At 39.9% G+C, this 230,686-nt stretch carries 217 protein-coding genes, 1 other RNA gene, 10 pseudogenes and 1 riboswitch (1 of these 229 cut by a window edge); of the genes and pseudogenes, 190 read left to right on the top strand and 38 right to left on the bottom strand.

Annotated elements, in window-relative coordinates:
* A protein-coding gene (locus SK642_RS08935; protein WP_000639572.1) for a DNA-dependent RNA polymerase subunit epsilon crosses the window boundary here: on the bottom strand, positions 1-232 show its 5' portion. The gene continues 2 nt to the left of window position 1, outside the view; 232 of the gene's 234 nt are visible here — the first part of the coding sequence; the start codon lies at positions 230-232; its stop codon straddles the left edge of the window (only 1 of its three bases is visible, at position 1).
* A gap of 278 nt (positions 233-510) precedes the next feature.
* On the opposite strand from SK642_RS08935, the gene SK642_RS08930 reads away from it, so the two are divergent.
* The 18 genes and pseudogenes from SK642_RS08930 to SK642_RS08850 all read left to right on the top strand — a co-directional run.
* Positions 511-726 carry a hypothetical protein gene (locus SK642_RS08930; RefSeq protein WP_033684448.1) on the top strand — a complete coding sequence of 72 codons (216 nt, stop codon included), beginning with the start codon at positions 511-513 and terminating at the stop codon, positions 724-726.
* Between the two features lie 539 nt (positions 727-1,265).
* Positions 1,266-1,949, top strand: coding sequence for a tRNA (adenosine(37)-N6)-threonylcarbamoyltransferase complex dimerization subunit type 1 TsaB (gene tsaB, locus SK642_RS08925; protein WP_033684447.1), 684 nt, complete (start codon positions 1,266-1,268; stop codon positions 1,947-1,949).
* Positions 1,946-2,383: a ribosomal protein S18-alanine N-acetyltransferase gene (rimI, locus tag SK642_RS08920; protein WP_033684446.1), complete on the top strand. Its 438-nt coding sequence runs from the start codon at positions 1,946-1,948 to the stop codon at positions 2,381-2,383. The genes tsaB and rimI overlap by 4 nt, the downstream gene beginning before the upstream one ends.
* The gene (tsaD, locus tag SK642_RS08915) at positions 2,373-3,383 is read left to right on the top strand and encodes a tRNA (adenosine(37)-N6)-threonylcarbamoyltransferase complex transferase subunit TsaD (protein WP_033684445.1); all 1,011 of its coding nucleotides are present in this window, start codon (positions 2,373-2,375) and stop codon (positions 3,381-3,383) included. The genes rimI and tsaD overlap by 11 nt, the downstream gene beginning before the upstream one ends.
* A 103-nt stretch (positions 3,384-3,486) precedes the next feature.
* Positions 3,487-4,350, top strand: coding sequence for an XRE/MutR family transcriptional regulator (locus tag SK642_RS08910; protein WP_033684444.1), 864 nt, complete (start codon positions 3,487-3,489; stop codon positions 4,348-4,350).
* A gap of 620 nt (positions 4,351-4,970) precedes the next feature.
* Positions 4,971-5,669, top strand: a complete 699-nt coding sequence (locus tag SK642_RS11010) for a hypothetical protein (protein WP_235230874.1) — start codon at positions 4,971-4,973, stop codon at positions 5,667-5,669.
* A 14-nt stretch (positions 5,670-5,683) separates the two neighbouring features.
* On the top strand, positions 5,684-6,895 hold the full coding sequence (locus SK642_RS11005; protein WP_235230873.1) for a hypothetical protein: 1,212 nt from the start codon (positions 5,684-5,686) through the stop codon (positions 6,893-6,895).
* The gene (locus tag SK642_RS08900) at positions 6,895-8,121 is read left to right on the top strand and encodes an MFS transporter (protein ID WP_033684443.1); all 1,227 of its coding nucleotides are present in this window, start codon (positions 6,895-6,897) and stop codon (positions 8,119-8,121) included. Before SK642_RS11005 ends, SK642_RS08900 begins: the two co-directional genes overlap by 1 nt.
* A gap of 158 nt (positions 8,122-8,279) precedes the next feature.
* On the top strand, positions 8,280-8,975 hold the full coding sequence (locus tag SK642_RS08895; RefSeq protein WP_078135725.1) for an AzlC family ABC transporter permease: 696 nt from the start codon (positions 8,280-8,282) through the stop codon (positions 8,973-8,975).
* Complete coding sequence (locus tag SK642_RS08890) at positions 8,965-9,288, top strand: AzlD domain-containing protein (RefSeq protein WP_033684442.1); 324 nt, start codon at positions 8,965-8,967, stop codon at positions 9,286-9,288. Before SK642_RS08895 ends, SK642_RS08890 begins: the two co-directional genes overlap by 11 nt.
* A gap of 103 nt (positions 9,289-9,391) precedes the next feature.
* Positions 9,392-10,222, top strand: a complete 831-nt coding sequence (locus tag SK642_RS08885; protein ID WP_033684441.1) for an amino acid ABC transporter substrate-binding protein — start codon at positions 9,392-9,394, stop codon at positions 10,220-10,222.
* Positions 10,223-10,375: 153 nt separating this feature from the next.
* Complete coding sequence (locus SK642_RS08880) at positions 10,376-11,230, top strand: MetQ/NlpA family ABC transporter substrate-binding protein (RefSeq protein ID WP_033684440.1); 855 nt, start codon at positions 10,376-10,378, stop codon at positions 11,228-11,230.
* A 96-nt stretch (positions 11,231-11,326) separates the two neighbouring features.
* Positions 11,327-12,700 carry a M20 family metallopeptidase gene (locus SK642_RS08875; RefSeq protein ID WP_033684439.1) on the top strand — a complete coding sequence of 458 codons (1,374 nt, stop codon included), beginning with the start codon at positions 11,327-11,329 and terminating at the stop codon, positions 12,698-12,700.
* On the top strand, positions 12,693-13,754 hold the full coding sequence (locus SK642_RS08870) for a methionine ABC transporter ATP-binding protein (RefSeq protein WP_033684438.1): 1,062 nt from the start codon (positions 12,693-12,695) through the stop codon (positions 13,752-13,754). The genes SK642_RS08875 and SK642_RS08870 overlap by 8 nt, the downstream gene beginning before the upstream one ends.
* A gap of 1 nt (position 13,755) precedes the next feature.
* Positions 13,756-14,448, top strand: coding sequence for a methionine ABC transporter permease (locus SK642_RS08865; protein WP_000444642.1), 693 nt, complete (start codon positions 13,756-13,758; stop codon positions 14,446-14,448).
* A 129-nt stretch (positions 14,449-14,577) separates the two neighbouring features.
* The gene (locus tag SK642_RS08860; RefSeq protein WP_033684437.1) at positions 14,578-15,447 is read left to right on the top strand and encodes a helix-turn-helix domain-containing protein; all 870 of its coding nucleotides are present in this window, start codon (positions 14,578-14,580) and stop codon (positions 15,445-15,447) included.
* Positions 15,448-15,631: 184 nt separating this feature from the next.
* Positions 15,632-16,876: a hypothetical protein gene (locus tag SK642_RS08855; protein ID WP_033684436.1), complete on the top strand. Its 1,245-nt coding sequence runs from the start codon at positions 15,632-15,634 to the stop codon at positions 16,874-16,876.
* Positions 16,877-16,892: 16 nt separating this feature from the next.
* Positions 16,893-17,131: pseudogene (locus SK642_RS08850) on the top strand (ABC transporter permease); the annotation flags it as partial.
* 28 nt (positions 17,132-17,159) lie between these two features.
* On the opposite strand, the gene SK642_RS08845 reads toward SK642_RS08850, so the two are convergent.
* The gene (locus tag SK642_RS08845) at positions 17,160-17,729 is read right to left on the bottom strand and encodes an MptD family putative ECF transporter S component (RefSeq protein ID WP_033684434.1); all 570 of its coding nucleotides are present in this window, start codon (positions 17,727-17,729) and stop codon (positions 17,160-17,162) included.
* A gap of 133 nt (positions 17,730-17,862) precedes the next feature.
* Here SK642_RS08845 and SK642_RS08840 point away from each other — a divergent pair, with 133 nt between their 5' ends.
* From SK642_RS08840 to nrdI, 5 genes are all read left to right on the top strand, one after another.
* Positions 17,863-18,477 (top strand): YesL family protein, encoded by a 615-nt coding sequence (locus tag SK642_RS08840; protein WP_033684433.1) that lies wholly within the window; start codon positions 17,863-17,865, stop codon positions 18,475-18,477.
* Positions 18,455-20,125, top strand: a complete 1,671-nt coding sequence (locus SK642_RS08835; protein ID WP_080708986.1) for a sensor histidine kinase — start codon at positions 18,455-18,457, stop codon at positions 20,123-20,125. Before SK642_RS08840 ends, SK642_RS08835 begins: the two co-directional genes overlap by 23 nt.
* A gap of 11 nt (positions 20,126-20,136) precedes the next feature.
* The gene (locus SK642_RS08830) at positions 20,137-21,423 is read left to right on the top strand and encodes a response regulator transcription factor (protein ID WP_033684432.1); all 1,287 of its coding nucleotides are present in this window, start codon (positions 20,137-20,139) and stop codon (positions 21,421-21,423) included.
* Positions 21,424-21,483: 60 nt separating this feature from the next.
* A complete protein-coding gene (locus tag SK642_RS08825) occupies positions 21,484-22,011 on the top strand; it encodes a hypothetical protein (protein WP_033684431.1) in 528 nt (175 codons plus the stop codon).
* 78 nt (positions 22,012-22,089) lie between these two features.
* Positions 22,090-22,554, top strand: a complete 465-nt coding sequence (nrdI, locus tag SK642_RS08820) for a class Ib ribonucleoside-diphosphate reductase assembly flavoprotein NrdI (RefSeq protein WP_033684430.1) — start codon at positions 22,090-22,092, stop codon at positions 22,552-22,554.
* Between the two features lie 51 nt (positions 22,555-22,605).
* Here the strand turns inward: nrdI and SK642_RS08815 are convergent, their stop codons facing one another.
* Both SK642_RS08815 and SK642_RS08810 read right to left on the bottom strand, forming a co-directional pair.
* Positions 22,606-23,064, bottom strand: a complete 459-nt coding sequence (locus SK642_RS08815) for a DUF3021 domain-containing protein (protein ID WP_033684429.1) — start codon at positions 23,062-23,064, stop codon at positions 22,606-22,608.
* On the bottom strand, positions 23,061-23,501 hold the full coding sequence (locus tag SK642_RS08810) for a LytTR family DNA-binding domain-containing protein (RefSeq protein WP_033684428.1): 441 nt from the start codon (positions 23,499-23,501) through the stop codon (positions 23,061-23,063). The genes SK642_RS08815 and SK642_RS08810 overlap by 4 nt, the downstream gene beginning before the upstream one ends.
* Positions 23,502-23,706: 205 nt before the next feature.
* Here SK642_RS08810 and mutL point away from each other — a divergent pair, with 205 nt between their 5' ends.
* The 3 genes from mutL to SK642_RS08795 are packed head-to-tail and all read left to right on the top strand — an operon-like array spanning position 23,707 to position 26,838.
* Positions 23,707-25,656 (top strand): DNA mismatch repair endonuclease MutL, encoded by a 1,950-nt coding sequence (gene mutL / locus SK642_RS08805; RefSeq protein WP_033684427.1) that lies wholly within the window; start codon positions 23,707-23,709, stop codon positions 25,654-25,656.
* Positions 25,657-25,671: 15 nt separating this feature from the next.
* Positions 25,672-26,265, top strand: coding sequence for a Holliday junction branch migration protein RuvA (gene ruvA, locus SK642_RS08800; protein ID WP_000273417.1), 594 nt, complete (start codon positions 25,672-25,674; stop codon positions 26,263-26,265).
* Positions 26,266-26,274: 9 nt separating this feature from the next.
* Positions 26,275-26,838, top strand: a complete 564-nt coding sequence (locus SK642_RS08795) for a DNA-3-methyladenine glycosylase I (protein WP_000166611.1) — start codon at positions 26,275-26,277, stop codon at positions 26,836-26,838.
* Between the two features lie 84 nt (positions 26,839-26,922).
* Here the strand turns inward: SK642_RS08795 and SK642_RS08790 are convergent, their stop codons facing one another.
* The 4 genes from SK642_RS08790 to SK642_RS08770 form a co-directional block, all read right to left on the bottom strand.
* Complete coding sequence (locus SK642_RS08790) at positions 26,923-27,186, bottom strand: SemiSWEET family transporter (RefSeq protein ID WP_000166114.1); 264 nt, start codon at positions 27,184-27,186, stop codon at positions 26,923-26,925.
* Between the two features lie 105 nt (positions 27,187-27,291).
* Entirely contained in the window at positions 27,292-28,326 is a 1,035-nt protein-coding gene (locus SK642_RS08785; RefSeq protein WP_033684426.1) for a S66 family peptidase, read from the bottom strand.
* A gap of 291 nt (positions 28,327-28,617) precedes the next feature.
* On the bottom strand, positions 28,618-29,295 hold the full coding sequence (locus SK642_RS08775; protein ID WP_033684424.1) for a DUF1129 domain-containing protein: 678 nt from the start codon (positions 29,293-29,295) through the stop codon (positions 28,618-28,620).
* 11 nt (positions 29,296-29,306) lie between these two features.
* Complete coding sequence (locus tag SK642_RS08770; RefSeq protein WP_000815623.1) at positions 29,307-30,251, bottom strand: magnesium transporter CorA family protein; 945 nt, start codon at positions 30,249-30,251, stop codon at positions 29,307-29,309.
* Positions 30,252-30,382: 131 nt separating this feature from the next.
* On the opposite strand from SK642_RS08770, the gene uvrA reads away from it, so the two are divergent.
* The 49 genes from uvrA (at position 30,383) to SK642_RS08515 (ending at position 67,337) form a co-directional block, all read left to right on the top strand.
* Positions 30,383-33,214 (top strand): excinuclease ABC subunit UvrA, encoded by a 2,832-nt coding sequence (uvrA, locus tag SK642_RS08765; protein ID WP_033684423.1) that lies wholly within the window; start codon positions 30,383-30,385, stop codon positions 33,212-33,214.
* Complete coding sequence (locus tag SK642_RS08760; RefSeq protein WP_033684422.1) at positions 33,207-34,268, top strand: M24 family metallopeptidase; 1,062 nt, start codon at positions 33,207-33,209, stop codon at positions 34,266-34,268. The genes uvrA and SK642_RS08760 overlap by 8 nt, the downstream gene beginning before the upstream one ends.
* A 57-nt stretch (positions 34,269-34,325) precedes the next feature.
* Positions 34,326-34,477: riboswitch (M-box (ykoK) riboswitch) on the top strand.
* A gap of 194 nt (positions 34,478-34,671) precedes the next feature.
* Positions 34,672-37,332, top strand: coding sequence for a magnesium-translocating P-type ATPase (gene mgtA / locus SK642_RS08755; RefSeq protein WP_033684421.1), 2,661 nt, complete (start codon positions 34,672-34,674; stop codon positions 37,330-37,332).
* 135 nt (positions 37,333-37,467) lie between these two features.
* Positions 37,468-37,866, top strand: a complete 399-nt coding sequence (gene spx / locus SK642_RS08745; protein WP_000591165.1) for a transcriptional regulator Spx — start codon at positions 37,468-37,470, stop codon at positions 37,864-37,866.
* Between the two features lie 65 nt (positions 37,867-37,931).
* Positions 37,932-38,501: an SP0191 family lipoprotein gene (locus SK642_RS08740; protein ID WP_033684420.1), complete on the top strand. Its 570-nt coding sequence runs from the start codon at positions 37,932-37,934 to the stop codon at positions 38,499-38,501.
* Positions 38,502-38,587: 86 nt separating this feature from the next.
* Positions 38,588-38,854, top strand: a complete 267-nt coding sequence (locus SK642_RS08735) for an IreB family regulatory phosphoprotein (protein WP_000507059.1) — start codon at positions 38,588-38,590, stop codon at positions 38,852-38,854.
* Between the two features lie 3 nt (positions 38,855-38,857).
* On the top strand, positions 38,858-39,277 hold the full coding sequence (gene ruvX, locus SK642_RS08730; protein WP_033684419.1) for a Holliday junction resolvase RuvX: 420 nt from the start codon (positions 38,858-38,860) through the stop codon (positions 39,275-39,277).
* A 15-nt stretch (positions 39,278-39,292) separates the two neighbouring features.
* Positions 39,293-39,598: a DUF1292 domain-containing protein gene (locus tag SK642_RS08725; protein ID WP_000017620.1), complete on the top strand. Its 306-nt coding sequence runs from the start codon at positions 39,293-39,295 to the stop codon at positions 39,596-39,598.
* 353 nt (positions 39,599-39,951) lie between these two features.
* Positions 39,952-41,202 carry a folylpolyglutamate synthase/dihydrofolate synthase family protein gene (locus tag SK642_RS08720; RefSeq protein WP_033684417.1) on the top strand — a complete coding sequence of 417 codons (1,251 nt, stop codon included), beginning with the start codon at positions 39,952-39,954 and terminating at the stop codon, positions 41,200-41,202.
* Between the two features lie 84 nt (positions 41,203-41,286).
* Complete coding sequence (locus SK642_RS08715; RefSeq protein ID WP_033684415.1) at positions 41,287-41,757, top strand: SP_0198 family lipoprotein; 471 nt, start codon at positions 41,287-41,289, stop codon at positions 41,755-41,757.
* Positions 41,758-42,001: 244 nt separating this feature from the next.
* Entirely contained in the window at positions 42,002-43,534 is a 1,533-nt protein-coding gene (gene cls, locus SK642_RS08710) for a cardiolipin synthase (protein WP_033684414.1), read from the top strand.
* 255 nt (positions 43,535-43,789) lie between these two features.
* The gene (locus tag SK642_RS08700; protein WP_033684411.1) at positions 43,790-45,343 is read left to right on the top strand and encodes a hypothetical protein; all 1,554 of its coding nucleotides are present in this window, start codon (positions 43,790-43,792) and stop codon (positions 45,341-45,343) included.
* 119 nt (positions 45,344-45,462) lie between these two features.
* A complete protein-coding gene (gene nrdD, locus SK642_RS08695) occupies positions 45,463-47,670 on the top strand; it encodes an anaerobic ribonucleoside-triphosphate reductase (RefSeq protein ID WP_033684499.1) in 2,208 nt (735 codons plus the stop codon).
* Positions 47,671-47,681: 11 nt separating this feature from the next.
* Entirely contained in the window at positions 47,682-47,822 is a 141-nt protein-coding gene (locus SK642_RS10775) for a hypothetical protein (RefSeq protein ID WP_000521632.1), read from the top strand.
* A 37-nt stretch (positions 47,823-47,859) separates the two neighbouring features.
* Positions 47,860-48,366, top strand: a complete 507-nt coding sequence (locus tag SK642_RS08685) for a GNAT family N-acetyltransferase (RefSeq protein ID WP_033684410.1) — start codon at positions 47,860-47,862, stop codon at positions 48,364-48,366.
* On the top strand, positions 48,359-48,949 hold the full coding sequence (gene nrdG, locus SK642_RS08680; RefSeq protein ID WP_033684409.1) for an anaerobic ribonucleoside-triphosphate reductase activating protein: 591 nt from the start codon (positions 48,359-48,361) through the stop codon (positions 48,947-48,949). The genes SK642_RS08685 and nrdG overlap by 8 nt, the downstream gene beginning before the upstream one ends.
* Positions 48,946-49,572: a uridine kinase family protein gene (locus tag SK642_RS08675; RefSeq protein WP_033684408.1), complete on the top strand. Its 627-nt coding sequence runs from the start codon at positions 48,946-48,948 to the stop codon at positions 49,570-49,572. The genes nrdG and SK642_RS08675 overlap by 4 nt, the downstream gene beginning before the upstream one ends.
* Before the next feature lie 244 nt (positions 49,573-49,816).
* Positions 49,817-50,125 carry a 30S ribosomal protein S10 gene (rpsJ, locus tag SK642_RS08670; RefSeq protein ID WP_001284513.1) on the top strand — a complete coding sequence of 103 codons (309 nt, stop codon included), beginning with the start codon at positions 49,817-49,819 and terminating at the stop codon, positions 50,123-50,125.
* Between the two features lie 216 nt (positions 50,126-50,341).
* A complete protein-coding gene (gene rplC, locus SK642_RS08665) occupies positions 50,342-50,968 on the top strand; it encodes a 50S ribosomal protein L3 (protein WP_000160197.1) in 627 nt (208 codons plus the stop codon).
* A gap of 24 nt (positions 50,969-50,992) precedes the next feature.
* Positions 50,993-51,616, top strand: a complete 624-nt coding sequence (rplD, locus tag SK642_RS08660; RefSeq protein WP_033684407.1) for a 50S ribosomal protein L4 — start codon at positions 50,993-50,995, stop codon at positions 51,614-51,616.
* Entirely contained in the window at positions 51,616-51,912 is a 297-nt protein-coding gene (locus tag SK642_RS08655; RefSeq protein ID WP_001055347.1) for a 50S ribosomal protein L23, read from the top strand. Before rplD ends, SK642_RS08655 begins: the two co-directional genes overlap by 1 nt.
* Positions 51,913-51,929: 17 nt before the next feature.
* The gene (gene rplB / locus SK642_RS08650) at positions 51,930-52,763 is read left to right on the top strand and encodes a 50S ribosomal protein L2 (protein ID WP_000512911.1); all 834 of its coding nucleotides are present in this window, start codon (positions 51,930-51,932) and stop codon (positions 52,761-52,763) included.
* 103 nt (positions 52,764-52,866) lie between these two features.
* Positions 52,867-53,148: a 30S ribosomal protein S19 gene (rpsS, locus tag SK642_RS08645; RefSeq protein ID WP_000533766.1), complete on the top strand. Its 282-nt coding sequence runs from the start codon at positions 52,867-52,869 to the stop codon at positions 53,146-53,148.
* A gap of 11 nt (positions 53,149-53,159) precedes the next feature.
* Entirely contained in the window at positions 53,160-53,504 is a 345-nt protein-coding gene (rplV, locus tag SK642_RS08640) for a 50S ribosomal protein L22 (protein ID WP_000818137.1), read from the top strand.
* 12 nt (positions 53,505-53,516) lie between these two features.
* On the top strand, positions 53,517-54,170 hold the full coding sequence (gene rpsC, locus SK642_RS08635; RefSeq protein ID WP_000529936.1) for a 30S ribosomal protein S3: 654 nt from the start codon (positions 53,517-53,519) through the stop codon (positions 54,168-54,170).
* A 3-nt stretch (positions 54,171-54,173) separates the two neighbouring features.
* Positions 54,174-54,587, top strand: coding sequence for a 50S ribosomal protein L16 (rplP, locus tag SK642_RS08630; RefSeq protein WP_000960946.1), 414 nt, complete (start codon positions 54,174-54,176; stop codon positions 54,585-54,587).
* A 9-nt stretch (positions 54,588-54,596) separates the two neighbouring features.
* The gene (gene rpmC / locus SK642_RS08625) at positions 54,597-54,803 is read left to right on the top strand and encodes a 50S ribosomal protein L29 (protein ID WP_000772918.1); all 207 of its coding nucleotides are present in this window, start codon (positions 54,597-54,599) and stop codon (positions 54,801-54,803) included.
* Between the two features lie 24 nt (positions 54,804-54,827).
* Complete coding sequence (rpsQ, locus tag SK642_RS08620; RefSeq protein WP_000440801.1) at positions 54,828-55,088, top strand: 30S ribosomal protein S17; 261 nt, start codon at positions 54,828-54,830, stop codon at positions 55,086-55,088.
* A 25-nt stretch (positions 55,089-55,113) separates the two neighbouring features.
* Entirely contained in the window at positions 55,114-55,482 is a 369-nt protein-coding gene (rplN, locus tag SK642_RS08615; RefSeq protein WP_000616545.1) for a 50S ribosomal protein L14, read from the top strand.
* A 77-nt stretch (positions 55,483-55,559) separates the two neighbouring features.
* On the top strand, positions 55,560-55,865 hold the full coding sequence (gene rplX, locus SK642_RS08610; RefSeq protein ID WP_000497691.1) for a 50S ribosomal protein L24: 306 nt from the start codon (positions 55,560-55,562) through the stop codon (positions 55,863-55,865).
* Positions 55,866-55,888: 23 nt separating this feature from the next.
* Entirely contained in the window at positions 55,889-56,431 is a 543-nt protein-coding gene (gene rplE, locus SK642_RS08605; protein ID WP_000013542.1) for a 50S ribosomal protein L5, read from the top strand.
* Between the two features lie 17 nt (positions 56,432-56,448).
* A complete protein-coding gene (locus tag SK642_RS08600) occupies positions 56,449-56,634 on the top strand; it encodes a type Z 30S ribosomal protein S14 (RefSeq protein ID WP_001085697.1) in 186 nt (61 codons plus the stop codon).
* A gap of 284 nt (positions 56,635-56,918) precedes the next feature.
* Complete coding sequence (gene rpsH / locus SK642_RS08595; RefSeq protein WP_000245504.1) at positions 56,919-57,317, top strand: 30S ribosomal protein S8; 399 nt, start codon at positions 56,919-56,921, stop codon at positions 57,315-57,317.
* A 187-nt stretch (positions 57,318-57,504) separates the two neighbouring features.
* The gene (rplF, locus tag SK642_RS08590) at positions 57,505-58,041 is read left to right on the top strand and encodes a 50S ribosomal protein L6 (protein WP_033684406.1); all 537 of its coding nucleotides are present in this window, start codon (positions 57,505-57,507) and stop codon (positions 58,039-58,041) included.
* A gap of 83 nt (positions 58,042-58,124) precedes the next feature.
* Positions 58,125-58,481 (top strand): 50S ribosomal protein L18, encoded by a 357-nt coding sequence (gene rplR / locus SK642_RS08585; protein WP_000624044.1) that lies wholly within the window; start codon positions 58,125-58,127, stop codon positions 58,479-58,481.
* 17 nt (positions 58,482-58,498) lie between these two features.
* Complete coding sequence (gene rpsE, locus SK642_RS08580; protein WP_000874202.1) at positions 58,499-58,993, top strand: 30S ribosomal protein S5; 495 nt, start codon at positions 58,499-58,501, stop codon at positions 58,991-58,993.
* A gap of 13 nt (positions 58,994-59,006) precedes the next feature.
* On the top strand, positions 59,007-59,189 hold the full coding sequence (gene rpmD, locus SK642_RS08575) for a 50S ribosomal protein L30 (protein ID WP_000057241.1): 183 nt from the start codon (positions 59,007-59,009) through the stop codon (positions 59,187-59,189).
* 144 nt (positions 59,190-59,333) lie between these two features.
* The gene (gene rplO, locus SK642_RS08570) at positions 59,334-59,774 is read left to right on the top strand and encodes a 50S ribosomal protein L15 (RefSeq protein WP_000766087.1); all 441 of its coding nucleotides are present in this window, start codon (positions 59,334-59,336) and stop codon (positions 59,772-59,774) included.
* 12 nt (positions 59,775-59,786) lie between these two features.
* Complete coding sequence (secY, locus tag SK642_RS08565; protein ID WP_020900013.1) at positions 59,787-61,097, top strand: preprotein translocase subunit SecY; 1,311 nt, start codon at positions 59,787-59,789, stop codon at positions 61,095-61,097.
* A gap of 150 nt (positions 61,098-61,247) precedes the next feature.
* A complete protein-coding gene (locus tag SK642_RS08560) occupies positions 61,248-61,886 on the top strand; it encodes an adenylate kinase (RefSeq protein ID WP_001050436.1) in 639 nt (212 codons plus the stop codon).
* 116 nt (positions 61,887-62,002) lie between these two features.
* On the top strand, positions 62,003-62,221 hold the full coding sequence (gene infA, locus SK642_RS08555; RefSeq protein WP_001029883.1) for a translation initiation factor IF-1: 219 nt from the start codon (positions 62,003-62,005) through the stop codon (positions 62,219-62,221).
* Positions 62,222-62,245: 24 nt separating this feature from the next.
* On the top strand, positions 62,246-62,362 hold the full coding sequence (rpmJ, locus tag SK642_RS08550; RefSeq protein WP_001808836.1) for a 50S ribosomal protein L36: 117 nt from the start codon (positions 62,246-62,248) through the stop codon (positions 62,360-62,362).
* A 17-nt stretch (positions 62,363-62,379) separates the two neighbouring features.
* A complete protein-coding gene (rpsM, locus tag SK642_RS08545) occupies positions 62,380-62,745 on the top strand; it encodes a 30S ribosomal protein S13 (RefSeq protein ID WP_000090781.1) in 366 nt (121 codons plus the stop codon).
* Between the two features lie 17 nt (positions 62,746-62,762).
* Positions 62,763-63,146, top strand: a complete 384-nt coding sequence (gene rpsK / locus SK642_RS08540) for a 30S ribosomal protein S11 (RefSeq protein ID WP_001118385.1) — start codon at positions 62,763-62,765, stop codon at positions 63,144-63,146.
* Between the two features lie 42 nt (positions 63,147-63,188).
* Complete coding sequence (locus SK642_RS08535) at positions 63,189-64,124, top strand: DNA-directed RNA polymerase subunit alpha (protein WP_000568987.1); 936 nt, start codon at positions 63,189-63,191, stop codon at positions 64,122-64,124.
* 11 nt (positions 64,125-64,135) lie between these two features.
* Positions 64,136-64,522: a 50S ribosomal protein L17 gene (rplQ, locus tag SK642_RS08530; RefSeq protein ID WP_000331493.1), complete on the top strand. Its 387-nt coding sequence runs from the start codon at positions 64,136-64,138 to the stop codon at positions 64,520-64,522.
* Positions 64,523-64,786: 264 nt separating this feature from the next.
* Positions 64,787-65,053 (top strand): ACT domain-containing protein, encoded by a 267-nt coding sequence (locus SK642_RS08525; RefSeq protein WP_000644124.1) that lies wholly within the window; start codon positions 64,787-64,789, stop codon positions 65,051-65,053.
* Between the two features lie 9 nt (positions 65,054-65,062).
* On the top strand, positions 65,063-66,400 hold the full coding sequence (locus SK642_RS08520; RefSeq protein ID WP_033684405.1) for a PFL family protein: 1,338 nt from the start codon (positions 65,063-65,065) through the stop codon (positions 66,398-66,400).
* Positions 66,401-66,644: 244 nt separating this feature from the next.
* A complete protein-coding gene (locus tag SK642_RS08515) occupies positions 66,645-67,337 on the top strand; it encodes a histidine phosphatase family protein (RefSeq protein ID WP_033684404.1) in 693 nt (230 codons plus the stop codon).
* A 102-nt stretch (positions 67,338-67,439) separates the two neighbouring features.
* On the opposite strand, the gene SK642_RS08510 is transcribed toward SK642_RS08515, so the two are convergent.
* The 3 genes from SK642_RS08510 to SK642_RS08500 are packed head-to-tail and all read right to left on the bottom strand — an operon-like array spanning position 67,440 to position 71,232.
* Positions 67,440-69,098, bottom strand: a complete 1,659-nt coding sequence (locus SK642_RS08510) for an ABC transporter permease (protein ID WP_033684402.1) — start codon at positions 69,096-69,098, stop codon at positions 67,440-67,442.
* Positions 69,088-70,179, bottom strand: a complete 1,092-nt coding sequence (locus SK642_RS08505) for an ABC transporter ATP-binding protein (protein WP_033684401.1) — start codon at positions 70,177-70,179, stop codon at positions 69,088-69,090. The genes SK642_RS08510 and SK642_RS08505 overlap by 11 nt, the downstream gene beginning before the upstream one ends.
* A 12-nt stretch (positions 70,180-70,191) precedes the next feature.
* Complete coding sequence (locus tag SK642_RS08500; protein ID WP_033684400.1) at positions 70,192-71,232, bottom strand: ABC transporter substrate-binding protein; 1,041 nt, start codon at positions 71,230-71,232, stop codon at positions 70,192-70,194.
* Between the two features lie 320 nt (positions 71,233-71,552).
* Here SK642_RS08500 and leuS point away from each other — a divergent pair, with 320 nt between their 5' ends.
* The 7 genes from leuS (at position 71,553) to SK642_RS08465 (ending at position 78,135) form a co-directional block, all read left to right on the top strand.
* Positions 71,553-74,054, top strand: a complete 2,502-nt coding sequence (gene leuS, locus SK642_RS08495; RefSeq protein WP_033684399.1) for a leucine--tRNA ligase — start codon at positions 71,553-71,555, stop codon at positions 74,052-74,054.
* A 251-nt stretch (positions 74,055-74,305) separates the two neighbouring features.
* Positions 74,306-75,172, top strand: a complete 867-nt coding sequence (locus tag SK642_RS08490; RefSeq protein ID WP_033684398.1) for an ABC transporter ATP-binding protein — start codon at positions 74,306-74,308, stop codon at positions 75,170-75,172.
* The gene (locus tag SK642_RS08485; protein WP_033684396.1) at positions 75,172-76,014 is read left to right on the top strand and encodes an ABC transporter permease; all 843 of its coding nucleotides are present in this window, start codon (positions 75,172-75,174) and stop codon (positions 76,012-76,014) included. The genes SK642_RS08490 and SK642_RS08485 overlap by 1 nt, the downstream gene beginning before the upstream one ends.
* Before the next feature lie 18 nt (positions 76,015-76,032).
* The gene (locus SK642_RS08480) at positions 76,033-76,488 is read left to right on the top strand and encodes a LytTR family DNA-binding domain-containing protein (RefSeq protein WP_033684394.1); all 456 of its coding nucleotides are present in this window, start codon (positions 76,033-76,035) and stop codon (positions 76,486-76,488) included.
* A 9-nt stretch (positions 76,489-76,497) separates the two neighbouring features.
* On the top strand, positions 76,498-76,917 hold the full coding sequence (locus tag SK642_RS08475; RefSeq protein WP_033684393.1) for a DUF3021 domain-containing protein: 420 nt from the start codon (positions 76,498-76,500) through the stop codon (positions 76,915-76,917).
* Between the two features lie 94 nt (positions 76,918-77,011).
* Positions 77,012-77,707, top strand: coding sequence for a GNAT family N-acetyltransferase (locus tag SK642_RS08470; protein WP_033684392.1), 696 nt, complete (start codon positions 77,012-77,014; stop codon positions 77,705-77,707).
* A gap of 11 nt (positions 77,708-77,718) precedes the next feature.
* Positions 77,719-78,135 (top strand): GNAT family N-acetyltransferase, encoded by a 417-nt coding sequence (locus tag SK642_RS08465; RefSeq protein ID WP_033684391.1) that lies wholly within the window; start codon positions 77,719-77,721, stop codon positions 78,133-78,135.
* A gap of 830 nt (positions 78,136-78,965) precedes the next feature.
* Here SK642_RS08465 and SK642_RS08460 read toward each other — a convergent pair.
* The gene (locus tag SK642_RS08460) at positions 78,966-79,058 is read right to left on the bottom strand and encodes a type I toxin-antitoxin system Fst family toxin (protein ID WP_000970296.1); all 93 of its coding nucleotides are present in this window, start codon (positions 79,056-79,058) and stop codon (positions 78,966-78,968) included.
* 132 nt (positions 79,059-79,190) lie between these two features.
* Here SK642_RS08460 and ruvB point away from each other — a divergent pair, with 132 nt between their 5' ends.
* The 16 genes from ruvB (at position 79,191) to SK642_RS08380 (ending at position 95,897) form a co-directional block, all read left to right on the top strand.
* Complete coding sequence (gene ruvB, locus SK642_RS08455) at positions 79,191-80,189, top strand: Holliday junction branch migration DNA helicase RuvB (protein WP_080708984.1); 999 nt, start codon at positions 79,191-79,193, stop codon at positions 80,187-80,189.
* The gene (locus SK642_RS08450; RefSeq protein WP_033684389.1) at positions 80,170-80,742 is read left to right on the top strand and encodes a nucleotidyltransferase family protein; all 573 of its coding nucleotides are present in this window, start codon (positions 80,170-80,172) and stop codon (positions 80,740-80,742) included. The genes ruvB and SK642_RS08450 overlap by 20 nt, the downstream gene beginning before the upstream one ends.
* A 231-nt stretch (positions 80,743-80,973) precedes the next feature.
* Positions 80,974-81,732, top strand: a complete 759-nt coding sequence (locus SK642_RS08445) for an isoprenyl transferase (RefSeq protein ID WP_000466720.1) — start codon at positions 80,974-80,976, stop codon at positions 81,730-81,732.
* 8 nt (positions 81,733-81,740) lie between these two features.
* Complete coding sequence (locus SK642_RS08440) at positions 81,741-82,544, top strand: phosphatidate cytidylyltransferase (RefSeq protein WP_033684388.1); 804 nt, start codon at positions 81,741-81,743, stop codon at positions 82,542-82,544.
* A gap of 21 nt (positions 82,545-82,565) precedes the next feature.
* Positions 82,566-83,825: an RIP metalloprotease RseP gene (gene rseP / locus SK642_RS08435; RefSeq protein ID WP_033684387.1), complete on the top strand. Its 1,260-nt coding sequence runs from the start codon at positions 82,566-82,568 to the stop codon at positions 83,823-83,825.
* Between the two features lie 12 nt (positions 83,826-83,837).
* A complete protein-coding gene (locus SK642_RS08430; RefSeq protein ID WP_033684386.1) occupies positions 83,838-85,691 on the top strand; it encodes a proline--tRNA ligase in 1,854 nt (617 codons plus the stop codon).
* Positions 85,692-85,789: 98 nt separating this feature from the next.
* On the top strand, positions 85,790-87,169 hold the full coding sequence (gene bglA, locus SK642_RS08425) for a 6-phospho-beta-glucosidase (RefSeq protein ID WP_033684385.1): 1,380 nt from the start codon (positions 85,790-85,792) through the stop codon (positions 87,167-87,169).
* A 191-nt stretch (positions 87,170-87,360) separates the two neighbouring features.
* Positions 87,361-89,169, top strand: coding sequence for a glutamine--fructose-6-phosphate transaminase (isomerizing) (gene glmS / locus SK642_RS08420; RefSeq protein WP_033684384.1), 1,809 nt, complete (start codon positions 87,361-87,363; stop codon positions 89,167-89,169).
* Between the two features lie 120 nt (positions 89,170-89,289).
* On the top strand, positions 89,290-90,339 hold the full coding sequence (locus tag SK642_RS08415; RefSeq protein ID WP_033684383.1) for an LLM class flavin-dependent oxidoreductase: 1,050 nt from the start codon (positions 89,290-89,292) through the stop codon (positions 90,337-90,339).
* Positions 90,340-90,559: 220 nt separating this feature from the next.
* Complete coding sequence (locus SK642_RS08410; RefSeq protein WP_033684382.1) at positions 90,560-91,567, top strand: uroporphyrinogen decarboxylase family protein; 1,008 nt, start codon at positions 90,560-90,562, stop codon at positions 91,565-91,567.
* A gap of 9 nt (positions 91,568-91,576) precedes the next feature.
* Positions 91,577-91,780, top strand: a complete 204-nt coding sequence (locus SK642_RS08405) for a hypothetical protein (protein ID WP_033684381.1) — start codon at positions 91,577-91,579, stop codon at positions 91,778-91,780.
* Between the two features lie 2 nt (positions 91,781-91,782).
* The gene (locus SK642_RS08400) at positions 91,783-92,781 is read left to right on the top strand and encodes a uroporphyrinogen decarboxylase family protein (protein WP_033684380.1); all 999 of its coding nucleotides are present in this window, start codon (positions 91,783-91,785) and stop codon (positions 92,779-92,781) included.
* A gap of 11 nt (positions 92,782-92,792) precedes the next feature.
* Entirely contained in the window at positions 92,793-93,671 is an 879-nt protein-coding gene (locus SK642_RS08395) for a transporter substrate-binding domain-containing protein (protein WP_033684379.1), read from the top strand.
* A 33-nt stretch (positions 93,672-93,704) separates the two neighbouring features.
* Positions 93,705-94,397, top strand: coding sequence for an amino acid ABC transporter permease (locus SK642_RS08390; RefSeq protein WP_033684378.1), 693 nt, complete (start codon positions 93,705-93,707; stop codon positions 94,395-94,397).
* Between the two features lie 3 nt (positions 94,398-94,400).
* On the top strand, positions 94,401-95,123 hold the full coding sequence (locus tag SK642_RS08385) for an amino acid ABC transporter permease (RefSeq protein WP_033684376.1): 723 nt from the start codon (positions 94,401-94,403) through the stop codon (positions 95,121-95,123).
* A 9-nt stretch (positions 95,124-95,132) separates the two neighbouring features.
* Positions 95,133-95,897: an amino acid ABC transporter ATP-binding protein gene (locus SK642_RS08380; protein ID WP_033684375.1), complete on the top strand. Its 765-nt coding sequence runs from the start codon at positions 95,133-95,135 to the stop codon at positions 95,895-95,897.
* Positions 95,898-95,972: 75 nt separating this feature from the next.
* Here the strand turns inward: SK642_RS08380 and SK642_RS08375 are convergent, their stop codons facing one another.
* Entirely contained in the window at positions 95,973-99,869 is a 3,897-nt protein-coding gene (locus tag SK642_RS08375; RefSeq protein WP_033684374.1) for a pullulanase, read from the bottom strand.
* A 106-nt stretch (positions 99,870-99,975) separates the two neighbouring features.
* Positions 99,976-101,460 (bottom strand): M protein trans-acting positive regulator PRD domain-containing protein, encoded by a 1,485-nt coding sequence (locus SK642_RS08370; RefSeq protein ID WP_033684373.1) that lies wholly within the window; start codon positions 101,458-101,460, stop codon positions 99,976-99,978.
* A gap of 483 nt (positions 101,461-101,943) precedes the next feature.
* On the opposite strand from SK642_RS08370, the gene rpoB reads away from it, so the two are divergent.
* The 3 genes from rpoB to ndk all read left to right on the top strand — a co-directional run bounded on the left by rpoB (position 101,944) and on the right by ndk (position 109,786).
* Positions 101,944-105,555: a DNA-directed RNA polymerase subunit beta gene (rpoB, locus tag SK642_RS08365; protein WP_000907130.1), complete on the top strand. Its 3,612-nt coding sequence runs from the start codon at positions 101,944-101,946 to the stop codon at positions 105,553-105,555.
* Positions 105,556-105,587: 32 nt separating this feature from the next.
* Positions 105,588-109,265, top strand: coding sequence for a DNA-directed RNA polymerase subunit beta' (gene rpoC / locus SK642_RS08360; protein ID WP_033684372.1), 3,678 nt, complete (start codon positions 105,588-105,590; stop codon positions 109,263-109,265).
* Between the two features lie 107 nt (positions 109,266-109,372).
* Positions 109,373-109,786, top strand: a complete 414-nt coding sequence (gene ndk, locus SK642_RS08355; RefSeq protein WP_033684371.1) for a nucleoside-diphosphate kinase — start codon at positions 109,373-109,375, stop codon at positions 109,784-109,786.
* Positions 109,787-110,033: 247 nt separating this feature from the next.
* Here the strand turns inward: ndk and SK642_RS08350 are convergent, their stop codons facing one another.
* From SK642_RS08350 to SK642_RS08345, 3 genes and pseudogenes are all read right to left on the bottom strand, one after another.
* On the bottom strand, positions 110,034-110,954 hold the full coding sequence (locus SK642_RS08350) for an N-acetylmuramoyl-L-alanine amidase family protein (protein ID WP_033684370.1): 921 nt from the start codon (positions 110,952-110,954) through the stop codon (positions 110,034-110,036).
* An 18-nt stretch (positions 110,955-110,972) separates the two neighbouring features.
* Positions 110,973-111,101: a hypothetical protein gene (locus SK642_RS11225; protein ID WP_419991769.1), complete on the bottom strand. Its 129-nt coding sequence runs from the start codon at positions 111,099-111,101 to the stop codon at positions 110,973-110,975.
* A gap of 3 nt (positions 111,102-111,104) precedes the next feature.
* Positions 111,105-112,226 (bottom strand): annotated as a pseudogene (locus tag SK642_RS08345) (trypsin-like serine protease); the annotation flags it as partial.
* 233 nt (positions 112,227-112,459) lie between these two features.
* Between SK642_RS08345 and SK642_RS10380 the strand changes: the two are divergent.
* Positions 112,460-113,200, top strand: a pseudogene (locus SK642_RS10380) (IS110 family transposase); the annotation flags it as partial.
* Between the two features lie 155 nt (positions 113,201-113,355).
* Here SK642_RS10380 and SK642_RS11070 read toward each other — a convergent pair.
* Complete coding sequence (locus tag SK642_RS11070) at positions 113,356-113,526, bottom strand: PhrA family quorum-sensing system peptide (RefSeq protein ID WP_033684368.1); 171 nt, start codon at positions 113,524-113,526, stop codon at positions 113,356-113,358.
* A 185-nt stretch (positions 113,527-113,711) separates the two neighbouring features.
* Between SK642_RS11070 and SK642_RS08330 the strand changes: the two genes are divergently transcribed.
* The 23 genes and pseudogenes from SK642_RS08330 (at position 113,712) to SK642_RS08220 (ending at position 136,901) form a co-directional block, all read left to right on the top strand.
* On the top strand, positions 113,712-114,575 hold the full coding sequence (locus SK642_RS08330) for a helix-turn-helix domain-containing protein (protein WP_033684366.1): 864 nt from the start codon (positions 113,712-113,714) through the stop codon (positions 114,573-114,575).
* 305 nt (positions 114,576-114,880) lie between these two features.
* Positions 114,881-115,501 carry a hypothetical protein gene (locus tag SK642_RS08325; RefSeq protein WP_033684365.1) on the top strand — a complete coding sequence of 207 codons (621 nt, stop codon included), beginning with the start codon at positions 114,881-114,883 and terminating at the stop codon, positions 115,499-115,501.
* A gap of 190 nt (positions 115,502-115,691) precedes the next feature.
* A complete protein-coding gene (tsaE, locus tag SK642_RS08320) occupies positions 115,692-116,135 on the top strand; it encodes a tRNA (adenosine(37)-N6)-threonylcarbamoyltransferase complex ATPase subunit type 1 TsaE (RefSeq protein ID WP_033684364.1) in 444 nt (147 codons plus the stop codon).
* A complete protein-coding gene (locus SK642_RS08315) occupies positions 116,125-116,643 on the top strand; it encodes a GNAT family N-acetyltransferase (protein WP_033684363.1) in 519 nt (172 codons plus the stop codon). The genes tsaE and SK642_RS08315 overlap by 11 nt, the downstream gene beginning before the upstream one ends.
* Before the next feature lie 7 nt (positions 116,644-116,650).
* The gene (brpA, locus tag SK642_RS08310) at positions 116,651-117,703 is read left to right on the top strand and encodes a biofilm formation/cell division transcriptional regulator BrpA (protein ID WP_033684362.1); all 1,053 of its coding nucleotides are present in this window, start codon (positions 116,651-116,653) and stop codon (positions 117,701-117,703) included.
* An 88-nt stretch (positions 117,704-117,791) separates the two neighbouring features.
* A complete protein-coding gene (locus SK642_RS08305) occupies positions 117,792-119,048 on the top strand; it encodes a competence/damage-inducible protein A (RefSeq protein ID WP_033684361.1) in 1,257 nt (418 codons plus the stop codon).
* 83 nt (positions 119,049-119,131) lie between these two features.
* Positions 119,132-120,268 (top strand): recombinase RecA, encoded by a 1,137-nt coding sequence (recA, locus tag SK642_RS08300; protein WP_033684360.1) that lies wholly within the window; start codon positions 119,132-119,134, stop codon positions 120,266-120,268.
* Between the two features lie 101 nt (positions 120,269-120,369).
* Positions 120,370-121,740 (top strand): annotated as a pseudogene (locus SK642_RS08295) (MATE family efflux transporter).
* Positions 121,741-121,836: 96 nt separating this feature from the next.
* Positions 121,837-122,553: a YebC/PmpR family DNA-binding transcriptional regulator gene (locus SK642_RS08290; protein WP_033684359.1), complete on the top strand. Its 717-nt coding sequence runs from the start codon at positions 121,837-121,839 to the stop codon at positions 122,551-122,553.
* A gap of 178 nt (positions 122,554-122,731) precedes the next feature.
* Positions 122,732-123,202, top strand: coding sequence for a MarR family winged helix-turn-helix transcriptional regulator (locus tag SK642_RS08285; RefSeq protein ID WP_033684358.1), 471 nt, complete (start codon positions 122,732-122,734; stop codon positions 123,200-123,202).
* On the top strand, positions 123,177-124,946 hold the full coding sequence (locus SK642_RS08280) for an ABC transporter ATP-binding protein (protein WP_033684357.1): 1,770 nt from the start codon (positions 123,177-123,179) through the stop codon (positions 124,944-124,946). Before SK642_RS08285 ends, SK642_RS08280 begins: the two co-directional genes overlap by 26 nt.
* Positions 124,936-126,696, top strand: coding sequence for an ABC transporter ATP-binding protein (locus SK642_RS08275; RefSeq protein WP_033684354.1), 1,761 nt, complete (start codon positions 124,936-124,938; stop codon positions 126,694-126,696). Before SK642_RS08280 ends, SK642_RS08275 begins: the two co-directional genes overlap by 11 nt.
* A 95-nt stretch (positions 126,697-126,791) precedes the next feature.
* Positions 126,792-127,295 (top strand): phosphatase PAP2 family protein, encoded by a 504-nt coding sequence (locus tag SK642_RS08270; RefSeq protein WP_033684352.1) that lies wholly within the window; start codon positions 126,792-126,794, stop codon positions 127,293-127,295.
* A gap of 113 nt (positions 127,296-127,408) precedes the next feature.
* Positions 127,409-127,855: a LytTR family DNA-binding domain-containing protein gene (locus tag SK642_RS08265; RefSeq protein ID WP_033684350.1), complete on the top strand. Its 447-nt coding sequence runs from the start codon at positions 127,409-127,411 to the stop codon at positions 127,853-127,855.
* Between the two features lie 4 nt (positions 127,856-127,859).
* A complete protein-coding gene (locus tag SK642_RS08260) occupies positions 127,860-128,534 on the top strand; it encodes a LiaF transmembrane domain-containing protein (RefSeq protein ID WP_033684349.1) in 675 nt (224 codons plus the stop codon).
* 105 nt (positions 128,535-128,639) lie between these two features.
* The gene (gene rpmB / locus SK642_RS08255) at positions 128,640-128,828 is read left to right on the top strand and encodes a 50S ribosomal protein L28 (protein WP_001140948.1); all 189 of its coding nucleotides are present in this window, start codon (positions 128,640-128,642) and stop codon (positions 128,826-128,828) included.
* Between the two features lie 156 nt (positions 128,829-128,984).
* The gene (locus SK642_RS08250; RefSeq protein ID WP_000216437.1) at positions 128,985-129,350 is read left to right on the top strand and encodes an Asp23/Gls24 family envelope stress response protein; all 366 of its coding nucleotides are present in this window, start codon (positions 128,985-128,987) and stop codon (positions 129,348-129,350) included.
* A gap of 2 nt (positions 129,351-129,352) precedes the next feature.
* Positions 129,353-131,020: a DAK2 domain-containing protein gene (locus tag SK642_RS08245; RefSeq protein ID WP_033684348.1), complete on the top strand. Its 1,668-nt coding sequence runs from the start codon at positions 129,353-129,355 to the stop codon at positions 131,018-131,020.
* Positions 131,021-131,218: 198 nt separating this feature from the next.
* On the top strand, positions 131,219-132,919 hold the full coding sequence (locus SK642_RS08240; RefSeq protein WP_033684347.1) for an acetolactate synthase large subunit: 1,701 nt from the start codon (positions 131,219-131,221) through the stop codon (positions 132,917-132,919).
* Positions 132,912-133,388 carry an acetolactate synthase small subunit gene (gene ilvN, locus SK642_RS08235; protein ID WP_001253805.1) on the top strand — a complete coding sequence of 159 codons (477 nt, stop codon included), beginning with the start codon at positions 132,912-132,914 and terminating at the stop codon, positions 133,386-133,388. Before SK642_RS08240 ends, ilvN begins: the two co-directional genes overlap by 8 nt.
* A gap of 66 nt (positions 133,389-133,454) precedes the next feature.
* Positions 133,455-134,477 (top strand): ketol-acid reductoisomerase, encoded by a 1,023-nt coding sequence (gene ilvC / locus SK642_RS08230; protein WP_000290683.1) that lies wholly within the window; start codon positions 133,455-133,457, stop codon positions 134,475-134,477.
* A gap of 113 nt (positions 134,478-134,590) precedes the next feature.
* Positions 134,591-135,841 (top strand): threonine ammonia-lyase IlvA, encoded by a 1,251-nt coding sequence (gene ilvA, locus SK642_RS08225; protein ID WP_000952975.1) that lies wholly within the window; start codon positions 134,591-134,593, stop codon positions 135,839-135,841.
* 844 nt (positions 135,842-136,685) lie between these two features.
* Positions 136,686-136,901 carry a hypothetical protein gene (locus SK642_RS08220; RefSeq protein WP_001130036.1) on the top strand — a complete coding sequence of 72 codons (216 nt, stop codon included), beginning with the start codon at positions 136,686-136,688 and terminating at the stop codon, positions 136,899-136,901.
* A 90-nt stretch (positions 136,902-136,991) separates the two neighbouring features.
* Here the strand turns inward: SK642_RS08220 and SK642_RS08215 are convergent, their stop codons facing one another.
* Together SK642_RS08215 and SK642_RS08210 are read right to left on the bottom strand one after the other, a co-directional pair.
* Positions 136,992-137,732 carry an amino acid ABC transporter ATP-binding protein gene (locus tag SK642_RS08215; protein ID WP_033680755.1) on the bottom strand — a complete coding sequence of 247 codons (741 nt, stop codon included), beginning with the start codon at positions 137,730-137,732 and terminating at the stop codon, positions 136,992-136,994.
* Positions 137,732-139,297, bottom strand: a complete 1,566-nt coding sequence (locus SK642_RS08210) for an ABC transporter substrate-binding protein/permease (protein ID WP_033684346.1) — start codon at positions 139,295-139,297, stop codon at positions 137,732-137,734. The genes SK642_RS08215 and SK642_RS08210 overlap by 1 nt, the downstream gene beginning before the upstream one ends.
* Positions 139,298-139,435: 138 nt before the next feature.
* Here SK642_RS08210 and SK642_RS08205 point away from each other — a divergent pair, with 138 nt between their 5' ends.
* Together SK642_RS08205 and SK642_RS08200 are read left to right on the top strand one after the other, a co-directional pair.
* On the top strand, positions 139,436-141,325 hold the full coding sequence (locus SK642_RS08205) for a DUF2207 domain-containing protein (RefSeq protein WP_033684345.1): 1,890 nt from the start codon (positions 139,436-139,438) through the stop codon (positions 141,323-141,325).
* Positions 141,326-141,385: 60 nt separating this feature from the next.
* Entirely contained in the window at positions 141,386-142,231 is an 846-nt protein-coding gene (locus SK642_RS08200; protein WP_033684344.1) for an undecaprenyl-diphosphate phosphatase, read from the top strand.
* 32 nt (positions 142,232-142,263) lie between these two features.
* On the opposite strand, the gene dinB is transcribed toward SK642_RS08200, so the two are convergent.
* A complete protein-coding gene (dinB, locus tag SK642_RS08195; RefSeq protein WP_033684343.1) occupies positions 142,264-143,325 on the bottom strand; it encodes a DNA polymerase IV in 1,062 nt (353 codons plus the stop codon).
* Positions 143,326-143,562: 237 nt separating this feature from the next.
* Between dinB and pflB the strand changes: the two genes are divergently transcribed.
* Entirely contained in the window at positions 143,563-145,887 is a 2,325-nt protein-coding gene (gene pflB, locus SK642_RS08190) for a formate C-acetyltransferase (protein WP_033684342.1), read from the top strand.
* 294 nt (positions 145,888-146,181) lie between these two features.
* Here pflB and SK642_RS08185 read toward each other — a convergent pair whose 3' ends face one another.
* Both SK642_RS08185 and trkA read right to left on the bottom strand, forming a co-directional pair.
* Positions 146,182-147,621: a TrkH family potassium uptake protein gene (locus SK642_RS08185; protein ID WP_033684341.1), complete on the bottom strand. Its 1,440-nt coding sequence runs from the start codon at positions 147,619-147,621 to the stop codon at positions 146,182-146,184.
* Positions 147,622-147,624: 3 nt separating this feature from the next.
* The gene (gene trkA / locus SK642_RS08180) at positions 147,625-148,974 is read right to left on the bottom strand and encodes a Trk system potassium transporter TrkA (RefSeq protein WP_033684340.1); all 1,350 of its coding nucleotides are present in this window, start codon (positions 148,972-148,974) and stop codon (positions 147,625-147,627) included.
* A gap of 187 nt (positions 148,975-149,161) precedes the next feature.
* Here trkA and SK642_RS08175 point away from each other — a divergent pair, with 187 nt between their 5' ends.
* The 17 genes and pseudogenes from SK642_RS08175 to rpsI all read left to right on the top strand — a co-directional run bounded on the left by SK642_RS08175 (position 149,162) and on the right by rpsI (position 165,957).
* Complete coding sequence (locus tag SK642_RS08175; RefSeq protein WP_033684339.1) at positions 149,162-150,010, top strand: SAM hydrolase/SAM-dependent halogenase family protein; 849 nt, start codon at positions 149,162-149,164, stop codon at positions 150,008-150,010.
* Between the two features lie 15 nt (positions 150,011-150,025).
* Positions 150,026-150,571 (top strand): ECF-type riboflavin transporter substrate-binding protein, encoded by a 546-nt coding sequence (locus SK642_RS08170; RefSeq protein WP_033684338.1) that lies wholly within the window; start codon positions 150,026-150,028, stop codon positions 150,569-150,571.
* Positions 150,572-150,738: 167 nt separating this feature from the next.
* Positions 150,739-152,421, top strand: a complete 1,683-nt coding sequence (locus SK642_RS08165; RefSeq protein ID WP_033684337.1) for an ABC transporter ATP-binding protein — start codon at positions 150,739-150,741, stop codon at positions 152,419-152,421.
* On the top strand, positions 152,406-153,236 hold the full coding sequence (locus SK642_RS08160; protein WP_033684336.1) for an energy-coupling factor transporter transmembrane component T family protein: 831 nt from the start codon (positions 152,406-152,408) through the stop codon (positions 153,234-153,236). Before SK642_RS08165 ends, SK642_RS08160 begins: the two co-directional genes overlap by 16 nt.
* Positions 153,237-153,428: 192 nt before the next feature.
* Positions 153,429-153,932, top strand: coding sequence for a tRNA (cytidine(34)-2'-O)-methyltransferase (locus SK642_RS08155; protein WP_033684334.1), 504 nt, complete (start codon positions 153,429-153,431; stop codon positions 153,930-153,932).
* 548 nt (positions 153,933-154,480) lie between these two features.
* The gene (locus SK642_RS08150) at positions 154,481-155,044 is read left to right on the top strand and encodes an ECF transporter S component (RefSeq protein WP_033684333.1); all 564 of its coding nucleotides are present in this window, start codon (positions 154,481-154,483) and stop codon (positions 155,042-155,044) included.
* Positions 155,034-155,684 (top strand): phosphatase PAP2 family protein, encoded by a 651-nt coding sequence (locus SK642_RS08145; protein WP_033684332.1) that lies wholly within the window; start codon positions 155,034-155,036, stop codon positions 155,682-155,684. Before SK642_RS08150 ends, SK642_RS08145 begins: the two co-directional genes overlap by 11 nt.
* Before the next feature lie 111 nt (positions 155,685-155,795).
* A complete protein-coding gene (locus tag SK642_RS08140) occupies positions 155,796-156,668 on the top strand; it encodes a helix-turn-helix domain-containing protein (RefSeq protein WP_033684331.1) in 873 nt (290 codons plus the stop codon).
* A 199-nt stretch (positions 156,669-156,867) separates the two neighbouring features.
* On the top strand, positions 156,868-158,088 hold the full coding sequence (locus tag SK642_RS08135) for an MFS transporter (RefSeq protein WP_033684330.1): 1,221 nt from the start codon (positions 156,868-156,870) through the stop codon (positions 158,086-158,088).
* Between the two features lie 26 nt (positions 158,089-158,114).
* Positions 158,115-158,243, top strand: a pseudogene (locus SK642_RS10620) (phosphatase PAP2 family protein); the annotation flags it as partial.
* A gap of 27 nt (positions 158,244-158,270) precedes the next feature.
* A complete protein-coding gene (locus tag SK642_RS08130; RefSeq protein WP_033684329.1) occupies positions 158,271-158,690 on the top strand; it encodes a hypothetical protein in 420 nt (139 codons plus the stop codon).
* Between the two features lie 308 nt (positions 158,691-158,998).
* Positions 158,999-160,045, top strand: coding sequence for a phenylalanine--tRNA ligase subunit alpha (gene pheS / locus SK642_RS08125; protein ID WP_033684497.1), 1,047 nt, complete (start codon positions 158,999-159,001; stop codon positions 160,043-160,045).
* Between the two features lie 108 nt (positions 160,046-160,153).
* A complete protein-coding gene (gene pheT, locus SK642_RS08120) occupies positions 160,154-162,559 on the top strand; it encodes a phenylalanine--tRNA ligase subunit beta (protein WP_033684328.1) in 2,406 nt (801 codons plus the stop codon).
* A gap of 235 nt (positions 162,560-162,794) precedes the next feature.
* Entirely contained in the window at positions 162,795-163,688 is an 894-nt protein-coding gene (locus tag SK642_RS08115; protein WP_033684327.1) for an ABC transporter ATP-binding protein, read from the top strand.
* A complete protein-coding gene (locus SK642_RS08110; protein WP_033684326.1) occupies positions 163,685-164,884 on the top strand; it encodes an ABC transporter permease in 1,200 nt (399 codons plus the stop codon). Before SK642_RS08115 ends, SK642_RS08110 begins: the two co-directional genes overlap by 4 nt.
* Before the next feature lie 215 nt (positions 164,885-165,099).
* A complete protein-coding gene (gene rplM / locus SK642_RS08105) occupies positions 165,100-165,546 on the top strand; it encodes a 50S ribosomal protein L13 (RefSeq protein ID WP_001044624.1) in 447 nt (148 codons plus the stop codon).
* An 18-nt stretch (positions 165,547-165,564) separates the two neighbouring features.
* The gene (gene rpsI / locus SK642_RS08100) at positions 165,565-165,957 is read left to right on the top strand and encodes a 30S ribosomal protein S9 (RefSeq protein WP_000075964.1); all 393 of its coding nucleotides are present in this window, start codon (positions 165,565-165,567) and stop codon (positions 165,955-165,957) included.
* A gap of 110 nt (positions 165,958-166,067) precedes the next feature.
* Here the strand turns inward: rpsI and SK642_RS08095 are convergent.
* A pseudogene (locus tag SK642_RS08095) lies at positions 166,068-166,730 on the bottom strand (tyrosine-type recombinase/integrase); the annotation flags it as partial.
* A gap of 67 nt (positions 166,731-166,797) precedes the next feature.
* Here SK642_RS08095 and SK642_RS08090 point away from each other — a divergent pair.
* From SK642_RS08090 to SK642_RS08070, 7 genes and pseudogenes are all read left to right on the top strand, one after another.
* Positions 166,798-167,178 (top strand): DUF2513 domain-containing protein, encoded by a 381-nt coding sequence (locus SK642_RS08090; protein WP_033684325.1) that lies wholly within the window; start codon positions 166,798-166,800, stop codon positions 167,176-167,178.
* 837 nt (positions 167,179-168,015) lie between these two features.
* Entirely contained in the window at positions 168,016-168,840 is an 825-nt protein-coding gene (locus tag SK642_RS08085) for a hypothetical protein (protein ID WP_033684324.1), read from the top strand.
* Between the two features lie 95 nt (positions 168,841-168,935).
* Positions 168,936-169,157: a hypothetical protein gene (locus tag SK642_RS11220; RefSeq protein WP_033684323.1), complete on the top strand. Its 222-nt coding sequence runs from the start codon at positions 168,936-168,938 to the stop codon at positions 169,155-169,157.
* Positions 169,158-169,166: 9 nt separating this feature from the next.
* Positions 169,167-169,289 carry an ImmA/IrrE family metallo-endopeptidase gene (locus tag SK642_RS11215; protein WP_419991768.1) on the top strand — a complete coding sequence of 41 codons (123 nt, stop codon included), beginning with the start codon at positions 169,167-169,169 and terminating at the stop codon, positions 169,287-169,289.
* Positions 169,273-169,497 (top strand): type II CAAX prenyl endopeptidase Rce1 family protein, encoded by a 225-nt coding sequence (locus tag SK642_RS11165; RefSeq protein ID WP_419991767.1) that lies wholly within the window; start codon positions 169,273-169,275, stop codon positions 169,495-169,497. The genes SK642_RS11215 and SK642_RS11165 overlap by 17 nt, the downstream gene beginning before the upstream one ends.
* A gap of 508 nt (positions 169,498-170,005) precedes the next feature.
* Positions 170,006-170,578, top strand: a pseudogene (locus SK642_RS08075) (hypothetical protein); the annotation flags it as partial.
* A gap of 82 nt (positions 170,579-170,660) precedes the next feature.
* Positions 170,661-172,103 carry a HEPN domain-containing protein gene (locus SK642_RS08070; RefSeq protein WP_033684322.1) on the top strand — a complete coding sequence of 481 codons (1,443 nt, stop codon included), beginning with the start codon at positions 170,661-170,663 and terminating at the stop codon, positions 172,101-172,103.
* Between the two features lie 334 nt (positions 172,104-172,437).
* Here the strand turns inward: SK642_RS08070 and SK642_RS08065 are convergent, their stop codons facing one another.
* From SK642_RS08065 to SK642_RS08055, 3 genes are all read right to left on the bottom strand, one after another.
* Positions 172,438-173,646, bottom strand: a complete 1,209-nt coding sequence (locus SK642_RS08065; protein WP_033684321.1) for an ATP-binding protein — start codon at positions 173,644-173,646, stop codon at positions 172,438-172,440.
* Between the two features lie 385 nt (positions 173,647-174,031).
* Positions 174,032-175,570: a response regulator transcription factor gene (locus SK642_RS08060; protein WP_033684320.1), complete on the bottom strand. Its 1,539-nt coding sequence runs from the start codon at positions 175,568-175,570 to the stop codon at positions 174,032-174,034.
* Between the two features lie 255 nt (positions 175,571-175,825).
* A complete protein-coding gene (locus tag SK642_RS08055) occupies positions 175,826-177,220 on the bottom strand; it encodes a sensor histidine kinase (RefSeq protein WP_235230870.1) in 1,395 nt (464 codons plus the stop codon).
* A gap of 202 nt (positions 177,221-177,422) precedes the next feature.
* On the opposite strand from SK642_RS08055, the gene SK642_RS08050 reads away from it, so the two are divergent.
* The 10 genes and pseudogenes from SK642_RS08050 (at position 177,423) to SK642_RS08005 (ending at position 188,865) form a co-directional block, all read left to right on the top strand.
* Positions 177,423-178,340, top strand: coding sequence for an ABC transporter permease (locus SK642_RS08050; protein WP_000861541.1), 918 nt, complete (start codon positions 177,423-177,425; stop codon positions 178,338-178,340).
* Between the two features lie 17 nt (positions 178,341-178,357).
* Positions 178,358-179,254: a carbohydrate ABC transporter permease gene (locus SK642_RS08045; RefSeq protein ID WP_001267167.1), complete on the top strand. Its 897-nt coding sequence runs from the start codon at positions 178,358-178,360 to the stop codon at positions 179,252-179,254.
* Positions 179,255-179,263: 9 nt separating this feature from the next.
* Positions 179,264-180,829 carry an extracellular solute-binding protein gene (locus tag SK642_RS08040; RefSeq protein WP_051734081.1) on the top strand — a complete coding sequence of 522 codons (1,566 nt, stop codon included), beginning with the start codon at positions 179,264-179,266 and terminating at the stop codon, positions 180,827-180,829.
* 204 nt (positions 180,830-181,033) lie between these two features.
* Entirely contained in the window at positions 181,034-181,678 is a 645-nt protein-coding gene (locus SK642_RS08035) for a YesL family protein (protein WP_033684319.1), read from the top strand.
* Complete coding sequence (locus SK642_RS08030) at positions 181,675-183,888, top strand: TIM-barrel domain-containing protein (RefSeq protein WP_033684318.1); 2,214 nt, start codon at positions 181,675-181,677, stop codon at positions 183,886-183,888. The genes SK642_RS08035 and SK642_RS08030 overlap by 4 nt, the downstream gene beginning before the upstream one ends.
* Positions 183,889-184,375: 487 nt before the next feature.
* Positions 184,376-185,848, top strand: coding sequence for a peptide MFS transporter (locus SK642_RS08025; RefSeq protein ID WP_033684317.1), 1,473 nt, complete (start codon positions 184,376-184,378; stop codon positions 185,846-185,848).
* Between the two features lie 267 nt (positions 185,849-186,115).
* The gene (locus SK642_RS08020; RefSeq protein ID WP_033684316.1) at positions 186,116-186,802 is read left to right on the top strand and encodes a LexA family transcriptional regulator; all 687 of its coding nucleotides are present in this window, start codon (positions 186,116-186,118) and stop codon (positions 186,800-186,802) included.
* 3 nt (positions 186,803-186,805) lie between these two features.
* Positions 186,806-188,221 carry a Y-family DNA polymerase gene (locus tag SK642_RS08015; protein WP_033684315.1) on the top strand — a complete coding sequence of 472 codons (1,416 nt, stop codon included), beginning with the start codon at positions 186,806-186,808 and terminating at the stop codon, positions 188,219-188,221.
* Entirely contained in the window at positions 188,218-188,580 is a 363-nt protein-coding gene (locus tag SK642_RS08010) for a hypothetical protein (protein WP_033684314.1), read from the top strand. Before SK642_RS08015 ends, SK642_RS08010 begins: the two co-directional genes overlap by 4 nt.
* A pseudogene (locus tag SK642_RS08005) lies at positions 188,573-188,865 on the top strand (DUF5960 family protein). Before SK642_RS08010 ends, SK642_RS08005 begins: the two are co-directional and overlap by 8 nt.
* A 143-nt stretch (positions 188,866-189,008) precedes the next feature.
* Here SK642_RS08005 and SK642_RS08000 read toward each other — a convergent pair.
* From SK642_RS08000 to SK642_RS07975, 6 genes are read right to left on the bottom strand one after another with little or no spacing between them, the layout of a single operon-like run.
* Positions 189,009-189,485, bottom strand: a complete 477-nt coding sequence (locus SK642_RS08000; RefSeq protein ID WP_033684313.1) for a glutathione peroxidase — start codon at positions 189,483-189,485, stop codon at positions 189,009-189,011.
* Positions 189,482-190,060 (bottom strand): DUF3278 domain-containing protein, encoded by a 579-nt coding sequence (locus SK642_RS07995; RefSeq protein ID WP_033684312.1) that lies wholly within the window; start codon positions 190,058-190,060, stop codon positions 189,482-189,484. Before SK642_RS07995 ends, SK642_RS08000 begins: the two co-directional genes overlap by 4 nt.
* Positions 190,061-190,086: 26 nt before the next feature.
* Positions 190,087-190,410: a hypothetical protein gene (locus SK642_RS07990; RefSeq protein WP_033684310.1), complete on the bottom strand. Its 324-nt coding sequence runs from the start codon at positions 190,408-190,410 to the stop codon at positions 190,087-190,089.
* 10 nt (positions 190,411-190,420) lie between these two features.
* On the bottom strand, positions 190,421-190,663 hold the full coding sequence (locus SK642_RS07985; RefSeq protein ID WP_000711745.1) for a hypothetical protein: 243 nt from the start codon (positions 190,661-190,663) through the stop codon (positions 190,421-190,423).
* Positions 190,664-190,673: 10 nt separating this feature from the next.
* Complete coding sequence (locus SK642_RS07980) at positions 190,674-191,216, bottom strand: DUF3278 domain-containing protein (RefSeq protein ID WP_033684309.1); 543 nt, start codon at positions 191,214-191,216, stop codon at positions 190,674-190,676.
* Positions 191,217-191,231: 15 nt separating this feature from the next.
* Positions 191,232-191,426: a helix-turn-helix transcriptional regulator gene (locus tag SK642_RS07975; protein WP_001082471.1), complete on the bottom strand. Its 195-nt coding sequence runs from the start codon at positions 191,424-191,426 to the stop codon at positions 191,232-191,234.
* Between the two features lie 166 nt (positions 191,427-191,592).
* Here SK642_RS07975 and rsmH point away from each other — a divergent pair, with 166 nt between their 5' ends.
* The 5 genes from rsmH to SK642_RS07950 all read left to right on the top strand — a co-directional run bounded on the left by rsmH (position 191,593) and on the right by SK642_RS07950 (position 198,665).
* Positions 191,593-192,543: a 16S rRNA (cytosine(1402)-N(4))-methyltransferase RsmH gene (gene rsmH / locus SK642_RS07970; protein ID WP_033684307.1), complete on the top strand. Its 951-nt coding sequence runs from the start codon at positions 191,593-191,595 to the stop codon at positions 192,541-192,543.
* 9 nt (positions 192,544-192,552) lie between these two features.
* On the top strand, positions 192,553-192,870 hold the full coding sequence (gene ftsL / locus SK642_RS07965; RefSeq protein ID WP_000227824.1) for a cell division protein FtsL: 318 nt from the start codon (positions 192,553-192,555) through the stop codon (positions 192,868-192,870).
* A gap of 3 nt (positions 192,871-192,873) precedes the next feature.
* On the top strand, positions 192,874-195,126 hold the full coding sequence (pbp2X, locus tag SK642_RS07960) for a penicillin-binding protein PBP2X (protein WP_033684306.1): 2,253 nt from the start codon (positions 192,874-192,876) through the stop codon (positions 195,124-195,126).
* Position 195,127: 1 nt separating this feature from the next.
* The gene (gene mraY, locus SK642_RS07955; protein WP_033684303.1) at positions 195,128-196,108 is read left to right on the top strand and encodes a phospho-N-acetylmuramoyl-pentapeptide-transferase; all 981 of its coding nucleotides are present in this window, start codon (positions 195,128-195,130) and stop codon (positions 196,106-196,108) included.
* Positions 196,109-196,559: 451 nt separating this feature from the next.
* A complete protein-coding gene (locus tag SK642_RS07950) occupies positions 196,560-198,665 on the top strand; it encodes an ATP-dependent Clp protease ATP-binding subunit (RefSeq protein ID WP_033684302.1) in 2,106 nt (701 codons plus the stop codon).
* 213 nt (positions 198,666-198,878) lie between these two features.
* Here the strand turns inward: SK642_RS07950 and SK642_RS07940 are convergent, their stop codons facing one another.
* The gene (locus tag SK642_RS07940) at positions 198,879-199,361 is read right to left on the bottom strand and encodes an S-ribosylhomocysteine lyase (RefSeq protein ID WP_033684300.1); all 483 of its coding nucleotides are present in this window, start codon (positions 199,359-199,361) and stop codon (positions 198,879-198,881) included.
* Between the two features lie 94 nt (positions 199,362-199,455).
* Positions 199,456-200,940 (bottom strand): DUF1846 domain-containing protein, encoded by a 1,485-nt coding sequence (locus tag SK642_RS07935; protein ID WP_033684299.1) that lies wholly within the window; start codon positions 200,938-200,940, stop codon positions 199,456-199,458.
* Positions 200,941-201,092: 152 nt separating this feature from the next.
* Between SK642_RS07935 and SK642_RS07930 the strand changes: the two genes are divergently transcribed.
* From SK642_RS07930 to SK642_RS07915, 5 genes and pseudogenes are all read left to right on the top strand, one after another.
* Positions 201,093-202,703 carry a glycoside hydrolase family 13 protein gene (locus SK642_RS07930; protein ID WP_033684298.1) on the top strand — a complete coding sequence of 537 codons (1,611 nt, stop codon included), beginning with the start codon at positions 201,093-201,095 and terminating at the stop codon, positions 202,701-202,703.
* Between the two features lie 277 nt (positions 202,704-202,980).
* The gene (locus SK642_RS07925) at positions 202,981-204,948 is read left to right on the top strand and encodes a peptide ABC transporter substrate-binding protein (RefSeq protein ID WP_033684296.1); all 1,968 of its coding nucleotides are present in this window, start codon (positions 202,981-202,983) and stop codon (positions 204,946-204,948) included.
* 204 nt (positions 204,949-205,152) lie between these two features.
* The gene (locus SK642_RS07920; RefSeq protein WP_033684295.1) at positions 205,153-207,111 is read left to right on the top strand and encodes a peptide ABC transporter substrate-binding protein; all 1,959 of its coding nucleotides are present in this window, start codon (positions 205,153-205,155) and stop codon (positions 207,109-207,111) included.
* Between the two features lie 238 nt (positions 207,112-207,349).
* Positions 207,350-207,448, top strand: a pseudogene (locus tag SK642_RS11000) (UDP-galactopuranose mutase); the annotation flags it as partial.
* A gap of 278 nt (positions 207,449-207,726) precedes the next feature.
* Complete coding sequence (locus tag SK642_RS07915; protein WP_033684294.1) at positions 207,727-209,706, top strand: peptide ABC transporter substrate-binding protein; 1,980 nt, start codon at positions 207,727-207,729, stop codon at positions 209,704-209,706.
* 135 nt (positions 209,707-209,841) lie between these two features.
* Here SK642_RS07915 and pbp1a read toward each other — a convergent pair whose 3' ends face one another.
* Both pbp1a and recU read right to left on the bottom strand, forming a co-directional pair.
* The gene (pbp1a, locus tag SK642_RS07910) at positions 209,842-212,019 is read right to left on the bottom strand and encodes a penicillin-binding protein PBP1A (protein ID WP_033684293.1); all 2,178 of its coding nucleotides are present in this window, start codon (positions 212,017-212,019) and stop codon (positions 209,842-209,844) included.
* Positions 212,016-212,612 carry a Holliday junction resolvase RecU gene (recU, locus tag SK642_RS07905; RefSeq protein WP_033684292.1) on the bottom strand — a complete coding sequence of 199 codons (597 nt, stop codon included), beginning with the start codon at positions 212,610-212,612 and terminating at the stop codon, positions 212,016-212,018. The genes pbp1a and recU overlap by 4 nt, the downstream gene beginning before the upstream one ends.
* 65 nt (positions 212,613-212,677) lie before the next feature.
* Between recU and SK642_RS07900 the strand changes: the two genes are divergently transcribed.
* From SK642_RS07900 to SK642_RS07830, 16 genes are all read left to right on the top strand, one after another.
* The gene (locus SK642_RS07900; RefSeq protein ID WP_033684291.1) at positions 212,678-213,205 is read left to right on the top strand and encodes a DUF1273 domain-containing protein; all 528 of its coding nucleotides are present in this window, start codon (positions 212,678-212,680) and stop codon (positions 213,203-213,205) included.
* A gap of 72 nt (positions 213,206-213,277) precedes the next feature.
* Complete coding sequence (gene gpsB, locus SK642_RS07895) at positions 213,278-213,607, top strand: cell division regulator GpsB (RefSeq protein WP_033684290.1); 330 nt, start codon at positions 213,278-213,280, stop codon at positions 213,605-213,607.
* Positions 213,608-213,627: 20 nt separating this feature from the next.
* Positions 213,628-214,009: RNase P RNA component class B (gene rnpB, locus SK642_RS10350), an RNA gene on the top strand.
* 85 nt (positions 214,010-214,094) lie between these two features.
* Positions 214,095-215,252: a THUMP domain-containing class I SAM-dependent RNA methyltransferase gene (locus SK642_RS07890; protein WP_033684289.1), complete on the top strand. Its 1,158-nt coding sequence runs from the start codon at positions 214,095-214,097 to the stop codon at positions 215,250-215,252.
* 12 nt (positions 215,253-215,264) lie between these two features.
* On the top strand, positions 215,265-216,680 hold the full coding sequence (mapZ, locus tag SK642_RS07885; protein WP_033684288.1) for a cell division site-positioning protein MapZ: 1,416 nt from the start codon (positions 215,265-215,267) through the stop codon (positions 216,678-216,680).
* 75 nt (positions 216,681-216,755) lie between these two features.
* Positions 216,756-218,180, top strand: coding sequence for an NADP-dependent phosphogluconate dehydrogenase (gndA, locus tag SK642_RS07880; protein ID WP_033684287.1), 1,425 nt, complete (start codon positions 216,756-216,758; stop codon positions 218,178-218,180).
* A gap of 11 nt (positions 218,181-218,191) precedes the next feature.
* Positions 218,192-218,881, top strand: a complete 690-nt coding sequence (locus tag SK642_RS07875) for a response regulator transcription factor (RefSeq protein ID WP_033684286.1) — start codon at positions 218,192-218,194, stop codon at positions 218,879-218,881.
* A 99-nt stretch (positions 218,882-218,980) separates the two neighbouring features.
* On the top strand, positions 218,981-219,922 hold the full coding sequence (locus SK642_RS07870) for an N-acetylmuramoyl-L-alanine amidase family protein (protein WP_033684285.1): 942 nt from the start codon (positions 218,981-218,983) through the stop codon (positions 219,920-219,922).
* A gap of 228 nt (positions 219,923-220,150) precedes the next feature.
* Positions 220,151-221,029 (top strand): mevalonate kinase, encoded by an 879-nt coding sequence (gene mvk, locus SK642_RS07865; RefSeq protein ID WP_033684283.1) that lies wholly within the window; start codon positions 220,151-220,153, stop codon positions 221,027-221,029.
* Entirely contained in the window at positions 221,011-221,964 is a 954-nt protein-coding gene (gene mvaD, locus SK642_RS07860; protein ID WP_033684282.1) for a diphosphomevalonate decarboxylase, read from the top strand. The genes mvk and mvaD overlap by 19 nt, the downstream gene beginning before the upstream one ends.
* Positions 221,951-222,958 (top strand): phosphomevalonate kinase, encoded by a 1,008-nt coding sequence (locus SK642_RS07855; protein WP_033684281.1) that lies wholly within the window; start codon positions 221,951-221,953, stop codon positions 222,956-222,958. Before mvaD ends, SK642_RS07855 begins: the two co-directional genes overlap by 14 nt.
* Positions 222,942-223,952: a type 2 isopentenyl-diphosphate Delta-isomerase gene (gene fni / locus SK642_RS07850; protein ID WP_033684280.1), complete on the top strand. Its 1,011-nt coding sequence runs from the start codon at positions 222,942-222,944 to the stop codon at positions 223,950-223,952. Before SK642_RS07855 ends, fni begins: the two co-directional genes overlap by 17 nt.
* 76 nt (positions 223,953-224,028) lie before the next feature.
* Positions 224,029-224,727 carry a cell wall-active antibiotics response protein LiaF gene (gene liaF / locus SK642_RS07845; protein ID WP_033684279.1) on the top strand — a complete coding sequence of 233 codons (699 nt, stop codon included), beginning with the start codon at positions 224,029-224,031 and terminating at the stop codon, positions 224,725-224,727.
* Positions 224,724-225,719: a sensor histidine kinase gene (locus tag SK642_RS07840; RefSeq protein WP_033684277.1), complete on the top strand. Its 996-nt coding sequence runs from the start codon at positions 224,724-224,726 to the stop codon at positions 225,717-225,719. The genes liaF and SK642_RS07840 overlap by 4 nt, the downstream gene beginning before the upstream one ends.
* A 13-nt stretch (positions 225,720-225,732) precedes the next feature.
* Positions 225,733-226,365, top strand: a complete 633-nt coding sequence (locus SK642_RS07835; protein ID WP_033678156.1) for a response regulator transcription factor — start codon at positions 225,733-225,735, stop codon at positions 226,363-226,365.
* Positions 226,366-226,704: 339 nt separating this feature from the next.
* A complete protein-coding gene (locus SK642_RS07830) occupies positions 226,705-227,886 on the top strand; it encodes an N-acetylmuramoyl-L-alanine amidase family protein (RefSeq protein ID WP_033684276.1) in 1,182 nt (393 codons plus the stop codon).
* An 87-nt stretch (positions 227,887-227,973) separates the two neighbouring features.
* Here SK642_RS07830 and SK642_RS07825 read toward each other — a convergent pair whose 3' ends face one another.
* Positions 227,974-228,843, bottom strand: coding sequence for a helix-turn-helix domain-containing protein (locus SK642_RS07825; RefSeq protein WP_051734080.1), 870 nt, complete (start codon positions 228,841-228,843; stop codon positions 227,974-227,976).
* Positions 228,844-229,039: 196 nt separating this feature from the next.
* On the opposite strand from SK642_RS07825, the gene SK642_RS07820 reads away from it, so the two are divergent.
* Together SK642_RS07820 and SK642_RS07815 are read left to right on the top strand one after the other, a co-directional pair.
* Positions 229,040-230,230, top strand: a complete 1,191-nt coding sequence (locus tag SK642_RS07820) for an N-acetylmuramoyl-L-alanine amidase family protein (protein WP_033684275.1) — start codon at positions 229,040-229,042, stop codon at positions 230,228-230,230.
* Positions 230,231-230,318: 88 nt separating this feature from the next.
* Positions 230,319-230,686 (top strand): annotated as a pseudogene (locus SK642_RS07815) (N-acetylmuramoyl-L-alanine amidase family protein); the annotation flags it as partial.

Below are 230,686 nucleotides of genomic sequence, written 5' to 3'. Positions count from 1 at the left end.
AGAACTCCGTGATTTCGAAGGCGCCAGTTTCTTTTTCGTAATCTAGCAATTTGTCAGACAAGAGTTCGATATACTCGATGTTGTACTCTGGGCGATTTTCTTCGACAAGTTGGCGAGCAGCGATACGGCCCTCAAGTTCTGAGCTGGCATCAATGTCTAGGTAAAGTGCGCGTGTAGTTTCACGGCGTGGGCTACGTTCTTTTGTTTCTTGATAAAAAACTTTGTAAATCATATAGTTCCTTTCTATTTACAGGTCAGCTTATTCCAAACTTTTAGCAGATATTTGCTTGATTTCATTCCATTTTGTGTCTAGATTGACCTTGATTCGTTACAATTATTTCAATTATAACATAAAATGAAAGATTAGTAAAAGACGGAAACGAGAAAGTCATAGGACGATTTATTTAGTAAGCGTTTGCAAAAATAAGGAAAATGTGTTATATTGATAATGGAAGTGAAATTTATTGCTTGTCATAATTCCATATAGATTTTAAGTCAAGGAGGTTCCCTATGTATGACTTATTTGCTTTTGCTATCGGAGTTCGCGTGGTAGCTTTTATCGTTTTTATTGCTTGTGTTTATGGAGGGAATCTTCTATTTGCCAAACTGGAACGACGACAAACCAAGTTCTTGTGGAAGATTACCTTTGTGACTCTCTATTCGCTTTTTCTCTTCCTTGTAACCTATGTCGTTTGGTTTGTATTTTTCTTTGGATTAAATGCTTAGATGCCCTGCTCATGCTAGGGCATTTTTGTTTGGGGATATAGAGATAGTAGATTTACGACACGAAAATTCCACCCCATCTATCAAGATGAGGTGGTCTTTGCATTTTTCTAAAATGACATGACAATGGAATTTTCAGAGCTTATTATTTTTATGCTAGTCATTCTTCTGTTCAAAAATAGAGTTGAAGCATAAAAATAAAACAATACAAACAGATAAATCAATCGGTAAAGAGATAGTAGTAATGTTTAAATCATTGAGAATACTGAGCAAACTATAAGAGATGAAGACAATAAAACTTATCCTTCTAAAAATGTGTCTTTTATCTAGCATGATTTACCAAACTTTTTACGGAGATCCTTTCAATTTTCTTGTTCACTTTTATATTCGGAAAAGAAAAGGAAAAGTGAGCATTTTTTTGAATTTTATTTGCGAATTGTTTTTGGGCTAAGTATAGGCCTTTTTGTTTGGGGATAAAGAAAATTCCCATGTGCCAGCTTTTGTAGTATAATAGTAAGCAGACAAAAAGATAGGAATGTGTTATGAAAGTATTAGCTTTTGATACGTCCAGCAAGGCTCTTTCTCTTGCTATTTTAGAGGACAAGCAGGTTCTTGCCGAGACGACGATTAATATCAAGAAAAATCACAGTATTACCCTCATGCCTGCCATCGATTTTTTGATGGCAAGTTTGGATTGGACTCCCAAGGATTTGGATAGAATCGTGGTGGCGGAAGGGCCTGGTAGCTACACAGGATTGCGAATTGCGGTGGCAACTGCTAAGACCTTAGCTCACACTCTGAACATTGAGTTAGTTGGTATGTCTAGCCTCTTGGCTCTGGTGCCCTACCAACAAGAAGGTTTGTTCGTCCCTTTGATGGATGCGCGTCGCAATAATGTTTATGCAGGATTTTATGAAAATGCTAAACCTGTCATGCCAGAAGCGCACCTGCCCTTTGAGCGAGTCATCGAGCTAATCAAGGGTGCTAGTCAGGTAACCTTTGTCGGAGAAGTTGTCCCCTTTGTTGAGCAGATTCAAGAACACTTGCCAAGGACTAATTACAAAGAAACCCTGCCTAATGCAGCTAATCTAGCACTTTTGGCTTGGGACAAGAAAGCAGACTCCTTGCATGATTTTGTGCCCAATTACCTCAAACGTGTTGAGGCTGAGGAAAACTGGCTTAAGAACCACACAGAGTCTGGTGAGTCTTACATTAAACGCCTATGATAGAAATCAAACGAATCCAACAGCAGCCTGACTTGGCTCAAGCCATCTACGCTGTCATGGTAGCTGTTTACCCAGTCAGTCCTTGGACGTTGGAACAAATCCAAGCAGACCTGTCCCAAGACCAGACTTGGTACACTCTAGCTTATGATGGGACAGAAGTGATTGGATTTCTAGCTGTACAGAAAAACATCTTTGAGGCAGAAGTCTTGCAAATCGCTGTCAAAGGAGCCTATCAGGGTCAGGGGATTGCGTCAGCCTTGTTTGCGACATTGCCGACAGATAAGGAGATTTTCCTCGAAGTCAGAAAGTCAAATCAACGAGCGCAAGCATTTTACAAGAAAGAAAAGATGGCAGTCATCGCTGAGCGAAAGGCCTACTACCATGACCCAGTCGAGGACGCCATCATCATGAAGAGAGAAATAGATGAAGGATAGATATATTTTAGCATTTGAGACATCCTGTGATGAGACCAGTGTCGCCGTCTTGAAAAACGACGATGAGCTCTTGTCCAATGTCATTGCTAGTCAAATTGAGAGTCATAAACGTTTTGGGGGCGTGGTTCCAGAAGTAGCCAGTCGCCACCATGTCGAGGTCATTACAGCCTGTATCGAGGAGGCGCTGGCAGAAGCAGGGATTACGGAAGAGGACGTGACAGCTGTGGCGGTTACCTATGGACCTGGCTTGGTTGGAGCCTTACTCGTTGGTTTGTCAGCTGCCAAGGCCTTTGCTTGGGCACATGGGCTTCCGCTGATTCCCGTTAACCACATGGCTGGTCACCTCATGGCAGCTCAGAGCGTCGAGCCTTTGGAGTTCCCCTTGTTAGCACTTTTAGTAAGTGGTGGACACACAGAGTTGGTATATGTTTCTGAGGCTGGTGATTACAAGATTGTTGGGGAAACCCGTGATGATGCGGTTGGTGAGGCCTATGATAAGGTCGGTCGCGTCATGGGTTTGACCTATCCTGCAGGTCGTGAGATTGACGAGTTGGCTCATCAGGGAAAGGATATTTATGATTTCCCACGTGCCATGATTAAGGAGGACAATCTAGAGTTTTCATTCTCAGGTTTGAAATCTGCCTTTATCAATCTTCACCACAATGCCGAGCAAAAGGGAGAAAGCTTGTCAACAGAGGATTTGTGTGCTTCCTTCCAAGCTGCTGTCTTGGATATTCTCATTGCTAAAACCAAGAAAGCCTTGGAGAAATACCCTGTTAAAACTCTAGTCGTGGCAGGTGGTGTGGCAGCCAATAAAGGTCTCAGAGAACGCCTAGCAACTGAAATCACAGATGTCAAGGTCATCATTCCCCCACTTCGTCTCTGTGGAGACAATGCAGGCATGATTGCCTATGCCAGCGTCAGCGAGTGGAACAAAGAAAATTTTGCAAGCTTGGATCTCAATGCCAAACCAAGCCTCGCTTTTGATACGATGGAATAAAGAGTCAGCTTAAGGCTGGCTTTTTCACTCGCTAAAGTGTCAGAATATTTTGACAAATAATTGTAAATAATGATATACTATATAAAAAATAGGAGGTGGTCAGATGATTGAGAGAATGGAATTGGGAGAATTTTACAAGGAATTGCGCTTGGCTAGAAAGCTCAAGCAGTCAGATGTGGCTTGTGCTGGACTAACAGCTTCTCAGTTGTCTAAGTTTGAACTAGGGCAGTCTATGTTATCTGCGGACAAGTTAATTCTAGCTATTCAAGGAATCAATATGAATTTTGATGAGTTTGGGCATAAGCTCAACAACTATCAAGAATCTCCACATATGCGAATTGGTAGAAGGGTTGTGGATCGCTTTGCCCACCAAGATATAGCTGGTTTAGAGCAACTGTTGGAGGAAGTCGAGCAAGAACAGATGGCGCAGACCTATCGTCGTTTGAATGCTATTGTAATCAAAGATGCCATCCATTCACTAGATAAAAGCTACCCACTAGAAGAGGAGGATAGGGAGTTTTTGACGACCTACCTCTATGCTATCGAATCTTGGACCTGGTTTGAACTCTATCTTTTTTGCAATACTATGCCTTTCCTAAGCAATCAAGATTTGATATTTTTATCAACCTCCTTACTCGAAAAATCCAAGGAATTTAAAGAGTTGGTACATAATAGACTGTATATGAAACAAGGGCTGTTAAATATCATCTCAGAGCTCATGGAGCGCAAATTTTTTTCTTATATCCCAATCTTTGAAGCCGAGCTGGAGAGTATGCTCCGTCCATACGATGTTTTTGAGAAATTATTGTGGCAGTTTTTAAAGAAGATGAGCATTTTCCTTCAAACTAAGGGAAGCAATCAAAAAGAGATTGAACACTTTATCCAATCTCTGCAAGTATTAGAAAATCCACAATTAACAGCCCTTTTTGAATTGCGTTTTCAGCAATACAAAGAACTTATCGATTAGTTAGAAACGGGAAAATGATAATAATCTCAGCAACGATTTTCAATAATGTTAAAATTTGTTTCTTCATATTTCTCCACTCCTCATTAGTAATAACTTTATTATACCAGTGAAATAATTAAATCTACTAAAATCGCAAATGTGAAATTTCTATAAGAAAAAATATCAAATATGCGATTTTCTAAAATAGGCTAATTTCCGTGTTATACTGTCCTTGTAAGACATTTGAAGCAAATCCTAGGTCGCATAAGTGGATTACAAATAAAATTTCAAACTTGTTAAGTAAGAGTGTAGGATTGTTGTTGAAAATCTAATTGATTTTTATGGCATTCAATACATAGGTGTTTTATGAAATTCCTTAGTAACTTTTTTACTTACAGGATTGAAATATAAAATAGAAAAGGAGAAGCGTATGACAGCATTTGTACATGAATTAACACGTGAATCAGATAGATTCAATCAGTCTGCAGATGTGACAATAACTATCATTTGTACAGTATTGTAAAAGATACTCAATTATTAAGTTTATTTTTAGACTTATAATGGTTTTGGAATTTTAATGTAGGAAATACCAACTTAGGTAATTGCTAAAGAAAAAATCATCATAACAATAGGAGAAAAGAATGTATAAATATAAAATTGTAAACGAAGAAAGTTTGCCTATTTATGGTTATAAAATTCATATATCAGCAACGTTTGATAATTATAAGGATATGTATAATCTTCTTTCTCCTTTGTTAGATGCTAGAAAGATATCTTATAAGTATATATATAGAGAAGAAGATGTAGCCTATAATTTTTCTGTTAGAGAATCTCCTGTTAATTCGGGGAAATATTTTACGATTTATCCTGAAAATGACCATGTTTTTCTTGATCTATTAGAGCTTCTTTACCAAACTATTCCTAAAAATATGGAGGGAATTTATATTCTAAGTGATCGTGCCTATAAAGATTCCAATACGATTTTTTATAGATATGGCTTCTTTAGAGAAGATTTGGAGTATTTAGAAAAAGGCATTCCGACTTTGCTGGGACCAAATGGAGAAAAATGGCAAGACTATCAAAAACCATATTTTAACTTACCAGAATGGATTCAAGATATTCAAGAGAATACGTTTATAAAGGATTCATATTTATCAAGAAATTATAGATTGAAAGCCATGCTATCACAGTCAAGTGGAGGAAACGTCTATCAAGTAGATTCAGTGATAGAAGGTAAAAAGTATATTTTGAAGGAATGTCGGCCTCATGTTATTTCTTTTGGAGGGGTAGAGACTCAAACACTTAGAAAAAATGAATATGAAATTTCAAAAAATTATTAGATCATACTCCAGTTGTGCGTGAAACTGTTACAGAGTGGATTAACCAATATTATATTTATGAGTTTATAGATGGTAGTGATTTATTAAAATACACAAAAGCATACTCTATTGTCAGCTATAAGAAGCCTAATAAGGAGTTAAACACTAAGAAATTTAAAAGTTTTTTATTGATTACTAGGGAACTATTAGAATTGGTTGAATATTTTCATAGTCGAAATATTATTTTAAATGATATACATCCCGGAAATTTTATAAAATCAGAGAATAAACTTTACTTTGTAGATTTAGAAAATAGTTATGAGTATGATAATAAACCAGCTATTGGTTTGTATAGCGTAATTAGCTTAAAGGAATGGAACTCTATAGATGGCAAAGTATCTGATTGCCATAAAGTTGGGAATTTACTACTATTTTTGTTGGCTAGATTGCATATAAAATCAATGGACGATTTATCACAATCATATCATATTTTAAATTCTTTATTGGCTGAATTTGGTTTAAGAACAAATTTTACAAGTATTATAGAAAAACTATTTTCTAAGGATGCAACAGTATCTGATATCCTGAAAGATTTAAATGAAATTTATGTTTATCAAATTGAATCCCTGCATAGTTTAGATGAGGTTCTAACTGATCAACCAGAAAGATCTTTTACTATTACTGAGATTATTAATAAAGAACTAGTCAATTTTCAACGATATGAGAATGCTAAAAATAATCAGCGATTACTGCAACATCTGATGCATAGAGAAAAAAATTTAGGACTAGATGGATTGTCTGGCTTACTTATTTTGATGAAAATATATGACTTTGATTGCGATATTATTGATTATGGAATTAATATCATTATTGAAAAATTAATTGTGGCAGATAATGGTAGGATGGTTCCGATAGAATCAAATTTAGTTTCACCTTATCTAAATAACGGGACAGCAGGATTTATTCGTGCTTTGATTTTTATAGATTTTGAAAAGTATACAGATCTAATCAAAGAATTATCTGAAGGATTAATTACAGAATTTGCTCAATATGCAGATTTCTGGAATGGTATGCTAGGGATAGCTGATACATTGTTAGAACTGTATTGTTATTTTAAAGTAAGAAAATATAAAGAAGTTGCATTGTCTTTGTTAAATACAGTAGAGTGCTATGTGAAGTATTCTAAAGCAGATAAGCAAGAGTACCTTTATGTGTTATCTAAGTACATGGATATGAAGGAGTTGTGATGAAAGTATTTCTTCAAAATAGAGATTTTAGGCAATTAACCATCAACCAGTGGATTTCGACGCTTGGGGATACGATTTTTTATCTGGCCTTTTTGAATTATGTGGCAGATGCTTCTTTTGCTCCTTTGGCGATTTTACTCATCACGATTTCAGAAACCCTGCCCCAAGTTCTACAAATCTTTCTGGGAGTTTTGGCGGATTTTCAACATCATCGTGTCTTGAAATACACAGTCATTAGTTTTGCAAAATTTTTGCTTTACTCTATAGTGTCCCTGTCGCTTTCAGGGCAGTCTTTCTCCTTGTTGCTAGTAACCTTTATTTGTCTGATTAACCTCTTGTCTGACACATTGAGTTATTTTTCAGGCGCCATGCTCACTCCAATTTTCATTAGAATTATTGGGCAAGACCATCTGGCAGAAGCTATTGGATTTAAACAGTCAACTGTTAGTTTAGTGAAAACAATCAGTAATATTCTAGGAGGAGTCTTACTAGGTATTCTTTCCATCCAGTTTATTTCCTTACTGAACGCTCTTACCTTTTTAATCGCATTTTTAGGTATCCTCTTCATAAAAAATGACCTCTTGAAAGTAGAAAAAACGATTAGCTATCAAGAAGGACTCTCTGTAAAATCCTTTTGCCAGCATTTGATCCAATCATCGAAATTGATATGGAATATGAATCAGGTGCTCTTGGTTTTGTTTATTATTTCTATTAGTCAAGCAGTGATAAATGTTACAGTTCCTGTTTCTACCCTGTTTTTGAGGAATCAGCCCTTTTTGAATTTACAAACAGGTCAATCTCTTGCCTTGTTATCCACTCTTGAATTAGCAGCCCTTATTGTCGGAAGTCTTGTGAGTGGCTATTTGAAAAATATGATTTCTATAAAAACAGCTCTATATGCCTCGCTTGTCATCCAGTTGTTTCTTCTAGTAGGATTTGGCACAGTTCGTTTTGACTGGATTCTTATCTTTAGTGCCTTAGATGCCTTTTTCGCAGGTGTTCTCTCTCCTCGATTACAGGAACTCGTTTTTAAACAAATACCTGAGGAGTCAATGGGAGCAGTTCAATCCTCTATCGGCGCCATTACGGTTGTTTTACCTAGCTTATTTACAATAGCTTTGGTAACCATTGCTACTAGCTTTGGAACTCTGGCAGTTAGCTTTGTTTTATTGCTATTTCTTCTAGTTGCCTTTGCCATGCTCCTAAATATCCGTGAAAGTGTTTAGCGGAGAATTTGTATAATATATGTTTGAGACTGGATTGCCAGTCTTTTTATGATGGTCAAAATCAGCAGACTTTTTTCTCTTTCCTGAATGTGTTATAATAGTCCATGCTGTGGCTGGAGCCTTTTCAGCCCATTTATTAAGACAATATGAGGAGAAAGATGAAAGAAAAAGGATTTTGGGAGGGGGCGCAGGCAGCTATGCCAACGGCTCTCGGTTATGTCAGTATTGGACTGGCCTGTGGAATTATTGGTGCGCCCTATGTGACACCTGTTGAGATGGGATTGATGAGCCTCTTTGTTTATGCTGGGAGCGCCCAGTTTGCCATGTTAGCCCTGATTGCGGTCCAAGCACCTGTAGCGGCCATTGCCATGACGGTTTTTCTAATCAATTTGCGTCTCTTTTTGCTGAGCTTGCATGCGTCAACCTATTTCCGTCATACTAGTCTCTGGCACAATATCGGTATGTCTAGTATCTTGACGGATGAGACTTATGGTGTTTTGATGGGCGAATTGGCCCATGCAGACAAGGTTAATCCTATGTGGATGCACGGAAACAATCTCAACAGCTATGTAGCTTGGTTTGTGGGGACAGTAGTCGGAACGGCTCTGGGTGGCCTGCTACCAAATCCAGAGATTTTTGGTTTAGATTTTGCTCTTGTTGGGATGTTTATCGGAATTTTTGCTTCGCAATTCCAGATTATGCAAAGACGGATCCCTGTCCGCAATCTGCTTATTATTCTAGCAGTTGTTGCGGTGTCCTTCTTTTTGCTCTTGACAGTGGTGTCTCAGTCACTAGCTGTTCTGTTTGCGACCTTGCTAGGTTGTACAATGGGGGTGGTTTTAGATGGTCAGTAAGTATCTTTTATTAGCAGTTATTTTCTCTGGCTTGGTGACGTGGATCCCCCGTATGATTCCTTTCATCTTGGTCAAGTATAGGGGCTTGCCTGCGATCGTTGAGCGTTTTTTGAAGTTCTTGCCCGTTTCTATTATCTTTGCCTTGATTCTTTCAAGTGTAGTGACAGGCAAGGTTGGGAGTCTTCCTCAAATTAAATGGCTAGACTTCTTGGCAGTCTTTCCAACCGCTTGGGTAGCCTTTCGATACCGCAATCTAGTCGGAACAGTTCTCTTTGGAGTTGTCTTAATTGCCGTCCTGCGTTTACTATTTTAAATGGGCTATAAAGAAAATCTATCACAGAGATAAATATCATATAATGGCATAATTACTTTTTTTCTGATAAGATAATAAGGTATTCTATTTTGGAGGAAATGACATGAAAAAAATCGTTAAATACTCATCTCTTGCTGCCCTAGGGCTTGTTGCTGCAGGTGTGCTAGCAGCTTGCTCAGGTGGTGCTAAGAAAGAAGGAGAAGCAGCTAGCAAGAAAGAAATTATCGTTGCAACTAACGCTTCACCAAAACCATTTAACTATGAAGAAAATGGTGAATTGACTGGTTATGAGATTGAACTAGTTCGCGCTATCTTTAAAGATTCTGACAAGTATGATGTCAAGTTTGAGAAGACAGAGTGGTCAGGTGTCTTTGCAGGACTTGACGCTGACCGTTACCAAATGGCCGTTAACAACATCAGCTACACTAAAGAACGTGCTGAAAAATACCTTTATGCAGCTCCAACTGCTAAAAACCCTAACGTTCTTGTAGTGAAAAAAGACGACTCTAGCATCAAATCGCTTGATGATATCGGTGGAAAATCAACAGAAGTTGTTCAAGGGACAACATCTGCTAAACAGTTAGAAGACTTCAATAAACAACACTCAGATAATCCAACTGTCCTTAACTATACTAGAGCTGACTTCCAACAAATCATGGGACGCTTGAGCGATGGCCAGTTTGACTACAAGATTTTTGATAAAATCGGTGTTGAAACAGTTATCAAGAACCAAGGTTTGGACAACTTGAAAGTGATTGAACTTCCAAGCGACCAACAACCTTACGTTTACCCACTTCTTGCCAAAGGTCAAGATGAGTTGAAAACATTTGTAGACAAACGTATCCAAGAACTCTACAAAGACGGAACTCTTGAAAAATTGTCAAAACAATTCTTCGGAGACACTTATCTACCAGCAGAGGCTGATATTAAATAATTTTTTGAAATCATCCATTCTGATTCAGATGGGTGGTTTCTAAGTTTTTAGGGATATAGTTTTAAACTATATATCTGACTATCTAATAACAATTTGTGAAATCAAACAAATTGTGAGATACTAGTACGGTATTATTTTTAAGGAGAAAGAATCATGAAAATTAAAAAATGGCTTGGTGTAGCAGCCCTTGCTACAGTCGCAGGTTTGGCTCTTGCAGCTTGCGGAAACTCAGAAAAGAAAGCAGACAATGCAACAACTGTTAAAATCGCAACTGTTAACCGTAGCGGTTCTGAAGAAAAACGTTGGGACAAAATCCAAGAATTGGTTAAAAAAGACGGTATCACTTTGGAATTTACAGAGTTCACAGATTACTCACAGCCAAACAAGGCAACTGCTGATGGCGAAGTAGACTTGAACGCTTTCCAACACTATAACTTCTTGAACAACTGGAACAAAGAAAACGGGAAAGACCTTGTAGCGATTGCAGATACTTATATCTCTCCAATCCGTCTTTACTCAGGTTTGAATGGAAGTGACAACAAGTACACTAAAGTAGAAGAAATCCCAGCAAACGGAGAAATCGCTGTACCGAATGACGCTACAAACGAAAGCCGTGCGCTTTACTTGCTTCAATCAGCTGGCTTGATTAAATTGGATGTTTCAGGAACTGCTCTTGCAACAGTTGCCAACATCAAAGAAAATCCAAAGAACTTGAAAATCACTGAATTGGACGCTAGCCAAACAGCTCGTTCATTGTCATCAGTTGATGCTGCCGTTGTAAACAATACCTTCGTTACGGAAGCAAAATTGGACTACAAGAAAGCACTTTTCAAAGAACAAGCTGATGAAAACTCAAAACAATGGTACAACATCATCGTTGCGAAAAAAGATTGGGAATCATCACCAAAAGCTGATGCTATCAAGAAAGTTGTTGCAGCTTACCATACAGATGAAGTGAAAAAAGTTATCGAAGAAACATCAGACGGTTTGGATCAACCAGTTTGGTAATAAGAAACAGGGAGGTGGGAGAGAAAATTCCACCTCTTGCTTTTGTATAGAGCAGGGATTGTCAGGAAGAGTAGTTCATAGAAAGGTAGAGAGAATATGGTTTTTCCTAGCGAACAAGAACAGATTGAAAAATTTGAAAAGGATCATGTAGCCCAACATTATTTTGAGGTTTTGCGTACCTTGATTTCTAAGAAATCGGTCTTTGCCCAGCAGGTTGGACTTAAGGAAGTCGCAAACTATCTGGGTGAAATTTTCAAGCGTGTTGGGGCTGAAGTGGAGATTGATGAGACTTATACGGCTCCCTTTGTCATGGCGCATTTCAAGAGTTCGCGTCCAGATGCAAAGACCTTGATTTTCTATAACCACTATGACACTGTGCCAGCGGATGGGGATCAGGTCTGGACAGAGGATCCTTTTACTCTTTCGGTCCGCAATGGTTTTATGTATGGGCGTGGGGTTGATGACGACAAGGGTCATATCACGGCTCGTTTGAGTGCCTTGAGAAAGTATATGCAACATCATGATGATCTGCCTGTCAATATCAGTTTTATCATGGAGGGTGCGGAGGAATCGGCTTCGACAGATCTGGATAAGTATTTGGAAAAACATGCGGATAAACTCCGTGGTGCGGATTTATTGGTCTGGGAACAAGGGACCAAAAATGCCTTGGAACAGCTAGAAATTTCTGGTGGAAATAAGGGGATTGTGACTTTTGATGCCAAGGTGAAAAGTGCTGATGTGGATATCCATTCGAGTTATGGTGGGGTTGTGGAATCAGCTCCCTGGTACCTCCTTCAAGCCTTACAGTCTCTTCGAGCTGCAGATGGCCGTATCTTGGTTGAAGGCTTGTACGAAGAAGTACAAGAGCCAAATGAACGAGAATTGGCCTTGGTGGACACTTACGCTCAACGAAATCCAGAGGAAATCAGCCAGATTTATGGTTTGGAATTGCCTCTCTTACAAGAGGACCGCGCAGCCTTTCTAAAACGTTTCTTTTTTGAACCAGCACTTAATATCGAAGGGATCCAGTCAGGTTATCAAGGACAAGGAGTCAAAACGATTTTGCCAGCAGAAGCCAGTGCTAAGCTAGAGGTTCGTTTGGTTCCTGGCCTAGAACCGCATGATGTTCTGGAAAAAATTCGGAAACAGCTAGACAAAAATGGCTTTGATAAGGTAGAATTATACTATACCTTGGGAGAGATGAGCTATCGCAGCGATATGAGCGCGCCAGCCATTCTCAATGTGATCGAGTTGGCCAAGAAATTCTATCCACAGGGCGTCTCAGTCTTGCCGACGACAGCGGGGACAGGGCCTATGCATACGGTCTTTGATGCCCTAGAGGTACCAATGGTGGCCTTCGGTCTAGGAAATGCCAATAGTCGAGACCACGGTGGAGATGAGAACGTGCGAATCGCCGATTACTATACCCATATTGAATTAGTAGAGGAGCTGATTAGAAGCTATGAGTAGAGATATTATCAAGTTAGATCAGATCGATGTGACTTTTCATCAAAAGAAGAGAACCATCACAGCGGTCAAGGATGTGACCATTCACATCCAAGAAGGGGATATCTACGGAATCGTTGGATATTCTGGAGCAGGAAAATCAACCCTTGTACGGGTGATTAACCTTTTGCAAAAACCATCTGCAGGAAAAATTACCATTGATGACGATGTGATTTTTGATGGCAAGGTGACCTTGACGGCCGAGCAGTTGCGTCGTAAACGTCAAGATATCGGAATGATTTTCCAGCATTTTAACCTGATGAGCCAAAAGACAGCAGAGGAGAATGTAGCCTTTGCCCTAAAACACTCTGGACTTAGCAAGGAAGAAAAGAAGGCTAAAGTAGCCAAGTTGTTGGACTTGGTTGGCTTGGCGGACCGTGCTGAAAACTACCCTTCACAATTATCTGGAGGGCAAAAACAGCGTGTAGCCATTGCGCGTGCCTTAGCAAATGATCCAAAAATCTTGATTTCAGACGAGTCGACTTCTGCCCTTGACCCTAAGACAACCAAGCAGATTTTGGCCTTGTTGCAAGATTTGAACCAAAAATTAGGCTTGACTGTTGTCTTGATTACGCATGAAATGCAGATTGTCAAAGACATTGCCAACCGTGTTGCAGTTATGCAGGATGGACATTTGATTGAAGAGGGAAGTGTCCTTGAAATCTTCTCAAACCCTAAACAACCCTTGACCCAAGACTTTATCTCAACAGCTACAGGTATTGACGAAGCCATGGTCAAAATCGAGAAGCAAGAAATCGTGGAACACTTGTCTGAAAACAGTCTCTTGGTGCAACTCAAGTACGCTGGTGCTTCAACAGACGAGCCACTTTTGAATGAATTGTACAAGCATTACCAAGTGACGGCTAATATCCTCTATGGGAATATTGAAATTCTCGATGGTACTCCTGTTGGAGAATTGGTGGTGGTCTTGTCAGGTGAAAAAGCAGCGCTAGCAGGTGCTCAAGAAGCCATTCGTCAAGCAGGCGTACAGCTAAAAGTATTGAAGGGAGGACAGTAAGATGGAATCATTGATTCAAACCTATTTGCCAAATGTCTATAAGATGGGTTGGGCTGGTCAAGCAGGCTGGGGGACAGCTATCTACCTAACTCTTTATATGACAGTTCTTTCCTTCATCATCGGAGGGTTCTTGGGGCTAGTGGCAGGTCTTTTCCTTGTCTTGACAGCGCCAGGTGGTGTCTTGGAAAATAAGGTCGTCTTCTGGATTTTGGATAAAATCACCTCTATTTTCCGTGCGGTTCCTTTCATCATCCTCTTGGCAATCTTGTCTCCCCTTTCTCACTTGATTGTGAAGACAAGTATCGGGCCAAATGCAGCCCTTGTCCCACTTTCTTTTGCAGTCTTTGCCTTCTTTGCCCGTCAGGTGCAGGTGGTCTTGGCTGAACTGGATGGCGGTGTCATTGAGGCAGCTCAAGCTAGCGGAGCGACCTTCTGGGACATCGTAGGAGTTTACCTATCCGAAGGTCTTCCAGATTTGATCCGTGTGACGACTGTAACCTTGATTTCACTAGTCGGTGAAACAGCCATGGCGGGTGCGGTTGGAGCTGGTGGTATCGGTAACGTAGCCATCGCTTATGGATTTAACCGCTATAATCACGATGTGACTATCTTAGCAACCATCATTATTATTTTGATTATCTTTGCGATCCAATTCTTGGGAGACTTCTTGACCAAGAAATTGAGTCATAAATAAAAGGAACTGGGCAATCTGTACATCATTCATAGGAGTTTGAGGTATATCCAAGATTTAAAATTCTCTGTACTAGCTACTATCAATCGTTACTTTTATGAGTTAGAGAGTTAAGAATTGTGGGGAGTCAATATGCAAAATCTGGGAGAAGTTTTTAAAGAATTGAGAAAGAGTCGGAATGTATCCCTACAAGAGGCGACAGGAGGAGAGTTTACTTATTCCATGCTGAGCAAATTTGAGCGTGGAGAAGCAGATTTATCCTCTATGAAATTGATTACTGCCTTAGATAACATCCACTCTGATTTGAATGAATTTATGTACTTGGTACGTGGTTTTTCTCAGAAACAGGTTTTGGCTTTTCAAGAAAATCTCTGGGATCTATATGACAGAGAAGGGATTGATTCTCTCCATTTCTTGTATGAAGAGACGACTCAAAAGTATAGATCAAGTGCTAAAAAAGGATATCTCTTACAAATGATTCGTATCAAAAGCCTTCTAGTGTTTTTTGATTCAGAAATAAGGGCAACGGATGAAGAACTGACTTTTCTCTATGACTATTTTTTTACTATTGATATCTGGGGAAATTATGAATTGGAATTATTTTCAACGATTTCTACTTTGTTCCCTCTGCCCCTCTATTTTAAATATTCTAGGGAGATGTTACAAAAGACAGATTTATTAGGCTCTTTACCTAGTAACAAAGTCGGTATTGATACCATTTTGATTAATGGACTCTTTAAAGCGATAGAGGAAAAGGATAAATTAAAAGCAGACTATTTTATCTTTCAGATTGACAAACGAGAATTGCCAGAATATCAAGCTTATCTTAAAATCATTTATATGATTGCTAAAGGGTATTATGATACTATTTTTAAAGTAGAAAATAAGGGGCTTGAAAAAATCCAAAGAGGCATTACAATCTTACAAGATTTAGAATATACAGATGGTGCAAGATATTATGAAAACTATTTTGCAAATCAGCTCTCAAATGAAGATTTGTAATATATTCTCATTACATCGATTGACGAAAAATAAATAGGCTTGTAGATGGATTGATAATTAGCAGTTTCTAGACGCTAGAGTTTCTATTTTCAGAAAAAATATATTACAAAAAAGTGGGGAGTCCCGCTTTTTTTGTTAGACTGGATTCAATAGAATACTCTTTGAAATGTGAGAAAGGCCTGTTATGAAACTATTCTTAAGACATCATTTATTTAGAATACTTACCTTATCAAGGTTTTTGAGCTCAAGTGGAGCTTATATTTATAATCTGGTATTTATCGTTTATGCTGCGAGTCTACCCTTTAAGAATATAGCTGTATTTATAGCGAATATGATTACGATTTTACCTTTCCTATTTACTTTTTATGTCGGGATGAAGGCGGATCATACTCGGAATAAAGCAGGGACAATTATCTGGGTTGGTTGTGTGCAAAGTCTGCTATTTCTTTTGATTGCTAGTGTGATTCATGACCAGAACTTCGTAACGTTTGCTTTTATCTGTATGGTTAATATCTGTTCGGATATTTTATCAGATTATACAGCAGGCCTTCGTATGCCGATTATCCAGCATAATATTTCAGAAGATAGACTCTATGAAGCTTATTCCTTTACTCAGTTTGTCTCCTATTTATCAAATCTAGGAGGTCAAGCTTTAGGAGTGTGGTTACTCACAACCAGCCATCAAAATTTTTCTTTTGTTGCGATTGTGAATGCTGGTTTCTTTTTACTATCTTCTCTCATTTTGTTCAAAAATAGAAGAGAATTGACGCATTTGTCTGTAAGTGTAGAGGATAAGTCGATTAGTTTACTTCAACAAGTTAAGGCAATCTATGCAGATATGGATGACATCTTTAGACAGAGAGAAAGTCAATCATTGCTTAAAATGATCCTTGTCATTTTGGTAATGAATACTTTGGGAGGAGCTGTTGGAGGTATTTATCACTTTTATTTATTAGACCATACTATCTATCATCTCAGCTATGCTCAAGCCCTATTTTTAATTGAATGTGTTAGCTTGGGAGGAGCTATTCTTGGTAGCTTAACCCCAAATGATTATTTTGGGAAATTGTCTTTTTCAACCTTATTATCGCTCAATGAAATTCTGTTTGTCTTGCTGGCTTCTGCTAATATTTTAGAGTTCTCTCCTCTAGTAGGTGTTGCCTGCTTAGCCTTTGTCACGTATTTGATGTCGAAATCAATGCCTAAATTAGATACTTTGTTACTGTCTAATTTGAGCGCGGATGTATTAGCTAGAAGTAATAATCTTTTGAGTATGATTTTTTCCCTAACATTACCCTTGGGAATGTCTGTATTTTCCTTCTTAGCTTTACAAGATATCAGGCTTTGTTGGTGGGTGTTTTTGGTAGTGAGTGTGATAGGGATCATTTTATCACTAGAAAAAAGAAGTTTTTCAGGTAAAAAATTTTAACCGAGGAAGCTCAGTCTTACTAGAAGGTCTTCCAGATTTAATCCGTGTGACGACTGTGACCTTGATTTCCCTCGTTGGGGAAACAGCTATGGCGGGAGCAGTTGGTGCTGGTGGTATCGGTAACGTAGCCATCGCTTATGGATTTAACCGCTACAATCACGATGTGACTATCTTGGCAACCATCATTATCATCTTGATTATCTTTGCAATCCAATTCTTGGGAGATTTCTTGACTAAGTCTTGAGTCATAAATAAAAAGAGCCGTCTGGCTCTTTTTTATTTACTAGATTTTCTGCGCAAATTTTTTACTCAAAGCTTGTCCAATCAAGGCACCCAATAGGGCTCCGATGACAACACTTGCGACAAATAGAAGGATGGTTCCAGGATTTGGCGCGACCATGATACGGTCGATATATTCTTGGGATTTTCCTCTTGCCAGAAGGGTAGCCATATAGGCTTTGGGAGCAATCCACATAAGTAAGATTGGACCTGTTGAGCTAAAGGCAAAGAGAATGAAAGAAAGGAAGTTCTTTGTTTGGTCCTTGTATTTTCCTAGGTTAGCTACTCCATCTGCTAGGAGACCACAGATAATTCCAGGAAGGAAGGCACCAGCACCGTGTTTAGTTCCCAAGAAAAAGAGGGCAATGACAAGGCCGATAGTGGTAATGGCTCCAAAGCGCGGAACTTTTGCGACCAGAATCATATAGGCGCTACCGCCGACAAGGGCAGTAAAGGCAGGCGCATAAAACATATTTCCAGTTTGGTCAAAGAGATTTCCCAAAAGGACACCAATCCCCATGCAGAGGAAGTAAAGAACTGCAAAAAGCAGAGTCGTTAAGATAGATTTTTTCATGAATTGTCTCCTGATAAATTTTTCATAATTCTCATTGTACCATGGTTTGATGGGATTGTAAATGGGGACTATAAGTTTTGAAAACGCTTAAAATATGATATAATAGTTTCATAGTTAATTTTAGGAGGGTATCATGGGTAGGTTTTTAGACTTTGTCTTTAATCGTTTCTTTTTAGGGATGATTGCGACAGCATTCTTTTGGCTATTAACCTTGGCAGGGGGAATTATCCTTGGTCTAGCGCCGGCTAGTGCTACCTTGATGAGCTTGTATGCAGAACATGGTTATAGCTTTCGTGAATACAGTTTGAAGGAGGCTTGGTCTCTTTACAAGCAAAATTTTGCCTCAAGCAACCTGATTTTCTATAGCTTTCTAGGCGTGGATCTAGTTTTAGTTTACGGCTTGTATCTCTTGGTGCAATTACCTCATCAGACTATTCTTCATTTGATTGCTACCTTTTTGAATGTCCTAGTAGTAGCTCTGCTCTTTTTAGCCTACACAGTATCTTTGAAACTACAAGTTTATTTTGATTTGTCCTATCGAAATAGTCTCAAATTATCCTTGATTGGCATCTTTATGAGTCTAGCAGCTGTGGCCAAGGTTCTTCTTGGGACAGTACTACTTGTGGCAATTGGTTATTATATGCCTGCTCTTCTCTTCTTTGTAGGAATTGGGATGTGGCATTTCTTTATCAGTGATATGTTGGAACCGATCTATGAAAGTATCCATGAAAAATTGGCGACAAAATAAAATGAAGCAGTTTTGGATTCATTCTCTATTAAAAATTTATAGCCTTGTCATGATTATCATTATTGCTAGTTTTGCGATTATGATATCTTATGCCGATTGGGATTCGCGCGAGAAGGAGGCTCAAAGAGTTGCTCAACGTGTGACGACTCGAATGGTTAGTGAAATAGAGTATTATTATAGAGAGTCGACTCAGATAGCACAAGCCTTAGTTGATAATCAGGCTCGAATTGAAGGAATCTATAAATATTTCAGTCTTAGTACACCAGATTACTTTTATTGGCAACTAGAGCGTAAAGCTTCTCCATATGTATCTGTATCTTTGTATGAAAATATTGATGACTTGTATGTTCGAAATGATTTTGTGACAGGAGTAGCAATTGCCTTCCAAGATTATAAGGAAGTCTATGTTTCTTCTAGGGATAAACGGAGTGGAGAAAAAATCCTAGCTGAAAATTTTAAACCAGCAACTAATAGCTTCGCCATCCCTGTTTCTGACCCTGTTTCTGATAAGGATTTGGGAGTCGTCTACATTTCCTTATCGCCGAATGTCTTACATGATGCTATTGATAATACCCGAGGTCATATCCCGATGGCTGTTACCGTGATTTCACCTTTTGACATGGAGATATTCCATATTGGTGAGAAGGTTACTATGGAGAATGAAGACTGGTTTGTCGGTGTGACCTCTCATGGCTATCAGGTTCAGGTGGCAGTTCCCAAAAACTTTGTTTTACAAGGAATGGTAACCAGCTCTGCTTTGATTGTGGGTTTGAGTCTTCTCTTTATTGTCATTCTCTATCTGACTTTGAGGCAGACCTTTGCCAACTATCAAAAGCAGGTAGTGGATTTGGTGGATTCCATCCAAGCTATTGCTCAAGGGGAGGAAGGTCTTCGTATTGATACGCTTGAAAAGGACCAGGAATTGCTCCTAATCGCAGAGACCACTAATGATATGTTGGATCGTTTGGAAAAGAATATCCATGATATTTATCAACTAGAGCTCAGTCAAAAAGATGCCAATATGCGAGCTCTACAAGCTCAAATCAATCCTCATTTTATGTATAATACGCTGGAATTCTTGCGCATGTACGCAGTTATGCAGAGTCAAGATGAGTTGGCAGATATCATTTATGAGTTCAGTAGCCTCTTGCGTAACAATATTTCTGATGAAAGAGAAACTCTTCTCAAACAGGAATTAGAATTTTGCCGTAAATACAGTTATCTCTGCATGGTTCGCTATCCAAAATCCATTGCCTATGGTTTCAAGATAGACCCAGAGCTAGAGAATATGAAGATTCCTAAGTTCACCTTGCAACCGCTGGTAGAAAACTATTTCGCACATGGTGTTGACCACAGACGGACAGATAATGTGATTAGCATCAAGGCTCTTAAACAGGATGGCTTTGTGGAAATTTTAGTGGTCGATAACGGCCGTGGAATGCCGGCTGAAAAGCTGGCAAGTATTCGAGAAAAGTTAAGGCAGAGACATTTTGAACACCAAGCCAGCTACAGTGATCAAAAGCAGTCTATCGGGATTGTCAATGTCCATGAGCGTTTTGTGCTCTATTTTGGGGACCGCTATGGCATTACTATAGAGTCGGCAGAGCAAGTAGGTGTTCAGTATCGTATTACAATTCAAGATGAGTAGAAAGGGAGAAAATGTATAAAGTATTATTAGTAGATGATGAGTACATGGTGACAGAAGGTCTGAAACGTTTGATTCCCTTTGATAAGTGGGATATGGAGGTCGTCGCAACAGCCAGTCATGCCGATGAAGCCCTAGAATATGTTCAGGAAAATCCCGTAGATGTCATCATTTCAGATGTCAATATGCCCGACAAAACAGGGCTTGATATGATTCGGGAGATGAAAGAAATCTTACCAGATGCAGCCTATATCCTGCTTTCAGGTTATCAGGAGTTTGATTATGTCAAAAGAGCAATGAACCTTAGTGTGGTGGACTATTTGGTCAAGCCTGTTGATAAGGTAGAGTTGGGAAATCTGCTGGAGAAGATTGCAGGTCAGCTCGGTGAGAGAGGAAAGAAAAGTCAGACCCTCAGTCAAGATTTAGACGAGGCTGGATTTGTTAGTTATTTAGGAGATAAGGAGAGTTGGTGGATAGGTCTATCCAAGGAAAAACAAGGCTCCTTCACCATTCCCTACTATGTCTTGGGTCAAGACTGGCAGATTTTTATTTCTGATCAACCCCTAGATGGTTTAGTCGTTACTCCTTTTGAAGCTCCTTATCAAGAACACTTTGAACGCTGGAAGCTGAATGCTGAGAAAGCCCTTTTTTACGGCTCTGTAAATCTACAACAGTCTCAGAGTCTCTTTGCCTACTACGAACCGATTTATAGGGTTATCATTCAGGGGAATCTCAATCAAATCGTGGAAGAGTTGAACCTCTTGGAGAAGGTAGTTCTTGAAAATACACCCCGTGTTCCGATTACCAAACAGCTTTTTATCCAGTTTGTCATGGATGTCTTTCACTTGTTTGAACATCTCAAAGCTGATGATATGACGGACATTGTCAAAACTATTCATGCTATTCAATCCTTCGATGAACTGGTTCCTTATATCAAGGAAACTCTGACCCGATTCTTTGGGCAATATCGAATGAATGAAAATGTGGTTAGTGTACTGGAAGTTATTGGGCGTGATTATCAGAAAGAACTTTCCCTCAAGGATATCAGTAAGGATCTCTTTATCAATCCTGTCTATCTGGGGCAGTTGATTAAGCGAGAAACCAATTCGACCTTCGCAGAATTACTAAACAAACAACGCATTAAGGCTGCTCAGCAACTTTTACTTTCAACTAGTGACAGTATCGAAGACATCTGTTATGCTGTTGGCTACAGTAACGTTGGATATTTTTATAAAGTTTTCCGAAAATTGTGCGGAAAATCACCAAAAGCCTACCGAAAACAGGTAGAAACTATACTATAAGATTTGTATCCCTTTACAAAAAGTGCTATAATATAAATAATAATATCAGGAGGTTCTATCATGAAAAAGAAACCGATTTATCTATGGGTCTTGCTAATCTTGTCTGCCCTTATTTCAGCTACGTCTCTGTTTGAACTTTTGAAGCCCTTGCCTAGTAAAGAAGTCCTTCGTGCTGCTCAAAAACAAGTTGCAGGGGTCAGTGCTCAGCAGGTAGAAGATAGCATTAATTTTAGCTATAGATTGGCAGAAGCATCTCATTCTATTTTTAATGTGGCCTTGGTTGTACTATCTGCTATTTTAGTGGTAGTAGCGATTGTATTCCTTGTTCGTAAGAATTTGCAGTATGCAAACTATACTTATGTCGGCTATGTTTTGCTAGCCATTATTGGTTCGATTTATACCTATGTGACTTTACAAGACGCTTTGCAGTTGGTTCAAGATGAAACTATGCGTTTGACAATGGGTATTGGTTCAAAAGCTGTCAGCATTTTCTATATCGTCATCAATGTTCTTTTCCTAGCTTTGGTCTTTTATAAGATGTGGCGTCAGCAAAAAGCTTTGTTGGAAGAAGAGGAAGAAGTCGCTTAAGAGTTGACAAAAAATAACTATCAAGTTACAATCTTGGTAGTTATTTTTCGATTATCAAATGAAATGATGGAGGTGAAGATGAAAACAATTTCTTTGGTTTATATTAGTCTAAGTGGGAACACTGAAAGTTTTGTGACACGTTTAAAAGACTATCTCTTGTCCCAGTACGAGGGGATTGATATCCAAAAGATTCATATCAAGGATTTGGTCAAAGAAGGCCAAGATTTCTATGAAATGGACCATCCTTATGTCGCTTTTTTGCCGACCTATCTCGAAGGTGGGAATGGCGTGGATAACGGAGATGTTGAGATTTTGACGACACCAGTGGGAGATTTTATCGCCTATGGTGACAATGCTAGTAAGTGTTTTGGCGTAGTTGGTTCAGGAAATCGTAACTTTAATAACCAATACTGCCTGACAGCTAAGCAATACAGTCAACGTTTTGGTTTTCCTGTATTGGCAGACTTTGAAATGAGAGGCATGCTGGGAGATATCAAACATGTCGCAGCTATCATTGCAAACTTATATGAGTTAAAAAGTTAAGCTAGGGCTTGACTTTTTATTTTTCTGGAGACTTTAGAAAATGCTTACTGCTTACTTTCTATGCTCCAAGAGTTGATTGATGTGGTCTACTTTTTTAGCCTCTCTTTTATAGAGAATAGCCCAAATGATGAGGTAAACAATCGCAAACTCGATAATGAGCTGGAGATAGAAGATCCAGTGGAAGGGGAACCAACCTGCTAGAGTTGCTAATGGGATAAAGCCTACTAGCATAAGGAAAAAATGAGTCAGAGTCGCACGGAGCAAGCTCCAGTCACGGCTGAATAATCGTTTACCAAAGTTGAAGAGAATGCCGATGCCTGCCCAGATCAGTGTGCAGTAGAGCAAGATCAAGGCACCGTGAACCTGATGTTGAGCCATCACTTGACCGATGAGAGACTCGGAACTTAGTGGGGCGTAGGTGTTTGGTGCATAAATGAGTGAAAAGATGATAGAGAGGATGAGGCCGATGAGGACACCAGTAGCTGCGTCGTGGAAGATTTGTTTTTTCATAGTTCTAATTTCTCCTTGATGGTTTTTAGGTAACGGCGTGAAGAGTAGGTGAAGCTTTCGTTTTTCAAGAAAATTTCTACTAGGCCGTTGGGGGTGAGCTTGAGATGAGAGATGGAATCGATATTGATGATTTCTGATTGGGAAATTTGGATAAAATTGGTTGGCAAGAGTTCAAGTACCTGATAGAGCCGTAAATCAATGTTGTAGGTCTGACTTGCTGTTTCTGCTAGAACCTTCCGATTCTCGATATAGAAGCGTTGAATCTTGACAATCTCGACTAGATAGACCTGATTATTGATTTTCCCTTTGATTTTTTCTGTTAGATCCAGATTTTCTGCGAACTCGATGACTTTCTGGACTTTATCTGTCGGCTGAGGTGCTTGAACAATCAGCTTTTCCTCCTCGTAAGATTCGCTAATCTGTAGTTCTACTTTCATAAATTTCTCTCCTTGTTTTTCATACAAAATTGTGATCACTTCTTGTACACCTTTATTAAACACTATTTTTCAGCCCCTTGCAAGGGACTTTGTCTATGTGGAGGGATTTGGTTCCTATGTGGCGCTTGCTTTTCTGTCCTGTCTGAAATATGGTATAATAGCACTATCAATTTCTAGGAAAATAGATACAGAAAGGGGCTGAAAGATGTCTCATATTATTGAATTGCCAGAGGTGCTGGCAAACCAGATTGCGGCTGGAGAGGTTATCGAGCGTCCTGCCAGTGTGGTTAAAGAGTTGGTAGAAAATGCCATTGATGCTGGCTCTAGTCAGATTATCATTGAGATTGAGGAAGCAGGTCTCAAGAAAATTCAAATCACAGATAATGGTCATGGAATTGTCCACGATGAGGTAGAGCTGGCTCTGCGTCGTCATGCGACCAGTAAGATAAAAAATCAAGCAGACCTCTTTCGGATTCGGACGCTTGGTTTTCGTGGTGAAGCCTTGCCTTCTATTGCTTCTGTTAGTGTTCTGACCCTTTTGACGGCGGTGGATGGTGCTAGTCATGGAACCAAGTTAGTTGCGCGTGGGGGAGAAGTTGAAGAAGTCATTCCAGCTACCAGTCCTGTGGGAACCAAGGTTTGTGTGGAGGATCTCTTTTTCAATACGCCTGCCCGCCTCAAGTATATGAAGAGCCAGCAAGCGGAGTTGTCTCATATCATTGATATTGTCAACCGTTTGGGCTTGGCCCATCCTGAGATTTCCTTCAGTTTGATTAGTGATGGCAAGGAAATGACGCGGACAGCAGGGACTGGTCAACTGCGTCAAGCCATCGCAGGAATTTACGGTTTGGCGAGTGCCAAGAAGATGATTGAAATTGAGAATTCTGATCTTGATTTCGAAATTTCTGGCTTTGTGTCCTTGCCTGAGTTAACTAGAGCCAACCGCAACTATATCAGTCTCTTCATCAATGGCCGTTATATCAAGAACTTTTTACTCAATCGTGCTATTCTTGACGGCTATGGTAGTAAGCTTATGGTAGGCCGTTTTCCACTGGCTGTCATTCACATCCATATCGATCCTTATCTAGCGGATGTCAATGTACATCCAACCAAGCAAGAGGTGCGGATTTCTAAGGAAAAAGAACTGATGGCATTGGTTTCTGAAGCTATTGCAAATAGTCTCAAGGAGCAAACTTTGATACCTGATGCCTTGGAAAATCTTGCCAAATCGACCGTGCGCAATCGTCAAAAGGTGGAGCAGACCATTCTCCCACTCAAAGAAAATACGCTCTACTATGAGAAGACTGAGCCGACAAGACCTAGTCAAGCTGAAGTAGCTGATTATCAGGTAGAATTGACTGATGAAGGACAGGATTTGACTTTATTTGCCAAAGAAACCTTGGACAAATTGACCAAGCCAGCAAAACTGCATTTTGCAGAGAGAAAGCCTGCTAACTACGACCAGCTAGATCATCCAGAGTTAGACCTTGCGAGTCTTGATAAGGCTTATGACAAGCTGGAGCGAGAAGAATCTTCAAGCTTTCCAGAGTTGGAATTTTTCGGGCAAATGCACGGGACTTATCTCTTTGCCCAAGGGCGAGATGGGCTTTACATCATAGACCAGCACGCGGCTCAGGAACGGGTCAAGTACGAGGAGTACCGTGAAAGCATTGGCAATGTTGACCAGAGCCAGCAGCAACTCCTAGTGCCCTATATCTTTGAATTTCCAGCGGATGATGCCCTGCGTCTCAAGGAAAGAATGCCTCTTTTAGAGGAAGTGGGAGTCTTTCTAGCAGAGTACGGGGAAAATCAATTCATCCTACGTGAACATCCTATTTGGATGGCAGAAGAAGAGATTGAGTCAGGCATCTATGAAATGTGTGATATGCTACTCTTGACCAAGGAAGTTTCTATCAAGAAATACCGAGCAGAACTGGCTATCATGATGTCCTGCAAGCGGTCAATCAAGGCCAATCATCGTATTGATGATTATTCAGCTAGACAACTCCTCTATCAGCTCTCTCAATGTGACAATCCCTATAACTGTCCCCACGGCCGTCCTGTTTTGGTGCATTTTACCAAGTCGGATATGGAAAAGATGTTCCGACGTATTCAGGAAAATCACACCAGTCTCCGTGAGCTGGGGAAATATTAAACTAAAAGGAAAACTATGTACGAATATTTAAAAGGAATTATTACCAAAATTACTGCCAAATACATTGTTCTTGAAACCAACGGTATCGGCTATATCTTGCATGTGGCCAATCCCTATGCCTACTCAGGACAGGTCAATCAAGAAGCTCAAATTTATGTGCATCAGGTTGTGCGTGAGGATGCCCATCTGCTTTATGGATTTCGCTCAGAAGACGAGAAAAAGCTCTTTCTCAGTCTGATTTCGGTATCTGGGATTGGTCCTGTATCAGCTCTTGCTATTATCGCTGCTGATGACAATGCTGGCTTGGTTCAAGCCATTGAAACCAAGAACATCACCTACTTAACTAAGTTCCCTAAAATTGGCAAGAAAACAGCCCAACAGATGGTGTTGGACTTGGAAGGTAAGGTAGTAGTTGCAGGAGATGATCTTCCTGCCAAAGTGGCAGTGCAAGCTAGCGCTGAAAACCAAGAATTGGAAGAAGCTATGGAGGCCATGTTGGCTCTGGGCTACAAGGCAACCGAGCTCAAGAAAATCAAGAAATTCTTTGAAGGAACGACAGATACAGCTGAGAACTATATCAAGTCGGCCCTTAAAATGTTGGTCAAATAGGAGCAGAGCATGACAAAACGTTGTTCGTGGGTCAAGATGACCAATCAGCTCTACATTGCCTATCATGATGAGGAGTGGGGGCAGCCCCTCCATGATGACCAAGCATTGTTTGAGTTGTTGTGTATGGAAACCTATCAGGCAGGCCTGTCTTGGGAAACGGTACTAAACAAACGTCAAGCTTTCCGAGAAGCATTTCATGGCTATCAAATTCAAGTGGTCGCAGAGATGACTGACACCGAATTGGAAGCTTTGCTGGATAATTCAGCTATCATCCGAAATAGAGCCAAGATTTTTGCTACACGCGCTAACGCCCAAGCCTTTCTACGACTACAGGCAGAATATGGCTCTTTTGATGCCTATCTTTGGTCTTTTGTTGAGGGGAAAACTGTCATTAATGATGTTCCCGATTATCGCCAAGCCCCAGCTAAAACCGCTTTGTCTGAGAAATTAGCCAAAGATCTCAAAAAAAGAGGTTTCAAGTTCACAGGCCCAGTCGCCGTCTTGTCTTTTCTACAGGCTGCAGGACTAGTTGATGACCACGAGAATGATTGTGAATGGAAAAGCAGGAATTAGTGTGTACAGGTAACTAGCATATCTGAGAATATAGAAAAAAGCTGAGAAATTTTTCCCAGCTTTTTATATATACTATTAGATTTGTTAGAGTGAAGTCAAAAAAGTGATTCCACCTAAAATAACACCAGCTGAATTTGGAATGATTAGTATCCAATCCTTCTTAGGTTCCTTTGTCCATCCATAAATAACCCAGATTAAGCAAGATATAGCAGCTGATAAAGGTTGAAATGGTTGAGCTTTATTTCCCTGTAAATTAGCGATAATTTGAGGTATGTAGGCAATAAATACTATAATTCCAATAAAGGCACCAATAGAACCTACGATTCGATTAATTTTTTGTTTTGTCATATACACCTCCTTCAAAAGGATATCATAGAAATTAGCGAAATGCAATAAATTCAGATACAAATTGTAACGAAAACGAATACAAAAGCACAAAAATAGAGAAACTATTTATTTTTTGTTATAGTCAAAGCGAATGATTTGCTCCTGTGCATCTACATGGGCATGGACTCCGAAGGGGACAATTGCTCTTGGAGTTGCGTGGCCGACATTCAGATTATAGACAATAGGGATATTGCTGTCAATGATATCCAATAGTGCCTCTTTATAGTCATCATAGAAAGTTTCATCCATAGGTTTTCCGACCAAGAGTCCACTGATGACCTTGAATATACCAGTGTCTTTTAAAGTCCGCAACATATTTTTGAAGTCTTCCAGCTCAGGCTTTTCTTCGCTTGTTTCTAGTAAGAGTATTTTTCCTTTCCAGTCTGACAAATCAGGGAAAAGTTTGTACTTTTGGCAGAGCTCCGTGCTGTCTGCATATCGAGAGTTGTCAAAGATATCGTAGAGGGATTCGAGGCAACCACCGAGGATTTTTCCCTCGAACTGTGCATTTCCTTGCAACAACTCAAAACCGGTATTTGCATGACTGATACGAGGTGTTCCCAGAGCCTTGGGACTAAAATCAGTTCGTTCCTCATACCAAACGTCACTAGGGTGGATTTCTGAGATTTTTCCTGTCTCGATCAATTCTTTAAAGTAGTGAAAGCTATAGGGCAACATCTCCTTGTCCAATTCACAAATGTCTGCTAAAAAGGATTGCCCATAAAAAGTCTGGATTCCTAGTTTATGCAACATGAGATGGTTCATGGTTGTATCTGAGAAACCAAGAAAAATCTTTTGTTTGATAACCTTTTCTAGTTGGTCATTTTCAAAAAGGTAGGGCAACAAACGATAGGTATCGTCTCCACCGATGGCGCATAGGATCATGTCGATGCTATCATCAGAAAAGGCCTGTATCAAATCCTCTGCACGGGCTTCAGGATGGTCCTTGATAAAGTCTAAGCCTTTTAACGAATGGGGCAAAAAGATAGGATTGAGTCCCAAATCCTTGAGACGTTGGACACCCAAGTCCACTTCATGTTTGACAAAGTCTTCTCCGATAATGCCACTAGATAAACTAACAATACCAATAGTAGAAATCATATCTCACCCTCCTAGAAATAGATTGATACTCTTCGAAAATCTCTTCAAACCGCGTCAGCTTCGCCTTACTGTATATATGTTACTGACTTCGTCAGTTCTATCTACAACCTCAAAGCAGTGCTTTGAGCAACCTGCGGCTAGCTTCCTAGTTTGCTCTTTGATTTTCATTGAGTATGAGCCTATTTTATCAAAAAAGATAAGAGAAAGCTATGTGGGATTTCAGAAGAATGCTTTTAAATCAGGAAAGTAGTAAAAAAGCAACCGCACCTGCAGTTGCTTTTATCATTTTTCTTAATAGCGTGTTGGTCCTGCACTTGCGCTTCGGATGTTGAAGCGTTTCTTGAGATAGAAGCGAAGGGCTAGGAGAGCTGCACCCATAATAGCTAGTGGCAATGGAGCCAGTACTGGGTTAAGGCTAGCTGGTAGGAAGCTTGTTGCAAAGAAGACAAGCAACCAAAGGAACATAGAAGCTAGGATAACCAGTACAGATTTCCAGAAAGGTGGACGTTGACTGCGGTCCATATCTGGTCCATAGTATTGGTAAACAAAGTAGTACATCAAGTAGAAGGCAAATCCACCAACCAGTCCAACTAACAGGAGGGTGACAAATCCATAGCCGAAAGCTTGATCTGCTGAGAAGAAGGTTGTGAGGGCGCTGACGAGGGCAAAGAGGCTAGTGATGAAAAGGGCTGAGTCCATAATCATCAGTTTTGGATCATCATTTTCTTTTGGATGCTCTTTTTCATATTGCTCTTTGACAGTGAAGCTATGAGCCCAGTGAGTTGGTGCGCCATAGAGGGAACGAGCAGTCGTACCCTTGGCTTGCTCTTCAAGGATTTGGGGAATGACTTCCTCAAAAATAGCCTTAATTTCAGCATCTGTTTTCCCATCTTTGATGAATTGCTGAGTAGCGATGTGGACAAACTCTTGGTTTTTCTTAGTTAATTTTTGTAGATCAATCTGAGACATAGGAACTCCTCTTAGAACCATTTTTTATGGATGAGATAGAGAGTGAGCGAGACACTCATAGCAAAGGCGATAAAGACGATTAACCAGAAGGCATTTGGCTCGCCATTTAGGGGGATTTCATTATCCTTAAAGTTCATCCCGTAGGCAGAAAAGACCATGGTTGGGATGGACATGACGATGGTCACAAGGGCCAAGGTCTTCATAATGTTGTTCTGGTTGTTGGAAATGATAGAGGCGAAGGTCTCTGTCATAGAGTGCAAGACATTTCCATAAATGTCTGCCATCTCGATGGCCTGTTGGGTTTCAATCAGGGTATCTTCAAGCAGGTCTTCGTCTTCAAGGTATTTCTTGATATTGCTGGTTGAGCTGGTCAATTTCTTAATCACGCGCTCATTTGTCTTGAGTGAGGCCTTGAAATAGACGATGGTTTTTTCCAATTCCATGAGCTCAATCAATTCTTCATTACGAGTTGATTGATGCAGTTGACTTTCGATTTGTTCACTCTTACGATCAATCGAACGAAGGGCTGTTAGGTAAAGCTCTGCATTACGATAGAGGATCTGAAAGATGAAACGTGAACGCATGAAGGTGTAGAAATTACGCAAGCGACGGTTGATAAAGACATCGAGGACTGGTAGTGGTTCCAAACACGTAGTGATAATGGTTTCCTCGGTGATGATAATACCAAGCGGGATGGTAACGTAATAGGTGCGGTTATTTCTTTCCTCTGTGACCGGAACGTCTACGATAATCAGGGTGTACTCGTCTTCAATGGTAATACGAGACATTTCTTCCGCATCGAGCGGTGCTCGAAGGTCAGCAATATCAATATCGAAGGCGTTAGCGATTTCGAGTGATTCATTTTGAGTCGGATTGACGAGATTGATCCAAGTACCCGGTTCAAGTGTATCGATCTCTTTAAATTCAGTTGTTGTAGAGAGAAAAACTTGTTTCATATCCCTTATCCTTTCTCATTTTTCAGATTTTTTCACACCGTACTATTATACTACAAAATCAGCCTTTTGGGTAATAGAATCTCACTTTTTTTGGTATAATGGTAAGCAATAATGGACTAGAAAGAACAAAGATGCAAGATAAAATTGTCATTCATGGGGCGCGTGCCCATAATTTAAAAAATATTGATGTGGAAATTCCACGAGACAAGTTGGTTGTCGTGACAGGCTTGTCAGGTTCAGGGAAATCAAGTCTGGCCTTTGATACCCTCTATGCTGAGGGACAACGTCGCTATGTGGAGAGTTTGTCAGCCTACGCTCGTCAATTCTTGGGAAATATGGAGAAACCTGATGTAGATGCTATTGATGGTCTGAGCCCAGCTATTTCCATCGACCAGAAAACGACTAGCAAAAACCCTCGTTCGACGGTGGGAACAACGACTGAAATCAATGACTATCTGCGTCTCCTCTACGCACGTGTGGGGACGCCTTACTGTATCAACGGGCATGGGGCTATCAAGGCCTCTTCTGTGGAGCAAATTGTGGATAAGGTTTTGGAACTGCCAGAACGTCAGCGCCTGCAAATCTTAGCTCCTGTCATCCGCAAGAAAAAAGGACAGCATAAGAACGTCATTGAAAAGGTTCAGAAAGATGGTTATGTTCGCGTCCGTGTGGATGGGGAAGTCTATGATGTGACCGAAGTGCCAGACTTGTCTAAGAGCAAGCAACACAATATTGATGTCGTAGTTGACCGTATTGTCATAAAGGAGGGCATTCGTAGCCGTCTCTTTGATTCCATTGAGGCTGCCCTTCGTATCGCAGAAGGCTATGTTATTATCGACACCATGGACGACTCTGCGTTGCTCTTCTCTGAGCATTATGCCTGTCCAGTTTGTGGTTTTACTGTCCCAGAGTTAGAGCCTCGTCTCTTCTCCTTCAATGCTCCTTTTGGCTCTTGTAGTGAGTGTGATGGCTTGGGCATCAAGCTGGAGGTGGATACTGATTTGGTAGTACCAGATGCCAGCAAAACCTTACGTGAGGGAGCGCTAGCACCTTGGAATCCTATTTCATCTAACTACTATCCAAACATGCTAGAGCAGGCTATGACAGCCTTTGGAGTGGATATGGATAAGCCTTTTGAAGACTTGTCAGAAGAAGATAAGAACTTGATTCTCTACGGCTCAGATGGCAAGGAATTCCATTTCCACTATGAGAATGAATTTGGTGGCGTGCGCGATATTGACATTCCGTTTGAGGGAGTTGTCAATAATATCAAGCGTCGCTATCACGAGACCAACAGTGATTACACCCGCACTCAGATGCGTCTCTACATGAATGAGCTGACCTGCGGAACCTGTCACGGTTACCGTCTCAATGACCAGGCCTTGTCTGTCCGTGTGGGTGGCGAGCAAGGACCACATATCGGAGAAATCTCAGACCTGTCGATCGCAGACCACTTGGACTTGGTGAGCCAGCTGACCTTATCTGAAAATGAAGCCATCATTGCTCGGCCCATTCTCAAGGAAATCAAGGACCGCTTGACCTTCCTTAATAACGTGGGACTCAACTATCTGACCCTGTCACGTTCAGCAGGAACCCTTTCAGGTGGGGAAAGTCAGCGTATTCGCTTGGCGACCCAGATTGGTTCCAACCTATCAGGAGTCCTTTATATCCTAGATGAGCCGTCAATTGGTCTTCATCAGAGGGACAATGACCGCCTGATTGCCAGTCTCAAAAAGATGCGTGATTTGGGCAATACTCTTATCGTGGTGGAACACGACGAAGATACCATGCACGAGGCGGATTATCTGATTGACGTTGGTCCCGGTGCCGGTGTTTTTGGTGGAGAGATTGTTGCGGCAGGAACCCCTAAACAGGTGGCTCGCAACAGCAAGTCTATCACAGGCCAGTACTTGTCAGGTAAACGTGCCATTCCAGTACCAGAAGAGCGTCGTGTGGGAAATGGTCGTTTTATCGAGGTGACAGGTGCACGTGAGAATAACTTGCAAAATGTCACGGCTCGTTTCCCACTAGGAAAATTCATTGCGGTGACAGGGGTATCGGGTTCAGGGAAATCTACCCTAATCAATAGCATCCTCAAAAAAGCTATTGCCCAGAAGCTCAACCGCAATTCAGACAAGCCTGGTAAATTCAAGACCATCACAGGGATTGAGCATGTAGACCGCTTGATTGATATTGACCAGAGCCCAATCGGACGGACGCCAAGGTCTAACCCTGCTACCTATACGGGAGTTTTTGATGATATACGTGACCTCTTTGCCCAGACAAACGAAGCCAAGATTCGAGGCTACAAGAAGGGGCGTTTCAGTTTCAACGTCAAGGGAGGTCGTTGTGAAGCCTGTTCAGGTGACGGGATCATCAAGATTGAGATGCACTTCTTGCCAGATGTTTATGTGGCTTGTGAAGTTTGCCACGGGACCCGCTATAACAGTGAAACCCTAGAAGTTCACTACAAGGAAAAAAATATTTCACAGGTCTTGGACATGACGGTCAATGATGCGGTGGAGTTCTTCCAACATATTCCGAAAATTCAACGCAAACTTCAGACTATCAAGGATGTGGGACTTGGTTATGTGACATTGGGGCAACCTGCTACCACCCTTTCTGGGGGAGAAGCCCAGCGTATGAAGTTGGCTAGCGAACTTCACAAACGCTCGACAGGCAAGTCATTCTATATTCTGGATGAACCGACGACAGGGCTTCATACTGAGGATATCGCTCGCTTGCTCAAGGTTCTCGCTCGCTTTGTTGACGATGGCAATACAGTTCTTGTCATTGAGCACAATCTGGATGTCATTAAGACAGCAGACCATATTATCGACCTGGGTCCTGAGGGCGGTGTCGGTGGTGGAACCATCATCGCAACAGGAACTCCAGAAGAAGTAGCGACCAATGAAGCCAGCTACACAGGACATTATTTGAAAGGAAAGTTACATCATGAATAAACGTGTACAAGCATTTCTAGCTAAAATGCAAGAAAAAGAACTAGATGGCATCATTATCAACAACCTTAAAAACGTCTATTACCTGACTGGTTTTTGGGGCTCAAACGGAACAGTCTTCATCAGCCGTGACCGTCAGGTTTTGGTGACAGATTCTCGCTATATCATTGCAGCTAAGCAAGAAACCAGTGGTTTTGAGATTGTGGCTGATCGCGATGAATTGGCTGTCATTGCAGGTATTGTCAAGGATATGGGCTTTTCTAGAATCGGTTTTGAAGATGAGATTTCGGTCTCTTATTATCACCGTATGCAGGCAGCTTTTGCAGGTTTGGACTTACTTCCACAAACTCAGTTTGTTGAAGGTCTTCGAATGATTAAGGATGAGGAGGAAATTGCAGCTATTCGCAAGGCTTGTTCTATCTCAGACCGAGCTTTCCGCGATGCGCTTGACTTTATTAAGCCAGGAAAGACTGAAATTGAGATTGCCAACTTCCTTGACTTCCGCATGCGGGAGCTAGGAGCGTCAGGCTTATCTTTTGATACGATTCTAGCTAGCGGTATCAACTCTTCCAAACCTCATGCCCATCCCATGCACAAACCAGTTGAGCTGGGAGAAGCTATTACCATGGACTTCGGCTGTCTCTATGATCACTATGTCAGTGATATGACACGGACTATCTATCTGGGCCATGTTAGCGACGAGCAAGCAGAGATTTACAATACAGTTCTCAAAGCCAACCAAGCCTTGATCGATCAAGCCAAGGCAGGATTAGGTTTCCGTGACTTTGACAAAATCCCTCGTGATATTATCATTGAGGCAGGTTATGGTGACTACTTTACCCACGGTATTGGGCACGGTATTGGCCTGGATATCCATGAAGAGCCTTACTTTAGCCAGACTTCTACAGAAACTATTAAGGCAGGTATGACCTTGACCGATGAGCCAGGTATCTATATCGAAGGTAAATACGGTGTTCGTATAGAGGATGATATCTTGATTACAGAGACAGGTTGTGAATTATTGACCTTGGCTCCAAAAGAGTTGATAGTCATTTAAGAGTCAAACAATTCAAATGATTGACTTTTAAAATTTAAAGGTTTATACTGAAAGACGAAAACGGTAGGTGAGGCTACCATAGGGATACGGATGACTACCGCAAAGCAGTGGAGACACTACTCGTTGGTCAACAGTTTTGGTCGCGAAGGCTAAGACTAAGCTCATTACATTGCCCTATGGAGTTAAAGCTTGAACGAAAAAACAGATATTTAGTTTTTTAATCCTGCCATTTTATGGTGGGATTTTCTACTGTTTAAAACAAAGAAAGGAGACAGACGATGCAAATTGACGACCATCCGGAACCGCACATACACAGCCAATCGCTGATTTGTGTCGTTCTGCCCTTATAAAGTGATTGGTCTCTGTGTATGAAACACATCATTCATACAGATAGGAGAAACCAATGAAAACAACAAAAGAAAGATTAGCAACAGCTATTCAAGTCCCTTTAGACGAGAGTCTAACTTTTTATCATACCAGTTTAAACGGTTTGACAGAGGAACAGGTCGAAAAAAATCGTGACCTCTATGGCGAAAATGTGATTACCAAAGGCCAAGAAGACAGTATCCTCAAAAAGATTTACGAATCTATTATCAATCCATTTACAATCATCTTGCTGGTTATCGCCGTGATTTCCTTAGTGACCAATGTCTGGTTGGCAAAACCAGGTCAAGAGGATCCGACGACTTCCATTATCATTGTTGTCCTAGTTCTCATTTCTGGAGGCATTCGATTTGTCCAAGAACTCCGCAGTGACAAGGCAGCCACCAATCTTTCAAAAATGATTGTCAACACAGCGACAGTCATTCGTCAAGGAGAAATCCAAGAAGTACCTATCGATGATTTGGTAGTAGGTGACGTGGTTAAATTAAGCGCTGGAGACATGATTCCAGCAGATCTTCTTTTATTTGAGTCGCGCGATTTCTTTGTACAACAGTCTGGCTTGACAGGCGAAAGTGATTCTGTTGAAAAATTGGCCTTGACCAAGGCAACGGTTCAACAATCTGATAGTCTTCTCGAAGCCGAATCCTTGGCTTTTATGGGAACCAATGTCTTATCTGGTAGTGCCAAGGCCGTGGTTTTGGCGGTTGGTGATGATACCATGATGGGGGCTATTGAGCAGACTCTGAACACCTATGACGAGCCCACTTCGTTTGAGCGGGAGATGAACAGTATCTCTTGGCTTTTGATCCGCTTGATGTTGGTCATGGTGCCCATCGTTTTCTTGTCCAATGGTTTAACAGATGGCGACTGGCTGGAAGCTGGAGTATTTGCTTTGAGTGTTGGTGTTGGATTGACACCTGAAATGCTTCCTATGATCATCACTGCCAGTCTAGCAAAAGGCTCCATTATTATGGCCAAGGAAAAAGTGGTTATCAAGAAACTCAATGCCATACAGGACTTAGGGGCGATTGATATCTTGTGTACAGATAAGACAGGAACTCTAACCCAAGATGAAATCGTTCTAGAATATCCCTTGGACATCCACGGACGCTTGGATTTGACTGTCTTGAGACGAGCTTATCTCAATTCTTATTTTCAAACGGGCTTAAAAAATTTGATGGACAGAGCCATTATCAAACGGACTGAAAAGGAAGCCAAAGAACACGCCCTCTTGCAAAATCTGTCTCAAACTTTTCAAAAAATAGATGAGCTTCCCTTTGATTTTGAACGCAGACGGATGAGTGTCATCGTCAAGGATGAACACGAAGTGGTTAGTTTAGTGACCAAGGGTGCCCTAGAGGAAATGTTGACGATTTCCAGTCATGCGGAATACCAAGGAGTGATTACTCCCTTGACAGATGCTATTAGAGAAGAAATATTAGAGGAAGTCCGACAACTCAATCAACAAGGTTTGCGTGTCTTGGGAGTGGCCTATAAGTCAGGTTTGAGGGAAGGTCATGCTTATACAGTTGATGATGAAGGGGATATGATTCTAACTGGTTATTTAGCCTTCCTAGATCCACCAAAACCATCTGCAGCACCAGCAATTAAGGCTTTGTTAGAACATGGAGTTAAAACAAAGATTTTAACGGGAGACAACGAAAAAGTTACCCAAGCAGTCTGTGAAAAGGTTGGTTTAGATATCAATCAGATGCTATTGGGGTCTGAAATTGATCAGATGAGTGATCAAGAATTGGCCCAAGCCGTAGAGGAGGTAACAGTCTTTGCCAAACTTTCTCCTGACCAAAAAGCAAGGATTATTTTGCAATTTAAGGCTAATGGTCATGCTGTTGGCTATATGGGAGATGGAATCAATGATGCCCCTTCTATGAAAGTAGCAGATGTGGGGATTTCTGTTGATACAGCAGTAGATATTGCTAAAGAAACAGCTGATGTTATCCTACTTGATAAGGATCTCATGGTACTTGAAAAAGGACTGGTTGAAGGGCGTAAGGTCTATGCTAATATGACCAAATATATCAAGATGACAGTGAGTTCTAATTTTGGAAATATCTTATCCCTATTGGTCTCTGGAATCTTTTTACCATTTTTACCAATGGCACCAGTCCATTTGATTATCCTAAATCTAGTCTATGATTTGTCTTGTATTGCCTTGCCTTTTGACAAGGTGGACAAAGATTTTTTGAGAAATCCGCATACATGGGAAGCCAAGTCTATTACACGTTTCATGGTTTGGATGGGGCCTATCTCTTCTGCCTTTGATATTTTGACCTTCAGCTTGCTTTATTTTATCATTGTACCCATGACGACAGGTCATGCCTATGTTCATGGAGCAGAGTCGGCCGTAGGCTTTATTGTCTTGTTCCAGACAGGTTGGTTTATCGAGTCTATGTGGTCTCAGACTATGGTTATCCATATGCTGCGTTCAGCCAAAATTCCCTTTTTACAAAGTCGTCCAGCTTGGCTAGTCCTTGTGACAACCTTATTGGCTGCAGCCTTTGTGACCTTCCTTCCCTACAGCCCACTCGCAAGTCTTCTTCATCTCACTCCTTTAAAACCGATTTATTTCATCTCTTTACTTTTCATCATTATTTTGTATATGATTAGCGTGACAATTGTGAAAAAAATCTATATCAAGAAATATAAAGAATGGCTGTAAATTTCATTTTGTCAAGAAAAAAGTACGAAAATGACGAAAAAAGTCAAAAAAATTTAAAAATAGGTCGCAAGTCGGATGTTTTTTATGGTATAATAGACTAAACTGATAGTAACATGTAGCGAAAGGGGTAGGTACATGATTAAAATTTATACAGTCTCAAGTTGTACTAGTTGTAAAAAAGCAAAAACCTGGCTCAATGCCCACCAGTTAAGTTATAAAGAACAAAACCTTGGTAAAGAAGGAATTACGCGAGAAGAATTACTGGATATTCTAACCAAAACAGATAACGGAATAGCCAGCATCGTTTCGTCTAAAAATCGCTATGCCAAAGCCCTCGGAGTGGATATTGAAGATTTGAGCGTCAACGAAGTCCTCAATCTGATTATGGAAACACCGAGAATTTTGAAGAGCCCAATCCTTGTGGATGAAAAACGCCTGCAAGTTGGCTACAAGGAAGACGATATTCGTGCCTTCCTACCACGCTCTGTCCGTAATGTAGAAAATGCAGAAGCACGTTTGCGTGCAGCTCTATAAACATCAAGGCTGGGAGCAATTCCCAGTCTTATTCTATTTTAATCTCAAAAAGAAAGAAGAAAGAAATGAAAAAAATAGTTCTTGTTAGTCTAGCTTTCCTTTTTGTCCTGGTTGGTTGTGGACAGAAAAAAGAAGCGGGACCAGCTACAAAAACAGAGAAGGATACGCTTCAATCAGCATTGCCAGTTATTGAAAATGCTGAGAAGAACACAGTTGTCACCAAGACTTTGGTCTTGCCTAAGTCAGATGATGGTAGCCAGCAAACCCAAACCATTACATACAAAGACAAGACTTTTTTGAACCTAACCATTCAGCAAAAGCGTCCAGTCTCAGATGAGTTGAAGACCTATATTGATCAACATGGTGTGGAAGAAACTCAAAAAGCTCTTCTTGAGGCGGAGGAGAAGGATGAGTCTATCATTGAAGCTCGTAAATTGGCAGGCTTCAAACTTGAAACCAAATTATTGAGCGCAACGGAACTTCAAACAACGACTAGTTATGATTTTCAAGTTCTGGATGTCAAGAAGGCTTCTCAGTTAGAATATCTAAAAAATATTGGCTTGGAAAATCTTTTGAAAAATGAACCAAGCAAATATATTTCAGATAGATTGGCAAATGGCGCGACAGAACAGTAGAAAATCCAAATAAATAGACTGCCTGAATTGTAGAAGGTAAGGAATTATGCTATAATGGTACTATTCTAAGGAAAGAGGGTGTTAGAATGGGATTTACTGAAGAAACAGTACGTTTTAAATTGGACGATTCCAATAAAAAAGAAATTAGCGAAACTTTGACTGATGTCTATGCTTCGTTGAACGATAAGGGCTACAACCCAATTAACCAAATCGTAGGTTACGTATTGAGTGGAGACCCTGCCTACGTTCCTCGTTATAATAATGCACGAAATCAAATCCGTAAGTATGAGCGTGATGAAATCGTTGAGGAATTGGTCCGCTACTACCTTAAAGGACAAGGAGTCGATCTATAACCTATGAGAATTATGGGATTGGACGTCGGTTCAAAAACGGTAGGGGTGGCCATTAGCGATCCGCTCGGTTTTACAGCTCAAGGGCTTGAAATCATCCAAATCAATGAGGAGCAAGGCCAGTTTGGTTTTGACCGCGTTCAGGAATTGGTTGATACTTACAAGGTGGAACGATTTGTAGTGGGCTTGCCTAAAAACATGAACAATACAAGCGGACCGCGCGTGGAAGCTAGTCAAGCATACGGAGCAAAGCTAGAAGAGCTTTTTGGTTTACCAGTAGACTATCAAGATGAACGCTTGACAACAGTTGCCGCTGAACGCATGTTGATTGAACAAGCAGATATCAGTCGCAATAAGCGCAAGAAAGTCATTGATAAGTTAGCAGCTCAGCTGATTTTACAAAATTATTTAGATAGAAAATTTTAATATAAAGGAGAGGCTATGTCACACGATCATAACCACGACCACGAAGAACGTGAATTAATTACACTAGTAGATGAGCAAGGAAATGAAACCTTGTTTGAAATCCTTTTGACGATTGATGGGAAAGAAGAATTTGGTAAAAACTATGTTCTCCTAGTACCAGTTAACGCAGAAGAAGACGAAGACGGACAAGTTGAAATCCAAGCTTACTCATTCATCGAAAACGAGGATGGAACAGAAGGCGAATTGCAACCAATCCCAGAAGACTCAGAAGACGAATGGAACATGATTGAAGAAGTCTTCAATAGTTTTATGGAGGAGTGATACAGTCTGGGAGACTGTATCACCCCAACTCCTAGAAATTGGAAGAGTTGGAACGTCCTGTGGACGTTTTTACCCCTGCGCTAGAAAATAGAAACGCAGGCAGTCCGGGGGACGTTTTTAGCCTTACGCTAAAAATAAGACCGTAAGTAAGTCCAGTGGATATTTTTACCCCAGTTCCTTTAAATAAGAGAGAACTGGTAAGTCTAGGGGACGTTTTTAACTCACGTTAAAATTTATAGTAGCTAGTTATTAGCTAACCAGGTAAGAGGTTGGGACGAAAATCCTGACCTTGTTTTTATTAGTCATCATGCTTTGATGTGGTAATTGATTGGACTTTTGTCAAGGAGAGGTGTATGTTTGAAGTAGAAGAATGGCTCCATAGTCGGATCGGTTTGAATTTTCGATCAGGTTTAGGCCGAATGCAAGAAGCGGTGGATTTGTTTGAGAATCCAGAGAAGTCTTACCCTATTATCCACGTAACAGGGACTAATGGGAAAGGCTCTACCATTGCTTTCATGAGGGAATTATTTATGGGGCATGGCAAAAAAGTTGCGACCTTTACCTCCCCTCATATCGTCTCTATCAATGACCGAATCTGCATTAATGGACAACCTATAGCAGACGCAGACTTTATCCGTCTAGCTGAGCAGGTCAAGGAGATGGAAAAGACGCTTTTGCAAACTCATGACCAGTTGTCCTTTTTTGAATTGCTGACCTTGATTGCTTTCCTCTATTTTAGAGAGCAAGAGGTGGATTTGGTTTTACTAGAAGTGGGAATTGGTGGCTTACTTGACACGACCAATGTGGTAACTGGAGAGATTGCTGTCATCACCTCTATCGGGCTCGACCATCAAGAGACCTTGGGCGATAGTCTAGAAGCAATCGCAGAGCAAAAGGCTGGCATTTTCAAGGCTGGTAAAAAGGCAGTGATTGCGAAATTGTCTTCAGAAGCTAGGGTTGTCTGTCAGAAAAAAGCTGAATCATTAGCTGTTGACCTTTATCAGGCAGGTCAAGATTTTTCAATGTTGAATGGCGATTTTTCAAGTTCTTTACTAAATATTTCGCAGCTGAAAATAGGTTTAGAAGGAGCTTATCAGCAGGAGAATGCGGCCTTGGCGTTGCAAGCATTTCTTCTCTTTATGAGAGAAGGAAAGGAAGTTGCTGATGAGCAGGCTGTAAGAAAGGCCTTGAAACAGACTCATTGGGCTGGGCGTTTGGAGCGTATTCGCCCACAGATTTACTTGGATGGTGCTCATAACCTCCCTGCCTTGACTCGCTTGGTTGAGTTTATCAAAGAAAAAGAGCAGGAAGGCTATCGTCCTCAAATCCTCTTTGGAGCCTTGAAACGTAAGGATTATCAAGGGATGTTGGGGTATCTGACTGAAAATTTGCCTCAGGTGGAACTCAAGGTGACTGGATTTGACTATCAAGGGTCTTTGGACGAGACAGATGTAACGGGTTACGACGTGATTCCTTCTTATCGAGAATTTATTAGCAATTTTGAAGCAAGATCCGACGTTCAGGAGTTGTTGTTCATTACAGGGTCCCTCTATTTTATCTCAGAAGTACGGAGTCACCTACTGGAGCATGAGCAGATAAATTGACCTCTTTTTTTGAACTTGTTATACTAGGGGAACTACCAGTTAGAAGGAACATTCTCTAAATTGGTAGCAGAAAGGAAATTCATCATGAAATTAAAAACATTCACACTTTCTCTTGCTTCTCTAGCAAGTCTTAGTCTCTTAGTAGCTTGTTCACAAAGAGCGCAACAGGTTCAACAACCAGCGGCTCAACCGCAAACACAACAATCACAACAATCACAACAATCACAAGCTGCTTCATCTTCTACAGAAAATAAAAATCAGGCAGCGACAAGTTCTTCACAAAATGCGCCTGAGGCTCAACCAACTAATATTGATGGAACTTATACTGGTCAGGATGAAGGAGACCGTATCACTTTAGTGGTAACTGGAATAACTGGTACATGGACACAGGTAGAAACTGACGGAGATCAAGAAATCAAACAGGTCAGCTTCGATCCAGCCAATCAACGCATGATTATTGGTGATGATGCCAAGATTTATGCAATCAATGGCAATCAGATGATTATTGACGATATGGATAGAGACGCGTCTGATCGCATCGTTTTATCAAAATAAACTAGAAGGAGACTGGATTTTTCGGTCTCTTTTATGATTACTCAGAAAAATGACCATAAATACTTGCCTTCTATCGAATACCTGCGTTATACTAGTATCATACTCAATGAAAATCAAAGAGCAAACTAGGAAGCTAGCCGCAGGCTGTACTTAAGTACGGCAAGGTGAAGCTGACGTGGTTTGAAGAGATTTTCGAAGAGTATCAATTACCTGTTTTTAGTATTCAAAATATCAAGGAGGGGATATGAAATATAGGAAATTTCAATTATTGATGTCCAAGTATGGCTTTAGTCTTTCAATTATGCTACTTGAACTTACTCTTGTTTTTGGTCTCTTTCTTTATTTAGGGCGTATGGCCCCTATTCTATGGGTTATTGTCTTGATTTTTATGAGTATGGCGACTATCGTAGCGATTGTCAATCGTTCTATGGCCCCTGAAAGCAAGGTAATGTGGTTAGTGGTAACTTTTGTTCCTATCATTGGCCCCCTGCTCTATCTGATGTTTGGTGAAAGGCGATTGTCCAAAAAAGAAATCAAGCAGTTGGACAAACTTGGTTCCATGCATTTTCGGGAGGATAACAGTAAAGTACTTCGACAGAAATTGAAGGAAGAGGATAAGGCGGCTTACGGAGTGATCAAATCTTTGTTGAGTATGGATAGTAATGCCGATGTCTATGATCGAACCGACTCACAATTCTTTTCTTCGGGTGAAAGCATGTGGCAACATATGTTAGAAGACCTCAAGAAAGCTGAGAAATTTATCTTTCTAGAGTACTATATTGTCGAAGAAGGTCTGATGTGGAATAGCATACTAGACATACTAGAGCAAAAGGCAGCTCAGGGTGTAGAGGTCAAGATGCTCTATGATGATATCGGCTGTATGGCGACTTTGCCTAGAGACTACACTATTCAGCTTCGTAGTCGAGGAATTGAAGCCCATAAATTTAATAAGGTAATTCCTCGTCTGACGGTGGCTTACAACAATAGGGACCATCGTAAAATCCTTGTTATAGATGGTCAGGTAGCTTATACAGGAGGCATTAACTTAGCCGATGAGTACATCAATCATGTAGAACGCTTTGGCTATTGGAAGGACAGTGGGATTCGCTTAGATGGCCTTGGTGTCAAGGCTCTCACCCGTCTCTTTTTGATGACTTGGTACATCAATCGTGGGGAAATCAGCGATTTTGACCAGTATCACTTGGAAAACCAACCTTGTTCTGGTCAAGGGCTCTGCATTCCTTACGGTAGTGGACCCAAGCCCATCTTCCGTACTCAGGTAGGGAAAAAAGTCTATCAAAGTTTGATTAATCAGGCTACTGATTCAGTCTATATTACAACACCCTATTTGATTATTGACTATGATTTAACTGAGAGTATTAAAAATGCAGCTATGAGGGGTGTTGATATCCGCATTGTAACACCTTTCATTCCGGATAAAAAATTAATCCAACTCATCACAAGAGGAGCCTATTCGGATTTGTTATCAGCAGGAGTAAGAATTTTTGAGTATAGTCCAGGCTTCATTCACAGTAAACAAATCTTAGTGGACAAGGACTTTGCTGTAGTTGGAACCATTAACTTAGATTACAGAAGTTTGCTTCACCACTATGAAAATGCAGTTTTGCTATATAAAACGGCATCAATCACAGAGATTCAAAAAGATTTTGAGGAGATTTTTTCAGTATCTCAAGAAATTTTCCCTCATACGATAAAAAATAGCTGGTATCAGAAATTGATTAAGGAAATTGCCCAGTTATTCGCCCCAATCTTATAAGAAATCTAGGACTTAGGATACAAGCCAGTCCTATTTTTCTTGCCTTTTACGAATAAGAAGATATAGGGGGGAACGATGTTGACTCAGAAAGAATTGAACTATATCATGACATTTAAACAGACACATTTACACCGATTTCGAGAAATTGAAACCTTTGTGAAACTATGCAAAAAATCACTCAAACAGCCATCGCAAGCTGACAATTCTAGGTCTTTTTGATATACTAAGACAGATAAATTGAATAGGAGAAACGACATGGCTGTATATGGCAGAATCGAAGAAGTATCCGAAACGATACAGAGTAATGAAATTGAAAATAGATTAGATAGGAACCTTGAATCTCATGTAGAAAAAGAAGAGCGTGTAGCTTTCCCATTTTTCAGACTCATCATTGGAAGTACGATTGCGACAATTTTTTCTGTGGGGCTTCCTTTACTTTTAGATATGGTAAGTCCTTCTCAGGCGCAGGATTTGTATATAGGGTGGGCTTTGCATCAGGGAGGACAGCTATACAGTAGTTATTATGCTGGTCAAGGTCTTCTTTATTATTTACTACTTTACATTACCCAAGGAGGTATCCTTTTTGCCTTAGTAGAATGGCTAGCCCTCTTAGGAGGGGGGTATTTCCTTTTTTCTGCAACTGACTATCTGACAGGACAAAGGGATCAAGCTAAGCAACTTCTAACCATATTTTATCTTTTGGTATCTGGTCTTGGTTTTGGAGGAGGCTATGCTACGATTTTAGCTCTTCCGTTCTTATTTTCAGGCTTTTCTTTAGTAGCACGCTATCTGTCAAATCCTAATAATGACAAGGGATTTCTACGTCTGGGGATTTTATTGGCCCTATCATTTTTCATAGAACCTCTTACAAGTCTTCTTTTTACTGCAGTAGTAACAATTGGTTTATTTGTCTTTAATGTTGGACATGGACGCTTTATACATGGAATTTATCAATTTTTTACGACAGCACTTGGTTTCTCTCTCCTATTTTATCCTTTAGGCTACTATGTCATCATTTCAGGAGGTTTTGAAGAGGCTTTAAGTAGATTTTTGTATCCATTTACTTCTATGATGGCTTTTACTAATCCCCAGTTAGCAGAAAATGCTTTATTCTATGGTCTATTAACTTTTGGATTAGGAACTTTCATCCTTGTTTTTCTGGGCTTGTTCCAATCTAAAGCATCTAGATTATATGTCATCTCAGTACCAGCTAGCTTTGTTTTATTATTTATCCTAGCCTTACTGCTCTTGTCTCGAGAACCTCTCCACGGTTCACATTTAATTCTGATTCTTCCATTTTTGCTCCTTCTTTTGATGACTAGTATTCGTGGAAAACATTCAGCTAGAGGAGCTCGTTGTCGGAGAAGAGAGGAAGTTCCAACTTTATGGAAAAAATTTATGAGGGGAAATCTCTACTTACCGATTCTAGTAGTGTTTTATCTAATTGCAGTTCCTTTTGTAGCTCGTTTTGTCTTGCATCCAGCTTCATATAGTGAACAACATCAAGTAGTAGATAGAATAAGACAAGAGACGAGCGAGGGAGACCAAATCTATATCTGGGATTCTCATGTTCAGATCTATAAAGAAAGCCAGCGTTTGTCTGGATCCATGTTCCCATCCCCTCTTCTCTACACGAATACAGAAGAAAATAAAACTAGTTTGATCAATGATTTGAAAGAAAATCAACCTAAGGTGATTGTGGTGAATGATAAGGTGGCGCTCTGGTCTGAAGTAGAAACACTTTTAAAAGAAAATTACCAACAATTAAAGACAGATTATTCAGAGTTTAAAGTTTATAAAACCAAATAATAAAATCAATATCTTGTGTATTTTTAAAAATTTTAGGATTTTTAACACAAGATATTGATTTTTCTTTTTAGAGTGGTATAATACTTTTTAGAAAGAACATTTTAGAAAAGAGCATGCATATGATTGCACTAGAAGAAAAAATTACAATTTTGCCAACTCTCTTCGTCGAGAAACGAGATGGAAGACGTGTTGTATTTGATGTGGACAAGATTGATAAAGCTCTCCACAAGGCGGCAGACAAGGTTATGGACGTGACACCCTTGGTTGAAAAGCGCCTAAATGCTCTAACTGAGCGAATTGTCACAGAAATTCATAGTCGCTTTCCACAAGGGGTTAAGATTTATGAAATCCAAAATATTGTAGAACATGAACTCCTTGAAGCCAAAGAATATGCTCTGGCTGAGGAGTATATCACTTATCGGACACAAAGGGATTTTGAGCGCTCAAAAGCGACAGATATTAACTTTAGTATCCATAAGCTTCTCAATAAAGATCAGGCGGTTGTTAACGAAAATGCCAATAAAGACAGTGATGTCTTTAACACCCAACGTGATTTGACAGCAGGAATTGTTGGGAAATCAATTGGATTGCAAATGCTTCCTAAGCATGTAGCCAATGCCCACCAAAAAGGGGATATCCACTATCACGATTTGGACTACAGCCCCTATACTCCTATGACCAACTGCTGTTTGATTGATTTCAAGGGTATGTTGGAAAATGGTTTTAAGATTGGAAATGCGGAGGTTGAGAGCCCCAAGTCTATCCAGACTGCGACTGCTCAGATTTCCCAAATCATCGCCAATGTTGCTTCTAGCCAGTATGGAGGCTGTTCAGCTGACCGTATCGATGAAGTTTTGGCGCCGTACGCAGAGAAGAATTACCAAAAACACCTCAAAGATGCGGAAGAATGGGTCTTGCCTGAAAAACGGGAAGATTACGCTTGGAAGAAAACTCAAAAGGACATCTATGATGCCATGCAATCTCTTGAGTATGAAATCAATACTCTCTTCACTTCAAATGGTCAAACACCTTTTACTTCACTAGGTTTTGGTCTGGGAACCAATCGTTTTGAACGAGAAATTCAAAAAGCTATCTTGACCATTCGCATCAAGGGACTTGGTTCAGAACATCGTACGGCCATCTTTCCTAAACTCATCTTTACGCTTAAAAAAGGCCTTAACTTGGAAGAAGGGACTCCAAACTATGACATAAAACAGTTGGCTCTCGAGTGTGCAACCAAACGGATGTACCCAGATGTCTTGTCCTATGATAAGATTATTGAGTTGACTGGTTCCTTCAAAGTTCCTATGGGTTGTCGTTCTTTCCTCCAAGGATGGAAGGATGAAAATGGTGTCGAGGTCAATTCAGGCCGTATGAATCTGGGTGTTGTGACGGTTAACCTGCCTCGTATTGCCCTTGAGTCTGAGGGCGACATGAATAAGTTCTGGGAAATCTTCAACGAGCGGATGAATATCGCAGAAGATGCTCTGGTTTACCGTGTCGAACGCACTAAAGAAGCGATGCCAGCCAATGCTCCTATCCTCTATCAGTACGGTGCTTTTGGCCATCGTCTAGGTAAAGAAGAGAGTGTTGACCAGCTCTTTAAGAATCGTCGTGCAACAGTTTCGCTAGGTTACATTGGTTTGTACGAGGTAGCGACAGTTTTCTTTGGTAACAGCTGGGAAAGCAATCCAGATGCTAAGGAATTTACGCTGGATATCATTCGCGATATGAAACGCCGTGTAGAAGAGTGGTCTGACCAATATGGCTACCATTTCTCTATCTACTCAACACCGTCCGAAAGTTTGACAGACCGTTTCTGCCGACTAGATACAGACAAGTTTGGTTCTATTCCTGATATTACAGATAAGGAATACTACACCAACTCTTTCCACTACGATGTTCGTAAAAATCCAACACCGTTTGAAAAATTGGACTTTGAGAAAGTCTATCCAGAAGCAGGTGCATCAGGTGGTTTTATCCATTATTGTGAGTATCCAGTCCTCCAGCAAAATCCTAAGGCCCTGGAAGCTGTCTGGGACTATGCTTATGACCGTGTAGGCTACCTAGGCACCAATACACCAATTGACCGTTGCTACAAGTGTGACTTTGAAGGGGATTTTGAACCAACTGAGAGAGGATTTGCTTGTCCCAACTGTGGGAATAGCGATCCTAAAACAGTAGATGTGGTGAAACGAACTTGTGGCTATCTTGGCAATCCTCAAGCGAGACCGATGGTCAACGGCCGTCACAAGGAAATCGCTGCGCGTGTCAAACATATGAATGGCTCAACGATTAAAATAGCTGGTCATCAAGTAACAAATTAGAAAGAACTGAAATGGGAAAATATCAATTAGATGATAAGGGGCGTGCACAAGTGACCCGTTATCATGAAAAGCATTCGAAAGGTGGAGTGAGCAAAAAAGAACGCTTGCTCAACCTCAGAGAACAATTTTTAAATAAGAATAAGAAAAAGTGAGGGATTTCTCTCGCTTTTCTCTTAGTGGGAGGTGAAAATGGAACTACGCAGACCAAGATTAGCAGATAAAGCAACAGTTTTAGAGATGATGTCAGAGTTTGAAAATAGCCAATCAGCCCATGATGGAGGATTCTGGGATACAGAGAACTTTGTGTATGAAGAATGGTTGGAAACAAATATGCAAAAAGAGATGGGAATAAACTTGCCTGAAAGTCGTGTTCCTTCTATTCAATTTGTATCATTTGATAATGTAGGTCATGCTCTAGGTTTTTTGAATCTGCGATTGAGACTGAATGAGGGGTTGCTGAATTATGCTGGTCATATTGGCTACTCCATTCGTCCGTCAGAAAGAGGCAAAGGTTATGCGAAAGAAACTCTCCGTCAGGGCTTGCAAGTTGCTAAAGAAAAGAACATCAAGAAGGCTCTTGTGACCTGTAGCGTGAATAATCCTGCTAGTAGAGCAGTCATTCTAGCAAATGGAGGTCTCATTGAGGATGTTCGTGATGGAGTCGAGCGTTATTGGATAGGGGTGGCGAATGAATAACCCAAAACCAGGCGAGTGGAAGAGTGAGGAGCTCAGCAAAGGACGTATCATCGACTACAAGGCCTTTAACTTTGTGGATGGAGAAGGTGTGCGGAACTCCCTCTATGTATCAGGCTGCATGTTTCACTGCGAGGGGTGCTATAATGTAGCTACCTGGTCCTTCAATGCTGGCATTCCCTATACAGCAGAATTAGAAGAACAAATCATGGCAGATCTTGCTCAACCCTATGTTCAAGGATTGACCTTGCTGGGAGGGGAGCCCTTTCTTAATACGGGTATTCTCTTGCCACTCGTTAAGCGGATTCGGAAGGAATTACCAGATAAAGATATCTGGTCTTGGACGGGCTATACATGGGAAGAAATGATGTTGGAGACACAAGATAAACTGGAACTCTTGTCACTGATTGACATTCTTGTCGATGGACGATATGATCGAACTAAGAGGAATCTCATGCTCCAATTTCGAGGTTCTTCCAATCAACGAATTATCGATGTTCAAAAATCCCTCAAAAGTGGGCAAGTAGTGATTTGGGACAAACTCAATGATGGAAAAGAAAGCTATGAACAGGTGAAGAGAGAATGAAGAGAAAAGACTTAATAGACCAGCTTGTTTCGGAAATAGAAAAGGGAAAAGTCAGGACACTGGGGATATACGGTCATGGGGCTTCGGGTAAATCAATCTTTACACAGGAATTGTACCAAGCTTTAGATTCTACTACAGTAAATTTGCTAGAGACAGATCCTTATATCACCTCAGGACGCCATCTGGTAGTACCAAAGGACGCGCCTAATCAAAAGGTGACAGCCTGTCTGCCAGTGGCGCATGAATTGGCAAGTTTGCGGAGAGATATCTTAGCCTTGCAGGCGGGTATGGATGTCTTGACAATTGAAGAGCCTTGGAAGGCTAGTGAGGTCTTGTCAGGAGCCAAACCAGTTCTGATTGTCGAAGGGATGTCTGTAGGCTTTTTACCCAAGGAACTCTTTGACAAAACCATCTGTTTCTATACGGATGAGGAGACCGAATTAAAGCGGCGTCTAGCTCGAGATACGACAGTGAGAAATCGCGATGCATCCTTTATATTTGCTAGCCATCAGATGAGACGGGAGCAATATCTACAATACTATAAAGAAACTGAGTCAAGGGCGGACATTCTAGTAGACCAATCAGAAGGTAAATTTGAGGTCAAGAGGAGTCAGTTTATATAGAAGAAAATCCCTAATTTTAGAAAGAAAAAGTAGGAAAACAGTTTCATTTTAAAAAAACGAAAAAACAGCAACAAATCCCTTGCAATCGCAGGGGCTTTGTGTTATTCTATTATGGTGCTGTAAATTACAGCCTTAGCTTTGATGCAAGAGGTTGCGACACGCTCGGTTGCATTGCCACGCAACACCGCGTCGGTTTTCTTGTGGAGCTAGCCTATTATCTTAAATAGACGAAAAGGAGAAAAAGATGGCAAACAAAAAAATCCGTATCCGTTTGAAAGCTTACGAACACCGTACGCTTGACACAGCGGCTGCAAAAATCGTAGAATCAGCTACTCGTACAGGTGCACAAGTTGCGGGTCCAATCCCACTTCCAACTGAACGTAGCCTCTACACAATTATTCGTGCGACTCACAAATACAAAGACTCTCGCGAACAATTTGAAATGCGTACACACAAACGTTTGATCGATATCGTTAACCCAACTCAAAAAACAGTTGATGCTTTGATGAAATTGGATCTTCCAAGTGGTGTAAACGTAGAAATCAAACTTTAATCTAAAATATAAAAGAGCAGAGGCTGGTGTTTCAATCTAATTGAACACGGGCTAAACTCGGTGTGAAAAAGATAAACTTCCTAGTGTCTGCTAGACACTGCGTCAGTTTCCTATTTTCACTTTGAGTTTGACGCCCTTTGTATCTTAGACTTGAGCATAAAAAACGCTCGTTAAAAACTTTTTGAATAAAAAATATAGAAAAGGAACTATTTTCTCATGACAAAAGGAATCTTAGGGAAAAAAGTGGGAATGACTCAAATCTTCACTGAAGCTGGCGAATTGATCCCTGTAACAGTTATTGAAGCGACTCCAAACGTTGTCCTTCAAGTTAAAACTGTTGAAACAGACGGATACAACGCTATCCAAGTTGGTTTCGATGACAAACGCGAAGTATTGAGCAACAAACCTGCTAAAGGACATGTAGCGAAAGCTAACACGGCTCCTAAGCGCTTCATTCGTGAATTCAAAAACGTTGAAGGCTTGGAAGTTGGTGCTGAAATTACAGTTGAAACATTCGCAGCTGGAGACGTTGTTGACGTAACTGGTACTTCTAAAGGTAAAGGTTTCCAAGGTGTTATCAAACGCCACGGACAATCACGTGGACCAATGGCTCACGGTTCTCGTTACCACCGTCGTCCAGGTTCTATGGGACCTGTTGCACCTAACCGCGTATTCAAAGGTAAAAACCTTGCAGGACGTATGGGTGGCGACCGCGTAACAATTCAAAACCTTGAAGTTGTACAAGTTGTTCCAGAAAAGAACGTTATCCTTATCAAAGGTAACGTACCAGGTGCTAAGAAATCTCTTATCACTATCAAATCAGCAGTTAAAGCTGGTAAATAATAAAGAAAGGGGAAATCAGTCACAATGGCAAACGTAACATTATTTGACCAAACTGGTAAAGAAGCTGGCCAAGTTGTTCTTAACGATGCAGTATTTGGTGTTGAACCAAATGAATCAGTTGTGTTTGATGTAATCATCAGTCAACGCGCAAGCCTTCGTCAAGGAACACACGCTGTTAAAAACCGCTCTGCAGTATCAGGTGGTGGACGCAAACCATGGCGTCAAAAAGGAACTGGACGTGCTCGTCAAGGTTCTATCCGCTCACCACAATGGCGTGGTGGTGGTGTTGTCTTCGGACCAACTCCACGTTCATATGGCTACAAACTTCCACAAAAAGTTCGTCGCCTAGCTCTTAAATCAGTTTACTCTGAAAAAGTTGCTGAAAACAAATTCGTAGCTGTAGACGCTCTTTCATTTACAGCTCCAAAAACTGCTGAATTTGCAAAAGTTCTTGCAGCATTGAGCATCGATTCTAAAGTTCTTGTTATCCTTGAAGAAGGAAATGAATTCGCAGCTCTTTCAGCTCGTAACCTTCCAAACGTGAAAGTTGCAACTGCTACAACTGCAAGTGTTCTTGACATCGCAAATAGCGACAAACTTCTTGTCACACAAGCAGCTATCTCTAAAATCGAGGAGGTTCTTGCATAATGAATTTGTATGATGTTATCAAAAAACCTGTTATCACTGAAAGCTCAATGGCTCAACTTGAAGCAGGAAAATATGTATTTGAAGTTGACACTCGTGCACACAAACTTTTGATCAAGCAAGCTGTTGAAGCTGCTTTCGAAGGTGTTAAAGTTGCCAATGTTAACACAATCAACGTAAAACCAAAAGCTAAACGTGTTGGACGTTACACTGGTTTTACTAACAAAACTAAAAAAGCTATCATCACACTTACAGCTGATTCTAAAGCAATCGAGTTGTTTGCTGCTGAAGCTGAATAATCTAAGGAGGAAATATCGTGGGAATTCGTGTTTATAAACCAACAACAAACGGTCGCCGTAATATGACTTCTTTGGATTTCGCTGAAATCACAACAAGCACTCCTGAAAAATCATTGCTTGTTGCTTTGAAGAGCAAGGCTGGTCGTAACAACAACGGTCGTATCACAGTTCGTCACCAAGGTGGTGGACACAAACGTTTCTACCGTTTGGTTGACTTCAAACGTAACAAAGACAACGTTGAAGCAGTTGTTAAAACAATCGAGTACGATCCAAACCGTTCTGCAAACATCGCTCTTGTACACTACACTGACGGTGTGAAAGCATACATCATCGCTCCAAAAGGTCTTGAAGTAGGTCAACGTATCGTTTCAGGTCCAGAAGCAGATATCAAAGTCGGAAACGCTCTTCCACTTGCTAACATCCCAGTTGGTACTTTGATCCACAACATCGAGTTGAAACCAGGTCGTGGTGGTGAATTGGTACGTGCTGCTGGAGCATCTGCTCAAGTATTGGGTTCTGAAGGTAAATACGTACTTGTTCGTCTTCAATCAGGTGAAGTTCGTATGATTCTTGGAACTTGCCGTGCTACAGTTGGTGTTGTCGGAAACGAACAACATGGACTTGTAAACCTTGGTAAAGCAGGACGTAGCCGTTGGAAAGGTATCCGCCCAACAGTTCGTGGTTCTGTAATGAACCCTAACGATCACCCACACGGTGGTGGTGAAGGTAAAGCGCCAGTTGGTCGTAAAGCACCATCTACTCCATGGGGCAAACCTGCTCTTGGTCTTAAAACTCGTAACAAGAAAGCGAAATCTGACAAACTTATCGTTCGTCGTCGCAACGAGAAATAATATTAAACTAGTCGCTTAAGCAACTAGTAAATCCGCCAGCTCGGTAGCGCTCCATGTGAGCGCAAGCCGCTGTGGTACAACATTTAAAGGAGAAAATATAAAAATGGGACGCAGTCTTAAAAAAGGACCTTTCGTCGATGAGCATTTGATGAAAAAAGTTGAAGCTCAAGCTAACGACGAAAAGAAAAAAGTTATTAAAACTTGGTCACGTCGTTCAACGATCTTCCCAAGTTTCATTGGTTACACTATTGCAGTTTATGACGGACGTAAACACGTACCTGTTTACATCCAAGAAGACATGGTAGGTCACAAACTTGGTGAATTTGCACCAACTCGTACTTACAAAGGTCACGCTGCAGACGACAAGAAAACACGTAGAAAATAAGGAGAACATAAATGGCAGAAATTACTTCAGCTAAAGCAATGGCTCGTACAGTACGTGTTTCACCTCGTAAATCACGTCTTGTTCTTGATAACATCCGTGGTAAAAGCGTAGCCGATGCAATCGCAATCTTGACATTCACTCCAAACAAAGCTGCTGAAATCATCTTGAAAGTTTTGAACTCAGCTGTAGCTAACGCTGAAAACAACTTTGGTTTGGATAAAGCTAACTTGGTAGTATCTGAAGCATTCGCAAACGAAGGACCAACTATGAAACGTTTCCGTCCACGTGCAAAAGGTTCAGCTTCACCAATCAACAAACGTACAGCTCACATCACTGTAGCTGTTGCAGAAAAATAAGGAGGTAAAATCGTGGGTCAAAAAGTACATCCAATTGGTATGCGTGTCGGCATCATCCGTGATTGGGATGCCAAATGGTATGCTGAAAAAGAATACGCGGATTACCTTCATGAAGATCTTGCAATCCGTAAATTCGTTCAAAAAGAACTTGCTGACGCAGCAGTTTCAACTATTGAAATCGAACGCGCAGTAAACAAAGTTAACGTTTCACTTCACACTGCTAAACCAGGTATGGTTATCGGTAAAGGTGGTGCTAACGTTGATGCACTTCGTGCAAAACTTAACAAATTGACTGGGAAACAAGTACACATCAACATCATCGAAATCAAACAACCTGATTTGGATGCTCACCTTGTAGGTGAAGGAATTGCTCGTCAATTGGAGCAACGTGTTGCTTTCCGTCGTGCACAAAAACAAGCAATCCAACGTGCAATGCGTGCTGGAGCTAAAGGAATCAAAACTCAAGTATCAGGTCGTTTGAACGGTGCAGATATCGCCCGTGCTGAAGGATACTCTGAAGGAACTGTTCCACTTCACACACTTCGTGCAGATATCGATTACGCTTGGGAAGAAGCAGATACTACATACGGTAAACTTGGTGTTAAAGTATGGATCTACCGTGGTGAAGTTCTTCCAGCTCGCAAAAACACTAAAGGAGGTAAATAACCAATGTTAGTACCTAAACGTGTTAAACACCGTCGTGAATTCCGTGGAAAAATGCGCGGTGAAGCAAAAGGTGGAAAAGAAGTAGCATTCGGTGAATACGGTCTTCAAGCTACAACTAGCCACTGGATCACTAACCGCCAAATCGAAGCTGCTCGTATCGCCATGACTCGTTACATGAAACGTGGTGGTAAAGTTTGGATTAAAATCTTCCCACACAAATCATACACTGCTAAAGCTATCGGTGTGCGTATGGGATCTGGTAAAGGGGCACCTGAAGGTTGGGTAGCACCAGTTAAACGTGGTAAAGTGATGTTCGAAATCGCTGGTGTATCTGAAGAGATTGCACGCGAAGCGCTTCGTCTTGCTAGCCACAAATTGCCAGTTAAATGTAAATTCGTAAAACGTGAAGCAGAATAAGGAGAAGGCATGAAACTTAATGAAGTAAAAGAATTTGTTAAAGAACTTCGTGGTCTTTCTCAAGAAGAACTCGCGAAGCGCGAAAACGAATTGAAAAAAGAATTGTTTGAACTTCGTTTCCAAGCTGCTACTGGTCAATTGGAACAAACAGCTCGCTTGAAAGAAGTTAAAAAACAAATCGCTCGTATCAAAACAGTTCAATCTGAAGCGAAATAATAGACTAGGGAAGGAGAAATTTCAATGGAACGCAATAATCGTAAAGTTCTTGTTGGACGTGTTGTATCTGACAAAATGGACAAGACAATCACAGTTGTAGTTGAAACAAAACGTAACCACCCAGTCTATGGTAAACGTATTAACTACTCTAAAAAATACAAAGCTCATGATGAAAACAATGTTGCCAAAGAAGGCGATATCGTACGTATCATGGAAACTCGCCCGCTTTCAGCTACAAAACGTTTCCGTCTTGTAGAAGTTGTTGAAGAAGCGGTCATCATCTAATCAAACCTGAAAGGAGAAAACTGAAATGATTCAAACAGAAACTCGTTTGAAAGTCGCAGACAACAGCGGTGCTCGCGAAATCTTGACTATCAAAGTTCTTGGTGGTTCAGGACGTAAATTTGCAAACATCGGTGATGTCATCGTGGCATCTGTAAAACAAGCTACTCCTGGTGGTGCGGTTAAAAAAGGTGACGTTGTTAAAGCAGTTATCGTTCGTACTAAATCAGGTGCTCGTCGTGCTGATGGTTCATACATCAAATTTGACGAAAACGCAGCAGTTATCATCCGTGAAGACAAAACTCCTCGCGGAACACGTATCTTTGGCCCAGTTGCACGTGAATTGCGTGAAGGTGGCTTCATGAAGATCGTGTCACTTGCTCCAGAAGTACTTTAATTTTTAGAAACAAACTAGTCCCCTAGCTTTAAGCTAGGGTGCCCTTATGGGCGTAAGAAAAATCAAGGAGAAACCTAATGTTTGTAAAAAAAGGCGACAAAGTTCGCGTAATCGCTGGTAAAGATAAGGGAACAGAAGCTGTTGTCCTTACTGCCCTTCCAAAAGTAAACAAAGTTATCGTTGAAGGTGTTAACATCGTTAAGAAACACCAACGTCCAACTAACGAACTTCCTCAAGGTGGTATCATCGAGAAAGAAGCAGCTATTCACGTATCAAACGTTCAAGTTTTGGACAAAAATGGTGTAGCTGGTCGTGTTGGTTACAAATTTGTAGACGGTAAAAAAGTTCGCTACAACAAAAAATCAGGCGAAGTGCTTGATTAATCACGAAGGAAAGGAGAAGTATAATGGCAAATCGTTTAAAAGAAAAATATCTTAATGAAGTAGTTCCTGCTTTGACAGAACAATTCAACTACTCATCAGTGATGGCTGTGCCTAAAGTAGATAAGATCGTTTTGAACATGGGTGTTGGTGAAGCTGTATCAAACGCTAAAAGCCTTGAAAAAGCTGCTGAAGAATTGGCACTTATCTCAGGTCAAAAACCACTTATCACTAAAGCTAAAAAATCAATCGCCGGCTTCCGTCTTCGTGAAGGTGTTGCGATCGGTGCAAAAGTTACCCTTCGTGGTGAACGTATGTACGAATTCTTGGATAAATTGGTTTCAGTTTCACTTCCACGTGTACGTGACTTCCACGGTGTTCCAACAAAATCATTTGATGGACGCGGAAACTACACACTTGGTGTGAAAGAACAATTGATCTTCCCAGAAATCAACTTCGATGACGTTGACAAAACTCGTGGTCTTGACATCGTTATCGTAACAACTGCTAACACTGACGAAGAGTCACGTGCATTGCTTACAGGCCTTGGAATGCCTTTTGCAAAATAATATAGGAGGTAAATCTAATGGCTAAAAAATCAATGATTGCTAAGAACAAACGTCCAGCGAAGTTCTCTACTCAAGCTTATACTCGTTGTGAAAAATGTGGTCGTCCACATTCAGTTTACCGCAAATTTAAACTTTGCCGTGTTTGCTTCCGTGAATTAGCTTACAAAGGACAAATCCCTGGTGTAACAAAAGCATCTTGGTAATTTAAGATATCAAGGGCGTCAAAACTCTAAGTGAAAATAGGAAACTTGACGAAGAAACTGCAGTTTCTAGGAAAGTTTATCTTTTTCACACAGAGTTTAGCCCGGGTTCAGTTGGGCTTGCCAATTTGAACACGAGCTACAGCTTTGGCAAAAAAGACCAATTTTCTTTGGAGCATAGCTCCTGCATAAAATTGCCTATTTTTGCTCTTGCTGTTACGCTCTTTGTATCATGTATTAACTAGCAAGTGCAACTTGCAAACTACTAGTAAGAGGAGAAAAACAAAATGGTTATGACTGACCCAATCGCAGACTTCCTAACTCGTATTCGTAACGCTAACCAAGCGAAACACGAAGTACTTGAAGTACCTGCATCAAACATCAAAAAAGGGATTGCTGAAATCCTTAAACGCGAAGGTTTTGTTAAGAACGTAGAAATCATCGAAGATGACAAACAAGGCATCATCCGTGTATTCCTTAAATACGGACCAAACGGTGAAAAAGTTATCACTAACTTGAAACGTGTTTCTAAACCAGGACTTCGTGTCTACAAAAAACGTGAAGACCTTCCAAAAGTTCTTAACGGACTTGGAATTGCTATCCTTTCAACTTCTGAAGGTTTGCTTACTGATAAAGAAGCACGCCAAAAGAATGTTGGTGGGGAAGTTATCGCTTACGTTTGGTAATATTTAGCTCCCAATTTCTTTGTGACTCTTCGTTATCGTCTCTTGCCTAACCCAAAGTTATGTCTGCGAGACGATGCCTAGATTCACTTTGAAATTGAAACCTAAATGTTCCTTCAAATCGAGAAATCGATTTAACCCCGTGAAAACTGGCCGTTATGGCCTGACAATTTAACAGGAGAAAATAAACATGTCACGTATTGGTAATAAAGTTATCGTGTTGCCTGCTGGTGTTGAACTCACTAACAATGACAACGTTGTAACTGTAAAAGGACCTAAAGGAGAACTTACTCGTGAGTTCTCAAAAGATATTGAAATCCGTGTGGAAGGTACTGAAGTAACTCTTCACCGTCCAAACGATTCAAAAGAAATGAAAACTATTCACGGAACTACTCGTGCCCTTTTGAACAACATGGTTGTTGGTGTATCAGAAGGATTCAAGAAAGAACTTGAAATGCGTGGGGTTGGTTACCGTGCACAACTTCAAGGAACTAAACTTGTTTTGGCTGTTGGTAAATCTCATCCAGACGAAGTTGAAGCTCCAGAAGGAATTACTTTTGAACTTCCAAACCCAACAACAATTGTTGTTAGCGGAATTTCAAAAGAAGTAGTTGGTCAAACAGCTGCTTACGTACGTAGCCTTCGTTCACCAGAACCATATAAAGGTAAAGGTATCCGTTACGTTGGTGAATTCGTTCGCCGTAAAGAAGGTAAAACAGGTAAATAATGTTGAGTGGTTGAACATCAACCACCAACCTATTTTCCAACTTTGTGCATAGCACACGATTTAAAACTAAAGAGGTGAAAACTGTGATTTCAAAACCAGATAAAAACAAACTCCGCCAAAAACGCCACCGTCGCGTTCGCGGAAAACTCTCTGGAACTGCTGATCGCCCACGTTTGAACGTATTCCGTTCTAATACAGGCATCTACGCTCAAGTGATTGATGACGTAGCGGGTGTAACGCTCGCAAGTGCTTCAACTCTTGACAAAGAAGTTTCAAAAGGAACTAAAACTGAACAAGCCGTTGCTGTCGGTAAACTCGTTGCAGAACGTGCAAACGCTAAAGGTATTTCAGAAGTGGTGTTCGACCGCGGTGGATATCTATATCACGGACGTGTGAAAGCTTTGGCTGATGCAGCTCGTGAAAACGGATTGAAATTCTAATAGGAGGACACTAGAAAATGGCATTTAAAGACAATGCAGTTGAATTAGAAGAACGCGTAGTTGCTGTCAACCGTGTTACAAAAGTTGTTAAAGGTGGACGTCGTCTTCGTTTCGCAGCTCTTGTTGTTGTTGGTGACCACAACGGTCGCGTAGGATTTGGTACTGGTAAAGCTCAAGAAGTTCCAGAAGCAATCCGTAAAGCAGTAGACGATGCTAAGAAAAACTTGATCGAAGTTCCTATGGTTGGAACAACAATCCCACACGAAGTTCTTTCAGAATTCGGTGGAGCTAAAGTATTGTTGAAACCTGCTGTAGAAGGTTCTGGAGTTGCCGCTGGTGGTGCAGTTCGTGCCGTTGTGGAATTGGCAGGTGTGGCAGATATTACATCTAAATCACTTGGTTCTAACACTCCAATCAACATTGTTCGTGCAACTGTTGAAGGTTTGAAACAATTGAAACGCGCTGAAGAAGTTGCTGCCCTTCGTGGTATTTCAGTTTCTGATTTGGCATAAGAAAGGGGATAAAATGGCTCAAATTAAAATTACTTTGACTAAGTCTCCAATCGGACGCATTCCATCACAACGTAAAACTGTTGTAGCACTTGGACTTGGCAAATTGAACAGCTCTGTTATTAAAGAAGACAACGCTGCTATCCGTGGTATGATCACAGCAGTATCTCACTTGGTAACGGTTGAAGAAGTAAACTAATTAATTTTTAGGGGATGTGCAGTATACCATCCCCTAAAACTAGATATAGTCATCTATGATGACGTCGTATAGGCGAGTTGATTGGGGAGACAACCTTTTCTCCCTTATCGGCGCTAGCATTTTACAAAAGAGGAGAAAATAAAAATGAAACTTCATGAATTGAAACCTGCAGAAGGTTCTCGTAAAGTACGTAACCGCGTTGGTCGTGGTACTTCATCAGGTAACGGTAAAACATCTGGTCGTGGTCAAAAAGGTCAAAAAGCTCGTAGCGGTGGCGGAGTTCGCCTTGGTTTTGAAGGTGGACAAACTCCATTGTTCCGTCGTCTTCCAAAACGTGGATTCACTAACATCAACGCTAAAGAATACGCAATTGTGAACCTTGACCAATTGAACGTCTTTGAAGATGGTGCTGAAGTAACTCCAGTTGTTCTTATCGAAGCAGGAATTGTTAAAGCTGAAAAATCAGGTATTAAAATTCTTGGTAACGGTGAGTTGACTAAGAAATTGACTGTGAAAGCAGCTAAATTCTCTAAATCAGCTGAAGAAGCTATCACTGCTAAAGGTGGTTCAGTAGAAGTCATCTAAGAGAGGTGACCTATGTTTTTTAAATTATTAAGAGAAGCTCTTAAAGTCAAGCAGGTTCGATCAAAAATTTTATTTACAATTTTTATCGTTTTGGTCTTTCGTATCGGGACTAGTATTACAGTTCCTGGTGTGAATGCTAATAGCTTGAATGCTTTAAGTGGATTATCCTTCTTAAACATGTTGAGCTTGGTGTCAGGGAATGCCATGAAAAACTTCTCAGTTTTTGCTCTTGGTGTTAGCCCCTACATTACGGCCTCTATCGTTGTCCAACTCTTGCAAATGGATATTTTACCTAAATTTGTAGAGTGGGGAAAACAAGGGGAAGTAGGTCGAAGAAAATTGAATCAAGCTACTCGTTATATTGCTCTTGGTCTAGCCTTTGTGCAATCTATCGGGATTACAGCTGGTTTTAATACTTTGGCTGGAGCTCAATTGTTGAAAACGGCTCTTACTCCACAAGTCTTTATTATGATTGGTATCATCTTAACTGCTGGTAGCATGATTGTTACTTGGTTGGGAGAGCAAATTACAGATAAGGGATACGGAAATGGTGTTTCTATGATTATCTTTGCTGGGATTGTTGCCTCAATTCCAGAGATGATTCAGGGAATCTATGTAGACTACTTTGTAAACGTTCCAAGTAGCCGTATCAACTCATCTATCATTTTTGTAATCATCTTGATTATTGCTGTATTGTTGATCATTTACTTTACAACTTATGTTCAACAAGCAGAATACAAAATTCCAATCCAATATACTAAGGTTGCACAAGGTGCTCCATCTAGCTCTTACCTTCCATTGAAAGTAAACCCTGCTGGAGTTATCCCTGTTATCTTTGCAAGTTCGATTACTGCAGCGCCTGCGGCTATTCTTCAGTTTTTGAGCGCTACAGGTCATGATTGGGCTTGGGTAAGAACAGCACAAGAAATGCTGGCAACAACTTCACCAACTGGTATTGCCATGTATGCTTTGTTGATTATTCTCTTTACATTCTTCTACACGTTTGTACAGATTAATCCTGAAAAAGCGGCAGAGAACTTACAAAAGAGCGGTGCCTATATCCACGGAGTTCGTCCTGGTAAAGGTACAGAAGAATATATGTCTAAACTTCTTCGTCGTCTTGCAACTGTTGGTTCCCTCTTCCTTGGTGTGATTTCTATTTTACCGATTGTAGCAAAAGATTTCTTTGGACTTTCAGAAGCAGTTGCTTTTGGAGGAACTAGTCTTTTGATCATTATTTCTACAGGTATTGAAGGAATCAAACAATTGGAAGGATACCTATTGAAACGTAAGTATGTTGGTTTCATGGATAGAACAGAATAAAAGTATTTACTGAATCAGTAAATGCTGAGGGAGTGGAGGTTTAAACTCTAACATTTGTGAGAGTTTGGTCTCCCCTCTTCTATTTTGTTTTTAAATAGGGGTGAAAAGACTTTTTACTTCTATTTAAAAATAAAATAAGGAGATCAAATCATGAATCTTTTGATTATGGGCTTACCTGGTGCAGGTAAGGGAACTCAAGCAGCAAAAATCGTAGAACAATTCCATGTTGCACATATCTCAACAGGTGATATGTTCCGTGCTGCTATGGCAAATCAAACTGAAATGGGTGTTCTTGCTAAGTCATACATTGACAAGGGTGAATTGGTTCCTGACGAAGTTACAAATGGAATCGTAAAAGAACGTCTTTCACAAGATGATATTAAAGAAACAGGATTCTTGTTGGATGGTTATCCACGTACAATCGAACAAGCTCATGCCTTGGACAAAACATTGGCTGAACTTGGCATTGAACTAGAAGGTGTCATCAACATTGAAGTGAATCCAGATAGCCTCTTGGAACGTTTGAGTGGTCGTATCATCCACCGCGTAACTGGAGAAACTTTCCACAAGGTCTTTAACCCACCAGTTGACTATAAAGAAGAAGATTACTATCAACGTGAAGATGATAAACCTGAGACAGTAAAACGTCGTTTGGACGTTAATATTGCTCAAGGAGAACCAATCATTGCTCACTACCGTGCCAAAGGTTTGGTTCATGACATCGAAGGTAATCAAGATATCAATGATGTCTTCTCAGATATCGAAAAAGTATTGACAAATTTGAAATAAAGCGCTTTTCACACTTGCAAAAATCCGCTACAAATGTTATACTGAAATAGTCTGACTTATAATTGTTGTCTCTGTGTCTAGAGGCATCGAATCGAAATTTATGGAGGTGCTTTTGCGTGGCAAAAGACGATGTGATTGAAGTTGAAGGCAAAGTAGTTGATACAATGCCGAATGCAATGTTTACGGTTGAACTTGAAAATGGACATCAGATTTTAGCAACAGTTTCTGGTAAAATTCGTAAAAACTATATTCGTATTTTAGCGGGAGATCGTGTTACTGTCGAAATGAGTCCATATGACTTGACACGTGGACGTATCACTTACCGCTTTAAATAATCGAAAAACTTGGAGGGATAAGAAATGAAAGTAAGACCATCGGTCAAACCAATTTGCGAATACTGTAAAGTTATTCGTCGTAATGGTCGTGTTATGGTAATTTGCCCAGCAAATCCAAAACACAAACAACGTCAAGGATAAGATAGAAAGGAGAAAACATGGCTCGTATTGCTGGAGTTGACATTCCAAATGACAAACGCGTAGTAATCTCATTGACTTATGTTTATGGTATCGGACTTGCAACATCTAAGAAAATTTTGGCTGCTGCTGGAATCTCAGAAGATGTTCGTGTACGTGATCTTACATCAGATCAAGAAGATGCTATCCGTCGTGAAGTGGATGCAATCAAAGTTGAAGGTGACCTTCGTCGTGAAGTAAACTTGAACATCAAACGTTTGATGGAAATCGGTTCATACCGTGGTATCCGTCACCGTCGTGGACTTCCTGTCCGTGGACAAAACACTAAAAACAACGCTCGCACTCGTAAAGGTAAAGCTGTTGCGATTGCTGGTAAGAAAAAATAATATAGGAGGTAAAAGTCTTGGCTAAACCAACACGTAAACGTCGTGTGAAAAAGAATATCGAATCTGGTATTGCTCATATTCACGCTACATTTAATAACACTATTGTTATGATTACTGATGTGCATGGTAATGCAATTGCTTGGTCATCAGCTGGTGCTCTTGGTTTCAAAGGTTCTCGTAAATCTACACCATTCGCTGCTCAAATGGCTTCTGAAGCTGCTGCTAAATCTGCACAAGAACACGGTCTTAAATCAGTTGAAGTTACTGTAAAAGGTCCAGGTTCTGGTCGTGAGTCAGCTATTCGTGCGCTTGCTGCCGCTGGTCTTGAAGTAACAGCAATTCGTGATGTGACTCCAGTGCCACACAATGGTGCTCGTCCTCCAAAACGTCGCCGTGTATAATCATCGCATTACACTGCTTTTCGTTTAAGAGGGAGTAACTAAATGATCGAGTTTGAAAAACCAAATATAACAAAAATTGATGAAAATAAAGATTATGGCAAGTTTGTAATCGAACCACTTGAACGTGGCTACGGTACAACTCTTGGTAACTCTCTTCGTCGTGTACTTCTAGCTTCTCTACCAGGAGCAGCTGTGACATCTATCAATATTGATGGTGTGTTACATGAGTTTGACACAGTTCCAGGTGTTCGTGAAGACGTGATGCAAATCATTCTGAACATTAAAGGAATTGCAGTGAAATCGTACGTTGAAGACGAAAAAATCATCGAACTAGATGTTGAAGGTCCTGCTGAAGTAACAGCTGGTGACATTTTGACAGATAGCGATATTGAAATTGTAAATCCAGATCATTATCTCTTTACAATCGGTGAAGGTTCTTCTCTAAAAGCGACTATGACTGTTAACAGTGGTCGTGGATATGTACCTGCAGATGAAAATAAAAAGGATAATGCACCAGTTGGAACACTTGCTGTAGATTCTATTTATACACCAGTTACAAAAGTCAACTATCAAGTTGAACCTGCTCGTGTAGGTAGCAATGATGGTTTTGACAAATTAACCCTTGAAATCTTGACAAATGGAACAATTATTCCAGAAGATGCTTTAGGGCTTTCAGCACGTATTTTGACAGAACATCTTGATTTGTTTACAAATCTTACTGAGATTGCTAAGTCAACTGAAGTGATGAAAGAAGCTGATACTGAATCTGACGACCGTATTTTGGATCGTACGATTGAGGAACTGGACTTGTCTGTGCGTTCATACAACTGTTTGAAACGTGCCGGTATCAATACTGTGCATGATTTGACAGAAAAATCTGAAGCAGAGATGATGAAAGTACGAAATCTTGGACGCAAGAGTTTGGAAGAAGTGAAATTCAAACTTATTGATTTGGGTCTTGGATTAAAAGATAAATAAAGGAGGAATAAATGGCTTACCGTAAACTAGGACGCACTAGCTCACAACGTAAAGCAATGCTTCGCGATTTGACAACTGACCTTTTGATCAACGAATCAATCGTGACAACTGAAGCTCGTGCTAAAGAAATCCGTAAAACTGTTGAAAAAATGATTACTCTAGGTAAACGTGGTGATTTGCATGCACGTCGTCAAGCAGCTGCTTTCGTACGTAATGAAATCGCATCTGAAAACTATGATGAAGCAACTGACAAGTACACTTCTACTACAGCACTTCAAAAATTGTTCTCAGAAATCGCACCTCGTTATGCTGAACGTAATGGTGGATACACTCGTATCCTTAAAACTGAACCACGTCGTGGTGATGCAGCGCCAATGGCGATCATCGAATTAGTATAAAATCATCAATTTTGTTGAGTGTTATGATGATGGAGTCTTGTGCTCTTAGTCTAGCTCTGGTCTACCGCTAGGATTTCGGTCCTAGCGGGAACACTCATCATAAGTTGGTATAGTAGACGCTTGTTTACGAAATTGTTTTTTGCTTAAGAACAACTTCGTAAGCAGGCGTTTTTGAGTATTTTAGTTAGAATTATGCTATACTATTTAAAACGAAACCTGTTTAATGTTCAGGTTTCCTATTTTAAGAAGAATTGGAGTTTGCTTATGAAAGCGATTATAACTGTTGTTGGTAAAGATAAATCTGGAATTGTTGCGGGAGTTTCTGGTAAAATTGCAGAATTGGGTTTGAACATAGACGATATCTCTCAAACTGTCTTGGATGAATATTTCACGATGATGGCTGTCGTCTCTAGTGATGAAAAGCAAGATTTCACTTATCTTCGTAATGAATTTGAAGCTTTTGGGCAAACTTTGAATGTGAAAATTAATATTCAAAGTGCTGCGATTTTCGAAGCTATGTATAATATCTAGGAGGTACACATGGATATTAGACAAGTTACTGAAACCATTGCCATGATTGAGGAGCAAAACTTCGATATCAGAACCATTACCATGGGAATTTCCCTTTTGGACTGTATCGATCCAGATATCAATCGTGCTGCGGAGAAAATTTATCAAAAGATTACGACCAAGGCGGCTAACTTAGTAGCTGTTGGTGATGAAATTGCAGCGGAGTTGGGAATTCCAATCGTTAATAAGCGTGTATCGGTAACTCCTATTTCTCTGATTGGGGCGGCGACAGATGCGACGGACTACGTGGTTCTGGCAAAAGCGCTTGATAAGGCTGCGAAAGAGATTGGTGTGGACTTTATTGGTGGTTTTTCTGCCTTGGTACAAAAGGGTTATCAAAAGGGAGATGAGATTCTCATCAATTCTATTCCTCGCGCTTTGGCTGAAACGGACAAGGTCTGCTCGTCAGTCAATATCGGCTCAACCAAGTCTGGTATTAATATGACGGCTGTGGCAGATATGGGACGTATTATCAAGGAAACGGCTAATCTATCTGATATGGGCGCAGCTAAGCTGGTTGTATTTGCTAATGCTGTTGAGGACAATCCATTTATGGCGGGTGCTTTCCACGGTGTTGGAGAAGCTGATGTTATCATCAATGTCGGGGTTTCTGGTCCTGGTGTGGTGAAGCGTGCCTTGGAAAAAGTTCGTGGAGAGAGTTTTGATGTAGTAGCCGAAACGGTCAAGAAGACTGCCTTTAAAATCACTCGTATAGGTCAATTGGTTGGTCAAATGGCTAGCGAGAGACTGGGTGTGGAGTTTGGTATTGTTGACTTGAGTTTGGCGCCAACTCCTGCGGTTGGAGACTCTGTTGCACGTGTCCTTGAAGAAATGGGGCTAGAAACAGTTGGAACGCACGGAACGACGGCTGCCTTGGCTCTCTTGAATGACCAAGTTAAGAAGGGCGGAGTGATGGCCTGCAACCAAGTTGGTGGTTTATCTGGTGCCTTTATCCCTGTTTCAGAGGATGAAGGAATGATTGCTGCAGTGCAAAATGGCTCTCTTAATCTGGAAAAACTAGAAGCCATGACGGCTATCTGTTCTGTTGGTTTGGATATGATTGCCATCCCAGAAGATACGCCTGCTGAAACCATTGCGGCCATGATTGCAGATGAAGCTGCAATTGGTGTCATTAATATGAAGACAACGGCTGTTCGTATCATTCCAAAAGGAAAAGAAGGCGATATGATTGAGTTTGGAGGCCTATTAGGAACTGCACCTGTTATGAAAGTCAATGGGGCTTCGTCTGTCGATTTCATCTCTCGTGGAGGACAAATCCCAGCACCAATTCATAGTTTTAAAAATTAAGAAAATAGGAGAAATTTTAAGTTCTATTTAAGGTTAGATGTGTATACTATAATCATTAAATAAAGACCTCCTAATATTATTTGAAACAGATAACTCTGATTTAGTTTGAATTTGATTTTCATCTAATATCTTTATTTAATAGAACTCCTAAACTTTTTCATAATAATCTCCTGCAAAAGTCACCTGTATGGGTGGCTTTTGTTTTATCATCCATGATATAATAGAGACAAACGGAGGACGGAAAATGGTAAAAGTACGATTGTATTTGGTACGTCATGGCAAGACTATGTTTAACACGATTGGTCGCGCGCAAGGTTGGAGCGATACTCCCTTAACAGCTGAAGGTGAGCGAGGGATTCAAGAATTAGGAATCGGTTTGCGAGAATCTGATCTGCAGTTTGAGCGCGCTTATTCGAGTGATTCTGGTCGCACCATTCAGACCATGGGAATTATCCTTGACGAACTTGGCTTGCAGGAGAAAATCCCTTATCGCATGGATAAGCGTATCAGAGAGTGGTGTTTTGGTAGCTTTGACGGAGCCTACGATGGTGATCTTTTCATGGGTATTATTCCTCGTATCTTTAATGTGGACCACGTTCACCAATTGTCTTATGCTGAACTGGCTGAGGGCTTGGTAGAGGTCGATACAGCTGGTTGGGCTGAAGGCTGGGAAAAGCTCAGTGGCCGAATCAAGGAAGGCTTTGAAGCGATTGCCAAAGAAATGGAAGAGCAAGGTGGGGGCAATGCTCTTGTCGTTAGCCACGGAATGACCATTGGAACCATTGTTTATCTGATTAATGGCATGCATCCGCATGGTCTCGATAATGGTAGTGTGACCATCCTTGAATATGAGGACGGCCAGTTTAGCGTTGAGGTTGTTGGTGACCGTAGTTACCGAGAACTAGGACGTGAGAAGATGGAGGAAGCCTCTATTTAATCAGTCTAGACTTGCTTGCTAGGAACTGAGGATTTGATAGGAATATCAAGATAAGAAAAAACAGCCGAGGGTAATCCTTTCGGCTGTTTTTGATGGGAAAAACTAAAGTGTAATGCTATTGCTTTTAGAGATTTTCATAAACAAGAGCAAGGAACCTACTGTTAGAACAGTCAGGATAGTTGACAAGGCTGCGGCTACACCGTAATTTCCTCTGAGAACCTCTGTATAAATGGCTACAGTCATTGTTCTTGTTTTGACATTGTAGAGGAGGATAGAAGTAGAGAGTTCTGAAATCATTGTGACCCAAGATAGGATAGCTCCAGAAATAATACCAGATAGCATCATTGGAGTTGTAATCTTGGCAAAGGTATTGAGACGACTACTTCCTAAGCTTTCAGCGGCTTCTTCAATACTTGGTGCTATTTGTTGCAAGCTAGCAACAGATGAGCGAATAGTATACGGTAATCTTCTGACAGATAGAGACATAATCAAGATGAAAGCTGTCCCTGTAATCATAAGAAATCCACTTCCGAATAGGCCAGTATTGAAGGAAGAAATGAAGGCAATCCCTAGAACGGTTCCTGGTACAATATAAGGAACCATACTGAGGCTATCAATTAAGTTTGTAAACAAATTCCGTTTTCTAACGGCTAGGTAGGAGATAAATGTTGCAAATAGAACAACTAGGACTAAGGCAATCAAAGGGATACGAATGGTATTGAAAATAGCAGATCCCATACGATTGAAAGCTACCTTGTAACTGTTTAGAGAATAACCTTTGACAAATACCATACCTGATGTTTTTAGGAAAGAAGTATAAATCAAGTAGACTTGAGGTAGAACAGAGAATAAGATAATTCCGTAGACTGTTGCATAAATGGCAACCATTTTTCCTTTTGTAGTTTTTTTAGGCTCGATTGGATGGAGCGAATTCATGCTGAAACTGTAGCGGTTTGAGATGTATTTTTGGATAAGGAAAATCGCCAAGGCAATGCTAATCGCCATAACTGCTAAAGCAGATGCAAAGGCAGAATTTCCTCCAACCTCGCTAATAAATTGGGTATAAATCAGGACAGGGAAAGTCCGATATCCTTCACCAATCAACATCGGTGTTCCAAAGTCTGAGAATGCTCTCATAAATACAAGCAGGGCAGCCGCTAGTAAGGTTGGAACTAGGAGAGGTAAAATAACCGTTACGATACGCTTAAATCCGAAGGAACCCATGCTTTCAGCGGCTTCAAGTAGAGAATTGTCAATACTTTTCATTGTCCCAGCAACGTATAGAAATACTAGTGGGAATAATTGTAGTGTAAAGACAAGTACAATTCCTTTGAATCCATAAATATCGATAGCTGGAAGATGAAGGGTATTTGTCAGGAATTTAGTGATGACCCCATTTCGTCCCAACAAGAGAATCCAGGAGTAGGCTCCCACGAAAGGAGCTGACATGGAAGCAATGATAATCAATATTTGTAGAAATTTCTTTCCCTTGAAGTCATACATGGAAAAGAGGTAAGCTAATAAGGTTCCTACAACTAAGGAGGTGACAGTAGCGGTAATGGAAACCTTGAAACTATTGACGAGTGTCTCAGAGTAGTAGGCTTTACTAAAGAAAGTGACAAAATTAGCTAGTGAGAATTGTCCTTCATGTATGAGTGCTTGCTTGAGCACGGTAACGATAGGATAAACCAGAAAGACAAGATAGGTAAGAAAGATGAAGAAAGAGGAGGCTGTCCAAATATTTAGTTTTTTACGTTCCATGGTTGACTCCTTTTATCAGGTTTTGGGAACCATCCGCAGAAAAGACGTTTAATTTTTTAGTATTGATTCGTAGACGAATACGATCGCCTTTTTGTAGATCTTCTTCAAAAGTTGATTCTTCGCTAACCTGAATTTTTGAGGCGAAGCCTGTCTCGATGAAGTATTCAGTATTCAGTCCAAGATAGACGCTATCGCTAATAGTTCCTTCAATATCTCCAGATTCATCTTTGATAAACTCTTCAGGACGAATGCTTACATGAATAGCTTGTTCTTCAATCTGATCAAGGGCTGGCATTCGAAGGGCATAGCCATCTGAAAAGACGATATAAGCGCCGTCGCTCCGTTTTTCAAGATTGGCAGGGATAATATTTGTGCGTCCGATAAAGGTTGCCACAAACTCATTAGCTGGTTTATGATAGAGTTCTTTTGGTCGGCCGATTTGTTGGATCACCCCATCTTTCATAACAGCAATTTGGTCTGAAATCGCCATGGCTTCTTCTTGGTCGTGGGTCACATAGACGGTTGTAATTCCCACTTCGTGTTGGATTTCTCGAATGGCTTGACGCATATCCAAGCGAAGTTTGGCATCCAGATTACTAAGTGGCTCGTCCATGAGGAGAACACTTGGATTAACCGCTAAGGCACGTGCCAAGGCAACACGTTGTTGTTGTCCACCACTGAGTTTATCAGGTTTTCGATCCGCATATTGAGCAATTTGCATGAGTTCGAGATACTTGTTGGTCTGTTGGACCAATTCTTCTTTTGGAACCTTCTTTTGCTTGAGACCAAAAGCAACATTGTCTCGGACAGTCAAATGTGGGAAAATAGCGTAGTTTTGGAAAACCATCCCGATATTGCGTTTGCTGGGTTCCATATTATTGATTTTTGTATCATCGAAGTAAAATTCTCCGCCTTCGATACTGTTGAAACCTGCAATCATGCGAAGAAGAGTCGTTTTCCCACACCCTGAAGGACCAAGGATGGTAAAGAGACTTCCTTTTGGAACTGTAATGTTTAAATTATCAATAACAGGGACATCGTGGTAGATTTTTTTGGCGTTAATAATTTTGATCTCACTCATAGTGAACCTCTTTTACTGTTTAGATTGGATATCTGTAAAAATGTCATTGTATTTTTTAAGAATAGCAGATTTATTTTTAATGACATAATCTGAATCTTCGGTGGCAATCTTGATTTCTGTCATAGCCTTCATATTTTTATTGGTTTTAGCATTTTTACGAATAGGTCTGATTGTAGTTTCAGTTCCTAGCTTATCTTGTATTTCTTGAGAAAGGATGAAATCGATAAATTTCTTAGCGTTTTCCATGTGTTTGGCATTTTTGATGATAGCTGCGTTACCAGGTAAAAAGACGGTACCTTCTTTTGGATAAATGACTTTTACATCAACTCCATCATTTAAGAGTTTTAAGGCAGGGTCTTCATAGGTGAGTCCAACAGCCATTTCTCCATCGGCGACAGCTTTGTAAACATTTGAAGAGCTAGATGCAATTTTTCCATCTACTAGGGTAAATAGATTTTTCACATAGGTCCAAGCTTGTTCATTTTCGTATCCACCTTGGTCTACAAGCATGTTTGTTAATTGAGCAAAGGCACTAGAAGCATTACTTGGATCAGCAGTAGCGATTTTACCTTTTAATTTAGGATTGAGTAGATCATTGTAGCCTTCAATTTTAATATCTTTTGTAAGAGCTGAATTGGCAATGATAACACTGACATCCAGTGTATAAGGTGTGTAGAATCCTGTTTTATTTTGATATTCAGGGATTATCTGGTCGTTCTCTTGAGAAATATAAGGTTCAAAAAGTTTTTCGTTAGAAGAGAAGAGAGCGTAGGAGCCTCCGAAAATGACATCGGCTACTGGGGATTCTTTTTCGGCCTCAGCTTTTTTGAACAATTCACCCGTGCTGGCTTGTACTAAATCAACCTTAATACCATATTTTTCTTCGAAGGCAGGGATTGTCTCTTCGATAAGGTCTTCAGGGTTAGGCGAGTAGATAACCAAAGCATTATCCGAATCTGTCTCAGTGTTAGTTTCCGAATCTGTTGTTGAAGAACATCCAGATAAAGTAAGAAATATCCATCCACAAGAGAGAAAGAATAGTAGTTTTTTCATAAGAATCTCCTTTTTTACGAACGTTTTTACTCTACAATTTGGTCAACATTTATAATTTGCAGAGTTCTATAGGATATAATAAAAACCTTAAAGAAATCTAAAACTAGGAATATGGGTCAAAGACACTAGGGGAAAGAAAATGGAGGAGACCAAAAATCAATAGAAGTTAGCTCAAAATGGGGGCTAATTTTTTATACTGCTACATAAGCTGGATTTGCGATTCGGTCTTTCTTGTCATCCAAGCCTAAAAGAACATTTCTCGTCTTTCAAATTCCCTCAAAAATGGTATAATAGTAACATCACAAAATTGGAGAGAGACCATGAGTTTTTACAATCATAAAGAAATTGAGCCTAAGTGGCAGGGCTACTGGGCAGAACATCATACATTTAAGACAGGAACAGATGCATCAAAACCGAAGTTTTATGCTCTTGATATGTTCCCTTATCCGTCTGGAGCGGGTCTTCACGTAGGACACCCAGAAGGTTATACTGCAACCGATATCCTCAGCCGTTATAAACGTGCGCAAGGTTACAATGTCCTTCACCCAATGGGTTGGGATGCCTTTGGTTTACCTGCAGAGCAATATGCTATGGATACAGGTAATGATCCAGCAGAATTTACAGCTGAGAACATTGCTAACTTCAAACGCCAAATCAATGCGCTTGGATTTTCTTATGACTGGGATCGTGAAGTCAATACAACAGATCCAAACTACTACAAGTGGACACAATGGATTTTCACCAAGCTTTACGAAAAAGGCTTGGCCTATGAAGCGGAAGTACCAGTAAACTGGGTTGAAGAGTTGGGAACAGCCATTGCCAACGAAGAAGTCCTTCCTGATGGAACTTCTGAGCGTGGTGGCTATCCTGTTGTCCGCAAACCAATGCGCCAATGGATGCTTAAAATCACGGCCTATGCAGAACGCTTGCTTAATGACTTAGACGAGCTTGATTGGCCAGAGTCTATCAAGGACATGCAACGCAACTGGATTGGTAAATCAACTGGTGCCAATGTAACCTTCAAAGTTAAGGGAACAGACAAGGAATTCACAGTCTTTACGACTCGTCCTGACACCCTTTTCGGTGCTACTTTCACTGTCTTGGCTCCTGAACATGACTTGGTTGACGCCATCACAAGCCCAGAGCAAGCAGAGGCTGTAGCAGACTACAAACATCAAGCTAGTCTCAAGTCTGACTTGGCTCGTACAGATCTTGCTAAGGAAAAAACAGGAGTTTGGACTGGTGCTTATGCCATCAATCCTGTCAATGGCAAGGAAATTCCAATCTGGATTGCGGACTATGTTCTTGCTAGTTACGGGACAGGTGCGGTAATGGCTGTTCCTGCCCACGACCAACGTGACTGGGAATTTGCCAAACAATTTGACCTTCCAATTGTAGAAGTGCTTGAAGGTGGAAACGTTGAAGAAGCTGCCTACACAGAAGATGGCCTTCATGTTAATTCAGCCTTCCTAGATGGACTCAACAAAGAAGACGCTATTGCTAAGATTGTCGCTTGGTTGGAAGAAAAAGGCTGTGGTCAGGAGAAGGTTACCTACCGTCTCCGCGACTGGCTCTTTAGTCGTCAACGTTACTGGGGTGAGCCAATTCCAATCATTCATTGGGAAGATGGAACTTCAACAGCTGTTCCAGAAAATGAATTGCCACTTGTCTTGCCTGTAACCAAGGATATTCGCCCTTCAGGTACTGGTGAAAGTCCACTAGCTAACTTGACAGACTGGCTTGAAGTGACTCGTGAAGATGGTGTCAAGGGTCGTCGTGAAACAAACACCATGCCACAATGGGCTGGCTCAAGCTGGTACTACCTCCGCTATATTGACCCACACAATACTGAGAAATTGGCTGATGAGGACCTTCTCAAACAATGGTTGCCAGTAGATATCTACGTGGGTGGTGCGGAACATGCTGTACTTCACTTGCTTTACGCTCGTTTCTGGCATAAATTCCTCTATGACCTCGGTGTGGTTCCAACAAAAGAGCCATTCCAAAAACTCTTTAACCAAGGAATGATCTTGGGAACTAGCTACCGTGATCACCGTGGGGCTCTTGTGGCGACTGACAAGGTTGAAAAACGTGACGGTTCTTTCTTCCACGTGGAAACAGGAGAAGAATTGGAGCAAGCACCAGCCAAGATGTCTAAATCGCTCAAGAACGTTGTCAACCCAGATGACGTAGTGGAACAATACGGTGCCGATACCCTTCGCGTCTATGAAATGTTCATGGGTCCACTTGATGCTTCCATCGCTTGGTCTGAGGAAGGTCTGGAAGGAAGCCGTAAGTTCCTTGACCGTGTTTACCGTTTGATCACAAGTAAGGAAATCATTGAGGAGAACAATGGTGCTCTTGACAAGGTCTACAATGAAACAGTCAAAGCTGTCACAGAGCAAATTGAGTCTCTCAAATTCAACACAGCCATTGCCCAACTTATGGTCTTTGTCAACGCGGCTAACAAGGAAGACAAGCTCTATGTGGACTACGCCAAAGGCTTTATCCAATTGATTGCCCCATTTGCTCCTCACTTGGCAGAAGAACTCTGGCAAACTGTTGCCGCAACAGGAGAATCAATTTCTTACGTGGCTTGGCCAACATGGGACGAAAGCAAATTGGTTGAAGACGAAATCGAAATCGTCGTCCAAATCAAAGGTAAAGTCCGTGCCAAATTGATGGTAGCCAAAGATCTATCACGAGAAGAATTGCAAGAAATTGCTCTGGCTGATGAAAAAGTCAAAGCAGAGATTGACGGTAAGGAAATCGTGAAAGTGATTAGTGTACCTAACAAACTCGTTAATATCGTCGTTAAATAACGAGTTTATTAGCTCTATCTGCCACCTTCAATAGTCCACTGGACTATTGAAGCCAACTAAATTGGTTAATATTATTGTGAAATAAGATAGGAATCCTTCAGAGTAGAATCTGGAGGATTTTTTGAATGAAAAATATAATTCTGTTTCCATCATCTCACCACTTAACCTCTCATTTTAACCACTTATCTCAAAAGTCGATTTTTCTTTCATTCTTTTTGTTAAACTGGTTAGGTAAAGAGGAGGAAATAAATATGATTTTACAAGCTAAACATTTGACTAAATGGTACGGCGATCATATGGCTGTTGAAGATATTCAGTTAGAGTTTGAAAAAGGGAGTTTTAATGCTATTTTGGGTCCCAATGGTGCAGGAAAATCAACCACTATTTCCATGTTAATCGGTTTGAAAAAGCCGACAAAAGGTCAGATTCGATATGCGCCAAATACGAAAATCGGAGTTGTTTTTCAAGCTAGTGTACTGGATGAGATGTTGACAGTTAGGGAAAATCTTACGATTCGTGCTCAACAGTATAAGGAGATTGCAGCAAGTCGTGTGGATGATTTGATCCATCAACTGGGTTTGACTGCTTTCCAGAAGCAACTATATGGGACTTTGTCAGGTGGGCAAAAACGTAGGGTTGATATTGCGCGTGCTCTTCTTTCACAGCCAGATATTCTTTTCTTAGATGAACCAACGACAGGTCTAGATATTCAGACTCGCAAAGCCATTTGGGATTTACTGTCTCGGCTACAAAAGGATGAAGGGATGACTATTATCTTAACGACTCATTATCTGGATGAAGCGGATGAAGCGGATCAGATTTATATCGTTGATTATGGGAAAGTGATTGCGCAAGGTTCTGCGACGACTATTAAAAGTCAGTATGCATCTAATATCCTAAAAATTCGTTTTAAAGAAATGAAGGATTTAGAAAAGTTGCTACAGACTGGAATGACAGTAAAGGAAGAAAATGAGTTGGAATATCTTGTTTATCCAAGGACGTCACAGGAAGCCATTGAATATTTGATAAAAGTTCGAGAAGAAATTGATTCTTTTGAGTTTCGTCCAGGTACCATGGATGATGCCTTTATTGCACTTACAGGAAGAGAGGTTCGCTAATGTTAGCTTTATTGAAACGGAATTTTATCTTATATTTTCGTAATCGTTCAGGAGTATTTTTCTCATTATTGGGGGCATTGATTTCCTTTCTCCTTTATATCATTTTTTTGCAGAAGAACTTGACGGATGCTTGGTCCCAACTCCCTGATAATACGAACCTTTTAAATAACTGGCTGATGGGTGGGACCTTGGCTGTGACGGGAATCACAACCAGTTTTACGGCTCTTACACAAATGGTACAGGATCGTGAAAATCAAGTGGATCAAGATCTCTTCTTGACAGATTTAGGTAGCTGGGGTTTACAGGTGTCCTATCTAATCAGTAGTATTGCCATCTCTTTTGTCATGCAGGTGTTTATGTTTGCTGTTATGGGGCTTTATTTTAAAGAGAGTCCAGTTATCAGTCATTTATCGGAAATTGCTTTGATTATGTTGTTAAGTAGTCTGCTTTCAAGTTTGATAAATATTCTCTTGATTTACCGTTTTCAATCTGTAGATAGCCTTGGCAAACTGGCAACTATAGTGGGAACTGCTTCTGGATTTTTAGTAGGAACTTATGTCCCTATTGGAGTATTACCTGATTTTGCACAGATTATCATGAAGTGTACCCCTGCAACTTATATTGCTTCTCTTTATCGACAAATTTTAATGAAAGAACCATTAGAGACCGCATTTACAGGAAATAGCAGATTGTTAAAGGAATTTCAAGAAAAAATGGGAATCCAAATCAACTGGCAAGAACTATTGACAAAGGAAGAGACATACTTTATAGTGGTTATTATCAGTCTCGTCGCTATTCTTCTTTGGCTTTTATTTGTTAAAGTATTTAGCAAGAGAAAATAAAAGTATATTGGAGAGAAAATGAAGATTCGTTTTGAAATGAAGACAGAGTTTTCAGAAAAGGACCCACATATTGTAATTCAGGCAGCTCAGTTAACTGACCAAGCAAGGGAAGTTATGGAGTATTTAGAACAATTTTCAACAACCAATCAGGTGGTCATTCCTATTCGAACGGATGATTATCTGGTCATGGTGAAGATTGAGGATATTATTCTAGCTGATATTGACAAGAATTTATTAACCATTTATACGGTAGATGGGATTTATAAAACTAAGGAAACATTGATAAACTTTCAGAATCGGATTAATCGGCGTAACTTTATACAGATATCACGCCATTCAATTATAAACATTGACCACTTAGAATCGTTATCAGATAGTTTTTCAGGGAACATGATGGCTAAAATGACTCGGGGTATCAAATCTAGTGTGAGTCGGAAATACGTTAAGTCCTTAATGAATTATCTAGGTTTATAGGAGAAAATCATGAAACGATTAATTGATTATTTTGTATCGGGAATGCGCACGGCTTCCTTCTTTTATTTGAGTATGATGTTATTAGCTCAGTGTTATCCAAGCATTACCTATCCTGCACCAATGGTAAAAAATATTCTAGCTCTGTTTTTAATGGGTGGAATTATGGGGGTATTGACTTTAATACTTGAAAAGCTAGAGTTTCTTGCTTTTAGTATACGTGTAGGAGTTCATTTATTAGTTACAGCTACTGTCTTAGTATTGACCTCTCTATTTTTTGGCTGGGGTTCAGTTTTATGGAGCCCTCTGCTTTGGTTCTTTTTCTTGTTAATTTATGGATTGATATGGTTGTATCAAATCTGGCGGACTCATAAACTCACACAACAAATTAATCAAGCCTTGGAGGATAAAAGAAAGAAAACGGATAAATAGTGTAGTGTTCAGTATGAAGTTGGAGGAGAGTGCTAGTTTCCATTTAGAGTAATTTATGATATAGTATTTTCAGTGTAAAAACAAGGAGAAAGTTATGCCAGTAAATGAATTTGGTCAGATGATTGGTGAGTCAATGGAAGGTTATACACATGGCGAATTGCCTTCTATTGGTTTCTTAGAAGGGCGTTATGCTAGGGTAGAGGCTCTTTCAGTGGAAAAGCATGCGGAGGATTTGTTGGCTGTATATGGTCCAGATACTCCTCGGGAGATGTGGACTTACCTCTTTCAGGAACCAGTGGCAGATATGGAGGAGCTGGTCAGCCTTTTAAATCAGATGTTGGCTCGTAAGGATCGCTTTTACTATGCGATTGTAGACAAGGCAACTGGTAAGGCTTTGGGAACATTTTCTCTCATGCGCATTGACCAGAATAACCGAGTAATAGAAGTGGGAGCAGTCACTTTTTCTCCAGAACTCAGGGGAACACGAATAGGGACAGAGGCTCAGTATCTCCTAGCTCGCTATGTTTTTGAGGAGCTTAACTATCGTCGCTACGAATGGAAATGTGATTCTATTAATCTGCCATCCAGACGAGCTGCGGAGCGTTTAGGTTTTGTCTATGAAGGAACCTTCCGCCAGGCAGTCGTTTATAAGGGGCGTACGAGGGATACGGATTGGTTGTCTATGATTGATAAGGACTGGCCACAAGTCAAAGCTCGTTTGGAAGCATGGTTGGCGCCTGAAAATTTTGATAAAAATGGACGACAGTACAAGAGCTTAAGAGAGCTTTAATAGGTGTTGACATGATCACTATTAAAAAGCAAGAAATTGTCAAAATAGAGGATATTTTGCATCTCTATCAGGCTGTCGGTTGGACAAATTATACCGATCAATCAGAGATGCTGGAGCAGGCCTTATCTCATTCATTAGCGATTTATGTGGCGCTTGATGGTGATACTGTGGTGGGCTTGATTCGTTTGGTTGGAGATGGTTTTTCATCAGTATTGGTTCAGGATTTAATCGTTTTACCTATCTATCAGCGTAAAGGGATTGGTAGTGCCCTAATGAAAGAGGCTTTAGAGGATTACAAAGATGTCTATCAAGTCCAGCTGGTAACAGAACAGACAGAAAGAACCTTGGGCTTCTATCGTTCTATGGGATTTGAAAGTTTATCCACCTATAATTGTATAGGAATGACTTGGGTAAATCGAGAAAAATAACAAAACTAGTTTTTTCTTAAGCAAAGTTTAAGGATGGTCTAGTATTATATAACCATTAAATAAAGACCTCCTAACTTTATTTAATAAAATCCTAAAACTTTTTTTCATCATAATCTCCTAATGAAGTCACCCAATCAGGTGGCTTTTTTGTGGGGATGAAGAGATACTGATAGAAATTTTTTTCAAAATGATAGAATCTGAGAAAAGTTAAGCTAGTTTTAAGCTTCGTCTTGTATCATATAATCATTAAATAAAGACCTCCTAACTTTATTTAATAAAATCCTAAACTTTTCTTTTTCATAATAATCTCCCTTAACTCCACCCAATCAGGTGGAGTTTTTTGGCTCTATTTCAGGCTTTTGGGGACTATTCTAAAAATCATTTTTCGATATTTTTCGGTATTTTTCGGATTTTGGTCGGGGAATTGGCGGGGATTTTTTTAGGAAATATGACTAAGAAATAGGTTTGCTGTTACTTCAGCTACTTCAAACTCAATTTTATTGTAAGTGACTGTTAATTGAAGGACTGGAACTGCTGTAATAATGATTTTGCTTGTCCAGTAGTGGCGTATTAAATGAGGAGTGACATGTAAGATTGTCTCTTCGTTTACTAAATCAAAATTTCTATGAAATTGATAGAATCCCTAACTTTCTCTTAAACTTGAAAGTCTTGTTGTAAAGCGGTTAAAGCTTGAGAAGCTGAGAATGTAAAGTTTTGACAAATTTTGTGAACTGTGGGATAATGGAGAGGAATTAAGGATTAGTTCTATATCATGGACTAGAAAAGACCCCAAGCTAACTTCCACATTAAGCTTGGGGTCTTTTTTGACACTATCTATCTTTGTTTAGCCATTTATCGACTAAGCGAAGAACAACACCGACCACAATCGGTCCGATGATAGTTTTAAGGATTAGTTCCATCATGGGCTATCTCACCTCCTTTCGTAGGCGGTGTAGAAGTGCCGTAGAATATTATACCACATAAGTGCTAAACTCGGGAGGCACCAATCCAGTGACTTTTTTGTTTGTGGCTTGGTTTTTTGATATAATAGAGCCATGAGTAGAATTTTAGATAATGAGATAATGGGGGATGAGGAGTTAGTAGAACGCACGCTCCGTCCTCAGTACTTACGTGAATATATTGGGCAGGACAAGGTCAAGGACCAGCTCCAAATCTTTATCGAGGCTGCCAAAATGCGAGATGAAGCGCTGGATCATGTGCTCTTATTTGGCCCTCCAGGCTTGGGAAAAACGACCATGGCTTTTGTCATTGCCAATGAACTGGGTGTAAATCTAAAGCAGACGTCTGGGCCTGTTATTGAAAAGGCTGGTGATCTAGTAGCGATTTTGAATGACTTAGAGCCTGGGGATGTCCTCTTTATTGACGAGATTCATCGTTTGCCCATGTCAGTGGAAGAGGTACTTTACAGTGCCATGGAGGACTTTTACATCGATATCATGATTGGGGCTGGTGAAGGTAGTCGCAGTGTTCATTTGGAGTTGCCACCTTTTACCTTGATTGGTGCGACGACTCGGGCTGGTATGCTCTCAAATCCGCTACGGGCACGTTTTGGTATTACGGGGCATATGGAGTATTATGCCCATGCTGATCTGACGGAAATTGTCGAGCGGACAGCAGATATTTTTGAGATGGAAATCACTCATGAGGCAGCATCCGAGCTGGCCTTGCGCAGTCGTGGAACCCCTCGTATTGCCAATCGTCTCCTCAAGCGCGTGCGCGATTTTGCCCAGATTATGGGGAATGGGGTTATCGATGTTCTTATTACGGATAAGGCTTTGACCATGTTGGATGTTGACCATGAAGGTCTAGACTATGTGGACCAGAAAATCCTTCGGACCATGATTGAGATGTACGGTGGTGGCCCTGTCGGATTAGGAACTCTTTCTGTTAATATTGCCGAGGAGCGCGAGACGGTGGAAGATATGTATGAGCCTTACTTGATTCAAAAAGGTTTTATCATGCGAACACGGTCTGGACGGGTTGCAACGGCGAAGGCTTACGAACATTTGGGGTATGAATACAGTGAAAAATGAGCAAGAAATCCTAAAAGCTTTCAGAGAAAATCCGGATATGATGACTATTCTGACTATCATCCGAGATCTTGATTTAAAAGACTCGTGGTTGGCAGCAGGTTCGGTACGAAATTTCATCTGGAATCTCTTGTCAGACAGACCAGCTTTTGACCGTGAAACGGATGTGGATGTGATTTTCTTTGATCCAGATGTGAGTTATGAAGAAACGCTGGCTATAGAGAAAAAGCTGAGAGAGGACTTTCCTCAGTACCAGTGGGAATTGAAAAATCAGGTCTATATGCACCAGCACAGTCCTCATACTGCGCCCTATACTAGCTCTCGTGATGCTATGAGTAAGTATCCAGAACGGTGTACGGCGGTTGGACTGCGCTTGAATGAAGACTCCGCTTTAGAATTCTTTACTCCTTATGGACTAGAGGATATTTTGAATTTTCAAGTTCGCCCAACTCCTCATTTTTTAGAAAATGAAGATCGAATGCAGCTCTATCAAACACGATTATCCAAGAAAAATTGGCAGGAGAAATGGAAAAATTTGATTTTTAAAAATACTTAAGGAAACTTTAAGCTAGGAAGTGTATACTAAGCTCATAAGTTAAGAAGACCTTAACTTAAACTCCTAAAACTTTTTCATAATAATCTCCCTATAAAAAATAGAGTCGCCCAATCAGGCGACTTATTTTTTTGAAAACTGAGCTTGGTGCCTGAGAATAAATAGCTTAGTGATAGAAGAAAATAGGGGAATATGGTATAATGAAACGATAGATTTTTGAATAGGAATAAGATCATGTTTGGATTTTTTAAGAAAGATAAGGCTGTGGAAGTAGAAGTTCCGACACAGGTTCCTGCTCATATCGGCATCATCATGGATGGGAATGGCCGTTGGGCTAAAAAACGTATGCAACCGCGAGTCTTCGGACACAAGGCGGGCATGGAAGCATTGCAAACTGTGACCAAGGCAGCCAACAAGCTAGGTGTCAAGGTTATTACAGTTTATGCTTTTTCTACAGAAAACTGGACGCGTCCTGATCAGGAAGTCAAGTTTATCATGAACTTGCCCGTAGAGTTTTATGACAATTATGTCCCAGAACTGCATGCGAATAATGTTAAGATTCAAATGATTGGGGAGACAGACCGCCTGCCTAAGCAAACCTTTGAAGCTTTAACCAAGGCTGAGGAATTGACTAAGAACAACACAGGATTGATTCTTAATTTTGCCCTCAACTATGGTGGACGTGCTGAGATTACACAGGCGCTTAAGTTGATTTCCCAGGATGTTTTAGATGCCAAAATCAACCCAGGTGACATCACAGAGGAATTGATTGGTAACTATCTCTTTACCCAGCATTTACCTAAGGACTTACGAGATCCAGACTTGATTATCCGTACTAGTGGAGAATTGCGTTTGAGCAATTTCCTTCCATGGCAGGGAGCCTATAGTGAGCTCTATTTTACAGATACCTTATGGCCTGATTTTGACGAAGTAGCCTTGCAGGAAGCAATTCTTGCCTACAATCGTCGTCATCGCCGATTTGGAGGAGTTTAGGAGGAAATATGACACAGGATTTACAGAAAAGAACCTTGTTTGCAGGGATTGCACTGGCTATTTTCCTACCGATTTTAATGATTGGGGGACTCTTGCTTCAGATAGCAATCGGAATCATAGCCATGCTAGCCATGCATGAACTTTTGAAGATGAGAGGTCTAGAGACCATGACTATGGAGGGGCTCTTGACCCTCTTTGCCACCTTTGCTTTGACCATTCCCTTGGAGAATTACCTGACTTTTTTGCCAGTTGATGGGAATGTGGTTGCTTATAGTGTGTTGATTTCAATCATGTTAGGAACGACTGTTTTTAGCAAGTCTTATACGATTGAGGATGCTGTTTTCCCTCTGGCTATGAGCTTTTATGTGGGCTTTGGATTTAATGCCTTACTAGATGCTCGTGTCGCAGGTTTGGATAAGGCACTCTTAGCCTTGTGTATTGTCTGGGCAACCGATAGTGGTGCTTATCTTGCTGGGATGAACTATGGTAAACGAAAATTAGCTCCAACGGTTTCTCCAAATAAAACTTTTGAGGGTGCCTTGGGTGGTATTTTAGGTGCGATTTTAGTAACCATTATCTTTATGATAGTTGACAGTACAGTTGCTCTTCCGTATGGAGTTTACAAGATGTCAGTCTTTGCTATTTTCTTTAGCATAGCTGGACAATTTGGTGATTTACTAGAAAGCTCGATTAAGCGTTACTTTGGTGTTAAGGATTCTGGGAAATTTATCCCTGGACATGGTGGTGTTTTGGATCGTTTCGATAGTATGTTGCTTGTATTTCCAATCATGCACCTATTTGGACTCTTTTAATCAAAAGACGGAGGAAATACTATGCTCGGAATTTTAACCTTTATTCTGGTTTTCGGGATTATTGTGGTAGTGCACGAGTTCGGGCACTTCTACTTTGCCAAGAAATCAGGAATTCTAGTGCGTGAATTTGCCATCGGTATGGGGCCCAAAATCTTTGCTCATATTGGCAAGGATGGAACAGCCTATACCATTCGAATCTTGCCTCTGGGTGGCTATGTTCGTATGGCCGGTTGGGGTGATGATACAACTGAAATCAAGACAGGTACTCCTGTCAGTTTGACCCTTACTGACGATGGGAAGGTTAAACGCATCAACCTCTCAGGTAAAAAATTAGATCAGACAGCTCTTCCTATGCAGGTGACCCAGTTTGACTTTGAAGATAAGCTCTTTATCAAGGGTTTGGTTCTGGAAGAAGAAAAAACATTTGCAGTGGATCACGATGCAACGGTTGTGGAAGCAGATGGTACTGAGGTTCGGATTGCACCTTTAGATGTTCAATATCAAAATGCGACTATCTGGGGGAAACTCATTACTAACTTTGCAGGCCCTATGAACAACTTTATCTTAGGTGTTCTTGTTTTCTGGATTTTAATCTTTATGCAGGGTGGTGTCAGAGATGTCGATACCAACCAGTTCCATATTATGCCCCAAGGGGCCTTGGCTAAGGTAGGAGTGCCAGAAACGGCTCAGATTACCAAGATTGGCTCACATGAGATTAGCAACTGGGAAAGTTTGATCCAGGCTGTGGAAGCAGAAACTAAAGATAAGACGGCCCCAACCTTGGATGTGACTATTTCTGAAAAGGGTAGTGACAAGCAAGTCACTGTTACTCCAGAAGAAAGTCAAGGTCGTTACCTTCTAGGTGTTCAACCGGGAATTAAGTCGGACTTTCTATCCATGTTTGTAGGTGGTTTTACAACCGCTGCTGACTCAGCTCTCCGAATTCTATCGGCTCTGAAAAATCTGATTTTCCAACCGGATTTGAATAAGCTAGGTGGACCTGTTGCCATCTTTAAGGCAAGTAGTGATGCTGCTAAAAATGGAATTGAGAATGTCTTGTACTTCTTGGCAATGATTTCCATCAATATTGGGATTTTTAATCTTATTCCGATTCCAGCCCTGGATGGTGGTAAGATTGTGCTCAATATCCTGGAAGCCATTCGCCGCAAACCATTAAAACAAGAAATTGAAACCTATGTCACCTTGGCCGGAGTGGTCATCATGGTTGTCTTGATGATTGCTGTGACCTGGAATGACATTATGCGACTCTTTTTTAGATAATCGAGGAATATTATGAAACAAAGTAAAATGCCTATCCCAACGCTTCGCGAAATGCCAAGCGATGCTCAAGTTATTAGCCATGCTCTTATGTTGCGAGCTGGTTATGTTCGCCAAGTTTCAGCAGGTGTTTATTCTTATCTACCACTTGCCAACCGTGTGATTGAAAAAGCCAAAAACATCATGCGCCAAGAATTTGATAAGATTGGTGCAGTTGAGATGTTGGCTCCTGCCCTTCTTAGTGCGGAATTGTGGCGCGAATCAGGTCGTTACGAAACTTATGGTGAGGACCTTTACAAACTAAAAAACCGTGAAAAATCAGACTTTATCCTAGGTCCAACTCACGAAGAAACCTTTACAGCTATTGTCCGTGATTCTGTTAAGTCTTACAAGCAATTGCCACTTAACCTTTACCAAATCCAGCCTAAGTATCGTGATGAAAAACGCCCACGTAATGGACTTCTCCGTACACGTGAGTTTATCATGAAGGATGCTTACAGTTTCCACGCTAACTATGATAGCTTGGACAGTGTTTATGATGAGTACAAGGCTGCTTATGAGCGTATTTTCACTCGTAGTGGCTTAGACTTCAAGGCTATTATTGGTGACGGTGGAGCCATGGGTGGTAAGGACAGCCAAGAATTTATGGCCATTACACCTGCTCGTACAGACCTTGACCGCTGGGTTGTCTTGGATAAGTCAGTTGCCTCATTTGACGAAATTCCTGCAGATGTGCAAGAAGAAATCAAGGCAGAATTGCTCAAATGGATGGTCTCTGGTGAAGATACCATTGCTTACTCAAGTGAGTCTAGCTATGCGGCTAACTTGGAAATGGCAACAAATGAGTACAAACCAAGCAATCGTGTTGTCGCTGAAGAAGAAGTGACTCGTGTTGCAACGCCAGATGTTAAATCAATCGATGAAGTTGCAGCCTTCCTCAATGTTCCAGAAGAACAAACGATTAAAACCCTCTTCTACATGGCAGACGGTGAGCTTGTTGCGGCCCTTCTAGTTGGAAATGACCAGCTTAATGAAGTTAAGTTGAAAAACCACTTGGGAGCAGATTTCTTTGACGTTGCTAGCGAAGAAGAAGTGGCAAATGTTGTGCAAGCAGGATTTGGTTCACTTGGCCCAGTTGGTTTGCCAGAGAATGTTAAAATCATCGCAGACCGTAAAGTGCAAGATGTTCGCAATGCGGTTGTGGGAGCTAATGAAGATGGCTACCACTTGACTGGTGTGAACCCAGGTCGTGATTTTACTGCAGAATATGTGGATATCCGTGAAGTTCGTGAGGGTGAAATTTCACCAGACGGACAAGGTGTCCTTAACTTTGCGCGTGGTATCGAAATTGGTCACATCTTCAAACTCGGCACTCGCTACTCAGCAAGCATGGGAGCAGATGTCTTGGATGAAAATGGCCGTGCTGTGCCAATTATCATGGGATGTTACGGTATCGGTGTTAGCCGTCTCCTTTCAGCCGTTATGGAGCAACACGCACGCCTCTTTGTTAACAAAACACCAAAAGGTGAATACCGTTACGCTTGGGGAATCAATTTCCCTAAAGAATTGGCACCATTTGATGTGCACTTGATTACTGTCAATGTCAAGGACGAAGAAGCGCAAGCCTTGACAGAAAAACTTGAAGCAAACTTGATGGGAGCTGGTTACGAAGTCTTGACAGATGACCGCAACGAACGTGTCGGAGTCAAATTCAGCGATAGCGACTTGATTGGATTGCCAATCCGTATCACTGTTGGTAAAAAAGCAGCTGATGGCATCGTAGAAGTTAAGATTAAAGCGACTGGTGACACCATCGAGGTTCATGCAGATAACGTACTTGAAACGCTTGAAATCCTCAGCAAAAAATAAAAACTATAATCAGAAGAAAAACAAGGAAAAAATGTAACTAGTTTTTACCTTGTTTTTTCTGTATAATGGGAAAAATGAGTAGATAAAGAGGTAAATGTATGCTAAGATTTCCAAAGGATTTTGTCTGGGGATCCTCCACTTCTGGGCCGCAGACAGAAGGGAGTGTAGCTGGTGACGGCAAGGGAGATAATCTCTGGGATTACTGGTACCAAGTGGAGCCAAATCGTTACTATAATGGGATTGGTCCAGATAAGACATCAACCTTTTATGAAAATTGGGAACAGGATATCGAGCTTTTGTTAGAGACTGGTCACACAGCCTTTCGGACTTCTATTCAGTGGTCACGGATTTTTCCACAAGGTTGTGGGGAAGTCAACCCTCAAGGTGTGGATTTTTATCGTAAGGTCTTTGAGGCTATTAAGGCTAAGGGGATTCGTCTCTTAGTCAATCTCTACCACTTTGATTTGCCTCTTGCTCTTCAAGAAGCTGGTGATGGTTGGGAAAATAAGGCGACGGTCTCAGCCTATGAAGACTATGCTCGTTTTTGTTTTGAAACTTATGGAGATTTAGTGGATCAATGGATTACCTTTAACGAGCCCATCGTTCCTGTAGAATTTGGCTATTTTTACGATGCCCATTATCCACATAAGGTCGATGTAGAGGCAGCGGTTAAAGTAGCCTATCACACACAATTAGCCAGCAGTCGAGCGGTCAAGGCCTGTCATGAACTCTTGCCTGATTCCAAGATTGGGATTGTTCTCAACTTGACACCGGCTTATCCACGTAGCCAGCATCCTGCTGATGTAAAGGCAGCTCGCATTGCGGACCTTTTTCAGGCCCAATCTTTCTTAGATCCGTCTGTTTTGGGGACTTATCCACAGGAGTTGGTAGAAATCTTGCATGAACACGGTCTCTTGCCTGATACCACAGAGGAAGAGTTGGAGCTTATTCGTGACAATACAGTAGATTTCCTTGGTGTCAACTATTATCAGCCTTTGCGTGTTATGGCACCTCGATTTGCTAAGCATCCAGAGAGTCCACTCTTGCCAGAACATTTTTACGAGCCTTATGTAATGCCTGGACGTAAAATTAATCCTCACCGTGGCTGGGAAATTTATGAGCAAGGGATTTATGATATCGCCCAAAATATCAAGGAAAACTATGGCAATATCGAGTGGATGTTGACAGAGAATGGTATGGGTGTTGAAGGGGAAGAAAAATTCCGTCAAGATGGGATGATTCAAGATGATTACCGTATTGACTTTGTAAAAGGTCATCTTCGTGAACTTCACCGTGCTATTGAAGACGGAGCTAATTGTAAGGGCTACTTGATTTGGACCTTTATCGATTGTTGGTCATGGCTCAACAGCTATAAAAATCGCTATGGTTTGGTTGAATTAGACTTGGAAACACAAGAACGTCGTCTGAAGAAATCAGGGCACTGGTTCAAGGAATTAAGCGACAATAATGGATTTTAAAAAGGACTCTGACTGATTATCCTAATTGGTCAGAGTTTTTTGCTTACAGGATCTTAATTTGAACTATACCAATTTTTACTCTTGACAAGTGAAAGAAACAAGTATATACTGTTTTTGCTGATTCTATAAAAGAGGAATTAGACTATACCAATTTTAAGGAGAAAGCACAGCTGGTCTGTGTCGTATATACTATGTGTGGAATTGTTGGTGTTGTTGGAAACACAAATGCAACTGATATTTTGATTCAAGGGCTTGAAAAGCTCGAATACCGTGGCTATGATTCTGCGGGGATTTTTGTCCTAGGTGGTGCTGAAAACTATCTAGTTAAGGCTGTTGGACGTATCGCAGAATTGTCTGCCAAGACAGCTGGTGTTGAGGGGACAACTGGTATCGGACATACTCGTTGGGCAACTCATGGGAAACCAACTGAGGACAATGCTCACCCACACCGCTCTGAGACAGAACGTTTTGTCTTGGTGCACAACGGGGTGATTGAGAACTACCTTGAAATCAAGGAAGAATACCTTGCAGGTCACCACTTTAAGGGGCAAACAGATACAGAAATCGCTGTTCACTTGATTGGAAAATTTGCAGAAGAAGATGGTTTGTCAGTTCTTGAAGCTTTCAAAAAAGCTCTTCACATCATCCGTGGTTCTTATGCCTTTGCCTTGGTTGATTCACAAGATCCTGAAGTTATCTACGTAGCTAAGAATAAATCACCACTTTTGATTGGTCTTGGAGAAGGCTATAACATGGTCTGCTCAGATGCTATGGCTATGATTCGTGAAACCAACCAATACATGGAAATTCATGACCAAGAGTTGGTAATCGTCAAGGCTGATAGTGTGGAAGTTCAAGACTATGATGGTAACAGTCGTGAGCGTGCTAGTTACACTGCTGAACTTGACTTGTCTGATATCGGTAAGGGAACTTATCCTTACTACATGCTCAAGGAAATTGACGAGCAACCAACTGTTATGCGTAAACTCATCCAAGCCTATACAGATGAGGCAGGTCAAGTAGTGGTTGACCCAGCTATCATCAAGGCTGTTCAAGATGCAGACCGCATCTATATCCTTGCAGCTGGAACATCTTACCACGCAGGATTTGCTTCTAAGAAGATGCTGGAAGAGTTGACAGATACACCAGTTGAACTTGGAATTTCATCTGAGTGGGGCTACGGTATGCCACTTCTCAGCAAAAAACCACTCTTCATCTTTATCAGCCAGTCTGGTGAAACAGCGGATAGTCGTCAGGTTTTGGTTAAGGCCAATGAAATGGGAATCCCAAGCTTGACAGTGACAAACGTGCCAGGTTCAACCCTTTCACGTGAAGCCAACCATACCATGCTCCTTCATGCAGGACCTGAAATTGCCGTGGCATCAACTAAAGCTTATACAGCGCAAATCGCAGCCCTTGCCTTCCTTGCAAAAGCAGTCGGTCAAGCGAACGGTAATGCCAAAGCGCAAGCCTTTGACTTGGTTCATGAGTTGTCAATCGTAGCTCAGTCTATCGAATCAACTCTTTCAGAGAAAGAAACCATTGAAGCCAAGGTTCGTGAGCTTCTTGAAACAACTCGCAACGCCTTTTATATCGGACGTGGTCAAGATTACTATGTAGCCATGGAAGCAAGTCTCAAACTCAAAGAGATTTCTTACATCCAGTGTGAAGGCTTTGCGGCAGGAGAACTCAAGCACGGAACTATTGCCTTGATTGAAGAAGGAACGCCTGTTTTGGCTCTCTTGTCAGATCCAGTACTTGCTAACCACACTCGTGGAAATATCCAAGAGGTCGCAGCCCGTGGTGCCAAGGTTCTCACTATTGCAGAAGAAAATGTTGCTAAAGATACAGACGATATCGTCCTTACGACCGTACACCCTTACCTCTCACCAATCTCAATGGTTGTACCAACGCAATTAGTCGCTTACTTTGCAACTCTACACCGTGGTCTGGATGTGGATAAACCACGTAACCTTGCTAAGTCAGTAACGGTAGAATAATCTAAAAAAAGTCTAGTTATCTAGGCTTTTTTCTAATGAGCAAATTGGTTGCTTGGACTCAAGATTCGTGTTAGAATAATTTTTCAAATTGAAGGACAGAGGTAGACAAGGAGAATTACCATGGTAGAATTGGGAATTTCAACATTTGGGGAAACAACGGAGCTTGAAGAGACTGGGCAAACTTATAGTCATGCCGAACGCATTCGTCAGTTGGTGGCAGAAATTGAACTGGCTGACAAGGTTGGTTTGGATGTGTATGGGATTGGCGAGCACCATCGAGAGGATTTTGCAGTATCAGCTCCAGAGATTGTTCTGGCAGCTGGGGCAGTCAATACCAAGAAAATCCGTTTGACCAGTGCAGTCAGCATTCTATCGAGCATGGACCCGATTCGTTTGTTCCAACAGTATGCCACTATCGATGCTTTGTCCAATGGACGTGCGGAGATTATGGCTGGAAGGGGCTCTTTCACGGAATCATTTCCTTTGTTTGGCTATGACTTGAAAGACTACGAAGCTCTCTTTGATGAGAAATTAGACTTGCTTCAGTTAGTCAATGAAAAGACCAAACTAGACTGGAAAGGTCGATTGACCCAAACAATTTCTGGCAAAGAAGTTTATCCTCGTCCAGTTCAGGACAAATTGCCCTTGTGGATAGCGACAGGTGGTCATGTCGAATCAACAGTGAAGATTGCTCAGGCAGGCATGCCGATTGTCTATGCCATTATTGGTGGCAATCCGCCTTATTTTAAAAAGTTGATTCAGGCTTATCGTGAGATTGGGAGCGAAGCGGGTCATGCCAATCATGAGCTAAAGGTTGGAGCCCATTCTTGGGGTTGGATTGCTGAGGATGGCGAGCAGGCGGTAAAAGAATATTTCCATCCGACCAAGCAAGTGGTGGATGCTATTTCCAAAGACCGTCCACATTGGCAGGAGTTGCGTTATGAACAATATTTGGAGCAAGTTGGACCAAATGGCGCCATGTTTGTGGGTAATCCAGATCAGGTAGCAGAAAAATTGATTCGCATGATTGAGGATTTAGGCTTGGACCGCTTTATGTTGCATCTACCTCTTGGTTCTATGCCACATGAACAAGTCCTGCGAGCTATTGAACTCTTCGGAACGCAAGTAGCACCCAAAGTACGGGCTTACTTTGCCATGAAAGAGGCTTAATAAAAAATCCTAATCAGGCTGATAAAAAATCTATATAACAACTATTTTAATAAAGTAAAAGAAAGAAAAGAATCTCTGAAAAGCTGGTAAAATCAAGCTTTCCAGAGATTTTTTTCGTTATTGATATAAACAATCCCAATCAAGTTGATAGTCAATATATATTGGGAAAAGGCAAAAAGGAGTGGTAAGATGGTTTCAATCCAAATGGAAGGAGAAAAGTATGACAAGTAAAAGAGAACTAGTTTTTAAAGCCATACGAGGAGAAGAGGTGGAACGGGTTCCTGTTGGCTTTTGGTTTCATTTTGTAACACTGGAGGAAAAAGGGCAAGGTTTAAATAACCCACGTATCTTTCAAAAAAGTGTAGAGGGGCATCGGCAGTACGTTGAAAGAATTCATCCTGACTTTGTCAAAATAATGAGTGACGGCTTTTTCATTTATCCAAGTAATGTCTATAATCCTTCTGTTGCAAGTGTTCAGGAGTTGGCTTCTATTGAGTCGATTGGTGAAAACCATCCTTGGATTCAGCAACAAGTAGAAGTGGTACAAGCCATTCGAGCAACCTTCACTGAGGACATTGCATCATTCTACAATATCTTTTCTCCGATTTCCTACCTGAAAAGGTGGTTTCGTACAGAAACTTCTAGAGGTGATAAGGAGGTTGCAGATCTTTTTCTTGAAAATCCAGAGCTATTCAGGGAGATTTTAGATGTTATTGCTGAGGATATCGCTATCCTGACCAAGGCAATCATTCAGGATGGTGGAGCAGATGGGATTTACCTTAGTACGCAAGAAATTCAGGATGAGCGCATCACACCAGACTTGTACCAGACCTATATCGAGCCAAGTAACATAAAGATTTTAGAAGCTGCTAATCAGGCAGGTGGGATAAATATCCTGCATATCTGCGGTTTCCAAGGTGCCAGTAACGATGTGACTATTTTCAAAGATTATCCAGCCCAAGTTTTCAACTGGGCAACCCACCATGAAGCAGTTAGTTTGCCTCAAGGTCAGGAGCTATTTCATGGTAAAGCGGTCTTGGGTGGTTTTGAAAATGGGAAGCAGAGCCTGATTTATGGAGGTACAAAGGCTGAACTACAAGAGGAAACCAAACGCTTGTTGGCTGAAGCTGGGACTAGAGGAGTCCTTCTTGGAGCGGATTGCACGGTTCCAGATTATTTTGAATTAGAAAGATTGGACTGGATTCGTCAGGCTGCTATTTTAGAATAGGAGGGCCTTATGAAAAGAAAAAAGTGGCTATTAGTAGGGACGGCCCTTGGATTTGTCATATTACTTGCGATTAGCCTCACTAAGGGACTTACTTGTAAGGAAGAACCAAGATGTCATGGAGTTCAGGATTTTCAGAAGGGAAGTCTTCCCTTTATTCAAACCAATGATATTGCCAGTGTTTTATTAGTCGAAAAAGAAAGAAATGGAGAATAGAGATGTCAGAAAAAAGAGAATGGGTTTTAAAAGCATTTAGAGGAGAAGCGGTTGATCGTGTTCCTGTCGGTTTTTGGCACCACTTTACATCAGAAGAGGAATGGTTAAAGGGATTTTCAAATCCTGTGATTATTGAAAAGAATATACAAGGTCACAAACAATTTATCCATGAACTAAATCCTGACTTTATTAAGTTAATGAGTGATGGCTATTTTGCTTATCCAAATCCAGTTATTGCCAAAGGGAAATCACTCCAAGAGTTGGCAGAGATTGAACCTCTGGGAGAAGATCATCCGTGGATTAGAGAGCAAGTAGAGTTAGTGAAGAAAATTAAGCAGGAGTTTACGGAAGATATTGTTGCTATTTACAATATTTTTGCGCCTGTGACCTACCTCAAATGGTTACTTGGAGAAGTGTCTGGTGGAGATGATCTCATTGCAGATTTCTTAGTTCAAGATCCTCAGAAATTGAAAAAAGTTCTCGATATAATTGCGCAAGATATCGCTAGCTTGAGTCAAGCTATTATTAGAGATGCAGGAGCAGACGGTATCTATCTCAGTGTGCAAAGTATTCAGGATGCGCGTGTTTCTGTTGAAGCATATCAGGAGATTATTGCTCCGAGTGAACTGACTGTTTTAAATGCAGCTAAGTCGGTTGGTGGAGTAAATATCCTTCACATCTGTGGCTATGAAGGAGCTCGAAACGATATTCATATCTTTGCCGACTATCCAGCTCATGTTTTTAACTGGGCAGTTGGCCCAGAAGGGATTAGTTTAAAAGAAGGCCGTGAGATTTTCAAGGGGCGTACTGTTTTGGGAGGATTTGAAAACGGCAAAGAGGGACTTCTCTATCGAGGCAGTAAGGAAGAAATTCAAGCTGAAACCAAACGATTGATAGAAGAAACAGGCAAAGAGGGCCTCATACTAGGAGCAGATTGTACCATTCCGAGCGATATTGCAGTGGAGCGTATCCAGTGGGTGAGAGAAGCAGTAACTAAATAAAGGAGAAGAATATGAGTAAGAAAACATGGATTATTGGTGGAGTTGCAGTTGTAGCGGTGCTTGGAGCAACGATTATTGGTAGAACTTTGGCGGGAGCATCTGCTAAAGGTGCAGATGCAGCTTCGTCTGGACAAGTAACAACTTTAAAAGTTGCCCATACCCAAAACTATGTCCCTTATGATTTTATTGACGAAAAAGGGGAATCAGATGGTTATGAAGTCGCAGTTTTAAAGGCAATTGATGAGAAATTAGCAGATTATAAATTTGAGTATACTGGAACTAGTGATGATGATCTCTTGATTGGACTTGAGTCCGGCAAGTACGATATTGGGACGAAAGGTGCTTGGTATACAGATGAACGGGCTAAGAAATTCATTATTCCATCTGAGCCAGTAGGAGCCAGCATTATTGGTTTTACTGTTAGAAAAGAAGATGAAGCCAAATATAAGAATATTGATGATTTCGCCAAAAACAAAGGAAAATTAGTACCCATCTCTCCACAAAATGCCCAGTGGAGTGTTATCAATAGCTATAATGACAAGCATAAAGATACACCAATTGAGTTGACAGCTGCTGAATCCTTCAAAGTGGCAGATGCTTATGCTTGGGTTTTAGAAGGACGTTATGATGCTTTCTTTGACATCAAGCTGTCTTTTGAAAAAGCAGTGACAGCAGAGGATGGTTCTTACCACCAATATGCGGACAAACTTAGCTGGTTCCCTTATAAAGGAATCCCAACCTATCCATTGATTCACCGTGATGAAAAGGGTGAGAAGTTTGCGAAAGAGTATGAAAAAGCTATTAAAGAATTAAAAGAAGATGGTACTCTAGCTAAACTTTCTCAAAAATACTTTAAAGAAGATGTCTTTAGTTATGTTGATAAAGATTAGATGAGCAATCAGGCATGTTAGAAAGAGGTTTACATGGTTTCATATGATTTTTCAAGAGTGTTCCAATTTTTACCAACCTTATGGCAGGCTCTTCCTATGACCTTGTCCATTCTCTTTTTTACTACAATCCTCGGTTCCCTTTTCGGTGGTCTATTGGCTTGGGCTCAAGTGGGAGAAGACAAGACTTTTGCAGGTCTTTCTAAGGGCTATATTTTCACTCTTCGCTGTACTCCCCCCATTGTTTTACTGTTTTTAGTATTTTATGGTTTACCTGAATTTTTAAAATGGTGGTTGAATTTAGATATCAACAACTGGTTCAAAACGGTCTTCGTCTTATTCACCATGGTCTTGCTATTTGCGGCTATCATTGCAGAAGTGTTTAAGTCTTCTTATCAGGCAATTCCCAAAGGACAGATGGAGGCTGGAGTCAGTATTGGTCTGACACCTAGTCAGACATTTTGGAGAATCATTTTTCCTCAGGCCTTTCAAGTGGCTCTTCCAAATGTGACGACCGCCATTCTAAATTTGATGCGGGACGCTGCCCTAGCTTATACGATTGGTTTTGTAGATGTCATGGGGGCTGGAAATCTCTTAATCAGTCGCAATTTGGGGAATTACTCTCTTGAAACCTATACAGCGGTTGCCATTCTTTATTGGGGTGTAGCTTTGGCTGTTTCCTTCTTGAGTCACTTGTTAGAAAAATCTTTGGAAACGAAAGGGAGATAGGATATGGATTTAGACTATATTGCAAAAACCTTTTTAGAGACCTTAAAAGGGGTACCGACCACCTTGATTATCATGATTGTAGCTATGATCTTAAGTTTTCTACCTGCCTTATTTTTAGCGCTGGGACAAATATACAAAGTCAAAGGTGTTCGAACCTTCTCCCTCGTGTATCTAGCTTTTATAAGAGCGACACCTCCGATTTTGCTGATTCTTTTCTTTTATAGCTTGTTTCCGAGTTTGCTCAATCAATTTCTTAAAAGCATAGGAAGTGATGTTGATATCTTTAAACTCAATCCCATCTATTATGCTTTTATTATCTATAGCTTGATGACAACAGGTAGTTTATCAGAAATCTTACGTTCGGCTATTTTGACTGTGGATAAGGGACAATTAGAAGCTGCACAAGCGATTGGCTTAACCACTAGTCAGGCTTATGTGAGGATTGTTTTTCCACAGGCCTTGCGGTCAGCCTTGCCTAATCTAGCTAATCTAGTTATAAATATTGTAAAAGGAACTTCTTTAGTATTTGTGATGACCATTAAGGATATTACAGCCATTGCCCGTGTTGAAGCGTCTTATGGTTATCAGTATTTTGAATCCTATTTTGTGATCTTTTTACAGTACATTCTTATTTGCGGATTGATTCAATGGGGCTTTTCAATCTTAGAGAAACGCTATATTCAAAGAGAAAAGGGACAAGTAGCGCCCAGTACAGGTTTAGCATAGGAGGAGACAATGTTACAAGTAGAACATGTTGCAAAAAAGTTTGGAGACAGACAAGTCCTAGGAGATGTGAATCTCAAGGTCAGCCAAGGGGATGTGGTTGTAATCTTGGGGCCATCTGGATCAGGTAAAACGACTTTTCTCAGATGTCTCAATCATTTGGAAAAGGCTGATAGTGGTTCTTTGAAACTTGCTGACAAAGACTACGATCTTGGCAAATTGACCAAAAAAGACATTTTGGAAATTCGCCAAAAGACCGCCTTCGTTTTCCAACATTATAATTTATTTGCCAATAAAACAGCCTTGGAAAATATTTTGGAGGGGCTGGTGATTGCTAGGAAAATTCCTAAGGAAGAAGCCATCAAACGTGCAGAAGCTGCCTTAGAAAAAGTTGGTTTACTAGCTTATAAGGATTACTATCCCTCTCAGCTTTCTGGAGGCCAGCAACAACGAATTGGTATTGCGCGCGCAATCGCTGTGAAACCAGAGGTCATTTTATTGGATGAGCCAACGTCAGCCTTGGATCCAGAGTTAGTAGGGGATGTTTTGGATGTTTTAAAACAGCTAGCTAAAGAAGGAGTTACTATGATAGTAGTGACTCATGAGATGGGCTTTGCCAGAGATGTGGCCAACCATGTTATTTTTATGGATGGCGGGAAAATTGTTGAAGAAAATAATGCCCATGATTTCTTCAGTCGTCCAAAAGAAGAACGAACCAAGCAATTTTTGGCACGAATACTTTCGGATGCGACCTATAGTGTGGAATATATGATTTGATAGATAGGCTTATCAGGTCAAAAATCAATCCCCCGAGCGTCAAGGCTTGGGGGATTTTTCTATAGGAGGGCTAGTTTAGTTCTCTTTTTTGTTTTTTAGTAAGAACCCGAGACCTAGAAGAGCAAGGAGGCTGATTCCTGCAAACAGGAGTTTGTGATCGTTTTTGGTTCCTGTATTTGGAAGTTCAGCTTGTTTAGCTGGGGTTGCAGGTATATTTTTCTTGCTAGAGTTTTCTACAGCTCCGTTTTGAATAGCTTCACTTACAGATGATGCTTGTGCTTCTTGTGCTGGTTTTTCAGCTTGTGAATCAGTTGTAGCTTGGTTAGGTTTATGATCCGCATCCGCTACTTTTGCATCTGGTTTTGTAGAATCAGGTTTAGCCTGTGGAGCTAGATTTTGCTGCTCAGGTTTGACGACTCGGTTTGGAGTATTGTCTTGGCCGTTATTTTGACCTTGTTCTTGTGTTAAGCTAGAAAGATCAAATTCTGGTTTTTCTTCCACAGCTGGGGCAACGATGGCACCGCCTTGAGAGATTCTAAGAACAGTAGCTGTAAGGGCATTTAATTTCAAGCCTTTTTCAGTCCATTCAAGTCCTTGAGGGTTGGCAATTCCGACTGGTCCTGCTTGGTTTTCATCTGCTAAAACTTCAGCATTTCTTAGGTGACCAAAGGAAGTTCCCAAATTAAATTCACGAGCTTTTTCGTCCGCATTGACAAAGACTGCGTAAATATCTCCGTTTGGAGCAGTAATTTGGTAGCCAATCACTACATCTTCTTTTTCCACACCATTTTGACCTGGGACAGTGATGAGGTGGACACGGTCTTTGATATCTTGGAGGCTCTTAAGTCGGAAGGCGTCTGTAGATTGACGAAGGGCAATCAACCCTTTCATATAGTCACGGCTCTTGACATTTTCAGGGTAAGCTTTACTATCTGTAGCCTTAGTCCAGTCAAACTTGTTAACAGCATCGCTGGAGTCGTAAGAGTCATGGATGAAGTAAGGATAGTCAAATGGATTGCCGTCCTTATCACGCAACAAGTGAGACTTGTTTGGAACCTTGTCTTCTGCGACTGGAGTCTTGTAGGCTGGGTCACGGAATTGTTTAGTACGTCCATATTCCTGACCAGAGTGGATAAACGGAGTTCCTTGTGCTGTCAAGACCATGAGATTTCCAAGTCGTAAACGACGATGAATCTCAGCATAGTTCTTAGCCTTGCTTGGGTCTTTTTTGATAGACTGGGCAATGATATCAAAGAGGGTCAAGTTATCATGGGCTGCGATGTATTGGATGACATCTCCAGGGCTGTCAGCTTCAAAGTTGGTTGGTTGAGCAATTAGATTTTTAAAGATAGTGTTGATATCACGCTTGCCACCTGTGATAAAGGCAGGTTGACCTTCGTTTGGATAACCAGACTTGAGGTTGTTACGGATGTCATCTGAGAAGACAGCTACAGTATCGGTATGTTTCATCCAATCTTGGTCAGCAGCTCTAGTAGGCATATTTTCATCACCAGCATAGGTTCTCCAACCTTCACCAAGCATGATGAGGTTTGGATTGAGGGCGCGTGCAGCCTTGTAAGCTTCTTCGATAGAAGCGGCATCATGGTCTCCCATCATATCGAAGCGGAATCCATCTACTTTGTAGGTATCAACTAGGTATTTGATAGAGTCAACTAGGAGACGTTTGGTCATATGGTGGGTTGTCCCCAAGCGTCCACCACCAAAGCTAGTTCGTGGTGTTCCATCAGCATCCATAAAATGGTAGTAGTTTGGCTCTAGGTCTTCAAAGATATCGACTTTGGCTGTGTGGTTATAAACGACATCTAAGATAGCTCCCATGCCACGTTTGTGGATTTCGTTGATGAGGTTTTTAAATTCTGCGATTCGTTTTTCTGGATTCTTAGGATCGCTTGAGTACATACCAGTCAAGGAGAAGTAGTTTTGAGGGTCATATCCCCAGTTGTAGTTACTGTTGCTTGAAGCATAGTCAGACAAGCGTTCATGGTTTTTCAATTCATTGACAAAGTAGTAAGACAAGACTGGAAGGAGCTGGATATGGGTCACACCCAAATCTTTGAGATAGTCTAGTTTTTCAATGAAGGCTTCAAAGGTACCAAATGGTTTGGTCAAGTCTTTTGCAATGGCAGGATCTGAAGTGAAGTCACGCACATGAGCTTCATAGATAACGGCATCTTCACGAGTCTTGAAGTTGTGAATCTTACCATAAGTCAAGTCTTGAGGTCCTAGTTTTGCTGGATCTACAAAGGCAGCTTTAGCCACTTTATGGGCATCGTCGATCTTAGCATCGTCACTATTCCAAGCAGCGAGGGATTTAGCGTAAGGATCGAGTGCAAGAACAGTTTTCCCCTGACGCTCGATTTGGTATTGATAATAGTAGCCAGTGAAATCTGTGATTCCTAGTTTGTTTGTGCTATCTAGAGTTTGTTTCCAAGTCCCTCTTTCTCCTTTTTCAAGAGCGACAGTTCCAACTACTTTGTTAGGGTCATTCTTGTCGTAGACAACAACAGAAACCTTATCAGCACTTGGTGACCAAAGGGTTAAATCAACTTGTTTTCCTTCTTCTTTGAGATCAGCTCCCAGTTTACCATCATAGCTGTAAGTCTCATCTTTAAGGCGCCAGCTTGTTTTGGTAGTGAATTGGTCGGAATTGTAGCTAACAGTATATGGATGTTTTGTGTCAGAGAAATCTCCGCTATAAGTCACTTTCTTGCCAGCTTCATCGATTGCAACATCGGTGATAGTTACCTTGTTTCCTAGGTGATTAGTGATGTTGGAGTGCTTGAGAATATCCTCTTTTTTTGCACCGACTAGTGTTGAAAAACTACTTTCAATGCTAGAAGTGGCTACGTGTTGAGCCCCTGTCATACGGATATCATGGACATAGTATGGATTTGTGTAAATCGATTCGTCATCGTCTTTTAGGAAAATTTGGCTATGATTTTTCAAATCTGTGAACTTATAATCTTCTTTACGGATTTTCACGTCGTCTCCTTGTTTGCTCTCATCTAGTAATAAAAAGCCGAATTCTTTTGCGGCATCCTTAAGAGGAATGTCAATATAGCGGCCGTATTTTCCTGTAGCTGTAAAGTCTGTTCCGTCAGGCCATTGAGCGCTACTTGGATTTTTCACATCTCCCCAATACCAAAGAGATTTCTTATCATAGTTGCCATCTGTACGGTAGTAGTTGACGCGAACAGTCCCTGCAGGCTGTGGTTCGTAAGAGAAAACCTTGTAATCTTGGTCCAACCAAGCCTCGTTCATCTTTGGTGCCAGTTTTTCTGCAGATTTATCGCCAGTTAGATTTTTTCCAGCTGTATTATTGATAAGGAAGCTAATTTTCTTGGCTTGCTCTCCCTTTAATTTGACATCTAGGTAGTAGCCATAGTCATCTTTTTTGGCATCCTTAAAGGACAAGGCTCCGTTAGGCCAGTTTTCAGATGGTTTTTCAACATCGTCCCAAGTCCAGAGTCCTTGAGCATCCTTGTTTTCTTCAGGAAGTTTTTTGACATGGATACGGAAGTAGTTGTCTTCGATTGGCTCTTCTACCTTAGTTTCAGTTGTTACTGGCCTAGTAGAAGTCGTTGGCTCACTTGAACGATCTTGCCCAGTTTGTGGTGCTGAGTCAGCTGGGCTTGCAGCAGGACTTGTTGGCTCTGTTGCAGGTTTTTCTTCTTTTTTCTCTAGGGAAGCGTTTGCATTTTTAGGTACAGAAAGATCACTTTCTTGCTTACCAGTGCTGGCTGTTGTATCAGTAAGAGGTTGGGCAAGGGCAGTAGTAGTTTCACTATTACTTGCGTTAGTGGTTGTAGTATTTTCCTTGGCTGAGATAGTTGGTGTAGCCATGGCAAGTAGGACAAAGCTTGCGCCGATAAGGACAGAACCAGTTCCATTCTTGAGGGAACGGATGCTGTAGACCATTTTTTTCTCAGTGTGAGAAGTTGTTCTTTTCATAATGATTCTCCTATAAATGAATTTCTCTATCAGTATAGCATGTAGTAAAACAATATGCAAGCGTTTTCCTAAAATTAAACTAAAAGAAAAATCGCAACAAATTTTGTTACGATTTAGCCAGTCTTTCTTTATGAATTTGAGAAGCCAGAAGGTGGAGGTGATGAAATAGTTCTGAAGTAGAAAGATTTCGACTACAAATAATTGGTTTCGGACAGTTGGAAATAGGGAACGTGGTGATGACAATATCGTGAGGAATTTGATTGAAAATTGAGAAAGAAAGAGTAGATTCTTCCCAAGAATCAAATAGATAGAGATTATTGCCGTAGTGAGTTAGGGTGTCGATAAGGTTTTGTGCATGATGGCTATCCAGATGACTAATGACTAAAACACGTATTTTGGGAAGTTTTTGAAGTAATTGGACTAAAATACGTCGCCCTTGAATCGAAAAGGTGTAGACAAGTTCTTGTAGCTTACTTGGGTGATTTTCTAGTCCCATCTCAGTCAGGTAATATCGGAATTTGTGTTGACTTACTTCAAATAGTTTTGGAAATTCTGCTTGATAATTGCTTAAAATCAGGAATCTCTGTTTGTCAAGAGATTGGTCACTGAGTAGATGGAAGAAATCAGATTGGGCAGTATAGTGGAGGAGCCAAATCAATTCCTCGCGATTTTCAATCTGCAGATGAAATTCTTTGGCCAACTCTTCTAGAATTTGGCTCAATAAACGGTAAGATTTTTGGATATGATGAATATCACCCAGAGCTCCATTGTTAGGCTTATTTGTGATTTGAGGAGATTTGATTGGGTCAGAAAATAGCTGTTCTAGTGTCTCCTTTGTAGCTTCAAAATCGAGCTTTTTAGCCAGCTTTTTGATATCTTGTTCAAACTGGGAAATTTGCATGAGGGAACTGTAATGACTGGTTAAGAGCGGACTAGGATTTTCAATGAAACGTCCCTTATTTAATCGCTCTAGATTGATAGCCAAGGTATATTTGATTTGCCGTAAGCTACTGAGGTTGGGGGAAACTTGTTGGGCGTCCAAAAATAGCTGAATCAGCTGAGTGAGTGCCTCTTCAGAAATAGAAGGAAAGGGCCAATCAAGAAAGTCGTAACTTTGACTAAAGTAGTCTAGATAAAAGGCACGAATGTCCTCTTCTGTTCCATCCATGACTAAAGGGGAAGGTTGGATGCTGATGCCATAGTGTTGTGGAAGCTTCGTATTTAGATGCTGGATGATTTTCTGAACTCGTTCGCAACTAATCACAAGTTCTTGACACATTTGCTCAAGTGATAGTCCCTCTTTGAAAAAGAGACGGTTCAAAAAAGAGTAGGTTGTAGATTGTTCAAAGATTGCAATCCGAGGATCCAAGGTGTTTTGAAAGTCAAACTGCAACTGAATGCTTTCTTTTGTTGATTGAATCAGGAGATTTGGGAATAATTGCTCGAGCCTAGAAAGATGTTCTTGCAATTCTTCGATTGAAAAATTCAGATTCTCAGCCAAGCCTGGAAGTTCTATCCAATCATGGTGTTTGGTTAGTTCTTCCAGTAACACTAGCAGATTTTGTTCTGTTTCAGAAAGCAAAATATTCATAACAAACCTCCTTATATATTTATACATATATATTAAAATAAAAACCAAGTAAAGTCAAGAAAACAGCCTATGATAAAATAGGAAAGTTGTGATTTACTATATTTTGTATTGAAATGTTAAACTGAAAATGAAGTTTGCAAAGTAATCATTGAATTTAATTTTTCATAGGAAAAGATTTTGTCAAAAAATCGTTAATCCCCTTGAAAAATCTAGCTAAATAGGGTATAATATGAGTAATCATTTGTCGTAGGTCTTGTCTGAAATATTGTCCAGACAAGGCTCACAGCAGTTAAATCTTCTGAAAAAGTCAGATTTAGCTGCTCTTTTTGTGCTTTTTTTCAGGATTTTAAGCATTTGTAACAAAGACTTAAAGATTCTGAAAATTTATCAAGAGGACACGGTGATAGGGGTTTTTAAAACCATATGACGATTAGAAAAGCCTGTTTGACAAGGCTTGGAACTTATTTACAAAGGAGAATCATCTTGGCAGGACATGACGTTCAATACGGGAAACATCGTACCCGTCGTAGTTTTTCAAGAATCAAAGAAGTTCTTGACTTACCAAATTTGATTGAAATTCAAACTGACTCATTCAAAGCTTTCCTAGACCATGGTCTGAAGGAAGTGTTTGAAGATGTATTGCCAATTTCAAACTTCACAGACACGATGGAGTTGGAATTTGTTGGATATGAAATCAAGGAACCAAAATACACGCTAGAAGAAGCTCGTATCCACGATGCTAGCTACTCAGCACCAATTTTTGTAACCTTCCGCTTGATCAATAAAGAAACAGGCGAAATCAAGACCCAAGAAGTTTTCTTTGGTGATTTCCCAATCATGACTGAAATGGGTACTTTCATCATCAATGGTGGTGAACGTATCATCGTATCTCAGTTGGTCCGCTCACCAGGTGTTTACTTTAACGATAAAGTTGATAAAAACGGTAAAGTAGGCTACGGTTCAACTGTTATCCCTAACCGTGGAGCTTGGTTGGAACTTGAAAGCGACTCAAAAGATATCGCCTACACTCGTATCGACCGTACTCGTAAGATTCCATTTACAACCTTGGTTCGTGCGCTTGGTTTCTCAGGTGATGATGAAATCTTTGATATCTTTGGTGACAGCGAATTGGTTCGCAACACTGTTGAAAAAGATATCCATAAGAACCCAATGGATTCTCGTACAGACGAAGCTTTGAAAGAAATTTACGAACGCCTTCGTCCAGGTGAGCCTAAGACTGCTGAAAGCTCACGTAGCTTGCTTGTAGCTCGTTTCTTTGACCCACGTCGTTATGACTTGGCAGCTGTCGGTCGTTACAAAATCAATAAAAAGCTCAATGTTAAAACACGTTTGCTCAACCAAACAATTGCTGAGCCATTGGTAGATCCTGAAACAGGAGAAATCTTGGTAGAAGCTGGAACAATCATGACTCGTAGCGTGATTGAAAGTATTGAAAGCCATTTGGATGGCGACTTGAACAAGATTGTTTACATTCCAAATGATGCAGCCGTTGTGACTGAGCCAGTTGTTCTTCAGAAATTCAAGGTTGTTGCACCAACTGATCCAGACCGTGTTGTAACCATCATTGGTAATGCTAACCCAGATGACAAGGTTCGTATCGTCACTCCTGCAGATATCCTTGCTGAAATGAGCTACTTCCTCAACTTGGCTGAAGGACTTGGCCGTGTAGATGATATCGACCACCTTGGGAACCGTCGTATCCGTGCGGTTGGGGAATTGCTTGCTAACCAAGTACGTCTTGGACTTTCTCGTATGGAACGTAATGTCCGTGAACGTATGTCTGTTCAAGACAACGAAGTCTTGACACCACAACAAATTATCAACATCCGTCCTGTAACAGCTGCGGTTAAAGAATTCTTCGGTTCTTCACAGTTGTCACAGTTCATGGACCAACACAACCCGCTTTCTGAGTTGTCTCACAAACGCCGTTTGTCAGCCTTAGGACCTGGTGGTTTGACTCGTGACCGTGCTGGATATGAAGTGCGTGACGTGCACTACACTCACTATGGTCGTATGTGTCCAATCGAGACACCTGAAGGACCTAACATCGGTTTGATCAATAACTTGTCATCTTACGGGCACTTGAACAAGTATGGATTTGTTCAAACACCATACCGTAAGGTTGACCGTGAAACAGGTGTTGTTACCAACGAAATCGTTTGGTTGACAGCCGATGAAGAAGATGAATATACTGTAGCGCAGGCCAACTCTCGTCTTAACGAAGATGGAACCTTTGCTGAAAAAGTTGTCATGGGACGTCACCAAGGGGTCAACCAAGAGTATCCAGCTAACGTTGTTGACTACATGGACGTATCTCCAAAACAGGTAGTTGCCGTTGCGACAGCATGTATTCCTTTCTTGGAAAACGATGACTCCAACCGTGCCCTCATGGGTGCCAACATGCAACGTCAGGCTGTGCCATTGATCAATCCTCAAGCACCTTATGTTGGTACTGGTATGGAATACCAAGCAGCCCACGACTCTGGAGCGGCTGTGATTGCTCAGTATGATGGTAAAGTTACTTACGCAGATGCTGACAAGGTAGAAGTACGCCGTGAAGATGGTTCATTGGACGTTTACCACATCCAAAAATTCCGTCGTTCAAACTCAGGTACTGCCTACAACCAACGCACTCTCGTAAAAGTTGGCGATGTCGTTGAAAAAGGCGATTTCATCGCTGACGGACCTTCTATGGAAAATGGAGAAATGGCGCTTGGACAAAACCCAATCGTTGCCTACATGACTTGGGAAGGTTACAACTTCGAGGATGCCGTTATCATGAGCGAACGCTTGGTGAAAGACGATGTTTATACATCTGTTCACCTTGAAGAATACGAATCAGAAACGCGCGATACAAAGCTTGGGCCTGAAGAAATTACGCGTGAAATTCCAAACGTTGGTGAAGATGCCCTTAAAGACCTTGACGAAATGGGAATTATCCGTATCGGTGCTGAGGTTAAAGAAGGGGATATCCTTGTAGGTAAAGTAACACCTAAGGGTGAGAAAGACCTTTCAGCTGAAGAACGTCTCTTGCACGCTATCTTTGGAGATAAATCTCGTGAAGTGCGTGATACTTCTCTTCGTGTACCACACGGTGCCGATGGTGTCGTTCGCGATGTTAAGATCTTTACACGTGCAAATGGAGATGAGTTGCAATCAGGTGTGAACATGCTGGTTCGCGTCTACATCGCTCAAAAACGTAAGATCAAGGTCGGAGATAAGATGGCCGGACGTCACGGAAATAAAGGGGTTGTCTCTCGTATCGTTCCTGTAGAAGACATGCCTTACCTTCCAGACGGAACTCCAGTCGATATCATGTTGAACCCACTTGGGGTGCCATCACGTATGAATATCGGTCAGGTTATGGAGCTTCACCTTGGTATGGCGGCTCGTACTCTTGGTATTCACATCGCAACACCAGTCTTTGACGGAGCAAGTTCTGAAGACCTTTGGTCAACCGTTAAAGAGGCAGGTATGGATAGCGATGCCAAAACAATTCTTTACGATGGACGTACTGGTGAACCGTTTGATAACCGTGTTTCTGTCGGAGTCATGTACATGATCAAACTCCACCACATGGTTGATGATAAGTTGCACGCTCGTTCTGTCGGACCTTACTCAACCGTTACCCAACAACCACTCGGAGGTAAAGCTCAGTTTGGTGGACAACGTTTCGGTGAGATGGAGGTTTGGGCTCTTGAAGCCTACGGTGCGTCAAATGTCCTTCAAGAAATCTTGACTTACAAGTCTGACGATATCAACGGACGTTTGAAAGCTTATGAAGCCATTACAAAAGGAAAACCAATTCCAAAACCAGGTGTTCCAGAATCCTTCCGAGTTCTTGTCAAAGAATTGCAATCTCTTGGTCTTGACATGCGTGTCCTAGACGAAGATGACCAAGAAGTGGAACTTCGTGACTTGGATGAAGGAATGGACGAAGATGTCATCCACGTAGATGACCTTGAAAAAGCCCGCGAAAAAGCAGCCCAAGAGGCTAAAGCAGCCTTTGAAGCTGAAGAAGCTGAGAAAGCAACAAAAGCGGAAGCAACAGAAGAAGCTGCTGAACAAGAATAAGCAGTTCACTTAGAATAGAAAGGGAAGAAATAGTGGTTGATGTAAATCGTTTTAAAAGTATGCAAATCACCCTAGCTTCTCCAAGCAAAGTCCGTTCATGGTCTTATGGAGAAGTCAAAAAACCTGAAACAATCAATTACCGTACGTTGAAACCAGAACGTGAAGGGCTCTTTGATGAAGTCATCTTTGGTCCTACAAAAGACTGGGAATGTGCTTGTGGCAAGTACAAACGCATTCGTTACAGAGGGATTGTTTGTGACCGTTGTGGGGTTGAAGTAACGCGTACAAAAGTTCGTCGTGAGCGTATGGGGCATATCGAGTTGAAAGCTCCTGTATCTCACATCTGGTACTTCAAGGGGATTCCAAGCCGTATGGGCTTGACCCTTGATATGAGCCCTCGTGCCCTCGAGGAAGTTATCTACTTTGCGGCTTATGTTGTGATTGATCCTAAGGATACACCACTTGAGCACAAGTCTATCATGACAGAGCGCGAATACCGTGAGCGTTTGCGTGAGTATGGTTATGGTTCATTCGTTGCCAAGATGGGTGCCGAAGCCATCCAAGACCTTTTGAAACAAGTAGATCTTGAAAAAGAAATTGCTGAACTCAAAGAAGAGTTGAAAACAGCTACTGGACAAAAACGTGTCAAAGCAATCCGTCGTTTGGATGTTTTGGATGCCTTTTACAAGTCTGGAAACAAACCTGAATGGATGATTCTCAACATCCTTCCAGTTATTCCACCAGATCTTCGTCCAATGTTGCAGTTGGATGGTGGCCGTTTTGCCTCATCTGACTTGAACGACCTTTATCGCCGTGTTATCAACCGTAACAACCGCTTGGCTCGTTTGCTTGAGTTGAATGCACCTGGTATCATCGTTCAAAATGAGAAGCGTATGCTTCAAGAAGCGGTTGACGCTTTGATTGACAATGGTCGTCGTGGTCGTCCAATCACAGGACCAGGTAGCCGTCCACTGAAATCATTGAGCCACATGCTTAAAGGTAAACAAGGACGCTTCCGTCAAAACTTGCTCGGTAAACGTGTTGACTTCTCAGGACGTTCCGTTATCGCCGTAGGTCCAACGCTTAAGATGTACCAATGTGGTGTGCCACGTGAAATGGCGATCGAGCTCTTTAAACCATTTGTCATGCGTGAAATCGTTGCGCGTGATATCGTGCAAAACGTCAAAGCAGCTAAACGCTTGGTGGAACGTGGAGACGAACGCATCTGGGATATCCTTGAAGAAGTAATCAAAGAACACCCAGTACTTCTTAACCGCGCACCGACCCTTCACCGTTTGGGTATCCAAGCCTTCGAGCCTGTCTTGATTGATGGTAAGGCTCTTCGCTTGCACCCACTTGTCTGTGAAGCCTACAATGCCGACTTTGACGGGGACCAAATGGCCATCCACGTACCGCTTTCAGAAGAAGCCCAAGCAGAAGCGCGTATCCTCATGCTCGCTGCTGAGCACATCTTGAACCCGAAAGATGGTAAACCAGTTGTTACACCATCTCAGGACATGGTTTTGGGTAACTACTACTTGACTATGGAAGAAGCTGGTCGTGAAGGTGAAGGAATGGTCTTCAAAGACCGTGACGAAGCTGTTATGGCTTACCGCAATGGTTATGTTCACCTCCACTCGCGTGTTGGTATCGCAACTGACAGTCTCAACAAACCATGGACAGAAGAGCAAAAACATAAGGTCTTGCTTACAACAGTTGGTAAAATTCTCTTCAACGACATCATGCCAGAGGGTCTACCATACTTGCAAGAACCAAACAATGCCAACTTGACAGAAGGCGTTCCAGCTAAATACTTCTTGCCACTTGGCGGAGATATCAAGGAAGCAATCAGCAAACTTGAACTCAACCCTCCATTCAAGAAGAAAAACCTTGGAAATATCATCGCTGAAATCTTCAAACGTTTCCGTACGACAGAAACTTCTGCCCTACTTGACCGTATGAAGAACCTTGGTTACCACCACTCAACTCTTGCAGGATTGACAGTGGGGATTGCCGATATCCCAGTCGTTGATGACAAGGCTGAAATCATTGAAGAATCACACAAACGTGTAGAACAAATCACCAAACAATTCCGTCGTGGTATGATCACAGACGACGAGCGTTACAATGCTGTTACAGCTGAATGGCGTGCTGCCCGTGAAAAACTAGAGAAACGCTTGATTGCCAACCAAGATCCTAAGAACCCAATCGTTATGATGATGGACTCTGGAGCCCGTGGTAACATCTCAAACTTCTCACAGCTTGCCGGTATGCGTGGTCTGATGGCTGCTCCGAACGGACGTATCATGGAATTGCCAATCCTTTCAAACTTCCGCGAAGGTTTGTCAGTACTCGAAATGTTCTTCTCAACTCACGGTGCCCGTAAAGGTATGACCGATACGGCCCTTAAGACAGCCGACTCAGGTTACTTGACTCGTCGTTTGGTTGACGTTGCCCAAGACGTTATCATCCGTGAGGACGACTGTGGAACAGACCGTGGTCTCTTGATCCGTTCTATCGCAGAAGGAAAAGAGATGATCGAGTCTCTAGAAGAACGTCTCAATGGTCGTTACACTAAGAAAACCGTTAAACATCCAGAAACTGGTGCAGTTATTATCGGTCCAAATGAGTTGATTACAGAAGACAAGGCGCGTGAAATTGTTAATGCTGGTGTGGAAGAAGTGACTATCCGCTCTGTATTTACATGTAACACTCGTCACGGTGTCTGCCGTCACTGTTATGGTATCAACTTGGCGACTGGTGATGCGGTTGAAGTTGGTGAAGCAGTCGGTACAATCGCTGCCCAATCTATCGGGGAACCTGGTACACAGCTTACAATGCGTACCTTCCACACGGGTGGGGTTGCCTCAAATACCGATATCACTCAGGGTCTTCCTCGTGTCCAAGAAATCTTTGAAGCCCGCAATCCTAAAGGGGAAGCGGTTATCACAGAGGTTAAAGGACAAGTTACCGCTATCGAAGAAGATGCTTCAACTCGTACCAAGAAAGTCTTTGTTAAGGGTGAAACTGGCGAAGGTGAATATGTCGTTCCATTTACCGCTCGTATGCGTGTTGAAGTTGGGGACCAAGTAGCGCGTGGTGCTGCTCTTACAGAAGGTTCTATCCAACCAAAACGTCTCCTTGCAGTTCGTGATGTCTTGTCAGTTGAAACTTACCTTCTCGGTGAAGTACAAAAAGTTTACCGTAGCCAAGGGGTAGAAATCGGTGACAAACACATCGAGGTAATGGTTCGTCAAATGATTCGTAAAGTCCGTGTCATGGATCCAGGTGACACAGATCTTCTCATGGGTACCCTCATGGATATCAATGACTTTACAGATGCTAACAAAGATGTCCTTATCGCAGGTGGAGTTCCAGCGACTGGTCGACCAGTCCTTATGGGAATTACCAAAGCCTCACTTGAAACAAACAGTTTCTTGTCAGCAGCTTCCTTCCAGGAAACAACTCGTGTCCTTACAGATGCGGCTATCCGTGGTAAGAAAGACCATCTCCTTGGACTTAAAGAAAATGTTATCATCGGTAAAATCATCCCAGCAGGTACTGGTATGGCCCGTTACCGTAACCTTGAACCACATGCTATCAACGAAGAAGAATACCTTAATCCTCCAGTAGAGGAAGAAGGAAATGAAGAAACAACAGAAGCAGTTGTGGATACTGCCGTTGAAACTGTGGAAGAAACAGTAGAATAAGAGAGAATGAGAGAGCCTTCGGGTTCTCTTTTATTTTCTGAAAACTTTCTCCATTTTTCCATGAAATGTGGTAAAATAAAAGAAAGAAGCTGACAAAGGAGACGGGTATGGAACAAACATTCTTTATCATTAAACCAGATGGTGTAAAAAGAGGATTAGTAGGTGAAGTGTTGAAACGCATCGAACAGCGTGGCTTTACAATCGAAAAATTGGAGTTGCGTTCACAGGTTTCAGAAGAGTTGATTGACCAGCACTATCAGGACTTGGTTGGTCAGAGTTTTTACCCACCGATTCGTGAATTTATGACTTCGGGACCAATCCTTGTAGGTATCATTTCTGGTCCCAAAGTAATCGAAACTTGGCGGACCATGATGGGAGCAACTCGTCCAGAAGAAGCTTTACCAGGAACTATTCGAGGTGATTTTGCAAAAGCGGCTGGTGAAAATCAGGTTATCCAAAATGTTGTCCATGGTTCGGATTCAGAAGAGTCAGCTAAGCGAGAAATTGCTCTTTGGTTTTAAGAGTGGATTGGCTCAATCAATTGGTTAAAAGCTCATTTGAATAGAAAGTATAGTCACATAAAAAAGAAAGGACTAACTTCGTCCTTTCTCATTCTTAGCTTTTCTTCAACCTACTACAGTAGATAAACATACTGAATAGCTACTGTCTTGACTCATTTAATTCTTAAAAATTGATAGAGTTGACAAATGGTAGAAAAAAGCCCTTTTTACTAAGTTAAGTATCAACTACAGTTACGATTAGCATTCGTTACTTAACCCACTCACCATTATAGTTTACGTAGTAACCATCTACTGTGGTATTAACAGCTAGAGCACCTGAACCATACGCATAGTACCATTTACCATTGACTTGGAACCAGCCTGTTTTCATATCTCCATTACTTGCATTTAGATAGTACCATATTGAACCATCCTTCACCCAACCTGTCTTCATATCACCGTTTTGAGCATCTAGATAATACCACGTTGAACCATCTTGATACCAGCTAGTCGCCATCACTCCTGATGAACGGAGATAGTACCACTTGTTACCAAGATATTGCCAACCAGTTTGCATTGTACCAGTTGTTGTATCGAGATAATACCAACTTGAACTATCGTTTATCCATCCTGTACGTCTTTCACCACCAAAGTAGTCTTTCCCTAAGTAACCTGTTTTTACTAGATAATACCAGTTGGATTGATCATAAAGCCAACCTGTCTTTAAAGAATGATCTTGGTCAAAGTAATAGTTTGCGTGTTTAAGAACTTCTGGTCCTTCAAAAAGTTCACCATATTTTTTACCAACATTTAATGAATCCTTAGCATCTAATTCCTTCCAACCAACATATTCTTGAAGAGTACCATCTTGTCCAAAAAAGTACCACTTGTGTTGAAGACCGATTTCATTAATTGGTTGGTTATCTAATAAATCATCACGATAACCTGTTCCAGGGATTTCTAAGTATTGCCAACCGACAACCATCTCTCCTCTATCACCAAAATAGTAAGTTTTACCGTCTATTTTATGCCAATAGATTGCTTTATGATCATCTTTTACATAATATTTTCTATTATCCTTATCAACAAATTGACCACCTGTGGTATCCGCAAATACAGTATTTGTAGTTAGCAAACCAAAGAAAAGTGCTGTTAGCCCAACTTGCATAGTTTTTTTCAAAAGTTTCATTTATATATTCCTCCAATATTAGATCCACTCACCAGATGAAGCGAAATTATAAACTTTACCATCGATAGTTTGGCTACCTGTAACCATTGCTCCAGAGGAGTTGAGATAATACCATTTTTCTCCTACTTTTATCCAACCTGTCTTCATATCTCCATTAGTAGGATCTAAATAGTACCATGTTGAGCCATCTTTATACCAACCAGTCTTCATGTCACCATTGGTCTTATCTAAATAATACCATCTTCCTCGTACATATTTCCAACCTGTGGACATTGAACCAGAGGTTTCAAGATAATACCATTTGCCATTTATACTTTGCCAACCTGTTTGTTTATTACTATTCTTATAATAATACCAAGTACCACTAATCAACTTCCATCCATCAATTGAATGCCCTTGAATAACAGAGTAGATGAAAGATAGAGCTTTCTCATTTAACTTAACAGCATAATTCATTTGTCCAGCAGAACTACCAGATACATGAACACCAATCATTCTATAACTGCTATCATATACGGCAGCTCCACTAGCACCTCCTAAAGTATCTATTTGATACATTAGAAAATCTCCCGTATCTTTTACAACATCCTTAGAATCGGTATACATTTGCTTAGCAGTACTCATAGCTGGATATCCAGTAATAGTTGCCCCTATACCTTCAAGATTTCCTAGGTTATTCGGAAGCCCCAGTGTACCTAATTGAGAACCAATTGGTTCTTCCAAAATTAAAACTGCTAAGTCATATGTAGTAAGTTCATTTGAAGCAGTATTTTGAAATTCTTTTAGATAACGAACTTCTTTTACCTTTATTTTTCCTACTGGATTTTTGTTTGGAGTAGCAGCAGGCATAACATATACAGAGTCTGCCTCTGTATTAGAATCACGATCGTAAACAACATGAGCCGCTGTAATCAAAATATTATCTTTTACAAAACTAGCACTTCCTCTAAAAACAGAATTTATACCATTAAATTCTGCTTCTACGTAAGCTGACGTAGAATACGGATACTGTAAAGTATTCTCAATTTTAACTAAATCATTTTTACCAATAATGACTTCTGACTGATCTGTATAATATTTACCATAAGTCGGTGAAATATCTGGAAGGGAAAAATTATTACTTCCTGGACTCTCTTGTAAAGTTTCACTTACCTCATATTCTTCACCTATATTAGAAATAACAGTCAAAGCAGATACTGTAGATAGCTGACTAGCCAATAAAATACTAGCAATAATTGAAATACCGAATTTGCGATAAAATGTTTTCTTCATTTTTATAATTAATTCCTTTCGTTTCACTCAAGGCACAACACAAAATGAAAAAGTGTTGTGCTCTTTATTTTGTTTTATAATAATAGTGAAAAAGCCTATCACTACTACAAATCACGGGGAGGTGAATAAGTGAGTGGTATAGCCACTACCTCGCATTTTTATAGGTGTCATTCTTTCCATCAAGCACAACTAACTGTGACTAGGAGCACGTAAACTTATAATTGAATAAGCGACTCGTTTCTGATGTGTTCGGAAAAAGTGCTCAGGCTATTATTCAGAGCATACTTGACAATCAAGAGGAGAAACCAAACATTGAACAGTTGGTTCACAAGCGAATGAAGGATAAGCTGCAAGACTTGAAAATCGCTATTGAGGGGGATGTGACACCTGAACAAGCTGAGAAAATCAGAATCATCAAGGAACACTATGATGCACTTGCCGTCTGTAAAGAAGATTTAGAAACCATGATTCGGAAGCTCGGACAAGAATGCCAAGAACAGGTCAAGCTAATCCAAACCGTGCCTGGTTTCAAAGAGGAACTATCTGCCCTCAGAATTATCTCTGAAATCGGAGCTGATATGACTGTTTTTAACACTGCGGGTAAACTCTGTTCTTGGTCTGGATTAGTTCCTGCCAACAATGAAAGTGCAAGAAAGAAATTTTCTACTCGTATTTCGAAAGGTGGTCACTACCTCAAACCTTTTCTTGTTCAAATAGCTAACGCCGTGGTTAAATCAGAGAAGCACCCTGAATTACGAAATAAATATCTCAAACTCAAGAAACGACGGGGGCATCGAAAAGCTATCATCGCTATTTGTCGCAGATTATTGGTTGCCATCTACCACGTACTTTTAAAACAGGAGAGTTATAATCCAAGATTACAAGATCTTACAGAAATAAGAAATCCTGATAAGACAATGTCTCTTCAAGATGCTATTCGCTTCGCACAGAAACATGGATTCAACGTGCTTTAATTTTAAAATTTAGGTGTCAAGTCCTCTTTTTAGTATACCCAAAATTTGGAGAAATAAGCAATCAACTAATTTTTATTTTTTTCAAACTTGCCCCTACAATTTTTAATGAATAATAAAAGCGAATATACTAGAGACTAATTCTATTCCGTTATTCTTTAATCTGCCTTTCCAACATCAAGTCCATTCGATTTTTTTTGTGATTGTACTCGAACTTCCAATTGTCTATTCTTCTGAACAAACTGTTGATAGGGAATTGTATTACCAAATGCAAGAACACTGAGTAATACAAATATAACTATTTTTTTAATTCCACGATTTCTCCTCATCCTATATTGACCTCTTTTCTTTCTTCTTAATTCTAACACACATATGAAAATCAGTCAATTTTTTATATTTGGTTTGACTTTTTTTCTTATTATTACCATGAAGAATTTTTTATTCCTTTAACTTGCTATTTTGAACTAAAAATTTTATAATGAAATTAAGCAAATAGGAAGGATTATTATCTTTAATGAATACACTCGCAGAGAAATTCAGATTGAAAAGAAAAGAGTTGAGACTCTCCCAACAAACTCTTGCAGAAGGAATTTGTGAACAAAGCCAGATTAGTAAAATTGAGAGAGGGCATTTCATTCCCTCCGCAGACCTTTTGTTCAAACTCTCACAACGACTTGAAGTGCCATTAGATTATTTTTTTAATGAACAAATTGAAATTAAATCTAACCTCTCTAATTTCAAGCAATTATCTGCTCGTCTATTAGATGATAGAAATTATGACGATTTGGAATATATTTATAGAATAGAGATTGAACGAAGTACTTTTCTAACACTAGAAGACCGAACTTACCTTGAATGGATTAAAGCTATTATTGACTTCTATCAATATGACAGTAAGCGTGAGGCAATTTCTTCATTGGAAAATATATTATTAAAAGTCTCTTCAAATACTCTGATTTATTTAAAGGCGTTGAATACTCTATCTAATTTCTATTCCTTAGTGGGTCGTGAACAAGAATATGAGGCAAACTACTCTCATTTAATGGAGTTATATCAGACAAAAAATTTTGAGCATCAAGAGTTTTTATTTGGCTACATCAGAGTTCGTTACAATTACGCTCACTACCTAGTGTCAAAGGAAAAATATAACGAAGCCATCCAAGAAGCTCTTGAGACGATTGAACTCTGTAAAAAAAGACAGACAAGCTACCAACTGGCTCCTCTACTTATTCTTGTAGGAAATGCTGGAGCCAAATTTCTAGATAAAGAACAAGTCAAAAATTATTATATAGAAGCAAAAGAGTTATGTAAGATTTATAACAATCCTTTAATGTTGATGAATATAGAAAATTATTTGAAGGAATTAGATACTGTTTAGTTAATCTTGACATTATAGTTTTTCTGAAACGTTAAATAACCTGTAAGGCTGATAGTGAAATTAATACTATCAGCCTTATTTCAAATTTATATTCTTCGAAAATCTCTTCAAACCATGTCAGCTCTATTTGCAACCTCAAAACAGTGTTTTGAGCAACCTGTGGCTAGCATCCTAGTTTGCTCTTTGATTTTCATTGAGTATTAGTCTCTCGTGTTTGTTTAGCGTCTAAAAGAGACATTTGAGAAGATTAGAAACAGTTCTCTCTTTTCTCCGAGTATAATGATTGGTAGGAAGGGAGAGAAAAGATGAAATCAATGAGAATCTTATTTTTGTTAGCTTTAATTCAAATCAGTTTGAGCAGCTGTTTCCTATGGAAAGAATGCATCTTGTCCTTTAAACAAAGTACAGCTTTTTTCATCGGAAGTATGGTCTTCGTTTCAGGAATCTGTGCTGGAGTAAATTATCTTTATACTCGTAAGCAAGAAGTCCATAGTGTCCTAGCCAGTAAGAAGTCAGTGAAGCTTTTTTACAGTATGTTACTCTTAATTAATTTGTTAGGAGCTGTCCTTGTTTTGTCAGACAACTTGTTTATCAAAAATACGCTGCAACAAGAATTAGTTGACTTTTTATTGCCATCCTTTTTCTTTCTATTTGGGCTAGATTTGTTGATTTTTTTACCCTTGAAAAAATACATGCGCGATTTGCTTGCTATGCTAGACAGAAAAAAGACAGTGTTGGTGACTATTATAGCAACACTTCTTTTCTTAAGAAATCCAATGACTATTGTCTCACTTCTGATTTATATTGGACTGGGTTTGTTTTTTGCAGCCTATCTTGTCCCAAATTCTGTTAAAAAGGAAGTTTCCTTTTATGGTCATATTTTCCGAGATCTTGTATTGGTCATTGCTACGCTCATTTTCTTTTAGAGCAAGCCTGTTTTTATGGATGTTATGATGGTAATACTCTTCGAAAATCAAATTCAAACTACGTCAGCGTCGCCTTGCCGTACTCAAGTACAGCCTGCGGCTAGCTTCCTAGTTTGCTCTTTGATTTTCATTGAGTGTAAGTTTAGCAGGAAAATAGACACAGAAGAAAACTTTTTGGTATAATAGAGGTATGTACACAAAAAATGAAGAAGAGCTACAATCTTTAGGGGAACGCTTGGGTCATCTATTAGAAAAGAATGATGTTTTAATCTTAACTGGAGAACTTGGTGCAGGTAAAACAACCTTTACAAAAGGCCTTGCTAAGGGATTACAGATTTCTCAGATGATTAAGAGTCCAACTTATACTATCGTGAGAGAGTATGAAGGTCGTCTTCCACTTTACCATTTAGATGTTTATCGTATCGAGGGGGATGCTGATTCTATTGACTTGGATGAGTTTCTCTTTGGTGGTGGGGTAACTGTCATTGAGTGGGGAAATCTTTTAGGTGATGCCTTGCCAGATACTTATTTAGAATTGGAAATTCTAAAAGAGGAAGATGGTCGCAGATTAAACTTCAAAGCCAAGGGTTTGCGTGCAGAAAAACTCTTAGAGGAGCTTCAACATGGAGTATGAATTGCTCATTAGGGAAGCAGAAATTGAAGATGCAGCTGCCTTAGTATCATTTTTAAATTGTGTGAGTTTGGAGACAGATTTTACCAGCCTGGATAGGGATGGTATTTTGATGACAGATACTGAGATGGAGCTATTTTTGGATAAACAGGCTCACTCGGAAAATCAAATCACTTTACTGGCCTTACTGAATGACGAAATAGCTGGTCTTGTAAATATCACAGCTGATCAACGCAAGAGAGTTCGTCATATTGGAGATCTCTTTATTGTGATTGGTAAGAAATATTGGAATAATGGATTGGGAAGTTTTTTGCTAGAAGAAGCGATAGAGTGGGCACAAGCAAGTGGCATTCTGCGTCGTCTCCAACTGACTGTCCAAACTCGTAATCAAGCTGCAGTCCATCTTTATCAAAAGCATGGCTTTGTAATTGAAGGTAGACAAGAACGCGGTGCGTATATAGAAGAAGGGAAATTTATTGATGTTTACTTGATGGGTAAACTGATAGATTAGTAGAAATATGGTTAAAAAAATTATTGGAATGGTGCTAGCTTTTCTAGCTGTGACAGTTTTGGGTGTGGGTGTCTTTGCTTATACCATTTATCAGCAAGGTACACAAACCTTATCAAAAACCTATAAAAAGATTGGGGAAGAAACCAAGGTTATTGAGGCGACTGAACCTTTAACGATCCTTTTAATGGGAGTTGATACTGGGAATGTGGAACGTACGGATCAGTGGGCTGGAAATAGTGACAGTATGATTTTGCTGACCGTCAATCCTCACACAAAGAAAACCATGATGTTGAGTTTGGAACGTGATATTCTGACTAAAATTCAGCATAAAGATGGTCGTATTGAAGAAGCAAAGTTAAACGCTGCCTATGCTGGTGGTGGAGCAGAACTTGCTATAGAAACAATTCAAAAGATGATGAATATCCACATCGATCGCTACATTATGGTTAATATGCAAGGATTGCAACAATTAGTCGATGCAGTAGGTGGCATTACCGTCAATAACACGCTAGGTTTCCCGATTTCTATCAGTGACCAAGAAGAATTTAACACCATTTCTATTGGCGTTGGAGAACAGAAAATAAATGGAGAGGAAGCGCTTGTTTATTCACGCATGCGGTATCAAGATCCAGAAGGAGACTACGGACGTCAGAAGCGTCAGCGTGAAGTCATTCAAAAAGTTGTTGAAAAAGTTCTTAGTTTGGATAGTGTCAGTCACTATCAGTCTATCTTAAAAGCTCTAAGTACCAATATGCAGACTAATATTGATTTATCTGCAAAAAGTATTCCGAACTTGTTGGGTTATAAAGATTCATTTAAAACCATTGAATCACAACAGTTGAAGGGTGAGGGAGAGATGTTGCAAGGTATTTCTTACCAGATTGTTTCGAGAGAGCATATGTTGGAAATGCAGAATATATTGCGACGTTCTTTGGGACAAGAAGAAGTCACTCAGCTTGAAACAAATGTTGTCTTATTTGAAGATTTGTTTGGACGGGTACCTGTTGATAATGGGGATAATCAACAACAAAGCGTCTTTGTAACAAATGAAGTAGAATAGTTTGTTTTTTGATACAAATAAAAAATCAATCGTGGGAAATTTCCTGCGATTTTTTCAAAAAAATACGAATAGATAGGTAGGAGGAAACATGAAAGCAGAAATCATTGCTGTTGGAACAGAGATTTTGACAGGACAGATTGTCAACACCAATGCCCAGTTTTTATCAGAAAAACTAGCAGAAATTGGAGTAGACGTATATTTTCAGACGGCTGTAGGAGACAATGAAGCTCGTCTCTTGTCTTTGCTTGAGATTGCCAGTCAACGTAGCGGTCTAGTGATTTTGACAGGTGGTTTGGGACCGACAGAGGATGACCTAACCAAACAAACTCTGGCTAAATTTTTAGGGAAAGAATTAGTCTTCGATCCTCAGGCGCGGGAGAAGTTGGATGTCTTTTTTGCCCAGAGACCAGACTATGCCCGAACACCGAATAATGAAAGACAAGCCCAAATTGTAGAAGGAGCGACTCCACTACCAAACGAAACAGGACTGGCTGTGGGAGGAATCTTAGAAGTCGAAGGAGTGACCTATGTCGTCCTTCCTGGTCCACCAAGTGAATTGAAACCCATGGTCTTAAACCAACTTCTACCCAAGTTGATGACAGGGAGCAAGCTGTATTCCCGAGTTCTTCGTTTCTTTGGAATTGGCGAAAGTCAGTTGGTGACCATTTTGGCTGATTTGATTGACAATCAAACAGATCCGACCTTAGCACCGTATGCCAAGACAGGAGAAGTCACTCTGCGTCTGTCAACAAAAGCTAGTAATCAAGAAGAGGCGAATAAAGCGTTGGATATCTTGGAAAATCAAATCTTAGGTCGCCAAACCTTTGAAAGTCTTTCTTTGCGAGAACTTTGTTATGGTTATGGGGAAGAGTCTAGCTTGGCTAGCATTGTGGTAGAGGAACTGAAAAAGCAAGGGAAAACCATCACAGCAGCAGAGAGTTTGACGGCAGGGCTTTTCCAAGCTACTGTGGCGGATTTTTCAGGAGTATCAAGTATATTTAAGGGTGGTTTTGTGACCTATAGCCTGGAGGAAAAATCAAAGATGTTGGATATTCCTGCCCAGGATTTGGAAGAACATGGTGTGGTGTCTGAATATACAGCCCAGAAGATGGCTGAGCAGGCACGAAGCAAGACCCAGTCTGATTTTGGCCTTGGTTTGACTGGAGTGGCAGGACCAGATAGCCTAGATGGGCACCCAGCTGGGACAGTTTACATAGGCTTGGCGCAAGAGCATGGAACTAAGGTCATCAAGGTGAATATTGGAGGCAGAAGTCGAGCAGATGTACGTCACATTGCGGTTATGCATGCCTTTAACCTAGTTCGCAAGGCTTTATTAAGTGACTAACTTTTGATATAATAGTAGATAGGTCTGAGGACCATTAGAATGTAGGAGAATAGAATGGCGAAAAAACCAAAAAATTAGATGAAATTTCAAAAAAATTCGGGGCAGAACGTGAAAAAGCCTTGAATGATGCTCTTAAATTGATTGAGAAAGACTTTGGTAAGGGGTCAATCATGCGTTTGGGTGAACGTGCAGAGCAAAAGGTACAAGTGATGAGCTCAGGTTCCTTGGCTCTCGATATTGCCCTTGGTTCAGGTGGTTATCCTAAGGGACGTATCATCGAAATCTATGGACCAGAGTCATCTGGTAAGACAACGGTTGCCCTTCATGCAGTTGCACAAGCGCAAAAAGAAGGTGGGATTGCAGCATTTATCGATGCGGAGCATGCCCTTGACCCAGCTTATGCTGCGGCCCTTGGGGTCAACATTGACGAATTACTCTTGTCTCAACCAGACTCAGGAGAGCAAGGTCTTGAGATCGCAGGAAAATTGATTGACTCAGGTGCAGTTGACCTTGTCGTAGTCGACTCAGTTGCGGCTCTTGTTCCTCGTGCGGAAATTGATGGAGATATTGGAGATAGCCACGTTGGTTTGCAGGCTCGTATGATGAGTCAGGCCATGCGTAAACTTGGTGCTTCTATCAATAAAACCAAAACGATTGCCATCTTTATCAACCAATTGCGTGAAAAAGTTGGGGTTATGTTTGGAAATCCAGAAACAACACCTGGTGGACGTGCTCTGAAATTCTACGCATCAGTTCGTTTGGATGTTCGTGGAAGCACACAAATCAAGGGAACTGGTGACCAAAAAGATACCAATGTCGGTAAGGAAACTAAGATTAAGGTCGTGAAAAACAAGGTGGCTCCGCCATTTAAGGAAGCCTTCGTTGAAATCATGTACGGAGAAGGGATTTCTAAGACTGGTGAGCTTTTGAAGATTGCAAGCGATTTGGATATCATCAAAAAAGCAGGAGCTTGGTACTCTTACAAGGATGAGAAAATCGGGCAAGGCTCTGAAAATGCTAAGAAATACTTGGCAGATAATCCAGAAATCTTTGATGAAATTGACCATCAAGTCCGTGTTCAATTTGGTTTGATTGATGGAGAAGAAGCTTCTGTAGAAGGTGTTGAAACTAAAAAAGATGACGCAGTCCAAGCAGATTCTGTAAATGAAGAAGTGACACTTGACCTAGGCGACGAACTTGAAATCGAAATTGAAGAATAAGCTGTTAAAGTAGTGGAAAAAACCACTGCTTTTTCGTTTCCTAGTTCTGGCATAGTTTGCTGTTTCTTGTCGCTCCTCTAGAAAGCTGATATAATAGCCTTATGAATAAAAAACGAACAGTGGACCTGATTCATGGTCCTATTCTTCCCTCGCTTTTGAGTTTTGCCTTTCCAATCTTGCTGTCCAATATTTTCCAACAGCTCTATAACACTGCTGATGTCTTGATTGTTGGGCGTTTTCTTGGACAAGATTCTTTGGCTGCGGTTGGGGCAACAACTGCCATTTTTGACTTGATTATAGGATTTACGCTTGGTGTCGGAAATGGGATGGGGATTGTTATTGCCCGCTATTATGGGGCTCGGAATTTTACTAAAATCAAGGAAGCGGTAGCAGCCACCTGGATTTTAGGTGCTCTTTTGAGTGTTGTGATTATGTTGCTGGGCTTTCTTGGTTTGTATCCTCTCTTGCAATACTTAGATACCCCTGCTGAAATCCTCCCTCAGTCCTATCAATATATTTCTATGATTGTGACCTGTGTCGGTGTCAGCTTTGCCTATAATCTCTTTGCAGGCTTGTTGCGGTCTATTGGGGACAGTCTAGCAGCCCTTGGCTTCCTGATTTTCTCTGCTTTGGTTAATGTGGTTCTGGATTTGTATTTTATTACGCAACTGCATCTGGGAGTTCAATCCGCAGGACTTGCTACCATCATTTAGCAAGGTTTATCAGCGGTTCTCTGCTTTTACTATATTCGTAAGAGCGTGCCAGAACTTCTCCCTCAACTCAAACATTTCAAATGGAACAAGGCCTTGTACGCTGATCTCTTAGAGCAAGGTTTGGCTATGGGCTTGATGAGTTCCATTGTATCTATCGGCAGTGTGATTTTACAGTCTTCTGTTAATACCTTTGGGGCAGTGATTATAAGTGCACAAACGGCCGCTCGACGCATTATGGCCTTCGCTCTTCTTCCTATGACTGCTATTTCTGCCTCGATGACGACCTTTGCTTCGCAGAATCTTGGGGCCAAGCGACCAGACCGCATTGTTCAAGGTCTTCGAATCGGCAGTCGTTTAAGTATGTCCTGGGCAGGCTTTATTTGTATCTTTCTATTTTTTGCCAGTCCAGCCTTGGTTTCCTTCTTGGCTAGTTCGACGGATGGTTACTTGGTAGAAAATGGTAGTCTCTATCTGCAAATCAGCTCAGCCTTTTATCCTATTTTGAGTCTCTTGTTGATTTATCGCAATTGTTTGCAAGGCTTGGGACAAAAGATCCTTCCTCTGGTTTCTAGCTTTATTGAACTAATCGGAAAAATCGCTTTTGTGGTCTTGATTATTCCTTGGGCAGGATATAAGGGTGTTATCCTTTGTGAACCCCTTATCTGGGTTGCCATGACCATTCAACTGTACTTTTCACTGTTCCGTCATCCCTTGATAAAAGAAGGCAAGGCCATCTTGGCAACAAAACTGTCATCATAGCTGGATTTGCTAAATAAAATCCGTTTCCTCTAGTGAAAATCGAAAAAACTTGTGTTATAATAAGAAAGATTAAAATGTGAAAAAAGGAGATTCCTAATGGGACGTAAATGGGCCAATATCGTAGCCAAGAAAACGGCTAAAGATGGAGCTAACTCTAAAGTATATGCAAAATTTGGTGTAGAAATCTATGTAGCAGCTAAAAAAGGTGATCCAGACCCAGAATCAAACACTGCTTTGAAATTCGTTATCGACCGTGCCAAACAAGCCCAAGTGCCAAAACACGTTATCGATAAAGCGATTGATAAAGCAAAAGGAAACACAGACGAAACCTTTACAGAAGGACGTTACGAAGGTTTTGGACCAAATGGTTCTATGCTGATCGTTGATACTTTGACTTCAAACGTCAACCGTACAGCAGCTAATGTCCGTGCAGCTTTTGGTAAAAATGGCGGAAATATGGGTGCTTCAGGTTCGGTTTCTTACCTCTTTGACAACAAGGGTGTTATCGTATTTGCTGGCGAAGATGCGGATTCGGTCTTTGAGCAATTGCTGGAAGCAGATGTGGATGTGGACGATGTGGAAGCAGAAGAAGGAACAATCACTGTTTACACAGCTCCAACAGACCTTCACAAGGCTATCGTTGCCCTCCGTGAGTCTGGTATTGAAGAATTCCAAGTGACAGAATTGGAAATGATTCCTCAGTCAGAAGTGGAATTGTCAGGCGAAGACCTTGAAACATTTGAAAAACTTTACAGCGTTCTTGAAGACGACGAAGACGTTCAAAAGATTTATACAAACGTAGACGGGTTCTAATTTAACTTAGAAAACATGATCCTAAGTGAGAAAATCACTTGGGATTTTTTTTGATCAAGAAAATAGTTCTCTAGGAAACTTTTTTCTTGACATCTCTTTTCAAAGTGGTAAAATAGTTCTCATGAAAACTTAATTAGTTCCTAGGAGAACTAAATGTGATGGTTAGAAAGGAGTTAGTATGGATAAACCGATGTTGGTCTTCAAGCGTTTTGGTCATCAGATTCACCTGATGGTGCAAAAGGAAGCCAAACGTTGTGGTATTGAATTTATGGGTGGGCCTCAAGGTCAGGTTGTACGTTTTTTGGATAATCGTGAGAAAAACCAAGACTTGGTCTTGATTAAAGATATTGAGAAGGAACTCAATATTAGCAAGTCTGTTGCTAGTAACTTGGTCAAGCGTATGGTGCAAAATAGTTTGGTGGAATTGGAGGCGAGTCCTAGCGATAAGCGGGCTAAATTTGTTCGTCTGACGGACAAAGCACGTTCTCAGATGCAACAGGTTAAGGCTTTTTTTGAACGCATAGACAAGCAGTTGATGGAAGACATTGATGAAGATGAATTACTGATTTTTGAGAAAGTTCTCGGTCAACTACAGGAAAATATCAAGGGAATAGGAGGAGAGAATGAAGAAATTAGCCAAACGAATTAGTAGAAAAGAATGGGGGATGATTTTACTAGCTATTCTCTTTACTTGCTTTTCGGTCTATCTAGAGTTGGAAGTGCCGACCTATATCTCGAAAATTACGGATTTGCTAGGTAGTCAAGGAACTAATTTAGATGAGTTGTGGCAGCCAGCAAGCATGATGGTGGGAATGTCCTTTCTTGCCTTCTTGTCCGTAGTTGCAGTTGGATTTTTTGCATCCCGAGTGGCGGCTTCTTATACTAGTAGGCTGAGAAGTGATATTTTTAACCGAGTTTTAGATTACTCGCAGACAGAGATTAAGAAATTCTCTATTCCCAGTCTTTTAACTCGTACCACCAATGATATTACTCAAGTTCAAATGTTGATTACCATGGGCTTGCAAGTAGTTACGCGTGGTCCGATTATGGCTATCTGGGCTATCGGGAAGATTTTAGGCCATTCAGAATACTGGCTCTGGGCCGTTCTTGTAGCAGTGATTGTCAATGTTTTGATGACGACAGTCTTGATGACGCTAGCCTTTCCAAAACAGTCCTTGATTCAAAGTCTGACTGATAAACTGAACAGTATCACTCGTGAGAGTTTAACAGGTATTCGTGTTGTTCGCGCCTACAATGCTGAAGAATACCAAAATGAAAAATTTGCAGCAGCAAATGATGAATTGACACGCTTGAATTTGTTTGTCAACCGTCTTATGGCGATTTTGAACCCTATCATGATGGGGATTTCAAGTGGTTTGAGTGTGGCGATTTACTGGATTGGGGCCTATGTGATTAACGACGCTACTCCGACAGCACGTCTGCCTCTCTTTAGCGACATGATTGTTTTCATGTCTTATGCCATGCAGGTTGTCATGGGCTTCCTTCTCATGGGAGCACTCTTCATCGTTCTTCCCCGAACTATGGTCTCTGCTAAGCGGATTAATCAAGTTTTAGATTTGCATTCTTCTATCCAAAACCCTGCTCAAGTGCAGCTGGCTGATGAAAACCTCAAAGGTCAGGTCGAGTTTAAGGATGTGACCTTCCGCTATGCGGCAAATTCGGAGGCAGTTATCGAGCATGTTAGCTTTAGAGCAGACGCTGGTCAAACAGTGGCCTTTATTGGTTCAACAGGTTCTGGTAAATCAACTCTGGTTAATCTGATTCCACGTTTCTACGATGTATCAGCAGGAGAAATTCTGGTGGACGGTGTCAATGTTCAAGACTATGACTTGGAAGATTTGCGCAACAAGGTTGGTTATATTCCACAAAAAGCTGTTCTCTTTTCAGGTGATGTCAAGGGCAATCTAGACTTTGGACACAGTCAAGAAACACCGCTTAGTGAACAAGCTATGTGGCAATCCTTAGAATTGGCCCAGTCTAAGAACTTTATCGAAGACAAGGAAGCAGGCTTAGAGTCAGAAGTAGCCCAAGGAGGAACCAACTTCTCAGGTGGTCAAAGACAGCGTCTGGCAATTGCGCGTGCCTTGGCTCGGAAGCCAGAAATCCTCATCTTTGATGACTCCTTCTCAGCCTTGGACTACAAGACAGACCGTGTCCTACGCCAAGAATTAGCAGAGAAAACAAAATCTATGACCAAACTTATCGTTGCACAACGTATTTCAACGATTATGGATGCAGATTTGATTTTGGTCTTGGATCAAGGAAAAGTCGTGGGGCAAGGCACCCACAAGGAACTTCTAGCTAATAACGAAGTTTACCAAGAAATTGCCTATTCACAACTATCGAAGGAGGAATTGGAACATGGAAAATAAAAAAATGTCTCTCTGGAAACAGAGTAAACCCTATCTTGCAGGCCTCCAGTTTGCCCTTCTAATCGCCTTTCTAGCAACAATCTTATCCAATATCATTACTGTATATGGTCCAACCCGCATCAAGGACATGACCAATATCATTGCAAGTGGTCTGGAAACAAGTGTGGATGTCGCGGCGGTTGCAGCTATTGGTGGTTTTTTGGCCGCGATTTATGTGATCGGACTCCTATCAAATTATTTGCAGGCCTTTCTGTTTACAACAGCTATTCAACGTTTTTCAGAGCGTTTGAGAAGAGCCATTGCAGAGAAAATTAATCGCCTTCCATTAGGATATTTTGATGGACATTCTCAAGGAGATACCTTGTCTCGTGTAACCAATGACGTTGACACGGTAGCCCAGTCCCTCAATCAAAGTCTGGGAACGGTTCTTTCATCTAGTTTATTAGTTGTAGCAGTCTTAGTAACCATGTTTGGGATGAACTGGATTTTAGCCTTGGTGACGGTTGTTTCAACCTTTATCGGTTTTGCTTTCGTGTCCGTCTTTATGGGCAAATCGCAGGGCTTCTTTAAGAGTCAGCAACAGGATTTGGCAGCTGTAAATGGTTATGTGGAGGAAATGTACTCTGGCCATAATGTGGTGACCAGTTACAATGCTATCGAGAGCACCAAAGAAGAATTTGCGACCTTAAACCATCGTCTGTATGACAGTATTTGGAAATCTCAGTTTATTTCTGGGATCATGATGCCGATTATGATGTTTATTGGGAACTTTAGCTATGCTCTAGTGATTATCGTCGGTGCAGCCTTGGCCTTAAATGGGCAGATTAGTATCGGGATTATCGTTGCCTTTATGGCTTACGTGCGTATCTTTTCTCAGCCCCTTTCGCAAATTGCTCAAGGGATTACTAGTTTGCAGCAGGCTAGCGCAGCCATGGGACGTGTCTTTGAATTCTTAGCTGAAGAGGAAATGGAAGATGAATCCCATAAAGAAAGACAACTGAGCGACATGAAAGGTCAAGTAGTCTTTGATCGAGTTTCCTTTGGTTACACACCAGAGCGAACCATTATTCATGACTTTTCTGCGACTGCTCATGCAGGTCAAAAGGTTGCCATTGTCGGACCGACCGGAGCTGGGAAGACAACCATTGTCAATCTTTTGATGAAGTTCTATGAGATTGATAAGGGAAGTATTCGCATTGATGGTGTGGATACCAAGGAGATGAAACGTTCGGAAGTACACGATGCCTTTTCAATGGTCTTGCAGGATACTTGGCTCTTTGAAGGAACCATTCGCGACAATCTTATCTATAACCAAACAGGTATTAGTGATGAGCGCGTGATTGAAGCCAGCAAGGCTGTAGGGATTCACCACTTTATCATGACCCTACCAGATGGTTACGATACCGTCTTGGACGACACAGTGACCTTGTCTGTCGGACAAAAACAACTCTTGACCATTGCTCGTGCTTTGCTGAAAGATGCGCCACTCCTAATTCTGGATGAGGCGACATCTTCGGTTGATACTCGTACAGAAGAGTTAATCCAGAAAGCTATGGACCGGTTGATGGAGGGAAAAACTTCCTTTGTCATCGCCCACCGCTTGTCAACTATCCGAAATGCTGACTTGATTCTTGTCATGAAAGATGGAAATATCATCGAGCAAGGCAATCATGATGAGCTGATGGCACAAGGAGGCTTCTACGCTGACCTCTATAACAGTCAATTTACAGAAGACCAAGCAGAAGAATAAACCCAAAGAAGGCTTGACGGCCTTCTTTTTCTGCACTATACTAGAAGACAAGTGCTTCCCTGCAAGCAAAATTTGAGTAAGTGATGAGAAAATATATGAAAAATTATCAAGAATGGTATGACCACATGGCTGGTAAGATTGAAAAGAAGCCTATCTTTCTGAGGTTGCTAAGAGCTTTCAATCGGTTTATGACAGTATTTATGCCTATAGTTTATTTAACCTTGTTAGTAACTACTTATCTCCAACAAGGACTTGGGAAGCAGGTCTTGATGTATGTGTTTGTCCCTGCGTCAGGTTTTGTGATTTTGTCCTTTCTTCGTAAGAAAATCAATGCCCCTAGGCCTTATGAGGAATGGGATATTAAACCCTTGCTTGACAGAGATAGTCCTGGTCAGTCTATGCCCAGTCGTCATGTCTTTTCAGCAAGCATTATCTCCATGGCTTGCTTACATGCTAGTCTATCTGTAGGTTTAATCTTGTTGATCTTATCAGCCATCCTCGGTCTAGTAAGAGTCCTAGGGGGAGTGCATTATCCCAAGGATGTAGTAGTTGGTTATATTTGTGGTCTTGTGTGGGGGATGATTTTCTTTCTATGTTGACCTGTAAGTTAGGGTAGCCTTACAACCACTTACGGGTCTAAAGTAACCACTTGCTTTTTTGCTCTTGTTTTCTTATTTTACCTTTGATATAGTAGAGTCAGAAAGGAGATGGAATGAAGTTACGAATCGAAATTGACAGCAATTTAGAGGAAACTGAAATTATCATCAAGGCAGCGACTTTGACAGATGAGATTGCGGATTTACAGCGTCTCTTGCAAGAGTCCAAGTCTCCTAGGCTGATTTTTTACAAGGGGACGGGGGAATATTATCTGGACTTGTCGGAAATTCTCTTCTTTGAGACAGAAGGTAGCAAGATTTATGCCCATACTCAGAAAGATGCCTACGAGGTTCGGCTTAAACTTTATGAGTTAGAAGCTATCCTTCCTCGCTATTTCAGTCGGGTATCCAAGTCAACTATTGCTAATATTCGGCAAGTCTATTCGGTGGACAAGTCCTTTTCAGGAACGGGCACCATTTCCTTTTATCAGACCCACAAGGAGGTTCATGTCTCACGGCATTACCAATCCCTCCTAAAAGAAAATCTAAGAAACATGAGGTAAGAACATGAAAAAGCAAGCATTTGGTATTGTGTTGCTGGTTTTAGCAGCTTTGATATTATTACAAGGAAATTTTGGAATCCCTTCTCTGGGAGGGCAAATTTGGCCCTTGATTGGTATTGCATTTTTTACATATCAATCAGTTGGAGCTTTGTTGCGTCGCCACTTAACTTCAGCCTCTTTTACAGCTCTAGTAGCCCTCATGATTGCTAACCACTTTTATGATATTTTACCGATTCCAAATCAGTCACTATTCTGGGCTAGTATTTTAATCGTACTGGGTGTCAACGCACTTACTCATTCTAACAGAACTTGGAATGGGAAAAAATGGTGGTATGACGGTAAAAAGACTATTCTTACAGATAAGGAGGTCGCTTTTGGGACTGGGACTTTCTACAAGCAAAACCAAGAATTGGTAGACGACCAAGTAGAAGTTGGTTTTGGAAATGCTAAGATATATTATGACAATGCAGAGATTTTAGGAGATACTGCAACCCTGAAAGTAGAAGTTGGTTTTGGTAATGCAGTTATCTATGTTCCCCAACATTGGCGAGTGGATTTGAAGGTGGAAACTTTCTGTGGTGTAGCTAAGGCAGATACTTCTCTAGCTCCAACCAGTAAAACCTTGATTATCCGTGGAGATGTGGCTTTTGGGAAGTTAGGAATTGTCTACGTTAAATAAAAAAATCTTCCAATTCCCTTGCCAAAATGAAGAAAGTGTGATAACATAGTACAGTATGTGGTGCTAGCACATCCGCTATATTAGATCTAATAGGAGGAAAATACAATGGCTAAAGTATGTTACTTTACAGGTCGTAAGACTGTATCAGGAAACAACCGTTCACACGCGATGAACCAAACAAAACGTGCCGTAAAACCAAACCTTCAAAAAGTTACTGTTCTTATCGATGGTAAACCTAAAAAAGTTTGGGCTTCAGCTCGTGCTTTGAAATCAGGTAAAGTTGAACGCGTTTAATAATAAAAGCAAAGGAGACCCTAGGGTCTTTTTTCTTTTATTGTAGGTGTGAAATCATTTGAAAAATAGAGTAAATATCCGCTGATACAGTATTCTGCTTTTACACTTGGGCTGAAATATGATAAAATAGAGTATCAACTAGTTGAGGTAAAAAGGATGACTGTAAAAATTAATACAAAAGATGGTCAAATCGAACTAACAGATGAAGTGATTGCAACCGTCGTAGGTGGAGCAGCAACTGAGATTTTTGGTGTGGTCGGTATGGCTAGTAAAAATGCCCTCAAAGATAATTTCCAAGCCCTTCTAGGTAAGGAAAATTATTCCAAAGGTGTCGTCGTAAAGGCGGCCGAAGATGGCAGTATTGCAGTTGATGTATATACCGTGTTGAGCTACGGAACAAAGATTAGCGAAGTGTCAAAAAACATTCAAGAGCGTGTTCGTTTTAGTTTGGAAAACCAACTTGGAATTACCGCTCAGACTGTAAATGTCTACATTCAAAATATCAAAGTTGTAGGAGAATAACCGTGTCAAAAATTACTACTAGCTTATTTCAAGAAATGGTGCAGGCTGCATCAACTCGCTTGAATAAGCAAGCTGAATATGTCAATTCATTAAACGTCTTCCCAGTTCCAGATGGAGATACTGGTACAAATATGGGAATGACCATTGAAAATGGTGCTAAGGAAGTTGCAGACAAGCCAGCTTCTACAGTTGGAGAGGTAGCAAGCATTCTTGCCAAAGGGCTTTTGATGGGTGCGCGTGGGAACTCAGGAGTTATTACGTCTCAGCTTTTCCGTGGATTTTCACAAGCAATCAAGGATAAAGACGAGTTAACAGGTCAAGATTTGGCTCTTGCCTTCCAATCAGGTGTGGAAGTTGCCTATAAGGCCGTTATGAAACCAGTTGAAGGAACGATTTTGACGGTTTCTCGTGGCGCTGCTATCGGTGCTAAGAAAAAAGCTGAGCAAACAGATGACGCTGTTGAAGTCATGCGTGCAGCTTTAGAAGGTGCTAAAACAGCTCTTGCTAAAACGCCAGACTTGCTTCCAGTCTTGAAGGAAGTTGGCGTTGTGGACTCAGGTGGTCAAGGACTGGTCTTCATCTACGAAGGTTTCCTTTCGGCCCTTACTGGCGAATATATTGCATCTGAGGACTTTGTAGCCACTCCTGCTAATATGAGTGAAATGATCAATGCAGAACATCATAAAGCTGTAGCTGGTCATGTAGCGACTGAGGACATCACATTTGGATACTGTACTGAAATCATGGTAGCTCTTAAGCAAGGTCCAACCTATGCTAAAGATTTTGACTACGACGAATTCCGTAACTACTTGAATGAACTTGGGGATTCTCTTCTTGTTGTCAACGATGATGAAATCGTCAAAGTCCATGTCCATACAGAAGATCCAGGACTGGTTATGCAAGAAGGTCTCAAATATGGTAGCTTGGTCAAGGTAAAAGTTGATAATATGCGTAACCAACACGAAGCACAGGTTGAAAAAGAAGCTGCTCAAGTTAGCAAGCCAGCTGAAGAAAAAGAGTATGCTTTGATTGCTGTGGTGGCTGGTAAAGGTCTAGCAGATATCTTCCGTTCGCAAGGCGTAGATTATGTTATTGAAGGCGGTCAAACTATGAACCCTTCAACAGAAGACTTTATCAAGGCTGTTGAACAGGTTAACGCTCGTAACATTATCTTCCTGCCAAACAACAAGAATATTTTCATGGCAGCTCAATCTGCAGCAGAAGTTTTGGAGCAACCAGCAGTAGTGGTGGAAGCTCGCACTCTTCCTCAAGGATTGACTAGTCTTCTTGCCTTTGATCCAAGTAAGTCAATCGAAGAAAACCAAGAGCGTATGACAGCTGCTCTCAGCGATGTCGTTAGCGGAAGCGTCACAACAGCTGTGCGTGATACAACGATTGATGGCTTAGAAATCCATGAAAATGATAATCTTGGTATGGTGGATGGGAAAATTCTCGTGTCAAATCCTGACATGTACCAAACCTTGATAGAAACCTTGAAACATATGTTGGATGAAGATAGTGAAATCGTAACCTTCTATGTCGGTGAAGACGGAAGCGAAGAACTTGCTAATGAAATTGCTCAAGAAATCGCAGAAGAATTCGAAGACGTTGAAGTTGAGATTCACCAAGGTCAACAACCTGTTTACCCATACCTATTTAGTGTGGAATAAGATGAATGAAGGACTGAGAAATCAGTTCTTCTTTCTTTTTGAATAATGGAATCGATATCTTTTAAATAAAAACAAAAAGAATATTCATAAAAAACGTTAAAATAGAAAATTCAGAAAATTTCTTCTTTTCTCTTGAAAAATCTTGAAAAAATGGTATGATAGTAACAAGTTATTTTTAAGTGAAGAGAAAGGGGAACAATGGAGAAAATCAGTTTAGAATCTCCTAAGACGGGGTCGGACCTAGTTTTGGAAACACTTCGTGATTTAGGAATTGATACCATTTTTGGTTATCCTGGTGGTGCTGTCTTGCCTTTTTATGATGCGATATATAATTTTAAAGGCATTCGCCACATTCTAGGACGCCATGAGCAAGGTTGTTTGCATGAAGCTGAAGGTTATGCCAAATCAACTGGAAAGTTGGGTGTTGCCGTCGTCACTAGCGGACCAGGAGCAACAAATGCTATTACAGGGATTGCGGATGCCATGAGCGACAGTGTTCCCCTTTTGGTCTTTACAGGTCAGGTGGCGCGAGCAGGGATTGGGAAAGATGCCTTTCAGGAGGCAGACATCGTGGGAATTACCATGCCAATCACTAAGTACAATTACCAAGTTCGTGAGACAGCTGATATCCCTCGTATCATTACGGAAGCTGTCCATATCGCAACTACTGGTCGTCCAGGGCCGGTCGTCATTGACCTACCTAAAGACGTATCTGCTTTAGAAACAGATTTCATTTATTCACCAGAAGTGAACCTACCAAGCTATCAGCCGACTCTTGAGCCAAATGATATGCAAATCAAAAAAATCTTGAAGCAATTATCCAAGGCTAAAAAACCAGTCTTGTTAGCTGGTGGTGGAATTAGTTATGCTGAAGCAGCTGCGGAATTAAATGAATTTGCAGAACGCTATCAGATTCCAGTGGTAACCAGTCTTTTAGGGCAAGGTACGATTGCAACGACTCACCCACTCTTCCTTGGAATGGGAGGCATGCACGGATCTTTCGCAGCTAATATTGCCATGACGGAAGCTGACTTTATGATTAGTATTGGTTGCCGTTTCGATGACCGCTTGACGGGGAATCCTAAGACCTTCGCTAAGAATGCTAAGGTTGCTCACATTGATATTGACCCAGCTGAGATTGGCAAGATTATCAGCGCGGATATTCCTGTAGTTGGAGATGCTAAGAAAGCCTTGCAAATGTTGCTGGCAGAACCAACCGTTCATAACAATACTGAAAAGTGGATTGAAAAAGTCACTAAAGACAAGAATCGTGTTCGTTCTTATGACAAGAAAGAGCGTGTGGTTCAACCGCAAGCCGTTATTGAACGAATTGGTGAATTGACCAACGGAGATGCCATTGTGGTAACAGACGTTGGACAACACCAAATGTGGACAGCTCAGTATTATCCATACCAAAATGAGCGTCAGTTAGTGACTTCAGGTGGTTTGGGAACGATGGGATTCGGAATTCCAGCAGCAATTGGTGCTAAAATTGCTAACCCAGATAAGGAAGTAGTCTTGTTTGTTGGGGATGGTGGCTTCCAAATGACCAACCAGGAATTGGCTATTTTGAACATTTACAAGGTGCCAATCAAGGTGGTTATGCTGAACAACCACTCACTTGGAATGGTTCGCCAGTGGCAGGAATCCTTCTATGAAGGTAGAACATCTGAGTCAGTCTTTGATACCCTTCCTGATTTTCAATTGATGGCACAGGCTTATGGCATTAAAAACTATAAATTTGATAATCCTGAGACCTTGACTCAAGACCTTGAAGTTATCACTGAGGATGTTCCTATGCTAATCGAGGTAGATATTTCTCGTAAGGAACAGGTGTTACCAATGGTACCAGCTGGTAAGAGTAATCATGAGATGTTGGGGGTGAAGTTCCATGCGTAGAATGTTAACAGCAAAACTACAAAATCGTTCAGGAGTCCTCAATCGCTTTACTGGTGTTCTGTCTCGTCGTCAGGTTAATATCGAAAGCATTTCTGTTGGAGCAACAGAAGATCCGAATGTATCGCGTATTACCATTATTATTGATGTAGCTTCACATGATGAAGTGGAGCAAATCATCAAGCAGCTCAATCGTCAGATTGATGTGATTCGCATTCGAGATATTACAGACAAGCCTCATTTGGAGCGCGAGGTGATTTTGGTTAAGATGTCAGCGCCAGCAGAGAAGCGTGCTGAGATTCTAGCCATTATTCAACCTTTCCGTGCAACGGTGGTGGATGTAGCGCCAAGCACGATTACCATTCAGATGACAGGAAATGCAGAAAAGAGCGAAGCCCTGTTGCGAGTCATTCGACCATACGGTATTCGCAATATTGCTCGAACGGGTGCAACTGGATTTACCCGCGACTAAAAATCCAACTTAAATTTGTTAAATCAGCCTAAAAGGTAATAAATAATAGAAAAGAGAGAAAAAACTATGGCAGTTCAAATGGAATACGAAAAAGATGTTAAAGTAGCAGCACTTGACGGTAAAAAAATCGCCGTTATCGGTTATGGTTCACAAGGACATGCGCATGCTCAAAACTTGCGTGATTCAGGTCGCGATGTCATTATCGGTGTACGTCCAGGTAAATCTTTTGACAAAGCAAAAGAAGACGGATTTGACACTTACACAGTAGCAGAAGCTACTAAATTGGCTGACGTTATCATGATTTTGGCCCCAGACGAAATCCAACAAGAATTGTACGAAGCAGAAATCGCTCCAAACTTGGAAGCTGGAAATGCAGTTGGATTTGCTCACGGTTTCAACATCCACTTTGAATTTATCAAAGTTCCTGCAGATGTAGATGTCTTCATGTGTGCTCCTAAAGGACCAGGACACTTGGTACGTCGTACTTACGAAGAAGGATTTGGTGTTCCAGCTCTTTATGCAGTATATCAAGATGCAACAGGAAATGCTAAAAACATTGCTATGGACTGGTGTAAAGGTGTTGGAGCAGCACGTGTAGGTCTTCTTGAAACAACTTATAAAGAAGAAACTGAAGAAGATTTGTTTGGTGAACAAGCTGTACTTTGTGGTGGTTTGACTGCCCTTATCGAAGCAGGTTTCGAAGTTTTGACAGAAGCAGGCTACGCCCCAGAATTGGCATACTTTGAAGTTCTTCACGAAATGAAATTGATCGTTGACTTGATCTACGAAGGTGGATTCAAGAAAATGCGTCAATCAATTTCAAACACTGCTGAATACGGTGACTATGTATCAGGTCCACGTGTAATCACTGAGCAAGTTAAAGAAAACATGAAAGCTGTCTTGGCAGACATCCAAAATGGTAAATTTGCAAATGACTTTGTAAATGACTATAAAGCTGGACGTCCAAAATTGACTGCTTACCGTGAACAAGCAGCTAACCTTGAAATTGAAAAAGTTGGTGCAGAATTGCGTAAAGCAATGCCATTCGTTGGTAAAAACGACGATGATGCATTCAAAATCTATAACTAATTTATAGAAATTAAGGTGAAGGCGAGTTGGGGGACCTAACTCGCTTTTATAATCAATTCATCTCTCTTTTTAGAGGATGGATTGTGATAGTATGAATAGTCTAGGAGAAAAAGATGTTAAGTTCAAAAGATATCATCAAGGCTCACAAGGTCTTGAACGGTGTGGTTGTGAATACCCCACTGGATTATGATCATTATTTATCGGAGAAGTATGGTGCTAAGATTTATTTGAAAAAGGAAAATGCTCAACGTGTTCGTTCTTTTAAAATTCGTGGTGCCTATTATGCTATTTCTCAGCTCAGCAAGGAAGAGCGTGAGCGTGGGGTGGTCTGTGCTTCTGCGGGAAATCATGCGCAGGGAGTTGCCTATACTTGTAATGAGATGAAAATTCCTGCTACTATTTTCATGCCCATTACTACTCCGCAGCAAAAGATTGGGCAAGTTCGCTTTTTTGGTGGGGACTTCGTAACCATTAAACTAGTTGGAGATACCTTTGATGCTTCTGCTAAGGCAGCTCAAGAATTTACAGTTTCTGAAAATCGTACCTTTATTGATCCCTTTGATGATGCACATGTCCAAGCAGGTCAAGGGACTGTTGCTTATGAGATTTTAGAAGAAGCTCGAAAAGAATCGATTGATTTTGATGCGGTCTTGGTTCCTGTTGGTGGTGGCGGTCTCATTGCTGGGGTTTCTACCTATATCAAGGAAACAAGTCCAGAAATTGAAGTTATTGGGGTAGAGGCGAATGGAGCGCGTTCCATGAAGGCTGCTTTTGAAGCTGGTGGACCTGTTAAGCTCAAGGAAATTGACAAATTTGCAGATGGGATTGCTGTGCAAAAGGTAGGACAGTTGACCTATGAGGCAACTCGCCAACATGTTCAGACTTTAGTAGGTGTCGATGAGGGATTGATTTCTGAAACCTTGATTGACCTCTACTCTAAGCAAGGGATTGTCGCAGAACCTGCTGGAGCAGCTAGTATCGCCTCTTTAGAGGTTTTAGCTGAATATATCAAGGGGAAAACCATTTGTTGTATCATTTCTGGAGGAAATAATGATATCAACCGTATGCCAGAAATGGAAGAGCGTGCCTTGATTTATGATGGGATTAAGCATTACTTTGTGGTCAACTTCCCACAGCGTCCAGGAGCTTTGCGTGAATTTGTAAATGATATCCTAGGGCCAAATGATGATATCACCCGTTTTGAGTATATCAAACGAGCTAGCAAGGGAACAGGACCAGTATTGATTGGGATTGCCTTAGCAGATAAGCATGATTATGCAGGATTGATTCGTCGAATGGAAGGTTTTGATCCAGCTTATATTAACTTAAATGGTAATGAAACGCTCTATAATATGCTTGTCTGAGGACTAATAAAAAAATATCATATTATTTGCACAACCGATGTATAGGTGCTATAATGAGGATGAAGAAAGGGGGCGATTCCTATGAACTTAGGAAAACTATCCTACTATTTCTACTACAACTTATTATAGTACCTATTATTTTTGTTTCATTTTATAATAATAAAAAAGAATCACTTGCTATATATAAGGATACTATTTAAAATACAATATCTTATATATAACTAATTTAAAAATTGTCTAAATATAATAGCAAATAGAGAAAATAATCAGTATTTATGAGGCAGATTTGGAGACTTAATTGATAAAATCAATTTGATACTTGTAAAATGAGAGTAGTAGAAAAGTTTGTGACATTAGGAAGTCATATTCTAGGTGCTGGCTATGAAGTTGGTGTTTGAAAAGAATATGTAAAAGCTGATGAGACAAGTCCATTGTACCAGTTGAAAAAGAAAATAAGCTTTAAAGCATGACAGGAAGGAATCTCGGATAAGGAGAAAGGAAAGAGATAGTTAAGAGGTAATCAGAGGAGAATATTATCTTTGGTAGCTTTAACCATTTTAAAGGAATGTATAGAATTACTTAAATAAGACTCCTGTCTATCCTATTGAGTAGCTGGTATGTAGTTTATATGAATATTCTTACATATTTGAAGTTTAATAATGCAATTATTTTTTAGGTAGTTGCTAATGGTTTATAGCAAGTAAAAACCTATATATTATCGGCTTTAAAAAAGAAGTAAGAAAAATAAAAATCTTTTATTTTATTGAATATATGTTTTTTTATTGACAAAAGACATAAAAACGTATAGAATAATATATCGTAAAGAAGAAAATAGGAGAAGGACATGGCTAAGTCAAACTTTGAAAAAGTAGAATCAGTTGTTGGCTGGGTTCGTGATAAGAAAATCACAGGCTACCGTATCTCTAAAGAAACGAATGCGCGTGAAATGTCTATCATTGCTCTAGCGCAGGGTCGTGCAAAAGTAAAAAATATTTCATTTGAAACAGCTCTAGGTTTAATTGATTTCTATGAAAAAAATCATGAAAAATTTGAAGATTAATCTTTGGATAATGGCGGATTCTTGAATTGGGTCTGCCTTTTCATTTTGAGGACAGCAAAAAGACTGCATGGTTGATGCAGCCTTTTCTTTTTATTTGAGATAGCGTTGAAGGAATTCTTTTGTACGGTCTTCTTTAGGATTGGTGAATAGGTCTTCTGGTTTACCTTCTTCAGCAATAACACCCTTATCCATAAAGATAACACGGTGAGAGACATCACGAGCGAATTCCATCTCGTGAGTCACTACAATCATAGTCAAGCCCTCTTGGGCTAGTTCCTGCATGATTTTAAGGACTTCTCCAACCATTTCTGGATCGAGAGCTGATGTTGGTTCATCAAAGAGAATGGCGTCAGGATTCATTGAGAGGGCGCGAGCGATGGCCACACGTTGTTTTTGACCACCTGAGAGTTGTTTTGGTTTCGCTTGCCAGTAGCGTTCTCCCATGCCGACTTTTTCTAGGTTTTCTTTGGCAATTTTTTCAGCTTCTGTACGTTCGCGTTTAAGGACAGTCGTCTGAGCGACGATTGTGTTTTCAAGAACGTTGAGATTCTCAAAGAGATTAAAGGATTGGAACACCATTCCTAGTTTTTCACGGTATTGTGTGAGGTCATAACCTTTTTCGAGGACGTTTTGTCCATGATAAAGGATTTGTCCATCAGTTGGCGTTTCAAGAAGGTTAATGGAGCGTAGGAAGGTCGATTTTCCGCTTCCAGAGCTTCCGATGATAGAGATGACTTCTCCCTTATGGACAGTGAGAGAAATATCTTTTAGCACTTCGTTTTGTCCATAGGATTTTTTGAGGTGTTTAATTTCAAGGATTGCTTGTGTCATTATTTCAAATCCTCCGTTTGCATTTGGTTAGCACCTGTAGTATAGGTATCCATATCCATTCGGCGTTCGATGAAGCGTAGGATACGCGTTACGGTGAAGGTAAGGACAAAGTAAATCACGGCGATGATTGTAAATGTCTGGAAGTATTGATAGGTTTGAGTTGCCACGGTATTTCCTGAGAAATAAAGTTCGACAACAGAGATAACGTTCAATACAGATGTATCTTTGATATTGATGACAAATTCATTACCAGTTGCTGGTAGGATGTTACGGACTACCTGAGGTAAGACAATCTTACGCATGGTTTGGTTATGAGTCATACCAAGAGCAGTAGCAGCTTCAAATTGTCCCCTGTCAACTGCTAGGATACCACCACGGACGATTTCAGTCATGTAGGCACCAGTGTTGATTGAAACGATGAAGATAGCAGCCAGTGTGCGGTCAAGGTTGATACCGAAAGCTTGAGCAGTTCCATAGTAGATAACCATTGATTGAACGATCATAGGTGTACCACGGAAAATTTCGATATAGACATTGAGAATCCAGCCGACTAGTTTTTGTAGGCCATAAATGGCTTTATTCTCAGAGAGAGGAGCAGTACGGAAAACACCAATAGCAAGGCCAATAATGAGACCTATGATGGTTCCGACGATAGAGATTAAAAGAGTGATACCAGCACCACGCAAGAGTTGTTGCCAGTTTTCAGAAAGAATTTTAGCGACTTGGTTAAAGAAACTACTGCTAGTCTCTTCAGTTGTTGTAGCTTCGGCAGGTTGTTCCTTGATCATACGATCCATCAGGGCAACTTGCTCATCTTTTGAAATGGTTTCAATGCTGGCATTGATCTGGCTAATACGATTGTCATCTTTACGAAGTCCAATGGCAATAGCTGTATCTTCTTCTCCAGTTTTGAAACCTGGTTCTACTTGAACCATCTTAAACTTAGAGTTAGCAACTTCGGCAGTCAGTGCTTCAGGGCGCTCAGAAACATAGGCATCGATGACACCAGCCTCAAGTGCTTGGCGCATTTGAGCGAAGTCTCCCATGGCTGTTTCTTTTTTAGCGCCTGGGATTTGACCAATCAAGTCATAAAGGTAAACCCCTTGTTGGGAAGTGATTTTCGCACCATTAAAGTCATCCAAAGATTTAGCATTCGCATAGGCAGAATCTTTTTTGATGAGTAAGACAGGTTCGCTAGTGTAGTAACTGCTTGAAAAGGCGATTTCTTGTTTGCGTTCGGCAGTAGGACTCATACCTGCGATAATCATATCAATCTTACCAGAAGTAAGGGCAGGGACTAGACCTTCCCACTTGGTTTTAACAACCAAAGGCTCTTTGCCTAAGTCCTTAGCAATTTTCTTGGCAATCTGGACATCGTATCCATTGGCGTACTGGTTGGTTCCATCAATTTTGACAGCTCCATTGCTGTCATCATCCTGGGTCCAGTTAAAGGGGGCATATGCTGCTTCCATCCCGATGCGTAAATATTCATCGGCTTGAGCAACATTGACAAATCCTAGCATCAGCAAGAGACTTGTGAAAATAGATAAGTATATTTTTCTCATGATTTCTCCTATTTCTAATCTATTAAAAAATAACTGTCTCCTATTTTATCGAAAAAAACTCTATTTTTCAATATAGGTAAGCCCTTACTTGAGAAAAAATGATATAATGATAGCAAAGATAAAAAGGGGGCTTAATTGATGAAAAAAACTTTTTTCTTACTGGTCTTAGGCTTGTTTTGCCTTCTGCCATTCTCTGTTTTTGCCATTGATTTCAAGATAAACTCCTACCAAGGGGATTTGTATATTCATGCAGACAACACGGCAGAATTTAGACAAAAGATAGTTTATCAGTTTGAGGAGGACTTTAAGGGCCAAATCGTGGGGCTTGGACGTGCTGGCAAGATGCCTAGCGGATTTGACATTGATCCTCATCCAAAGGTTCAGGCCGCGAAAAATGGTGCTGAACTGACAGATGTTACTAGCGAAGTGACAGAAGAAGCAAATGGTTATACTGTGAAAGTCTACAATTCAGGTCAGGGGGGCGACATAGTTGAAGTTGACCTCACATGGAATTTAAAAAATTTGCTTTTTCTATATGATGACATCGCTGAATTAAATTGGCAACCTTTAACAGATAGTTCAGGGGCTATTGGAAAGTTTGAATTTCATGTAAGGGGAGAGAAGGGGGCTGAAAAACTCTTTTTCCATACAGGGAAACTCTTTAGAGAGGGAACGATTGAAAAGAGTAGCCTTGATTATACTATTCGTTTGGACAATCTTCCAGCTAAGCGTGGAGTTGAGTTGCATGCCTATTGGCCTCGGACCGATTTTGCTAGCGCTAGGGATCAGGGATTGAAAGGGAATCACTTAGAAGAGTTTAATAAGATAGAAGACTCGATTGTTAGAGAAAAAGCTCAGAGTAAACAACTCCTTACTTGGGTGTTTCCTTTGATCCTTTCCATCTCCTTGTTATTGAGTGTCTGTTTCTATTTTATTTATAGAAGAAAGACCATTCCTTCAGTCAAATATGCTAAAAATCATCGTCTCTATGAACCACCAATGGAATTAGAGCCTATGGTTTTATCAGAGGCTGTCTACTCGACCTCCTTGGAGGAAGTGAGTCCCTTAGTCAAGGGGGCTGGCAAATTCACCTTTGATCAACTCATTCAAGCTACTTTGTTAGATGTGATAGACCGTGGGAATGTCTCTATCATTTCAGAAGGAGATGCTGTTGGCTTGAGGCTGGTAAGAGAAGATGGTTTGTCAAGCTTTGAGATAGACTGTCTAAATCTGGCCTTTTCAGGTAAAAAAGAAGCCACTCTTTCCAACTTGTTTGCAGATTACAAGGTATCTGATAGTCTTTATCGTGGGGCAAAAGTCTCTGATGAAAAACGGATTCAAGCAAAGGGGCGTCAGCTCAAATCTTCTTTCGAAGAAGTATTAAAAGAGATGCAAGAAGGGGTAAGAAATCGAGTTTCCTTCTGGGGGCTTCCAGATTATTATCGTCCTTTAACTGGTGGGGAAAAGGCTTTGCAAGTGGGGATGGGTCTCTCTACTGTCCTGCCTCTATTTATTGGATTTGGTTTCTTCTTGTACAGTTTAGACGTTCATGGCTATCTTTACCTCCCCTTGCCAATACTTGGTTTTATAGGTTTAGTTTTGGCTGTTTTCTATTATTGGAAGCTTCGACTAGATAATCGTGATGGTGTCTTAAATGAAGCGGGAGCAGAAGTTTACTATCTCTGGACCAGTTTTGAAAATATGTTGCGTGAGATTGCACGATTGGATCAGGCAGAGTTGGAAAGTATTGTGGTCTGGAATCGCCTCTTGGTCTATGCGACCTTATTTGGCTATGCGGACAAGGTCAGTCATTTGATGAAGGTTCATCACATCCAAGTAGAAAATCCAGATATCAATCTCTATGTAGCTTATGGCTGGCATAGTATGTTTTATCATTCAACAGCGCAAATGAGCCATTATGCCAGCGTCGCAAATACAGCAAGTACCTACTCGGTATCTTCTGGAAGCGGAAGTTCTGGCGGCGGCTTCTCTGGAGGTGGTGGCGGTGGCAGTATTGGTGCCTTTTAAAGAGAACTGTCATAGACTGAAAAAGTATGCTATAATGGAAGATAGAAAAAGGAGTAATCTATGTATCTTATTGAAATTTTAAAATCTATCTTCTTCGGTATTGTTGAAGGAATTACGGAATGGTTGCCCATTTCCAGTACAGGGCACTTGATTTTAGCAGAAGAATTTATCCAATACCAAAATCAAAACGAAACCTTTATGTCCATGTTTAATGTCGTGATTCAGCTGGGTGCTATTTTGGCGGTTATGGTTATTTACTTTAATAAACTCAATCCTTTCAAACCGACTAAGGACAAGCAGGAAGTTCGTAAGACTTGGAGACTATGGTTGAAGGTCTTGATTGCGACCTTGCCTTTACTTGCTGTCTTTAAGTTTGATGATTGGTTTGATACCCACTTCCATAATATGGTTTCTGTTGCTCTCATGTTGATTATCTATGGGATTGCCTTTATCTATTTGGAAAAGCGCAATAAAGCGCGTGCTATCGAGCCAAGTGTGACAGAGTTGGACAAGCTTCCTTATACGACAGCTTTCTATATCGGACTCTTCCAAGTTCTTGCCCTTTTACCAGGAACTAGTCGTTCTGGGGCAACGATTGTCGGCGGTTTGTTAAATGGAACTAGTCGTTCTGTTGTGACTGAATTTACCTTCTATCTTGGAATTCCTGTTATGTTTGGAGCTAGTGCCTTAAAGATTTTCAAATTTGTAAAAGCAGGACAGCTCTTGAGCTTTGGACAATTATTCTTGCTCTTGGTTGCCATGGGAGTAGCCTTTGCAGTCAGCATGGTCGCTATTCGTTTCTTGACAAGCTATGTGAAAAAACACGACTTTACTCTTTTTGGTAAATACCGCATCGTACTTGGTAGTATCTTGCTACTTTACAGCTTTGTTCGTTTATTTGTATAAGAAAAACCTTGAAGGGGCAACTCTTCAAGGTTTTAAAATCCAGTCAGGGTAATCCCCAACAGGCGGACACCTCTTTCTTTCTCGTCTAACTCTTCATAGAGTTGTAGGGCTATTTGGCTTATCTGACTAGCATCCTGTGTTTTTTGAGCCAGACTTTTTCGTTTAGTAAGAGTTGAAAAGTCCTCGTATCGAATTTTCAGAATGACAATTTTTCCAGCTTTTTCTTGTTGATTGAGATTGAGAGCGACTTTTTCTGATAGGAGTGTCAGCTCTTTTTTGATGTCTTCCTCAGCACGGAGAATCTTCCCATAGGTTTTCTCCTTGCCGATTGATTTACGGATGCGATTGGATTTGACGGGGGAATTGTGGATACCACGAACCTTTCGATAAAGGTCATAGCCCAGTCTGCCAAAGCGGTCTATCAGAGTTACTTCAGGGACTTCCAGTAGATCAGCACCAGTAAAAACTTCCATTTGATGAAGACGTTCTACCGTCTTTTTTCCTACTACATGAAACTTGGAAATATCCATTTGTTTGAGAAAATCCTCAGCTTGTTCAGGTAAAATAACTGTCAGACCGTGTGGCTTTTTATAATCGCTGGCCATTTTAGCTAAGAATTTGTTATAAGAGACGCCTGCAGAAGCAGTCAGGTGTAGTTCCTGCCAGATATCCTCTTGAATGAGACGAGCGATTTTGACCGCTGACTTGATACCGAGTTTATTTTCTGTTACATCCAAATAGGCTTCATCAATGCTCATGGGTTCAATCAAATCTGTATATCGTTTAAAGATAGCTCGAATCTGTAGTCCCACAGACTTGTATTTCTCATAATTTCCTGAGATAAAGACGGCCTGGGGACATCGTTCATAAGCTTCCTTGGAACTCATAGCAGAATGGACACCAAAAGCTCGTGCCTCATAGCTACAAGTAGAAACGACACCACGCCCACCTGTTTGCCGAGGATCGCTTCCGATAATGACAGGTTTTCCTTTGAGTTTAGGATTATCTCTGATTTCTACCGCAGCAAAAAAGGCATCCATGTCAATATGAATGATTTTTCTTGACAAATCATTTAACAAAGGAAAAATCAACATACCTAGCCCCTTTTTACCAATTATGTTCTTTTATTATACCCTTTTTTCTGAAAAAAAGAAAAAAGGCTTTAATTTTTTCAAAAATATAATACAGTTTGGTATAGAGATTAGTCTGTGTTAGAAAAGAAAGTGTAAAAATAAGGAATTTTCGCTTGTTGAAATCGGTTACTGTATGGTATACTAGTTTCATAAATGTAACAGATGACTGTTACTAGAAAGAAAACAGAGGACATTAACATGGTTGTTAAAACAGTTGTTGAAGCACAAGATATTTTTGACAAAGCTTGGGAAGGCTTCAAAGGCGTAGATTGGAAAGAAAAAGCAAGTGTATCACGCTTCGTACAAGCAAACTACACACCTTACGATGGAGACGAAAGCTTCCTTGCAGGACCAACAGAACGTTCACTACACATCAAAAAAATTGTAGAAGAAACTAAGGCTCACTACGAAGAAACTCGTTTCCCAATGGACACTCGTCCAACATCTATCGCTGATATTCCAGCAGGATTTATTGATAAAGAAAACGAAGTTATCTTTGGTATCCAAAATGACGAACTCTTCAAATTGAACTTCATGCCAAAAGGTGGTATCCGTATGGCTGAAACTACTTTGAAAGAAAATGGATACGAACCAGATCCAGCTGTTCACGAAATCTTCACTAAATATGTAACAACAGTTAACGACGGTATCTTCCGTGCTTACACTTCAAACATCCGTCGTGCTCGTCACGCTCACACTGTAACTGGTCTTCCAGATGCATATTCGCGCGGACGTATCATCGGTGTTTACGCACGTCTTGCTCTTTATGGTGCAGACTACTTGATGCAAGAAAAAGTAAACGACTGGAATGCAATTGAAGAAATCGATGAAGAAACAATCCGTCTTCGTGAAGAAATCAACCTTCAATACCAAGCATTGCAACAAGTTGTTCGCTTGGGTGACCTTTACGGTGTTGACGTTCGCAAACCAGCGATGAACACTAAAGAAGCTATCCAATGGGTTAACATTGCCTTCATGGCTGTCTGCCGTGTGATTAACGGTGCTGCAACATCTCTTGGACGTGTGCCAATCGTACTTGATATCTTTGCAGAACGTGACCTTGCTCGTGGTACATTTACTGAATCAGAAATCCAAGAATTCGTTGATGATTTCGTTATGAAACTTCGTACAGTTAAATTTGCTCGTACAAAAGCTTATGACCAATTGTACTCAGGTGACCCAACATTCATCACAACTTCTATGGCTGGTATGGGTAACGACGGTCGTCACCGTGTTACTAAGATGGACTACCGTTTCTTGAACACTCTTGACAATATCGGTAACTCTCCAGAACCAAACTTGACAGTTCTTTGGACTGACAAATTGCCATACAACTTCCGTCGCTACTGTATGCACATGAGTCACAAACACTCTTCTATCCAATACGAAGGTGTAACAACAATGGCTAAAGACGGATATGGTGAAATGAGTTGTATCTCATGCTGTGTGTCTCCACTTGACCCAGAAAATGAAGAACAACGCCACAACATCCAGTACTTCGGTGCGCGTGTAAACGTATTGAAAGCCCTTCTTACTGGTTTGAACGGTGGTTACGACGATGTTCACAAAGACTACAAAGTATTTGACATCGAACCAATCCGTGACGAAGTTCTTGAATTTGAATCAGTTAAAGAAAACTTTGAAAAATCTCTTGACTGGTTGACTGACACTTACGTAGATGCTTTGAACATCATCCACTACATGACTGATAAGTACAACTACGAAGCTGTTCAAATGGCCTTCTTGCCAACTAAACAACGTGCGAACATGGGATTCGGTATCTGTGGATTTGCTAACACTGTTGACACATTGTCAGCTATCAAATACGCTACAGTTAAACCAATCCGTGACGAAAATGGCTACATCTACGATTACGAAACAATCGGTGAATACCCACGTTGGGGTGAAGATGACCCACGTTCAAACGAATTGGCAGAATGGTTGATCGAAGCTTACACAACTCGTCTACGTAGCCACAAACTTTACAAGGACGCAGAAGCTACTGTATCACTTTTGACAATCACATCTAACGTTGCTTACTCTAAACAAACTGGTAACTCACCAGTCCACAAAGGTGTATACCTCAACGAAGATGGTTCTGTGAACTTGTCTAAACTTGAATTCTTCTCACCAGGTGCTAACCCATCTAACAAAGCTAAAGGTGGATGGTTGCAAAACTTGAACTCACTTTCTAGCCTTGACTTCAGTTATGCAGCTGATGGTATCTCATTGACAACTCAAGTTTCACCTCGCGCTCTTGGTAAGACTCGTGACGAACAAGTTGATAACTTGGTAACAATCCTTGATGGTTACTTCGAAAACGGTGGACAACACGTTAACTTGAACGTTATGGACTTGAACGATGTTTACGAAAAGATCATGTCAGGAGAAGACGTTATCGTACGTATCTCTGGATACTGTGTAAACACTAAATACCTCACTCCAGAACAAAAAACTGAATTGACACAACGTGTCTTCCACGAAGTTCTTTCAATGGATGATGCATTGGATGCATTGAGCTAATCAAGTTATTGAATAATGAAAATGAACCCTCGGTCAAACGACTGAGGGTTTTTGGGGCTTTTAAATTCTTTAATACTCAATAAAAATCAAAGAGCAAACTAGGAAGCTAGCCGCAGGTTGCTCAAAACACTGTTTTGAGGTTGCAGATAGAGCTGATACGGTTTGAAGAGATTTTCGAAGAGTATAAGTCATTCTCTGAAGTGTCTCACTTAGTTTAAAAAGAGTTGGTTGAGTTGAGGAAGTAGTCTGAAATAAAAACACCACACTTTGTAAGATACAAGGTGTGGTTGTATTTTATCTCTTGGACCAGGTTCTCTTCATGAAGAGAAGGAGGATTGGGTAAATCTCCAAGCGACCTGCAATCATTGCAAAGGAGAGGAGAATTTTTGAGATAGGACTAAAGATTGAGAAACTAGATGTCGTTCCTAGGATAGGCCCGATGTTATTGAAACAGCTAAAGACAGCACTGGTAACGACCAGGAAATCATTACTATCTAGGCTGACAATAAAGATAAGCGCTAGCAAAATCATAGAATAGATGACAAAGTACTTGAGAATCTTATGCTGGGTATCTTTGTCAATCACCGTTTTATTAACATGGAGGGTCAAAACACGGTGGGGTGATAGAATTGACAAAATCTGATTTTTAGCAATTTTTGAAAGGATAAGGCCTCGAATAACCTTGAGTCCACCTGCGGTTGAACCAGCAGAACCACCGATTCCCATGAGGAAGAGAAGGATAAACTGGGAGAAGAGGGGCCAGTTGGTAATATCTCCGTAACCAAAACCAGTCGTTGTAATGATATTGGAAACTTGGAAGAAGGCCATTTCAAAACTCTTGGAAAATCCTGGGTAGAGATAGAGGGTATTAAGGCTAATCAAGCCTGTAGAAAGCAGTACAATGACCAAGTAAGCTCGAAGTTCTTCATCTCCAAAGAAGGCCTTAACCCGACGGAGCATAAGGTAGTAGTAGAGATTGAAATTTACCCCAAAAACCAAAACTCCGATACTAACCAGATAGGTAATCAGTGAGCTACCATAGTGAGCAATCCCGTCGTTATAGACGGTAAATCCTCCGGTACCTGCTGTTCCCATGGCAATGACAAAACTATCAAATAGGGGCATGCCAGCTAGATAATAGATGATGACAAAGAGGGAGAAGAGAGCTAGATAAAGGAGATAGAGAATCTGGGCAGTGTTTTTGAGTTTGGATACAACCTTACCAAAGACGGGACCAGGAACCTCAGCTTTCATCACTTCTAGGTGACTGTTTTTGGCATTGTCCATAATAGCAAGTGCGAAAACGAGCACCCCCATCCCTCCAATCAAGTGGGTAAAACTTCGCCAGAAGAGGAGGGAACGGCTGAGGACCGAAACGTCGTTCAGAATAGTAGCTCCGGTAGTTGTAAAGCCAGAACTAATCTCAAAAAAGGCATCAATAACGCTGGGAATTTGCCCTGCAAAGACAAAGGGGAGACCGCCAAAGAAAGACCAGAGGATCCAACAGAGGGCAACAATCAAGATTCCCTCCTTGGCATAAATCCGTTGATTTTTTGGCTTCTGCAAACTCCCTGAACCGCCTAGTAATACGAGAATCCCTATGGTTGAAAAGAGGGCTGTAAAGACTTGGCTCGATTCACGGTAATAGAGAGCGACAGCTACAGGAACCAAAAGAAGAACAGCTTCAATCAAAAGTAACTTTGAAAGGAGGTAGCGAATCATACTTTTATTCATCTCTTACCTCGCGATTAAGTCATAAATCTTAGTGATATTCGGCAACAAGGTCGTTACTAGAAGCTTGTCTCCGACTTCAAGCATATCCTCCCCAGTAGGGAAAATAGTCTTGCCCTTTCGAATGATGGCTGCGATAAGAACCTCTTTTTTCAGTTTCAGTTGAGAAAGAGGTTTGGCAGTCATTTTATTGGCTTCCTTGATGTGGAATTGCAGGGTTTCGATTTGGCCATTGGCTAGATGGTGCATGGCTTGAAGGTCTGAATACTGGGCATTAACCCGACCACGAATAAAGTGCATAATCGTGTCTACAGCAATGCTTTTAGGGGTGATGATACTTGAAAAATCAGGTGCATTGATAATCTCAAGAAGACTGGTACGATTGACCTTGGTGATATTTTTTTGTACACCTACGCTGTCAAGGAACATAGAGGTAATCAGATTTTCCTCATCAACCCCTGTCAGTGTTGCAACGGCATCATAGTTTTGAGCACTTTCTTCCAGCAGGATATCTTTTGCGGTACCATCTCCTTGGACAATATAGAGATTTGGAAATTTCTCACTAAAGAAGCTGGCGATTTCGGGATTGATTTCAATGACTTTGGTATCAATACGACTATCTTTGAGGATACCAAGTAGATAATAGGCAATTCTACCAGCTCCAACAATAAGAAGACTTTTCACGGCACGAGACTTGAAATAATTATGGAAGAGCATCATATCAACACGGTTACCAGTGACAAAGATTCTGTCTTTATCCTGTACAGTCATGTCACCACTTGGAATGATAATTTGATGATCCCTCTCTATCGCGCAGACAATAACATTGCCAAATTTTTTCCGAAAATCAGAAATAGGCATTTGGCAAAGACCGCTAGAAGACTTAACAGTGAATTCCATTAAACTGACTCTTCCACCAAAGAAACGTTCGACAGAGAGAGCATTTGGGAAGTCAATGATATTAGCAATAGCGCGGGCAGCCAAGAGTTCAGGGTTAACGATAAGAGAAAAACCAAGAATATTCTTTTCTTTGAAATAAGAGTTAGAGTATTCAGGGTTCCGCACCCGAACGATGGTTTCTTTAGCCCCCATTTTCTTAGCTAGAACGGCTGCAATCATGTTCACTTCATCGTACTCAGTCAGGGCGATAAAGATATCACAATCCTGGACATTGGCTTGCTCAAGGATGGTAAAATCGGCCCCGTTACCAAGAATCCCCATGATATCAAAGCGATTAACAATATGATTGAGAACAGCTTCGTCTTGCTCAATCAGCAAAACATCATGCTTTTCTGCAACCAAGGAGCGACAGAGGGCAAAACCAACTTTTCCCCCTCCGACAAGGATAATTTTCATAATAAAACCTACTTTTTCATGATGTAACTATCATACCTTTTTTCAAGAAAAAATGCACCTACTAGCTAATAACAAGAGCTTTTAATGGAATTTTGTTATAAGGTAAAACTATACCCCAACCAATTGAAATAGCTATTAGCGACTTCCTCTGAAATATGGTATGATAAAGGGTATATAAGGAGACAAAATGAATAATAATTTACTGGTATTACAATCAGACTTTGGTCTGGTTGATGGTGCGGTATCGGCTATGATTGGAGTGGCTTTAGAAGAGTCTCCAACCTTAAAAATCCATCACTTGACGCACGATATCACGCCTTATAATATTTTTGAGGGGAGCTATCGTCTCTTTCAGACGGTGGATTACTGGCCTGAGGGAACGACTTTTGTATCAGTGGTTGACCCAGGTGTCGGCTCGAAACGTAAGAGTGTGGTTGCTAAGACTGCAAAAAATCAATACATTGTCACACCAGACAATGGGACGCTTTCTTTTATCAAGAAACACGTTGGCATTGTAGCTATTCGTGAGATTTCTGAAGTAGCCAATAGACGTCAAGATACAGAGCATTCTTATACTTTCCACGGCCGTGATGTTTATGCCTATACTGGTGCTAAACTAGCTAGTGGTCACATTAGTTTTGAGGAAGTAGGGCCTGAGCTCAGTGTAGACCATATTGTGGAGCTTCCAGTTGTAGAGACCATTATTGAAGATTATCTGGTGAAGGGAGCCATTGATATTCTAGATGTGCGTTTTGGTTCGCTTTGGACCTCTATCACGCGAGAAGAATTTTACAAACTGGAACCAGAATTTAGTGACCGTTTTGAAGTGACTATCTATCATGCAGATATGCTGGTCTATCAAAATCAGGTTGTTTATGGCAAATCATTTGCAGATGTGAGAATTGGGCAACCCATCCTTTACATCAACTCTCTCTATCGTTTAGGTCTGGCTATCAACCAAGGTTCTTTTGCCAAGGCTTATAATGTAGGTGTCGGTTCATCTTGGACCATTGAAATAAAGAAAATAGAATCATAAAATAGGAGAATATAGATGAAAAATCAATCAATTAAACAAGTTGTTGCTATCGGTGTTGGAGCTGCGCTCTTTGTTGTTATCGGGATGATCAGCATTCCGACACCTGTTCCAAATACAAGCATCCAGCTTCAGTATGCGGTACAGAGCCTCTTGTCTATCATTTTTGGCCCTCTAGTGGGATTACTTGTTGGTTTAATTGGGCATGCAGTGAAGGACTCTCTTGCTGGCTACGGTCTTTGGTGGACTTGGATTATTGCTAGCGGTCTCTTTGGTCTAGCTGTAGGACTCTTTAGAAAATACATTCGAGTAACACAGGGTGTTTTTGAGTTGAAGGATATTGTCTTCTTTAACCTCATTCAGATTATTGCAAATGCTCTTGTTTGGGGTGTCTTGGCACCACTTGGAGATGTTGTGATTTATCAAGAAGCGGCAGAAAAAGTATTTGCCCAAGGGATTGTTGCAGGTATTGCTAACGCTGTGACTATTGCTATCGCAGGAACTCTTCTTTTGATAGCTTATTCACGTACGCAGACTCGTTCAGGAAGTTTGAAAAAGGATTAACATAAGGGAAAAGGCTGGGGAACCAGTCTTTTTGCTGTTTATAGGCTAGTCGGGTAAGCAAGCTAGGATAGGAATCTTTTTACCACTAAGATTTTAAGAGAAGAGTCTGCAAGAAGGGGTTAGTTTATGATAAAATAGAAGTCTAAGAAGCGAATGAAGAGAGTAAGATGAAAGAAGCTATAATTGAGTGGAAGGATTTCTCTTTCCAGTATGAAACACAACAAGAACCGACCTTGCAAGGGGTGGGTTTGACCATTTATAAGGGAGAGAAAGTCTTAATTGTTGGACCATCTGGGTCAGGTAAGTCTACCTTGGGTCAATGTTTGAATGGGATTATTCCCAATATTTACAAGGGTCATATGTCTGGAGAATTTTTGATCAAGGGCCAGGCAGCCTTTGATATGAGCATCTATGACAAATCTCATCTGGTCAGCACAGTTTTGCAGGATACAGATGGGCAGTTTATCGGTTTATCCGTTGCAGAGGATTTAGCTTTTGCTCTGGAAAATGATGTGACAACTCTAGAAGAGATGAAAGGTCGTGTTCATAAATGGGCTGAAAAGTTGGACCTTCTTTCTTTACTGAATCAGCGCCCTCAGGATTTGTCAGGTGGACAAAAGCAGCGAGTTAGTCTAGCTGGTGTTTTGATTGATGAGAGTCCGATTCTCTTGTTTGATGAGCCACTCGCCAATCTAGATCCTAAGTCAGGTCAGGACATTATCGAATTGATTGACCAGATTCATAAGGAGGAGGGGACGACGACCCTTATTATCGAGCACCGTTTGGAGGATGTTCTGCATCGACCTGTGGATCGGATTGTCTTGATAAACGATGGTCGTATCCTCTTTAATGGGAGCCCTGACCAGTTATTGGCGACTGATCTGTTGACCCAAAATGGAATCCGAGAGCCTCTTTATCTCACCACTCTCCGTCAATTGGGTGTAGATTTAGCAAAGGAAGAACAATTATCAAATCTGGATAACTTGTCTATCTTGAAAGGGCAGGTTCAGCTACAGACGGAACTGGTAAAAGAGACTCCAGAATTGCAGTCGCTTTTTAGACTAGAGGATGTGTCCTTTTCTTATGATGATAGACCGATTTTAAAATCCCTACATTTGGATATTAAAAAGGGTGAAAAAATTGCCATTGTCGGAAAAAATGGTGCTGGCAAATCAACCCTAGCCAAGGCCTTAAGTAGCTTTATTCAGACGGAAGGTCGCTACCTTTGGGAAGGTCAGGATATCAAAGGCGATTCTGTTGCAGAACGGGCAGAACGAGTAGGCTATGTGTTGCAAAATCCTAATCAAATGATTTCAACCAACATGATTTTTGATGAGGTGGCTCTAGGACTTCGTTTGCGAGGTGTGGACGAGCAGGAAATTGAAACGAGAGTCTATGAAACCTTGAAAATCTGTGGCCTCTATGAATTCCGTAATTGGCCCATTTCTGCCCTGTCATTTGGTCAGAAAAAACGTGTGACTATTGCATCGATTTTGGTCTTAGGGGCTGAAATTATCCTCTTAGATGAACCGACAGCAGGTCAAGATCAGAAGAACTATACTGAGATTATGGAATTTCTCGAAGAACTGCATCAAAAAGGGCATACGATTGTCATGATTACCCATGATATGCAATTGATGCTGGATTATTCAGACCGAGCTCTTGTCATGGTGGATGGAGAATTGATTGCCGACACTGATCCAGCTAGTCTGTTGAGCAATCCCGAGCTGTTAGTAAAAGCCAATCTAAAAGAAACTTCTATCTTCAACTTGGCTAAGAAGCTCGACGTGGATCCACTTGCTTTAACGGCATTTTACAAAGAAAGGAGAGAAGGATGCAAGCTAAATTAATCGGCTACCAGCATAGAGATACTGTGATTCATCGCTTGTCAGGAGCTGGGAAACTCCTCTTTTTCATTCTCGTGTCATTGGCTGCCATGATTAGCTATGATACCAGACTGCTTGTTTTGATTGCCATTTTTTCGGTCTTTCTCCTCTATTTGTCAGAAATCCGTTTTAAAGATGTTTCCTTTGTAGCCGTTTTTGCGACGGTATTTGCCGTTTTAAACGTCTTGATGGTCTATCTCTTTTCTCCCGAGTATGGGGTTGGACTTTACGGAGAGAGAAGTGTGATTTGGCAGGGAATTGGTGCCTATACCCTAACCAGCCAGGAGCTCTTTTATCTGCTAAATTTGGCCATTAAGTATCTCTGCACCATTCCTCTAGCTATTATCTTTTTGATGACAACTCATCCTAGTCAGTTTGCTTCCAGTTTAAATCAAATTGGTGTTCCTTACAAGATTGCCTATTCTGTCAGCCTGACCTTGCGCTATATTCCAGATTTGCAGGAAGAATTCTTTACCATCAAGATGTCTCAGGAAGCGCGTGGAATGGAATTGTCCAAGAAGGCTTCTCTTATGCAACGAATCAAAGGCAATCTGCGCATTATCACTCCCTTGATTTTTAGCTCGCTAGAACGCATTGATACCATCGCGACCGCCATGGAGCTTCGTCGCTTTGGAAAAGAGAAAAAACGCACTTGGTATAGTTATCAGGCCTTGAAAAAAGGAGATTATCTTACCTTGCTCTTGGCAGTTGTGTTTTTAGTAGCTAGTTTACTACTGATTTTGCAGAATCAGGGACGATTTTACAATCCTTGGAAGTAGCTTGAAAAAATTGAAAAAATCAAGTCGTTTCTATTGACAATGATTCTGAAAGTGTTATACTAAGAAAGTAGTTTCGCTGATTTACTTCAAACCTGTTGTGAGGTAAGTTAACGATGCCTTAACCACGCTGTTTGCTGAGCTTGACTCCGGGCAGTGTGGCTATTTTTTTGCAATGGTAAAAGGAAGCAAATCATGACAAATCACATTGTATTATTTGAACCACAAATTCCACAAAATACAGGTAATATCGCGCGTACTTGCGCTGCGACCAATTCTCCCCTCCACATCATCAAGCCAATGGGCTTTCCTATCGATGACCGCAAGATGAAGCGGGCTGGATTGGATTATTGGGATAAACTAGAGATTTATTTTTACGAGAGTTTGGAGGATTTCATGTCTCAGATGAAGGGCAAACTCTATCTGATTTCGAAATTCGCGGAAAAAGTGTATTCTGATGTGAATTTATCGACTGACGAGGACCATTATTTTCTCTTTGGACGTGAAGATAAGGGCTTGCCTGAGTGCTTTATGCGAGAACATCCTGAGAAAGCTCTCCGTATTCCTATGAATGATGAACATGTCCGCAGTCTCAATGTGTCTAATACTGTCTGCATGATTGTCTATGAGGCTCTCCGCCAGCAGAACTTTGCAGGTCTTGAGCTTGTTCACACCTATGAAGTGGATAAATTGAAATAAAAAATGAAAATGAAAATGAACAAAATGCTTGCGCTTGCAAGCGTTTTTTGTTATGATAAAAGAGTCTTCAGGGCAGGGTGAAATTCCCGACCGGCGGTAAATTTGACTAGCTATTTTAGCTTTCTCGTCGTTGTCTTGTCTCGATATACTTTAATACTCAATGAAAATCAAAGAGCAAACTAGGAAGCTAGCCGCAAGCTGTACTTGAGTACGGTAAGGCGACGCTGACGTGGTTTGAATTTGATTTTCGAAGAGTATAAGTATTATCTTTGACTGCGACTCCTAGATAAATCTAAAATATCTTAGCCAAATAAGTCCGCGAGCGCAAGCTGATGTGGTGAGATTCCACAACCGACAGTATAGTCTGGATGGGAGAAGACGAAAGAATAGCTTTGTCTGTTCTGATCGATTTATAGCTAGATTGTAACCGCTTGCTTTTGTTTTCTTTAATAGAGTGAGAGGGAACTTATGGGATATAAAAAGTGAGAATAGATAGAGGAATCCTTTCTAACTTCTTCTGATTTTATAGAAAATTGGAGGAACCTGTTATGACAAACACACGTCGACTTTCGACCATTGCGATTCTATCAGCCATCTCATTTGTGCTGATGTACTTTGACTTTCCGCTTTTGCCAGCGGCGTCCTTCCTAAAGATCGAATTTAGTATCTTGCCAGTCCTTGTGGGCTTGGTAGTCATGGATTTGCCTGCTGCTCTAGGAGTTCTCTTGCTTCGCTCACTCTTGAAGTTGCTTCTGAACAGCCAGGGAGTGAATACTTACATTGGTTTGCCAATGAATATCGTAGCTTTGGGAGTTTTTGTCATCGTATTTGCTTTGATTTGGAAAAAGGAACGGACACCCCTTCGTTTCCTACTAGGATCTCTAGCTGGAACTATTGGCTTGACCGTGGCAATGTTGGTTCTCAACTATGTTTACGCTGTTCCTTTGTACGCTAAGTTTGCTAACTTTGATATTGGAAAAATTTTGGGACTTTCCAACTACCTAATGACCATGGTATTACCTTTTAACTTGATTGAGGGTATTATCTTTGCTGTTTCATTCTGGTTGTTGTATGTTCTCTTGAAACCAACCTTAAAACATTATGAGAGATAAACAAATATTTTTAATGAAGGGCAGTTTTGCCCTTTTACTTTTCGTTATTCTTGGCTATATGGTCAAATTTTATCCTGAAATGTTAGTTGATTTTGACCAATCGATTCAGACTACCGTTCGAGGAGACTTGCCAGGTTATTTGACTATTCTTTTTAGGGCTATCACACGCTTGATTGATATTCCGGTGATTATCACTTGGGTCGTCATTACAGCTTTTATCTTTTATCGTAAGCGATGGAAGATAGAAAGTTTCTTCATGCTGGGAAATCTGGCTTTGGCAGGTCTTTTAATCGTGACCTTTAAAAACATCTACCAGCGCCCACGACCAGCTATCTTACATCTGGTGGAGGAGAAGGGATTTTCCTTTCCAAGCGGCCATTCTCTGGCTGTAACCTTGATGGTCGGTTCTCTGATTGTCATTCTCAGTCAACGGATTAAAAATCCAGTCTGGAGAAAAATCGTACAAATCGTCCTTGCTCTCTACCTAGTTAGTGTGCTAGTATCAAGGATCTATCTAGGAGTTCACTACCCATCAGACGTCCTTGCCAGTCTCTGTGTGGGCTTGGGAGTCTTGTTTATCGAGTTTCCCTTCTATGACAAGCTCCGCTTCCAATGGCGATTTAAAGGCAAGCAGAAGTGATGGAAAAGATAAAAAATTGTACAAATACAAATAGAACCATATGAAATATATACTTGAAACATGTTTTGGAATTTGATATATTTTAATAAATAAAGCAAGGAGGAAGAAAGTGTGGGTATGTTATTAGCGACACGCTTAAAAAATAAAAGAAAGGAATTAAAATTATCTCAAAAAGAATTAGCTGAGGGGATTTGTGAGCAAGGGCAGATTAGCCGTATGGAGCAAGGTAAATACTCACCTGGGTCAGAATTACTCTTTCAACTATCTAAGCGATTGAAGGTGAGCATGGATTATTTCTTTGAAGATACTGAGGTTTCTAGTTTAGAAAATATTGATAAGTTTAAAGAACTATCTAAGAAATTTTTGGATGAGAGGGAATATGAATCTCTCCATTATATCTATGAACTGGAAAAATCTAAACGTGCTCGTCTATCTGCTAAAGACCAGATTTATTTGGACTGGATTGATACATTAGTTCAATTCCGTTATCTAAATCATCAAACAGAGGCAGTTGCTAAACTGGAAAAAATACTGTTATCTCTGAAAAAATCTGATTTTTACTATCTACAACTGGGAAATACCTTGGCTAATTTTTATTTTGATATGGGGCAGGAAGACACATATCAGGAACTCTATCAACTTTTAAAAGAGAACCTCCAGTCACTATCTGTTCATCATTTGGAACAGTTAGAATTGATGATTAAATTCCGATATAACTATTGTAGATATTTGTGGTTGAATGAACGAACATCTGAAGCTATAGAAGAAATTACAGAAACAATAGCTATTTGTAAAAGGTATAATAGTAGTTATCGATTAGCAGATTTGTATTGTTTATTGGGAAATATAAGCGTGGGATTTGCTGAAAGGGATAGGATACTAGGTTTTTATCAAGTATCTTATCAGCTTTACAAGCACGAAGAGAACCAGAGAATGATGCTAGAAATTGAGAAGGAAATGAAATTATTGGAAAGTGAAGATTAAGAAAAAGATTTGTATTTTTAGATAACTTAAATTCATATTTCGAAAAAAATAAGAAAACACCATAAAAATTGTTGACAAAGTAAAATTGATATGTTAGAATATCATCAATAGTTTTTGATTTTGGTATTGGAACTTTGGGGATATATTGGGCGTTGTTAGGATTTCAATTTCCTTTTGAGCTGAAGAAGGAGGCAATCCAATGAATACTTTTCTGACCAATAAAAATTATCGGATGTTGCTGATTAATCAATGGGTTTCGTCATTTGGTGATACGCTGTTTTATATTTCCTTTATTTCTTATGTATCTGGCTATCAATTTGCTTCATTAGCTGTTCTTTGTATAACAGTTTCGGAGACTTTGCCGCAGATTTCTCAGTTGTTCACAGGCGTTATTGCCGATTTTCAAAAAAATCGTGTTGCAAAATATATTGCTATATTGGCAAGTAAGTTTCTGCTTTATACTCTATTGACACTGTTTGTAACGGATAAGAACTTTTCTATGGGGATGGTTTTTCTTATTTGTGGCATCAATCTTTTATCAGATACCATGAGTTATTTTGCAGGTGCTATGATTTCTCCTTTGTATGTGAGGATTATCGGAGATGATATGACAGATGCTATGGGGTTTAGACAGGCAACTGCTGGTGTAGTTAATATTCTCAGCAATCTTACAGGGGGAGTTTTGATTGGGGTCATCAGTCTTCAGATGTTTGTGGGTTTGAATGCTTTGACCTTTCTTTTTGCACTGTTGGGTGTGGTGTTTATTCGTACTTCTTTGAGAGATATTGAGGGACAGATGGAGGTTAGTAAAAGATTAACCGCAAAATCTTTTGGAGAGCATTTCCTCTATTCTATGAAGATATTGGCAAGTTTTCCAGCCATCATCAAATTAATATTCATTGCAGCTATGAACCAAGTGATTTTAAGCATTATTACCCCTTTAACGACTTTGATGTTAATCCATCATCCATTTATCTTCTTTGATACTGGGAAATCCATTGCAGCATTGTCAGTGGTTATTTTTTCAGGAACGATTGTGGGAAGTTTTTTGAGTGGAGGTATCCTAAAAAATATTCCCATAAAAATGATTGTCTACTTTGAAGAAATTATGCATCTCTGTATTCTCTTTTCTTGGTTGACCAATCATTTCCTTCTTTTATTGGTGGTTGTCTTCTTATGCGCAGTTGCGGTAGGAATGATGGGGCCTCGGATTTTCAACCTTGTATTCTCGATGGTTCCAGAAGAAGTCATGGGAACCATCCAGTCAGTGCTTGGAGTATTCAATGTTGTTGTACCAGGAATTCTTAGCATGCTCATCGTTGCCTTAGCGAGTGCTACAAACCTAAAAATCACAGTGCTTCCACTTTTTATTTTTGTATTGACTGCCTTAGCAATTGTGAAAGCAATGAAAATAGAGTAATAGTAGTATGAACTACTGTCTCTTTTTGGGTGGGAGTTCATTATCCATCAGACGTTCTTGCCAGTTTCTGTGTGGGCTTGGGAGTCCTGTTTATCGAATTTCCCTTCTATGACAAGCTTCGCTTCCAATGGCGATTTAAAGGCAAGCAGAAGTGAGTATTGAATTTGCTTGAGGAGAAAGAAATGAAAGTCAACATAAAAGATCTTCATCCAACTCAACTATACTTATCAGAAAAGAAACTAGAAGGCATCCAGACACTTTATCAGTCGGCAGAAATAATCAATGTTGCTCCAATCAGTATTCTTGCCTTCGGAGATTGCTTGTTGATTACAGATGGGCATCACAGGGCTTATCAGGCTTTATTGGCAGGTCAAGATACGATTTTTGCTGAGTTTGATAGAGACGGCGGTGATGAACTATATCATCTCTATGCGCAAGCTTGTGAGGAAAGAAAGATTTACTCTGTTCTGGATTTAAAAAATCATATCTTATCTCAAGATAAGTATGAAGCAAAATGGTATAACTGGTGTGAGGGTTTTAATCAAGCAGCAACTCTCTTATTGAAAAGGAAAGCAGATGAAACAGATTTTACAAATAGATAATACACTGCGTCTGGTTTTTTATATTGAAATTAGTCTAATCGAACTTGTTTTTTAACTAAAAATCTGATAAACTAAGTAGTAATTGAATAGAAATCTGCAAGACTAGTAACTCAAGGGAAGTATGACAGGGAGGAGAGCCGTGACTGCAAGCTCTCTATATGAAAGCTGGGCGAATTCACTTGCGCATGGATTTAGAAATGAAGGTCTGACTTGTCAGATGAAAACGGATGGTACCGCGTGTCAACGCTCCGAGTGGAGTTTTTGGCATGTGGTTTTCTTTTTATCTACGAGAGACTGATGGAGGAATTATGTCAACTATTGAAGAACAATTAAAAGCGCTTCGTGAAGAAACGCTGGCTAGCTTGAAGCAGATTACTGCTGAAAATGAAAAAGAGATGCAAGAATTGCGTGTCTCTGTCCTTGGTAAAAAGGGTTCGCTTACTGAAATCCTCAAAGGGATGAAAGATGTCTCTGCTGAGATGCGTCCGATTATCGGGAAGCACGTCAATGAAGCGCGTGATGTCTTGACAGCAGCCTTTGAAGAAACTGCTAAGCTCTTGGAAGAAAAGAAAGTCGCAGCTCAACTAGCTAGCGAGAGTATCGATGTGACGCTTCCAGGTCGCCCAGTTGCGACTGGTCACCGTCATGTTCTCACACAAACCAGTGAAGAAATCGAAGATATTTTCATCGGTATGGGTTACCAAGTCGTGGATGGTTTTGAAGTGGAGCAAGACTACTACAACTTTGAGCGCATGAACCTTCCGAAAGACCATCCAGCTCGCGACATGCAGGACACTTTCTACATCACAGAAGAAATCTTGCTCCGTACCCACACGTCTCCAGTTCAGGCGCGTGCTATGGATGCTCATGATTTTTCTAAAGGTCCTTTGAAAATGATCTCACCAGGGCGTGTGTTCCGTCGTGATACGGATGATGCGACCCACAGTCACCAATTCCACCAAATCGAAGGTTTGGTTGTTGGGAAAAATATCTCTATGGCAGACCTTCAAGGAACCCTTCAATTGATTGTCCAAAAAATGTTTGGTGAAGAGCGTCATATCCGTCTGCGTCCATCTTATTTCCCATTCACAGAGCCGTCTGTTGAGGTGGATGTTTCTTGCTTCAAGTGTGGTGGAGAAGGCTGTAACGTATGTAAGAAAACAGGTTGGATCGAAATTATGGGTGCTGGTATGGTTCACCCACGTGTCCTTGAAATGAGTGGTATCGATGCGACTGTTTACTCTGGCTTTGCCTTTGGTCTTGGTCAAGAGCGCGTAGCTATGCTCCGTTACGGAATCAACGATATCCGTGGCTTCTACCAAGGAGATGTCCGCTTCTCAGAACAGTTTAAATAAGATTGAAACATGTAATACAGTCCTAGTCAGGTAAATGGTAAGGGCTGACTCGAAGAAAAAGAAAGGAATTGAAAAGGTCCCACTTGGTGAGATCTTACAATCAGAATTATGCTTGTATCTTATAAATGGTTAAAAGAATTGGTGGACATTGATGTGCCATCACAAGAGTTGGCTGAAAAAATGTCAACTACAGGGATCGAGGTCGAAGGTGTGGAATCACCAGCTGCTGGTCTCTCGAAAATTGTCGTCGGTGAGGTCTTGGCTTGTGAAGATGTGCCAGAAACTCACCTCCATGTTTGTCAGGTTAACGTTGGCGAAGAAGAAGCTCGTCAAATCGTTTGTGGTGCCCCAAATGTGCGTGCTGGTATCAAGGTTATGGTGGCTCTTCCAGGAGCTCGCATCGCTGACAACTACAAGATCAAAAAAGGGAAAATCCGCGGTCTGGAGTCACTTGGTATGATTTGTTCACTTGGTGAATTGGGCATTTCTGACTCAGTTGTACCAAAGGAATTCGCAGATGGCATCCAAATCTTGCCAGAAAATGCCGTTCCAGGTGAGGAAGTCTTCTCATATCTAGACTTGGATGATGAAATCATCGAACTTTCTATCACACCAAACCGTGCGGATGCCCTTTCTATGCGTGGAGTAGCTCACGAAGTTGCAGCCATCTATGATAAGGCAGTCAACTTTAAAGAATTTACTCTTTCAGAAACTGACCAAGCTGCAGCAGATGCCCTTTCTGTCAGCATTGAGACAGACAAGGCGCCTTACTATGCCGCTCGTATCTTGGACAATGTTACTATCGCACCAAGTCCACAATGGTTGCAAAACCTTCTCATGAACGAAGGAATCCGTCCCATCAATAACGTAGTGGACGTGACAAACTACATCCTTCTCTACTTTGGTCAACCAATGCATGCCTTTGACTTGGATACCTTTGAAGGGAGTGACATCCGTGTACGTGAAGCGCGTGCTGGTGAAAAAATAGTGACTCTAGATGGGGAAGAACGTGACTTGGACGTGAATGACTTAGTTATCACTGTCGCAGACAAGCCAGTAGCTCTTGCAGGTGTTATGGGTGGTCAAGCAACAGAAATCTCTGAAAAATCTAGTCGTGTTGTCCTTGAAGCTGCTGTTTTCAATGGCAAATCTATCCGTAAGACAAGTGGTCGCCTGAACCTTCGTTCAGAATCGTCTTCTCGCTTTGAAAAAGGTATCAATGTGGCAACTGTTAACGAAGCCCTTGAAGCTGCGGCTAGCATGATTGCAGAACTTGCAGGTGCGACGGTGCGTAAAGGTATCGTTTCAGCGGGTGAGCTTGATACCTCTGATGTGGAAGTTTCTTCAACTCTTGCTGATGTTAACCGTGTCCTCGGAACTGATCTTTCTTATGCTGATGTCGAAGATGTCTTCCGTCGTCTTGGCTTTGGTCTTTCTGGAAATGCAGACAGCTTTACAGTCAGCGTCCCACGTCGCCGTTGGGATATCACAATCGAGGCAGACCTCTTTGAAGAAATCGCTCGTATCTATGGTTATGACCGCTTGCCAACCAGCCTTCCAAAAGATGACGGTACAGCTGGTGAATTGACTGCGACACAAAAACTCCGCCGTCAAGTTCGTACCATTGCTGAAGGAGCAGGTTTGACAGAAATCATCACCTATGCTCTAACAACTCCTGAAAAAGCAGTAGAGTTCACAGCTCAACCAAGTAACCTTACTGAACTCATGTGGCCAATGACCGTGGATCGTTCTGTCCTCCGTCAAAATATGATCTCAGGTATCCTAGATACAGTTGCTTACAACGTGGCTCGTAAGAATAAAAACTTGGCCCTTTATGAGATTGGAAAAGTCTTTGAACAAACTGGCAATCCAAAAGAAGAACTTCCAAATGAGATCAACAGCTTTGCCTTTGCCTTGACAGGCTTGGTTGCTGAAAAAGATTTCCAAACAGTAGCAGTTCCAGTTGATTTCTTCTATGCTAAGGGAATCCTTGAAGCCCTCTTTGCTCGTTTGGGACTCCAAGTAACCTATACGGCAACATCTGAAATCGCTAGCCTTCACCCAGGTCGTACAGCTATGATTTCACTCGGTGATCAAGTTCTTGGTTTCCTTGGTCAAGTACACCCAGTCACTGCTAAGGCTTACGATATTCCAGAAACGTATGTAGCTGAGCTCAACCTTTCAGCTATCGAAACTGCGCTTCAACCTGCTAATCCATTTGTGGAAATCACCAAATTCCCAGCAGTCAGCCGTGACGTGGCTCTACTCCTCAAGGCAGAAGTCACTCATCAAGAAGTTGTAGACGCTATCCAAGCTGCAGGCGTGAAACGTTTGACAGATATCAAACTCTTTGACGTCTTCTCAGGTGAAAAATTGGGACTTGGTATGAAGTCAATGGCTTATAGCTTGACTTTCCAAAATCCAGAAGATAGCTTAACGGATGAAGAAGTCGCACGCTACATGGAAAAAATCCAAGCGTCTCTTGAAGAAAAAGTCAATGCAGAAGTGCGTTAACTTATCAATCCATCCTTCGGGGTGGATTTTTGCTTTTCAAATAACAATTCAGGATCAAAAATAGACAGTTGAGGAACAGAGAAGATAAATTGGAGTTTACCAGTGTATAATGTACTCATAACTCAAAGCACCCTAAGATTTTTTACTAAAATGAGGATGATAAAAATGGACAGAAATCATTGTAAATGCTATCAAAAAGGAGTATAATGAGTGCAAGACATTTCGGAGGTGAAAGATGCTAGAAGTAAGAAGTCTAGAGAAAAGTTTTGGACCTAAGCAAGTTTTGTTTGGTATTGACTTTCAAGCGCGACCAGGTCGTATTTTGGGATTAGTCGGGAAAAATGGTGCTGGGAAGACAACGATTTTCCACAGTATTTTGAAGTTTTTAGAATATCAAGGAGAAATTAGTCTGGATGGTCAGGATATTCGTCAGGAGACCTACACTCGGATTGGCTATCTGCCTGAAGAACGCAGTCTCATGCCTAAATTGACAGTCCTTGAACAAGTTCGTTACTTGGCGACTCTAAAAGGTATGGATGCTAAGGAAATCAAGGAAAAACTCCCTCAATGGATGAAGAAGTTGGAAGTGAAAGGGAAGCTGACTGATAAAATCAAGAGTCTGTCAAAAGGAAATCAGCAGAAGATTCAGCTCATTATTACTCTGATTCATGAGCCAGACTTGATTATTTTGGATGAGCCTTTCAGTGGATTGGATCCAGTTAATACTGAATTGCTCAAGCAAGTTATTTTTCAGGAAAAAGAGCGCGGAGCAACCATTATCTTTTCTGACCATGTCATGACCAACGTCGAGGAGCTTTGTGACGATATTCTCATGATTCGAGATGGCCGTGTGGTCTTGCATGGACCAGTTCAGGATGTTCGCAACCAATACGGGAAAACGCGTCTCTTTGTTTCAAGTGAACGAAGCAAGGAAGAATTGGAAAATCTTCCTCATGTCAAACAGGTGAGCTTGACCAAACAAGGCAGTTGGAAATTGATATTGGAGGATGAGAGCGCTGGAAGGGAACTCTTCCCAATCTTGACTCAGGGGCAATACATCGCAACCTTTGACCAGCAAGCGCCAACAATCGATGAAATCTTTAAACTAGAATCAGGGGTGGAAGTATGAGAAATATGTGGGTTGTAATGAAAGAAACCTATCTTCGACATGTCAAATCGTGGAGTTTCTTCTTTATGGTGATTTCGCCGTTCCTCTTTTTAGCCTTATCTGTAGGAATTGGCTATCTCCAAGGGTCTTCTATGGCCAAGAATAGTAAGATAGCAGTAGTAACAACTGTGCCATCTGTGGAAGATGGGCTCAAGGGTACCAATGGTATCAACTTTGATTATCAGGATGAAGCCAGTGCCCAAGCTGCTATCAAAGATGAGAAAATCAAGGGTTACCTAACCATTGACCAAGAGGACAGCGTCCTCAAGGCCGTCTATCATGGTGAAACTTCTCTTGAAACAGGCATCAAGCTAGCAGTAACCAATAAGCTCAACGAACTGCAATACCAACTCAATCGCTCGGCGGCTAATTTGTCCCAAGAACAGGAAAAACGCTTGGAACAAACAGTTAACTTTACGGAGAAAATTGATGAATCCAAGGAAAATAAAAAAATGATTCAAACCTTTGCGGCCGCAGGGCTTGGTTTCTTCCTTTATATGATTTTGATTACCTATGCTAGTGTCACTGCTCAGGAAGTGGCTAGCGAGAAAGGAACCAAAATTATGGAGGTGGTCTTCTCTAGTATCCGAGCTAGTCATTATTTCTACGCTCGCATGCTGGCTCTGCTTCTTGTTATTTTGACCCATATTGGCATTTACGTCGTGGGTGGACTTGCTGCCATTCTTCTCTTTAAAGACCTACCAATCTTGGCACAATCTGGTATTTTAAACCATATAGGAGAGGCTTTCTCGCTCAACACCTTATTGTTTGTCTTGGTTAGCCTCTTTATGTACGTTGTTTTAGCAGCCTTCCTAGGTTCTATGGTTTCTCGTCCTGAGGATTCAGGAAAAGCCTTGTCGCCTTTGATGATTTTGATTATAGGTGGTTTTTTTGGAGTGACAGCTCTAGGTGCAGCTGGTGACAATCTCATCTTGAAGATTGGTTCATATATTCCCTTTATTTCGACTTTCTTCATGCCGTTTAGAGCTATTAATGGTTATGCAAATGGGTTAGAAGCTTGGATTTCGCTTGCTATTACGATTGCTTTTGCAGTAACGGCAACAGTCTTTATCGGACGTATGTATGCTAGCCTCGTTCTGCAAACAGATGATTTAGGTCCTTGGAAAACCTTTAAACGTGCCTTATCTTATAAATAGAAGAGCCTCGCGAAAGCGAGGTTTTTTAGAGATAAAAAGAGTGGAATTCAGAAAAATATTTTTCATATCTATTGACTTTTAGGGGTGAAATTTGGTATTATAGTAGGCGGTATTGTTTACCCCATTTGAAAGGCCCCGGAACCTTCCAAATACTTTTCGATGGGAAGGAACACCCATCACCGTAAACAAAAATCGAACTATATATAGGAGAAATCATGAACAAAACAACATTTATGGCTAAACCAGGCCAAGTTGAACGTAAATGGTACGTAGTTGACGCAACTGATGTACCACTTGGACGTCTTTCTGCAGTAGTTGCTAGCGTACTTCGCGGAAAAAACAAACCAACATTTACACCACACACTGATACAGGTGACTTTGTGATTGTTATCAATGCTGAAAAAGTTAAATTGACTGGTAAAAAAGCAACTGATAAAATCTACTACACTCACTCAAACCACCCAGGTGGATTGAAACAAATCTCTGCAGGTGAACTTCGTTCTAAAAATGCAGTACGTTTGATTGAGAAATCAGTTAAAGGTATGCTTCCACACAATACTCTTGGACGCGCTCAAGGTATGAAGTTGAAAGTATTTGTTGGAGCTGAGCACACTCACGCTGCACAACAACCAGAAGTTCTTGATATTTCAGGACTTATCTAAGGAAAGGAACAATAAAGTATGTCACAAGCACAATATGCAGGTACTGGACGTCGTAAAAACGCTGTTGCACGCGTTCGCCTTGTTCCAGGAACTGGTAAAATCACTGTTAACAAAAAAGATGTTGAAGAGTACATCCCACACGCTGACCTTCGTCTTGTAATCAACCAACCATTCGCAGTTACTTCAACTGCAGGTTCATACGACGTTTTCGTTAACGTTGTAGGTGGTGGATACGCAGGTCAATCAGGAGCTATCCGTCACGGTATCGCTCGTGCCCTTCTTCAAGTAGACCCAGACTTCCGCGATTCATTGAAACGCGCAGGACTTCTTACACGTGACTCACGTAAAGTTGAACGTAAGAAACCAGGTCTTAAGAAAGCTCGTAAAGCATCACAATTCTCAAAACGTTAATCAATACGATTATATCAACGTTTCAAAGCGCTTCATGGTTCACACCATGGGGTGTTTTTTTGATGATTTTTAGCAAAATTCACACCACTTTTCACACCAAATTCACACCATTACTTTTTAAGATTACGATAGGCAATCTCTCCAACAGCCATTGGAATAACATTCGAAGTATTGACATAAGTCTTTGTTGTAAGGGTATCGCTATGCGTAAGTGCCTCTGAAATAGCTTCAAGTGAAGTTCCTGCTTGTTTAGCTAGAGTTGCGCCTGTATGGCGTAATTTGTGAGGTGTAGCGTGTGCCAGTTCCTTATGACGGTGTTTGACAGATTTCATTTTATTATTAAGATAATCAGAGTGTAGAGGGCTATTAACGTTACCCTTCATATCGATATAAGTAAAGACATATTGTTCATCAGATTGAATAATACCAAATTTTGCCAGCTCAGTTTTTTGTTGCTTTTTCCAAGATTGGAGCAATTCAGTTAGTTCAATAGGGATTTGAAAAGTTGTTTTCTTGTTCCCTTTTGTAGATTTTACATTTTTATATTTATCTAAGGCTTGAACCAATTGAATTTCCTGTTTCTTGATGTTAATGTGTTTCCATTGCAAAGCATAGCTTTCGGATTTCCTATCTCCTAAGAAAAAAGTGAGATAAAATAGGACATAATCTTTAAGGGTTATTTTATCATTATCTAAATCTTTTTGAAATGCTGAGAACCATTCTTGTAGTTGTTCGTGAGTTAGATATAAATCTTCCTCTCTCTTTGACTCTTTGCCACTTGACCCTTCTATTAATAAGTTGTACACTATGAATATATGTCACTGTGTAGAGGTTATTAAGATGAAGAGAGATATGGATTTATGCCGTTTGATACTTTTTAAAATTGAGGATGAGTATAGATCAACTGGGTTGATTAATTTACAAATTGACGGATATGATGTAGAAACAATAGCATACCATTGCGACTTGTTGTTTGAAGCGGGTTTAATAAAAAGTTATAAACCAACGTATGCTAGTGATGAAATCTATTTTTTTAGTGTTGGTGCTTTGACTTGGGAGGGGCATGATTTTCTAGATAAAATAAGAGAAAACAGTATGTGGAATAGGACTAAGAATAATATCAAAGAAAATGCTCTACCTATGACTTTGGAAGTAATTAAAAGTGTAGCAACCAGCTTTATAAATGATCGGCTAAGTAAATATTTAGATGGCTCTTTATAGGGATGATAAATTTCCTATTTCAAACAAACTTATTCAATTTTTTTGAAATAAAAAAGCAGTACAAGTCTGCTAAATTTTGATGTAAAGCTATTTATAGATTACTTGAAATCAAACCGTGTCAAACCAGGCTTGAAAAAAGCTCGTAAAGCATCACAATTTAGTAAACGTTAAAACTTATTTACATTTATTGAATGCATTTCGTATCAAAAATACAGGATGCTTTTTCTGTTCACCCCAAATTTTTGTAACTAGGTGATACTTGAAATTGATACAAATCTGATTGTTCTTGATAAATCTAAGCAACAATAAGTGATCAAGTGAAAAGGGGGATCTGAAAGAAAATGTATCTTTGATAGTACTCATTTATTGTGAAATATGATATATTTATTATTAGACGAATGAATATTTCTAGAGTTAAATAAAATATGACCGATACATGCTCTTGTGAAAGCGTGTTTCCTTCTCCAAAAATGTATGCTTTTTCAAGTCGTACCTTGGAAAAAGGTTCAGGATGGGATACATATTATGAACTAGAAAAAGATGAAGTCTGTGATAGATGTGGTTAACATTTCCATATATATATAAAAATTACCGTACACATGGATCTTAGGATTGAGGAGACAAATATTCATTGTTCTGGAGGTAAAATGGATTTAACATTTGGCTTTATCTGAAAGAATATCATTGCCAAATAAAATTATTGGAATAGTATCAATAGGATGGGAGAAAGAAGTACTTAAGAATGCTAGCTTTAAGTATGTAGTTAGGCTATCAGAAGTATTTGAAATCAGATTGGAAAAATTTATCCGTATGAAGTATTAGAAGAAGGGTTTGAAAATGTTTATTTTATTGTTAGTTGTATTCACTACTGTTTGTATTGTATGGTTTTTTAAATATAAGCGTATTTTTGAACGTAGTATTGATGATAGCGTATCCTGGCTGGAGTTGTCAGATAGTGATATGAAAAAGTACAAAAAAATATCAGTTTTGCAAGTAAATTTATTGATATCTATCAATACTCTCACAGCATGGATTATTTTTTTAACCGGTTTATTTGTAGAATCATCCGCTCCTTTTAATCAACTAAATATAGCTACAATTTTATATATTATTTATTTTGTTATTATAGGTTGTATTGGTATATTCGAGCCGTACATTTTTTCTTTTGAACGGAAACCAACAAATATGAATATGGGGATAGATATATGGAATTACTATGCGTATAAGGGGAGTGGGAAAAATAAACTAGCCATGTTCGTGATAAATACACAAGGTGTGACTTCAAAAGAACAAGAAAAAGTGAAGGGTGCTTTGTCAGCTTTATCTAATGAGAAGCTAAAAAATCTGCAAACAATATTCAAAACAGGAAAGATAAAAAACGCTCGTCAAATATTGAGTGATAAAATAATTAGATGGATTTCAAGTATAATAGCAGGTCTGTTTTCTGCTTCACTTATTGTAAAAAAGATTTTGGATACTAAATGGGACAAAGTGCAAGGTGAAGAATTTTTCATCAATTTTATTATAATTTTATTTGTTGCTTTAGTTATTTTATTAATAGTTTATATTATTGCATCAATAATTGATTCATTTACAAAGACCAATAGAAGGAAACAAGTCGATAGTGCTTTATCTGATATATTTAATGAATTGCTTAGTTAAAGTTGTCAGTCCAGTAGACATTCGTCTACTTTTTATATAATGAATTTAACCAATTTGGTTAAATTTTGTATTTCCAAAGAAAAAGGAGGTACAAGTTGGAAGATTTGTATATAGATACTCAACAAAAAGCCAAGCAATTTCTTTATCAGTTGATGAAGAATCAAGATATTCCCTTATTGAAATATACCTTTCGTTTTTTCTTTGATTATTATGTGAGTGAAAATAGAATTTTGGTGATTCCCCACCACTTTTCAGGTCGAAAGATAGAGGGATTGACAATAATTAATGAACTAGGTGTTAGTATTTCTTATGAATAGGAGAATCCTATTACGAAGCAAAATTTTACGCTTTGCCATGAGCTGGGACATTTTCTTTTAAATCGCAATTTTCGGAGAACCAGTTTTAGAGGAAATAACTTTTCATGGTGCAATAATGAATTATTGCTATAATATGAGCAGAAAAGGTTTCATCATATCAAATATATTGTTTGGGTTTGTGCATTCCATGAACGAACCTAGTATTGGAATTTTTATTAGATCGATTTTACTGTATAGTTTGTTAGGCGGTATAGTATCTTACATTTATTATAGAACTAAAAGGATAGAATACTCTGTACTAATTCACTTGCTTAGTAATTTTTTGGCTGTAATAGTGTAGTTAAATAGTTTTTTTAATTATGTATTCTGATTATTTTTATATTTGTAATTTTATGTAAGATTTTGCTCAATAAACCACTAATAAATATTGCAGAATTAAATACTGATTTTCAAAAATATAAGGTTCGAAGGCATGATTTTTTGCTAAACTTTAGGTGTAGATAATAGAGTACATCTGTAATTTCTCTATATACCAGTCATAAAATTCTTAAGTTTATCTATAACTGTCAAAACTCCTTATTTCGGACAAAAACCTGAGTTTCGAGTTTGATCAAGATTTTTTGGAAAATCTAGATGTTATTTTTTTCTCTACCTATTTTTCTAAAACGGGAAAAATCAGATACAATAATCTTTGCAGGTGTATTGTTTAATATTTAATGAACTAAACTATTCCCCTGTTTAAAAAATATTGATTCATATTTTATGAAATTAATCAGTAGATATCGTTCTGAAAAGGCTTGTTATTACGCTGTTTTTAGTCCAACTGCAACCTATACTTTCCAAACCAGGAGTTGTTGTATGATATAGTATACAATAGAAAGGTTGAAAATAGCTTGACTAGTGTATTTGATAAATCAATTCACTTAGTAACAAGGAATAAAAATTTTCCCACAGAAAAGAGAAATCTTAATTTTATATTTACCGATGAGAAGATTTGGAATGATTTTTGGAATTTATACTATGAGAAAACACCCTACATTCTATTGCATTTGGTAGAAGTAGCTACTGCTATATTTGAAAAATATTTGGATATTGACATAGAAATAGCGGAACTCCATCGATATATTAGAAGTTTAAAGATAATTTTAGCTTTATCTGGAGAAGAAAATAAAGAATTAGAAAATATTTTTGAATTCATATTTAGTAGTGATAATCTTAGCATGGTTTGTGAAGAATGTAGAAAAGCATATGAGTTCAATACTATTTTTGTAAAGGAATTAAAAGAAGACTATCTGTATACTTGCCAAAGATGTGGCTTGATAGAGCGATTAGGGCAATATTTTATGTGCGATGAATTACTGAGTAATAAAAGAAAGATTTTGATTGATAATTCGAATGATGAGAATTGGAAGTTGGTCTAATACAATTAAAAGGTAGTTCCGACATAAAAACCATAATTTAGAAGATTGTGAAGATTTTTGAAAAGTAATCAGAAAGGATAATATGAAATTTAAAGATTACACTTGGGATAAAGAGTTTGAAATAAAAGGGAATTTTTCAGAACGTTCAGACGATATAGTTAGTAAGGATAACTTGAGCGGTATTTTACATTATTCTCCTAGTGAAATTGTATTAGAATTATTTGGTGGATTTGAAGAAGAATCAGGCATTTCATTCGGTTTTGGTAAGTGTTTGGAAAAGATATATGGTTTCTCCAGTAATGGTTATATTTTAATTTTAAATACTTATGGTGAACCAATGGTACATTCCTCATTTCCTGGATTTCCGATAACTAGATATAGAGTAAAAAATTTTAAAATTTACAGTGTATTTTATAATGAGCTTGGAAATTTTGATTATAGTTCTGAGGCCTTTAAAGATTTAATTAATGAATTAGATTCTGAAAAAATCAAGGAATATAAATTTAGCTTTGAACATATTGAGGAATGGATTGAAAAATCATTGGTAACTGTTAAATATAGAGACAATCAAACTATTTTTGAAAGTGCAGTAAGTGAATATCAACCAACAAAAGTGTTAATAAGATCACTAGGAATGAACTTTGAAGATGTGGCAATACTCCATTCTTCATATACAACTACGTCATTTACCAGTGATTATTTTATTAAACTTATTTCAGCTGATTTAAATATAAGATATTTTGATGAATTTTATCAAGCTTCACATAAGTTTAAGGAGTTTATTGAGATTTTATCAAATATACCATTGTCTTTTACTAATATTGAATTTCTTGTTCTTTATAAAATGATAGATGGTAAGCGTATGCCACTTATAAAAGGCAAATTCTTTGTTCAGCATTCTAGAAAATCCCAAAAATGGAAATCGTATTCTCAGCAAGATATTTCTTTGAGGACATTAGAAGATAATTTTGAACATATTTTAAATCATTGGTTTGATAAATCTGAGGAACTTGAATTTATAGTGAGACAATTTTCAAAAAATCTTCATGGTGATTTATATTTGGAAGATCAGTTGGTTGATGCTATTAGGAATTTGGAAGTTTACTCTAGAAATTTTAAGAATTTTAAAAATCCGAAATGTTTATCTGATGTTGAAGAAAAAGCTAGACAATCTTTGTTTGATTTTATAAACACACATCTTTTAGAAGAGGTAAGAAGAAAATTTAGAAATAAATTGAAATTTAATCAAAAAGAGCCTAACCTTGCCGAACGTTTAAAAAATTTATTCGATTCAATTGATGAGCTTAATCTGTCTAAAATTTTTTCGAATAGTGAGAGAGAATTACTAATAATAAAATTAATTCAAACACGAAATTACTATACTCATGGTGATTCGAAAGATAACTATCCAGAAATGATAACAGATATCAGGGAGATGTATGAAACAAAATTGCTTCTTCAAGAAGTGCTGAGATATTATATTTATCAAGAATTGGATATGAAATATAAATATAAAAAATTCTAAACCTCAAGCCATTAGCTCAATGATTTAGGATGTTTTCATGGAAATTGGAACAATTGACACAGTTGTTGAGACTTTAGTCGCTTATAAATGTGGCTGCAACCTGACAAGGTCAGTTGTCTCAAAACGTTAATTAACGTTTACAGACATTCAAGAATTTTCTCTTGGATGTCTTTTTTGTATAGAAATCAAGAGTTTCCATCATTGATTTTTAGTCTAGTATTAGTTTCTACGGAATAACCTTTTTCGGTCATAATAAAACACTCCTGTTCATAGTTTCACTAGATCTAAACAGGAGTGTTATTCTTGTGCATCAATTTATGGGTTCAGCACATATCTACTTTTCTAGTAACCAATCTATGATATTTTTCTTCTCAATTCCATTGTAATTTGCTGTTGGTTGAATCGTATCCATTGTTAATAGATATTTTGGGAATTGATCTTTAATGGCTTCTAGTGGTCTAAGTTCTCTTTCTAGTGTTTCTGGAGCAAGTGTTGTTTCACTGACCTGATAATAAGCGTAGTGACCAAGATCAGTTACAACAACAAAATCAACCTCATATTTATCTAAATTACCAACATATACTTGTGAATATCTACGTCTCAATTCCAAATATACAATATTTTCCAAGATATGCCCAATGTCTTCTTTGTGGTCTGGTAATAAGAGATGTCGTAAACCTAAATCAACTGGATAATATTTTTCCAAACGTTGCAATAATGCTCTACCTTTTACATCAAAACGTGGAACGGAATAAAAAAGTAAACTGTCTGTCAAAGTTGTCAAATAATTTTCCAAAGTATTATGGGATATTGAAACATTTTGGCTGACCAGGGTATTGCGAATCTTATTTGTTGATATTAAGCTACCTGTACTACTGAGAAGGGTTCGGACAATGCGCTCAATAATAGTAGGATTTGGATTGCCTAATCTAGTTACAATATCATTTAACAGTATGGAGTTATATATTCCTCTGAGGTAGTCAATTTTTTCAGCGTAAGATGATGTTTGCAATAAGTAAGGGAAAGCACTAAAGAGATAATTGTTAAAAATTTCTGTTGTATTCAGATTCTCTGTGAGAGATTGACCTGATAGGTATTCTTCAAATGACAAAGGAAGAACCTCTATCTCAACATACCGACCAGTCAAATTTGTAGCTAATTGGCTACTCATAAAGTAGGCGTTAGAACCAGTCAAATAGAGGTCAACATTTGGTAAGATGAATAGGCTATCTGTTACCAATTCAAATTTTTCAACATGTTGAATTTCATCTAAAAAGATATAGTATGTTTTATCTTCAACCAACTGCTCTTTTATATAAGCAAATAATGTTTGAAAATGTCGCAGGTCATAATAACTTAGATCTTCAAAATTGATGGATATGATTTGATCTTCGTCGACTCCAGTTGCTATTAACTCTTCTTTATAGAGTTGAAAGAGAACAGATTTACCAGCTCGTCTCACTCCGCTCACAACTTTGATGATTTGTCGATCACGATGTCTTCTTAAAAAATCTAAATAATGTGGTCTTTTAATATAGTTCATAATATATACCTCAAAGACAGTATAATACAAATAAAGATTATTTTCAAATATTTAGAAATAATATTTAATTTGTTTGGTTATTTCTAAGTATTTAGAAATAGTATTTTTCTGTAATTAAAAAATAGTCCATTTTGGTATGGCATGATAGTAAATCTTGTGAGGTCTTGTAGCAAGTATTCAAATAAAAAGCGCATACTATCAGGAGTGTAAAAGCTTGATAGTATGCGCTTTATCCTAGAAATATTTACTAGATGTTCTTCTCAAGCTGACTTTTTAAGAAGTTACCTTATCAGCAATTTCAAATAAGTTTATGGAGCTATCTTTGGAAAAACTGTAGACTGTCAAAGCTTACCACAGTCCGTAGTATTTCAATAATTCAGATTGCTTACATTTTATTTTGATAAGTTTTACGGTAATCTCCAGGAGAAAGTCCAGTCCTTTGTTTAAAAATTTTAGTAAAGTAAGAATAATTATCATACCCTACTTGACAAGATACCTGTGATATCGAGATATTTGTTTGAGATAGAAGAGATTTAGCAGCATTAATGCGCTTATCCGTTATATATTTAACAAGAGTTTCTCCAGTTTCTTTTTTAAAAATTCTAGCTAAATGATCTGTACTGAGATAAACCATATCTGCTAATATAGAACGATTTATATCTTCATAGTAGTGATGATCTATGTATTCGACGATGCGTTGAATACTATTTTTCTGGTTTTCAATGTTTGTTGCAAATTTTTTAGCATGTGACCAGTAATAATCAAAGTAATCCTGAAATGATTCAATTGAATGAAAGCGTCGTTGGAATAAGAAATCATGAGTGCTATTTTGGAACAGTTTATGTGCCGAAATTCCATTTTGATCTAGATATATTCCTATTTGTTGAGTCCAATCTAGTAAAATTTGTTGTAGCGTGAAAGTAGGAATTTGAGAATTATTAGCAAGTGAATTAATTTTTTCTCTTAATTCGTATTCACTTAAGCTATCTAAAAAAGTAATTGAAAGAGTTTCTGTTTTGAAAGAAGTTGGGAAACTATGTGGAACACATGTAATAGTATTCCAATAAGAAACATACTGTTCATTATAAGTGTAGAGTTCTTTGGTATGAAATAAAACATCGGATACTTTATGGCAACTCTTATATATAATGTTTGAGTATTTACTAAAGTTATTAGAAATTTGAGAATGAATTTCATATGCCAATTTGTCACTACGTTTGGATGAGTCTACTCTAAAGAGACAAACATATTGATCAACCTGGCTTTCCATCTTGAACAAACTTATCAGCTTATAAGAAGGTTGTGAAATCCTTTGAAGTTCTCTTTTTAGTTGAGAAGTCCATGATGGAGTTTCTGCGGAATAATCTTCTTCATTAAGATTGATTGTTAAAACTGCAAGGAAAAAATATTGGTGTTTTTGAAGAATAAAAGCTTGTTTACTTGCTATGTTTTCTAGATCATCAATGCGAGAAATTTGAGGTTTTCTAAGGTAATCATACCAGAAGTTATCTTCTATTTGTAAAAGTGCATCATTTTTTCCGTTTAAGTTATGATTCTCAATTTTACTAATGGCTTTTTGAATAATAAATTCTAATTTTTCAAAGTTAATGGGTTTTAGATAGTATTCGAAGCTTTGTAATTCAATTGCTTTTTGAGCATAGTTGAAGTCGGCGTAATTGGTTAAAAAAATTGTTTTTATATCATATTTTTCATTTCTAATCCACGATAAGAGTTCGAGACCGCTACCTTGAGGCATTTCTATATCACTTATCATGAGATAAATAGGATGCTCTCTAATAATATTTTGAGCTTGGGTGAGGCTATAGGCAACATAAACAATTTCAATGTGTAGTTTAGCCCAATTTATTTTCTCTCGTAAAGCTTCAATGATAAAACGATCGTCATCAACTAATAAGATGTTCATTATAACCTCCGTCTATAATCTTATATGGAATAAGTAAAAGAATTTTAGCTCCACCTTCTTCATTATTTTCAAATGCAATACTATAGTCATTAGGATAGAGAAGATTTAAACGTTCGATGGTGTTTGTGATCCCAATATGATGTCCATCTTCTGTTATTAGAGACTGTTTCTGATTTAATTTTGATAAAATTTCTTCAGAGAAACCTGGACCATTATCCTCGATACAAATCTGAATATAATCTGAGTTCTCAGTTTTTACTTTTTTATCGATAGTAAAATTGTAAATAAATCCTGAAATGAAAACCCGTGTTTGATTGTGTTTTCAATAAATGTTTGTAAAAGTAATGATGGGACAAGAGTATTTTGTAGGTCATCACTGTAGTTTAGTGAAAAGTAGATGCTATTTCCATATCGAATTCGTTGTATTTCTAAATAATCTTTAATATGCTGAACTTCATCTTTAAGTTCTGAAAAATCTTGATTAGCCATAAATAAATGACGGAGATAATTTGAAGTTAGGATAGTTAACTCTTCAATTTCCTTATAGTTTTTTGTTTGAAGCATACTATGAATCATTGATAACATGTTTAAGTAGAAATGCGGACGGATTTGGTTCTTAAGATAATTAAGTTCGATCTTCTTAAGTTCTAGTTGTGAATGGTATTCTCGTATTTTTAATTCTTGCATGTCAAATATCACTTTATTAAGTTTATCATTTGCCTTATCAATTTCTAGTATACCTTCAGATATAAAAAATTCAGAAGGGGGGATGGAGTCCCCAAGTTGAGAGAGTCGTTCAGTGAGTCTTGTTATCGGTTTAATCATCCACTGACGAATATACAGGATAATGATGATTGATAAAATGGTGATAATAATGGGAACGGCTGACAAAAATACTTCTAAGAGTGTGATATTTCTAAAGACTTCGGCATAATCGACTAAAACATAAATATCGAAAGGTAAATGCGTTTTTTCATTTTGAGCATGAATTAGGTAGTTTTCGGAGGGTATATTGTTAGGCTCTTTTAGGGAAAGTTTACCATTATTTCCAATATTGAGTTTTCTGAGAGGTTTTAGGATATCTTCTGAAGATATGACGGCATAAATGATTTTTCCTTCGTAATGGACAGATTTAACTAAGTATTCGCTGTTTTTAGTAGTTACATTTTTCCATTTACGGTCACTTATATCACTACGCAATGACTTTAGATTTGATTTTAACAGTAGATAATCTTCATATGGAATATAAAGATTGGAGACATTTATAAAATAATCAGTACTATCGGTTTCTAATAAGAATGTCATATGAGTTTCATTTTGATATTCAAACTCTGCAAAGCTAGTTTGAACTTTTTTGAGATCTTCTTGATAGTCAAGAAACGTTTGTACATGATTTAATTTCTCTAAAGATTCATTATGCGTTATTGTTGAGTACATAAAGCGTTCTACAGAATGTAATTTCTCATTAACAGAGTCAGCATAAATTTCAATTGAACTACGTAGGTGTACTATATTTTGGTTTTTAATAAAATTTCTGGTTATATTACTCATAGCAATATTGATTAAAATATTTATCAATAGTAGTACAAGCAGAAGTTTAAAGAAAAAATGAATGGAATGTTTTTTTGATAAGTCGTGATTTAATTTCATATACTAGTCTCCTATTAAAATTATAGCACTTTGAAAATATGATATCATGTAACAAAACAGATATGTTTTATTAAGATGTCGGAAAAGTAATAGTTCTTAAAATTAAAAAACTGAAAAATTGATAAACCTAGTCCAAAAAGTTATATTAAGGGAATTCTTTATGGTGTAAAATAATCGTAGAAAATCAGATAGGAGGAAAAAAATGAAAGTAGCATCTCAACTTCATAAAATAAAATTAAAGCATAGTATTCCGTTATACATATTACTTTTTCCTTCAATATTGCTGTTGATTTTATTTTCCTATATTCCCATGTTGGGATTAATTATCGCATTTAAAGACTACTCACCAGCCAATGGTATCTTTGCTAGTCAGTGGGTAGGATTTAAGTACTTTACTCAATTTTTCTCATCATTCCAATTCGGGACAACTATGTTCAATACATTAAAAATTTCACTTTATAGTATTGTAGTAGGATTCCCCTTGCCTATTATACTAGCTATCATTAGTAATCAGTTAAGAGTTGGGAAATTTAGAAAAATATTTCAAGTAACAACTTACTTGCCCCATTTTATCTCTACAATGGTTATGTGTGGGATGATTATCTTATTTTTATCTCCTACTAGTGGTTTGTTAGCGAATGTATTTAAGTCTGTTGGAATTACTATTCCAGATTTTTTATCAAAACCTACTAATTTTGCAGGTGTTTATGTTTGGAGTGATGTATGGCAACATATTGGTTGGGATAGTATTATTTATCTAGCAGCGCTTTCTGCAATTGATCCTACATATTATGAGGCTGCAACTATGGATGGTGCCTCTAGATTACAAAAAATTCGGCATATAGAATTACCATTACTTTTGCCGACTGCTATGATTTTACTAATATTAAGAGCAGGTAGTTTATTAAGTGTAGGATTTGAGAAAGTGTTACTATTACAGAATCCTCTTAATTTAGCAGGAAGTGAGATAATTTCGACCTATGTTTATAAAGTTGGTATGGTGAACTTTCAGTATAGTTATTCGACAGCTATAGGGTTATTTAACACGGTAGTCAATCTAATAATTTTATTATCTGTCAACTGGTTCTCAAAAAGATATACTAGAACGGGTCTTTTTTAAAGGAAGGAGTGCTTAAAGTGAGATGGTTTCATAAATCAAGAAAAACAAACTCTGAATTATTATTTGATATAGTTACCTATGGTTTAGCAATTTTCCTTATCCTGTTAATTGTTTATCCGTTATGGTTTGTAGTGATTGCATCTTTTAGCAATCCTTCAGATGTTGCAAATGGGAAGGTATGGTTTATTCCTAGAGAATGGAAATTAGATGGATATTTACGTCTTATTCAACAACCTTTATTTTTGCGTAGCTATCTAAATACCATTTTATATACTGTTGTTGGTACCTTAGTTGCTTTAGTAGTCAATATTCCAGCTGGTTATGCTTTATCTAGAAAAGAATTAGTTGGTAGAAAGTGGATGAGCATTCTATACATAATCCCTATGTTCGTATCAGGTGGCTTGATTCCTACCTACTTAACAGTAAAGAATGTAGGCTTGATTGATACATTTTGGGTAATGGTAATACCTTTTGCAGTTTCATCATACAATATTATTGTTGCTAGAACTTTCTTTAATAATAGTATTCCAGACGGGATGTGGGAGGCTGCGCAAATTGATGGATGTGGTACAATTCGTTATTTTATTAAGATAGTCGTTCCTTTATCAAAAGCTATTATAGCAGTTATTGGACTTTGGACTGCAGTTGGTATTTGGAATTCGTGGTTTAATGCTTTAATTTATTTAACGAATGAAAATTTACAGCCATTGCAATTAATTTTACGACGTTTATTAATTAGTAACCAAATGTTACAATCGCAAGCAACAGGAGAAGTGGCATCAGATCTTCGTATCAAGGCTGATATGATGAAATATGCAGCAATTGTTATTTCAACCGCTCCGATTATGTTGTTGTATCCCTTTGTTCAAAAATATTTTAATCAAGGCGTAATGATTGGCGCCTTGAAAGAATAGGAGAAAAACATGAAACATAAATCATTTACATATTTGTTCTTAGGAACAGTTACACTTGCTGGCTTAACAGCCTGCGCAAATTCCAATAATGCGAATAAGGATGATAAATCTGGAGAAGATTCTTATAAAATTACGACTGTTCGTTGGTCTGACTGGGGAGAAGATTATCATAAAGGTTTTCTAACAGATTCGGCCAAGGAAGCAGGTATTGATGTTAAATGGGATACACTTGTGGCAGCAGATTGGTCAGATAAGAAATCTGTTTTGGTTGCTAGCGGAGATTTACCAGATGCATTTTTAGGTTCAAATGCTTTTACAGATTCAGAAATTGCTCAGAACCAATCTTTGTTTATTCCATTGGAAGATTTAATCAAGGAGAACATGCCTAATTTAACTAAGGCTATGGAGAAAGAACCTAAGATTAAAGCTATGATTACTTCACCAGATGGTCATATCTACAGCCTGCCTAAAAAATTACCGATGCGTCCTACAGTAGCTAATCAGCTATTTATTAATAAAAAGTGGCTAGATAATTTAGGATTAAAGGTTCCAGAAACTTATGATGATTTAGTAAAAGTACTACAAGAATTTAAGGATAAAGATGCGAACGGAAATGGAGACGCTTCTGATGAAATTCCATTCGGAGCAGGAAACTTTGATCCAACATTCTCATATATTCTTCCGTTCAATAATCGTTTAGGTGCAGATAATACGTATGAAATGTCTGTAAAAGATGGAAAACCAGTCTACCTTCGTACAGAAGAAAGTTACAAACAAGGGATTGCAGCAATGCACGAATCTTATAAAAAAGGTTTGATTGATCCGGAAATCTTTACAGAAGATACCTCTATGAGTGTAGCGAAACGTATGGATAAGGGAGTATCTAGAGTAGGTGTTTCTAGTGGTTGGACAGCAGATGCAACGTTTGGCTTACATTCAAGTGAATATATTGCTCTACCTGCTTTAAAAGGTATGGATGGAAAACAATATGTCTTTTCTGACCCAGATCATTACAACTATGGCCGCAATGAAATTTTGATTACAAATAAGAGCAAAAACCCTGCTAAATTATTGAAATGGTTGGATAAACTATATACAGATGAAGCAAGTATTCAGAATTTCTATGGATCATTTGGAATAGCTACTGAAAAGAATGGTGATAAGTTTAAAGTATTACCTCCTAAAGATGGTAAATCAGCCGATGAGTATGCATGGATTCATTCACTTCGAGATTTTGGACCTAAATACGTAAGCGATGATATCAATAGTCGCGTAGAAATCGATCAAACACAAGGTGATGGATTGAAATTGAAGATGGACCAAGATTTGAAACAATTTGCGTTGCCAGCTTACCCTAATGTGATTTATTCACAAGAAGAGCTTAACAAATTATCATCAATCTATGTGAGTATTGAATCTTATGTCAAACAACAAGCATCTAAATGGGTAGTTGAAGGTGGCATAGAAAAAGAATGGGACTCATACAAAGAAACTCTTAAGAATATGGGATTGGACGAATTTATGAAGATTCAACAGGAAGCATATAATCGTTACCAAAAAGAAGTAAAAGAGTAATACTTTATATGAACTCTTGGTTGTATAAACAAGGGACTAGCTAATTACAGGAAGCGAGACTGATAACATCAAATTATCTCGCTTCCTTTATTCTAATTTTTAAAGAAATTTGGAAATGTTTTTTAAATAATTTAGGTAATATTTTTGTGCAACTGACATTCTAAAATATAGAGTTAAGACGATTGATTTTATGGAGAATATATTATGCAAAAATTATTTTCATTAGATGGAAAAGTGGTTAGAATTTTAACTTTTTTGACAGATTTAATTATTTTAAATACTCTATTTATTGTTAGTTGTATTCCAATAGTTACAATTGGGGCATCACTAACTTCTCTTACGACAATGTGGTATCGTATTTTAAAAGGTAAAGATACCGATATTGCTTATCATTATTTTCGGATCTTTAGACAAAATTTAAAACAATCAACCTTTATTTGGTTGTTTATCCTCCTAATAGAATTACTTTTATATGTGAACTATTGTCTTTGGGGCTATTCAAGTTTATTTTCAGAGTATAGTTTATTGTTAGTGTTGCCCTTTTTATTTGTTATAATACTTTTTATGAGTGTTGTTTTTCCCTATATTGGTCTATTTAAAGATAATCTAAAAAATAGTATTGTAAATAGCGTATTAATTTGTATTTTAAATCCAATGCAAGCTATCATTTTGGTTTTATTTAATATTTCTGTACTGTATATGAGTTTTAGTAGTCCAGAACGAGTTTTAACAGCTATTTACGTATTTACATTTGGAGGATTTGCTTTTTGTGGATTGATGAATGTAATGGTAACGAATAAAATGTTTGATAAAGTAAAGAGATTTAATAAGAGGAGGGAAACAAATTGAAAATTTTTAAGGGAGAGTTTTATAGAATCTCTGTATTAACAGACAAGTTAGTAAGGTTAGAATACTCTAAAACTGGAAGTTTTGAGGATAGAACGACACAACTTATCTATAATAGAGATTTTGGTGATGTTTCGTTAGATTCTATTGAGACATCAAATGTACTAGATATTATGACGGACTATTTTCATTTGCATTTTAATAAAGGAGAATTTAACGCCGAAAATTTATTTATAGAATTAAAAGGGAATTTTGCTGTATATGGTAGTCGCTGGTATTTTGGTGAATCTATTGAAACGTTAAAAGGAACAGCTCGGACTCTTGATGAGGCAGATGGAGCAATCCCATTAGAAGATGGAATTATTAGTCGAAGTGGTATTGCCTTATTGGATGATTCTCAAGGATTTATTTGGGATGAACAGTCTGGTTATATTGAGAGAGAAAATCAAATTGACCTGTATTTCTTTGCCTATGGGCATGATTATAGAGGAGCAATCAGAGATTTTTACCATTTGACTGGTTCAACACCCTTGTTGCCAAGATATGCTTTAGGCAATTGGTGGAGTAGATATTGGCCTTATACGTCGGATGAATACTTGGATTTAATAGACAGATTTGAAACAGAGAACATTCCATTATCTATCGGTGTTTTAGATATGGATTGGCACATAACTGAAATTCCAGCTCGTTTTGGAAGTGGCTGGACAGGATATAGTTGGAATAAAAACTTAATACCTAATCCAGAACAGTTATTGCAACAACTTCATGATAGAAAGTTGAAACTCTCCTTAAATGTCCATCCTGCTGATGGTATACGGGCTTATGAAGAAGCTTATCCTCTAGTTGCCAAACGATTGGGGTTAAATGTAGAATTAGAAGAACCTGCCATTTTTGATTTTTTTAATCCCTCTTTTAGGGAATCCTATTTTAAAGATGTTCATTATGAGCTAGAAAAGCAGGGAGTAGATTTTTGGTGGATTGACTGGCAACAAGGGACTCAAGGCATGTTGGATCCACTATGGCTTTTAAACCATTATCATTATCAGGATAGTTGTAAAAATGAAGAAGGTGGCTTGATTTTATCAAGGTATGCGGGTCCTGGTAGTCACCGTTATCCTGTTGGTTTTTCAGGGGATACTATTATTAGTTGGAATTCCTTAAGATTTCAACCTTATTTTACAGCGACAGCATCAAATATCGGTTATAGTTGGTGGAGTCATGATATTGGTGGGCACATGCTGGGGGATTATGACGAAGAGCTACAAACTAGATGGCTACAGTTTGGCGTTTTTAGTCCGATAACTCGATTACATAGTTCCAGAAGTCCCTTCAATAGTAAAGAACCTTGGTTTTTTTCAGAAACAACATCTAAGATTATGAAGAAATACCTTCGTTTGAGACATCAGATGATTCCATATCTATATACTATGAATGTAAAGACACATGAGGAAGGCGCCCCATTAATCAGCCCAATGTATTATTTCTATCCAGAGAATGATGAGAGCTATAATGTTCCAAACCAATACTTTTTTGGAACAGAACTGCTGGTGGCTCCCATTGTAGAAAAGATGGATTTGGCATTCCAATCTGCAAAAGTAGATGTATGGTTCCCTGAAGGTGAATGGTATGACTTCTTTTCAGAGAAAAAATACACAGGTGGTGTGAAGTTAAGTGTTTATAGGGACATTTCGACTATACCTGTGTTTGCAAAGAGTGGTGCAATCATTCCATTGGTTGGTTCTGAGATAGATATGGGTGTTGATTTACCTGAAGTTGTAGATTGGTATGTATTCCCAGGCAAACAACATTCTTTTGAAATGACTGAAGATCAAAATGGTCAAAGATATAAAACAAGATTATCAATCGACTGGGAAATGGGAATGGTAGAGTTAGTATTACAAGGAGATTCTAGTATCCTTCCAAGCAATAGAAGACATAGAATTCATTTTAAAGGAACGAATGTGTCTATCATTGAGTTGTCAAATAAGAATACTACAGCTAGATTTGAATGTAAAGATAATAAAAGGACATCTCTAAATGACGAAGTTTTTAGACTACTAAAGACGGCTTCTCTTCCATATGAATTAAAAGATCGATTGTTAAATCAATTCATCAATGCTAAAAATTCTCATGACTTAATGAATATCTTGCATCATCAGGATAAGGAATTGAGAGGACGTTTGTTGGAAATGATATTTACTAGCCAAAACTAATTGAGACATTTCGTATACAATTTCTATTCTTTAAGTGCTAATTATTTATTTTTTAATGTGTAATAGTTTTACATCTCTATGCTTATTGACTTGTATTTTAGTAATTACAAGTTTGGCATAGGGATGTTTTTATGATTTTAAAGACTTTTTGTCCAGCCTCTTTTTTTAACTAAACAAGAGCAAATTTTAAAAGGTAATTTTTCAAAGCAACTTCCACTTGCCTGACCGAAGTGGAAGTTAGTCGGAAAGGGATTTTTATGGTGGAATTAATACTCTTCGAAAATCAAATTCAAACCACGTCAGCGTCGCCTTACCGTACTCAAGTACAGCTTGCGGCTAGCTTCCTAGTTTGCTTTTTGATTTTCATTGAGTATAAGTATGAGAGGTTAGATTTTTCCAAAAAATTTTCTAAAACAAACAGGATTTGTTTGACATTTGTTTGAAAATTCTGTAAAATGAATTATTATATCGTTCAAGGAGAATATATATGGAAAAACAGAAAACATTTTTTGGACATCCTATTGGCTTGTCCACCCTCTTCTTTACAGAGATGTGGGAGCGCTTTTCTTACTATGGGATGCGAGCTATCCTACTTTACTATATGTACTATAGTGTGCAAGATGGTGGGTTGGGGATGGATAAGACCACGGCTGCATCGGTTATGGCGATTTATGGCTCGCTGGTATTTTTATCCTCGGTTGTCGGTGGTTTTGTCAGTGACCGTATTTTAGGAAGCCGTAAGACCGTCTTTTACGGTGGTATTCTGATTATGCTAGGGCATATTGCTTTGGCAACACCTTTTGGACAAGTAGCTCTCTATCTTTCTATTGCCTTGATTATCTTTGGTACTGGATTTTTAAAACCTAATATCTCAGATATGGTTGGGGGTATTTATGAGAAAGAGGATGATAGACGGGATGCAGGATTTAGTATCTTTGTCTTTGGTATTAACTTAGGTGCCTTCGTTGCCCCTTATCTAGTGGGGTATCTAGGTCAGGAAGTCAATTTCCATCTAGGTTTCTCATTAGCTGCCATTGGGATGTTCTTTGGTTTGGTGAAGTATGTTTTAGATGGGAAGAAATATCTGCCTGAATCAAGTCTTTACCCCACTGATCCACTTTCACAGAAGGACCAGCAGAACTTGATTAAACGCTTGCTGATTACACTTGTCATGGTTATTCTTGTGGTTATAGGTTTAGTCTTTACTCACCAGTTTAACGTGGATATGATTGTTAATATCTTTACAGTAATTGCGGTAATCATTCCAATCTACTATTTCTTCAAAATTTTATCTAGTCAGAAAATAACTGCTACTGAGAGATCCCGAGTATTTGCCTACATTCCTTTATTTATCGCTGGAGTACTCTTCTGGTCTATTGAGGAGCAGGGGTCTGTTGTTCTCGCTCTATTTGCGGATGATCAGACTCGACTCTACTTTAATGTATTTGGGAATCAGATTCATTTTCCATCTAGCTTTTTCCAAAGTATCAATCCACTTTTCATTATGATTTATGTGCCGATTTTTGCGTGGTTGTGGGGGAAAATGGGTAAAAATCAACCGTCCTCTTCTAAGAAATTTGCTTACGGTTTATTTGCGGCAGGTCTATCCTTCTTGTGGATGATGTTACCAGGGATGCTCTTTGGGACAGATGTTAAAGTCAGTCCTTTCTGGTTGATTATGAGTTGGGCTATTGTGATTGTGGGGGAAATGTTGATTTCGCCTATTGGTCTATCAGTCACTACTAAGCTAGCACCAAAATCCTTCCAAGCACAAATGATGTCTATCTGGTTCTTGAGTAATGCTGCTGCTCAAGCTATCAATGCTCAAATTGTAAAATTTTATACAAGCGAAACGGAAGTCGCTTACTATGGAATTGTTGGAGGAATTACGATTGTGTTCAGTATTATCTTACTCTTCTACGTTCCGCGCATTGAAAAACTAATGGCTGGTATCAAATAAAAAATTGGAATTTCTGTACGGATTCTAAAAGTTAGAGCAATTATTCATTCAAAGGATTTAGTTCTGTATCATACAGGGCTAAGTCCTTTTAGTTTGATGAAAACTCACGATGTTTCTAATATTCCTAGTAGACATTTGTCAACTTTTTTTATATAATAAAACTAAACCAAATTGGTTGAGTTGTGAAAGTATAAGTGTAAGTTCAACCATCGAGTAGTCTTTCTAAGGGAGATGTTCTCCATTCAAGCATATAATAGGAGGTGAAGTATGTATCAACCAGAAAAACTCAAGGCTCGGAGGAAAGAGTTAAAATTGACACAGAAGGAAATTGCAGAGCAACTTGGGATTAGTTTTCAGGCTTACTCGGCTTGGGAACGTGGGATTAAGGAACCGTCCCAGGAGAAAGTTGCTCAGTTAGAGAACATTTTAAAAGTAGCAAAAGGTTATTTCACTCAGATCGAGATTGTCCGTCTCTACAATAGCCTCTCCAAACAAGGAAAGGAAAAGGTTGTTCTTTATGCTCGCAATCTGGCTCAAGAGGAACAATCCCAGAAAGTGGCGACCATGCCAGAGCGCCTCTACGAGTACCGTGTCTACGAACGCATGTCAGCAGGGATCGGGGCGTCAGTCTACGATGACAGGAATTTTGATACGGTTTACTTTAATGAGGAGTTGGCCCATGATTTTGCGTCTTGGGTGTCTGGGGACTCCATGGAACCTAAATATCAAAATGGTTCAGTGGCTCTGATTCGAGAGACGGGATTTGACTATGACGGGGCTGTTTATGCGGTGGTTTGTAACAACCAAACCTATATCAAGCGGGTCTATCGAGAGGAAGATGGCTTGCGTCTGGTTTCTATTAATCCTAAATACAAGGACATTTTCATTTCCTATGAGGAAGATCCTCGGATTGTAGGGATTATCGTTGGGAACTTTGTGCCAATGGAGGGCTAGCCTATGGGCTACTTTGATTATTCCAGAGAGCCCAAAAGTGACATTGCCTTTGTTGATATGAAATCCTTTTATGCCAGCGTTGAGTGTGTGAAAAGGGGCTTGCATCCGCTGAAGACTTCGCTTTGTGTCATGAGTCGAGCAGATAATTCTACTGGTCTTATCCTAGCTTCCTCTCCCATGTTTAAGAAGATTTTTGGCAAGTCCAATGTTGGTCGGGCCTATGATCTGCCTTTTGATATCAAAACGCGCAAATTTTCCTATTACAATGCTCGAAAGCAAGGCTTGCCTACCGACTTGGACTATGTTCGTTACATCGAAGATTGGGCTCAAGCGACCTTGATTGTGCCTCCTCGGATGGATGAATACATAGCAGTCAATATGGAAATTCAACGAATCTTTCAAAACTATGGCAGTCCAGATGATATTTATCCCTACTCTATTGATGAGGGCTTTATTGACCTGACTAGTTCACTCAACTACTTCATCCCAGACAAGAGTCTCTCTCGCAAAGACAAGCTGGATCTGCTTTCTGCTCGTATTCAGAGGGATATTTGGAGGCAGACAGGGATTTACTCTACAGTGGGCATGTCCAATGCCAATCCCTTACTGGCAAAGTTGGCTCTGGATAATGAGGCCAAGCACACTCCGACCATGAGGGCCAACTGGTCTTATCAGGATGTGGAAGAGAAGGTCTGGGCCATTCCTAAGATGACAGACTTTTGGGGGATTGGCAGGCGGATGGAGAAACGCTTGAATGCCTTGGGGATTTGTTCCATCAAAGAATTGGCTACCAGCAATCCAGACCAGCTACAGAAAGTTCTCGGTCAGGCTGGTCTGCGTTTGTGGTTTCATGCTAATGGGATTGATGAGAGCAATGTTCATAAGCCCTATAAATCCAAGTCCCAAGGTTTGGGAAATTCTCAAATCCTACCTAGAGACTACGTGAAGCTGCGGGATATCGAAATTATTCTTCGAGAAATGGCGGAGCAGGTGGCTATTCGATTGAGAAGGGCGGGAAAGAAAACAACCCTTGTTTCTATCTATGTCGGTTTCTCTAAACAGGAGATCCGGCAATCTATTCACACACAAATGAAGGTCGAACCGACCAATAATACAGCTGTCTTAACAGATCATGTTTTGAAGTTATTTCATAATAAATACACTTCTGGAGCGGTCAGAAGTGTCGGAGTCAACTATTCAGGATTTGTGGATGAGTCCTTTAGCTTGATTTCCCTCTTTGATGATGTTGACAAGTTAGAAAAAGAAGAAAGGCTCCAGACGGCTATTGACTCTATTCGGGAAGAATTTGGTTTCACTTCTCTTTTAAAAGCCAATGCACTGGAAGAAGCATCTAGGAGTCTTGCTAGAAGCAAGCTGATTGGGGGCCATTCTGCTGGAGGTTTAGATGGATTAAAATGATTGATCGTTCTTATTTACCCTTTCAATCCGCGCGAGATTATCAAGATCCAGGTATGCAGAAGTGGATGGGATTTTACCTATCAGAACACACCAGTTCGCTCAGTGAAGAAAAAAACCGTGTTGATTTTTCGACGGATTTGACTCCAGATGAGAAGTTACACTTACTTTCTCAGCTTTATGTTGGCCAACTGAAGGGAAGTTTTGTGGTCAAGGAAAAGAAGCAGAAAGTCACTATTATCGGTAAGGTGAGGGAGTTATCCTCTAAATTTTTATCTATCAGAACAAGCGATGGTTACAGGCTGATAGAGCTTGCAGATATCCTAGAAATTCGACTGTGGGAGGAAGGGGTTTATGACTAGAAAAGAGCTGTATGAAAACAAACTGCAGATGGATTATTTTCAGATGACTATATTCGTTTTGAAGAGGATTTTCAAAAATACTCTGCCATGAATGTACCTCTGACTTTCTTGATTGATGACATCCTACGCACTATGGCGCTGAATCAGAAAAATTACTTTGCCTTAAACAAGGAAAATGCTAAGGATGGGAGGGAGTATCGTTTTTATTTTAGGGTGGTGACTGAAAAAGAGTGTCCTAGAAATCGAACCTATGCATATGTTGGGGTTAAAAATAGTAGTCAGTAGTGACTTGTCTGCTGTAAAATGTATCATTTTTATAACACTTCATGTTTCATATCATGGAGTGTTTTTCTATTTAAGTCAAAGTTAATTAAAAATCTCACTATTCATTAGGCTAAAGGGAACCTAAGAATAGTGAGATTGTGAAATTATAGTAGGGTTCGTATGGCTTCTTCAATTTGTTTGGGGTCTGTTTTGGAAGAGAAGCGTTCAAAGACCTGCCCATCTCGACCGATGAGAAACTTAGCGAAATTCCATTCGATTCGTTTTCCTAGGGGGCCAGATTTCTGCTCTTTCAACCAGACATAGAGAGGATCTGCTTCTTTGCCGTTGACCTTGATTTTGGCAAAACGTGGGAAAGTGGTTTGATAGTTTAGGTTACAGAAGTTGTTGATTTCCTCTGCGCTACCTGGTGCTTGTCCCATAAACTGATTGCAAGGGAAGTCTAAAATCTCAAAACCTTGTTCTTGATAGCGATCATAGAGTTCTTGGAGACCTTGGTACTGGGGCGTTAAACCACATCCAGTAGCAGTATTGACAACCAAGAGAACCTTGCCACGATAGGCATCTAGTGGGGTTTCTTGGTTAGCTTGGTTTAAGACTGAAAAATCGTATAGTGAGGTCATTGATTACTTTTCTCCTTCTGCTTGGTATTTTTAGGAGTTTTTTCCTCCTGTAGGGATAAAAATCCGTAGGTCAGAGTTCCAAAAATGCTACCGATAATCAGGCCATACATCAGTAAAGGAACACTTTTATCGAATTGCATGAGTAACTTCACAAAATCTGAAAGGGACAGCTGCTGAACGAAGACTTTATGAAAGATGAGTAGGATAAAGAGGCCAATCTGAAGACCGATAAACACAACCCAGCTTCGAAATTTGATTTGACCTTTGCTGTAGGTTTTTAGGATGATTTCTGACTTGTCATCTTTTTCCAGATGGAGTTCTTTGACAGCTCTTTGAGTTTTTAAGGTAATGAAAAAAATGAGTCCAGAGTAGACGTAGGGCATGGCATAGCGAACGACCTCTATGAAGCGTCCAAATAACAGATAAAACAAGAAGAGAAAGAAGGAAGAATAAACGATTTGGACCATGGAACGGGCACAGGCTTTGTAGATAATTTCTTGCCGGCATTCATCAAAAGGGCCTTGGATATGAAAGAGATTTCGAAGTAGGCGAGTGGTTAAGTCTTCTTTTTTCATGATAGTAACCTCCTAAATGAGCAGTTTTACTGACTTTCTTTTACGAATTGATAGAGATAATAAAGGTAAGTGATAGAAGAAAGGCTAGCGATAGTCAGCAGTAAATAATATTTCCAACCGCTTGAGGCGAGCATCAGTTGTGGTAAAGATAGAATCATAAAGCATAGTGCTAAGTTGAGTATGCGTGTTTTTTGGGAGTCAATCTTTAGATAAGTCAGTCCTTTGTTAAGGGCTGGAACAAAGACTAGCACGAGGAATATCTCTCTGATTAAGTTCCCTGAAACGATGATGAAGATGAGCAGAGAACTGAACAAAAGATGATAGGTAAGTAAAGTTAGTAATGATTTCATAGGGCACCTCTTAATCCTGGTCTTTTTTAGCTCTTGCAATACGAAGTGAGTCGACAATATGTATCATCACTCCGAAAAAGAAGGCTCCCAGTATAGTTTTAAAAATATGTTTTGTATTTAGAAGAGAAGTGATAAAATTTGGATTTTCACTTGTTAGGGTATCAATGAGTGGAATTATAAAAAATATCACTGTTCCATAAATCGAACCTGCTTTCAGACCAGGATAACGTAACTGTTTCTTTTCTTTTTTCATAGGGCACCTCCTAATCCTCATCCTGATCTTTCTTGGCTTTTGCAATGCGATGGGAGATGATAATCTGTATAACCACTCCGAAGAAGACAGACTCGAGGATACTTGAAAAAATATTTTTAAAAGCGAGAAGAGACTGAAGATAGTCCTGACTCTCACCTAGCAGTATATGGAGAAGAGGCGTTATAAAAAACATCCATAGACCAAAGAACAAACCAGCTTTCAGACCAGGGTAGTGTAGTTGCTTACTTTCTTTCTCAGTCAGCATATCTGGATCAATAGCTGTAATCCCTGTTTTTTTCATTTGGTAGGTGACATAGCCAGCAGCGATGAGGGCAATCACTAAAATCAGAGGAGGATAGATTAGAGCCACTTCTTGAGGGTATTTATAGGCCAGAAGGAGTGGAATAAGATTTCCGAAAATCATCAGATAAAAGAGGATGATAAAGACTTGGTTCCCAATACGATCGGCCTCATGCCGTTTGTATTCGTCAAGGGGACCAGAAATACCGTATGTGCGCTTGATCAGTTTTTCAGTGAAGGTTTCTTTTTTCATATGTTTGCTCCTTTTTTAAAAATTATCCTCCCAAAAGAGACTGTTGAGGTCAGTTTGGAGGCTGCGGGCGAGATTGAGACAGAGTTCCAGAGTTGGGTTGTACTTGTCGTTCTCAATCATGTTGATGGTTTGTCTCGAGACACCGATATCCTTGGCGAGCTCGAGCTGGGAAATGCCCAGTTCCTTGCGAAATTCTTTCACACGATTCATCTGTTCTCCTTTCTGATTTGTGTCGTATATATTTGACTACATTATATTCTTCTATAGAGCGAATGTCAAGCATATTTGACATATTTCTTAAAGAAATCTTACTTGTTTTTGGCCTATTTGTCTGACTAGTGCAAGCTGGTCGGATTTGTGGTAAAATAGATAAGATATGACAAAAGAATTTCATCATGTAACGGTCTTACTCCACGAAACGATTGATATGCTCGACGTAAAGCCTGACGGTATCTACGTTGATGCGACTTTGGGTGGAGCAGGCCATAGCGAATATTTATTAAGTAAATTAAGTGAAAAAGGCCATCTCTATGCCTTTGACCAGGACCAGAATGCCATTGACAATGCGCAAGAACGTTTGGCACCTTACATTGAAAAGGGAATGGTGACTTTTATCAAGGATAACTTCCGTCATTTACAGGCACGTTTGCGCGAAGCTGGTGTCCAGGAAATTGATGGAATTTGTTATGACTTGGGAGTATCTAGTCCTCAATTGGACCAGCGTGAGCGTGGTTTTTCTTATAAAAAGGATGCACCACTGGACATGCGGATGAATCAGGATGCTAGTCTGACAGCTTATGAAGTGGTGAACCACTATGACTATCATGACTTGGTGCGAATTTTCTTCAAGTATGGCGAGGACAAATTCTCTAAACAGATTGCGCGTAAGATTGAACAAGCACGGGAAGTCAAGCCAATCGAGACAACGACTGAGTTGGCAGAGATTATCAAGTCTGCTAAACCTGCCAAGGAACTCAAGAAAAAGGGCCATCCTGCCAAGCAGATTTTCCAGGCCATTCGAATTGAAGTCAATGATGAACTGGGAGCAGCAGATGAATCCATTCAGCAGGCTATGGAGATGTTGGCTCTAGATGGTAGAATTTCAGTGATTACCTTCCATTCGCTAGAAGACCGCTTGACCAAGCAATTGTTCAAGGAGGCTTCAACGGTGGAAGTTCCCAAAGGTTTGCCTTTCATCCCAGATGATCTCAAGCCCAAGATGGAATTGGTATCCCGTAAGCCAATCTTGCCAAGTGTGGAAGAGTTAGAAGCTAATAACCGCTCGCACTCAGCTAAGTTGCGCGTGGCTAGAAAAATTCACAAGTAAGAGGAAAAAATGGTAGATAAGAAAGAGACAACCAGCCAATTCTTGCAAAATCGTATAAAAAAATTCTCACGTGTGGAGAAGGCTTTTTATCTTTCCATCGCTTTTACGGCTCTCGTTTTAGCAGTGAGCATTATCTTTATGCAGACACGACTCTTGCAAGTGCAAAGTGATTTGACAAAAATCAATGCCCAGATAGAGGAGAAGAAGACAGAGCTGGACGATGCCAAGCAGGAAGTGAATGAATTGATTCGTTCAGAGCGCTTGAAAGAAATTGCAGATAAAAAAGATTTGAAATTGAATAATGAAAATATCCGAACAGCGGAGTAAGATATGAAATGGACAGAAAAAATAACCCGATTTGCGGTAAAAAATCGTAAATCTCCAGCAGAAAACCGTAGAATAGTCGGCAAGTACATCAGTTTGTTAGCTGTCGTACTTTTCGCTATCTTTTTGGTCAATTTTGCTGTTATTATCGGGAGTGGTAGTAAATTTGGAGCGGACCTAGTAAAAGAAGCTAAGAAGGTTCATCAAATAACTCGCATAGTTCCTGCTAAGCGTGGGACCATCTATGACCGTAATGGAGTACCCATCGCTGAAGATGCGACTTCATATAATGTGTATGCTGTTATTGATAAAAAATACAAGTCAGCAACAGGAAAAATTCTTTATGTAGAGGATTCGCAGTTTAATAAGGTAGCAGAAGTTTTCCATAAATATTTGGATATGGATGAAGCTTATGTAAAAGAGCAGCTGGCTCAACCAAATTTGACCCAAGTTTCTTTTGGTGCAAAAGGAAATGGGATTACCTATGCCAATATGATGGCGATTAAAAAAGAATTAAAAGAGGCTAGTGTTGAAGGGATTGACTTTACAACTAGCCCTAACAGAAGCTATCCAAATGGACAATTTGCTTCTAGTTTTATTGGTTTAGCCCAACTTCATGAAAATGAGGACGGTAGCAAGAGTTTGTTAGGAACTTCTGGTTTAGAGAGTTCCTTGAATACTATTCTTGCAGGGACAGATGGGATTATTACCTATGAAAAAGATCGTTTAGGAAATATCGTTCCAGGTACGGAACAGATATCACAGAAGACTGTGAATGGTAAGGATGTCTATACAACATTGTCTAGTCCGCTCCAATCTTTTATGGAAACCCAGATGAATGCCTTTCTAGAAAAGGTAAAAGGTAAGTATATGACGGCGACCTTGGTTAGTGCCAAAACAGGGGAAATTCTCGCAACAACGCAACGACCAACATTTGATGCTGATACTAAGGAAGGAATTACTAAGGACTTTGTTTGGCGTGATATCCTTTATCAAAGTAACTATGAACCAGGGTCAACCATGAAGGTTATGACGCTAGCTGCTTCTATTGATAACAATACCTTCCCAGGTGGAGAATTCTTCAATAGCAGTGAATTAAAAATAGCAGATGCGACAATCCGAGATTGGGACGTTAATGAAGGTTTGACTGGTGGTGGTATGATGACCTTTTCTCAAGGATTTGCTCACTCGAGTAATATTGGGATGACACTGCTTGAGCAAAAAATGGGAGATGCAACTTGGTTGGACTATCTAAACCGCTTTAAATTTGGTGTTCCGACCCGTTTTGGTCTGACTGATGAGTATTCAGGTCAATTGCCTGCAGATAATATTGTTAATATTGCCATGAGTGCATTTGGTCAGGGGATTTCTGTAACGCAGACCCAGATGCTACGTGCCTTTACAGCCATTGCCAACGATGGGGTTATGTTGGAACCAAAATTTATCAGTGCCCTTTATGATCCAAATGATCAAACCGTTCGTAAATCTCAAAAAGAAATCGTAGGAAATCCCGTTTCGAAAGATGCAGCTAGCCAAACTCGTACTCACATGGTCTTGGTAGGAACGGATCCTAGATATGGAACTATGTATAATCATAGTACAGGAAAAGCAACTGTCAATGTTCCAGGTCAAAATGTAGCCCTCAAGTCTGGTACAGCCGAAATCGCTGACGAGAAAAATGGAGGCTACTTGGTTGGTTCTACCAACAACATTTTCTCGGTTGTGGCTATGAACCCTGCTGAAAATCCTGACTTTATCTTGTATGTAACAGTTCAACAACCTGAACATTATTCAGGTATCCAGTTAGGGGAATTTGCCAATCCAATCTTGGAGCGGGCTTCAGCTATGAAAGAATCTCTCAATCTTCAATCTCCAGCTAAGAATTTAGATCAAGTGACGACAGAATCTTCGTATGCAATGCCTAGCATCAAGGATATTTCACCTGGTGATTTGGCGGAAGCCTTACGCCGAAATATTGTGCAACCAATCGTTGTTGGTACTGGAACAAAGATTAAAGAGACTTCTGTAGAAGAAGGAAAAAATCTTGCACCAAACCAACAAGTTCTCCTTTTATCGGATAAGGTAGAAGAAATTCCAGACATGTATGGCTGGAAAAAAGAGACTGCTGAAACCTTTGCTAAATGGTTGGATATTGAGTTGGAATTTGAAGGTTCAGGTTCCGTCGTTCAGAAGCAAGATGTTCGGACCAATACAGCTATCAAAAACATTAAAAAAATTAAATTAACTTTAGGAGACTAATATGTTTATTTCTATCAGTGCTGGAATTGTGACATTTTTACTAACTTTGGTAGGAATTCCAGCCTTTATCCAATTTTATAGAAAGGCGCAAATTACAGGCCAGCAGATGCATGAGGATGTCAAACAGCACCAGGCAAAAGCTGGGACTCCTACAATGGGAGGTTTGGTTTTCTTAATTGCTTCTGTTTTAGTTGCTTTCTTTTTCGCCCTATTTAGTAATCAACTCAGCAATAATGTTGGTATGATTTTATTTATCTTGGTTCTTTATGGTTTAATCGGATTTTTAGATGACTTCCTCAAGGTCTTCCGTAAAATCAATGAGGGCCTTAATCCCAAACAGAAATTGGCTCTTCAGCTTCTAGGTGGCGTCATTTTCTACCTTTTCTATGAGCGTGGTGGCGATATGCTTTCTGTCTTTGGTTATCAAGTACATCTAGGGATTTTCTATATTGTCTTCGCCCTTTTCTGGCTAGTTGGTTTTTCAAACGCAGTCAACTTGACAGACGGAATTGATGGTCTGGCTAGTATTTCCGTTGTGATTAGTTTGTCTGCCTATGGAGTTATTGCCTATGTGCAAGGTCAGATGGATATCCTTCTAGTGATTCTTGCCATGATTGGTGGTTTGCTCGGTTTCTTTGTCTTTAACCATAAGCCTGCTAAGGTCTTTATGGGAGATGTGGGAAGTTTGGCTCTCGGTGGAATGCTGGCAGCTATTTCAATGGCTCTCCACCAAGAATGGACTCTCTTGATTATCGGAATTATTTATGTCTTTGAAACAACTTCGGTTATGATGCAAGTCGGCTATTTCAAAATGACTGGTGGTAAACGTATTTTCCGTATGACGCCTGTGCATCACCATTTTGAGCTTGGAGGATTGTCTGGTAAAGGAAATCCTTGGAGCGAGTGGAAGGTTGACTTCTTCTTTTGGGGAGTGGGATTTCTAGCAAGTCTCCTGACCCTAGCAATTTTGTATTTGATGTAAGAATGGCACCCTGATGTTTCAGGGTGTTTTTGCATTCTAAAAAATATTGGTCAATTAAAGTCAAATACCTTGACCTTTTCTGACTAATGTAGTATATTATGAACGTAAGGTAAATGAATGCCTTACTCGAACACTTATACTCAATGAAAATCAACGAGCAAACTAGAAAGCTAGCCGCAGGTTCTCAAAATACTATTTTGAGGCTGCAGATAGAACTGACGTGGTTTGAAGAGATTTTCAAAGAGCATTATTTAAAGTAAAATAGAAAGAGGTGGGTCTATGTTTAATCTAGAAATCTTCAGAAGTAAAGATAGTCTACTCCTGCTTGAAAAAGAAAAACCAGAAATAGTCCCTAGAGTAGCGATTTAGCTAGTCTAAATTTTTTAAAACAAAGGTCAAAGATAGTCAATATCAGTAATCATAACTAAGTAAACAAAAAGAGGTAAAGAATATGAACAACAACTTTAATAACTTTAACAACATGGATGATCTATTTAACCAATTGATGGGTGGTATGCGAGGATACAGTTCTGAAAAACGTCGCTACTTGATTAATGGACGTGAAGTGACACCTGAGGAATTTGCTCACTATCGTGCAACTGGTCAATTGCCAGGAAATGCAGAAACTGATGGACAAATGCTACAACATACGTCAGGTATGAAACAAGACGGTGTCCTTGCTAAATTAGGTCGAAACTTGACAGCAGAAGCGCGTGAGGGCAAGCTGGATCCTGTTATCGGACGAAACAAGGAAATTCAAGAAACATCTGAAATTCTTTCACGCCGTACCAAAAACAATCCTGTTCTAGTCGGAGATGCAGGTGTTGGTAAGACAGCGGTCGTTGAAGGTCTAGCGCAAGCCATTGTGAACGGAGATGTTCCTGCTGCTATCAAGAACAAGGAAATTATATCCATTGATATTTCAGGTCTTGAAGCTGGTACTCAATACCGTGGTAGCTTTGAAGAAAACGTTCAAAACTTAGTCAATGAGGTCAAAGAAGCAGGGAATATTATCCTCTTCTTTGATGAAATTCACCAAATTCTCGGTGCTGGATCTACTGGAGGTGACAGTGGTTCTAAAGGACTTGCGGATATTCTCAAGCCAGCTCTTTCTCGTGGTGAATTGACAGTGATTGGGGCAACAACTCAAGACGAATACCGTAACACCATCTTGAAAAATGCAGCTCTTGCTCGTCGTTTCAACGAAGTCAAGGTCAACGCTCCTTCAGCAGAAGATACTTTTAAAATCCTTCAAGGAATCCGTGATCTCTATCAACAACACCACAATGTCATCTTGCCAGACGAAGTCTTAAAAGCAGCAGTGGATTATTCTGTCCAATACATTCCTCAACGTAGCTTGCCAGATAAGGCTATTGACCTTGTCGATGTAACGGCTGCTCACTTGGCGGCTCAACATCCAGTAACAGATGTGCATGCTGTTGAACGTGAAATTGAGGCAGAAAAAGACAAGCAAGAAAAAGCAGTTGAAGCAGAAGATTTTGAAGCAGCTCTAAACTATAAAACACGCATTGCAGAATTGGAAAAGAAAATCGAAAACCACACAGAAGATATGAAAGTGACTGCAAGTGTCAACGATGTGGCTGAATCTGTAGAACGAATGACGGGTATCCCAGTATCGCAAATGGGAGCGTCTGATATCGAACGTTTGAAAGATATGGCTCATCGTCTGCAAGACAAGGTAATCGGCCAAGACAAGGCAGTTGAAGCTGTAGCTCGTGCCATTCGTCGTAACCGTGCTGGTTTCGATGAAGGTAATCGCCCAATTGGTAGCTTCCTCTTTGTAGGTCCAACTGGGGTTGGTAAGACTGAACTTGCTAAACAATTGGCGCTAGATATGTTTGGAACCAAGGACGCAATCATTCGTTTGGATATGTCTGAATACAGTGACCGCACAGCCGTTTCTAAGCTAATTGGTACAACAGCAGGATATGTGGGTTATGATGACAATAGCAATACCTTAACAGAACGTGTTCGTCGCAATCCATACTCTATCATTCTCTTGGATGAGATTGAAAAGGCTGATCCTCAAGTGATCACTCTTCTCCTCCAAGTCTTGGATGATGGTCGTTTGACAGATGGTCAAGGAAATACGGTGAACTTTAAGAACACTGTCATTATCGCAACATCAAATGCTGGATTTGGCTATGAAGCCAACTTGACAGAAGATGCGGACAAACCAGAATTGATGGATCGTTTGAAACCATTCTTCCGTCCAGAATTCCTCAACCGCTTCAACGCAGTTATCGAGTTCTCACACTTGACCAAGGAAGACCTTTCTAAGATTGTGGACTTGATGTTGGCGGAAGTCAACCAAACCCTGGCTAAGAAAGACATTGACTTGGCAGTCAGTCAAGCGGCTAAAGATTATATCACAGAAGAAGGCTATGATGAAGTCATGGGTGTTCGCCCACTCCGTCGCGTGGTTGAACAAGAAATTCGTGATAAGGTGACAGATTTCCACTTGGATCATCTAGATGCCAAACATCTGGAAGCAGATATGGAAGATGGTGGTTTAGTTATTCGTGAAAAAGCCTAATACTCTTCGAAAATCTCTTCAAACCACGTCAACGTCGCCTTGCCGTATATATGTGACTGACTTCGTCAGTTCTATCTACAACCTCAAAGCAGTGCTTTGAGCAACCTACGGCTAGTTTCCTAGTTTGCTCTTTGATTTTCATTGAGTATAAGACAAAATTTTGAGGATAAAAAAGAAGGAACCAGATGAAAAAAACTGGTTCCTTTTTTACGTTTAAATCACATGACGCTCAAAGGCATCATCTGAAATCCCTTGTTCAAGAATGAGTTTCGCCCATTCTTTAGCAGAGAAGAGGCTGTGATCCTTGTAGTTTCCGCAAGATTCGATGGTTGTTCCAGGGACATCTTCCCAAGTAGTAGTTTCAGCGATTTCTTTGAGCGAATCCTTGATAACAGATGCAATTTCAGCGCTGGTATGATGTCCCCACATAATCATGTGGAAACCTGTACGGCAACCAAATGGTGAACAGTCAATCATGCCGTCAATGCGAGTACGGATGAGTTTTGCCAAGAGGTGCTCGATAGTGTGAAGGCCGGCAGTAGGGATAGAGTCTTCGTTTGGTTGCACCAAGCGAATATCATAATTGGAGATGATGTCTCCTTTTGGCCCTGTTTCTTCCCCAATCAAGCGGACATAGGGTGCTTTAACAATGGTGTGGTCAAGTTCAAAACTTTCAACAATAACTTCTTTTGACATGGTAAATCCTTTCAGTTTTCTTCTTTCATTATAACATAAAGCTGGCTTCTGAGACAGAGAGAAAACCTCCCCGAGAGTGGAGAGGTTGAACTCTTTACTTACGATACAAACGATCGTATTGGTAGTAAGGGTCAAAGGTTACATTGATACCCAATTTACGAAGGACATTCTTGTCTTCATCTGTCAAGATGATGGTTGAGTGGGCTTCGCTTCCTTTGAGGTTGCCAAGCTCTTCCATAGCACGAGCAGCATCAGGATTTTCTGTAGCTGTGATAGCCAGTGCAATTAGTATTTCATTTGAATGCAGGCGTGGATTGCGGCTACCTAGATGATCGATTTTAAGACCTTGGATCGGTTTGACAAGCTCAGGTTCGATGAGTTTTACTTCTTTAGCAATGTCAGCTGATTTCTTAATGGCGTTGATAAGAGCAGCAGCTGTAGGGCCAAAGAGCTCAGAGTTCTTACCAGTCACGATTTCCCCATTTGGCAATTCAAGGGCTAGGGCTGGTCCGCCAGTTTCTTCTGCCTTTTGACGAGCAGCGACAGCAACCTTGCGGTCTGCAGGTGTGATGCCGAGGTCGTTCATGAGCAACTCGATTTTCTTAACAGCAGATTCGCCCACTTTTTCGGCTTTGAAATCAAGAACAGTCTGATAGTAGCGACGGATGATTTCTTGTTTAGAGGCTTCGATAGCAGCCTCATTATCTGTAATAGCGAAACCAACCATGTTGACACCCATATCTGTCGGAGAAGCGTATAGAGACTCTCCTAGAATGCGTTCCAACATGCGCTTGAGCACAGGGAAAATCTCGATATCACGGTTGTAGTTGACAGTGGTTTCTCCGTAGGTTTGGAGATGGAAGGGGTCAATCATGTTGACGTCGTCAAGGTCTGCTGTGGCAGCCTCGTAGGCCAAGTTGACTGGGTGATGAAGGGGAAGATTCCAAACTGGGAAGGTTTCAAATTTAGCGTAACCAGACTTGATACCATTGATTTGGTCGTGGTACATATTTGACATACAAGTTGCCAATTTTCCAGAACCAGGTCCAGGAGCAGTTACGACAATCAAGTTGCGACTGGTTTTGATGTAGTCGTTTTTCCCCATACCTTCAGGAGAAATAATGTGATCCATATCTGTCGGATATCCTTTAATTGGATAATGAAGATAAGAATCAATCCCGTTTTTTTCAAGTTGATTGCGGAAGGCATCTGCAGCTGGTTGGCCAGCGTACTGTGTGATGACCACTGAGCCGACAAAAATTCCCAATTCATTGAATTTATCAATCAAACGAAGAACTTCTTGGTCATAAGAAATGCCCAAGTCACCACGTGCTTTGGAATGCTCGATGTTACTTGCGTTAATGGCAATCACAACCTCAACCTGCTCTTTCAATTCTTGTAAGAGCTTGATTTTGTTGTCAGGCTCATAACCAGGAAGGACACGAGCAGCGTGGAAATCTTCTAGCATTTTGCCACCAAACTCCAAGTAGAGTTTGCCGTCAAATTGGTTAATGCGCTCCAAAATGTGGTCGCGCTGTAGATTCAAATATTGTTCAGAACTAAAAGCTTGTTTTTTCATTTTTTTACCTCTGACCTCTATTATAATAAAAAATTGGAAGTTAGGAAACTATGGAGTTAAAAAAGGAAGTAAAAAGATTAGGCAAACGCTTGCACGAAATTCCCAAAAACGCTATCATAGACTGTAGATTATTAAAATAATGAGGTAAGAAGATGCAAGAAAAATGGTGGCACAATGCCGTAGTCTATCAAGTTTATCCCAAGAGTTTTATGGACAGCAACGGAGATGGAATTGGCGATTTGCCAGGAATTACTAGTAAGTTGGACTATCTAGCCAAGTTAGGAATCACGGCGATTTGGCTTTCTCCCGTTTATGACAGCCCTATGGATGATAATGGTTATGATATTGCAGATTATCAAGCGATTGCAGCTATTTTCGGGACTATGGAGGATATGGATCAACTGATTGCAGAAGCCAAGAAGCGGGATATCCGTATCATCATGGACTTGGTAGTCAATCATACCTCAGATGAACATGCTTGGTTTGTCGAGGCCTGTGAAAATCCTGACAGTCCTGAACGTGACTACTATATTTGGCGGGATGAACCCAATGACCTAGATTCTATTTTTAGCGGATCTGCTTGGGAATACGATGAAAAGTCAGGTCAATACTATCTCCACTTTTTCAGCAAGAAACAGCCTGATCTCAACTGGGAAAATGAAAAACTTCGCCAGAAAATTTATGAGATGATGAACTTCTGGATTGATAAAGGCATTGGCGGTTTCCGTATGGATGTTATCGACATGATTGGCAAAATTCCTGATGAGAAAGTAGTCAATAACGGCCCTATGCTCCACCCCTATCTTAAGGAAATGAATCAGGCAACCTTTGGAGATAAGAATCTCTTGACAGTGGGAGAGACATGGGGAGCTACGCCAGAAATAGCTAAACTTTACTCTGATCCAAAAGGGCAAGAATTGTCTATGGTTTTCCAGTTTGAGCATATCTGTCTTCAGTATCAGGAAGGTCAACCTAAATGGCACTATCAAAAAGAGCTGAATATCGCTAAGTTGAAAGAGATTTTCAATAAATGGCAGACAGAATTAGGAGTTGAGGATGGTTGGAATTCCCTCTTCTGGAACAATCATGACCTTCCTCGCATCGTCTCTATCTGGGGAAATGACCAAGAATACCGTGAAAAATCTGCTAAAGCCTTTGCAATCTTACTTCATCTCATGAGAGGAACACCTTATATCTACCAAGGTGAGGAGATTGGGATGACCAACTATCCGTTTGAAACACTGGATGAAGTAGAAGATATTGAATCTCTCAACTATGCGCGTGAAGCTCTTGAAAAAGGCGTTCCGATGGAAGAAATCATGGATAGTATCCGTGTTATTGGTCGGGACAATGCCCGTACGCCTATGCAATGGGATGAGAGCAAAAACGCTGGTTTCTCAACAGGTCAGCCTTGGTTGGCAGTCAATCCAAACTATCAAGCCATCAACGTTCAAGAAGCACTGGTAAATCCAGATTCTATTTTCTATACCTATCAAAAACTGGTTCAAATCCGCAAGGAGAATAGCTGGCTGATTCGAGCTGACTTTGAATTGCTTGAAATGACTGACAAGGTCTTTGCCTATATCCGTAAAGATGGCGACCGTCGTTTCCTAGTTGTGGCTAACTTGTCCAATGAAGAACAAGACCTAACAGTAGAAGGAAAAGTTAGATCGGTCTTGATTGAAAACACCGTGGCTCAAGAAGTTTTTGAAAAACAAATCTTGGCTCCATGGGATGCTTTCTGTGTGGAATTGACTGATTAAAGCTAGAGAATCTTCAGCTTTTGGGGCTGAGGTTCTTTTTTATAGTACTCTTCAAAAAACTTCTCAAATAAGGTTATCCTTGGATACTGTAGATATGCTTTAGCTCGGTCAGCTATTTATCCGACCTCAAAGATGTGATTTGAGTGCTCTATCTACAACTGAAATGTTTTTGAATAATATCTGTTAGAATTTTCTAAAAAATCTGTCGAAAGCTCTTGCATTTAGAATAAAATAGAGTATAATGGTGGAAATAACATATTACTAAAGGAGTTTGGTTATGAAATCTAAAAAGTGGATTTTAGGAGCAGGATTAACGATGGGTGCAGCCCTTCTTTTAACGGCTTGTGGGAAAAGTGATAAGAAAGCAGATGCCCCGAGGAGTTTTTCTTATGTCTATGCAGTAGATCCGTCTTCCTTGGATTATAGTATTACGAGTAAAAGTTCGACCTCTGACGTGATTGGAAATGTTGTTGATGGTCTTTTAGAGAATGATAAATATGGGAATCTTGTTCCGTCTTTAGCAGAGGATTGGACTGTTTCAGCTGATGGCTTGACTTACACTTACAAACTTCGTAAGGGTGTGAAGTGGTATACTTCTGAAGGAGAGGAGTATGCAGAAGTTAAGGCTCAGGACTTTGTTACAGGTTTGAAACATGCAGCAGATGGTAAGTCAGATGGTCTTTCTTTGATTGAAAAATCAATCAAAGGTTTGGAAGCTTATGTTAGTGGTGAGACCAATGATTTCTCAACTGTAGGTGTTAAAGCTCTTGATGATTATACGGTAGAATATACCCTTAATAAACCAGAAAGTTTTTGGAACTCGAAAGTAACCACTGCAACCATGCTTCCTGTAAATGAAGAATTTTTGAATGCAACAGGCAAGGATTACGGAGCGCCAACCCCATCAAGTATTCTTTACAATGGTCCATATTTTTTGAAATCTTTGATTTCTAAATCTGTGATTGAATATGAAAAAAATCCTAACTATTGGGATAAGGAAAATGTCAAGATTGATAATGTAAAATTAACATTCTATGACGGATCAGATCAAGAATCCCTTATCCGTAGTTTCGCTACAGGAGCATATAATACAGCGAGACTTTTCCCAAATAGTTCAAGTTTTGCTTCAACCAAAGAGAAATATGGAGATCAGATTATTTATAGCCCTCAGGAAGCAACTAGTTATTACTTTACTTTTAATGTAAATCGTCAATCATATAATAAAACAGCCAAGACAGATGAAGGACAAAAACTTTCTACCAAAGAAGCTATGCTGAATAAAAATTTCCGTCAAGCGATTAATTTTGCCTTCAATCGTCACGCCTATACAGCTCAATTAAACGGTGAAGAAGGTGCGGATAAGATTATTCGTAATAGTCTAGTGCCAGATAATTATGTTCAGGTAGCAGGGAAGACCTTCGGACAGCTGGCTCAGGATGAACTACTGAAATATGGAGAACAGTGGAAAGATGTAACTCTCACAGATGGTAAGGATACAATTTACAATCCTACAAAGGCTAAATCTGCATTTGAGAAAGCGAAGTCAGAATTGCAAGCTAAGGGAGTAAGTTTCCCGATTCATTTGGATGTGCCAGTAGAACAGACAGATGTAGTTGCAGTTCAACAGACAAATTCATTAAAACAATCGATTGAAGAAACGCTTGGTTCTGAGAATGTCATTGTAGATGTTCTTCAAATGACAGATAATGAGAAGGAAAGTATTACTTCCCAAGCAAAAGTGCCAACTCAAAAAGATTATGATTTGAACGGAACAGGTTGGGGGCCAGATTACCAAGATCCAGCAACCTATCTCAATATTTTAGATGCTAAGAAGGGTTCTGCCTTGAAACACCTAGGTATAACAAAGGGCAAGGATCCTGAAGTCATGGCGAAAGTTGGCTTGGATGAATACAAGAAGCTCTTGGACGATGCTGCTTCTGAGACGACCAATCTTGATAAACGTTATGAGAAATATGCTAAGGCTCAAGCTTGGGTAACAGATAGTTCTCTCCTTATTCCAGTGGCGTCTTCAGGAGGTTCTCCTATGGTAAGTCGTGCTGTGCCATTTACTAAAGCTTATTCACAAGTTGGTATCAAAGGGGATCCATTTATTTTTAAAGGAATGGAACTTCAAAATGATATTGTCACAACGAAAGAGTATGAGGCAGCTCTCAAGAAGTGGCAAAAGGAAAAACTAGAATCGAATGCTCAGTATCAAAAGGATTTAGAAAAACACGTAAAATGAGTCTAGGCTCGTTTCCACAAATGATTTTTAGTCAATAAAACGCATAAAAACAAGGGAAGACTGTATGAAAGACAGAAATCCTTTGTTTTTTTAATGTCTATAGTTTATAAACTTCCATTCTAGAAATTCAATTAACTTTACAAATCCCTACTAATTTGGTAAAATAAGCTTATGTTATAAAAACTGACATAAAGGAGAAAGAAGATGAATACAAAAAAGCGTGTCCTTGGTACAGGGTTGACTTTTGCTGCTGCTTTGCTTTTAGCTGCTTGCGGTCAATCAGGTTCAGATACAAAAACTTACTCATCAACCTTTAGTGGAAATCCAACTACATTTAACTATTTATTAGACTACTACGCTGACAATACATCAATTATAACTAACCTAGTTGATGGTTTGCTTGAGAATGACAACCACGGAAATCTAGTTCCATCTTTGGCAGAAGACTGGTCTGTTTCGAGCGACGGTCTGACTTATACCTACAAATTGAGAAAAGATGCCAAATGGTTCACAGCTGACGGTGAAGAGTACGCCCCAGTCAAGGCACAGGACTTTGTGACAGGGATCAAGTACGCAGTTGACAATAAATCACAGGCCATTGACTTGATTCAAAACTCGATCAAGGGCTTGAATGATTATATTACAGGAGCGGATTCTGACTTTTCTAAGGTTGGTGTGAAGGCGATTGATGACCAGACTGTTGAGTATACTTTGACACGCCCAGAGCCATACTGGAACTCAAAAACAACCAACAGTATTCTTTTCCCAGTAAATGAAGAGTTTCTAAATTCAAAAGGGAAAGATTTTGGTACCCTATCTCCAGATAGTATTCTCTACAGTGGACCTTATTTGTTAAAAGACTTCACATCAAAATCATCTATTGAGTATGTGAAAAATCCGCATTACTACGATCATGACAAAGTATCAATTGAACACGTAAAATTGGCTTACTTTGATGGTTCAGACCAAGAATTGACCATCCGCAACTTTGAAAGTGGAGCTTATTCTATCGCTGGGGTTTATCCAAATAGTTCTAACTTTGCTAAAACTAAGGAAAAATATAAGGATAATATCGTCTATAGCCTGCAGGACAAGACTTCTTGGTACTTCAATTTCAACGTCAATCGTAAGGCTTACAACCATACATCTAAAACGACAGATGAGCAGAAGAAGTCAACTGAGTCAGCTGTCTTGAACAAGAACTTCCGCCAAGCGGTGAACTTTGCCTTGGACCGCACAGCCTATTCTGCTCAGTCAAATGGGGAAGAAGCAGCTAGCAAGACCCTTCGCAACACCCTAGTTCCTCCTACCTTTGTTCAAGTTGGAGACAAGACCTTTGGAGAAGTAGTCGCTTCTAAATTGGTCAACTATGGAACAGAGTGGGCAGGTATGAACCTAGCAGATGCGCAGGATGCCTATTTTAACAAAGAAAAAGCCCAAGCAAAATTTGCAGAAGCCAAAAAAGACTTGGCAAGTCAAGGTGTGACCTTCCCAATTCACTTGGATATAGCTGTTGATCAAACAAATAAAAATGCTGTGACTGGTATGAATTCTGTGAAACAGACTCTTGAGTCTGTTTTAGGTGCTGATAATCTTGTTATTGACGTTCAGCAACTCTCTACAGATGAGTACAATAATGTAGCCTTCTTGGCTCCTACTCCCAATGCAAGAGATTATGATTTAAGTTTTGATGGTTGGGTAGCGGATTATCAGGATCCATCTACTTACCTCAATCCTTTCAATGCAGAGGATGGATTCTATCTCAAGATTTTTGGTCTAGATGCCCAGGAAGATAAAGCGAAGATTACTAGCCTAGGTTTGGATACTTACACTAAAATGCTCAAAGATGCGGATAGTGAAAATAAAGATGTAAGCAAACGCTATGAGAAATATGCTGAAGCACAGGCTTGGATGATTGATAACTCTCTTATTATGTCAGCAATGTCAGGAGGAGGGACTGCTTCTGTGACCAAAGTGATACCATTTACAAGAGGATACTCATTGGTCGGTATCAAGGGGGACGGTTATAACTATAAGTATATGAAACTGCAAAAAGATACTGTTACGACTAAACAGTATGAAGAAGCCAAGACTAAATGGGAGCAAGAAAGCAAAAAAGCAATCGAAAAAGCTCAAAAAGAAGCAGAAAATCATGTGAAATAAGATACAATAGGGAAGTATTCTATGAAGACAATCATCATTTTTGATGCTTGTCTTTTTGATTTAATTTACTCATTACATTTCTAATTTTGTCTATATTATTTGAAAGTCCAGTCAAAACTATGTAAATATTGTCTTGTTATCGTAAGTCTATTACTAACTTTATTAGTTTTGTACATAACTTATACTCTTTAAACCACGTCAGCTTCGCCTTGCCGTGGTTTGAAGAGATTTTCAAAGAGTATTAAATGGCAAAACTCCTGAAAATTTGCAAGAACAGGCTATCTCTTTTGTAGGTACAGACATCTACGAAAAATTAATCAAAGATTATACAGAGAAAGATAGGACACTATCGTTATTATGATATGTACCAAGTCATTGGAGTAGCTTTGCAGTGTGTAAGAAATGAGTTAGATTAAACAAATCAAACTGCTTACAGTATCTATTCAGAAATATAATTGATAAATCCTTGACTATCTAAAGTAGTTGAGGATTTTTGTTATTATTCATATTTTTGCAAACAAGATGTTTAAAAAATAATTTTCAAAGATTCTGAAAATTCTGTTGACAATGTTTGAAAAAGAGGCTATAATGGATAGAAAAATGAAGGAGAAGTTTATGAAAACAAGGAAAGTATTGGCTCTTGCGGGAGTAACTTTATTAGCTGCAGGTGTCTTAGCGGCTTGTTCTGGTGGTTCTGGTGCTAAAGGTGAGCAGACTTTTGCATTTACCTACGAGACAGACCCAGATAATCTTAACTACTTAACAACTGGTAAGGCAGCGACTGCTGACATTACTAGTAATGTGATTGATGGATTGCTTGAAAATGATAAATACGGGAACCTTATTCCCTCAATGGCAGAGGATTGGTCAGTTTCTAAGGATGGCTTGACTTATACTTATAAGATTCGTCAGGACGCCAAGTGGTATACATCTGAGGGAGAAGAGTATGCTCCTGTTAAGGCTCAAGACTTTGTAACAGGTCTTAAATATGCAACAGATAAGAAATCAGAAGCCCTTTACTTGGTACAAGATTCAATTAAAGGTTTGGACGCCTACGCTAAAGGGGAAAATAAAGATTTCTCTCAAGTTGGGATTAAAGCCCTTGACGATCAAACAGTCCAATATACTTTGAACAAACCTGAAAGTTTTTGGAATTCTAAAACAACAATGGGTGTCTTGGCACCAGTTAATGAAGAGTTTTTGAACTCAAAAGGGGATGATTTTGCTAAAGCGACAGATCCAAGTAGTATCTTGTATAATGGTCCTTATTTGTTGAAATCCATTGTAACCAAATCTGCTGTTGAATTTGCTAAAAATCCTAACTACTGGGATAAGGAAAATGTCCATATTGACAAAGTTAAATTGTCATTCTGGGATGGGCAAGATACTAGTAAACCTGCAGAAAACTTTAAAGATGGTAGTCTTTCAGCAGCTCGTCTCTATCCAACAAGTGCAAGTTTCGCAGAGCTTGAGAAGAGTATGAAAGACAATATTGTCTATACTCAACAGGACTCTACAACTTATGTAGTGGGGACAAACATCGACCGTCAGTCCTATAAATATACTTCTAAGACTAGCGAAGAACAAAAGACATCTACTAAAAAGGCTCTCTTGAACAAAGATTTTCGTCAGGCTATTGCCTTTGGATTTGATCGTACAGCCTATGCCTCTCAGCTGAATGGACAAACTGGAGCAAGCAAAATCTTGCGTAATATTTTTGTTCCACCAACATTTGTCCAAGCAGATGGTAAGAATTTTGGTGATATGGTCAAAGAAAAATTGGTGACTTATGGGGATGAATGGAAGGATATTAATCTTGCTGATGCACAAGATGGTCTTTACAATCCAGAAAAAGCCAAGGCAGAATTTGCTAAAGCTAAATCAGCCCTACAAGCTGAGGGAGTACAATTCCCAATTCACCTGGATATGCCTGTTGACCAAACAGCAACTACAAAAGTTCAGCGCGTCCAATCTATGAAACAATCCTTGGAAGCGACTTTAGGAACTGATAATGTCATTATTGATATCCAACAATTGCAAAAAGATGAAGTGCTTAATGTAACTTTATTTGCACAGACTGCTGCTGGTGAGGATTGGGATCTTTCTGATAACGTTGGATGGGGACCAGACTTCTCAGATCCATCAACTTATCTTGATATCATCAAACCTTCTGTGGGGGAAAATACGAGAACTTACCTAGGATTTGATTCAGGAAAAGACAATGAGGCTGCTAAGAAGGTTGGTCTCAATGATTATGATAAAATGGTCAATGAAGCAGGGGAAGAAACTACAGACGTTACAAAACGTTATAACAAGTATGCCGAAGCTCAAGCTTGGTTGACAGATAGTGCCCTAGTCATTCCAACGACATCTCGTACAGGACGTCCAATCTTGTCTAAGATGGTACCATTTACTTTACCTTTCGCTTTCGCAGGTAACAAGGGGACAAGCGATCCGCTCCGATACAAATACCTTGAACTTCAAGACAAGGCAGTCACAGCAGATGAGTATCAAAAAGCTCAAGATAAATGGATGAAAGAAAAAGAAGAATCCAATAAAAAAGCGCAAGAAGAACTTGCAAAACATGTGAAATAAGATAAAAAAGAAGTTAGTTTTTAGCTGACTTCTTTTGGTTTCTAGAAAATAGATTGATGGCTATTCTATTTTTAATATTGCGAAATATATTTTATTATAGAAAAAATCCTGAGCCTTGAACTCAGGATTTTCTTTTTACTGTTGTGGTTGTTGTTGAACTGGTGGATTTTGTGGTGTTGGTTGTACTGGTTGGACGGCTTGACCAGCTTGTCCTTGATTTGGATCAGTTGCTGGAGCATTATTGGGTTGTTGCCCAACCGTCGTATTTGCTTGAGTAGTTGAACTTTCAGTTGTTGTAGAGGAATTCTCTACTGACTGTGTTTGTTGTGTAGCTGGTGTATTCCAACTATTTCTTGCTCCGTTTTGGAAGACAAACTCTCCATTTCTGTATAAGCCATCTGGCATTGTCCAATCTCCAGGGTGGTTATCTTCTGAGAGGTAGGTCATCATTGATCGATAGACTCTACCAGCTACGAGGAAACCATCTCCAATGATTGGAGTGAGACGATTTGAGTAACCAGTCCAAACAGCCATTGCATATTTGCGAGTATAACCTACAAACATTTCATCTGGAGCTACGTAGCCAGTGTTCTTGATATGCTTTTCAATTTCGTCGTCAGTATAGTTAGAAGTACCTGTCTTACCTGCTTGTGGAAGCCATGGTAGGTAGGCTCCACGTCCAGTTCCATAAACTAAGACAGTTTTCATCATTTCGGTCATCATATAGGCAGTGGTTTCTTTCATAGCTCGTGTGCCAGCGTCTGAAAATTCTTTTTCACTACCATCACTGAAGACGATTTTATTTATATACATTGGTTTATGGTAAATTCCACCATTAGCAAAAGCTGCATAGGCAGCAGCCATTTTTTCACTACTTGCACCGTATTTTTTGTTGGATTCAGGTGTATTACTTGAAATGGCATTGGCATAGTGTATGCTTGGATAGTCAATACCTAATCCATTGAGGAAGGTTTTGGCTCTGTCCAAACCAACCTTATTAAGAGTTTCAACGGCTGTGACATTACGTGACTGTTGAAGAGCGTACTGAATTGTAATATTTCCAAAGTAGCCATGGTCCCAGTTGTAGACTGGAATATCAGTACCAGGATAATTATAAGGAACGTCATGTACAATAGTTGCAGTAGAGTCATAAACTCCATACTCTAACGCGGGAGCATAGTCAGTAATTGGTTTCATAGTAGAACCCCAGTCACGGTTTGTTTCCACGGCTTGGTTGATGCCGAAAGATACATTACTTGATTGGTGACGGGCCCCTAACTGAGCAAGTACTTTACCATTTGTTACATCTACGATAGTGGATGCTACTTGGATTTCATCATCTGGGTAAGCAACATACTCATCTGTGTTATAAACATCCCAAAGTCGCTTTTGAACATCTTTGTCCACATTTGTGTAGACATCCATACCTGTAGTAAGAAGGTTGTAACCAGTTTCTTGTTCTACTTGGTCGATTACTTCTTTGAGGTAGTTATCCATATAAGCTGGGTAACTATTGGCTGATTTCAAGCTCTGAAGACCGTCAGTGATAGGAGTATTAATTGCTTTCTCATACTGTTCTGCACTGATGTAATTTTGGTCTTTCATTTCTGAAAGTACTAAATTACGACGTTCGAGAGCGGCTTCTGGATGGGAATACGGATCATATTGGTTCGGTGCCTGAGGCATTCCAGCTAGGAGTGCTAACTGCGGCAAGCTTAATTCTTTCAAATCTTTTCCGTAGTAATTTTGGGCTGCGGTTTGCATTCCATAATTACCGTTAGACATGTAGACTTTATTGATGTAATAGGTCAGGATTTCTTGCTTAGTTGCTTTTTGTTCTAATTGAACGGCTAGCCAAGCTTCTTGAGCTTTACGTGACAAAGTTTGATCAGCAGTTGAAGTTGAGAAATAAGTTAATTTAATTAATTGCTGAGTCAAGGTTGAAGCACCTTGGAGCCCTCCTCTTCCTTGGAGATTTCGTAATGTTGCACCCATGATACGGATGGTATCAACACCTCTATGATCAAAGAAGCGGTGATCTTCGATTGAGACAATAGCTTTGACCAAATTAGTGGGAATTTCATTGGCTTGAGCATTTACGCGACGTTCAGATCCAAGGTCAGCAATCAATTCGTTCTTGTTGTCATAAATTTTGCTGGAAGTTGTCGCAACTAATTTACTTTCAGATAAGGCTGGAGCCTTGCTAACAAAGTAGAGGAAAACACCACCACCTAATAGAAATATTGCGATAAATAAGGTAAGGAATGTAATTCCCATATACTTTAAGAATCGCAGAATAATTTGTTTGTTCATCTTGTTTTACCACCTAGTAAATGTTCTTTGATAATGTCGAGATAGGGAATTTGAGGGAAGGCTCCCTGTTTTACTAAATATCCGTTTTCCCGAATATATCCAAGTGGCATTGATTTTTGCCCCTTATCTTGATGATAAAAGCGAATCAAATCAAGTGCCGGTAACAAGTAAGTTTCTTGTTGAGAAGAAAAATGAAGTAGAACGAAGCAAATGCCCTGCTGTTCCAGAACTTGTTCCATATGTTGAATCTGATGAAGATGGAAGTTTTTTAGTGGAATAGCATTTTTTTGTCGTGTTTCCTTGGCTTCAAAGTCAATGTAATGTCCTCTATATACGCCAGAGTAATCCGTTGTGGAAGCCTGTCTAAAATAGGCCTCTACAATTTTAGCTCGACTACGTTGAGGATAGTCTACTCGAACGATCTGAACAGGCGTCGGTTTTTTATGGATAACGGCCATGCCATGTGTCAGATAGTAGTCGTTGGTAGCGTTAATCATCTTTTCAAAAGTCATTCCTCGATTTGCGAAATTTTTTGGTTGAGAAATAGATATTTGGCTTTTTTTTGATGAAATTTTATGAGGATAGTTGACCATATTTCTCCTTATTGGTACAATAACATCACTCTATTATACCATAAAGTATAAAGAAAGGTGTAAAAATGACTAGAGCTTTGATTATGGGCTATTCTAGCTTTGATTTGGGTGTCTTTAACGAAAAAGATATCAGGTTAAAAATTATAAAGAAAGCGATTAGAAGAGATTTAGAAAACTTAGCAGAAGAAGGGCTTAAATGGCTGGTCTTTACAGGGAATTTGGGATTTGAATCTTGGGTTCTGGATGTCGCAAATGAAATGAAGGACGAGTATGATTTCAGCCTAGCGACTATTTTTGATTTTGAAACACACGGGGAAAATTGGAATGAAGCTAATCAGCTTAAACTTGGCCAATTTAAGCAGGTAGATTTCGTTAAATATGCCTATCCCAAATATGAACATGTGGGCCAACTGCGTGATTACCAACGATTTTTACTGGAAAATACTGATTTAGCCTATTTTTTCTATGATCCAGAAAATGAGACAAAATTAAAATTTATGGACAAGCTGATGACAAATCAGGAAGGCTATCGTATAAAAAGGCTAACCTTTGAAGACTTAAATGAGCTGGCAGAAAATTTTTCTGAAAAGTAAGCCTTTGACCTTGATTTTTGTTTGCCTTTTTTTATATAATAATACTATTAGAAATCGAGAATGGAGAGAGAGATGGCAAGTATTATTTTTTCAGCAAAAGATATTTTTGAACAAGAGTTTGGACGTGAAGTCCGTGGGTATAGTAAGGTTGAAGTTGATGAATTTTTGGACGATGTCATCAAGGACTATGAAACTTATGCTGCTCTAGTCAAGTCTCTCCGTCAAGAAATTGCTGAGTTGAAGGAAGAATTATCTCGTAAACCGAAACCTTCACCAGTTCAAACAGAACCTCTTGAAGCGGCAACTACAAGCTCTATGACGAATTTTGATATTTTGAAACGCTTGAATCGTCTCGAAAAAGAAGTGTTTGGTAAACAAATTTTAGATAACTCTGATCTATAAGAGCTTATTTGAAAAGTGCAATTTTTGGATAATCGCGTGGAGAGAATTTCTTTTCATGAGGAAAGTCCATGCTAGCACAGGCTGTGATGCCTGTAGTGTTTGTGCTAGGCGAACTCATAAGCCTAGGGACGAGAAATCGTTACGGCAGTTGAAATGGCTAAGTCCTTGGATAGGTCAGAGTAGGCTTGAAAGTGCCACAGTGACGGAGTCTTTCTGGAAACGGAGAGAGTGGAACGCGGTAAACCCCTCAAGCTAGCAACCCAAATTTTGGTCGGGGCATGGAGTGCACGGAAACGAACGTAGTACTCTGACTACTATCAGCTCTATGCTGTTAGTGGTAGACAGATGATTATCGAAGGAAGTGGTCCTAGTCACTTCTGGAACAAAACATGGCTTATAGAAAATTGCATATAGGTTGGGGCTGAGAAAACTTTCTCAACCTCATTTTTTAAAGTGGACATATAGAAAGGTCTTATAAGACTGTAACATGAAAAAAGAATTTAATTTAATCGCGACTGCTGCAGCGGGTCTTGAAGCTGTTGTGGGACGAGAAATGCGAGAGTTGGGCTATGATTGTCAGGTTGAAAACGGCCGTGTTCGTTTTCAAGGAGATGCAAGAGCCATTATCGAAACCAACCTCTGGCTTCGAGCAGCAGACCGTATCAAGATTATTGTAGGCACATTCCCTGCTAAGACTTTTGAGGAGCTGTTTCAGGGAGTATTTGCCCTAGATTGGGAAAATTATTTACCACTTGGAGCTCGGTTCCCAATTTCAAAAGCTAAATGTGTTAAATCTAAACTACACAATGAACCAAGTGTGCAAGCTATTTCAAAGAAGGCTGTTGTCAAGAAATTGCAGAAACACTATGCTCGTCCAGAAGGTGTTCCTCTGATGGAAACTGGTCCTGAATTTAAGATTGAGGTATCTATTCTCAAAGATGTAGCAACTGTCATGATTGATACGACAGGCTCCAGTCTCTTTAAACGTGGCTATCGTACCGAAAAAGGTGGGGCTCCTATCAAGGAAAACATGGCGTCAGCTATTTTACAACTTTCTAACTGGTATCCAGACAAGCCTTTGATTGATCCGACCTGTGGTTCGGGGACTTTCTGTATTGAAGCGGTTATGATTGCCAGAAAGATGGCGCCTGGTCTTCGTCGCTCCTTTGCATTTGAGGAATGGAACTGGGTCAGCGATCGTTTGATCCAAGAAGTTCGCACAGAGGCAGCTAAGAAAGTAGATCGTGAGTTGGAACTAGATATTATGGGCTGTGATATTGATGCTCGCATGGTGGAAATTGCAAAGGCCAATGCCCAGGCAGCAGGGGTTGCAGGAGATATTATCTTTAAGCAGATGCGCGTGCAGGATTTACGTTCCGATAAGATCAATGGGGTGATTATTTCCAATCCACCTTATGGGGAACGTTTGTCAGATGATGCAGGGGTTACTAAGCTTTATGCTGAAATGGGGCAAGTATTTGAACCGCTGAAAACTTGGAGCAAATTTATCCTAACTAGTGATGAAGCTTTTGAGGCCAAGTATGGTAGTCAAGCAGACAAGAAACGTAAGTTGTACAATGGAACCTTAAAAGTTGATTTATATCAATATTTTGGTCAGCGTGTTAAACGCCAGGAAGTAAAGTAGAAAGGAAAACTCATGAGTAAGAAAAGACGGAATCGTCATAAAAAAGAAGGTCAAGAAGCGCGATTTGATTTTGATGATGCCAAAGAGCTAACAGTTGGAGAAGCTATGCGTAAAAATGAAGAAGTGGAAGCAGGGATCCTACCTGAAGATTCCATTTTGGATAAGTATGTCAAGCAACACAAAGATGAAATTGAGGCAGATAAATTTGCGACCCGCCAATACAAAAAAGAGGAGTTAATCGAAAAAGAAGAGGCAGAGGTAGAGCAACCCCAGACTCTGGATAATTTACTTCAAGAGCTTCGTGAGGAAACAGGAGTAACTTCTCCAGAACTAGAAAATGAATTGAGTCAGTTTGATGATCTAGAATTCACACGTGTTGCAGAAGCTCCTCTTGCCGAAGAATTTGAGACTGAAGAAATACAATTGTTTGGAGAGGAAGAAGTTCCAACATTTTCTCGAGTAACGGATAGTGAAGATGAAAAAAGTAAGAAGAAATGGGTGATTTATGGGGTTCTAGCAGCCTTATCTGTTCTTATCCTTGGAACTGCTTATTATGTCTATCGTCAAGTAGCACGTTCGACAAAGGAAATTCAGACTTCTCAATCAACCACAAACTCGCAGGCAGAAGTGGAAGAATTTAATAATTTATATGATACTTTCTACACAGATAGCAATAAAACGGCTTTGAAAAATAGCCAGTTTGATAAGTTGAGCCAACTGAAGACCCTGCTTGATAAGCTGGAAGGTAGTCGTGAACATACGCTTGCCAAATCTAAGTATGATAGTCTAGCAACGCAAATCAAGGCCATTCAAGATATTAATGCAAAATTTGAAAAACCAGCTATTGTTGATGGTGTTTTGGATACCAATGCCAAAGCTAAATCTGATGCTAAATTTACAGATATTAAAACTGGGAATACGGAGCTTGATAAAGTGCTTGATAAGGCTATCAGCCTTGGTAAGAGCCAGCAAACAAGTGCTTCAAGCTCAAGTTCAAGTCAAACTAGCAGTTCAAACTCTAGTCAAGCCAGCTCAAATACGACAAGTGAGACAAAACCAAGTAGTTCAAATACGGCCTCAAATGAGACTAGAAGTTCTCGTAGTGAAGTCAATATGGGTCTCTCGAGTGCAGGGGTTGCTGTTCAAAGAAGTGCTAGTCGTGTTGCCTATAATCAGTCTGCTATTGATGATAGTAACAACTCTGCCTGGGATTTCGCGGATGGTGTCTTGGAACAAATTCTAGAGACTTCACGTTCACGTGGCTATATCACTGGAAATCAATACATCCTTGAACGTGTCAATATCGTTAATGGCAATGGTTATTACAACCTCTACAAGCCAGATGGAACCTATCTCTTTACCCTTAACTGTAAGACAGGATACTTTGTTGGAAATGGTTCTGGACATGCGGATGACTTGGACTACTAAGTGGTCGTTACAAAATTCTTTCTTTTCAAAAGTAAAAATGATAAAATAAAACAAATCAAACAAGAGGAGTGTCATATGACAAAAGCTAACTTTGGTGTCGTAGGTATGGCCGTAATGGGCCGTAACCTTGCCCTTAATATTGAATCTCGTGGTTACACAGTTGCTATCTACAACCGTAGTAAAGAAAAAACTGAAGATGTAATTGCTTGCCATCCTGAAAAGAACTTTGTACCAAGCTATGACGTTGAAAGTTTTGTAAACTCAATCGAAAAACCTCGTCGTATCATGCTGATGGTTCAAGCTGGACCTGGTACAGATGCTACTATCCAAGCCCTTCTTCCGCACCTTGACAAGGGTGATATCTTGATTGACGGAGGAAACACTTTCTACAAAGATACCATCCGTCGTAATGAAGAATTGGCAAACTCAGGTATCAACTTTATCGGTACTGGGGTTTCTGGTGGTGAAAAAGGTGCCCTTGAAGGTCCTTCTATCATGCCTGGTGGACAAAAAGAAGCCTACGAATTGGTTGCTGACGTTCTTGAAGAAATCTCAGCTAAAGCACCAGAAGATGGCAAACCATGTGTGACTTACATCGGTCCTGATGGAGCTGGTCACTATGTGAAAATGGTTCACAACGGTATCGAGTATGGTGATATGCAATTGATCGCAGAAAGCTATGACTTGATGCAACACTTGCTAGGCCTTTCTGCAGAAGATATGGCTGAAATCTTTACTGAGTGGAACAAGGGTGAATTGGACAGCTACTTGATTGAAATCACAGCTGATATCTTGAGCCGTAAAGACGATGAAGGTCAAGACGGACCAATCGTAGACTACATCCTTGATGCTGCAGGTAACAAGGGAACTGGTAAATGGACTAGTCAATCATCACTTGACCTTGGTGTACCATTGTCACTCATCACTGAGTCAGTGTTTGCACGTTACATCTCTACTTACAAAGAAGAACGTATACATGCTAGCGAGGTCCTTCCAAAACCAGCTGCCTTCAAATTTGAAGGAGACAAGGCTGAGTTGATTGAAAAAATCCGTCAAGCTCTTTACTTCTCAAAAATCATTTCATACGCACAAGGTTTTGCTCAATTGCGTGTAGCTTCTAAAGAAAACAACTGGAACTTGCCATTTGCAGACATCGCATCTATCTGGCGTGATGGCTGTATCATCCGTTCTCGTTTCTTGCAAAAGATTACAGATGCTTACAACCGTGATGCAGACCTTGCTAACCTTCTTTTGGATGAGTACTTCTTGGATGTTACTGCTAAGTACCAACAAGCAGTGCGTGATATCGTAGCTCTTGCGGTTCAAGCTGGTGTACCAGTGCCAACTTTCTCAGCAGCTATGACTTACTTTGATAGCTACCGTTCAGCTGACCTTCCAGCTAACTTGATCCAAGCGCAACGTGACTACTTTGGTGCCCACACTTACCAACGTAAAGACAAAGAAGGAACATTCCACTACTCTTGGTATGACGAAAAATAAGTAGGTCTGCCATGGGGAAACGGATTTTATTACTTGAGAAAGAAAGAAATCTAGCTCATTTTTTAAGTTTGGAACTCCAAAAAGAGCAATACCGAGTTGATCAGGTTGAGGAGGGGCAAAAAGCCCTCTCCATGGCTCTTCAGACAGACTATGACTTGATTTTATTGAATGCTCATCTGGGAGATATGACAGCCCAGGATTTTGCAGATAAGCTGAGTCGGACTAAGCCAGCTTCAGTCATCATGGTCTTGGACCATCGTGAAGAATTGCAAGACCAGCTTGAGACAATCCAACGCTTTGCCGTTTCTTACATCTATAAGCCAGTTATTATTGAAAATCTGGTAGCTCGTATTTCAGCGATTTTCCGAGGTCGGGACTTTATCGATCAACACTGTAGTCAGATGAAGGTTCCAACGTCTTACCGCAATCTGCGTATGGATGTAGAACATCATACCGTTTATCGTGGCGAGGAGATGATTGCTCTGACGCGTCGTGAGTATGACCTTTTGGCCACTCTTATGGGAAGCAAGAAAGTTCTGACTCGTGAGCAGTTGTTGGAAAGTGTCTGGAAGTATGAAAGTGCGACCGAAACCAATATCGTGGATGTTTATATCCGTTATCTACGTAGCAAGCTTGATGTAAAAGGTCAAAAAAGTTACATTAAAACCGTGCGTGGTGTTGGTTACACCATGCAAGAATAGAAAAGCAGTTGCAGTTTTGTAACTGCTTTTTTTGAGAAGTTTCTATATATTGACATAAAATAAAGTCTTTGCTACAATCAGTTATGGAGGATAGGTCTAATGAAAATAATAAAAAAATTGATGCAAATCGCATTAGCAGTCTTTTTCTTCGGTTTGCTAGCGACAAGTGCAGTATTGGCGGATGATGCTGATTCAGAAGGTTGGAAATTTGTCCAAGAAAATGGTAGAACCTACTACAAGAAGGGGGAACTCAAAGAAACCTACTGGCGAGTGATTGATGGTAAAACCTATTATTTTGATCATGTATCAGGAGAGATGGTTGTTGGCTGGCAATACATCCCGTTTCCATCTAAAGGTAGTACAATTGGTCCTTACCCAAATGGTTTAAGATTAGAATCTATGCCAATGCCAGAATGGTACTACTTTGACAAAAATGGAGTGCTACAAGAGTTTGTTGGTAAGCAAGTTTTAGAAGCAAAAACTGCTACAAATACCAACAAACATCATGGGGAACAATATGATAGTCCAGCAGAGAAACGAGTCTATTATTTTGAAGATCAGCGTAGCTATCACACTTTAAAAACTGGTTGGATTTATGACGAGGGTCATTGGTATTATTTACAAAAGAGTGGTGGCTTCGATGCTCGTATCGACAGTTTGACGGTTGGGGAGCTAGTGCGTGGCTGGACCAATGACAACTCAACTTGGTACTATCTAGATCCAACAACTGCTGCAATGCAAACTGGTTGGAAACAACTTGGCAATAAGTGGTACTACCTCCGTTCATCAGGATCTATGGCGACTGGTTGGTATCAAGAAGGCTCAACTTGGTATTATTTAGACCAGTCAAATGGAGATATGAAAACAGGCTGGCAATACCTTGGCAACAAGTGGTACTATCTTCGTTCATCAGGATCTATGGTCACTGGTTGGTTCCAGGTCGGTAGTAAATGGTACTACGCCTATAACTCAGGTACTTTGGCAGTAAATACGACTGTAGATGGCTATTCTATCAACTATAATGGCGAATGGGTTCAATAATGAAAGAAGCGATTGTGAATGGAAACAATCGCTTTTTTTGTGAAAATATAATAAAATAGATAGGAGAGAATAAATACTTGTAGGAAAAAATAATACTCTTCGAAAATCTCTTCAAACAACGTCAGCGTCGCCTTACCGTACTCAAGTACAGCCTGCGGCTAGCTTCCTAGTTTGCTTTTTGATTTTCATTGAGTATGAGACGGCTTTTTCGTCTAGTAAAAGGATAACATGACAAAAAAAGTTGGTGTCGGTCAGGCACATAGTAAGATTATTTTAATAGGGGAACATGCAGTCGTTTACGGTTATCCTGCCATTTCCCTGCCTCTTTTGGAGGTGGAGGTAACTTGTAAAGTAGTTCCTGCAGCGAGTCCTTGGCGTCTCTATGAGGAGGATACTTTGTCCATGGCGGTTTATGCTTCGCTGGAGTATTTGGATATTAAAGAAGCCTGCATTCGCTGTGAGATTGACTCGGCTATCCCTGAAAAACGGGGAATGGGTTCGTCAGCTGCTATCAGCATAGCGGCCATTCGTGCGGTTTTTGACTACTATCAGGCAAATCTGCCTCATGATGTACTAGAAATCTTGGTCAATCGGGCTGAGATGATTGCTCATATGAATCCAAGTGGTTTGGATGCCAAGACCTGTCTCAGTGACCAACCTATTCGCTTTATCAAGAACGTAGGATTTACAGAGCTTGAGATGGATCTATCCGCCTATTTGATAATTGCCGATACGGGTGTTTATGGTCATACTCGTGAAGCCATCCAAGTGGTTCAAAATAAGGGCAAGGATGCCCTACCATTTTTGCATGCCTTGGGAGAATTAACCCAGCAGGCAGAAGAAGCGATTTCACGAAAAGATGCTGAAGGACTGGGGCAAATTCTCAGTCAAGCGCATTTACATTTAAGAGAAATTGGTGTCAGTAGCCCTGAAGCAGACTCTTTGGTTGAAACGGCTCTTAACCATGGTGCTCTGGGTGCCAAGATGAGCGGTGGTGGGCTAGGAGGTTGTATTATCGCCTTGGCAACCAATTTGACTCAAGCACAAGAACTAGCAGAAAGATTAGAAGAGAAAGGAGCTGTTCAGACATGGATAGAGAGCCTGTAACAGTACGTTCCTACGCAAATATTGCTATTATCAAATATTGGGGAAAGAAAAAAGAAAAAGAGATGGTGCCTGCTACTAGCAGTATTTCTCTGACTTTGGAAAATATGTATACGGAGACGACCTTGTCGCCTTTACCGACGGATGCGATGGCTGATGCCTTTTATATCAATGGTCAATTACAAAATGAGGCTGAGCATGCCAAGATGAGTAAGATTATTGACCGCTACCGTCCAGCTGGTGAGGGATTTGTTCGTATTGATACTCAAAACAATATGCCTACCGCAGCGGGCTTGTCCTCAAGTTCTAGCGGTTTGTCCGCCTTGGTCAAGGCTTGTAATGCTTATTTTCAGCTTGGATTGACTCGGAGCCAGTTGGCACAGGAGGCTAAGTTTGCCTCAGGATCTTCCTCTCGAAGTTTTTATGGACCGCTAGGAGCCTGGGATAAGGATAGCGGAGAAATTTACCCTGTAGAGACAGACTTGAAACTAGCTATGATTATGTTGGTGCTAGAGGATAAGAAAAAACCAATCTCTAGCCGTGATGGGATGAAACTTTGTGTGGAAACCTCGACGACTTTTGATGACTGGGTGCGTCAGTCTGAGAAGGATTATCAGGATATGCTGGTTTATCTCAAGGAAAATGATTTTGCCAAGGTTGGGGAATTAACGGAGAAAAATGCTCTTGCTATGCACGCTACGACCAAAACAGCCTCACCAGCCTTTTCTTATCTGACCGATGCATCTTATGAAGCCATGGACTTTGTTCGTCAGCTCCGTGAGCAAGGAGAAGCCTGCTACTTTACCATGGATGCCGGTCCCAATGTTAAGGTCCTCTGTCAGGAGAAAGACTTGGAGCATTTATCTGAAATCTTCAGTCAACGTTATCGCTTGATTGTGTCAAAAACAAAGGATTTGAGTCAAGATGATTGCTGTTAAAACTTGTGGGAAACTCTATTGGGCGGGTGAGTATGCTATTCTAGAGCCAGGGCAGTTAGCCTTGATAAAGGATATTCCCATCTATATGAAGGGGGAGATTGCTTTTTCTGACAGTTACCGTATCTATTCGGATATGTTTGATTTCGCAGTAGACTTGACACCAAATCCTGATTACAGCTTGATTCAAGAAACGATTGTTTTGATGAATGACTTCCTCGCTGATCGTGGGCGGATCTTGCGACCTTTTTCTCTAGAAGTCCGAGGAAAAATGGAACGGGAAGGGAAAAAGTTTGGTCTAGGTTCTAGCGGTAGCGTCGTTGTCTTGGTTATCAAGGCTTTGCTGGCTCTGTATAATCTTTCGGTTGATCAGGAGCTCTTGTTCAAACTGGCTAGCGCGGTCTTGCTCAAGCGCGGAGACAATGGTTCTATGGGAGACCTTGCCTGTATTGTGGCAGAGGAATTGGTTCTTTACCAGTCATTTGATCGCCAGAAGGTAGCTACTTGGTTGGAAGAAGAAAACTTGGCGACAGTTCTGGAGCGTGATTGGGGCTTTTCTATCTCACAAGTGAAACCAACTTTAGAATGTGATTTCCTAGTGGGATGGACCAAGGAAGTAGCTGTGTCTAGTGATATGGTCAAGCAAATCAAGCAGAACATCAATCAGAATTTTTTAACTTCCTCAAAAGAAACAGTGGCTACTTTAGTAGAAGCCTTGGAGCAAGGAAAAGCCGAAAAAGTTATCGAGCAAGTAGAAGTAGCCAGTCAACTTTTAGAAGGCTTGAGCTCAGATATTTACACGCCATCTCTCAGACAACTGAAAGAAGCCAGTCAAGATTTGCAAGCTGTTGCCAAGAGTAGCGGTGCGGGTGGTGGTGACTGTGGGATTGCCTTGAGTTTTGATGTTCAATCAACTGAAACCTTAAAAAATCGTTGGGCCGATCTGGGGATTGAGCTCTTATACCAAGAAAGGATAGGACATGACGACAAATCGTAAGGACGAGCATATCCGCTATGCCCTTGAGCAGAAAAGTTCCTATAATAGCTTTGATGAGGTGGAGTTGATTCATTCTTCCTTGCCTCTTTACGACCTGGATGAAATCGATCTTTCCACAGAATTTGCTGGTCGAAAGTGGGATTTTCCTTTTTATATCAATGCCATGACAGGCGGAAGCGATAAGGGGAAAGAAATCAATCAAAAGCTGGCTCAGGTGGCGGAAGCCTGTGGGATTTTGTTTGTGACGGGTTCTTATAGCGCAGCCCTCAAAGATCCAGCAGATGACTCTTTTTCTGTCAAGTCTGATCATCCAAATCTCCTCCTTGGGACCAATATTGGATTAGACAAGCCTGTTGAGTTGGGACTTCGGACTGTAGAAGAGATGAATCCTCTTCTCCTGCAAGTGCATGTCAATGTCATGCAGGAATTACTCATGCCCGAAGGAGAAAGGAAGTTTAGAAACTGGCAATCGCATCTAGAAGACTACAGCAAGCAAATCTCCGTTCCAATTGTCCTCAAGGAAGTCGGCTTTGGGATGGATGTGAAGACCATCGAAAGAGCCTATGAACTGGGTGTTCGAACCTTTGACCTGTCAGGTCGTGGTGGCACCAGCTTTGCTTATATCGAAAACCGTCGCAGTGGTCAACGTGACTACCTCAATCAATGGGGTCAGTCTACTATGCAAGCCCTTCTCAATGCCCAAGACTGGAAAGACAAGGTTCAACTCTTGGTCAGTGGAGGCGTTCGGAATCCGTTGGATATGATTAAGTGTTTGGTCTTTGGTGCCAAGGCTGTGGGACTGTCTCGAACAGTTCTGGAATTGGTTGAAACTTATTCAGTCGAAGAAGTGATTGACATTGTCCAAGGCTGGAAAGCGGATCTACGCTTAATCATGTGTGCTCTGAATTGTGCTACCATAGCAGATTTGCAAAGTGTAGATTACATTCTTTATGGAAAATTAAAAGAAGCAAATGATCAGATGAAAAAGGCGTAACCACCGCCTTTTTTCCATCTTCAGACCGAGGTGACTTTTTTGAATTGTGATAAAATAGAAGGGAGAGGATCAACCTATGAGAAAATTTAAAATCTTTTTATTTATCGAAGCCTGCCTTTTGACGGGAGCTCTGATTTTGATGGTGTCAGAGCATTTTTCACGTTTTCTGCTGATTCTATTCCTCTTTTTGCTTTTGATTCGCTATTACACTGGTAAAGAGGGCAATAATCTTCTGTTAGTAGTGGCAAGCATTCTCTTCTTTTTCATCGTCATGCTCAACCCCTTTGTGATTCTAGCTATTTTTGTTGCGGTCATATACAGCCTTTTTCTTATTTATCCGATGATGAACCAGGAAAAGGAGCAGACCAATTTGGTGTTTGAAGAGGTAGTGACGGTTAAGAAGGAAAAAAATCGTTGGTTTGGAAATCTCCATCATTTTTCAAGTTACCAGACTTGCCAGTTTGATGATATCAATCTTTTTCGCCTCATGGGCAAGGACACTATTCATCTGGAGAGGGTGATTTTAACCAATCATGACAATGTCATTATTCTCAGAAAGATGGTAGGTACGACCAAAATCATTGTGCCTGTAGATGTGGAAGTAAGCCTCAGCGTTAACTGTCTCTATGGGGATTTGACTTTCTTCAACCAGCCCAAGCGAGCCCTCCGTAATGAACACTATCATCAAGAAACAAGAGACTATCTCAAGAGTAACAAGAGCGTCAAGATTCTCTTGACCACTATGATTGGCGATGTGGAGGTGGTTAGAGGATGAAAAAACAAGCTTATGTAATCATTGCCATTACCTCCTTCCTCTTTGTCTTATTTCTCTCCCACAGTTTACTGGAAATCCTTGATTTTGACTGGTCAATTTTCTTGCACGATGTCGAAAAAACAGAAAAATTTGTTTTTTTGTTATTGGTCTTCAGCATGTCCATGACCTTTCTCTTAGCCCTGTTTTGGCGAGGTGTGGAAGAGCTTTCTCTAAGAAAAATGCAGGCTAATATCAAGCGTTTGTTGGCAGGACAAGAAGTGGTTCAGGTTGCAGATCCAGATTTGGATGCCAGTTTCAAGTCCTTGTCAGGGAAACTTAACCTCTTGACAGAGGCTCTTCAAAAAGCTGAAAATCACAGTCTTACTCAGGAAGAGGAAATCATCGAGAAAGAACGAAAGCGCATTGCTCGGGATTTGCACGATACGGTCAGTCAGGAGTTGTTTGCGGCCCACATGATTTTGTCAGGTATCAGTCAGCAGGCTTTGAAATTGGATAGAGAAAAGATGCAGACCCAGTTGCAGAGTGTCACAGCTATTTTAGAAACCGCTCAGAAGGATTTGCGGGTCTTGCTTTTGCATTTGCGACCAGTTGAACTGGAGCAGAAGAGTCTGGTTGAAGGGATTCAAATCCTCTTAAAAGAGCTTGAGGACAAGAGTGATCTCAAGGTTAGTCTCAAGCAAAATGTGACGAAATTACCCAAGAAGATTGAGGAGCATATTTTCCGTATCCTGCAAGAGTTAATCAGCAATACCCTCCGCCATGCCCAGGCCTCTTGTTTGGATGTCTATCTCTATCAGACGGATCTTGAATTGCAGCTGAAGGTGGTGGATAATGGGATTGGTTTCCAATTGGGGAGCTTAGATGACTTGAGTTATGGACTCCGCAATATCAAGGAGCGGGTCGAAGATATGGCAGGGACGGTTCGGTTATTGACAGCTTCCAAGCAAGGATTAGCAGTTGATATCCGCATTCCCCTGCTCGATAAGGAATGATAAAGGAGTAAAGATGAAAATTTTACTAGTAGATGACCATGAAATGGTCCGATTGGGCTTGAAAAGCTACTTTGACCTCCAAGACGATGTAGAAGTTGTGGGCGAGGCGGCAAACGGGTCTCAAGGTATTGACTTGGCCTTGAAATTGCGTCCAGATGTTATTGTCATGGATATCGTCATGCCTGAGATGAATGGGATTGACGCAACCTTAGCCATTCTCAAAGAATGGCCTGAAGCCAAAATATTAATTGTTACATCTTACTTAGACAATGAAAAAATCATGCCTGTCTTAAATGCTGGTGCCAAAGGCTATATGCTTAAGACTTCTAGTGCAGATGAATTGCTCCATGCTGTCCGCAAGGTAGCTGCTGGGGAGTTAGCCATTGAGCAAGAGGTCAGCAAGAAGGTCGAATACCACCGCAATCACATAGAACTACATGAGGACCTGACTGCGCGTGAGCGAGATGTGCTTCAACTCATCGCCAAGGGCTACGAAAATCAGCGTATCGCAGACGAACTCTTTATCTCTCTCAAGACGGTCAAGACCCACGTGTCCAACATTCTTGCCAAACTTGAGGTCAGCGATCGCACCCAGGCAGCGGTCTATGCCTTTCAGCACCACTTGGTCGGGCATGAGGAGTTTTAGTAATTATATAAAATAATGTCAGAGCAATGACTTAATTTAGTATCAAAGAAGCGAGTAAGTGCCACTAGCGTGATAAAATATTTTTTTCACAATATTTTTATGTTATTTGTTGACATTCATTTTATAGGGGAGTAGAATAGAGTTATAAATAGATAAAACAATATATTGACTATAAAAAAGATTGATATAAACTCAAAAGAAGGTTAAAATCATGTCCCTGTAAATTATTAAAATAAGGTCACTAGAGCGTTAAGGTCTTTATTTCATCGCTTTAAGATCGCTATAATAATATGGTCAAACTAACTCTATCTCACAGTTTCAATTCGTGGAGGAATAGCTATGAAAAAATCTAAACTACTTACACTTGGTTTACTTGCAGGTGCTGGTCTACTTTTGTCTATCAATCAAGCACAAGCTGCAGATACTTGGGTTAAAAATGGTGCTGACTGGAATCTTTCACAAGATGGCAGTCTCGCTAAAAACAAATGGGTACAAAACGCAGGTTCTTGGTACCACTTTGACGGTTCTGGTAACATGCAGACAGGCTGGCTCAAAGATGGGAATACATGGTATTCGCTCGCAGACAGTGGCGCTATGCGTACTGGCTGGTACAAGGACGGAAATACATGGTACTCACTAGCAGATAGTGGTGCTATGCGTACAGGTTGGTACAAAGAAGGGTCTACATGGTATTACCTCAAAGACAGTGGCGCTATGGCAACAGGATGGGCGACTGCAAATGGTGAATGGTCTTACTTTGAAAAATCAGGTGCTATGGTCGCAGACAGAGCTGTTCCAGCCAGCGATGGAGAAAGTTATATCATTGGTAAGGATGGCTATCTGTTAACCAAACTCCCTAGTCAGGTTGAACAATCTCAAGCGGATGATACAATTATCACAAATATTGTTACTTTGTCTGATGGTTATGATTATCACCTTATTTATACAAAAGATGGAGTCATTGTTGAAAAGAATGCCTGGTACATCAAACCAGAGTTTAAAAAGTTTTCTAATAAATATGGGGATCACGTGTCAAATACGATGTTGGCTTTAACAGATAATAAAGATCAAGGACAGGAAATTGATCCTAAAGCTGTTATAAAGAATTTCCAAAACTTACCAAACAGGTATTACTTTGGGGCAGATGGTCGTCGAGTAACAAATTTACCAGAAATGACTACCTATTCAGAGATTAAAAAAGTTGGAAATGATGTCTATTTAGAAAATCCAGGTGCACGACTTTTTCTTGGAGCTACCAGCTTCACAATCAATAATAATAAACTATATTACTTAGATGGTGCTAATGACAAACTCAAAACAGGTTATTTTGCATTGATTGATGATAGACCAAGCTATCATCACTATCATATTCTTGTTTATGCAGACCAATCTAGTGAAATTCTTAAAATGAAACGATTGCCAACAGGAATTTCAGATTATCTTAATAAAGAAATTGACGGTTTCTACGGTCAAACTGTTAAAATCGATAGTAAGACAGGAAATGTTTCTGTTGTGAAATAAGACGTCTGACATAGTAAAACGAAAAAGCGAACAGCTTTGTATACTAGGAAGTCATGTTCGCTTTTATTCATAAAATAATAGTTACTATTAGCCCTCTGTTTCAAAAAAATCTACTTGATAATAATCACGAACTTCTTTTTTCATTTCCTCTAGTAATCGACTTTCATCTGTTGATTCGAGTAAGGATAGTCCTTTATTAATCATGGCATGATCTTCATTAACGATTCCCAGACGTACTTGAGCTACACCTAATAAATCGTATCGTTTCATTTTTTTTGATAAATCAAGACATTCTTGAATTAAGCATAGACAGGCATCTTTCTTCCCTGCTTCAAGATACATTCGTGTCATATTGGCTAGAATGGAGTAATGAATACTTTGAACTGGGCGATAATCTGTGTATTTATTTAGAGATTTTACAAGTCTTTGACGTAGCATTTCTAGTGAATCAACAGGGAAATGGAAAATAATCATCACTAACAACCGTAAATCTGAGAGGAACCACTGATCTCTTTTTTCCAATTCTTTCCATAACTCTTCAGCCAAGGCTTGGGCTTTATCGGAAAACTGATTTTCAATCACTTCTATAAAAATGGTTAGTTCTTTCACAGCATGTTCTATTGGGATATCATTCTGCACTTCATCTAGATAAGTTTGACATTTTGATAGCAGTGTCTTCATTTCTTCTAGATTAGGTGAAGAAATGACTTGATAGTATTCTGAAAATAATTTCTTACGAGAATCCATTTGGTAATGTTGACAAATATAATGAAATTCATCGAAACACATATCAATTTGCCTCAACAACAACTCCATAGTATCATACCTAGGAGTAGAATGATTATTTTCAAACTTCGATAAGTTAGAATGAGTAATGTAGTCCCCACAGACCTCATTTTGTGTAATCCCTTTTGACTTACGAATGTATTTATAAACTGAACCAATATCCCACCGCATATTTTTGCCTCCAAAAATGTTCCAAAAGTAGAAGTTTTAAGAAAATATTTATATTTAGTATATCATAAAGGTGTGGGGTAGGCAATGATGATAGAAAGAAGGTGTTGGTTGACTCTTAAGGATTATTAGGAGTTATGTAGAATGTTTATGATGGAAAAATATTTTTTATAACTATTCAATAAAGGAGGAAATAACTATGAAAAAATCTAAACTTCTCACACTTGGTTTACTTGCAGGTGCTGGTCTACTTTTGTCTATCAATCAAGCACAGGCTGCAGATACTTGGGTTAAAAATGGTGCTGACTGGAATCTTTCACAAGATGGCAGTCTCGCTAAAAACAAATGGGTACAAAACGCAGGTTCTTGGTATCACTTCGATAGCACTGGTAATATGCAGACAGGCTGGCTCAAGGAAGGAAATACATGGTATTCGCTCGCAGACAGTGGCGCTATGCGTACTGGCTGGTACAAGGAAGGTAACACCTGGTACTCACTTGCAGATAGTGGCGCCATGCGCACAGGTTGGTACCAAGAAGGGTCTACATGGTATTACCTCAAAGGCAGTGGTGCTATGGCAACAGGATGGGCTACTGCAAATGGTCAATGGTCTTACTTTGAAAAATCAGGTGCTATGGTCGCAGATAGAGCTGTTCCAGCCAGTGATGGGGAAAGTTATGTCATTGGTAAGGATGGTTATATGTTAACCAGACTTCCAAGTGAAGTTGAACAAGATCCTTTTGATGATACAGTTATTACAGATATCGTTACTTTGTCTGATGGTTATGACTATCACCTTGTTCATAAGAAAGATGGAGTTGTTATCGAAAAGAATGCCTGGTATATCAAACCTATTGTTGAACGTTTTTCTTATCAAAAGATTGGCGATATAAAACTAAATACTTTAGATGCAATTACTGATAATAAAAAACCAGGGGAAGAAATTGATCCTAAAGCTGTCATAAAGAATTTCCAAAACTTACCAAATAAATATTACTTTGGAGCAGATGGTCGTAAGGTTGCGAGTCTACCAGAATTCACTACTCACTTCCCTATTCAAAAAGTTGGAACTGAACTTTATCTTAAAAATTCAAGTCCAGTTATTAGTCTAGAATCATCTGGATTTACAATTAATGACAACAAACTGTATCTAAGAGATGTCAATGATCATAATGGTAAACTTGTAACTGGATATTTCACAATGTTTATGGACGGATTATTATCTAAAGATCACCATATTTTGGGCTATGCAGATGAATCTGGTGAAATTGTGAAGATGAAAGTTTTACCTAATGATTTCCGTGATCATATTGAAAAAGGAATTTCAGGTTTTTATGGAGAAACTGTTCGATACGACGGTTCAACAGGAAATGTTTCTGTTGTGAAATAAGACGTCTGACAGAGTAAAACGAAAAAGCGAACAGCTTTGTTTACTAGGAAGTCATGTTCATTTCACTATAGAATAGGAGGAAATGGCTATGAAAAAATCTAAACTACTTACTCTTGGTTTGCTTGCAGGTGCTGGTCTGCTTTTGTCAATCAACCAAGCACAGGCTGCAGATACTTGGGTTAAAAATGGTTCTGACTGGAATCTTTCACAAGATGGCAGTCTTGCTAAAAATAAATGGGTACAAAATGCTGGTTCTTGGTACTATTTTGACGATTCTGGTAATATGCAGACAGGCTGGCTCAAAGACGGTGATACTTGGTACTCACTAGCAGATAGTGGCGCTATGCGTACTGGATGGTACAAGGAAGGCAATACCTGGTATTCACTAGCAGATAGTGGCGCTATGCGTACTGGATGGTACAAAGAAGGAAACACCTGGTACTATCTTCATTTTAG

This window comes from Streptococcus mitis (genome assembly GCF_000722705.1).
Taxonomy (GTDB): Bacteria; Bacillota; Bacilli; order Lactobacillales; family Streptococcaceae; genus Streptococcus; species Streptococcus mitis_P.
This window is presented reverse-complemented; position numbering and strand designations above follow the sequence as displayed.

Bases quoted from the DNA above. Each gene is read 5' to 3' on its own strand.
- SK642_RS07935 (WP_033684299.1), bottom strand. From the start codon at position 200,940: ATGAAAAAACAAGCTTTTAGTTCTGAACAATATTTGAATCTACAGCGC.
- ftsL (WP_000227824.1), top strand. From the start codon at position 192,553: ATGGTAGATAAGAAAGAGACAACCAGCCAATTCTTGCAAAATCGTATA.
- gpsB (WP_033684290.1), top strand. From the start codon at position 213,278: ATGGCAAGTATTATTTTTTCAGCAAAAGATATTTTTGAACAAGAGTTT.
- SK642_RS08860 (WP_033684437.1), top strand. From the start codon at position 14,578: ATGCAAAATCTGGGAGAAGTTTTTAAAGAATTGAGAAAGAGTCGGAAT.
- SK642_RS07940 (WP_033684300.1), bottom strand. From the start codon at position 199,361: ATGTCAAAAGAAGTTATTGTTGAAAGTTTTGAACTTGACCACACCATT.
- rplV (WP_000818137.1), top strand. From the start codon at position 53,160: ATGGCAGAAATTACTTCAGCTAAAGCAATGGCTCGTACAGTACGTGTT.
- SK642_RS08410 (WP_033684382.1), top strand. From the start codon at position 90,560: ATGACAAGTAAAAGAGAACTAGTTTTTAAAGCCATACGAGGAGAAGAG.
- SK642_RS08450 (WP_033684389.1), top strand. From the start codon at position 80,170: ATGAATACAGTGAAAAATGAGCAAGAAATCCTAAAAGCTTTCAGAGAA.
- SK642_RS08210 (WP_033684346.1), bottom strand. From the start codon at position 139,297: ATGAGAAAAATATACTTATCTATTTTCACAAGTCTCTTGCTGATGCTA.
- spx (WP_000591165.1), top strand. From the start codon at position 37,468: ATGATTAAAATTTATACAGTCTCAAGTTGTACTAGTTGTAAAAAAGCA.
- SK642_RS08200 (WP_033684344.1), top strand. From the start codon at position 141,386: ATGTATCTTATTGAAATTTTAAAATCTATCTTCTTCGGTATTGTTGAA.
- SK642_RS08775 (WP_033684424.1), bottom strand. From the start codon at position 29,295: ATGTCTCAGATTGATCTACAAAAATTAACTAAGAAAAACCAAGAGTTT.
- SK642_RS11070 (WP_033684368.1), bottom strand. From the start codon at position 113,526: ATGAGGAGAAATCGTGGAATTAAAAAAATAGTTATATTTGTATTACTC.
- SK642_RS08430 (WP_033684386.1), top strand. From the start codon at position 83,838: ATGAAACAAAGTAAAATGCCTATCCCAACGCTTCGCGAAATGCCAAGC.
- SK642_RS08215 (WP_033680755.1), bottom strand. From the start codon at position 137,732: ATGACACAAGCAATCCTTGAAATTAAACACCTCAAAAAATCCTATGGA.
- pflB (WP_033684342.1), top strand. From the start codon at position 143,563: ATGGTTGTTAAAACAGTTGTTGAAGCACAAGATATTTTTGACAAAGCT.
- SK642_RS08700 (WP_033684411.1), top strand. From the start codon at position 43,790: ATGGCTGTATATGGCAGAATCGAAGAAGTATCCGAAACGATACAGAGT.
- rplE (WP_000013542.1), top strand. From the start codon at position 55,889: ATGGCAAATCGTTTAAAAGAAAAATATCTTAATGAAGTAGTTCCTGCT.
- SK642_RS08115 (WP_033684327.1), top strand. From the start codon at position 162,795: ATGCTAGAAGTAAGAAGTCTAGAGAAAAGTTTTGGACCTAAGCAAGTT.
- SK642_RS08520 (WP_033684405.1), top strand. From the start codon at position 65,063: ATGGATATTAGACAAGTTACTGAAACCATTGCCATGATTGAGGAGCAA.
- SK642_RS08220 (WP_001130036.1), top strand. From the start codon at position 136,686: ATGGCTAAGTCAAACTTTGAAAAAGTAGAATCAGTTGTTGGCTGGGTT.
- rseP (WP_033684387.1), top strand. From the start codon at position 82,566: ATGCTCGGAATTTTAACCTTTATTCTGGTTTTCGGGATTATTGTGGTA.
- rpmJ (WP_001808836.1), top strand. From the start codon at position 62,246: ATGAAAGTAAGACCATCGGTCAAACCAATTTGCGAATACTGTAAAGTT.
- SK642_RS08020 (WP_033684316.1), top strand. From the start codon at position 186,116: ATGTATCAACCAGAAAAACTCAAGGCTCGGAGGAAAGAGTTAAAATTG.
- brpA (WP_033684362.1), top strand. From the start codon at position 116,651: ATGGTTAAAAAAATTATTGGAATGGTGCTAGCTTTTCTAGCTGTGACA.
- SK642_RS08600 (WP_001085697.1), top strand. From the start codon at position 56,449: ATGGCTAAAAAATCAATGATTGCTAAGAACAAACGTCCAGCGAAGTTC.
- rplO (WP_000766087.1), top strand. From the start codon at position 59,334: ATGAAACTTCATGAATTGAAACCTGCAGAAGGTTCTCGTAAAGTACGT.
- SK642_RS08050 (WP_000861541.1), top strand. From the start codon at position 177,423: ATGAAAGTAGCATCTCAACTTCATAAAATAAAATTAAAGCATAGTATT.
- SK642_RS07825 (WP_051734080.1), bottom strand. From the start codon at position 228,843: ATGCGGTGGGATATTGGTTCAGTTTATAAATACATTCGTAAGTCAAAA.
- SK642_RS07980 (WP_033684309.1), bottom strand. From the start codon at position 191,216: ATGAAAAAAGAAACCTTCACTGAAAAACTGATCAAGCGCACATACGGT.
- SK642_RS08015 (WP_033684315.1), top strand. From the start codon at position 186,806: ATGGGCTACTTTGATTATTCCAGAGAGCCCAAAAGTGACATTGCCTTT.
- SK642_RS08490 (WP_033684398.1), top strand. From the start codon at position 74,306: ATGATTTTACAAGCTAAACATTTGACTAAATGGTACGGCGATCATATG.
- SK642_RS08855 (WP_033684436.1), top strand. From the start codon at position 15,632: ATGAAACTATTCTTAAGACATCATTTATTTAGAATACTTACCTTATCA.
- ruvX (WP_033684419.1), top strand. From the start codon at position 38,858: ATGAGAATTATGGGATTGGACGTCGGTTCAAAAACGGTAGGGGTGGCC.
- recU (WP_033684292.1), bottom strand. From the start codon at position 212,612: ATGGTCAACTATCCTCATAAAATTTCATCAAAAAAAAGCCAAATATCT.
- fni (WP_033684280.1), top strand. From the start codon at position 222,942: ATGACGACAAATCGTAAGGACGAGCATATCCGCTATGCCCTTGAGCAG.
- SK642_RS08395 (WP_033684379.1), top strand. From the start codon at position 92,793: ATGAGTAAGAAAACATGGATTATTGGTGGAGTTGCAGTTGTAGCGGTG.
- bglA (WP_033684385.1), top strand. From the start codon at position 85,790: ATGCTAAGATTTCCAAAGGATTTTGTCTGGGGATCCTCCACTTCTGGG.
- SK642_RS08415 (WP_033684383.1), top strand. From the start codon at position 89,290: ATGGTAGAATTGGGAATTTCAACATTTGGGGAAACAACGGAGCTTGAA.
- SK642_RS07975 (WP_001082471.1), bottom strand. From the start codon at position 191,426: ATGAATCGTGTGAAAGAATTTCGCAAGGAACTGGGCATTTCCCAGCTC.
- pheT (WP_033684328.1), top strand. From the start codon at position 160,154: ATGCTTGTATCTTATAAATGGTTAAAAGAATTGGTGGACATTGATGTG.
- rplC (WP_000160197.1), top strand. From the start codon at position 50,342: ATGACAAAAGGAATCTTAGGGAAAAAAGTGGGAATGACTCAAATCTTC.
- SK642_RS08440 (WP_033684388.1), top strand. From the start codon at position 81,741: ATGACACAGGATTTACAGAAAAGAACCTTGTTTGCAGGGATTGCACTG.
- SK642_RS08035 (WP_033684319.1), top strand. From the start codon at position 181,034: ATGCAAAAATTATTTTCATTAGATGGAAAAGTGGTTAGAATTTTAACT.
- SK642_RS08685 (WP_033684410.1), top strand. From the start codon at position 47,860: ATGGAACTACGCAGACCAAGATTAGCAGATAAAGCAACAGTTTTAGAG.
- SK642_RS08085 (WP_033684324.1), top strand. From the start codon at position 168,016: ATGTTTATTTTATTGTTAGTTGTATTCACTACTGTTTGTATTGTATGG.
- SK642_RS08535 (WP_000568987.1), top strand. From the start codon at position 63,189: ATGATCGAGTTTGAAAAACCAAATATAACAAAAATTGATGAAAATAAA.
- SK642_RS08890 (WP_033684442.1), top strand. From the start codon at position 8,965: ATGGTCAGTAAGTATCTTTTATTAGCAGTTATTTTCTCTGGCTTGGTG.
- SK642_RS08840 (WP_033684433.1), top strand. From the start codon at position 17,863: ATGGGTAGGTTTTTAGACTTTGTCTTTAATCGTTTCTTTTTAGGGATG.
- SK642_RS11165 (WP_419991767.1), top strand. From the start codon at position 169,273: ATGAATTATTGCTATAATATGAGCAGAAAAGGTTTCATCATATCAAAT.
- mapZ (WP_033684288.1), top strand. From the start codon at position 215,265: ATGAGTAAGAAAAGACGGAATCGTCATAAAAAAGAAGGTCAAGAAGCG.
- SK642_RS08720 (WP_033684417.1), top strand. From the start codon at position 39,952: ATGTTTGAAGTAGAAGAATGGCTCCATAGTCGGATCGGTTTGAATTTT.
- SK642_RS08525 (WP_000644124.1), top strand. From the start codon at position 64,787: ATGAAAGCGATTATAACTGTTGTTGGTAAAGATAAATCTGGAATTGTT.
- SK642_RS08675 (WP_033684408.1), top strand. From the start codon at position 48,946: ATGAAGAGAAAAGACTTAATAGACCAGCTTGTTTCGGAAATAGAAAAG.
- tsaD (WP_033684445.1), top strand. From the start codon at position 2,373: ATGAAGGATAGATATATTTTAGCATTTGAGACATCCTGTGATGAGACC.
- rplF (WP_033684406.1), top strand. From the start codon at position 57,505: ATGTCACGTATTGGTAATAAAGTTATCGTGTTGCCTGCTGGTGTTGAA.
- liaF (WP_033684279.1), top strand. From the start codon at position 224,029: ATGAGAAAATTTAAAATCTTTTTATTTATCGAAGCCTGCCTTTTGACG.
- rpsS (WP_000533766.1), top strand. From the start codon at position 52,867: ATGGGACGCAGTCTTAAAAAAGGACCTTTCGTCGATGAGCATTTGATG.
- SK642_RS08825 (WP_033684431.1), top strand. From the start codon at position 21,484: ATGAAAAAGAAACCGATTTATCTATGGGTCTTGCTAATCTTGTCTGCC.
- SK642_RS07875 (WP_033684286.1), top strand. From the start codon at position 218,192: ATGGGGAAACGGATTTTATTACTTGAGAAAGAAAGAAATCTAGCTCAT.
- SK642_RS08150 (WP_033684333.1), top strand. From the start codon at position 154,481: ATGACAAACACACGTCGACTTTCGACCATTGCGATTCTATCAGCCATC.
- SK642_RS08025 (WP_033684317.1), top strand. From the start codon at position 184,376: ATGGAAAAACAGAAAACATTTTTTGGACATCCTATTGGCTTGTCCACC.
- rplQ (WP_000331493.1), top strand. From the start codon at position 64,136: ATGGCTTACCGTAAACTAGGACGCACTAGCTCACAACGTAAAGCAATG.
- SK642_RS08370 (WP_033684373.1), bottom strand. From the start codon at position 101,460: ATGAATATTTTGCTTTCTGAAACAGAACAAAATCTGCTAGTGTTACTG.
- SK642_RS08040 (WP_051734081.1), top strand. From the start codon at position 179,264: ATGAAACATAAATCATTTACATATTTGTTCTTAGGAACAGTTACACTT.
- nrdI (WP_033684430.1), top strand. From the start codon at position 22,090: ATGAAAACAATTTCTTTGGTTTATATTAGTCTAAGTGGGAACACTGAA.
- SK642_RS08715 (WP_033684415.1), top strand. From the start codon at position 41,287: ATGAAATTAAAAACATTCACACTTTCTCTTGCTTCTCTAGCAAGTCTT.
- SK642_RS08910 (WP_033684444.1), top strand. From the start codon at position 3,487: ATGATTGAGAGAATGGAATTGGGAGAATTTTACAAGGAATTGCGCTTG.
- SK642_RS08280 (WP_033684357.1), top strand. From the start codon at position 123,177: ATGAAGAAATTAGCCAAACGAATTAGTAGAAAAGAATGGGGGATGATT.
- SK642_RS07995 (WP_033684312.1), bottom strand. From the start codon at position 190,060: ATGAAAAAAGAAGACTTAACCACTCGCCTACTTCGAAATCTCTTTCAT.
- SK642_RS07985 (WP_000711745.1), bottom strand. From the start codon at position 190,663: ATGAAAAAAGAAAAGAAACAGTTACGTTATCCTGGTCTGAAAGCAGGT.
- SK642_RS08160 (WP_033684336.1), top strand. From the start codon at position 152,406: ATGCAAGCTAAATTAATCGGCTACCAGCATAGAGATACTGTGATTCAT.
- SK642_RS07930 (WP_033684298.1), top strand. From the start codon at position 201,093: ATGCAAGAAAAATGGTGGCACAATGCCGTAGTCTATCAAGTTTATCCC.
- SK642_RS08740 (WP_033684420.1), top strand. From the start codon at position 37,932: ATGAAAAAAATAGTTCTTGTTAGTCTAGCTTTCCTTTTTGTCCTGGTT.
- rplM (WP_001044624.1), top strand. From the start codon at position 165,100: ATGAACAAAACAACATTTATGGCTAAACCAGGCCAAGTTGAACGTAAA.
- SK642_RS08350 (WP_033684370.1), bottom strand. From the start codon at position 110,954: ATGAAACTTTTGAAAAAAACTATGCAAGTTGGGCTAACAGCACTTTTC.
- SK642_RS08290 (WP_033684359.1), top strand. From the start codon at position 121,837: ATGGGACGTAAATGGGCCAATATCGTAGCCAAGAAAACGGCTAAAGAT.
- leuS (WP_033684399.1), top strand. From the start codon at position 71,553: ATGAGTTTTTACAATCATAAAGAAATTGAGCCTAAGTGGCAGGGCTAC.
- SK642_RS08275 (WP_033684354.1), top strand. From the start codon at position 124,936: ATGGAAAATAAAAAAATGTCTCTCTGGAAACAGAGTAAACCCTATCTT.
- SK642_RS08815 (WP_033684429.1), bottom strand. From the start codon at position 23,064: ATGAAAAAACAAATCTTCCACGACGCAGCTACTGGTGTCCTCATCGGC.
- SK642_RS07855 (WP_033684281.1), top strand. From the start codon at position 221,951: ATGATTGCTGTTAAAACTTGTGGGAAACTCTATTGGGCGGGTGAGTAT.
- SK642_RS08725 (WP_000017620.1), top strand. From the start codon at position 39,293: ATGTCACACGATCATAACCACGACCACGAAGAACGTGAATTAATTACA.
- pbp2X (WP_033684306.1), top strand. From the start codon at position 192,874: ATGAAATGGACAGAAAAAATAACCCGATTTGCGGTAAAAAATCGTAAA.
- rplP (WP_000960946.1), top strand. From the start codon at position 54,174: ATGTTAGTACCTAAACGTGTTAAACACCGTCGTGAATTCCGTGGAAAA.
- rpsJ (WP_001284513.1), top strand. From the start codon at position 49,817: ATGGCAAACAAAAAAATCCGTATCCGTTTGAAAGCTTACGAACACCGT.
- rpsI (WP_000075964.1), top strand. From the start codon at position 165,565: ATGTCACAAGCACAATATGCAGGTACTGGACGTCGTAAAAACGCTGTT.
- nrdG (WP_033684409.1), top strand. From the start codon at position 48,359: ATGAATAACCCAAAACCAGGCGAGTGGAAGAGTGAGGAGCTCAGCAAA.
- SK642_RS07920 (WP_033684295.1), top strand. From the start codon at position 205,153: ATGAATACAAAAAAGCGTGTCCTTGGTACAGGGTTGACTTTTGCTGCT.
- SK642_RS08445 (WP_000466720.1), top strand. From the start codon at position 80,974: ATGTTTGGATTTTTTAAGAAAGATAAGGCTGTGGAAGTAGAAGTTCCG.
- SK642_RS08875 (WP_033684439.1), top strand. From the start codon at position 11,327: ATGGTTTTTCCTAGCGAACAAGAACAGATTGAAAAATTTGAAAAGGAT.
- SK642_RS08830 (WP_033684432.1), top strand. From the start codon at position 20,137: ATGTATAAAGTATTATTAGTAGATGATGAGTACATGGTGACAGAAGGT.
- SK642_RS08265 (WP_033684350.1), top strand. From the start codon at position 127,409: ATGAAGTTACGAATCGAAATTGACAGCAATTTAGAGGAAACTGAAATT.
- pbp1a (WP_033684293.1), bottom strand. From the start codon at position 212,019: ATGAACAAACAAATTATTCTGCGATTCTTAAAGTATATGGGAATTACA.
- ruvA (WP_000273417.1), top strand. From the start codon at position 25,672: ATGTACGAATATTTAAAAGGAATTATTACCAAAATTACTGCCAAATAC.
- SK642_RS08835 (WP_080708986.1), top strand. From the start codon at position 18,455: ATGAAAAATTGGCGACAAAATAAAATGAAGCAGTTTTGGATTCATTCT.
- SK642_RS11225 (WP_419991769.1), bottom strand. From the start codon at position 111,101: ATGAAGACAGGTTGGATAAAAGTAGGAGAAAAATGGTATTATCTCAAC.
- mvaD (WP_033684282.1), top strand. From the start codon at position 221,011: ATGGATAGAGAGCCTGTAACAGTACGTTCCTACGCAAATATTGCTATT.
- SK642_RS08870 (WP_033684438.1), top strand. From the start codon at position 12,693: ATGAGTAGAGATATTATCAAGTTAGATCAGATCGATGTGACTTTTCAT.
- SK642_RS08090 (WP_033684325.1), top strand. From the start codon at position 166,798: ATGAAGAGAGATATGGATTTATGCCGTTTGATACTTTTTAAAATTGAG.
- rsmH (WP_033684307.1), top strand. From the start codon at position 191,593: ATGACAAAAGAATTTCATCATGTAACGGTCTTACTCCACGAAACGATT.
- SK642_RS08380 (WP_033684375.1), top strand. From the start codon at position 95,133: ATGTTACAAGTAGAACATGTTGCAAAAAAGTTTGGAGACAGACAAGTC.
- ruvB (WP_080708984.1), top strand. From the start codon at position 79,191: ATGAGTAGAATTTTAGATAATGAGATAATGGGGGATGAGGAGTTAGTA.
- SK642_RS08130 (WP_033684329.1), top strand. From the start codon at position 158,271: ATGAAAGTCAACATAAAAGATCTTCATCCAACTCAACTATACTTATCA.
- SK642_RS08480 (WP_033684394.1), top strand. From the start codon at position 76,033: ATGAAGATTCGTTTTGAAATGAAGACAGAGTTTTCAGAAAAGGACCCA.
- SK642_RS08070 (WP_033684322.1), top strand. From the start codon at position 170,661: ATGAAATTTAAAGATTACACTTGGGATAAAGAGTTTGAAATAAAAGGG.
- rpsH (WP_000245504.1), top strand. From the start codon at position 56,919: ATGGTTATGACTGACCCAATCGCAGACTTCCTAACTCGTATTCGTAAC.
- SK642_RS07840 (WP_033684277.1), top strand. From the start codon at position 224,724: ATGAAAAAACAAGCTTATGTAATCATTGCCATTACCTCCTTCCTCTTT.
- SK642_RS07870 (WP_033684285.1), top strand. From the start codon at position 218,981: ATGAAAATAATAAAAAAATTGATGCAAATCGCATTAGCAGTCTTTTTC.
- SK642_RS08205 (WP_033684345.1), top strand. From the start codon at position 139,436: ATGAAAAAAACTTTTTTCTTACTGGTCTTAGGCTTGTTTTGCCTTCTG.
- SK642_RS08055 (WP_235230870.1), bottom strand. From the start codon at position 177,220: ATGAAATTAAATCACGACTTATCAAAAAAACATTCCATTCATTTTTTC.
- rpmB (WP_001140948.1), top strand. From the start codon at position 128,640: ATGGCTAAAGTATGTTACTTTACAGGTCGTAAGACTGTATCAGGAAAC.
- SK642_RS08000 (WP_033684313.1), bottom strand. From the start codon at position 189,485: ATGACCTCACTATACGATTTTTCAGTCTTAAACCAAGCTAACCAAGAA.
- SK642_RS11010 (WP_235230874.1), top strand. From the start codon at position 4,971: ATGTATAAATATAAAATTGTAAACGAAGAAAGTTTGCCTATTTATGGT.
- SK642_RS07820 (WP_033684275.1), top strand. From the start codon at position 229,040: ATGAAAAAATCTAAACTTCTCACACTTGGTTTACTTGCAGGTGCTGGT.
- SK642_RS08930 (WP_033684448.1), top strand. From the start codon at position 511: ATGTATGACTTATTTGCTTTTGCTATCGGAGTTCGCGTGGTAGCTTTT.
- SK642_RS08400 (WP_033684380.1), top strand. From the start codon at position 91,783: ATGTCAGAAAAAAGAGAATGGGTTTTAAAAGCATTTAGAGGAGAAGCG.
- SK642_RS07830 (WP_033684276.1), top strand. From the start codon at position 226,705: ATGAAAAAATCTAAACTACTTACACTTGGTTTACTTGCAGGTGCTGGT.
- SK642_RS08790 (WP_000166114.1), bottom strand. From the start codon at position 27,186: ATGACAAAACAAAAAATTAATCGAATCGTAGGTTCTATTGGTGCCTTT.
- mutL (WP_033684427.1), top strand. From the start codon at position 23,707: ATGTCTCATATTATTGAATTGCCAGAGGTGCTGGCAAACCAGATTGCG.
- ilvA (WP_000952975.1), top strand. From the start codon at position 134,591: ATGTTAAGTTCAAAAGATATCATCAAGGCTCACAAGGTCTTGAACGGT.
- SK642_RS08785 (WP_033684426.1), bottom strand. From the start codon at position 28,326: ATGATTTCTACTATTGGTATTGTTAGTTTATCTAGTGGCATTATCGGA.
- SK642_RS08135 (WP_033684330.1), top strand. From the start codon at position 156,868: ATGAATACTTTTCTGACCAATAAAAATTATCGGATGTTGCTGATTAAT.
- rpsQ (WP_000440801.1), top strand. From the start codon at position 54,828: ATGGAACGCAATAATCGTAAAGTTCTTGTTGGACGTGTTGTATCTGAC.
- SK642_RS08270 (WP_033684352.1), top strand. From the start codon at position 126,792: ATGAAAAATTATCAAGAATGGTATGACCACATGGCTGGTAAGATTGAA.
- SK642_RS08110 (WP_033684326.1), top strand. From the start codon at position 163,685: ATGAGAAATATGTGGGTTGTAATGAAAGAAACCTATCTTCGACATGTC.
- rpsM (WP_000090781.1), top strand. From the start codon at position 62,380: ATGGCTCGTATTGCTGGAGTTGACATTCCAAATGACAAACGCGTAGTA.
- SK642_RS08305 (WP_033684361.1), top strand. From the start codon at position 117,792: ATGAAAGCAGAAATCATTGCTGTTGGAACAGAGATTTTGACAGGACAG.
- SK642_RS08885 (WP_033684441.1), top strand. From the start codon at position 9,392: ATGAAAAAAATCGTTAAATACTCATCTCTTGCTGCCCTAGGGCTTGTT.
- rimI (WP_033684446.1), top strand. From the start codon at position 1,946: ATGATAGAAATCAAACGAATCCAACAGCAGCCTGACTTGGCTCAAGCC.
- mgtA (WP_033684421.1), top strand. From the start codon at position 34,672: ATGAAAACAACAAAAGAAAGATTAGCAACAGCTATTCAAGTCCCTTTA.
- rplX (WP_000497691.1), top strand. From the start codon at position 55,560: ATGTTTGTAAAAAAAGGCGACAAAGTTCGCGTAATCGCTGGTAAAGAT.
- SK642_RS08405 (WP_033684381.1), top strand. From the start codon at position 91,577: ATGAAAAGAAAAAAGTGGCTATTAGTAGGGACGGCCCTTGGATTTGTC.
- rplD (WP_033684407.1), top strand. From the start codon at position 50,993: ATGGCAAACGTAACATTATTTGACCAAACTGGTAAAGAAGCTGGCCAA.
- SK642_RS08735 (WP_000507059.1), top strand. From the start codon at position 38,588: ATGGGATTTACTGAAGAAACAGTACGTTTTAAATTGGACGATTCCAAT.
- trkA (WP_033684340.1), bottom strand. From the start codon at position 148,974: ATGAAAATTATCCTTGTCGGAGGGGGAAAAGTTGGTTTTGCCCTCTGT.
- glmS (WP_033684384.1), top strand. From the start codon at position 87,361: ATGTGTGGAATTGTTGGTGTTGTTGGAAACACAAATGCAACTGATATT.
- gndA (WP_033684287.1), top strand. From the start codon at position 216,756: ATGACAAAAGCTAACTTTGGTGTCGTAGGTATGGCCGTAATGGGCCGT.
- dinB (WP_033684343.1), bottom strand. From the start codon at position 143,325: ATGTTGATTTTTCCTTTGTTAAATGATTTGTCAAGAAAAATCATTCAT.
- SK642_RS07915 (WP_033684294.1), top strand. From the start codon at position 207,727: ATGAAAACAAGGAAAGTATTGGCTCTTGCGGGAGTAACTTTATTAGCT.
- SK642_RS08185 (WP_033684341.1), bottom strand. From the start codon at position 147,621: ATGAATAAAAGTATGATTCGCTACCTCCTTTCAAAGTTACTTTTGATT.
- SK642_RS08465 (WP_033684391.1), top strand. From the start codon at position 77,719: ATGATCACTATTAAAAAGCAAGAAATTGTCAAAATAGAGGATATTTTG.
- SK642_RS08485 (WP_033684396.1), top strand. From the start codon at position 75,172: ATGTTAGCTTTATTGAAACGGAATTTTATCTTATATTTTCGTAATCGT.
- secY (WP_020900013.1), top strand. From the start codon at position 59,787: ATGTTTTTTAAATTATTAAGAGAAGCTCTTAAAGTCAAGCAGGTTCGA.
- SK642_RS07925 (WP_033684296.1), top strand. From the start codon at position 202,981: ATGAAATCTAAAAAGTGGATTTTAGGAGCAGGATTAACGATGGGTGCA.
- ilvC (WP_000290683.1), top strand. From the start codon at position 133,455: ATGGCAGTTCAAATGGAATACGAAAAAGATGTTAAAGTAGCAGCACTT.
- rpmC (WP_000772918.1), top strand. From the start codon at position 54,597: ATGAAACTTAATGAAGTAAAAGAATTTGTTAAAGAACTTCGTGGTCTT.
- SK642_RS08240 (WP_033684347.1), top strand. From the start codon at position 131,219: ATGGAGAAAATCAGTTTAGAATCTCCTAAGACGGGGTCGGACCTAGTT.
- SK642_RS08375 (WP_033684374.1), bottom strand. From the start codon at position 99,869: ATGAAAAGAACAACTTCTCACACTGAGAAAAAAATGGTCTACAGCATC.
- SK642_RS08810 (WP_033684428.1), bottom strand. From the start codon at position 23,501: ATGAAAGTAGAACTACAGATTAGCGAATCTTACGAGGAGGAAAAGCTG.
- uvrA (WP_033684423.1), top strand. From the start codon at position 30,383: ATGCAAGATAAAATTGTCATTCATGGGGCGCGTGCCCATAATTTAAAA.
- SK642_RS08895 (WP_078135725.1), top strand. From the start codon at position 8,280: ATGAAAGAAAAAGGATTTTGGGAGGGGGCGCAGGCAGCTATGCCAACG.
- SK642_RS08510 (WP_033684402.1), bottom strand. From the start codon at position 69,098: ATGGAACGTAAAAAACTAAATATTTGGACAGCCTCCTCTTTCTTCATC.
- SK642_RS08250 (WP_000216437.1), top strand. From the start codon at position 128,985: ATGACTGTAAAAATTAATACAAAAGATGGTCAAATCGAACTAACAGAT.
- SK642_RS08285 (WP_033684358.1), top strand. From the start codon at position 122,732: ATGGATAAACCGATGTTGGTCTTCAAGCGTTTTGGTCATCAGATTCAC.
- SK642_RS08470 (WP_033684392.1), top strand. From the start codon at position 77,012: ATGCCAGTAAATGAATTTGGTCAGATGATTGGTGAGTCAATGGAAGGT.
- SK642_RS08760 (WP_033684422.1), top strand. From the start codon at position 33,207: ATGAATAAACGTGTACAAGCATTTCTAGCTAAAATGCAAGAAAAAGAA.
- SK642_RS07990 (WP_033684310.1), bottom strand. From the start codon at position 190,410: ATGAAATCATTACTAACTTTACTTACCTATCATCTTTTGTTCAGTTCT.
- SK642_RS07890 (WP_033684289.1), top strand. From the start codon at position 214,095: ATGAAAAAAGAATTTAATTTAATCGCGACTGCTGCAGCGGGTCTTGAA.
- SK642_RS07900 (WP_033684291.1), top strand. From the start codon at position 212,678: ATGACTAGAGCTTTGATTATGGGCTATTCTAGCTTTGATTTGGGTGTC.
- SK642_RS08845 (WP_033684434.1), bottom strand. From the start codon at position 17,729: ATGAAAAAATCTATCTTAACGACTCTGCTTTTTGCAGTTCTTTACTTC.
- SK642_RS07950 (WP_033684302.1), top strand. From the start codon at position 196,560: ATGAACAACAACTTTAATAACTTTAACAACATGGATGATCTATTTAAC.
- rpmD (WP_000057241.1), top strand. From the start codon at position 59,007: ATGGCTCAAATTAAAATTACTTTGACTAAGTCTCCAATCGGACGCATT.
- SK642_RS08475 (WP_033684393.1), top strand. From the start codon at position 76,498: ATGAAACGATTAATTGATTATTTTGTATCGGGAATGCGCACGGCTTCC.
- SK642_RS08060 (WP_033684320.1), bottom strand. From the start codon at position 175,570: ATGAACATCTTATTAGTTGATGACGATCGTTTTATCATTGAAGCTTTA.
- ndk (WP_033684371.1), top strand. From the start codon at position 109,373: ATGGAACAAACATTCTTTATCATTAAACCAGATGGTGTAAAAAGAGGA.
- rplN (WP_000616545.1), top strand. From the start codon at position 55,114: ATGATTCAAACAGAAACTCGTTTGAAAGTCGCAGACAACAGCGGTGCT.
- SK642_RS08505 (WP_033684401.1), bottom strand. From the start codon at position 70,179: ATGAGTGAGATCAAAATTATTAACGCCAAAAAAATCTACCACGATGTC.
- SK642_RS08900 (WP_033684443.1), top strand. From the start codon at position 6,895: ATGAAAGTATTTCTTCAAAATAGAGATTTTAGGCAATTAACCATCAAC.
- SK642_RS08385 (WP_033684376.1), top strand. From the start codon at position 94,401: ATGGATTTAGACTATATTGCAAAAACCTTTTTAGAGACCTTAAAAGGG.
- rpsE (WP_000874202.1), top strand. From the start codon at position 58,499: ATGGCATTTAAAGACAATGCAGTTGAATTAGAAGAACGCGTAGTTGCT.
- mraY (WP_033684303.1), top strand. From the start codon at position 195,128: ATGTTTATTTCTATCAGTGCTGGAATTGTGACATTTTTACTAACTTTG.
- SK642_RS08390 (WP_033684378.1), top strand. From the start codon at position 93,705: ATGGTTTCATATGATTTTTCAAGAGTGTTCCAATTTTTACCAACCTTA.
- SK642_RS08795 (WP_000166611.1), top strand. From the start codon at position 26,275: ATGACAAAACGTTGTTCGTGGGTCAAGATGACCAATCAGCTCTACATT.
- nrdD (WP_033684499.1), top strand. From the start codon at position 45,463: ATGATTGCACTAGAAGAAAAAATTACAATTTTGCCAACTCTCTTCGTC.
- SK642_RS08170 (WP_033684338.1), top strand. From the start codon at position 150,026: ATGAAAAATCAATCAATTAAACAAGTTGTTGCTATCGGTGTTGGAGCT.
- tsaB (WP_033684447.1), top strand. From the start codon at position 1,266: ATGAAAGTATTAGCTTTTGATACGTCCAGCAAGGCTCTTTCTCTTGCT.
- SK642_RS08515 (WP_033684404.1), top strand. From the start codon at position 66,645: ATGGTAAAAGTACGATTGTATTTGGTACGTCATGGCAAGACTATGTTT.
- SK642_RS08145 (WP_033684332.1), top strand. From the start codon at position 155,034: ATGAGAGATAAACAAATATTTTTAATGAAGGGCAGTTTTGCCCTTTTA.
- SK642_RS08880 (WP_033684440.1), top strand. From the start codon at position 10,376: ATGAAAATTAAAAAATGGCTTGGTGTAGCAGCCCTTGCTACAGTCGCA.
- SK642_RS08770 (WP_000815623.1), bottom strand. From the start codon at position 30,251: ATGAAACAAGTTTTTCTCTCTACAACAACTGAATTTAAAGAGATCGAT.
- SK642_RS08315 (WP_033684363.1), top strand. From the start codon at position 116,125: ATGGAGTATGAATTGCTCATTAGGGAAGCAGAAATTGAAGATGCAGCT.
- SK642_RS08165 (WP_033684337.1), top strand. From the start codon at position 150,739: ATGAAAGAAGCTATAATTGAGTGGAAGGATTTCTCTTTCCAGTATGAA.
- SK642_RS07835 (WP_033678156.1), top strand. From the start codon at position 225,733: ATGAAAATTTTACTAGTAGATGACCATGAAATGGTCCGATTGGGCTTG.
- SK642_RS08655 (WP_001055347.1), top strand. From the start codon at position 51,616: ATGAATTTGTATGATGTTATCAAAAAACCTGTTATCACTGAAAGCTCA.
- tsaE (WP_033684364.1), top strand. From the start codon at position 115,692: ATGTACACAAAAAATGAAGAAGAGCTACAATCTTTAGGGGAACGCTTG.
- SK642_RS08155 (WP_033684334.1), top strand. From the start codon at position 153,429: ATGACAAATCACATTGTATTATTTGAACCACAAATTCCACAAAATACA.
- SK642_RS08460 (WP_000970296.1), bottom strand. From the start codon at position 79,058: ATGATGGAACTAATCCTTAAAACTATCATCGGACCGATTGTGGTCGGT.
- SK642_RS10775 (WP_000521632.1), top strand. From the start codon at position 47,682: ATGGGAAAATATCAATTAGATGATAAGGGGCGTGCACAAGTGACCCGT.
- SK642_RS08260 (WP_033684349.1), top strand. From the start codon at position 127,860: ATGAAAAAGCAAGCATTTGGTATTGTGTTGCTGGTTTTAGCAGCTTTG.
- pheS (WP_033684497.1), top strand. From the start codon at position 158,999: ATGTCAACTATTGAAGAACAATTAAAAGCGCTTCGTGAAGAAACGCTG.
- SK642_RS08560 (WP_001050436.1), top strand. From the start codon at position 61,248: ATGAATCTTTTGATTATGGGCTTACCTGGTGCAGGTAAGGGAACTCAA.
- SK642_RS08065 (WP_033684321.1), bottom strand. From the start codon at position 173,646: ATGAACTATATTAAAAGACCACATTATTTAGATTTTTTAAGAAGACAT.
- SK642_RS08175 (WP_033684339.1), top strand. From the start codon at position 149,162: ATGAATAATAATTTACTGGTATTACAATCAGACTTTGGTCTGGTTGAT.
- SK642_RS08500 (WP_033684400.1), bottom strand. From the start codon at position 71,232: ATGAAAAAACTACTATTCTTTCTCTCTTGTGGATGGATATTTCTTACT.
- cls (WP_033684414.1), top strand. From the start codon at position 42,002: ATGAAATATAGGAAATTTCAATTATTGATGTCCAAGTATGGCTTTAGT.
- mvk (WP_033684283.1), top strand. From the start codon at position 220,151: ATGACAAAAAAAGTTGGTGTCGGTCAGGCACATAGTAAGATTATTTTA.
- SK642_RS08865 (WP_000444642.1), top strand. From the start codon at position 13,756: ATGGAATCATTGATTCAAACCTATTTGCCAAATGTCTATAAGATGGGT.
- SK642_RS08010 (WP_033684314.1), top strand. From the start codon at position 188,218: ATGATTGATCGTTCTTATTTACCCTTTCAATCCGCGCGAGATTATCAA.
- SK642_RS08330 (WP_033684366.1), top strand. From the start codon at position 113,712: ATGAATACACTCGCAGAGAAATTCAGATTGAAAAGAAAAGAGTTGAGA.
- SK642_RS08325 (WP_033684365.1), top strand. From the start codon at position 114,881: ATGAAATCAATGAGAATCTTATTTTTGTTAGCTTTAATTCAAATCAGT.
- ilvN (WP_001253805.1), top strand. From the start codon at position 132,912: ATGCGTAGAATGTTAACAGCAAAACTACAAAATCGTTCAGGAGTCCTC.